We start from the raw sequence: 211,001 nt of genomic DNA on the forward strand, positions 1-211,001 counted from the left end.
TGTGTCAGGCATAAAAAAACCCATGATCGCTCATGGGTTTTTTCGTTTCAGCGACTGGCGTTTACGCCGGAGCCGACGTGCGGATCAAGTGATCGAACGCGCTGAGGGAAGCCTTGGCGCCCTCACCCACCGCAATCACGATCTGCTTGTACGGCACGGTGGTCACGTCACCGGCAGCGAAGATGCCCGGGATCGACGTCTCGCCACGGTTGTCGACGATGATTTCGCCGCGCGGCGACAGCTCGATGGTGCCTTTGAGCCAGTCGGTGTTGGGCAGCAGACCGATCTGCACGAAGATCCCCTCCAGCTCGACGGTGCGCAGTTCATCACTGTTGCGATCCTTGTAGCGCAGGCCGTTGACCTTCTCGCCGTTCCCGGTGACTTCAGTGGTTTGCGCACTGGTGATCACGGTGACGTTCGGCAGGCTGTGCAGTTTGCGTTGCAGTACCGCGTCGGCGCGCAGTTGCACGTCGAACTCCAGCAGCGTCACGTGCGCCACGATCCCGGCCAGGTCGATGGCCGCTTCAACGCCGGAGTTACCACCGCCGATCACCGCCACGCGCTTGCCCTTGAACAGCGGGCCGTCGCAGTGCGGGCAGTACGCCACGCCTTTGTTGCGGTATTGCTGCTCACCTGGCACGTTCATTTCACGCCAGCGCGCACCGGTCGCCAGAATCACGCTCTTGGCTTTGAGGGTCGCGCCGCTGGCGAAGTGGACTTCGTGCAGCTCGCCGTTCTTGCCCGGGATGAGCTTATCGGCACGTTGCAGGTTCATGATGTCAACGTCGTATTGCTTGACGTGTTCTTCCAGCGCCGTGGCCAGTTTCGGGCCTTCGGTTTCCTGCACGGAAATGAAGTTCTCGATGGCCATGGTGTCCAGCACCTGACCGCCGAAACGCTCAGCCGCGACACCGGTGCGAATGCCTTTACGCGCGGCATAGATCGCTGCCGAAGCACCGGCCGGGCCACCGCCAACCACGAGCACATCAAACGCTTGCTTGGCACTGATTTTCTCGGCCTGACGCTCAATGGCGCCGGTGTCGAGTTTGGCGAGGATCTCTTCCAGACCCATGCGGCCCTGACCGAAGTTCTCCCCATTAAGGTAGATGCTCGGCACGGCCATGATCTTGCGATCGTTGACTTCGTCCTGGAACAGCGCGCCGTCGATGGCAACGTGACGGATGTTCGGATTCAGCACAGCCATCAGGTTCAGCGCCTGGACCACATCCGGGCAGTTCTGGCACGACAGCGAGAAGTAGGTTTCGAAGGTGAATTCACCTTTGAGCGAACGGATCTGCTCGATCACTTCGGCACTGGCTTTCGATGGGTGGCCGCCGACTTGCAGCAGGGCCAGCACCAGGGAAGTGAATTCGTGGCCCATCGGGATGCCGGCGAAACGCAGGCTGATGTCGGCCCCCGGGCGATTGATCGAGAACGATGGCTTGCGTGCATCGTCACCGTTGTCGATCAAGGTAATCTGGCTCGAAAGACTGGCAACGTCTTTCAGCAGTTCCAGCATTTCACGGGATTTCGCACCGTCGTCGAGGGAGGCAACGATCTCGATCGGCTGGGTGACCCGTTCCAGGTACGATTTCAACTGGGCTTTAAGATTGGCGTCCAACATACGGGCGATTTCCTTTATTTGAGGCGAAAAAAAGCCCGAGCGAATCTCGCCCGGGCATTTTTATTGGGCGGTGCAGCGTACTTAAGAAGGTGCGGCGTACCGCCCTGAGTTGCGTGTCACAGACTTAGATCTTGCCGACCAGGTCCAGGGACGGTGCCAGAGTGGCCTCGCCTTCTTTCCACTTGGCTGGGCAAACTTCGCCTGGGTGAGCAGCGACGTACTGCGCAGCCTTGATCTTGCGCAGCAGTTCGGAAGCGTCACGGCCTACGCCGCCATCGTTCAGTTCAACGATTTTGATCTGGCCTTCAGGGTTGATCACGAAGGTGCCACGGTCAGCCAGACCAGCTTCTTCGATCAGCACGTCGAAGTTGCGGGAGATGACGTGGGTCGGGTCGCCGATCATGGTGTATTCGATTTTGCCGATGGCTGGCGAAGTGTTGTGCCAGGCAGCGTGGGCAAAGTGGGTGTCGGTCGAAACGCTGTAGATTTCCACGCCCAGTTTCTGGAACGCAGCGTAGTTGTCGGCCAGGTCTTCCAGTTCGGTTGGGCAAACGAAGGTGAAGTCGGCTGGGTAGAAGAACACTACGGACCATTTGCCTTTCAGGTCAGCGTCCGAGACTTGTACGAAGTCGCCGTTTTTGAACGCGGTAGCTTTGAACGGTTTTACTTGGCTGTTGATGATAGGCATTGATGACTCTCCGTCAGGGTTGTGAATTCGATGGGTGAATCCTACCCACTCACTCGACGGATGGCTCATTGGCAAACCTGATGCTGCTGATTTGTTTTCGCTATTAGCTGACTGTATTAATAGAAGAAAACGATATCTACGACGTAAGCGGCTTATCCGTAATCCGAGCCATCCCGTGAAAGGGGCTGGCTTCAACATAGCGCATGGCTGACTTCATATCCTTCCAGCCGACGTAACTCATCAACGACTTCAGATCCCAGCCGCTTTGATGCGCCCACGTGGCAAAGCCGCGCCGCAGTGAGTGGCTGGTGTAGCGTTCGGCTGAAATCCCGGCGCGCTCCAGCGCCTGGCGCAGCAATGGAATCACGCTGTTGGCGTGCAAGCCCTCCTCGCTCAAATGGCCCCAACGGTCGATCCCGCGAAACACCGGGCCGCGCACCAACGCCGCTTCGGTGATCCAGTCAATATAAGCCTGCACCGGGCACAGCTTCAGCAGCGCCGGCGCCTGATAGGTCTGCCCGAGGTTTTCGCGATCGCCCTTGCTGCGCGGCAGATACAAGGTGATGCCGCTACCGGCGTGCGCCTGCACATGTTCAATCTGCAGCCGGCACAGCTCATCGCTGCGAAAGCCGCGCCAGAAGCCGAGCAGAATCAGCGCCCGGTCGCGATAGGCCTTGAGCAACTGCGGGCGATCCTGCTGCTGTCGGGCACTGCTGGCTTCCTGCTCCAGCCAATCGACCACGTGCTGCAGATCGTGCAGTTGCAGCGGCTCGGCCTGTTTCTCCTGCGCCGGATGCAGCGCGCGAATGCCTTTGAACACCTTGCGCACCACCGGCGCCTTGGTCGGATCGGCAAAGCCCTGGCTGTTATGCCATTGCGCCAGTGCCGACAGGCGCAGCTTCAGCGTATTGATCGACAGCACCCCGGCATGCTCGACCAGGTAACGCGCAACGCTGTCGGCCGTCGCCGGCAGGAAGCCACCCCACTTCACTTCAAAGTGCTCGATTGCCGAGCGATAGCTGCGGCGGGTGTTGTCACGGGTGGCGGCTTGCAGATAGCGATCGATATCGCTCATGGGCTGTGTTCTCGCAGACGTACTGATTCAGGGCGCAAAAAAGCCATTTAAGCACCTGACATTGGGTAATACCAGTATATCCCGCCTCTTTATAATCAATCATTTAACTTTATTTTCAGCGTGGTACACTGCGTACTTTGGTGGCATGTACCACAGTACGAAATGGTAGGAGTTCACATGGCCCGTGGCGGCGTAAATAAAGCGGTGGTTCAGATAGCGCGCACAGCGATTCTGGCCCGAGGCGAACACCCGAGCATCGATGCAGTACGCATCGAACTGGGCAATACCGGTTCGAAAACCACGATCCATCGCTATCTGAAAGAACTTGACGACGGCAGCCCGTCGATCGAAGCGTCCGCAGAACCGATCAATGACGAGCTGACGGCACTGGTCTCACGCCTCGCCCAGCGCCTCAAAGAACAGGCGCAAGAGCCCATCGAGCAAGCCCGCGAGCAGTTCGAAGAACAGCGCGAAACGCTGGAAGCGCAATTGAAGCAAGTGCGCCAGGCACTTGAGCAACTGGAACAGCAGCACGATATTCAAGGCGCCGCGCTGGCCAGGGAATCCGAGGCACTGAACGAAACCCGCTCGATGCTGCAGACCGAGCAAACGCGCAACGCCGGGCTGAACCAGGCACTGGCCGACTTCGAGTTGCGCTTGCAGGACAAGGACGAGCAGATCCGCTCGCTGGAAGAAAAACACCTGCACGCCCGCGATGCGCTGGAGCACTACCGCAACGCCACCAAAGAACAGCGCGAGCAGGAACAGGCTCGTCACGAAGGGCAGATCCAGCAGTTGCAGATGGAGCTGCGTCAGGCGCAACAAAGTGCGCTGGTGCGTCAGGACGAGATCACCCAGTTGCACCGTGACAACGAACGCTTGCTTACCGAGAACCGTGGTACCCAGCGCGAACTGAGCCTGATGCAGGATCAGCTCAAGCACAGCAATCAGCGCCAGGATCAACTGCTCGAACAGGCCAACCGTGTCGACAGCGAACGCACCCTCCTCCAGGAACGCCTGCGCGTGGCCCTGCTGGAAAGTCAGACGCTGAAACAGAACGTCGACGAACAGCTGCTGCTCAATCAGTCACTGGAAAAAGAATTGACCAAGACTCAGGCGAGCCTCGAAAACAGCCTGCGTCTGGCGGCTACCGTTGCGGCAGCGCCAGACACGGCCAAACCGAAAGACGCTTAAGCGCCGACCGGCGTTCGCATGGTAACGAACTCTTCGGCGGCCGTCGGGTGAACCCCGATTGTGTCGTCGAAGTCACGTTTGGTGGCGCCGGCCTTCAGCGCGATCGCCAGGCCTTGGACGATTTCACCCGCATCAGGGCCGACCATGTGGCAGCCCAGCACTTTGTCGGTCCTGGCATCCACCACCAGCTTCATCAGGGTTTTCTCCTGACACTCGGTCAGGGTCAACTTCATCGGACGGAAGCGGCTCTCGAAAATCACTACTTCGTGACCCGCATCCCGCGCCTCTTCTTCGGTCAGGCCGACAGTGCCGATGTTGGGCAGGCTGAACACCGCCGTCGGGATCATCTTGTAATCCACCGGACGGTATTGCTCAGGCTTGAACAGTCGCCGCGCCACCGCCATGCCTTCGGCCAGTGCCACCGGCGTCAGTTGCACGCGACCGATCACATCGCCCAGCGCGAGAATCGACGGCTCGCCTGTCTGGTATTGCTCGTCGACCTTGATAAAACCCTTGTCGGTAAGCTGCACATCAGTATTTTCCAGGCCCAGGTTGTCCAGCATCGGACGACGACCCGTGGCGTAGAACACGCAATCGGCTTCCAGCACGCGACCATCCTTGAGGGTCGCTTTCAAGCTGCCGTCAGGTTGTTTGTCGATGCGCGCGATGTCGGCATTGAATTGCAGATCCATGCCGCGCTTGGTCAGCTCCTCCTGCAGGTGCTTGCGCACCGAGCCATCGAAACCGCGCAGGAACAGATCACCGCGATACAGCAGCGTGGTATTCGCGCCCAGTCCGTGGAAGATCCCGGCGAATTCAACCGCAATGTAGCCGCCACCGACCACCAGCACACGTTTCGGCAGCTCTTTGAGGAAGAACGCCTGATTGGAGCTGATCGCGTGTTCGTGCCCCGGAATCTCCGGGATCTGCGGCCAGCCGCCAGTGGCGATCAAGATGTTTTTCGCGGTGAAGCGCTCACCATTGACCTCGACCTCATGCGGGCCGACGATCTTCGCGTGCGCCTCGTGCAGGGTCACGCCGCTGTTGACCAGCAGATTGCGATAAATACCGTTGAGGCGATTGATCTCGCGATCCTTGTTGGCGATCAATGTCGCCCAATCGAAATTCGCTTCGCCAAGACTCCACCCAAAACCGGAAGCCTGCTCAAAGTCTTCGGCGAAATGCGCGCCGTACACCAACAACTTTTTCGGCACGCAACCGACGTTGACGCAAGTGCCGCCCAGATAGCGGCTTTCGGCCACCGCCACTTTTGCGCCGAAACCGGCGGCAAAACGCGCCGCGCGTACACCGCCGGAACCGGCACCAATCACATAAAGGTCAAAATCGTAGGCCATTTCTATCTCCTCGGCAGGCCATCAGCATACCCGCAGCGCTCCATTGGGCAAGCGCTGTGCGCAGCTTTTCACCTTGGGCGGCCAAGTCGGACAACCTCTCCAAATAATAATATTTCTCGTTTGTTACTAAATCGCCGAGCTGCACCTCGTCTCTGAACCAACGGATTTTTTCTCTCGAAGACAAGGAGTCGGCTGCGATGTTCGCGCCCATCACCCGTTCCATGACCCTCACTTTCGGCCTGTGCAGTGCCGCGTTGAGTCCCGATCTGCTGGCTGACGCTGCCCCGGAAACACCGGCGCAATCCGCCGCCCAGGCACTGGAGCTGGCAGCCACCAGCGTCAGCGCCGAGGGCCTGGGCATCAACACCGAAAACACTCACGCCTACACCACCGGCGCGATGAACACCGCAACGCGGATGAACCTGTCGATCAAGGAAACCCCGCAATCGGTGTCGGTGGTCACGCGTCAGCAGATGGACGATTTCAAACTCGGTACATTGTCCGAGGCCATGAGCCAGACCACCGGCATCGTCGTGCAGCACAACGACTCGGATCGGGTCAGCTACTCGGCGCGCGGTTACTCGATCGACAATTTCCAGATCGACGGGATGCTGAACACCTTCAGCTACATGAAGTCCGACGCCGACACCATCATCTACGACCGGATTGAAGTGGTGCGCGGTGCAACCGGACTCACCACCGGCGCCGGCGATCCCTCGGCGACCATCAACATGGTGCGCAAACGTCCGACCGCCCAACTGCAAGCGCTGGCAGGCGTCAGCGGCGGCAGCTATGACGACTACTACAGCTACGTCGATGTCGGCGGTCCACTGGCGTTCGATGGTCGCTTGCGCGGGCGCACGGTACTGGCCTATCGCGACAGCCAGTCGTTCCGCGACAAGTACGCACTGCAACGTGAAGTCGGCTACGGCATCCTCGAAGCCGACCTGACCGACTCCACCGTATTGGCAGTCGGTTATGACTATCAGGACAAACAGGTTCAGGGCACCTCGTGGGGCACCGTGCCCTACTGGAATGCCGAGGGCGGCAAGGCCGGGCTGGGACGTTCGACCAACATGGCCACCTCCTGGAGTTCCTGGCCGCTGCGCGACAAGACCGCGTTTGCCAACCTCGACCAACAACTGGCCGGCGGCTGGCACTTGAAAGCCGCCTACACCCATCGTAAAAGCGACACCGACGGCAAGATCTACTACGGCGGTGGCGGCTTCCCCGAAGCCGACCGCAGCGGCATGTCCGCCAACACCAGCCACATGGCCGGCAACCAAACCATGAAGGCGTATGACTTCAACGTCTCCGGCCCCTACTCGCTGCTCGGACGCGAGCACGAAATGATGTTCGGCTACGGCGAAGCCGAACGCCGCTCCGATGACCCGTACACCATCGCCGGTGCGCTGCCGGCCGGTTACGACACCATCCGTGACTGGAAGTACATGGGCGACATCGGCAAATTCCCGGACACCGTTACCGGACTGAGCGGCTTCAAGGATTACACCCGGCAAAAGGCCGGTTACCTGGCAACGCGCCTGAGCTTCACCGATGAACTGCATGCGGTGCTCGGCAGTCGTTACGGCAGCTGGAAGACAGCCAGCACCACCAACGCCTACGACGATAACCTGCACCTGAGCGGCGTCGACAAAAGCAGCCAGCAACACAACGACATGTGGACGCCTTACGCCGGCCTGCTGTACGACCTGACGCCGGAATACACCGCCTACGTCAGCTATACCGACATTTTCAAACCACAGACCAAACGCGACGCCAATCGCAAATACATCGAGCCGGTGGTCGGCAGCAACTACGAGGTGGGCCTCAAGGGCAGCCTGCTCGATGAGCGCCTGAACCTGTCCACGGCGTTGTTCTGGAGCAAGCAGGACAATGTCGCCGAACTGGACGATTCAGTGGTGCCGGACCCGGTGACCGGCGAACAGTTTTACAAGTCCGGCGGCAAGGGTAACAAGGTCAATGGCTTTGAAGCAGAGGTCTCCGGGGAGGTTCTCGACGGCTGGAACATGACCGCCGGCTACACCTACACCCACTCGGTCAACGGCGAAAAACAGCGCACCAACACCAATGAGCCGCTGAACATGTTGCGCCTGTCCACGGCCTATCGGCTGCCGGGCAACTGGCACGCTCTGACCGTAGGGGGTGCCGTGAACTGGCAGAGCGATGTCTATGGTGCATCCAACCGTCCGGTCGGTCGTGGTGCCAATGGCCGGCTCATCACCGAACGCGCGCAAATCAGTCAGGGCGCCTACACCGTGGTCAAGCTGATGTCACGTTATGAGTTCGACAGGCACCTGTCGGCATCGCTCAACGTCGATAACCTGTTCGACAAGAAGTATTACGACAACGTCGGCTTCTACAACGGCGTGTACTGGGGCGACCCGCGCACGGTGACCCTGAGCCTGGACTGGAAGCTCTGATCCAGCGCATCGCGCCATTACAGGGCAATCCCTGGCGAGGTGTTAACCCCGAGTTAATTCACGCTGGGGACACTGTGCCCCGAGATCTGCTTCATGGACGAACGGCTCCCACGTTTTTCAGTAGGAGGCACCATGAACACCAGCACCGTAATCCTTGCCGGGCTACTCGCCCTCGGTTCCGCCAGCGCCTTTGCCGAGGGCGGCGCCGAACGCATGCGGCATTACTACGACAACTTCCCGGTCCACCACGCGCAAAGCGAGCAGCAGAGCGCATCCAAAACGGTGGAACTGAAGGTTCCAGACGATCAGACCGCGCAAGTCACCGAGTCTTATCGCGACTGATTCAACGAGCAACCGATGGACCTCCGATGGCTCCGCTCTGGCCTCGGAGACGACAGTTGGGCGCCCTGTTCGGGGCGCCTTTTTTTATGCCTGCAGATCCTTGATCCAGAACAGCATGCGACCATGCCCGGGGTCGAACATTCCCGGGGCAAAACCGAACTTGCGATAAGAGTTCTGCGCCACGGCGTTGCCTTCGAGTACTTCCAGGGTGATTTTGCAGCAACCGCGCTGGCGGGAAATATCCTCGACCTTGCGCAGCATTTTCTGACTCAGCCCGAGGCCGCGAAATTTCGCCACCACCGCCACGTCATGAACATTGACCAGCGGTTTGCAGGCAAACGTCGAGAAGCCTTCGAAGCAGTTCACCAGTCCTGCCGGTTCACCGCCGACAAAAGCCAGCACGCTGAAAGCATGGGGTCTGCGGGCCAGCTCTTCGGGCACGCGACGCAGCAGTTCGGGGGCAAGCGAATGACCGCCACCCATGGGATCTTCTGCGTAGTGATTGAGCACGATGCCGATGGCTTCGGCGTGCAGTGGGTTGGTGTAGCTGGCTTGAAGCACAAGAACTTCTGCGGAATCCATTTCCATCCCCGATCATGACCCCGGCGTGCAAGGCGCGCACCTGAAAGGCTGTTCGACCATAACGCGAGGCTGATTCAACCTACAACCTCTAAAGATGAAAATCGTCGGCGAGGAATGTTACCGGCTGTTCAATGCCCCCACGCGCGCTGGTAAGCCATGGTCAGTAAATGATGGGACAGTGGTTGGCTCATGCTTGCGCCCTCTTCGCTCATTCGGCAAAACGCTGCAGTTGCATCTCCTGCAAGCGGCTGAGGGTGCGGCGGAACGGGAATTCCAGATACCCCTCGGTGTACAGCGCCTCCATCGGTACCTGAGCCTCGATGTACAGCGGGACTTTACGGTCGTAACACTCGTCGACCAACGCGATGAAGCGGCGCACACCGTCGTCGTGAACCGACAATTGCGGCAACTCGCGGTCACCGGCCACCACCTGCGCCGAGCCGTCTTCCGTACCGCGAGCGATACGCCCCTCGCGTTTCTGTGCACTGAGGTTCGGCACTTCGCTCAACAGAATAGATCGATAGCTATCGCACAGGGTAATGAAGTCCATGGCAGCAAACGGTTGCTCGCAGAGATCGGCATAGCGACACCAGAGCACCGCCGCACTGGCCTGCACCACGTTCAGTACCCGGTGCCCCACAGGGACCGGCTCCGCGCTGGCAGGTTGCCCGGCGTTGAGCGACTGGAAGACTGGCTCCAGCGCACTGCCTTGCCCAGGCTCTGCGACAAAATATCGCTGCCGGGCGGTGCCCGGGTGCAGGCGATGATCCTCGGCACCGTTCACCGCAACGACTTGCATGTGGGCCTTGATCGCGGCAATTGCCGGGACAAACCGGTCGCGGTTGAAACCATCGGCATACAGCTCATCCGGCGGCAGGTTGGAGGTGCAGACCACCACCACGCCCTCGTCGAACATCACCTGAAACAGCCGCCCGAGGATAATCGCGTCGCCGATATCGTTGACGAACAGCTCATCAAAACACAGCACCCGCACTTCAGCCGCCAGTTCCCTGGCCAGGGCCCGCAGCGGGTCGGCAATCCCGGTCAACTGGAACGAGCGCTGATGCACCCAGCCCATGAAGTGATGAAAATGTTGACGCCGGGCCGGCACCCGCAGGCTTTGATAGAACTGATCCATCAACCAGGTCTTGCCACGCCCGACCGGGCCCCACAAGTACACGCCGGTGACCGAACGAGCACCGGCGTGCAAGGCTTCATGGCATTTTTGCAACGCCCAGACCGCGTGCTCCTGGGCTTCATCCTGGATGAAACCCTTGTGCTCGATCGCGTGTTGCCAGGCGCTTAAGGGAGAGTCGAAAGTCATGCGCGGCAGTATGCCACGATGTCCCTGAAAAACAGGTGGACTTTTGTGGGAGCGGGCTGCTCCGAAGATCCCTGTGGGAGGGGGCTTGCTCCCGAAGGCGGTGGGGCAGCCAGCATCTTCGGTGAATGACACTCCGCCTTCGTGAGCAAGCCCACTCCCACATGGGATTTGTGGTGTGTCAGAGGTCGAGTGTGTGTCTTGGTGCCTCGGAGCAAAGTGCTGGAACTGCCTGGAATAGAGATTCTCTGTGGGAGGGGGCTTGCTCCCGAAGGCGGTGGGGCAGCCAGCATCATCGGTGAATGACACACCGCTTTCGTGAGCAAGCCCACTCCCACATGGGGATTGTGGTGTGTCAGAAGTCGAGTGTGTGTCTTGTTGCCTCGGAGCACAGTGCAGCAACTGCCTGGAATACAGATCCCTGTGGGAGGGGGCTTGCTCCCGAAGGCGGTGGGTCAGCCAGCATCATCGGTGAATGACACTCCGCCTTCGTGAGCAATCCCACTCCCACATGGGATTTGTGGTGTGTCAGAGGTCGAGTGTGTGTCTTGGTGCCTCGGAGCACAGTGCAGCAACTGCCTGGAATACAGATCCCTGTAGGAGGGGGCTTGCTCCCGAAGGCGGTGGGGCAGCCAGCATCATCGGTGAATGACACACCGCTTTCGTGAGCAAGCCCACTCCCACATGGGGATTGTGGTGTGTCAGAAGTCGAGTGTGTGTCTTGTTGCCTCGGAGCAAAGTGCTGGAACTGCCTGGAATAGAGATTCTCTGTGGGAGGGGGCTTGCTCCCGAAGGCGGTGGGTCAGCCAGCATCATCGGTGAATGACACTCCGCTTTCGTGAGCAAGCCCACTCCCACAGGGGATTTGTGGTGTTTCAGAGGTCGACTTTGTGTCGGGCGGCATACAGGCAGAGCATTTCCATGGCGAGGGTCGCCGCCGCCAGCGACGTCACCTCCGCATGGTCATAGGCCGGCGCCACTTCCACCACGTCCATCCCCACCAGGTTGATCCCGCGCAAACCGCCGAGTATTTCCAGCGCCTGCGCCGTGCTTAATCCGCCGCACACCGGAGTGCCAGTGCCCGGTGCGAATGCCGGGTCGAGGCAGTCGATATCAAAGGTCAGGTACACCGGGTTGTCACCGACTCGCGCACGAATCGCCTCGACAATCGCCTCACAGCCCCGCCGATGCACCTGGCGTGCGTCGAGTACGGCAAAACCCTGATGATCGTCATTGGTGGTGCGCAACCCGATCTGCACCGAGCGCGATGGATCCACCAGCCCTTCTTTGGCGGCGTGCCAGAACATGGTGCCGTGATCGACGCGCTTGCCGTCCTCGTCCGGCCAGGTGTCGCTGTGCGCGTCGAAGTGGATCAACGACAGCGCACCGTGTTTACGTGCATGGGCCTTGAGCAGCGGATACGTGATGAAGTGGTCGCCGCCAAACGTCAGCATCGCACTGCCGGCATCGAGAATCCGCTCGGCGTGAGCCTCGATGCTGTCCGGGATGGTGTGCGCCGAGCCGTAATCGAAGTCGCAGTCGCCGTAGTCGATCACCGCCAGATGATCGAACGGGTCGAACGCCCACGGCCAGTGCCGTTCCCAGGCAATCGCGGTGGACGCTGCGCGAATCCCCCGTGGCCCGAAACGCGCGCCCGGGCGGTTGCTGGTGGCGGTGTCGAACGGTACGCCGCTGACCGCTACGTCGACGCCGCGCAAATCACGGCTGTAGCGGCGACGCATGAAACTGGTGATCCCGGCGTAGGTGCTTTCGGCGCAAGTGCCGTACAGGCTGTCACGGGTCATGGCTTGGTCGTTGAGCATCGGCACGTCCATTGGTGTGCTCCTCTGGTTATTGATGGCTACGGAAAGTGGTCCACAGGCGCGTACGCTGACGCATGTCCTTGAGGCTCATGCTGCGATCGGCGTACAAGCGGTCGCGCACTTCGGCGGGCGGGTAAATGTCCGGATCGTTGCGCACCGCTTCATCCACCAGCGGCGTCGCGGCCTGGTTGGCGGTGGCGAAAAACAGCGTGTTGGTCAGCTCGGCCACAGACTCGGGGCGCAGCATGAACTCGATGAACGCCCGCGCCGCTTGCGGGTTTGGCGCGTCCTTCGGAATGGCCAGGTTGTCCTGCCAGATCAACGTACCTTCGCGTGGAATTCGATAAGCGACCTCATACGGTTTGTTGGCCTTGTGCGCCTGATCGGCAGCCATGCTCACGTCACCGTTGTAGGTCAGCGCCAGGCACACGCTGCCGTTCGCCAGATCGCTGATCTGCCGGCCAGTGGCGACGTACAGCACCGAGGGCTGGAGTTTGTGCAACAACGCTTCGGCAGCGGCCAGATCAGCCTTGTCGGTGCTGTAGGGATCTTTGCCCAGATAGTGCAGTGCCAGGCCAATGACCTCCTGCGGCGAGTCGAGCACGGCAATCCCGCAGTCCTTGAGTTTGCTCGCGTACTCGGGCTTGAACAGCAGATCCAGGCTGTTGAGCGGCACGTCCGGCAGGCGACTTTTCACTGCCTCGACGTTAATGCCCAAGCCCAGCGTGCCCCAGGTGTAGGGCACGGCGTAGCGATTGCCGGGATCGACTGCCGTGAGTTTCTGCAGCAGATCGGGATCAAGATTGGTGTAACCCTTGAGGCCTTCGTGGGGGATTTCCTTTAACGCGCCAGCGGCCAACCCTCGAGCCAGAACGCTGGAGGACGGTACGACCACGTCATAGCCGCTGCCACCGGTCAGCAGTTTGGTTTCCAGCACCTCGGACGTGTCAAAGGTGTCGTAACGCACATGAATACCGGTTTCCTGCTCGAAGCGCTGCAGGGTTTGCGCCGGCACGTAATCGGCCCAGCTGTAGAGGTTGAGGGTTTTGTCCTCGGCCTGGGCATGCAGGGCCACGGACAACAACAGCGCGGGAAAACACAGCTTGAACACGGGAGCCATGACGAACACCTGACCGGAGGAAGTGGTTGCAGGATGCGCGCTCGGATACATTGCAGGAATATCAAGTTTGTTAACCTGACTTTATCCAGGAGTAATGTAATGCTCGGTCAACTCCACGATATCGACCTGCAGTTGCTGCGCCTGTTTGTGCAGGTCGTGGAATGTGGCGGCTTCAGTGCCGCACAAGGTGAACTGGGCCTGAGTCAGTCGAGCATCAGCCAGCAAATGGCCAAACTCGAAACGCGCCTCGGCTATCGCCTGTGCAGCCGTGGCAAGGGCGGCTTCAGCGTCACGCCCAAGGGCGAGCAGTTGCTGATTGCGATCCGTACGTTGTTCGAATCCATCGAAACCTTCCGCCATCAATCCAACGGCGTCGCCGGACGGTTGATCGGTGAAGTGCGCCTGGGCTTGTCGGAAGCGCTCGATCAGTCGGTACTGCTGCGGGTCGCGGAGGCAATCCGGCGCTTTCGCGGGCGCGATGAGTCGGTGCGCATCGAGTTGATCAGCGCAATGCCTGGGGAGATGGAGCGCCTGCTGCTGCAACAGCGACTGGACCTGGCCATCGGTTATTTCTCACAGGTGCAGAGCGCTTTCGATTACCACGAGCTATTCAGGGAAACCCAGCATTTGTACTGCGCGCAGGGCCACCCGCTGTTTACCGTCGATACGCCGGACGATGCGGCGCTGCAGGCCTGCGACCGGGTCGATCATCCGTATCGCTTCATGCGCACGGGCGAGCCGCTCGCGGACAAGCGCTTTTCCGCGCGTTCGGAACAGGTCGAGGGCACCCTCGCCTTCATTCTTTCCGGCAAGCACGTCGATTATCTGCCCGATCACTATGCACGGGTCTGGGAGGACAAGGGCCTGCTGCGGGCACTGCGGCCAGGAGCATTGAGCTTCGAGGTGGCATTTCATCTGGCCCGACATCGGGCGCAGGTGCCAGGGGATGCACAGAAGGCGTTTGAAGAGGATTTGCTCAGTGCATTTAATTTATGAGCCAGACTGCTACTTGTGGCGAGGCGGACTCGCTTGCTCACCAGGGCTTTACTTGCATTTGCGATTTTATGCCCAAACCCCTCTCGCTCAATAAAACCTGACCTTTTAGGCAATTTTTGCTCGTTGCCCTCGCCGCCCTCTTCCGGCATCCTGCGCCTCCATTTTCTGACCCGGCCCCGCCTCACGGCGCGCAAAACACCATGACCGCCTCTGAAAAAGTCCCGCGCAACAACGATCTGATCTACGGCCTCAACGACCGTCCACACCTGACTGCCACCGTATTCGCAGCACTGCAGCACGTGCTGGCCAGCTTCGTCGGCATCATCACCCCGACCCTGATCATGGGCGGCGCCCTGGGCCTGCAAAGTGAAATACCGTATCTGATCAGCATGGCGCTGTTCGTCTCGGGTCTGGGCACGTTTGTTCAGGCGCGGCGTTTCGGTCCGGTCGGCTCAGGCTTGTTATGCCTGCAAGGCACCAGTTTTTCCTTCATCAGTGTGATTCTCAGCGCCGGTTTCATGGTCAAGGCCCGGGGCGGCGGCACCGATGAAATCCTCTCGACGATTTTCGGCGTGTGCTTTTTCGCCGCATTCATCGAAGTGGTGTTGAGCCAGTTCATTGGCAAACTGCGCATGCTGATCACCCCGGTGGTCACTGGCACCATCATCACCCTGATGGGCCTGTCGCTGATCAAAGTGGCGATGACCGACATCGCCGGTGGCTTCGGCGCTGCCGATCTGGGCGCGGCCAGCCATGTGTTCCTGGCGGCGCTGGTGCTGGGCACCATCGTTGTGCTGAACCGGGTCGATGTGCCGTTTCTGCGCCTGGGCGCCATCGTCATCGGCCTGACCCTTGGCTATGTGGTCGCGTGGCTGATGGGCACGGTGGATTTCGCCAACCTGCCCGAGGTGCCGCTGGTCAGCGTGCCGGTACCGTTCAAGTACGGTTTCAACTTCGACTGGGTGGCATTCGTGCCGGTGGCGGTGATTTTCCTGGTCTCGCCGCTGGAAGCGGCCGGTGACCTGACCGCCAACTCGATGATTTCGCGGCAACCGGTCAAAGGCCCGCTGTACATCCGCCGGATCAAGTCCGGCCTGCTCGCCGACGGCCTCAACTCGGCCATGGCAGCCGTGTTCAACAGCATGCCGATGGTGACGTTTGCGCAGAACAACGGCGTGATCCAGTTGACCGGCGTTGCCAGCCGCTACGTGGCGTTCTTCATCGCCGGCCTGTTGGTGCTGCTGGGCCTGTTCCCGATGATCGGCGCGGTACTGCAACTGATGCCCAAACCGGTGCTTGGCGGTGCTGAATTGGTGATGTTCGGCACTGTAGCCGTGGCCGGGATCAAGATTCTCGCCGAGGCTGGGCTGCATCGGCGCAACATGCTGATCGTGGCGATTTCTATCGGCATGGGCCTGGGCATCGCGGCTGTGCCTGAAGTGTTGCGCGAGTTGCCGCAGGCGCTACGCAACATCTTCGAATCGCCGATCACCGTCGGTGCGTTGTGCGCTATCGTGCTGAATATCTTCCTGCCGGAAGAGTTCATGGAGCTTGAGGAAGACGATTTCGATCCGGAAGCGTCGATTCTGCAGGTTATGGAAAATCCCGATCTGCCGGCCAAAGCTGAACCTGCAACCGCCGCGGCGGTCGCACAGTTGAACCGCTGACGCTGCGCCTTGAACAAAGGGCTGAGCCGGCAACGGTTCGGCCCTTTTTTTGAGAGACTGTTTATGCGCCGCGTCCACGCCGTCATCCTGTCCCTGCTGCTGTTGTCCCTGAGCGCCTGCGCGCTGTTTCCCAACCGAGATCCGGTGAACATCAACGTGGTCGGCCTCGAACCGTTGCCGAGCCAGGATCTGGAAGTGCGCTTCGCGATCAAGTTGCGGGTGCAGAACCCCAACGAAACCGCCATCGATTACACCGGCATCGCCCTCGACCTTGAGGTCAACGGCCATCCTTTGGCCTCGGGCGTGAGTGATCAGGTCGGCTCGATCCCGCGTTTCTCGGAAACCGTGGTCAGCGTGCCGGTCAGTGTTTCCGCGTTCTCCGTGCTGCGCCAGACGCTGGGCCTGAGCCAGACGCAAACCCTCGATAACCTGCCCTACGTGCTGCGCGGCAAACTGGCCGGTGGCTTGTTCGGCACCATGCGATTTGTCGACAGCGGCAAGCTCAGCCTGCCGAGAGCCACTGCTGCGACGTGGTAATCAATTGCACACACATTCCCTGTGGGAGCGGGCTTATGCGGTGAAGCGTACGCCGGGTTTGGCGCGTTCATCGACACTCAACTCAAATACATCAGGCCGCGCATAGTGGCCAACCACGTCATAGTCATATCGCGCCCGAACCAGTTCAGCGGTATCGATTTGCGCCGTCAGCAACCCCGCCTCGCCGCGCAAAGGCCCTGCCAGCACATCGCCCATCGGCCCGACAATTACGCTGCCGCCGGCAATCAACGGTCGATCCGCCGGCCAGTTGGCAATCTCCACGCCCAGCGCCTTCGGCGAAGCCTGGACCTGACAGGCGCTGACCACAAAGCAGCGGCCCTCATGGGCGATATGGCGCATGCTGACCTGCCACATCTCACGCTCATCCACCGTCGGCGCGCACCAGACCTCAATGCCCTTGGCGTACATCGCCGTGCGTAGCAGCGGCATCATGTTTTCCCAGCACACCACAGCCCCAAGGCGTCCGACCTGGCTGTCGAGCACCGGCAGCGTCGAGCCATCGCCCTTGCCCCAGATCAGCCGTTCGGTGCCCGTCGGCATCAGTTTGCGGTGCTTGGCCACCAGCCCCGCTTGCGGATCGAAATACAGCGCCGTGCAATACAGCGTGCTGCCGGCGCGCTCGATTACGCCGATCACCAGATTGGCCCCGGTACGCGCAGACAGGCCGGCCAATGCTTCGGTTTCGGCCCCCGGCACATCAATGGCGTTGGCGAAGTAACGGGCATAGGCCTCGCGGCCCTCGGGCAAGCGATAGCCCAACTGGGTGCCAAAGCCCTCGCCTTTCGGGTAGCCACCGAGCAGCGCTTCAGGCATTACCACCAACGCCGCGCCGGACTCGCTGATCGCGTCTTCCCAACTCAGAATCTGTTCCAGGGTTTCACCTTTGCCACCGGGCAAGGCGCCAATCTGCAGGGCGGCAACAATTGATTTAGGCATCGCGGTCACTCCATCGGGTTCAAGTGTTGCCGATTCTGCAGCGGCGCGGGATCATGAATAAAGACTGATTCACTGCTGAATGATATGAACCTTATGAATATCGCGACCGTTGACCTCAACCTCCTGAAAGTCTTCGAAGCCCTGCATGAAGAGTCCAGTGCCAGTCGTGCGGCGCTGCGGCTGGGCGTGACGCAATCGGCGGTCAGCGCGGCGTTGCGCCGGTTGCGCGAGGTGTATGGCGATCAGTTGTTCGTGCGCACCGGTCGCGGACTGGCGCCGACGCTCAAGGCCAATCAACTGAAACCGGTGGTCAGCGAGGCCCTGAATAAATGCCGCCAGAGCCTGGCGATGGTCGACCCGGCGGCGCATCAGTACGAGGGCCGCTCGGTGACGGTGGGCCTGTCGGATGATTTTGAAATCGCTTATGGCCGACGCCTGATCGAAGAAATTGCCCGCAGCGCGCCGAAGCTGCGGCTGATCTTCCGCCAGACCCACAGTCAGATCGTCGCCCGCGCCCTGATGGAACGCAGCATCGATCTGGCGATCACCGCCGGCGGGTTTGCCGAACGCCTGCTCAGCCGCCAGGTGTTGGGCGAAGGGGATTATGCGTGTCTGGTCGACCCGGGCAGCCTGGCCGCCGGGCAACAATCGATCGATCTACAGGCGTTTGTCGCCCGCGAACACATTCTGGTGTCCTCGGGCGGCTTTATCGGCATCACCGATGAGGGCCTGGCAGCACTGGGCCTGAGCCGCCGGGTCTGCGCCTCGACCACGCACTTTGCAGCGTTGCCGCATCTGCTCAAGGGCAGCGGCGCGGTGGCAACCATCCCGACGCATGCCGCCCAAGCCATCGCGGCCCTCAGCGGACTGGTCTTGCTGCCCTGCCCGCTGGCCCTGCCGCGTTACCCGATCGAACTGGGCTGGCGCACCAGCACGCAGGTCGATCCGCTGGTGATCAAGGTGCGTGAGGCCATTGTGGCGGCGTTCAACACGCCGTAAGTGCGTTTACTTGTTGGCCGCCATCAGACGGTTGACCTCACTGCGCACCATGTTGGCAAATTCCGGCGGCGACATGCCGTCGAGTTCCGAGCGCACCCACTCGGCCCATTTGCCCTTGCGCTTGCCGCGCTCGCCGAACAACCGCGCGGCTTCGCCTTTGGCTTTGCCCAGATTGTTCTGCCAGAGTTCGAACAGACGGGATTTCTCGTCTTCCAGCGCAGCGCGCTCGGCGAGGGATTTGTCGGCCAGATTGAAACTCATGGGGAAATACCTGCTGCGTAAAATGGCGACATCTTACACGCTCGACAGAAATCTCCTGCGCAGGTTTTTGTTCCGTACCTAAAATCAGTGCAACTTTTCAGACAACGCCACACTCCATTGTTCACTGTCCATTCACCTGCAAGGAGTCACCCAATGGCCCGCAAATCCACCGTGCAAGCCGCCGAAGACCAAATCAAGGATCAGGCATTCAGCGAACTTCAGGCTCTGATCGAAGAGTCCGACAAACTGCTCAAGAGCAGCGCCTCACTGGTCGGCGAAGAAGCGGAGACCCTGCGCGGGCAAATCGCCCTGAAACTGCAACAGGCGCTGGATTCGGTTTCCAGCGTACGCGACCGCACCAAACCGGCAGTGGATGCCACCGAAAACTACATCGGCGGCCATCCTTGGCAAACCGTCGCGATCTCCGCCGGTTTTGGCCTGGTGGTCGGTTTGTTGCTCGGTCGCCGCTGAAGTCGTTACGCAGAAAAAAGGCGAGCCACCCGGCTCGCCTTTTTCATGTCCTGCATAAACTCAGCCGGCGGCCAGTTCGCGCAACTGGCCCAGCGTCTGTTCATCGAGCACGATCCCCTCTGCCAGCGATCTGGCCCGCTGCAAATGTCGGCGATCGCCCGGCAAACGCTTGAGCCCGACGCCGTGCATCTGGCGCACCAGCTCCTGACTGCGCTCGGCAAAACTCTGCCCGGCGGCCTTGCTCGGGTCGATGACAATCAGCAATTGCCCGGTCCACGGGGTCTTGGCGCCGGGATGATTCGACCAGTCGAATTCAAAGGAAAAATTGCCACCCGTGAGCGCAGCGGCCAACAGTTCGACCATCATCGACAGCGCCGAGCCCTTATGCCCGCCGAACGGCAACAGCGCGCCGCCCTCAAGAATGGCTTTCGGGTCCTGCGTTGCCTGGCCGAGGCTGTCCACGCCCATTCCGGCTGCCAGCCGTTCGCCCTTGCGCGCCGCAATCTGCACGTCGCCGTGGGCAATGGCGCTGGTCGCCAGATCGAACACAATCGGCGCGCCACCGAGCCGAGGGGCGGCGAAGGCAATCGGGTTGGTGCCGAACAACGGCCGGTCGGCGCCGTGGGGCACCACGCAGGTCATGCTGTTGACCATGCTCAACGCCACCAGCCCTTCATCAGCGAAGGGTTCGACGTCCGGCCACAGAGCGGCGAAGTGGTGAGAATTACGGATCGCCAGCACGGCAATCCCGGCGTTACGAGCTTTCTCCACCAACAACGACCGGGCGGCAGCCAGCGCTGGCTGGGCGAAACCGTTGCCGGCATCGACGCGTACAAACCCGGGGGCCACATCTTCAACCTGTGGCACCGCCTGACCGTTGACCCAGCCACTGTTGAGGGTCGACACATACCCGGGAATCCGAAACACACCATGGCTGTGCGCGCCATCGCGCTCGGCCCCGGCACAGTTGGCGGCGAGTGAGCGGGCGACCTCGGCGGAGGTGCCATGACGCAGAAAAATTGTTTCGAGCAGTTGCGTCAACGCCTCGAGTGACAACGATGGCGAGACAGCAGAAGACACATGATCGTGTGGCGCAGACATCTGAAGCTCCAGACTAATTATTGGAGGGAACAACAGCGTGTGAACGACTTGCCCGTCGATTAACCACGTCAGGCCCGGGTGCTGTCAACCGTTGCGGTGATCGCGCGCCTTGGCGTAAACACATTCCGACGCTTTGCGTGCGGTAACTATGTACCACCCTCGCGCCTCTTCCGGTTCTTAGTCTGTCGTCTCCATCCACCGGCGCTTTCGTCCGCGCCCTGACAGAGACCCGAAAATGTCTGTGCCCGTCCCCCCACTGCTGTTCCCACAAATCCTCGATGCGCCCGGATTGTGGAGGTCGCTTGGCAACATCCACGGTCTGTCGATCACGGATTTTGACTGGCTGGCCCATGTGCGACTCGCAACCGCGTCACTGCGTCGCCAGCAAACCCCGCCGATGATTGCCCACCGCGTGCTGCTGAACACCGAAGATCCTCCGGCCATAGTCCTGGCGGGTAGCTTCATTCTCAGCAGCACCCCTGATGACCGGGCCTTTCTGCTCTACACACCCTTCGACGGACTGAAGAAGTTCGACAGCCTCGCCACGTTGACCCGCCACCTGGAGCAGCGGCTTGAGGACGCGGATGAAGACGACCGGCTGCTGGCATTGCTTGCAGTCTCGCAACGCAAACATCTGCTGGAGAAACGCGGCATCCGCGTAACCTTCCAATTCATCGAGGACGACATATTCGACGATCAGAAAGCCGCTATCGAACACTGCCGGCAACTCAACGTCCAGGCCATGCTCGACGAGTTGGTGCAGTTGCCCGAACTCGACATATTGCTCGGGGAGATTCTCAATGATCAGCTCATCGGGGCCATGCCCGGGATCAATCAGGCCCTGACCAGGGTCGGTGTCTATGCTGCATTGGCACCAGGCGATGAACTGGCACAAGCCAGCCGTTCGGGACGCTGGCTCGATGCAATGACGTTGGGCAATGCGGTGCTGCTGCACTATCGACATTCCGGCTGGCCGGGCGCGCAGTCGCGCGTCTACTCTCACCCGCGCAAACCTTCGCTGGCCGGTGACCAGGATCATTGGGAAGCGGCAGTAACAACCGTGTCTGGCCAGTTGCTCGCGCGGCTATACGAACGAATGGAGACCTATTGGAATGCGGTATGCGCCGACGGCACCTCACGGCGGGAGTTTTTCTGTCGGGTGCTGCGCGAACAGGCCCGGGCCGACATCCTGCTCAAACGTGAAGCCCGGATCATCGATGCCGACAAATGCGACAACTTGCTGGCCTGGATCGACCCGCACGCCACTTCCGGGCGACGAGGCGCTCTGGAAGCCGTGCACCTGTGGCAATACCAGCCCAACCATGTCGAGCTGGCCGGTTCGCTAATGCTCAGTCACACCGATGCCTGCCTGTACACACCCTCCCAGGGGTTGCAGGTACTCGAGGACTACAAGGACCTCAAGGACACGCTGCTGAGCAAATTCCACACGGCCGGCCACGACGATGAACTGTACGGCCTGTTGAGCCTTGAAGAGCGTCAGCGATTCATCGGGTTCGATCAGCCGCATGTCTCGGGCGAACCGCTGGGCGGCGAGATATTCAAGGTGCTGATGGAGGCCATCATCACCAAACAACGCAAGAACATCGAGTATGTCCTGCAGGTGTTCCGCCATAGCGACGGAGCAATCAATATCGCCGCCCTGTTCGACAAGGCACTGGATATTCGTTCGATGCTCCACGAACAACTCCTCAAACTCGATACCGGGGGGCGCTGGAGTACCCGGCTGGCAATCACCGGCAGCCAGCTACCCTCAATGCTGCTGGCAGATGTCGCTGGCACGCAAATCAGGCTGTTCAACAGTGTGCTGCCGCCGATCGACGAAGAGTTCGCGGCGCAGCCAATCACCAGCGCGGTGCAACAGCGCAACTATCTGCAAGGTATCCTGGCCAAACTGGCGCATTCGTTTTATGTGGGTATTACGGGTGAAGCGCGACTGCGTGTCCTTGGCGGCAACCAGCGACTTCCCGAACAAGCGATCGTCGACACGGTATTCAACGCCAATCGACCGGACCAGCAGCGCCGCAACGGGCTCAACGGCTTCCGGCCTGATGCCTGGTCTCTGACTGTGCAGACCACAGGACAGGACGCCGAACTACCGTTGGCCAACTGCGTTTTGTTGACAGAACGTGGCGGACTGGATGCACAGCACTCAGGGCGCACAGTGATGTGGTCACCGGCCATGGGGCTGGAAGTATTCGCTTCCATCGATATCGCCCGACAGGTATTGAACCAGCGCCTGTGCCAGCCTGACAAGCGCCTGGCACTGTTGGAAAACCTCTCACCGTTGATCGACGGATTTCATCAGCGGTACACGTTGGGGCCTCTGCACCTGATCAACGACAACGTGCTGCAAAACCGCACGCAATCGGCCATCGAGCATTTTCTCCAGCGTTGCGAGCGGGTGCGCAATCTGAAGCTCACAACACCCCGCGAGGAACAAGCCCTCAGAGCCCTGAGCAGACAACTGATCAACGTCAATCTGCTGCGAGCGATCGCACTGGCCAGGGCACTCAACACACAGCAGACGCTGCCCGCCTGGCTGGGCATGGCCACACTCGACGAGCAGCAATTGCACCTCGAACTGCTCGAGCAGTGGCGCCACAGCGTCAGCGATGGCAAGGATTACCTGCATGGCTTGCCGACCTTGCGCGAGCACATCCATCGCCGACTCAAGAGCCTGCTGAACAGCCGCTTCCAGGCCCCGGAACTTGACCCGGAACACATCGAAATCACCCCGCTGCTGGCCCTCGCCGGCCCGGCCGTGAACCTGGTCGACTTCGCTCTGATCCACCCCCATATTGCTGAGCAAACCCGCTTCAAGATCACCTCGGGCAGCGCACAAATGCTTCCGGCCGGACTCGACGAGCGGGCGATACGCAGCCTGCTGCTGTCTCTGGATATTGGCGCTTTCGCCGATGCGGTTTACACCACCTTGACCCGCAATGACGCCAACGCTGCGCAGCGCAAGCAACGATTCATCCGCCAGTTACCCTGGCAACTGCTGCAACATGCCCATCAGCTCAAACTGCAACAGCATCTTTCGAGCAAGGCTTTCGATCTGTTGACCCAGGTGCTGGACATGCCCGATGCGCTCGCCCGTGCGACAGTGGCGGGCGCGAACGCCATGATCAGACCGGTAAAGTTGATCAAGACCGCAGGCGCTGCTGCGATCAAGGCGCTTGGGCTGTATCTGATCGGCCCGGCGTCCGGACACGGCGGGCCACAGGTGCTTTATTCGCCGTATCACGGTGAGCGCGTGTTCAGCGAATTCGAGAACGATGCTGCCGTCATCGCTGCCTTCAACCTGCCAGGTGCCTTGCAAGACTCGCTACTGCGGCGCTTGCCGCAGAATCAACAATCGAGCTTTGCAGCGCTGTTCAAGGCCAGCGCCGGCCAGACGAGCGAAATGACGCTGTCCTCCTCCGCATTCACTGGCAATGCGCTTGAATACCTTTTCAATGAAAGCCTGCCGCTGCTGAAACGATTGCTCGGCAGTCGTGCGATACCTTCGGCCCATGCGGACTGGGAGGCGTGAAAACCCTGTTCAGTCAAGGCATCCAGCTGATCCGCGGACTGCTCCCGGGCAAACTGGCCTATGCGCAATTTCTCTGGCAAAGCTACAAGGACTTCCTCGACTCTGCCGAAGCACTGCAGGATCATCACTGGACGCGCGCGCTGGCAACTTTCATCGCCGGCGGCGTGGAGATGATCTCGCTGGGGCGCTTGTCACTGGAGTCAAAGCTGGTACCGCAGGTTGCACCTGAGCAAACACCGCTTGCGCCTCCTGTCAGTGCTCCTCACTGGACCGAGATCCAACCAACGGCCCCAGCCCGGACGATATTGCAGACGTTCGAAACGCCGACAATTGCCTTGCAGGACCTGACCCCGAATCCGGCCGATGGCACTTATCAGGACGTGGCGAATAACACCCGCTACGCCGCCGTCGCCGGCAAAGTCTATCCGGTGGAGCGGCCCGGTGCGGTCTGGCGTATCAAGGGGGCCGATCAGGCCGGGCCGGTGTTGCAGCACACTGCGTCTGGGCAACTGGTTCTCGACCCGGATCAGCATACGGTCCATTTCGGCAAGGCGCTGTCGACAATGCACAACCGCCTTGCCAACGACCGGGAAACCAGGCTCTGGTTAAACATCGAAGCCCAAGGCATGACCGAAATCCGCGCCCGGCACCCGGAAAAGGCCCGAGCCCTGGAGCAGGCAGTCGATCTGGCCCGCTACTACGCCTTTAACAGTCTGCACAATCTGGCACAACTGAAGAACCATGCCCCCGGTACTCGGCTGGATAGCTTCCTCAAGGCGTTTTTTGACGTATCGCGAATCGACGCCGATGTACTCGCGAAAATAAAACAGGCCATCGTGCCAATCTGCAACGCCTTGGTAGATCCGACCGAAGACCTGATGAACACCGAACGCTTCGTCGTCGGCTCGAACAAATACCGACAGACCCGCCTGATCGCCTTTGTGCTGGATGACGACTCACGCCGCAAAGTGCATTTCACCGAGAACTTCTTCAATCAAGGACTCGACTGGTACAGCGACGGTCTGACCGAGCCGTTCAATGTTCAGGGCCACGCCCAGGCGTCGACGCTGATCCACGAATTCGCGCATCAGTTTGGCAAGGCAGTGGACATTGCTTCGCTGGAGGCCCGGCGTCCGTTTACCGATCTGATTGCAACGGTGACCGGTTACGGTGCAGCCATGAAAGAAAGCCAGAAACGCTTTCAACGTGAAGCACTGTCGCTCGCCACCCCCCGCGAAGAACTGTTCTCAGTCTGGAGCCACGCACTGCGCGAATGGACGAGCGTGGACTCGATTCCCGGGTTGTCTCACGTCGGCAAGGAAATCCTCAAAGCCACCGCCAGCACGACCATGGAGGAGGCGCGAAGGGCATTCCTGAACCCGCGCAACGCTGACGCACGCATCGACACGATCTTGCGCAATGCCGACTCGATTGCTTTCCTGATCGGTGAAATGGGTCGACAACTCGACCCGCTCACTCAGCCTGTTGAAGGGCTCAGTTGAGCAAAAAAAACGCAGGCCCATGGGCCTGCGCATTCGCCTGCTACGTGTCAGCGTCAGTCTTTCTGATCGCGCAATACGTTGCCGGAAGCACCATCGATGCGGAACTCGTAGACGACGCCATCCGCCTTGCGGCCCTCGCCTTTCCAGTAGCCATTGTTGTCTGCCTCGATCTCATACACTTCGACATAACCGGCCTTGGTCTTGACGATCTCGATAGCCTTCTCGATGGTCACCCAGCCTGCGCCTGGCCGGTCGGCCATGGCGGCACCCGCGCTGAACAAGGCGGCAGTGGCGATAACAGCGGCAAAGGTTCTTTTGATCATTTTTTCACTCCATTTGTGGATGATGTTCCTCGGATGTCCTGTTTTTGGGCGCCAGACGGAAAAATAAGTTCCACTTTGATGGGCAATTGCCATGACGGTTGTTCTCGGCACTTGGCCCGCAAGGTTAGAATGCAGCAAACCAGGACGAGTCAATGACCCAAGAATCCCTCTCGGAAGCCGAATACGATGCAATCACCGATGCCGCCGCGCACTGGTGCATGCGTCTGCACGCTGTCGATTGTTCCGCCGAGGAGCGTCTGGCTTTCGAGCAATGGCGCGACGCCCATCCGCTGCATGCCTTCGAATATGAAGCGATGCTGGAAATCTGGGGCGTCGCTGAGCATTTGCCACGCCCGCAACCGACCCTGAGTGTGCCACTGAACAAACCCGCCCTTGCCTGGCGGCGCTACGCAATCGCCGCCAGCATCTGCGCCCTGGCGCTGCCACTGGCCGCCTACAGCGGCTGGAACCTGGGCTGGCTGCCCAACAGCTACCAGCACTTCGCCGCCACCGACAATGTCCGTCAGGTCACGTTGAACGATGGCAGCCAGGTCGAACTCAACCTCAACAGCGAACTGACCTTCAGCAATTACAAGGACGAACGTCGGGTCACCCTGAAAAAAGGTGAAGCGTTTTTCGAGGTCAGTCACGACCTCACCCACCCCTTCGTGGTTCGGGCCGCCGAGGGCAAGATCCGCGTGACCGGCACCCGCTTCAATGTCTGGCTCTATGAAGACCAGGTGCGGGTCAATCTGATCGAAGGCTCGGTGCTGGTAACCAGCAACGCAGCACTGCCCGGCGACGGCTTGCGTCTGGGGCCGGCCATGCAGGCGCAGTACCGGCATGGCGACTACATGCCACAGATCAGCCAGACCTATCCCAACGACAACGCGCTGGCCTGGCGCAGCGGCAAACTGGTGCTGGACAACCTGGCACTGAACGAAGCCCTGCCACTGATCAATCGATACCTGAGCAAGCCGCTGAAGCTCGCTGACGCCAGTACTGGAGCGATCCGCGTCGGCGGCGTCTACAACATCAAAGAGCTCGGCGGACTGGTCAACACCCTGCCCAAGGTGCTGCCGGTCTACCTGACCCGCAACACCGAGGGTGACCCGGTGATCAACTCGATGCCCCGCCAGCCACCAAAACCTGAAGCATGAAACCTGACAACAAAAAAGCCGCTGCTCCTCTTCAGGGGGCAGCGGCTTTTTCGTTCAGGCCTCAATCAATCGCTTACTGCTCGGCCACCTTGGCCGGCTGAACCGCAGCCTCACGAATGGCCTGCACCTGATACTGCGGGTCAGCCTTGATCTGCGCCTCGGTGAAGGGCATGACGCTCCACTGCTTCTTCGAAAACGCTTCGGTCTGGTCCCGGGAGTATTTCGACGCCGGGTCACTGGACAGGGAAAACGCCAGCAGCCCCTGCGCCTGCGGGCCTTTGTCGTCGAATGTCACCACTTGCAGATAGCTGGTGCCGCTGACCACTTCGAGCTTGCCGTCTTCACGCGGCACACTCTGGATCGCGTTGTAGATGCCCAGCGTCCCCGGCCCGCCGTGAATTGCCGTTTGCCGGGCACCGCTGCTCACCACCTGAATATCGTCCCAGCGGGTGTCAGGCTTGAGCCCCGTTTTCTCAGTGGTAGCGGCCGACGCGAGCATCGCTTCACGCAGCGCCTTGCTCACCGCCGGTTGTTCGATTGCCAGCCCGCGCGGCGTGTGTTGCGGGTCTTTCGGATCGAACGGCACCCGCCAGATAGCCGGTGACTCGAGCAACGCCTGCATGATGTTCTGGAAATGCACCAGCCCGATGCCCGAATCCAGATTCGCCCGGCCGTCCCAACTCTTGAGGCCCGCGCAAACCGGCTTCAGTACGGCCGCATCGGCAGCCAGATCGGCAGCGCAGAACTTCAACAGATCGGGCAGCACCTGCGTCGCCAGATACACGTTGTCATCCATCACCATCTGTTGCAGATCCTTGACCGCCACCGGCCCTTGCTTGCCCAGCGTGCTCAGACGATCCAGAGCAAAACGCGCACGCAGGCCCAGTGGCTGGCCGTCCTGGCTGATCAGCGGCGAGAAACCGGTCAGCGGTTGCGCCGGGTTCGCCAGCCACGCCGAATCATTGGAATGCTGGACGAAATCCTTGCGCAGCAGCTGCGGCAGCTGGTTGGCGGCATAGATGCCCGGCTGCGCGGCTTGTGGGTCGATATCCCACGCGCAGGCGCTGTGCGAACCGTCCAGCACAATCATCTGCAAACCCGCACGCGGATCACTGCACTGGGCGAGTTTGTCAGCGCTGACGTTGGGTACCACCGACAGGTTCATGTACAGCGTCTGGCCCTTGTCATCCACCGCCAGGGTATTGACCCACGGGATGCCCTGGATCTTGTGCACCGAATCCTGCAAATCCTCGAGGTTTTCGGCCTGATTCATCGCGTACCACTGGGTCAGCACGCGATCGTTGCCCAGGTTGGCATCGCGCAGGCTGTAGGCGTACTGATGGTCCCAGTCGAGCTTGCCCGGCCATTGCACGATCGGGCCGAACTGCGAGCTGTAGACATCGCGCGCTACCGGCACAACCTGACCGTCCGCCTGTCTGACCTGCACGGTCACGGTCTGCTTGCTCATCGGCAGCGATTTGCCGTCGAGCAGGTAGTGAGTCGGGTCTTTCGGATCGAGTTGCAGGCGATACAGGGTGAAGTGCTTGGATGAATCGACCGTGTGGGTCCAGGCCAGATGCTGGTTGAAGCCGATGTTGATCATCGGCAACCCCGGCAATGCTGCGCCCATGACGTCGAGTTTGCCGGGAATGGTCAGGTGCATCTGGTAAAAACGCATGCCGCCGACCCACGGAAAATGCGGATTGGCCAGCAGCATGCCGCGACCGTTGAACGAGCGCTCGCTGCCGACCGCCACGGCGTTGCTGCCGCGATCCAGGGCGAAGCGCTGCATGCGCGCACCCGCGACCTGATAGGCGTGTGCATTGCTGTCGATCTGTGCCGACGCCTGCGGCGGTGTTGCGCCGGCCAACGCCTCGGCGAACTGCCCGACACCACCCTCGACCAACAGCCGACGCGTGAGTTTCACCAGGTCCTCGGCGGCGATCTCGCGCACCCATTCACCTTGGCACTGCTGCGGCAAACCCTGCTGGCGACGCTCGGCGAGGTAGCGGTTGTAGCCTGCGGCATAGCCTTCTACCAGCTCGCGCACTTGCGTGGGTTGTGCCTGCCAGAACGCGGCGACTGCCTGCGGGGTATTGAGCCAGGCGAAGAACACATCGCTGACGCGGTTTTCACGCTCCTCGACGGTGAACTGGTCCGGGCCGAAATAACGCGAGCGCTGACCATTGACCGTGACGATCTCGTTGGCCAGCAGGCACAGGTTGTCCTGGGCGTAGGCGTAACCGATACCGAAGCCCAGGCCCCGCTCGTTTTCTGCCCGGATGTGCGGCACGCCAAACCCGGTGCGGCGAATCTCGGCGCTGGCCAGAGCAGCACTGGCCTGAGTGGCGGGACTGAACGCATGGGCCGACAGACTGAGCCCGAGGAACGCGCCGGCAAAGGCCAGCCCGGTTAACTGTCTGGAAATAATCACACACGCTCCTGATCGATAGGACAAGGACCGACGCGTGCGTTGCGCGTGCGCCGGACCCAGTCTGAAGTTGACGCATGCGCCTGGGCGCAAGGTGGCTGATCAGGAAACGAATCCGGGGGAAAAAATTTAGGCCGCACGCCCACCGGACAATCCAGTGGTTACGGGAAAACAACGAATAAGCGACAAAATTTCTACATATTTCCTTTCATGATTCGCCGTGCTGAAACGTCTTGTTTAGTGAGAGCTGCCAAAACGTTTCCTGATCAGGCTCTGAAAAGGAGTAACCCCATGTACAACTCGCAACTACCAACGGACGGTAGCCAGGCGTCACAAGGAGCTTCCATGAGCCCCCGCGCGAGCAGTTTCGCACCCAGCCCCGAGCGACAGGGCAATGAGCGCATTCGCCTGCTGCTCAAAAGCTTTGGCCTGCGTACCAGCCTGATTCGTCTTAAAGTCATCGACGCCCTGCTGGTCGCCGCGCAAAGCGATCGACGCCTCGGCGTGCGCGGCGTGCACAGCCAACTGCTGGACCTGGACGTCCCGCTGTCGTTTCTCAGTGTGCGCGAAGTATTGAAGCGTCTGTGCGCCGAAGGTGTCGTCACCTTCAACCCGGACAAGAGTTACAGCCTGCATCCACAGGCTGCTGCAGTGCTCAATCACGATTGAAGCGTCCCGCGATCGCCGTCAGGGTTTGACCTTGCGGCGCATCACCCCGTTGATCACCACCACGACCACCGCCACGCCGATGGCGATGTACTGGAACATCTTCTCGCTGATCATCCCGGCGTTCTGCAGCCAGGACAGGCCGAGCATGATCGCCAGCACCGACAGGGCGATCAGTATCGAGTATTTCAAACGTTGCTTCTGGGTCATTGCGGGTTCCTGAAACTTTCAAATGTATCCGGTTTGTATCCGATTGCATGCCATGCACATACCGTGTCACGGGGATGGGCCGGGGCAAACGCGGTCTCATGTTACAGCCGATGAAGAGTTTTGGCTTCATGACGGCGTAACCATGAGGATCTTTGAAATGTTCCGTCGAATCACCTGGCTGATTCCCGTCCTTGCCGTACTGACCTTGAGTGGCTGCATCATTTTTCCCCACGGAGGCTGGCATGACGATCACCATCGCTACCAGGAAGGCCCCGGTTATTACCATCGATAGAACAGGATTGTTCGCCTGCCGATACGCCTGAAGTACCGGCCGAGAAACACCACAAGTCTTTTCAGCAACCACCATGCCCGCCGCCCGGCGGGCATTTTTTTGGGCGTGTCAGCCCCTGAACAGCACCGATACCCGACGGGCACCGATTCACTTAAATACGTTGTAAGTATTTGAAATTTCATGTCGCAGCAAAGCATTAGAGGCTGCGACGACTCTGCCTCTAGTCTCTGCGGACTTTCTCGATCAATGGAACAGGGATGTCATGCAGAGAACTTTGATCGTAATGAGACCGGTGCAGATAATAGGATTCTGCCTGGCCATTACCGCTTTTGAATTGATCACGTACATGGCGAGCGACATGATCATGCCCGCCATGCTGATGGTGACCGACGAATTCAACGCCGATACCCGGCACGTGCCCAACGCCTTCAATTTGTACCTGATCGGCGGCATCTGCCTGCAGTGGCTGATCGGCCCCCTCTCCGACCGTTACGGCAGACGGCGCTTGTTGTTGCTCGGCTGTGCGCTGTTCGGCCTGGCGTGCGGCGCTGCGGTCATGACGCAGCGCATTGAAGCGTTCAACGCGTTGCGCCTGATTCAAGGCATGGGCCTGGGCTTCGTGGTTGCCGTCAGCTATCCGACGTTGCAGGAGGTGTTCTGCGAAGCCGACGCGGTGCGGCTCATGGCCTTGCTGGGCAACGTGGCGCTGTTGTCACCACTGCTCGGGCCGTTGCTCGGCAGCTTGTTGCTGGAATGGCTGAACTGGCGGCAGCTGTTTCTTGGCCTGGGGGCGGCGAGCGCCGTGGTCTGGCTCGGTCTGTTGGCCTGGATGCCGGAAACCATCGGAGTGGTGCGGCGCGACGGGCAACGACAGGCACCTGCAGCGTTCTCGTTCAGGCAACTGCGCCGCCGTTATCTCGTACTGCTGCGCAATCGCCGATTCGTCGGCAGCAGCCTGGCGCTGGGCTTGATGAGTTTGCCCCTGATTGCCTGGATCGGGCTGGCCCCGGTGCTGCTGATGCAGCGCCTGGAATTGTCTGCGCTGGAATATGGCCTGTGGCAGATCCCGGTGTTCTCGGCGGTGATCATCGGCAATCTGCTGCTGGATCGATTGCTGACCACGCACACGCTATTGCGGGTGATCGGCCTGTCGTTATGGCCGTTCTGCTTCGGCTTGCTGATGCTGATCGCCGCAGCCCTGTTATCAGCGTCTCTGGTATGGACAGTTGCCGGTCTTGCTGCGTACGCGCTCGGGCTGGGCATGAGCAACGCTGCGCTGTACCGGCTGGCACTGTTTTCCAGCGATGAAGGCAAAGGTCTGGTCTCGGCAATGATCGGCATGCTGTCGATTGCCGTGATGGGCGCCGGCGGATCATCGATTGCGCTCATTGGCGGCGGCGAGAGCCTCCAGTCCTTCTCCCTGTGGGCGGCCCTCGGCGGTCTGCTGTGCCTGCCCCTGCTCCACTGCTTGCTGCGCAACAACCCTGCGGCGCCCGCCGCGCCAAACACCCATCAATAAGGATATTCGATGACTCGATTCCCCCACAGCGATGCGTTATGCGCGTTGCCGCACCCCTATTGCCCGGCTTCCGTACCCGCGGGGCTGTTCAATCAGGCCATGGCTGAAATCACTCGGTTCCATGCGAGCCATACGCCCGGTTACGGCCATTGGTTGAGCGCCCACTCCATCGATATCGATGCGCTGGACACACTGGACGACTGGGCGCAACTGCCACCGATTTTCGCCAGCTTCTTCAAGCAGCACTTGTTGCTAAGTCCCACGGGGGAAGACGCACTGGAACTGACCTCCTCTGGCACCAGCGGGCAGAAGAGCCGCATGCGCTACGACACGCGCAGCCTCGGGTCCGCGCAGTACATGGTCGAACGAATTTTCGCGCAGTACGGCTGGATCACTCCGCTTACGCCCTGCAATTACCTGCTGCTAAGTTACGAACCAGAGCAAACAATCACCTTGGGCACCTCCTTCACCGATCAATTCCTGTGTCGCTTTGCCCCCGTCAATCGGCTGGTGTATGCGCTGCGCACCAATGGCGACGGGCATCAGTTTGATCTGTTCGGTGTGATCTCAGCCTTGCAGGCGTTTGCCGAAGAAGGCCTGCCGGTACGCATATTCGGCTTCCCGGCGTTTCTCTGGGAAACCCTGCAACGCATGCGCGCCACCGGTGTGGCGGATCTGCAACTGCCGGCGGGCTCACTGGCATTTTTCGGCGGTGGCTGGAAAACCCGTGCCACCGAGGAGGTTCCCAAACAACAGCTGTACGCGCGGATCCAGCAACAACTGGGCATCGACGCCCAAGACTGTCGCGATGGCTATGGTGCGGTCGAGCATGCGGTGCCTTACATCGAATGCGCTCACCACCACTTTCATGTGCCGGTCTATTCAAAAGTCTACGTGCGCAGCGCGCTGGATTTTTCCGTTTTGCCCTATGGACAGCGGGGTTTGCTGAGTCTGGTCTCACCGTACATATCCTCAAGTCCGGCGCACGCTGTGGTCATGAACGACCTTGCTACGTTGCACCCTGGCACACGTTGTGACTGCGGACTGCTCAGCGACTGGTTCGAACTGCATGGCCGCGCCGGCACCACAGCCGCCAGGAGCTGCGCAATGGCCGCCTCCGAATTGCTGGGGAGGCACTGACATGTTCTTGATCAATGGACAACTGCGCAGCGACGGCAACCTCGACAGCGTTTTGCAGCAACTGCACCTGGAACTACCCCAGCGGCTGCAGACACCGCTTGAAACCAGCACGCTGCTGGCGGCCACCGAAGCCTTCGCCGAACGCCTGCAGCATCAGACGTCGGTGTCGGCGCTCGATGCCGGGCAACGTCAGGCACTGATCGATTTCTGCCAGCCTGCCGCGCTGCAGGCCAAGCTTGATCGCGAGCTCGGTCGGCAACCCGATTCGCTACGCCGCATCGACTATCGCCAGTCACGCTTCGAGCGCTGGAGCCCGCTGGGTCTGGTGGTGCACATCACCCCGGCCAATGCTCCATTGCTGGCATTCTGTGCGGTGCTGGAGAGCCTGTTGAGCGGTAACGTCAACTGGTTGCGCCCCAGCAGCAGCGACGGCGGCTTCACCGCGCAATTGCTCCAGGCGCTGCTCGAATGCGATCCGAGCGGGCAACTCGCCGGCTACGTAGCGGTGCTGCCGACGACCACCGGACAAATCGGCCAACTGTGCAAACACGCCAACGGTGTCGCGGCCTGGGGTGGCGAGCGTGCATTGCACGCGATCCGCCAGCAGCTTGCGCCAGGCTGCCGCTGGATCGATTGGGGCCACCGTATCAGTTTCGCCTATCTGACCCCGGATACGCTTTCGCCGGCAGTGCTTGATGCCATCGTCGATGAGGTTTGTCGCCTTGATCAGCAAGCCTGTTCCAGTCCGCAATGGCTGCTGGTGGACAGTGACGAGCCGGCCGTTATGGAAGGCATTGGCACGCAACTGGCCGAGGCGTTCGAACGCCGCGCCGGACAATGGCCAGCCCTCACCCCGACGCCTGAGGAAGCTTCGCAGATCATCACCAGTATGGCGATGGCGCGGCTGGCGCAGAGTTTTACCGGGCAAACCGGTCGGGTCTGGAATGCGCGGGGCTGGCGAGTGATCTGGAGCCACGACCGCCAGCTTGAACCCTCTGCGCTGTTTCGCAGCCTGCTGCTCAAGCCCGTCCCCCGCGAACTGCTTGCCGGCACGCTGCTACCCTGGCGCAACGTGTTGCAGAGCTGTGCCTTGGTGTGTGCACCGACGCAGGTCGGCGAACTGGCACGGACGCTGATTGCCGCCGGTGTCACCCGCATTGCCCCGATCGGCGCGATCCACGATGGCTACGACGGCGAACCGCATGACGGTGTCTACGCCCTGCAACGCCTGAGCCGAAGGATATCGGTCAGTCTGCCGCCGGGCATGCTGTCGAGCCATGCCACGCTTGATCGCCAGCCTGCGCCGCCTGCGCTTTGTGACGTATCGATCATGGACAAGCAGACCTTTGCCGATCAGCCGCCCGATCCGGCGGCGCAGCTGTATTTTCGTTCCGGGGGCAGCAGCGGCGCACCGGTCCTTTCGGGCTTCAGCCACGACGATTTCCAGCGCCAGATGCGTGCCGCTGCCGACGGCCTGTTTGCAGCAGGCCTGGACCCGGCGCAGGACAGGGTCATGAACCTGTTCTTCAGCGGTGGTCTATACGGCGGTTTTTCCAGTTTCAGTAAAGTGCTGGAACAACTCGAGGCCAGACATTGGCCGATGGGCGCACCGGCGGATGACGATTACCGCGAGATTGCGCAAATCATCGTCGAACAGCAGATCACCGTGCTGATCGGCATGCCCGGCACCCTGCACCGACTGTTCCTCAACGAGCAACCGACACTGCGCCGCTACGGCGCCATCAGCAAAGTCTTTCTCGGCGGCGAACACCTGAGTGAGCACACCCGTGAGTTGCTGCAAAGCTGCGGCGTCGGCCTGATTCGTTCAGCGCTTTACGGCAGCGTCGATGCAGGCCCTCTGGGTCACGCCTGTCACGCCACGCCTGATGGCGTCTTTCACCTGATGAGCGACATCCAGCACTTGGAAATCGTCGATTTTGATCATGACGACCCCGTCAGTGACGGCGAATCCGGTCGTCTGCTGGTGACTTCTCGGGCACGTCAGGGCCACTCCGTGCGGCGTTATGACCTCGGTGACAGCGGGCGCTGGCTGCCTGGCCCGTGTGAATGCGGCCTGCCTTCGCCGCGTTTCGAACTGCTGGGGCGCCACGGCAAGTTGCTGCGCATCGGCACCGACTTCATTTCGTTGACGACGCTGGCGCAGCACCTGCAAGCGCCCTTTCAACTGATCCTCGATCACGGACCCGAGGGCCTGGAGCGCATGCGTTTGCGCAGCCCTCAGGCACCGCAAGAGACCGATCGACAACTGCAGGCGTACCCGAAGCTGACATCGTTGGTGCAGACCGGCCTGCTCACCGTGGACGTCGAGCAATGTGCCGTCGAGCAGTTCTTGCGCAACAGGCACAGCGGCAAGACACCGCTGCTGATTGACCAGCGCCGCTGACCGCAGGCACCTGCACGCGGCCCTCCGCCCTTTTATAAGAAACGATCATGAACACAACCGTTGAATTGACCACCCTGCTCAACTTCGCCCGCCAGCATTCCGATTATTGGCGCGAGCACTTCCAGCACGTCGCAACACCCATCAGCGCATTGGCCGAACTGCCCTTGATCGACCCTGCGCATTACTGGCGCGACAGCCAGCGCCCAGACCAATGGCCGGTACTGACCGGCCCCCTGCACGATGCGCTGATCTTCAAGACCGGGGGCACCACCGGCGCCGGCAAACTGTCGCTATTCACCCGCGCGGAATGGCAAACCCTGGTGCGCGATTTCGGCCGCCACCTCACGGCACAACTGAACTCCGGCGACCGGGTTGCCAACCTGTTTTTCGTCGGCGACCTGTATGCGAGTTTCATCTTCGTCCACGATGCGCTGGCCCATGTCGAGACACCCGTCTGCGAGTTTCCGTTTACTGGGGAGGTCAACAGCGGTGTACTGGCCGACTCGATCGTTGCCTATCGCATCAACGTACTGGCGGGCATACCCGCCCAACTGCTGACGTTCGCCGCCTGGCTTGAGCGTCAGTCACGGACACTGGAGGGTGTCGAAACGCTGCTCTATGGCGGTGAGAGCTTGTTCCCCGCGCAACTGCAATTGCTCGGCCGGGTGTTCCCGAACGCCCGCATCGCCTCCATCGGCTACGCCAGCGTCGATGCAGGGCTGATCGGCATCAGCACCCGCGATTGCGTCCTCGGCGAACACCGAATGCTGGCAACCCACAGTGTGCTGGAGATCATCGATGAAGTGACCGGGGACATCATCGAAGAGTGCAATCGCAATGGCCAACTGGTGCTGACCAACCTGACGCGGCGTCTGATGCCAGTGATTCGCTACCCGGTCGGGGACCTGGCCTGCTGGCGCGAACCCGCCGGGACACCCCTGCGCAAATTTGCCCTGGCAGGCCGCAGCATGCACAGCCAGCGTGTGCGGGTAGGCGTTTTGAGTCTGGACACGGGGGATATCGACGAGTTGGTCCGCGCCCACGGTACCAGTGATGACTGGCAACTGCTCATCGAGCAACAGGGAAAGAAAGACCTGCTGAGTCTGCGTTGGGTACCGGGCAAGCAAACGTCTGAGATCGCCCTGACGACCACAAGGCTGCGCCGCGCGCTGATTGACCAATACCCTTTGATCGAGCAGCTGCACGCCGAACATCTGCTCGACCTGCACGTGATCGACTGCGCTAACGACGAACTGGCGTGTCATCCGCGCTCCGGCAAGCGGCAGCGGGTCGTCGACCGGCGCGAATATGGCACCCCGTGCCTGAGGCAAGGATGATGGATACGGTAACCTTGCGCCGCTATCGGATCGACGATGCAGCGGCGGTCAACTGCCTGTTCCGGGAAGTCTACGGCGACCATTATGTGCAACCGCACGTCTATCTGCCCTGGATGATCAGCCAAAACCACTGCGAAGGTCGCTGGCACTCGTTAGTGGCGCTGATGAACGACAAAATCTGCGGGCACGCCACGTTGTTTCGCCAGGCGGCCAGCCATTCACTGACGGCAGAACTGGCGTTGAGCGTGGTACACCCCGAGACTCGCGGGCAGAACATCGCCACACTTTTGGGCCAGCAGTTGCTGATTCATGCTCAGGCACTTGATTGCCGGGGCGTCACGATCAAACAGGTGACGCATCACCCGTACACGCAGCGCATGGCCGCCGGTCTCGGCTTTCACAGTTGCGGGTTGTTGCCGGACTACGTGCCCACGCCCTTTGGTGGACCGGGGCGGGAGACGATCATTGTCGGCCACTGCTGCATCGACGGCTATCGACGTCCATTGCCGAAGCTGGTCTGGCCAGAGGCCTGTCGCGAGTTGATGCTGCACCTGGAAACAGCGTTTGGCACCACAGACAACGCTGCACCCTGGAAAGGCCCGAAGGTGCATTTCGAATATGCATCGGGGCGTTATGACATGGTGTTGAAGGCACTCGAGGACGACCTGTTCCGGCAATTGGGTCAACTGCCGGCGCAGTGGCTGATTTCGCTTCGGCTCAGACTCGCCGAGGGGTTTGCCAGCGCATTGCACAAACTGGCTGCCGTGGGTTTCATCTTCACCGGGATCGCCCCCGATGACCGCAGCGAAGGCTGGCTGGCACTGTTTCATCGCGGCTATCAGCAACCCGCGCTGACGTTGCACTGCTCGCACATGCAACGCCTGCAGGAACAAATCCGACAGACCAGTGAAATCAAACCGCAGTAGACATGAAAACGGCCCGTCCACAGAGTGGACGGGCCGCAGAGGGTCGGCTTAAGCCTTGGCCTTAACGCCTTGATCCACAGGCTTGGGCGCGTTGCCTTCACCGTAGGTTTTCAGGTTCTGCAGCACGTAGATCGCCTTCTTGTACTCGGGGATCAGGTTTTTGCCGTAAGCGTTGCCATTGAGGCCATTGCTCTGGATGGCGTCGAGCTGGGTCGCGAAGTACTCCAGCGCGTTGAATTTGGCATCAACGTCTTTGGTCACGCCGAACCGGTCGAACTTGTCGCCAGCATTGAGCAACGTGAAGGAGGTGATTTCAGAGATCAGCCCACGGCCACGCAGGAACGCACTCAGGTTGCCCAATTGCTTTACAGAGGTGTTCGCCGGATCGAAACCCTTGAGATTCTTGCGCAGACCCTGCTTGTCCATTTCTGCAGTGTTCAGCGCGTTCGGATCGTTGCCGACCAGAGACAGCATCTGCTGCACCTTGACGCTCTGAGCCACCTGCTTTTTCGCGCCCGTATTGCGAACCAGCACCCCTGCCTTGCTCTCCCAGCCGCCGACAATGCCGATCGTCATGAGAAGACTCCCTGTGAAAAAACCATGAAATGTCCTTGATGGACCACTCGAATGCCGGGAAGTATCTACCGGCCAACTAGTGGCACCAACCCTTTTAGTGCAGTCGCTTACAATTTTTGTACATTCTAGATACAAATCGCCACAGAAGCGCTATCTCGGGCGTTTATGCCGGTTGGGCGAACCTCGTCGAGGTTTTTTTGCGCGCTTGCACACGGCGCTCAACTTATTTGTATCAAGGCCGATACGCACCTTTGGCCTGCCGTGTGCGTTCTTGTACGAAAGTACCTAAAGCTTCCCCGCTCGCCGACGATACGCTGGTGTACCCCCGCCGTTTTTCCCCCGACGCCACAATAAAAAATCGCAGATCAAGGACCGGTATCCATGCCCGCATTTCGCACCATTCAGGCTCGCTACACGCTATTTCTGGTTCTGTTCATCCTGCTGCTGTCGGTATTGACCGTGGCTGGAATCAGCCAACTGGTCGCGCCCAAGCTGCGCCATACCGAAGAGCAGGTCGTGCTCAATCGCATCGCCGAAGTTGCCGAGCAGATTCAGGGCGAACTGAACAAAGTGCAGGCGCAGCAACGCAGCATCACCCAGACCATTCCCCTGCTCGACAGCGCGGCCATCGACACCGTGTTGCCGGGACTTGTCGACCAGTACGGCGAGCTGAAAGTGTTTGGTGGCGGGATCTGGCCGCTGCCGGGCCAGCGTGAGGCCGGGCGCAACAAATTCAGTACCTTCTGGCACCGCGATGCCTCGGGCAAACTGGCGGTGAACACCTTCTGGAACAGCGACGCGGCGCCCAATTACTACGACCAGAGCTGGTACAAGGGCGGCATGCAGACCCCACGCGGCCAGTGCGCCTGGGCTGCCGCCTATAAAGACGACGCCAGCGCCGAACCGCGCACCAACTGCGCCATGGCAATCCAGAAAAACGGTGCGGCCTGGGGCGTATCGACCATCGACGTCACCCTGGGTTTCTTTAACGACCTGGTGGCGCGCAAGGAAAAAGACCTGAACGCCGAAATGCTGATCGTCGAGGCCGACGGCAAGATCATCAGCAACAGCTCGCGCATCAGCGGGCCGATCGTGCTCAAGAACATCAACGAACTGGCCGCCGGCTCGACCTTTGCCAGCCAGGTCAAGGCCGGCCTGCAGAATCGTGATCAGGCGCAACGTGTGGAGTTCGACAATAACGGCGAGGCCAGCACCTTCTTCATGCGCCCGATCGAAGGTACGCCGTGGTTCCTCGCCACGGCCCTGCCGACCAAAATGCTCACCGCCCAGCGCGACGATGTGCTCAGCAGCCTGAGCCTGTTGCAGATTCCGCTGGTGATCCTGCTGGTGCTGTTGCAGGTCTACGCGATCCGCCAACTGGTTTCGCGGATGAAAGCGCTGAAAGCCAACATCGACTTGCTGTCCAGTGGCGATGCCGACCTGACCCGGCGCATCACCATCCGTGCCGAAGATGAGCTTGGGGCCATCGGCCATTCGGTCAACACCTTCATCGCCTACCTGCAAAACATGATCGGTGAAGTGACCCAGGCCACCGGCGCCATGGCCACGAGCCTCGACGACCTGCAGCGGACGTCGGCGCACACCAGCCAGATCCTGTTGCGCCATGCTTCGGAAACCGATCAGACCGTCACCGCCATCACCGAAATGAGCTCGACCGCCGACAGCGTGGCGCAGAACGCCGCCGAAACCGCAGCCTTCACCCAACGTGCCAACGAAAATGCCGACCGCTCGCGGGTGGTGGTGGGCGAAGCGACCAACAGCGTGGTGGCCTTGATCGGTGAAGTGGCCAGTGCCACTCAGAAAGTCGAAAACATGCAGCAGGACGCGCAGCGCATCACCGAGATTCTCGGGGTGATCGGCGCAATCGCCGGGCAAACCAACCTGCTGGCGCTCAACGCTGCCATTGAAGCCGCCCGTGCCGGTGAACAAGGGCGCGGTTTTGCGGTGGTTGCCGATGAAGTGCGCGCCCTCGCCGCCCGCACCCAGGCCAGCACCTCGGAGATCAACGAAATGCTCACCCGCCTGACCCAAGGCGTGAGTTCGTCGGTCAGCGCCATGGAAAATACCCAGGCCAGTTGCCAGTCCGCCGCCGACGCCACAGCGCGCGTCAACTCGGGGCTCGACGAAATGGCCGGTTCGGTCAGCCACATCAACAGCCTCAGCACCCAGATCGCCACCGCCGCCGAACAGCAAAGTGCGGTGACCGAAGAGATCAACCGCAGCATGGTGCAGATCCGCCACATGGTGGAAGAACTGGTGCACAGCGGCCAGGCCAGCGAACTCAACACCCGCCAGTTGCTGGAAGCCAACAGCCGGGTCAGCGCGATCATGGGGCGGTTCAAGGTACGTTGATTCCTGCGTCCCACATTGGTTTTCTGCCAATCAGATAACCAATGTGGGAGCGAGCCTGCGCGCGGCAGCGGTGTGTCAGTCGACAAACGTGTTGGCTGCAAGACCGCATTCGCGAGCAGGCTCGCGCCCACAGCGGGTGCTTTGTATCAACTTGAAACACTCCGCTGATGCCGGGCAGGATAAACCGGTCAAAATGCATTCCTTTTTGACCCTCATTCCAGCCGAGACCTCATCATGCGAACCTCCTTGCGACTGGCCGCCCTGAGCGCCCTGCTCCTGTCCTCCCTGGCCCAGGCTGCCGATCTGATCCCGATCGAAGTGCATCGTGATGCCAATTGTGGCTGCTGCAAAAAGTGGATCAGCCACCTCGAAGCCAACGGCTTCAAAGTCCAGGATCACGTTGAATCCGATATGAGCAGCTTCAAGCAGCAACACGGCGTGCCTCCGCGCCTGGGTTCGTGCCATACCGCGCTGATCAACGGCAAGTTCGTCGAGGGCCATGTGCCGGCGGAACAAGTGCTGGCCCTGAGCAAGCGTGACGACCTGCTGGGCGTGGCCGCACCGGGCATGCCGATGGGCTCGCCGGGCATGGAAATGGACGGCATGAGCGATGCCTACCAAGTGATCGGCCTGAAGAAGGACGGCACGGATGTGGTGGTGGCGGACTACCCGGCCCACTGATGGCCGCCGGTTACGTCGGACTGTTCGCGGCGGCGTTCGGTGCCGCAACACTACTGCCACTACAGTCCGAAGCGCTGCTGGTCGGCCTGATCGCCAGCGACCGCTACTGGCTGTGGGGGCTGCTGGGCGTGGCGACGCTGGGCAACGTGCTGGGGTCGCTGGTCAACTGGTGGCTGGGACGCGGCATTGAACGCTTTCAGGATCGACGCTGGTTCCCTGTCAGCCCCAAGCACATGGCCACTGCGCGCAAACACTATGAGCGATATGGGCATTGGTCGCTGTTACTGAGCTGGGTGCCGGTCATTGGCGATCCGCTGACCCTGATCGCCGGGGTCATGCGTGAGCCGCCCGGGCGCTTTCTGTTGATCGTCACCTTCGCCAAGGGCGCGCGTTATGCCGTGGTGGCGATGCTGACACTGGGCTGGCTCGGTTGAACATTCCGCCGTTGCCGTTGCCTGTGGTTAACGTCGCCCTAATCCAGGTGTTCCAGCATCGGCCGATTTCAATGGAGTTTGCCCTCATGTCCGTCACGCTATCCCGCTGGCTGCCCGGCCTGTTCCTGACTGCTGCGCTGCCGCTGTTTGCCCATGCCGCCGAACCCACTGAAGCAGCGCCCGGTGCTGCCGCTAACGATGGCCCGACCTATGGCCCGCAGTTGCAAGGCTTTCAATACCCCTACACGCTCAAACACTTTGCCTTTCAGTCCCAGGGTAACTCCTTGCAGATGGGTTACATGGACGTCGCCGCCCACGGCAAGGCCAACGGCCGCACCGTGGTGTTGATGCACGGCAAGAATTTTTGCGCCGCCACCTGGGACAGTTCGATCAAGGCCCTGAGCGAGGCCGGTTACCGGGTCGTCGCACCGGATCAGATCGGCTTCTGCACCTCCAGCAAACCCGAGCACTATCAGTACAGCTTCCAGCAACTGGCGACCAACACCCAGCAATTGCTCAAGGCACTGGGCATTCAGAAAGCCACCCTGCTCGGCCACTCCACCGGCGGCATGCTCGCCACCCGCTACGCCTTGCTGTTCCCGGATCAGGTCGAACAACTGGCACTGGTCAACCCGATCGGCCTGGAAGACTGGAAGGCGCTCGGCGTGCCCTACCGCACCGTCGACCAGTGGTATCAACGCGAACTCAAAGTCACTGCCCAAGGCATTCGCGACTACGAACGCAACACCTATTACGACGGCCGCTGGAAACCGGAATTCGACCGTTGGGTCGACATGCTCGCCGGCCTGAGCAATGGCCCGGGCAAAACCCAGGTGGCGTGGAACTCGGCACTGATCTACGACATGATCTTCACCCAGCCGGTGTACTACGAGTTCAAGGACCTGAAGATGCCGACCCTGTTGCTGATCGGCACGTCCGACACCACCGCCATCGGCAAGGACCTCGCCTCTCCAGAGGTCAAGGCGAAAATCGGCCACTATGACGTACTCGGCAAGCAGGTCGCCAAGCTGATCCCCCAGTCGACGCTGGTGGAATTCCCCGGCATGGGCCACGCGCCGCAAATGGAAGAGCCGGCAAAGTTTCACCAAGCCTTGCTGGGCTGGCTGAACAATACCAATCCCGTTCGTTGATGAGGTAAGGCAGATGGCGGTGCAGATTGCAGTGATTGATGACTGGCAGGATGTGGCACGGGATGTGGCCGACTGGTCGGTGCTCGACAGCATTGGCGACGTGACGTTTGAGCATGATTACCCGGCTGACAACGCCACCCTGGCCGAGCGCCTGGGCCGGTACCAGGTGATCTGCGTGATGCGCGAGCGCACACGCTTCGACCAAGACCTGCTCCAGCGCCTGCCCAACCTCAAGCTATTGGTCACCGGCGGCATGCGCAATGCGGCTCTGGACCTGCAGGCGGCCGCCAGCCTCGGGATCAAGGTCTGTGGCACTGACAGCTACAAGCACGCCGCGCCGGAACTGACCTGGGCGCTGATCATGGCCGCCACGCGCAATCTGGTGAACGAAGCCAACTCCCTGCGCGCCGGTGGCTGGCAGCAAGGGCTGGGCGGTGACCTGCACGGCAAGACGCTGGGCATCCTCGGCCTTGGCAGCATCGGCCAGAAGGTCGCGCAATTCGGCCAGGTGTTCGGCATGCGCGTGATCGCCTGGAGCGAGAACCTTACCGCCGAGCGCGCGCAGCAGGCCGGCGTGATTTACGTCAGCAAGCAGGCATTGTTCGAACAGGCTGATGTGCTGTCGGTGCATCTGGTGCTCAGCGAGCGCAGTCGCGGGCTGGTCGATGCGCAGGCGCTGGGCTGGATGAAGCCGACGGCGCTGCTGGTCAACACCGCCCGCGGGCCGATTGTCGATGAAGCGGCCCTGATCAAGGCCCTGCAGAAACAACGCATCGCCGGGGCCGCGCTGGATGTGTTCGATCAGGAACCGTTGCCGGCGCTACACCCGTTTCGCACTCTGGACAACGTGCTGGCCACGCCGCATGTGGGCTATGTCAGCCGACAGAACTACACGCAGTTCTTTTCGCAGATGATCGAGGATATTCAGGGCTGGGCGGCGGGGAGTCCGGTTCGCCTGTTGAACTGATCGCCATTTTTGGAGGGCGGTGAACCGACTGACGCCTTCGCGAGCAAGCCCGCTCCCACCTTTTGGACTGCATCCTCCTGTGAGAGCCTGCTCCCACCTTTTTGAAATGCATTGCTCATGTGAGAGCCCGACCCCACATTTGATCGGTGTACGCCGTTCCCTGTGGGAGCGAGCCTGCTCGCGAAGAGTCCCTCACAAACACCCCATCAACAAACTGCCCGCACCACAACAGTGCACCCTCCCTTCTCGCTAGCACAAAAGCGTGACCGGCCAGTCACCGTTTTGGCCCTCTCCAGCAAAAAAACCTGCACTTCGTCGGTGCGTGCGCCCCGGCGCACCACGACTTTCGCTGCCTGCAAACCGATTGTCGAACAATTTACCCATTTGCTCTGGCCCGCTCTAGGATCTGGCCTAGACTGATTTTCGCGGGGCTCGACCTGCCGGTCACAGTGCGGAAAAAAAGTCGAAACTTTTGCGCGAAGCGACGGGTCATCTGAAACACAGGGGCAACGCGACTGGTGCAATCCTTGCAGCGCCCCCTCCACCCATTCTGCTTGCGCGTGTTGGGTAGCGTTTGCTCACCGATGCGTGGCGCGTTTGCGCCCGGCCACAGGACTTGGCCAAGGACATCGCTTGTTCAAGACAAGAATCAGATCAACGAGACGGGAGATTCATATGATCAGTGCGGCATTGGATATTCAGGGAGAGCGTGCTCAGCAGGCCGTTGGCGAATCGAGCAGCGTGAGCCTTCCCGGCAGCCGGTCGATCAACGTCCCGGGCACCAAAACGCTGACGCCGGTCGCCAGCCAGAATCCCAACAAAAAGAAAGTGTTGTTCGTGACCTCGGAAATCGCCGACCTGGTGAAGACCGGCGGTCTGGGTGACGTTTCCGCCGCCCTGCCCCGCGCCATGGCACATCTGCACGATGTGCGGGTATTGATCCCCGGTTACCCGCAGGTGATGCACAGCGAAAACCCGATCCACATCATCGGCGAACTCGGTGGGCACGCCGCGCTGCCACCGTGCAAGATCGGCCGCATGGACATGCCGGACGGGCTGGTGATCTACGTGCTGATCTGCCCTGAACTGTATGAGCGGGAAGGCTCGCCTTACGGCGCCAACAACGGTCGCGACTGGCCGGACAACCATATTCGTTTCGCCCGTCTGGGTCTGGCGGCTGCCGACATCGCCGCCAACCTGGCGCAAATTCACTGGTGCCCGGATCTGGTGCACGCCCACGACTGGCCGGCGGGCCTGGCGCCGGCCTATATGCACTGGCGCGGGCAGCGCACGCCAACCCTGTTCACCATTCACAACCTCGCTTATCAAGGCGTGACCAGCCTTGGTTCGTGCCCGGAACTGGGTATCCCGACCCACGCCCTGCAACAGGAAGGCATGGAGTTCTACGGCAAGATGTCGTTCCTCAAGGCCGGCATGGCCTATTCGAGCCACATCACCACGGTTAGCGCGACCTATGCGCAAGAAATCACCACCCCGGATTTCGGCTGCGGCCTCGACGGTTTTCTCGCCGCCAAGACCCAGCAAGGCTTGCTCAGTGGCATCCCCAACGGCATCGACGAGAGCTGGGACGCGGCCACCGACCCGCACCTGTTCGCGCCATTCGCCATTGGCGACTGGGAAGGCAAAGCGATCAACGCAGCCCACGTGCGTGAACTGTTCGGCTTGAAAGACTCGCAAGGCCCGCTGTTCGCCGTGGTCTCACGTCTGGTCTATCAAAAGGGTCTGGACCTGACGCAGGCAGTGTCCGAGTACATCGTGCAGAACGGCGGCCAGATCGCAATCATCGGTCGCGGCGAGCCGGAAGAAGAACAGGCCATGCGTGAGCTGGCGCTGCGCTTCCCGGGGCAGATCGGCGTGCGCATCGGCTTCAATGAAACCGACGCCCGGCGCATGTTTGCCGGCAGCGATTTTCTGCTGATGCCGTCGCGTTATGAACCATGCGGCTTGAGCCAGATGTACGCGCAGCGCTTCGGTTCGCTGCCGGTGGCGCGCAACACCGGCGGGCTGGCCGACACCATCGAGAACGGCGTCACAGGCTTCCTCTTCAACGAGTCCACCGCCGACAGCTACCGCGAAGCCCTGAGCCGTGCGTTCAAGGTGTTTGCCTTCCCCGAACTGCTCAATGCCATGCGTTGCCGCGCGATGGCCGCGCCGTTCAACTGGTGCAAAGCGGTCGAACCCTACGCCGAACTCTACGAACAACTGGTCGCCAAGGCGCTGGGTAAAGCCGGCCACAAATAACTCAGGGAGTTTTCCACGATGCCGTTACGGACCCAAGAAAACTGGCCCCACGGCGCGATCATGCAGGACGCCGAACACACTCAATTTGCGCTGTGGGCGCCGGATGCGTTTTACGTCAGTGTCGAGCTCGAAAACGGCCAGTCCCTACCGATGTTGCCGCAGGGCGATGGCTGGTTCGTGATCAAGACCCGGTGCCCGGCGGGCACTCGCTACCGCTACAACATCGACGGCGAACTGGAGGTGCCCGACCCGGCCTCCCGCGCCCAGGACGGTGACATTGACCGCCCCAGCGTGGTGGTCGATCCACTGGCGTACCGCTGGCGCCACACCGCCTGGCAAGGTCGGCCGTGGAGCGAAGCGGTGATTTACGAGCTGCACGTTGGCGCACTCGGTGGCTTTGCTGAAGTCGAGCAGCACCTGTCGCGCCTGGTCGAACTGGGGATTACCGCCATCGAGCTGATGCCGCTGGCGCAGTTTCCCGGCAGTCGAAACTGGGGCTACGACGGCGTATTGCCCTTCGCACCGCAAGCATCCTATGGCACGCCGGAACAACTCAAACATTTGATCGACAGCGCCCACGGCCATGGTCTGGCGGTGATTCTCGACGTGGTTTACAACCACTTCGGCCCCGATGGCAATTACCTCAACCGTTACGCCAAAGGCTTCTTTCGCGAAGACAAACACACGCCGTGGGGCGCCGCCATCGACTTCCGCCAGCGTGAAGTGCGGGATTTCTTCATCGAAAACGCGCTGATGTGGTTACTGGAATACCGCTTCGATGGGCTGCGTCTGGACGCGGTTCACGCAATTGAAAGCCCGGATTTCCTCCCGGAACTGGCGCAGCGCATCCGCCAGCAGGTCGATCCGACCCGTCACGTCTGGCTGACCGTGGAAAACGAACTCAACCAGTCCAGCCTGCTGGAATACGACTACGACGCGCAGTGGAACGATGACGGGCACAACGCCCTGCACGTGCTGCTGACCGGCGAAACCGATGCCTATTACGCCGACTATGCCGCCCAACCCACCGAACAACTGGTCCGTTGCCTGAGCCAGGGCTTCGTGTTCCAGGGCCATATCACCCGCCACGGTGAACCGCGTGGCGAGCCCAGCGAGCATCTGCCCTCGACCGCGTTCGTGCTGTTCCTGCAAAACCACGACCAGATCGGCAACCGGGCTTTCGGCGAGCGCCTGCATCAACTGACCGACCCGCGTGCCTTGCAGGCAGCAACCGTGCTGTTGCTGCTGTCTCCGATGATTCCGCTGATGTTCATGGGTGACGAGTACGCGGCTGAACAGCCTTTCCTGTTTTTCACCAGCCATCACGGCGAACTGGCGGAACAGGTGCGAGAAGGCCGGCGCAATGAATTCGCGGCGTTCAGCGCGTTCACCGATCCGCACAAGCGTGAGCAGATTCCCGACCCCAACGCCGAACAGACCTTCCACGCCTCACAGCCGCGGTTGATTGGCAACGGCAGTGCGAAACAGCAACAAACCCTCGCGCTGTACCGGCAACTGCTGCAACTGCGCCATCGCTACATCATCCCGAATCTGTCCGGCACCCAGGCGCTCGGCGCGCATCTGCTCGGCCATGGCGCGGTCAGTGCGCGCTGGCGCTTGGGCGATGGCAGTGAGCTGCGAATTGACCTGAACCTCAGCGATACGCCAGTGGTCAACCCTGCACAGACCGACGCCGTGTGGCTGTTTCAGCAGCCGCCGGCCGTTGCCCTGTCGGAACCGGGCCAACTGCCCGCGTATTGCGCGCTTGTCAGCCTCACGGCCGCAACCCCTTTGCAACCTCTGGATGGAGAGCGCCTATGAGCGATGCGCAACTGGAAATTCTGGCCAGCAGAGCCGGCCTCGCCGTCGACTGGATCGACGCCAATGGCCGCCCGCAGAAAGTCGCCCCGGCGGTGCTGCGCAATGTCCTCACCGGGCTGGGCCATCCGGCCAATACCGCTCAGGAAATCGACGCCAGCCTGCTGCAACTGCAACAAGTGCAGCAGGACCGCCACTTGCCGCCGCTGCTGACTGCAGACGTGGGCGTCGGCGTGGACCTGGCGCGCTATTTCGAAGCGCAAACCCCGTGCGAAATCCACCTCGAAGACGGCTCGCGGCTGAACCTCAAACTCGACGCCGAGGCCGTACTGCCCGGGCTGATCCCGGTCGGCTATCAACAGGTGCACATCGGCGATCAATATTTCACTCTGGCCGTGGCGCCGCAGCGTTGCTTCAGCGTTGGTGATGCCGTGGACAACCCGATCCCCCGCGTCTGGGGCCTGAGCGTGCAACTGTATGGTCTGCGCCGCCCCGGCGATGGCGGCTTCGGCGACACTCAAGCGCTGGAAGAACTGGCGCGGGTCGCCGGTGAGCGCGGTGCCGAAGCGCTGGCGATCAGCCCGCTGCACGCGATGTTCAGTGCCGACACCGGGCGCTACAGCCCTTATTCGCCGTCCAGCCGTCTGTTCCTCAACTCCCTCTATGCTGCCCCTGGGGCAATCCTCGGTGAACGGGCGCTGCGTGATGCGATCGAGTCCAGTGGTCTGGCCGAGCAATTCCAGCAGCTGGAAGACCTTAAACTCATCGATTGGCCGACGGCGGCCGACGCCAAACAGAAACTGCTGCAAGCCTTGTACGACGGTTTCGTCGCCGGCGAGCATCCATTGCATCCGGACTTCGCCAGTTTCCGCCACAGCGGCGGCGAAGCACTGGAAAACCACTGCCGCTTCGAGGCGATTCAGGAGATGCGCGCCGCCCGTGGCGAGAGCCTTGACTGGCGCGAGTGGCCCGAACACTGGCACGACCCACGCGGTGCCGCCCTCGAAGCGTTTGCCGAGGAGTACGCCGAGCGCATCGGTTACTTCGCCTTCTGCCAATGGCTGATCCACCGTTGCCTGGAGCGTGCGCAAACCGCCGCACGCAGCGCCGGCATGGGCATCGGCCTGATCGCCGACCTCGCTGTCGGTGCTGACGGTGCCGGCAGTCAGGCCTGGAGTTTTCAGGACGAGTTGCTCGCCTCGCTCACCGTCGGCGCGCCACCGGACATTCTCAACCGCTCCGGTCAGGGCTGGGGGATTTCCGCGTTTTCTCCCGAAGGCCTGATCCGCAACGGTTTTCGTGCCTTCATCGACATGCTCCGGGCCAACTTCGCCCATGCCGGCGGGCTGCGCATCGATCACGTGATGGGCCTGCAGCGCCTGTGGGTGATCCCCAACGGCGCCGCACCGGCGGACGGCGCGTACCTGTATTACCCGGTGGACGATCTGCTGCGGTTGCTGACCCTCGAATCCCATCGCCATCAGGCCATCGTCCTCGGCGAAGACCTCGGCACCGTGCCCGACGGCTTGCGGGAAAAGCTCAGCGCCCGCTCGATACTCGGCATGCGCGTGCTGCTGTTCGAACAGGACAACACCCGTTTCAAACCGATTCTCGACTGGCCGGACAACGCCCTGGCGACCACCAGCACCCACGACCTGCCAACGCTCAACGGCTGGTGGCATGGTCGCGACATCGACTGGAATTCGCGTTTGGGTTTCGTCGACGGCAACGGTGAAATCGAATGGCGCCGTTATCGCCAACGTGAGCGCGAAGGCTTGCGCAGCGCACTGAGCCAGGACCCGCAGAACTTTCGCGAAGAGTCCCACGAAGCCGATCAGGTGGTGGACGCCAGCGTGCGTTTCCTCGGCCATACCCGCGCGCCGTTGGTGTTGCTGCCTCTGGAAGATGCGTTGGGCATCGATGAACAGGCCAACCTGCCCGGCACCATCGACAGCCACCCGAACTGGTCGCGACGATTGCCCGGCAACAGCGAAGCCTTGCTCGATGGCGTCGATGCGGCCCGTCGCCTGGAACTGCTGGCCTGCGCCCGCCTGCAGGCTGCCGAGCGTGACCAATGAACCAGACGCTCATCCAGCCATTGCGCGCGACTCTGCGCCTGCAATTTCACAAGGGCTTCACTTTGGAGCAGGCGGTGCCACTGGTGCCGTACTTTGCCAGCCTCGGCATCAGCCACCTCTACGCCTCGCCTCTGCTCGCGGCCCGGGCCGGCTCGATGCACGGTTACGACGTGGTCGATCCGACTCAGGTCAACCCGGAACTCGGCGGCGAGCCGGCGCTGCGGCGGCTGGTCAGCACCCTGCGCGAACACGGCATGGGGCTGATCCTTGACATCGTTTCCAACCACATGGCGGTCGGCGGCGGTGACAATCCGTGGTGGCTCGACCTGCTGGAGTGGGGTCGGCTAAGCCCTTATGGCGAGTTCTTCGACATCCAGTGGCACTCGCCGGACCCGTTGATGGAGGGCCAATTGCTGCTGCCGTTTCTCGGCAGCGATTACGGCATCGCCCTGCAGGAAGGCACGTTGAAACTGCACTTCGATGCGCAGCAAGGGCGCTTTCACGTCGAGCACTACGAGCATCACTTCCCGATCTGCCCGAATGACTACGGTGAGTTGCTCAAACCGGTCGAAGCACTGAAATCCCTGGCCGATCGTTTCAGTACCCTCAGTTACCAGACCGACGCCCACTCGCTGGCGATGCCGCTCAAGGCAGAATTGCGCGAGCTGGCAAGCGACCCGCAGATCCTCCAAGCCATCGAACACAACCTGACGCACTACGACTCCACCACCGAGGCAGGCTTTCACAAGCTGCATCAGTTGCTGGAACGCCAGAGCTACCGTCTGGCCAGTTGGCGCACCGCTGCCGATGACATCAACTGGCGGCGTTTTTTCGACATCAACGAACTCGGTGGCCTGCGTGTCGAACGCCCGGCCGTGTTCGAAGCGACCCACGGCAAGATCTTCCAGTTGATCGCCGAAGGCCTGGTCGACGGTTTGCGCATCGACCACATTGACGGCCTCGCCGACCCGCGCGGTTACTGCCGCAAGCTGCGTCGGCGCCTTGACCTGCTCGCACCGGGCCGGCATCTGCCGATCTACGTCGAGAAGATTCTCGGCGCCGGCGAAACCCTGCGCCGCGATTGGGCGGTGGATGGCAGCACCGGCTACGAATTCATGAATCAACTGGCACTGCTGCAACACAATCCCGACGGCGAATACGTGCTCGGCGACCTGTGGCAGCGGCGCACCGAGCGCCCGGCAGCGTTCATCGAAGAAGCACAACTGGCGCGCCAGCAGATCCTCAACGGCTCGCTGGCCAGCGATTGCGAAAGCGTCGCCCAGGCATTGCTGCAAGTGGCGCGAGACGACTTGATGACCCGCGACCTGACCCTCGGCGCAATCCGCCGGGTGTTGCAGGCGCTGATCGTGCACTTCCCGGTCTATCGCACTTACATCAGCGCGCTGGGCCGCTCGGCGCAGGATGAACGGTTTTTCCAGCAGGCCATGGACGGTGCCCGTCAGACGTTGGGCGAAGGCGACTGGCCGGTGCTCGACTGCGTGGCGGCCTGGCTCGGTGGCACGCCGTGGCGCAACAAACCGCACGGGCGCTCGCGCAAGATCCTCAAGCACGCCTGCGTACGCTTCCAGCAACTGACCTCACCGGCAGCGGCCAAGGCTGTGGAAGACACCGCGCTGTATCGCTCGGCGGTGCTGCTGTCGCGCAATGACGTCGGCTACAACACCGAGCAGTTCAGCGCACCGGTCAGTGATTTTCATGCCGTCAATCAACAACGACTGGAGACGTTCCCCGACAACCTGCTGGCGACTGCCACCCACGACCACAAACGCGGCGAGGACACCCGGGCGCGGCTGGCGGTACTCAGCGAACGCAGCCATTGGTACGCCGAACAGGTCGAGTTGTGGCGCGCCCTCGCCCGGCCGCTGCGTGACGATGACCAGGTGCCGTCGTCCGGTGATGAACTGATCCTCTATCAGGCACTGCTCGGCAGTTGGCCGCTGCAGTTGCGCGATGATGATCGCCAGGGTTTCGCCGACTACGCCGAGCGCATCGGGCAGTGGCAGCAGAAAGCCCTGCGCGAAGCCAAGTTGCAAAGCAGTTGGAGCGCGCCCAACGAAGCCTATGAAAACGCCGCACAGACGTTCACTCAGCGTCTGCTCACCGGTGAAGAGGGCGAACTGCTGCGCGCCGCACTGAGCAAGACCGTCAACAGCATCGCCGCTGCCGGCGCGCTCAACGGCTTGGCGCAAACCTTGCTGCGCATGACCGTGCCGGGGGTGCCGGATCTGTATCAGGGCAACGAGTTCTGGGATTTCAGCCTGGTCGATCCGGACAACCGCCGGCCGGTGGATTACGCCGCACGCGAGCAAGCCTTGCACCGGCAGCCGCCGTTGGAGGACTTGCTGGCGAACTGGCGTGACGGGCGCATCAAACAAGCGTTGATCGCTCAGGTATTGCGCCTGCGCGCCGAACACGCCGAGCTGTTTCGGCGAGGCACGTACCAGGCCCTGGAGGTACTGGGCAGCCAGGCGCACAACGTGCTCGCGTTTGCCCGTGAACACGCGGGGACGTACGCCATCGTGATCGCGCCGATCCGCTGCGCGACGCTGCTGGAAAACAGTGCCGTGCCACAAGTCGATGCGCTGCGCTGGGGCGATACGCGGGTGGTTTTACCGTTCGCCGCCTCTGAGACAAACCTGAAGGGACTTTTTCAAAGCCGCGCAGTCACAAAAAACAGGGAGCTGAACGTCAGCGCCGCGCTGGGGGATATCCCGGTCAATCTCTTTATCCAACACTTTACGTAACGACGAGTTCAGTTCAGGAGCATTGCGATGAGTACCGACGATAAACGCATCCGCGAGTTCGCCTATCAGATCTGGGAATCGGAAGGTAAACCTGAAGGTCATGAAGCGCGGCACTGGGAGATGGCGCGCAAACTGGCTGAAGCCGAGGCCCTGGCGCCGAAGAAATCACCGAAAGCGGCGGGCAGCAAGACCGCCGGCAAAGGCACTGACGGCAAGGCCCCGGCGGCCACGCCCAAGGCTCCGGCGGCAGCCAAAGCCAAGCCGGCCGGTGCGGCCAAAGTCGTACCACCGGGTGAAAAGGCCACCGAGAAAAAGCCCCGGGCCCCACGCAAGCCCCCGGCCAACTGACACACCCGGATTATTGAACTGAATGACCGTGTGGCGGGCTCGCTCGCCACCGAGGGCCAACTCGTCCTCAAGAAACACACAACCTCCCTGTAGGAGTGAGCCTGCTCGCGATAGCGATATATCAGGCGAAATCCGGATTGAAGGTCAGACCGCTATCGCGAGCAGGCTCACTCCTACTAGGTTTTGTATCAGCCGAGAATTTCCCCGTTTTTGCAGGAGCAATCATGACCCGTCCAAAGCAAGCCGAGCCCGCAGCGCACGCCGAGCCCTCGAGAATCCGTGAAGGCCTGCCCTTCCCGCTGGGTGCGACCTGGGATGGTCTGGGGGTGAACTTTGCGCTGTTTTCCGCCAACGCCACCAAGGTTGAACTGTGCATTTTCGACGATGCCGGCGAAGTCGAACTCGAACGCATCGAACTGCCGGAATACACCGATGAGATTTTCCACGGTTACCTGCCCGATGCCCACCCGGGGCTGATCTACGGCTATCGCGTGTATGGGCCTTATGACCCGGCCAATGGTCATCGTTTCAATCACAACAAATTGCTCATCGACCCCTACGCCAAACAACTGGTAGGCCAGTTGAAATGGTCCGAGGCGCTGTTCGGCTACACCATCGGCCACCCGGATGCCGACCTCAGTTTCGACGAACGCGACAGCGCGCCATTCGTGCCCAAGTGCAAGGTCATTGATCCGGCGCATACCTGGGGCAACGACCACCGCGTCAGCGTGCCGTGGGACAAGACGATCATTTATGAAACCCACGTGCGCGGCATCAGCATGCGTCACCCGGCAGTGCCGGAGAACGTGCGTGGCACGTTTGCCGGGTTGATGGTCGACGATGTGCTCGAACACATTCGCAAGCTCGGCGTATCAAGTGTGGAATTGCTGCCGATCCATGCTTTCGTCAACGACCAGCACCTGCTGCACAAGGGCATGACCAACTACTGGGGCTACAACAGCATCGCCTTCTTTGCCCCGGACCCGCGCTACCTGGCCAGCGGCAAGATCGCTGAGTTCAAGGAGATGGTGGCGCACCTGCACGAGGCCAATCTGGAGGTGATCCTCGACGTGGTCTACAACCACACCGCCGAGGGCAATGAGCAAGGCCCGACCCTGTCGATGCGCGGCATCGACAATGCCTCGTATTACCGGCTGATGCCCGACGACAAGCGCTTCTACATCAACGATTCCGGCACCGGCAACACCCTCGACCTGAGCCACCCGTGCGTTCTGCAAATGGTCACCGACTCGCTGCGCTACTGGGCCAGCGAGATGCATGTCGACGGTTTCCGCTTCGATCTGGCGACCATTCTCGGGCGTTATCACGACGGTTTCGACGAGCGTCACAGCTTCCTCGTCGCCTGCCGCCAAGACCCGGTGCTGCGTCAGGTGAAAATGATCGCCGAGCCGTGGGACTGCGGTCCCGGTGGTTATCAGGTGGGTAACTTTCCGCCGGGCTGGGTCGAGTGGAACGACAAGTTCCGCGACACCGTGCGCGCGTTCTGGAAAGGTGACGACGGCCAGGTCGCCGACTTCGCCAGCCGCATGACCGCGTCGGGCGAGATGTTCAACCAGCGCGGGCGGCGGCCGTACTCTTCGGTGAACTTCATCACCGCCCACGACGGTTTCACCCTCAATGACCTGGTGTCGTACAACGACAAGCACAACGAGGCCAACGACGAGAACAATCAGGACGGCAGCAACAACAACCTGTCGTGGAACCACGGCGTCGAAGGCCCGACCGACGATCCCGAAATCAATGCGCTGCGCCACCGGCAGATGCGCAACTTTTTCGCCACCCTGCTGCTGTCCCAGGGCACACCGATGATCGTCGCCGGCGACGAATTCGCCCGCACCCAGGACGGCAACAACAACGCCTATTGCCAGGACAGCGAGATCGGTTGGGTCAACTGGGACCTGAGCGAGGACGGCAAGGCACTGCTCAAGTTCGTCAAGCGCCTGATCAAGTTGCGCATGGCTTATCCGATCCTGCGGCGCGGACGCTTTCTGGTCGGCGAATACAACGAGGATATCGGCGTCAAGGACGTGACCTGGCTCGCACCGGACGGCACCGAGATGACCACCGAACACTGGCACGACGCGCATAACCGTTGCCTGGGCATGCTCCTCGATGGCCGCGCCCAGGAAACCGGGATCCGCCGCAAGGGGGGCGATGCGACATTGCTGCTGGTGGTCAACGCGCATCACGACATCGTCAACTTCACGCTGCCGGAAGTGCCTGAAGGCAGTTTCTGGACGTGCATGGTCGACACCAATCAACCGGCGGTTCGCGGTCAGGAGCGCTTCGACTTCGGCCATGAATATTCCGTCACCGGCCGTTCACTGCTGCTGTTCGAGCTGCAACGCGAAGAAGAAGACTGACATGGACCTGCACTGCTATCTGGCGCGTCGCCCGCCGCACTATCCCGACAGCGAATCCCTCGGCCAGTGCCTGCGGGCGATGGTCGAGGCCGGGCTGGATCAACTGCCACTACCCGGCAGTGGCCGTACGCTGGAGCGCTTTCAGCGCCTGGCGGAAGTCGGCGGACACGATCTGGGTTTGTGCAAACTGTATGAAGGCCACACCGACGCGCTGGCGATCATCGAACAACTCGGCGGTTCGCCCACTCCGGGCAGCACCTGGGGCATGTGGGCGGCCGAACCGCCGCAGGCGCGGGTGCACGTAACGCCGACCGGGCACATGGTTCGCCTCGACGGGCGCAAGGCCTGGTGCTCCGGCGCGGCAGTACTCAGCCATGCGCTGCTGACCGCGTGGGACGCTGATGAACGTCAGCAACTGGTCGCGGTGGCGCTTGATCAACCGGGCGTGACCATCACCGATCAGGGTTGGCAAGCCGTCGGCATGGGGGCCACCGCCAGCGTTGAAGTAGAGTTCAACGGCGCCGAAGCGCAAGCCATCGGCAATCCCGGCGATTACCTGCAGCGCCCCGGTTTCTGGCAAGGCGGGATCGGTATCGCCGCGTGCTGGTACGGCGCGGCGCGGCAGATCGCCGAAGCACTGCGCCAACACTGTGCAAAACGCCAAGAGCCGCACGCCCTCGCCCACCTCGGCGCGGTCGATTCGGCGTTGTACGCGGCGGCCAGCGTGCTGCGCTTCAGTGCGCTGCACATCGACACGCACCCCGAGGCCAATGCTCAATTGCTGGCCCGGCGTGCTCGCGCCGTGATCGAACAAACCGCCGAGCAAGTACTGCGCGAAGTCGGGCGAGCGCTCGGTGCCGGTCCTTTCTGCAAGGATCGGCACTTCGCCCGGTTGAGCGCCGACCTGCCGGTATTCCTGCGCCAAAGCCACGCCGAGCGCGACCTGGCTGCCCTCGGCCAACAGATTGCCGAACACTCCGAGGAGGCCTGGATACTATGAACGCTGCCAGCAAACCCAACCCGATCGTCGGCCAAGGCACTTCCCTGGACCAATGGCAACACTCCCGGCAACTGGCTGCGCTGGACAGCATCGATGTCCTTAGTCTGGTACCACCCGGTGCCCGCGCCGTGATCGTCGCTCCGCACCCGGACGATGAAGTCCTCGGTTGCGGGGGGCTGTTGCAACTGCTCGCTGCGGCTGCCCGGCCCTTGCAACTGATCTCGGTCACCGACGGCAGCGCCAGCCACCCGGGCTCCGAGCGCTGGCCGGTCGAACGCTTGAGCGTGGTGCGTCCGCAGGAATCGGCCGAAGCCCTGCGGCGCCTCGGTGTGCCGCTGCACCGGATGAAATGGCTGCGCGGCGGTTTCACCGATACCCAAGTCGCCGCTCAGGAGCCGGCGCTCGTCGAGTTTATCGAACGCCACCTGCACCCCGGCGACGTGGTGTTCAGTACCTGGGCCGAGGATGGCCATTGCGATCACGAAGCCGTCGGCCGCGCCAGCATCGAGGCCGCCCGGCGCGTTGGCGCCAGCTGTCACGAACTGCCGGTGTGGACCTGGCACTGGGCCGATCCCGAAGATGCCTCGGTGCCGTGGCATCGGGCGCGCAAGATTGCGTTATCCACCGAGCAAGTCGCGCGCAAACGCCACGCGGTGCATGCATTCGCCAGCCAACTGGAAGGCGATCCGCAGGCCGGACTGCCGCCAGTGCTGGCGCCCTACGTGCTGGAGCGGCTGCTGCAACCTTTCGAAGTGGTGTTCCTGTGAGCGTCGATGATCGCTACTTCGACGGCCTGTTCAGCGCCAACGATGACCCTTGGGCCTTTCGCGAACGCTGGTACGAGCAGCGCAAACGCGCGATCACTCTCGCTGCGCTGCCCCGCGCGCACTACCGGGCAATCTTCGAACCCGGTTGCGCCAATGGCGAACTCAGCGCCGAACTTGCCAGCCGTTGCGACCGTCTGCTGTGCTGCGACACCGCCAGTGCGGCGGTGAGTCTGGCGCGTACCCGATTGAGTCTTTTTGACCATGCGCAAGTGCGCCAAAGTCGCTTGCCCGGCGACTGGCCGGAGGAAAAATTCGACCTGATTGTATTTAGCGAAATCGGCTACTACCTCGATGCCCGGGATCTGACAGAAGTAATCCGGCGCATCAGTGATTGCCTGACCGCCGACGGGCAATTGCTGGCCTGTCACTGGCGCCCGCCAATCGAAGGCTGCCCGCTCAATGCACGTCAGGTTCACGACCTGATCCACGAACATTTGCCGCTGCCGCGCCTGGCACTGCACCAGGAAGCCGACTTTATTCTCGAAGTCTGGAGTCGCGAGCCGCGCTCGGTGGCAGCGCTGGAGGGCCTGAGATGATTGGCATTCTGATTCCTGCACACAACGAGGAAGACCTGCTGGGGCAATGCCTCACCGCTGCGCTGCGCGCCAGCAAGCACGGGCTGTTGGCCGGCGAACCGGTGGAAGTGCTGGTGGTGCTCGACAGCTGCACCGACCGCTCGGCGCAGATCGTCAGCGGCTTTCCCGTGCTGAGCCTGCACATCGACGCGCGCAATGTCGGTCAGGCCCGGGCCGCCGGTGCGCAAGTCCTGCTGGAGCGCGGTGCGCGGTGGATTTCCTGCTCCGACGCCGACAGCCGGGTGGCCGATGACTGGCTGGTGGCGCAACTGGGGCTGGGGGCCGACGCGGTGTGCGGCACCGTGACCGTCGAGCATTGGGATCAATCGTTCGACGAGGCCGCGCAGATCCGCTATCACCGCCACTATCAGGCGCGTGACGGGCATCGGCACATCCACGGCGCCAACCTGGGAATCAGCGCCGACGCCTACCGCTGGGCTGGCGGCTTCGAACCGCTGGCCTGCGATGAAGACGTGCAACTGGTGCGGCAACTGGAACTGTCCGGCGCCGACATCGCCTGGAGCCATCGCCCGCAAGTGCACACCAGCGCCCGACTGGACAGTCGTGCACGCGGTGGATTCGGTGATTATCTGCGACATTTGGCACAGCTCGATCAAAAAAAAGCGGATCAGATTGATCTGTGACGCGACGAACCGGCCGTCATGAGCAATACTCTGCTGCGCGGCAATCCAGGGTTCGGAGCGTCGCACGGCAATCCATCAGCCTTCACGGGTCGCGCGCGCCTGATTTTCCACGGCGTCTGTACGACTGAGGGCCAGACACGACAAGGACGTAACACCCATGAAACCGTTATCCCTCAGCGACAATCCGCTGCCGGCGCAGATATGGAACAGCGCCCCGCAGCTGGACAACATTCCCGTCATCAACACCCACAGTCTGGTGCCCCCCGGTGCCCGAGCGGTGGTGGTCGCACCGCATCCTGGTGATGAAGTGGTGACCTGCGGCGGCCTCCTGCAATTACTTTCCAGCCTCGGCCACCCCCTGCAATTGCTCTCGATCACTGACGGCAGCGCCAGCCACCCCGGCTCGCGACAATGGTCGGAAAAACGCCTGAGCGTATTCCGCCCGCAAGAAAGCGTCGAAGCCCTGCGCCGCCTCGGTCTGCCGATGCACAGCCTGAAATGGGTACGCGGCGGGTTCACCGACAATGCGTTGCTGGAGCGCGAAGCCGACCTCACCGACTTCATCGCGCGCTACCTGCGCCCCGGAGATGTGGTCTTCAGTACCTGGGCCGGCGACGGCAGTGACGACCACGAGGCGGTCGGAAATGCCAGCGCCAAAGCGGCAGCGCAGGTCGGAGCAACCTTTCATGACGTGCCGGTCTGGGCCTGGCACTGGCCGGAACGCGATCAGCACCTGATCCCCTGGGAACGTGCGCGCAAATTGCGGCTCGACACCTGGACTGTCGCGCGCAAGAGCCACGCCACCCATGCCTATGCCAGCCAGCTCAAGGGCGAACCGGCCATCGGCATCGCGCCCCTGCTGCCGCGGGTGATCCTGGAGCGCATGCGCCTGCCCTACGAAATAGTCTTCGTCTGAAGCACACAACCCTGTGGGAGCGGGCTTGCTCGCGAACAGGTCGTCACCTGCAACATCACAGGTGTCTGACCCGCCGTCTTCGCGAGCAAGCCCGCTCCCACAGTTTTTTGCCTGCGCTCATACCGCATCTACAAGGAACTGCCGCCCCACTGCATCAGTCGCATAAGAAGGAAGCCGTTTTCAGAGGAGTGAACGTGTCCAGCGATCCCAAGCGTCACGCCGTCGACGCCCCCGTCATCCAGCGCCTGCGCGTGCTGACGGTCAATACTCACAAGGGCTTCACCGCCCTCAACCGGCGCTTCATCCTGCCGGAACTGCGCGAAGCAGTGCGCAGCACCTGCGCCGATCTGGTGTTTCTGCAGGAAGTGGTCGGTGAACACGAACGCCATTCCAATCGCTACAACGAATGGCCGCAAACCTCGCAATACGAATTTCTCGCCGACAGTATGTGGAGCGACTTCGCCTACGGGCGCAATGCCGTCTACCCCGATGGTCACCACGGCAATGCCCTGCTGTCGAAGTACCCGATCCGCGAATACCGCAACCTCGACGTGTCGATCACCGGCCCCGAACGCCGAGGCTTGCTGCATTGTGTGCTGGACGTACCGGGGCACGCCGAAGTGCATGCGATCTGCGTGCATTTGAGTTTGCTGGAAAGCCATCGGCAACTGCAGTTGCAACTGCTCTGCCAGTTGCTCGAATCACTGCCCGACGATGCACCGGTGATCATTGCCGGTGACTTCAACGACTGGCAGTTGCAGGGCAACCTGACCCTCGCCCGCCGCGATGACTTGCACGAAGCGTTCGAGCGCCACCACGGTCGTCCTGCCAAGACCTATCCGGCACGTTTTCCATTGCTGCGCCTAGACCGGGTCTACCTGCGTAATGCCAGCAGCCACGACCCGCAAATACTGGGCAACAGGCCGTGGACACACCTGTCGGATCACTTGCCGCTGGCGGTTGAAGTGCATTTGTAAACGCAGTTCTGACATGACCGTTGGTCAGCCCTGCTTGATCGACGGGCAAAACCTTCTACACCTAAAACAGCTCAAGGAGTAGCGCATTCAATTCGTTAGAGCATGGTTCTCACGTTGTGCCTCAGTTGTATCGGGAGGCCGAGCCAAGGCTCGCTCAAGGATGGATTTCCCGAATTCAGCCGAAGGGAATTGCCATGACGCGCTACACCAGACACCTGCGGTCACTGCCGCAGGCTTTGCTCCTGCCTGCCTCGCTCCTGTTGCTCAACAGCCCACCCGCCTCTGCTGCCTGTTCGCTGATTGCAGGTCCCGGCAACGACGCCTTCACCTGTGACAGCGGCAGCAGCGGGTCGCTGACTGATCTTGCCGGCAACAACAGCCTGACCTTCCCCGCCAACGGCACCGGACAGATCAATGGCAGCGTGACCTTTGGCGCCGGCGCCGACCGGGTGAACATGCAATCGGGGGTGATTACCGGCGCGGTCAGCCAGGGTGCCGGCATCGACGACTTCGTCATGAGCGGCGGTTCCATTGGCTCGCTGGCACAGGGCGACGGCCGCGATACCTTTCTGATGACCGGTGGCACCATCGTCGGTGCCTTCGAGGACGGCGACGTTGCGCGCATGACCGGCGGCACCATCGGCCGCGTCGACATGAAACTCGACAACAACATCTTCGATCTGTCCGGCGGGCAGATCCTCGGCAATCTGGTGACCGGCTTCGGCACCGACACCATTATCGTTTCCGGCGGGCGCATCGGCGGCAACATCAGCGTCAGTGGTGGCAACGACAGCATCACCGTGACCGGCGGTGAAATTGGCGGTGAGATTCGCGCCAGCGCCGGTGACGACAGCTTGCTGTGGAGCGGCGGGATAATCCGCTCGGCAATTCTGATGGGCGACGGCAACGACAACGCAACGCTGCGCAATCTGGATGACAGCCTGCTCACGCTGACACCGAGCGTGGATGGCGGCGCCGGCAACGATGTGCTGACCTTCGACAATACCCGCACCGCACTGCCGGCGCGCTTCAGCCATTGGGAAACAGTGAACCTGAACAACGCCTCGCAACTGGAACTGGGCTCGGGCACCTTGCTGCTGGGCGATGTTGTCAGTGGCACGGGTACGCTGAACGTCGACGCCAGCAGCAGCGTGTTCTCGACCCAGGGCGCCGTGTCACCTGCCGTGGCCGGGCAAGCGGTGACTTTCAATAACGCCGGGGTCATTGACCTGACCCGCAACAACAGTCGCACCGATGACACACTGACGGTCAATGGCAACTATGTCGGCAATGGCGGGCAGTTGCTGTTGCAAAGCGTGCTCGATGGCGACGGCGCACCCAGTGACAAACTGGTGGTCAACAACGGCAGCCTGAGCGGCATGACCGCCATCACCGTCAGCAATCTCGGCGGGCTGGGTGGGCTGACGCTGGAAAACGGCATTCAACTGGTACAGGCCCAAGGTACTGCCGTGAGCAACAATTCCGCGTTCGTCCTCAACGGCCCGATTTCAGCCGGTGCCTACGATTACTACCTGTTCAAGGGCGGTGTCACCGCCGGCAGCGAAAACAGCTGGTATCTGCGCTCGGCGGTGGTCGCGCCTCAGGTGGTGAGCGTGCCCAATCCCGATCCGACGCTGCCGCCGATTCTTGTGCCAGTGGTGCCTGTACCGGTCGCGGCCGCCATCATCCCGGCCCCTGTGATCGCGCCCTCGCCTCCCGGGCAACCGGCTTCGCCGACAACCCCGGCATCGCCCCCGGCTGCGCCTGTTGCGGCATTGGCTGTGCAGCCGGTACTGCCCGTCGCCGTGGCAGGCGCCGCACCGATCCCGATCTACCGTCCCGAGGTGCCAACCTGGTCAGTGCTGCCGCCCGCCGCCGCACAATTGACCCTCAGCGCCCTCGGCACTTTCCACGACCGTCAGGGCGAACAGCGCCTGCTCAGCGAGACCGGTGCGTTTGGCGCCGGTTGGGGTCGGGTCTACGGCAAGAACCTCGACCACACCTGGGCCGGGACTGTCACGCCGCGCCTGGACGGCTCGCTCAACGGCTTCCAGGTCGGCAACGATCTGTACAGCTCGCCGACCTCTGGCGGTCAGACCCAACGCATCGGTCTGTTTGTCGGCCATAGCCGGATTCAAGGCGATGTCGACGGTTTCAACGAAGGCTTCGAACACAACAGTGCGGGCAAGATCAAGCTGGAGGGCGACAGCTATGGCCTGTACTGGACGCTGACCGATCCCTGCGGCTGGTACATCGATACGGTGGCGATGGGCACGCGATTCGACGGCGACAACCGCTCCGACCGCGGCCTTAAACTGGACAACCGCGGCCACGCGCTCACGCTCTCCGCCGAGGCCGGTTATCCGTTCGCCCTCAACGACACCTGGCTGGTCGAGCCGCAAGTGCAAGTGATCCACCAGAACATCTCCCTCGACAGCCAGGATGATGGCATCTCCCGGGTATCGTTCGACTCCGACGGCGCCTGGACCGGGCGTCTTGGCGCACGGCTCAAGGGCCGTTATCAGGTCAACGGGATGCCGCTGGAACCCTACCTGCGGGCCAATCTGTGGCACACCTTTTCCGGCACCGATTCAGTGACATTCGACGGCACCGACACCATCGACAGCGAACAGAAGTCTTCGACTGCGGATGTCGGACTCGGCATCGTGCTGACCCTCGACCGCGCCGTGAGTGTCTACGCCAGCACCGATTACAGTAGCAATATTGATAGCAATGACCTGCGTGGCCTGGCCGGAAATCTGGGTGTTCGCATCAGTTGGTAGACCAATAGCCGGGCGCGCTTTTCGCGCTGTATGCGATCACTGAGGGCCGGGGCCTGCGGTGTCATGACCGACGCCTTCGCGAGCACGCTCGCTCCCACAGGTCTTGCATCGTACTTGTGGGAGCGGGCTTGCTCGCGAAAGGATCGACGTGGTGCCGGATCAGCCCTCAGGCTTGAGAATCAACACCGCCAACGGCGGCAGATTCAACTCCAGCGACAGAGACTGCCCGTGGCTCGCCACCTCGTCGGTGAACGCGCCACCGCCATTGCCGTAATTGGACCCGGCATAGGTGTCGGCATCGCTGTTGAGCAGCTCGGTCCAGCGCCCGGCAAACGGTACGCCCACGCGATAGGACTGACGCGGCACCGGGGTGAAGTTGGCCACCACCAGCACCGGTTTGCCGTCCTTGCTCCAGCGCAGCCACGCATACACGCTGTTGATCGCATCATCGCCGATCAGCCACTGGAAGCCCTGCGGCGCATCGTCCTGATCGTGCAGCGCCGGTTCGTCGCGGTACAAGCGGTTGAGGTCACCAACCAGTTTCTGCACGCCTTTGTGCTCGGAATACTGCAGCAGATACCAATCGAGTTGCTGATCGTGATTCCACTCACGCCACTGGCCGAACTCACAGCCCATGAACAACAGCTTTTTACCCGGGTGGGTCCACATGAAGCTCAGATAGGCGCGCAGGTTGGCGAACTTCTGCCAGCGATCGCCGGGCATCTTGTCGATCAGCGAGTGCTTGCCGTGCACCACTTCGTCGTGGGAAATCGGCAGGATGAAGCGCTCGGACCAGGCGTAGACCAGACCAAAGCTCAGTTCGTTGTGATGATGCGCGCGGTACACCGGGTCCTGTTGGATGTAGTGCAGCGAGTCGTGCATCCAGCCCATGTTCCATTTGTAGGCAAAACCTAGGCCGCCCTGCTGGGTGCTCTGACTGACGCCTGGCCATGCGGTGGATTCTTCGGCGATCACCAGCGCACCCGGGGCTTCCAGCTCGACCACGTCATTCAAGTGCCGGAGGAAATCGATGGCTTCCAGATTTTCCCGTCCGCCATGGCGGTTCGGCACCCATTCGCCAGCCTTGCGCGAATAGTCGCGATAGAGCATCGAGGCCACCGCGTCGACCCGCAAGCCATCGACGTGAAAATGCTTCAACCAGTGCAGCGCCGAGGCCAGCATGTAACCGTGCACCTCGGTGCGTCCCAGGTTGTAGATCAACGTGTCCCAGTCCTGATGGAAGCCTTCCAGCGGGTTGCCGTATTCGTACAGCGCCGTGCCGTCGAACTGCGCCAGACCGTGGGTGTCGGTGGGAAAATGCGCCGGCACCCAGTCGAGAATCACGCCGATACCGGCCTGGTGACAGGCGTTGACGAAATCGCCGAACTGCTCCGGTGTGCCGTATCGCGCGCTCGGGGCGAATTGCGAGAGCAACTGATAGCCCCACGAACCGCCGAACGGGTGCTCCATGATCGGCATCAGTTCGATATGGGTGAAGCCCAGTTCCTTGACGTAAGGAATCAACCGCTCGGCCAGCTCCGGCCAAGTGTATTGGCGGGCGACTTCGCCCAGATCGTCCAGTTCGCACTGCCACGATCCGGCGTGCAGCTCGTAGATCGACAGTGGCTGCGAATGCTGTTGCCGCTGGCGACGGCCGCTCATCCACTCCTGATCCTGCCAGTTGATCTGCAGCGGCGCGGCGACTTTCGACGCGGTGTCCGGTGGCAGGCTGGTGGCCAGCGCCATCGGGTCGGCCTTCAGCGGCAGAATGCCGTGGGCGCCGAGAATTTCGTACTTGTACAACTCGCCCGCTTGCAGGCGCGGAATGAACAGCTCCCAGACCCCGGACGGATGCCGCAGGCGCATCGGATGCCGGCGCCCGTCCCACACGTTGAAATCGCCCACCACCGACACGCGCCGGGCGTTCGGCGCCCAGACGGCAAAGCGCACGCCCTCCACGCCCTCGACGGTGGTCAGTTGCGCACCGAGGCAACTGCTCAGGTCGCGGTGATTGCCTTCAGCAAACAGATATAAATCCATTTCACCGAGCAACTGGCCAAAGCTGTAGGGATCTTCCGCTACCTGCTCGCCCCCGGCCCAGCGCGTGCGCAGCCGATACGGCCGGGCCTGCGCAAAGTGTCCGACAAACAGCCCCGGTGTTTCGGTGGCCGTCAGTTCGCCGCGCTCTTCGCCGCTGTCCCTGTCCAATACTTCAACTTTCAACGCACCGGGCAGATAAGCCCGGATGAATTGCCCGCCGGCACCATCGCCGTGGGGGCCAAGAATGGAAAACGGGTCGTGGTGTTCGGCGCGCACCAAGGCATCGATGTCCTGCGCCGCCGGTAATAACACTTCTTTAGCGTGACCCTGTTCCTTGTTCGAGAAACTCATGACTACTCTCCACCAAGATCGGAAAAGGGTTTAAGCCCCGTCAATAACCCATACAAACCGTGCAACGGCACGGGCAGCCACGTGGGGCGATTTTCGGCTTCATAGGCCACTTCATAGGCCGCCTTCTCCAGGCCGAACAGCGCAAGCGCAGCGTCGGCACCTGCAGGATCCTGCCAGGCATGATCAAGACTAGCTGCCGCCCGGCGATATGCCTGCACAAATGCCTCGCGGGCCTCGCGCAAGTAGCGCTCGGCGACGCGATGACGCGCCGCTTCGGATTCAGGACTGTGATCGACGTTGTGTACGTTGATGGTCATTGCTGCGGCGTAATCGAACGAGCGCAGCACTCCGCTGACATCCTTGTACGGGCTATGTTTGCCACGACGCTCGTGCAGCGGCCGTGCCGGCTCACCCTCGAAATCGATCAGGTAGGCATCGCCCTTGATCACCAGCACCTGGCCCAGATGCAGATCGCCGTGGACGCGAATGCGCAACCCGCCGACCGCTTGTTTCGCCAGATCCTGCACGTGCGTGAGGATGGTTTTCTTTTCGTCGATCAGATGTTTGACCCGTTTCTGATCCGCCGCGCCCAACTGGCCCTGATGCTGTTTGAGCAGCTTCAACGCATGCTCCACTTGCGCCGCAACGTCCTTGCCGATGGTTTGTGCATCCTTGGCACTGGTGGTCTGCGGGGCGAAATCCGGGTTGTCGCTCGGCGCCGCCAGCACCTGGTGCATCTCGCCCAGACGCTGGCCGAGCATGGCGGCGAAGTCCTTCAACTCACCCAGGGCGTTGTAATGCTGCTCCTGCTCGGACATGGCGTCGGCCAGTTCATCGCGCAGCGCCCGCTCAAGGTTGTTCTGAGTCCATTCCCAGGCATCGCCCTGATTGCTCAGATAGCCTTGGGCAATCATCAGCAGATTGTCTTCGCCGTTGGCATCACGGCGGATCACCGAACCCAGCAGCGGCGAGATATTCTCGAAACCGGCCTCGGTCAGGCAGGCACTCATTTCCAGTTCCGGGTGCACCCCGGAGGCGACCTTGCGGATCAGTTTCAACACCAGACTGTTGCCGATCACCACCGAACTGTTCGATTGTTCAGCCGACAGATAACGCACTTCCGACTCGGCGCCGAGGCCAAGTTTTGCAAGCTGTGCAGTCGGGGCGAAACGAATCTCGCCCTCTTCGCAATTGAGCACCGTGTTGTTCTGCATGCCTTGCAGCACCGCGCGAATGAACGCTTCGAGGCTGAACGCATCGGTGATCAGCCCGACCTGACGTCCGCGCCGTACCCGCGACAACGCCAGCTGCTGGGGCAGCGCCGGGCCGACCTGATCCTCCGCGATGAAACCAAACGGCAATTGATAGCGGCTGGTCTGCCCGCCGCTGGTCACTTCAATCTCGCTCAGCAGCACTGGATGCTGCGCATCGCCAAAGCGTACGCCGTAGGCCAGATGCACCTGCTCGATGGCCGCATCCTTACCGGCAAACCAGCGGCGGTTCTGCAACCAGCTCGGCAAGATGCCCTGCTCCAGGGTGTTGCGGGTTGGCGCTTCGAGCAGCTCTTCCATGCGTTTTTTCAGCACCAGCGTAGTGAAGTCCGGCAGGCTCTGCGCCGGCTCCACATGCCAGCTCGGCATCTGGTTTTCCGTGGCCAGGGCGAACCAGTAGAAGCCGTACGGCGCCAGGGTCAGGAGGAAATTCAACTGGCCGATTGGTGGGAAGGCGTTACCGCCGAGCATCTCCACCGGGACCATGCCGACGTAGGCCGACAGATCCAGCTCCGCCGCTTGCGCGCTGCGCGACACGTTGGCCACGCAGAGGATGATTTCATGCTTGCCGTCGGCGTCGGTGAATTCTCGGGTGTAGGCCAGAATCCGCCGGTTGCTCGGCGACAGCATCTTCAACGTGCCGCGCCCGAAGGCCTTGGACTGCTTGCGCACGGCGAGCATGCGTCGCGTCCAGTTGAGCAGCGAATGCGGGTCGCCAGCCTGGGTTTCGACGTTCACCGACAGGTAGCCGTACTGCGGGTCCATGATCGGCGGCAGCACCAGGCTTGCCGGGTCGGCGCGGGAGAAACCACCGTTGCGGTCGATCGACCATTGCATCGGGGTACGCACGCCGTCGCGGTCGCCTAGATAGATGTTGTCGCCCATGCCGATTTCATCGCCGTAATACAAGGTCGGCGTGCCCGGCATCGACAACAGCAGGCTATTGAGCAATTCGACGCGGCGGCGATCACGCTCCATCAACGGCGCCAGACGCCGGCGAATGCCAAGGTTGATTCGCGCGCGACGGTCAGCAGCGTAGTAATTCCACAGGTAATCGCGCTCCTTGTCGGTGACCATCTCCAGCGTCAGCTCATCGTGGTTACGCAGGAAGATTGCCCACTGGCAGTTGGCGGGAATTTCCGGGGTCTGGCGCAAAATGTCGGTGATCGGAAAGCGATCTTCCTGGGCCAGCGCCATGTACATGCGCGGCATCAGCGGGAAGTGAAACGCCATGTGACATTCGTCGCCATTGACGCCCGCCGCATCGGTGTCGCCGAAGTACAACTGGGTGTCTTCCGGCCATTGATTGGCCTCGGCCAGCAGCATGCGGTCGGGGTAATTGGCGTCAATCTCGGCGCGAATCTGCTTGAGGACGTCGTGGGTCTCCGGCAGGTTTTCGTTGTTGGTGCCGTCGCGTTCGATCAGGTACGGAATGGCGTCGAGACGCAAACCGTCGATGCCCATGTCCAGCCAGTAGCGCATCACCGACAACACCGCTTTCATCACCTGCGGGTTGTCAAAGTTCAGGTCCGGTTGGTGCGAATAGAAGCGATGCCAGAAGTACTGACCGGCAACCGGGTCCCAGGTCCAGTTGGACTTTTCGGTGTCGAGGAAGATGATCCGCGTGCCGTCGTATTTTTGATCGTCATCCGACCACACGTAAAAGTCCCGCGCCGCAGAACCTGGTTTGGCCTTGCGCGCGCGCTGGAACCACGGATGCTGGTCGGAGGTGTGGTTGATGACCAGCTCGGTGATCACCCGCAAACCGCGTTTGTGCGCCTCGGCGATAAAACGCTTGGCGTCGGCCATGGTCCCGTAGTCGCTGTGTACGCCACGGTATTCGGCGATATCGTAACCGTCGTCGCGTCGTGGCGAAGGGTAGAACGGCAGCAGCCAGATGGTGTTGACGCCGAGTTCGGCGATGTAATCGAGTTTGGCGATCAGGCCGGGAAAGTCGCCGATCCCGTCATTGTTGGAGTCGAAAAACGATTTGACGTGTACTTGATAGATCACCGCGTCCTTGTACCAGAGCGGGTCTTTGATGAAGGTGGCTGCTTTGGGTTTCTTCGCCATGTGAAACTCCTGTTCAATTCTAGAAAAACCGTGAGCCGATCACCTGACTCAAACACGACGAGCAACCTGTAGGAGTGAGCCTGCTCGCGATTGCGGTTTGATATTCAACAAAATAGTTACCTGCAAGATTGCTATCGCGAGCAGGCTCACTCCTACAATGGGTCGGTGCTCAGGTGGTAATCCGCCAGATCCCGAACGGCTGATACGCCGGATCAATGCGCATGAACTGGTATTTGCCATGCCAGTCCCAGCGATGCCCGTTCATCAAGTCCTCACCGTGAGTCGTGGCGTCGTCCGGCAACCCCATCTCCCACAACGGCAGCTCGAAATTGGCCTCCTGCACGTGGTGCGGATCGAGGCTCACCGCCACCAGAATGAAGTTGCTGCCATCGAAGCTACGCTTGCCGAAATACAGAATGTTGTCGTTCCAGGCGTTGTAGACCTTCAAGCCCAGGTGCGTGTGCAGCGCCGGGTTTTGCCGGCGGATGCGATTGAGCTGGGCAATTTCGGCAATGATGTTGCCCGGCGCGTTGAAGTCGCGGACACGGATCTCGTATTTCTCCGAATCGAAGTATTCCTCCTTGCCCGGCACGGGGGCCGACTCGCACAGTTCATACCCCGAATACATGCCCCACAGGCCCGAGCCCATGGTCGCCAGCGCCGCGCGGATGAGAAACCCCGGGCGTCCGGACTCATGCAGGAACGCCGGGTTGATGTCCGGCGTATTGACGAAGAAATTCGGCCGGTAGCACTCGCGCCACGGCGATTGATTGAGTTCGGTGAAATAGCTCGCCAGCTCGGCCTTGGTGTTGCGCCAGGTGAAATAGGTGTAGCTCTGGGTGTAACCGACCTTGCCGAGGCGCGCCATCATCGCCGGTGTGGTGAAGGCTTCGGCGAGGAAGATCACCTCTGGGTGCAGCGCCCGCACATCAGCTATCAACCACTGCCAGAACGGCAGCGGTTTGGTGTGCGGGTTGTCGACGCGGAAGATCTTCACGCCCTCATGAACCCAGCCGACCACGATGTCGCGCAACTCGACCCACAGGCTGGGGATCGCCTCTGGCGCATAGAAGTCGACGTTGACGATGTCCTGATATTTCTTCGGCGGGTTCTCCGCGTATTTGATCGTGCCGTCCGGCCGCCAGTTGAACCAGCCTGGATGTTGCTTGAGCCACGGGTGATCCTGGGAACACTGGATGGCGAAATCGAGAGCGATCTCCAGGCCGTGCCCGGCGGCAGCGGCCACCAGCCGGCGGAAGTCTTCGCGGCTGCCGAGTTGCGAGTGAATTGCCTCGTGGCCACCCTCCTCGCTGCCAATCGCATAAGGGCTGCCCGGATCATCTGGCCCGGCGGTCAGGGAGTTATTGCGGCCCTTGCGGTGCGCGCGGCCGATAGGGTGGATCGGGGTGAAATAGAGCACGTCGAAGCCCATGTCCTGAATCATCGGCAAGCGCGCGTGTACATCATTAAAGGTGCCGTGACGGTTGGGATCGTCGGTGATCGAGCGGGGAAAAAGCTCATACCAACTGGCGAACTCGGCCAGTTCACGCTCAACGTCCATCGGGAATTCGGCGCTCAGGCTCAGATAGGCGCGGTGATCGGCCTGCGCCATCAGTTGCGCACTGCGCGGGTGCAGAAACAGCGCCACCTGCTCGGTTTCGAGCAGGCCGGACAATTCGTGGTGCAGTGCCGCGAGTTGTTCGCTGAGCGGCCCTTCGCTGCGTTCGGCGGCCTGTTGCACCATGCTTCGGCCTTCCTGCAACTCCAGTGAGACCGGGACGGCGGCGTGGTGTTTTTTCTCCAGTTCGTACTGAAAACTGGCGAAGTGGTCGATCCATGCCTCGACACAAAACACAAAGCGCCCTTGATGCTCGGGACGAAAGCGCCCTTCCCAGCTGTTGTTGCCCAGGTCGGTCATGACCTCGCTCTGCCAAGTCTCTGTGCCTTCTTCGTGCCAACGGATACGCACCGCGAGCTTGTCGTGCCCGTCGGCAAACACTTTGCTGGTGACGACGACGTCACGCCCGGCAATCGACTTGACGGCAAACTGCCCGCCATCGAGGGTCGGCATGGTGTTTTCGATCACTATGCGCGGCAGCAGCAGCGCCTGCGACAGCGGCATGTGCGGGTTGTAGCTCAGCTCTGAAGGTTTTTCAGCAGTCATCGAGCATCTCTCCTTAACGCCCCAAGGACGCTCTTGTGCCGGATCAGTATTCACGACGAGGCACCGACCCGACTTGAACTCACTTAGGTTCCGAGCGACCGGCGCGGGGAAAAGTTCACAGGGATTTGCCTGGACAAAAAAGCGGATCGAAATCGCCACGAGGTGGTCAATCCACTTAAGCACTTCTCACGCCATGTGCCACACGGAGGTCTATAGATGAACATCCCGATTCCGGCCGAAACACCTGATCCGAACATCGACAAACCCACCCTGCCCGAGACCGAACCACAACCGATTCCGGAGCAGGAACCACCCGGCACCACGCCACCGGCCAAGGAAGAACCGCCGACAACAATGCCGCCGGTGATCGTCTGAGTTCTTTGGATTGCTCCCACACCCTGCGTGGGAGCAATCGGGTCAGAGGTGATCATTCTTCTGCGGGTCTTTTTCAAAGAGTTTCACGATGTGCGGCATCACGCTGAAGATCACCAGCGCCAGAAAGGTGCTGAGCAGCGCCGTCGCCTCTTTGCCCAGGCCGGCAGCCACGCCAATGGCGGCCGTCATCCACAGCCCGGCGGCGGTGGTCAGCCCTTTGACATGGCCTTCATCACCTTCGTGATTCTTCAGGATAGTCCCGGCACCAAGAAAACCGATCCCGGCTATCACGCCCTGCAACACCCTGCTCATGGCGTCGGATTCGGCCCCGGACGTCTGCGGCACCAGCACAAACAGCGCCGCCCCGAGTGCCACCAGCATGTGCGTACGCACACCGGCAGCCTTGCCCTTGTGTTCACGCTCAAACCCGAGAATTCCGCCGAGCACGGCCGCCATCAGCAGGCGCACGGTTATCCGTGTCAGTTGCGAGGCGTCGCCAATGTCGGCGAACTCCGCTTGCAGGGTTTCCCACACTTCATGCCACCACGCGTTCATCCGGCAGTCCTTGTAAAGGGTCGATAGAGGATGGACAGCGGCGACCATTAATCAGTTGCGCAGAACGATCAGCGACGCCTGCGCCCTAACCTTTCAGACACCCCTGAAAAAAGGACTGCCCCCATGCCCCTTCGAGTCGATGAAAGCAATCCCGAGCAAAAAGTGTGTTTTTTCACTGTCGAGAATGGCGAGGAAATTCGCATTTGCGACACCCTGGAGGTCAGGACCGATAGCGAGAAAGCCATGTCGTTCGTTGAAATAGAAGGTCGGCGCATTTACATCACCGAAGCAGAAGCCGACGCATTGACCGTCGCAGGCGCCAAGGACGGTCGCAAGCACCTGAAGGCTGACGAGAGTGATTCGGTGATTTGACTGACCCTGATCAACACCCGGTGCAAACGTCTGCGATAGGCGTTTGCGCCTTTGTCGGCGGGCTGCTTCAAGTTGTCGCAGGCACGTTTGAAAAGCGCATCTGATCCGCTTTTTATTCAAATATCTGAGTCTGTTATGCAAACAGATCGACGCTCATAGTTCATTCGCCTGATGGAGGCTGATGAGCGAATGACCATGAGCGAACAAATCCCCGTCCGAACCGTAGAAGCAACGCCAACCATAAAAAGTGTGCCTGGTCGCCCAATGAAGGCGAAGGCCGGCTCCACCGACAATCACATCCACACCCGCAGTTTCACCGGCCTGTTCCGCACCCTGCGGATGAGCGGCGCGGGGTTTCTGTTTTTGCTGTTCTTCGGCACCGTGTGGCTCAACTGGGGCGGCCGTCAGGCGGTGTTGTGGGACCTTGCCGAAAGCAAGTTCCACATCTTCGGCGCGACTTTTTGGCCACAGGATTTCATTCTGCTCTCGGCACTGCTGATCATTGCCGCGTTCGGTCTGTTCGCCATCACCGTGTTCGCCGGCCGGGTCTGGTGCGGCTATACCTGCCCGCAGAGTTCCTGGACGTGGATCTTCATGTGGTGCGAGAAAATCACCGAAGGCGAACGCAATCAGCGGATCAAACTGCAAGCGGCGCCGTGGGGCCTGAACAAACTGGCCCGGCGTGCGGCCAAGCACACCTTGTGGTTGGCAATCAGCGTGATGACCGGGCTGACCTTCGTCGGTTATTTCACGCCGATCCGCCCGCTGGCCGAAGAGCTGTTCACCCTGCAAATCGGCGGGGTCAGCCTGTTCTGGGTACTGTTTTTCACCGCCGCCACCTACATCAATGCCGGCTGGCTGCGCGAAGCCGTGTGCATGCACATGTGCCCGTATGCGCGGTTCCAGAGCGTGATGTTCGACAAAGACACTCTGGCGATTTCCTATGACGTGGCCCGGGGCGAAAACCGTGGCCCGCGCAAACGCGACGTAAAGCCGGCCGAAGCCGGCCTGGGCGATTGCATCGACTGCCAGTTGTGCGTGCAGGTCTGCCCGACCGGCATTGATATTCGCGACGGCCTGCAGATGGAATGCATCGGTTGCGCAGCGTGCATCGACGCCTGCGACTCGATCATGGACAAAATGAACTACCCGCGCGGCCTGATCCGCTACAGTTCCGAACGCGAATTGCAGGGTGGCAAGACCCATCTGCTGCGACCACGACTGGTGGGTTACGTCGTCGTGCTGGTGGCGATGATCGGTGCACTCGCGCTGGCCTTGGTCGAACGGCCGATGGTCTCGCTGGACGTGACCAAGGACCGTGGGCTGTTCCGCGAGAACGGTCAGGGCCAGATCGAGAACATCTACACCCTCAAGGTGATCAACAAGACCCAACAGCGTCAGGACTACAACCTGAGCCTGGTCGATGGCGACGGCTTCCAGTTGCAGGGCAAGACCGAACTGAGCCTGGCACCGGGGGAGATTGTCGATGTGCCGGTGTCGGTGGCAATGACCACGGAACGCCCGGCCAGCAGCTCGCAGACCTTGAGTTTCAAGATTGCCGACAGCGACGAACCTGCGATTTATAGCGTAGCGAAAAGCAGGTTTGTGGCGCCGATGAATCGCTGATCCCTTAGACTGCGGCGCGGCCATTCGCGAGCAGGCTCGCTCCCACAGGTGAGCATATTCCAATGTGGGAGCGAGCCTGCTCGCGAATGAAGGCGACGCGGTCTTCCAGAATGAACCCAACCCGGACCCATGATGAAACGCTACGAAAAATTCGCCGACGACATCGCTGAACTGATCCGCTCTGGCGTCCTCGGCCCCGGGCAACGGGTGCCATCGGTGCGCTATGCCAGCCAGACTTACGGGGTCAGTCCGTCCACGGTGTTCCAGGCCTATTACCTGCTGGAACGTCGCGGTCTGATCCGCGCCCGGCCGCGCTCCGGCTACTTCGTCAACACCCATGCACCGAGCCCGTTTTCGGAGCCGGTGATCAGCAGCCACGTCAACGACTCCACTGAAGTCGACGTCAGCGAACTGGTGTTCTCGGTGCTGGAATCGATCAAGGACCCAAGCACCGTGCCCTTCGGCTCGGCGTTCCCCAGCCCGACCCTGTTCCCGCTGCAGCGCCTGTCGCGCTCACTGGCCAGTGCGGCGCGGGAGATGGACCCGCGCATGGTGGTCACCGACATGTCGCCGGGCAACCCGCAACTGCGTCGGCAAATCGCCCTGCGCTACATGGTCGGCGGGCTGATGCTGCCGATGGAAGAGCTGCTGATCACCAACGGTGCCCTTGAAGCGCTGAACCTGTGCCTGCAAGCGGTGACCGAGCCGGGTGATCTGGTGGCCATCGAAGCCCCGGCGTTCTACGCCAGCCTGCAAGTGCTGGAGCGTTTGAAACTCAAGGCCGTGGAAATCCCCGTGCACCCGCGTGACGGCATCGACCTCGGCGTCCTCGCGCAGACCCTGGAACGCCATCCGATCAAGGCCTGCTGGTGCATGACCAGTTTCCAGAACCCGATGGGCGCAACCATGCCCGAGGCGAAGAAACAGGAATTGGTCGAACTGCTGCGCCGGCATCAGGTGCCGCTGATCGAAGACGATGTCTACGCCGAACTCTATTACGGCCAGCAAGCACCGAAACCGGCCAAAGCCTTCGACACCGAAGGGCTGGTGATGCACTGCGGCTCGTTTGCCAAGAGCCTGGCCCCCGGCTACCGCATTGGCTGGGTTGCCGCAGGGCGCTACGCGCAGAAAATCGAACGACTGAAACTGATGACCTCGCTGTGCGCCTCGATGCCAGCGCAAGCGGCGATCGCCGACTACCTGCAACACGGCGGCTACGATCGCCACCTGCGCAAATTGCGCTACGCCCTGGAAGAACAGCAAAGCGCGATGCTCGCAGCGATCGCCCGTTACTTCCCGGCGCAGACGCGCGTCAGCCAGCCGGCGGGCGGCTACTTTTTGTGGCTGGAATTGCCACCGCAGATGGATTCGCTGAAGTTGTTTCAAATGGCATTGGCGCAGGGGATCAGCATTGCCCCGGGGCCGATTTTCTCGCCGACCCAGCGCTTCAGGAACTGCATTCGCTTGAATTACGGCAGCCCGTGGACCGAGGACTCGGAAAAGGCGATGGAGACGTTGGGGCGGATCGTGCGGTCGTTCTGACCGTTCGATGTTCCCACTAATGACGCCTTCGCGAGCAAGCCCGCTCCCACAGTAGACCGCATTCCATCTGGAGAAACTCGGTGGACTGTGGGAGCGGGCTTGCTCGCGAAGAGGCCGGATCAGGCAATACAACTACCGAAGATCAACGACCACCTCCCAGATCAACAAACGTCCCCGTCGCATAAGAAGCCTTGTCCGACAACAACCAGACAATCGCCTCCGCCACCTCATCCGGCCGCCCGCCACGGGCCATCGGAATCGCCGACTCCAATTTGCTGACCCGATCCGGATCGCCGCTCAAAGCGTGGAAATCGGTGTAGATGTAGCCCGGACGCACCGCGTTGACCCGAATCCCCTCGCCCGCCACTTCCTTGGACAGACCGATGGTGAAGCTGTCGAGCGCGCCTTTGGACGCCGCGTAATCGACATACTCATTCGGTGAGCCCAGGCGTGACGCCACCGACGACACGTTGACGATGCTGCCGCCCTGCCCGCCGTGCTTGGGCGACATGCGCAGGATCGCGTGCTTGGCACAGAGGATCGGCGCCAGGACATTGGTTTTCATGATTTTGAGAATGCGGAATTCGGACATTTCATCGACCCGCGATTTGTGCCCGACGGTGCCGGCGTTGTTCACCAGCGCGGTGACCCGCCCCAACTCGGTGTCGACCCGGTGAAACAGTGCGATCACTTCGTCTTCGATGCTGACATCGGCGCGCACCGCAATGGCGTGCGCCCCCAGCGCCCGCACTTGCTCCAGCACGCTTTGCGCGGCCTGCTCGTCTTGCTGGTAGTTGATGCAAATCCGATAGCCTTGCTCGGCAGCCAACAACGCCGTAGCCGCGCCGATTCCGCGCCCGCCACCGGTGATCACAATGACTTTATCCATGCTGGCCCTTCCCCCAAATGCACACGTAACAGTCGGGGGGAAGAATAACCGCCATTGGATGGTTTTGCATGGTGTCTGATCATTGCCACATCGATATCAGAGCACCGCCTGCTGCGCACTGACGATGCTCTGCATGAAGCGATCCGCCGGCATCGGATGCCCCAGCAGATAGCCCTGCAACGAATCACAGCCCAGTTTCGTGAGGAAATCCTGCTGCACACCGGTCTCCACGCCTTCGGCGACGATCCGCAAACCCAGCGCCTGACCCAACGCGACAATCGCCGAGACAATCGCCGCGTCATCACTGTCATGCTCAAGATCGCGGACAAAACCGCGGTCGATCTTCAACTCGTTGGCCGGCAAGCGTTTGAGGTACATCAAACTCGAATAGCCGGTGCCGAAATCGTCGATCGACAGATCAACGCCCATGTCCGACAACTCCTGCAACACCGTCATGCTCGCATCGGCGTCGCTCATGGCCGTGGTCTCGGTGATTTCCAGGGTCAGGCTGTTGGCCGGCAAATGGTGCGTCGCCAGCGCCTTCGCCACGCTCTGCACCAGTCCCGCGTGGCAAAACTGCAACGCCGAGAGGTTCACCGCGATACGCCAATCGGTGTAACCGAGCACGTACCATTCGCGCATCTGCCGGCAGGCCTCGTTGAGCACCCACTCACCGATGGCGATGATCACGCCGGTCTTCTCTGCCAGATCGATGAACTTGTCCGGCAGCAACATGCCTTGGATCGGGTGCTGCCAGCGCAGCAACGCTTCGGCGCCGACCGGACGGCCATTGGCGGCATCGAACTTGGGCTGGTAATGCAGGCTGAACTGATTGTGCTCCAGCGCGGCGCGAAGATCCTGCAACAGTTGCAGTTGCTTGCGGGCGTTGTTGTTCATCGAGGCGTCGAAGAAACTGTAGCCGTTTTTGCCGCCACCCTTGGCGTGATACATCGCCGCGTCGGCATTCATCAACAGTTCCTGGGCGTTGTGACCATTGCCCGGGTACAGGGCGATGCCGACGCTGGCGGAAATCTGCAGGTCATGGTCGGCCACGCAGAACGACCGGGCGATCAAGCCGACCTGGCGGGCCGCCAGGCTCAGGGCATCGTTGGGCTCGGTCAGGCGCACCAGCAGGACGAACTCATCGCCACCGATCCGCGCCAGCGTGTCCTGACTGCGCAAGTCTTCGCGCAGACGCACCCCGACTTCGCGCAGCAACTGGTCACCCATGTGGTGGCCAAACGCATCGTTGACCGGTTTGAAACCATCCAGATCGATGAACATCAACGCAAAACACCCGCCCTGCTCCTCGACCTTTTTCATCGCCTGATTGATCCGGTCGTCCAGCAGCATGCGGTTCGGCAGGCCGGTCAGGGTGTCGTGCAGCGCCAGTTGCGTCAGCTCGCGGTTGGCCAGGGTCAGCGAATGCGCCAGATCGGCAGTGCGCGCTTCGAGGCGAGCATCGAGAATCGAGGTCAGCAAGGCAATCGACAGCACCGCCAGCGTGGTGATCAGTACCAGACTGTCGAGGCCGTTGCCCTTGAGCCCGTTGAGCGTCGCGCCACAAAAACTGCCATCGGGAAACTGCGCGGCGGCCATGCCGGTGTAATGCATGCCGACAATCGCAATGCCCATGATCACCGCCGCGCCGCCACGGATCAGGCGCACATAAGGCGAGTGCTGGCGCAGGCGAAAGGCGATCCATAACGCCGCCGCCGAAGCACCGACCGCGATCAGCAATGAGGCGCCGAACAGCGTCGGGTCGTAATCGATCCCCGGGGTCATGCGCAGCGCTGCCATGCCGGTGTAATGCATGGCACTGATCCCGGCGCCCATGATCAACGCACCGAAAGCCAGTTGCAGAACCGGCAGTTTCGGCTGGCTGACCAGCCACAAGGCAAACCCGCAGGACAGCACTGCAATCAGCAGCGACAGTGCAGTAATCGTGATGTCGTAGCCCAGGTCGATCGGCAGCTTGAACGCGAGCATGCCGATGAAATGCATCGACCACACGCCGACGCCCATCGCCAGCGCGCCGCCCGCCGTCCAGAAATGCACCGCGCGCCCACGGGCGGTGGCGATGCGCCCGGTCAGATCGAGCGCTGTATACGACGCCAGAATCGCCACGCACAGCGAAATGAAAACCAGAGTGAAGGAATAATTACCGATGAGCATGGGAATTCTCGCAACCACCCGCGCCGTACTGCGTCCATTCTCGGCCGGGCAAATGCGGCGATTGTACTGATTGCGCAGAAGAACGCACTGACAAAGTAAGCATTTTGCCATCAACCCGATGAAACGCTTGTTTGATCGTTCTGCAAGGCTCTGGCCCGGGCCTTGTCCCGACGATTTGTGCAATCTGCAAGATCAATGTGGGAGCCAGCCTGTTCGCGAAAAAGCCGTCAGGTTCAACGCAGATGTCGACTGAACTGACGCCTTCGCGAGCAGGTTCGCTCCCACAGATATTGCGTTACCGCAGATCAGCGATTGTCGCTGACGTCGAGTTGTCCATCCCAGCCACCGCCCAGCGCGGCAATCAATTGCACGCTGGCAATCAAGCGGCTCTGCAGAATATTGAGCACCGTGCGTTCGTTGTTCAGCGCAGTGGCTTGTACCACCACTACATCGATGTAGGCGATCAATCCGGCCTTGTACTGGTTCTGGGTCAGGCGCAACGAATCGCGCGCGGCATCCAGCGCTTCCTGACGCACCGCCGCTTCGTCTTCATACACCTTCAATTGCACCAGATAGTTTTCCACCTCGCGGAAGCCGTCGAGCACAGTCTGGCGGTACTTGGCGACAGTCTGGTCATACACCGCTTCGGTGCGATCGACTTCGGCCGAGCGAATACCTCCGTCGAAGATCGGCAAGTCCAGTTTCGGACCGACCGACCAGAAGCGGTTGGGCAGGCTGAACAGGTCTTTCGAGGTACTGCTGCTGTAGCCGCCGCTCATGCTCAGGGTCAGGTCCGGGTAGTACGCAGCCTTCGCCACGCCAATATTGGCGTTGGCGGCGATCACCGAGCGCTCGGCCGAGGCGATGTCCGGACGCCGCTCCAGCAGTTGCGACGGCAAGCTCAGGGGAATCTGCGGCAGGTTCGGAATGTTCTGCGTCTCAGCGATGCTGAACTCGGCCGGCGCCTGCCCGGTCAGTACCGCGATAGCGTTTTCGAACTGCGCGCGCTGCCAGATCAGATCGACCAGATCGCCTTGAGTACTTTTCAACTGGGTCTGCGCCTGGGCCACCGCATCACGCCCGGAGATCCCGGCGCGGTACTGGTTCTGGGTCATTTGCAGCGATTTCTCGTACGCCGCCACCGTCGATTCAAGCAAGCGCTTCTGTTGATCGATGACGCGCAACTGCAGGTAGTTCTGCACCAGGTCCGATTGCTGGCTCAGACGCATCGCCGCCAGATCGGCAAAGCTTGCCTGGGCGCTGGCTTCGTTGGCTTCAAGCCCACGGCGCAGCTTGCCCCAGACGTCCGCTTCCCAACTGACGCCCAATTGCGCGTTATAGGTGTCGCGAATCCCGCTGGAGGAGCTGCTCAGGCTGGAACTGCTGCTGCCGGTGCCCTGGCTGGAGCGGGTCTTGCCCACACTCAGGTCGACATTCGGGTAGAACGCCCCGCGGGCACTGCGCACCAGGGCCTGGGCCTGGCGGTACTGGGCTTCGGACTGGGCGACGGTCTGGTTGGCGTTGTTGAGCCTCGCGACCAGAGCGTTGAGTTGCTGATCACCATACAGCTCCCACCAGGCGCCGCGGGCCAGTGAGTCACTGGGGTTGGCCTGACGCCAGCCCTTGGCTTCCTTGTATTGCGCGACGTCAGCGGTCTGCGGACGCTGATAGTCCGGGCCGACAGCGCAGGCACTGAGCATCGCCACGCACAGCGACAGGCTCAACAAACGCGAGCCCCGGACAGTGGCCAGATTGATAAGCGAACGGTCAGTCATAGCGGAGTTTCCAGTGCGGCGTCAGTACGCACGCCACGCCACTTGTTGAAGCGGTGGCGCAGCTTGTCGAGATAGAGGTAAACCACCGGAGTGGTGTAAAGGGTCAACACCTGGCTGAAGATCAGCCCGCCGATGATAGTCAGGCCCAGCGGCTGACGCATTTCCGCGCCCTCGGCGCGACTGAGCAGCAACGGCAAGGCGCCGAGGATCGCCGCCAGGGTGGTCATCAGAATCGGTCGCAGCCGTTGCAGACAGGCGCTGCGGATCGACTCCAGTGGCGACAGGCCCTGATGACGCTCCAGTTGCAGCGCCAGGTCGATCATCAGGATCGCGTTTTTCTTCACCACCCCGATCAACAGGAACAACCCGAGCAACGAGATCAGGCTGAACTCGCCGCCCAGTGCATAGATCGACAGCAACGCGCCGACCCCGGCCGATGGCAACGTCGACAGAATCGTCAGCGGGTGAATGTAGCTTTCATACAGCACCCCAAGCACCAGATACACCGCCAGCAGCGCACCGAGGATCATGAACGGCTGGCTCTTCTGGGTCGCGGCAAAGGCGTCGGCGGTACCGGCCATTTTCGCGATCACGTCTTCCGGCAAACCAACCTTGGCAATCGCCCGCTCGATCGCCGCGCTGCCCTGCTCCACCGTCACCCCTTCGGCCATGTCGAAGGCAATGCTTTCGGAGGCGAACTGGCCTTCGTGGCTGACCCGGTCGTCTTCCAGGCTGTTTTCGTAGTGGGCGATGGTCGACAACGGAATCCGTGCACCGTCAGCGGTAATCACGTGCACCTGGTTGAGGGTCACCGGATCCTGCGCGTACTTCGGATTGACCTCCATCACCACCTGATACTGGTTGAGGCTGTCGTAGATGGTCGAGATCTGCCGCTGACTGTAGGCGTTGTTCAGCACTGCCGTGACCATGTTCATGTCGACCCCGAGGCGCTTGGCCTGATCGCGGTCGACAATCAGCGTCACCTGCTGCGCACCGCGCCCTTCACGGGCATCGATGGCCGTCAGCTCAGGCAGTGCGCGCAATGCAGCGACGACTTTCGGGTACCACTCGCGCAACGCCCCCAGATCACCGCTTTGCAGGATGTAGCTGTATTGCGAGGTGGTCTGCTCGCGACCACCGCCGAACTGCAGGTCCTGGTCTGCCATCAGCATCAGTTGAGCACCGGGAACCTTGGGCATTTCCTTGCGCAGACGCTCGATGACCTTCTGTGCCGAGAGGTTGCGTTCCTTGATCGGTTTCAGGCGTACCAGCATGAAGGCATTGTTGGTGCCGTTGGTGCCACCGATGAACCCGGCTACGCTCTCGACCGCTTCGTCCTTGAGCACGGCGCGGCGGAAGGTTTCCATTTTCGGCTGCATCACGCTGAACGACAGGCCGTCGTCGCCGCGCACGAAACCGATCAACTGGCCGGTGTCCTGCTGCGGCATGAATGTCTTGGGCACCACCACGTACAGCGCGACGTTGACCCCGACCGTGATGATCAGGCTGAGCAAGGTGAGACGTCGATGGCGCAACACCCAGTCGAGGCTGGTGGCGTACTTGCCGACCATCCAGTCATTGGTCTTGCGACTCCAGCGTTGCAGGCGGTTTTCCTGCCCGGGCGTGTGCGGCTTGAGCCAGCGTGCGCAGAGCATCGGCGTCAGGGTCAGCGAGACCACCAGCGACACCACGATCGCCGCCGCCAGGGTGATGGAGAATTCGCGGAACAGGCTCTCGACAATCCCGCCCATGAACAGAATCGAGAGGAACACCGCCACCAGCGACACGTTCATCGACAGCAGGGTGAAACCGACTTCCTTGGCCCCGAGATACGCAGCCTTCATCGGTTTGATGCCGTCGTCGATGTGCCGGGAGATGTTCTCCAGCACCACAATGGCATCGTCCACCACCAGTCCGGTGGCCAGGATCAGCGCCATCAGCGACAGGTTGTTCAGCGAAAAGCCATACAGGTACATCACCGCGAAGGTGCCGACCAGCGACACCGGCACCGCCAGCGTCGGAATCAGCGAAGCACGGAAGTTACCGAGAAACAGGAACACCACCAGAATCACCAGCGCCACGGCGATCAGCAGAGTCATTTCCGCTTCGTGCAGGGTGGCCTTGATCACCGGCGAACGGTCCATCGCCAGATTCAGCTTCACGCTGGCCGGCAGCACCGCTTGCAGGGCTGGCAACTGCGCCTTGATCTCGTTGACCGTCTCGATGATGTTGGCGCCGGCCTGGCGGTTGATCACCAGCAGCACCGCCGCGTCATCGTTGAAGAAGCCGCTGTTGTAACGGTCCTCGACGCCGTCGCTGACCTTGGCCACGTCTTTCAGACGCAGGGCCGCGCCGTTGTTGTAGTGGATGATCAGCGATTCGTAATCCTTGGCCTTCTCCAACTGGTCGTTGGCCTGGATCTGCCACAGGCGCTCGCCGTCTTCGACCGAGCCTTTGGGCCGGCGCACATTGGCCCCGGCGATGGTCTTGCGTACATCGTCGAGGGCTACGCCGTACTGATTCAGCGCCTGCGGTTCGAGTTCGATACGTACCGCCGGCAGCGAACTGCCACCGATCTGCACTTCACCCACGCCCTGCACCTGAGACAGGCTCTGGGACAGAATGGTCGAAGCCAGATCATAGAGCTGGCCTTTTTCCAGCACATCCGAAGTCAGCGACAGCACCATGATCGGCGCCTGCGACGGGTTGACCTTCTTGTAGGTCGGCATGCTGCGCATCCCGCTCGGCAACAGGTTGCGCGAAGCGTTGATCGCCGCCTGCACCTCGCGCGCGGCGCCGTTGATGTCGCGGTCGAGGTCGAATTGCAGAATGACCCGGGTCGAACCCTGGCTGGAGCGGCTGCTCATGGTGTTGACGCCGGCAATCGCACCGAACGAGCGTTCCAGCGGCGTGGCCACCGTGGACGCCATTACCTCGGGACTGGCGCCGGGCAGACTGGCCTGAACCACGATCACCGGGAAATCCATTTGTGGCAGCGGTGACACCGGCAACAGACCGAAGCTGACGCCACCCAGGAGCATGATCGCCAGGCTCAGAAGCATCGTCGCGACCGGGCGCTTGATGAAAGGACCGGAGAGGTTCATTGACCGCAATCCCCAGCATCACACCGACCCAATGTGGGAGCGGGCTTGCTCGCGAATGCAATGTGACATTCAACATTGATAGCGACTGATCCAGCGCGTTCGCGAGCAAGTCCGCTCCCACAAGGGGTATGGGTCCAGACAGTCATACCGCCACCTCATCAGGGTCGGCATTGGTCTTGCCAAAACGCCGGCCCAGGCGGTCGAAATACAGGTAGATCACCGGTGTGGTGAACAGGGTCAGCACCTGGCTCACCAGCAAACCGCCGACCATCACCAGACCCAGTGGCTGTCGCAACTCAGCCCCGGAACCGGTGGCGAGCATCAACGGCACCGCGCCGAACAGCGCGGCCAGAGTAGTCATCAGGATCGGCCGGAAGCGCAGCAGCGCCGCCTGATAGATCGCCTGTTCCGGCGCCATGCCCTGGGTGCGTTCGGCGTCGAGGGCGAAGTCGATCATCATGATCGCGTTCTTCTTGACGATACCGATCAGCAGGATGATGCCGATGATCGCGATCATGCCCAGGTCATTACCGCTGAGCAGCAAGGCGAGCAAGGCGCCGACCGCCGCCGACGGCAAGGTCGACAGGATGGTGATCGGGTGAATGTAACTCTCGTAGAGCACGCCGAGCACGATGTACATGGTCACCACCGCCGCCAGAATCAGCAGCAAGGTGCTCGACAGCGAGGCCTGGAACGCTTCGGCTGCGCCCTGGAACTGGGTCTGCACGCCAATCGGCATGCCGATGTCCTTCTGCACCTGATCGATGATGTCCACCGCGTGCCCCAACGCCACACCGGGTGCGAGGTTGAACGACATCATCACCGCCGGGAACTGGCCGATGTGGGTGATCGCCAGTTGCGCCTGACGCTCCTCGACGTGGGCCAGACTCGACAGACGCACCTGTGCGCCGTCAGTGGTCTTGACATGAATCTGGTCCAGCGCCGCCGGCCCGATCGTCTCCCCGGCCTGCGCCTGCAGCACCACACGGTACTGGCTGGCCTGGGTGTAAATGGTCGAGATCTGCCGCTGACCGAAGGCGTCGTACAGCGCGTCGGTGATGTTCTGCACCGAAACGCCGAGGCGCGAGGCCGCATCGCGATCGATCACCAGATAGACCTGCAGGCCCTTGTCCTGCAAGTCGCTGGCGACGTCGGTCAGTTCCGCACGCTGGGCCAACGCCTCGACCAGACGCCCGCTCCACTGGCTGAGCAGTTCGGCATCCGGTGACGACATGCTGAACTGGTACTGGGTACGGCTGACTCGGTCTTCGATGGTCAGGTCCTGCACCGGCTGCATGAACAGGCGGATGCCGACCAGTTTGTCCAGTTGTGGCTGCAGACGCGCGATCACCTGGGTAGCGCTCAGGTCACGCTGGCCGTGGGGCTTGAGATTGATCAGCAGGCGGCCGCTGTTGAGCGTGGCATTGTCGCCATCGACGCCGATGTAGGACGAAAGGCTCTCCACTGCCGGATCCTGCAGAATCACTTTGGCCAGCGCCTGCTGACGCTCGCCCATGGCGGCAAAGGAGATCGACTGCGGTGCCTCGGAAATGCCCTGGATCACCCCGGTGTCCTGCACGGGGAAGAAGCCCTTGGGCACCACCATGTACAGGAACACAGTCAGCGCCAGTGTGCCGATGGCCACCAGCAGGGTCAGCGGCTGGTGCTTGAGTACCCACTGCAGCTTGCGCCCGTAAGCGGCGATCATCCAGTCGATGAAGGCACCGCTGGCCCGGTAGAAACGACCCTGTTCGTGGGCTTCCGGCTCACGCTTGAGCAGTCGCGCGCACATCATCGGGGTCAATGTCAGCGAGACCACCAGGGAAATCAGGATCGCCACCGCCAGCGTGATGGCGAACTCGCGGAACAGCCGCCCGACCACGTCGGCCATGAACAGCAGCGGAATCAGTACCGCGATCAGCGACAGAGTCAGGGAAATCAGGGTGAAGCCGATCTGCTTGGCGCCCTTGAGCGCGGCCTGCATCGGGCTGTCGCCCTCTTCGATGAAGCGCGCGATGTTTTCCAGCATCACGATCGCATCATCGACCACGAAACCGGTGGCGATGGTCAGCGCCATCAGGGTCAGGTTGTTGACCGAGAACCCGGCCAGGTACATCACGCCAAAGGTACCGATCAGCGACAGCGGCACCGCCACGGACGGAATGATCGTGGCACTGGCGCGACGCAGGAACAGGAACGTCACCATCACCACCAGCGCGATGGCGATCAGCAGTTCGTGCTGCACGTCGGTGACCGAGGCGCGGATGGTCTGGGTACGGTCGGTGAGCACGGTGACGTCGAGGCCGGCCGGCAGGTTGTCAGTGATGCTCGGCAACAGCGCCTTGATCCGGTCGACCACTTCAATCACGTTGGCGCCTGGCTGCCGCTGGATGTTCAGCAGCACCGCCTGATTTTCGTTGGCCCAGGCGGCCAGACGCTCGTTTTCGGCGCCGTCGACGATTTGCGCCACATCCTTGAGCCGCAACGGCGCGCCGTTCTTGTAGGCGAGGATCAGGTTGGCGTAGTCCTTGGGCGAGGTCAGCTGGTCGTTGGCATCGAGCATCGAGACCCGGGTCGGGCCGTCGAAGTTACCCTTGGGCTGATTGACGTTGGACGCGCCGATCAGGGTGCGCACGTCTTCCAGGTTCAGGCTGTTGGCCGCCAGCGCCTCAGGGTTGACCTTGATTCGCACCGCCTGACGCTGCCCGCCGGCAATGCTGACCATGCCGACGCCACTGATCTGGGCGATTTTCTGCGCCATGCGTGTGTCGACCAGGTCATTGAGTTTGGGCAGCAACATGGTTTTCGAGGTGATCGCCAGGGTCAGCACCGGGGTGTCCGCCGGGTTGACCTTGTTGTACACCGGCGGCGCCGGCAAGTCGGTCGGCAGCAGGTTGGTCGCGGCATTGATCGCGGCCTGCACCTGCTGTTCGGCGACGTCCATGTTGATGTCGAGGCTGAAACGCAGGGTCAGTACCGAAGCACCGCCGGAACTGGTCGAAGCCATTTGCGTCAAGCCCGGCATCTGCCCGAACTGGCGTTCGAGCGGTGCGGTCACGGCGCTGGTCATTACGTCCGGGCTGGCGCCGGGGTACAGGGTCATGACGCGGATGGTCGGGTAATCGACCTGCGGCAATGCCGATACCGGCAGCAGCCGATAGGCAATCAGGCCGGCCAGGACAATGGCCAGCATGCTCAGGGTGGTGGCTACCGGACGGAGGATGAACAGCCGCGAAATGTTCATGCGCCCTTCTTGGCCTTGTCAGTCGCAGCGGCGTCCGGCGCGTTGGCAGCGGGTTTGCCCTGCAGGTGCCCGGTCGGAGTGGTTGGCACGTCATTGCTGTCGTTGACCACTTCCACCTCACTGCCCTCCTTCAGGCGGTCGGTACCTTCGAGCACCACGCGGTCGCCCGCCGCGAGGCCTTCGGTAATCACGGTGTTATTGCCGTCACTCGCACCGATTTTCAGCTGGCGGATGGTGACCTTCTTGTCGCCGTCCAGCGCGTAGACGAAAGTGCCGTTGGTGCCGAACTGAATCGCCGCCGACGGCGCCAGCACGACACTTTTCAGCGTGTCAGCCAGCAGGTGGACGTTGACGAACTGGTTGGGAAACAGCGATTGATCGCGGTTGTCGTAACGGGCCTTGAATTTCAGGGTGCCGGTGGCAACGTCGATCTGGTTGTCGAGGCTTTGCAGCACGCCGCTGGCCTGGATTTTGGTATCGCCGCGATCCCATGCCTCGGCCGGCAGTTTGGCGCCGCTGTGGTAGCGGGCGAGCACGGTTTCGAGGCTGTTTTCCGGCAGGGTAAAGACCACGCTGATCGGTTGGGTCTGCGTGATCACCGCAAGGAACGTGGTGTCGTTGGCGGCGACCAGGTTGCCGACATCAAGCTGACGCAGGCCGACGCGACCGGCAATCGGTGCGCGGATCCTGGTGAATTCGAGATTGAGCTTGGCGTCGTTGACCGCCGCCTGATTGGTCTTGACCGTGCCCAGATACTGGCCGACCAGCGCTTCGGCGGTGTCCAGCGTCTGCTTGGCGATGCTGTCTTCCTTGTACAGGCCGCGATAACGCTCGACATCGACCTGAGCGTTTTTCAACTGTGCCTGATTCTGCAGCAAGGTGCCTTCGGCCTGCAGCAAGGCGTTCTGGTACGGACGTGGATCGATCTCTGCCAGCAGGTCGCCAGCCTTGACCATCTGCCCTTCCTCGAAATTGATCTTCACCAGTTCGCCGCCCACCCGGCTGCGCACGTTGATGGTGTTGAGCGCAGTCACCGTGCCCAGTGCCTTGTAATACAGCGGGAAGTCACCCGTGACTGCCGGGGCCACGCGCACCGGAATCGGCCCGGTGCCGCCACCGAAGCCTGGGCGCATCATCCCCGAACGTCCGGCATGGCCGTTCGCAGCCTTCTCACCGCCCTCCTTGTGGGCCGAACCGGCGGGCCAGAATTTCCAGCAGAGCACGGCGATGACCAACAGGACGAGCAGGCTGATCAGCCAGCGACGGGAGTTGCGAGGGGACGATTGCATGGAGTGATTAACCATTGGGCGCGTGGGCTTCTTTTACGGGAGGCTGAACGATAAGCACTGGCAGGGAATTAGCAAAGCAGCTTTACCGGCAATTTACCTTCAACTTACGTTTCAAGGTGTGAGGCAAAACACTGATACACAAATGAAAACGGCCTGGACAGGGCCAGGCCGTTAACAATTGTAAAAACGCTTATTTCAGTACGGCGAGTGCTGCTTCGTAGTTTGGCTCTTCAGCGATTTCCTTGACCAGTTCGCTGTGCAGCACGTTGTCGTTTTCGTCCAGCACAACGACCGCACGGGCGGTCAGGCCTTTCAGCGGGCCGTCAGCGATGGCTACGCCGTAGTTCTGGATGAACTCGGTGCCGCGCAGGGTCGACAGGTTCTGCACGTTTTCCAGACCTTCGGCGCCGCAGAAGCGAGCCTGGGCAAACGGCAGGTCAGCCGAAATGCACAGCACCACGGTGTTGGCGATGTCGTTGGCCTGAGCGTTGAACTTGCGCACCGAAGTGGCGCAGGTCGGGGTGTCGACGCTTGGGAAGATGTTCAGCACTTTGCGCTTGCCGGCAAAGTCTTTCAGGGTGACGTCGGACAGATTGCCGGCAACCAGGGAAAAGGCTGGCGCCTTGGAACCGGCTTGTGGCAACTGGCCGTTGACTTGAACCGGGTTGCCCTTGAGGGTGACTTGAGCCATGACTTTAGTCCTTCTGAACGTGGTTATTGAGCATGCAAGAGGCAGAAGTTAACCACGAAATTGTCCGACGACCTATGCCCCGATTGAAATTGTTGGGTGCTCGCACAAAAAATTGTATACAACCCGCAGGAATCCCCTTGTAGGCGTGAGCCTGCTCGCGATGGCCGCTCATCAGCCAACAATTCGGTGACTGACTTGACGCAATCTCGAGCAGACTCACGCCTACAGGGGATTTGCGTTGTCATTTGAGCAATTGCAGCATGTTGCGGTGCCGCGCCTCGAAGATTCGCCGCATGTATGCGTCCACCAGCAGACGCTCGCTGAACCGACCGCCAAGCGCTGCATATGTCACCCGATCGGTATAAAGAGTACCGCCCTCACCCGCGGCCACTCGATGTTCATGACGAAAAGCACGCAGCGGCCCCTTGAGCATCTCATCGACAAAATGGCTGTTACCGACTTCGCGAATCACCACCGTCCAGTTTGATGGAATCAGGTTGAACATCCAGTGCCGAAAGCGAAACTGCCGCCCAGCCTCGATCCGCAGTTGATCCGGATCGATATCACCCAGTGGGGTGATGCGCTCAGGGAAGATCTTTGGAAAATTCTCCCCTTCAAGACAAAAGTCCAGCACCTGCGCCGGGGTACGATCGGGGATCAGCGTGGTCAGTTCCAGAACAGGCATCGCGGACACATTCCGTGGTGAGTAGGTACTTGTTAAAACGCCGGGCTGCATCTTTTATTTAACGACCCTGTCGATTCAAGCCTAGCGCGTTCGACTATGCAGTGAATCCCCCCAATACCCTGGAGCAACCGCCATGCGATTCATGATCCTTGTCAAAGCCAGCGCCGATTCCGAAGCCGGCATCATGCCCAGCGAAGAGTTGATCACCGCCATGGGCAATTTCAACGAAGAACTGGTCAAGGCCGGCATCCTCATCGACGCCGACGGCCTGCACCCCAGCAGCAAAGGCGCCCGCGTGCGCTTCTCCGGCGACAAGCGCACCGTCATCGACGGGCCGTTCATTGAGACCAAGGAGCTGGTGGCCGGTTACTGGATCTGGGAAGTAAAGTCGAAGGAAGAAGCCATCGAATGGGTCAAGCGCTGCCCGAACCCGATGCCGGGCGAGTCTGAAATCGAGATTCGGCAGATATTTTCCGCCGAAGACTTCGGCGCCGAGTTCACGCCCGAGGCACGGGCGCAGGAAGAACGGATTCGTGAGCAGGCGAAGAAAAACGTCTGACCTTGAAGCTCTTCGCTGAATTTGAGATCGCCATCGCGGGCAAGCCACGCTCCCACAGGTCAACGATTTGTGGACAGCCCTCAGTCCTGTGGGAGCGGGCTTGCTCGCGAAGGCGGTGGATCAAACAACTGATGAGCTGAATGACACACCGCCTTCGCGAGCAAGCCCGCTCCCACAATGGATTGCATTCAGTCAGCTAATCAATCGTCGCTGATGGTGATCGATCTCTACACCGGGCGGATTCTGGAGATGGATGGCGGGTTGCGCATCCAGCAGCGTCACCACAAAACAACTGTGGGAGCGGACTTGCTCGCGAAGGCGGCGGATCAAACAACTGATGAGCAGCTGAATGACACACCGCTTTCGCGAGCAAGCCCGCTCCCACAACGGGTTGCATTCAGTCAGTTGATCAATCGTCGCTGATGGTGATCGATCTCTACACCGGGCGGATTCTGGAGATGGATGGCGGGTTGCGCATCCGGCAGCGTCACCACAAAACAACTGTGGGAGCGTGGCTTGCCCGCGAAAGCGCCATCTTTGGCGAAACACTTAACCCTTAGCACACAACACAAGTGTGATTCTGTATACAAAACCAAAGAATTAATCCATTCGACTGGCTAACTCCCCATAAGCTGCTAGCGTCAATCGGACTGTCCTACAGGCTTGATAAAAAAGAAATTACGACCAAACGGCCGACAAGTGCCGAGCTGTCTATAAGCCACCAGGGAATCGGGGATGAAGTTCAATCGAGTGGGGAAGACTCTCTTTCTGGCCGGGTCGCTGGCCGCTACGTGCGCCCAGGCGGATAACGCCGAAGAGGCCAATAAAAGCAACAACCCGTTGAACATTGCTCCGGGCGCGAACCTGCAGGATTCCTACACTCCCCGACTCTATGACTCCAACGCGCATACCAACGACGTGTTGCTGCGCGGCACCTTGCCGATAGCGCCCAACGATTTCATCGGCGTACCACAACTGGTGCGCGCAACATTGCCGATCAGCACCCGCCCCGATCCGCACAATGGCTACAGCACCGGCATCGGTGATCTGAACCTTTTCGATATCTTCATCCTGAAAACCGAAGGTATACAGCTCGGCATCGGGCCGCTGATCACCGCACCGACCGCCGAACAGGATGAACTGGGCACCGGCAAATGGCAGGGCGGCCTGGCCGCGGTGGCCATCGATTCTTCGCCACGCGGCCTGCTCGGCGCACTGGTGCAGTACCAGAGCTCGTTTGCCGGCGACAGCGCCCGCGCCCATGTCGAAAGCGCTACGCTGCAGCCGTTCATCATCCATAACCTGGAAAAGGGCTGGTACCTGCGCTCCACCGGCACCTGGACCTTCGACCTGAAAAACAACACTCACTACATCCCTGTCGGGCTGGGCCTGGGCAAGGTCTGGAAGTCGGGCAGCAACATACTCAACGCGTTCGTCGAGCCGCAGTGGACCGCAGACCGCAAGGGCGACGGCCTGCCGCAGTTCACCCTGTACACAGGCATCAACGTGACATTCGGAAAATAAGGATATTGCGATGCACATTGCACTGCGCGCAGCCGGTTTCAGCCTCATGACATTATTCGCCAGTTGCGGCGTCGGTGCGCAGGACCTGGATACTCGCATCGGCAAGATCGCCATGGACGGCGAGTTACCGGCCCATGATTCGATCGCCAGCCTGTACGCCGAACTGGACTTCCAGCAGGCCACCCAGAGTTATCTGTGGGCCTTGCCGCTGGTGTCCTACGCCCAGTGGCAGGAAGAGTTTCGCGACAAACTCGGCGCACGCAGCGGCGATCTGATGGTCCTCGACAGCTACGAAGACAAGCTCGGCGTGATCACTGCCAACGCCACCACGCCCTACATTCTGGGTTTCGTCGACTTGAGTGAAACCGGGCCTCTGGTGATCGAGTTGCCGCCGGGGCCAACCGCCGGCGGTATCGGTGATTTCTGGCAGCGGGCAATTATCGACATGGGCCAGACCGGTCCCGACAAGGGCGAGGGCGGCAAGTATCTGGTGCTGCCTCCTGGCGCCGAGCCACCAGCGGATGCCGGCCAGTATTACCTGGCCAAATCGGAAACCATGAACGTGCTGGTGGGGTTTCGCGTACTTGATCCAGACCCGGCCAAAGGCAAGGTGCTGGTCGAGAAATTCAAGATGTACCCGTACCCGCAACGCAGCGCCCCCGGCAAAACCCGCCTGCTCTCACCGCAAGGCAAACCGTGGTCCGGCACGCAGCCCCGGGGCATTGCCTATTGGCAGCGCCTGCATCAGATCATCCAGAAAGAACCGGTCAACGAACGTGACCGCTTCTACATGGCGATGCTTGCCAGCCTTGGCATCGAGAAGGACAAACCGTTCAATCCCAATACCCGGCAACGCAAGGCACTGGAACAAGGGGTACAGGTCGGCGAATTGATCGCCAAGACCAACACCTTCGCCAAGCGCTTTCCCGACGCCCAGTACTGGCCCGACCGGCATTGGGACAGGGTGCTGAACATCGCCGAGCCGTCGCAACGCGTGGCCTATTACGACCAGTTGTGGGAACGCAGCGCGTGGTTCTACGAGGCAGTCACCAACACCAAAGGCATGATTTCCCGGACGCCCGGACTGGGCCAGACCTACCTCGGCGCCTACTCCGACGCCAAGGGTGACTGGCTCGACGGCGGCAAGCGTTATCGCCTGCACCTCGGCGCCAATCCGCCGGCCAAGCAGTTCTGGTCGATGACCGTGTACGACATCGCCAGTCGCTGCCTGATCGACAACCCGCAGCGCAAGGCTGATCTGTCTTCGCGTCAGGACTTGAAAAAGAACGCCGACGGTTCGGTGGACCTGTACTTCGGCCCTACCGCCCCCAAAGGGTTCGAGAACAACTGGGTACAAACCCTGCCTGGCAAGCACTGGTTCAGTTATTTCCGTCTGTACGCGCCGACCGAAGCGTATTTCGACAAGAGCTGGAAACTCGACGACATCACGCTCGCGCCATAAACAAGGACGCACCATGCACACACGCAGTCTGTTGCTGACCGGCCTCGCCCTTACCCTGAGCACCAGCGTCTGGGCCGATTTCAGCGCCACCCCTGAAGAGGCCCGGGGTATTGCCAAAGAGGCCTACCTGTACGGTTTCCCGGTGGTGGAAATGTACAAGACCCTCTACACCCAGGCAGTCGATCGCAAGAGCCCGAACTACAAGGCGCCGTTCAATCAGATCGGCAACACCGCCAAGGCCTTCACCGCCAAGGACACCGCCTTCGTCACGCCGAACGCCGACACGCCCTACTCGTTCGTCTGGATGGACCTGCGCACCGAACCGCTGATCCTGACCCTGCCGCCCATCGAGGAGCACCGCTACTACTCGGTGCAACTGATTGACGCCTACACGCAGAACTTCGCTTATCTGGGCACGCGCAGCACCGGCAATAACGGCGGCCATTTCATGATTGCCGGACCCCAGTGGCAGGGTCAGCAACCGGTCAATATCGACCGCCTGCTGCGCAGCGAAAGCAACATCACCTACGCGCTGTACCGCACGCAACTGTTCGATGAAAAGGATCTGGGCAAGGTCCGGCAGATCCAGAAAGGCTACAAGGTCGAAACCCTCAGCCATTACCTGAAACAGAAAGCCCCGGCGCCGGCGCCAAAAATCAGTTGGCCGGCACCCACGCCGAGCATGAGCGAAACCCCGGACCTGTTCCGTTACCTGAACTTCATGCTCGCCTTCACCCCGCCGCAGGATGTCGAGAAAGACCTGCTCGAGCGCTTCGCCAAAATCGGCATCGGCGCTGGCCAGCCGTTTGATCCGGGCAAACTCACTGCCGAGCAGCGCAAGGCACTGGAGGACGGCATCAGCGACGCCAAGGCTGAATTCGCCGCGTTCAAGAAAGACAAGGTCGATACCCACGAGATCAGCAGCGGCGACCTGTTCGGCACCCGCGACCACCTCAAGGGCAATTACCTCTATCGCTACGCCGGCGCCAACATGGGCATCTTCGGCAACTCGGCCGAGGAGGCGAACTACTTCGGCTACTTCGTCGACAAGGACGGCCAACCGGCCGACGCCTCGAAACACGATTACACCCTGCATTTCGCCAAGGGCGCCCTGCCCCCCGCCGATGCGTTCTGGTCGCTAACGATGTACGACGGCAAAAGCAAATGGCTGGTCGCCAATCCGCTCAATCGCTACCTGATCAATTCACGGATGCTGCCGGACCTGAAACTCGATGCCGACGGCGGACTGACCCTGTATGTGCAGCACAAGAATCCGGGTAAAGCCCGACAGGCCAATTGGCTGCCGGCACCGAACGGGCCGTTCTACGCAGTATTGCGCCTCTATCTGCCGAAGCCGGAAGTGGCCAGCGGCGAATGGAAAATACCGCAGCTCAACCCCGTCAACTCAAAACAATAAGCGGAGTCAGTGATGGTCAAGCCTTACGTTGTGCGTCCTTTATTGGCGCTGTGCATGATCGGCAGCCCGCTGTTGTACGCCGCCGAGGGTGGTGTGGGCCGACCGATCACCGGTCAGCAGGTATTTTCCAATGCCGGGATCGTACCGCCGGAACCCGGGTGGGTCGTTTCGGTGACCAGCATCTGGTACGACGGCTCGCTCAAAGGCAGCCGGGGTGCGCCGATTTCCGGCGAAATCAGCGCCGGGATCGACATGAAAGTCTCTTACACCATGACCAACCTGACCCACGTCTGGGACACCGGCAAAGGCCCGTGGAACTTTGCCTCGGCGGTCGGCATTCCGTTGCAGTACACCGACGTTGATGCAGCCATCACCGGCCCGCGCGGACGGACCCTCGGCACCAGCGATTACGGCACTCAATTTGCCGATGCACTGGTGACGCCGATTGCCGCCGGCTACCACTTCGATGAACTGAACCACATCGCGTTCTCCCTGCCGATCTACGTGCCGACCGGTGCCTATAACGAGAACCGTCTGGCCAACCCGGGCCAGAACAATTACACGTTCATGCCGACCGTGGCCTTCACCCACCTGGATGGCAAGGGTGGCGAGTTCACCCTGTCCGGCGGTCTGGAGTTCTATACCGAAAACACCACCACTGATTATCGCAACGGCAACATCTTCACCCTCGATGCACTGTGGACCCACGGTTTTGGCAGTGGCTGGAACGCCGGTCTGGCGGCCGGTTATATCCAGCAGGTCACTGACGACAAGGGCCAGACCGCCGACGCACTGAATGGCTTCCGTGGCCGCTCGGTCGGTGCCGGCCCGGTGATCGGCTGGGCCGGCAAGTTCGCCGATGCCCAGGCCAGCATCAGCGCGCGCTGGGTGCCCGAGTTCGATACCAAGAACCGCCCGGAAGGCAATGGTTTCGCCATCAACATGACCCTGGCGTTCTTCTAGACCTGCAAAGGACTGTCTCATGACTGCACTCACCGACCTCAACGCCCTGCAAGCCAGCATCGCCGAAGCGGTACTCGGCCAGGATCAAGTCATTCGGCAGATCCTTCTCGGTCTGTTGGCCAACGGGCACCTGCTGCTGGAGAGTCTGCCGGGGCTGGCCAAGACCCGCACGGTCAAGGCGCTGGCCAAGCACCTGGATGCGAAAATGAGCCGGATCCAGTTCACGCCCGACCTGCTGCCCTCAGACATCACCGGCGCCGAGGTGCTGCATCAGGTCGAGGGCAAACACGAGATCCGCTTCCAGCCCGGCCCCTTGTTCGGCAACCTGATCCTCGCCGACGAGATCAACCGCGCGCCGGCCAAGGTCCAGGCGGCGCTGCTGGAAGCCATGGAGGAACGGCAGATCACCGTGGCCGGCAACAGCCATGCACTGCCGGAATTGTTCATTGTGGTGGCGACGCAGAACCCGATCGAGCAGGAAGGCACTTACCCGCTGCCGGAAGCGCAGATGGACCGTTTTCTGATGAAAGTCCTGCTGGATTACCCCAGCGCCGAAAACGAAAGCCAGGTGCTGCGCCTGCTGCGCAACGAAGAGTTCAGCCAAGGGGCGAACACCGCGCCGGCCAAGGGTTTCAGCCTGGCGCAGGAGGTGATCTTCGCCGCGCGCAAAGAGGTCAGTGCGGTGCATGTCTCGCCGGCCATCGACACCTACCTGATCGACCTGATCAACGCCACCCGCCACCCCGCCGATTACGACGAAGACCTCGCCCGCTGGATCGCCATTGGTGCCAGCCCTCGCGGCGGTATCGGTCTGGACCGCTGCGCCCGCGCCGATGCGTGGTTGCAGGGGCAGGACTTTGTCTCGCCGGACAACGTGCGCGCGGTGGTGCACCCGGTGCTGCGCCATCGCCTGCAACTGAGCTACGACGCGGTGGCTGATGGCGTGACAGCAGATCAGGTGCTGGACCGGATCCTCGACAAAGTGGCGATTCCTGCCTGAGGTTGAATATGCAAAGCAGCGACGGGCTGGTCTATGTCTCTCTGGCGCAATTGATGGCGCTGGAGTTCAAGGCCCGTGACCTGAGTTTTCTGGCGCGCCAGCCGCAGGGCAGCATCCTTGCCGGCAACCATGCCTCGCGCCTGCGCGGGCGCGGCCTGAACTTCGATGAGCTGCGCCGCTATCAGCCCGGCGACGACCTGCGTCATCTGGACTGGCGTGCCTCGCTGCGCACCGGCAAACCGGTGGTGCGCACCTTCACCGAAGAGCGTGATCGCCCGGCACTGATCGTGGTCGATCAGCGCATGTCGATGTTCTTCGGTTCGCAGCGCAGCTTCAAATCTGCGCTGGCTGCCGAGCTCGCGGCGCTGACGGCATGGATGGTGTTCAACGCCGGTGACCGGGTCGGCGGGCTGGTGTTCAACGATCAGCGTATCGACAGCATCGCGCCGATGCGCAGCCGCAAACGGGTTGAAGCGCTGCTCAGTCGCGTCGTCGAACACAATCAGGCGCTGAACGCTGCCAACCCCGATGCCGAAGACGAAGACCAACTGGACAAAGCCTTGCAGCGCTGCCTGGCACTGGCCGGGCATGACCATTTGATGTGCATTGTCAGTGACTTTGCCGGGGCCGGCGAGCGCACCTTGCAATTGATGCGACAACTGTCGGCGCATAACGACGTGATCGCTCTGCAAGTCTACGATCCGCTCGCCTTGAAGCTGCCAGGCGACGGCCGGCTGCTGGTCACCCAGGGCCAGTTGCAAGTGGAACTGGCCGTTGAAAAGCGCAACGTGCATCAACCGTTGGGCGATTACCTCGGCGGCCGGCTCAAGGATGTCGCCACCCTGCTGCGCCGCAGTCAGGTGCCGCTGATGATGTTCAGCACCGCCGAAGAAGCGCATGAGCAATTGCGCGCCGAACTCGGTAAGAGTGCCGGGGCACGGCGATGACGCCGAACATCCCGAGTATCGACCAGCTCCAGGAGCTGGGCTTGCCCGCACCCGTCAGCTATGCACCGCAGACCTGGGGCTGGTGGGTGTTGCTCGCGATACTGCTGTTGAGCGCGATGCTGATGGGGCTGCGCCGTTATCGCCAATGGCGACGGGATCAGTATCGGCGTGAGGCGCTGCAGCGCCTAGCGCAGTTGCGCGGGCGCAGTGATGACCTCAGCGCCCTGCGCGAACTGCCGGAGCTGTTAAAACGCGCGGCCCTCTCAATACCCGCACATTCCCGGCACTGGAACGCCCGCCCTGTGGGAGCGAGCCTGCTCGCGAAAAGATCGGCACATCGAACATCCATGTCGCCTGGCACACCGCTTTCGCGAGTAAACCTGCTCCCGCAGGGTCTTGCGGCGCTTGGAGGACTGGATTGGCAACGTTACTTGCAGCAGCACTGTAAAAAAGCGCTGCCCGCCGATTTCAGCGCCCAACTCGCCCTACTCGCCTACGCCCCGGACGCCACTCTGCGCGCCCTCCCGGCCGAACAGCGCCAGGCGTTGTTCGACATCTGCCAGCATTGGGTGGAGCAGCACCATGTGGCAGCTTGATTACCCGTGGCTGTTGCTGGTGTTGCCGTTGGCCTGGCTCGCTTACCGCTACTTGCCTGCCTACAACGAAGCCCGCAGCGCGGTGCGCGTACCGTTTTTTGCTGCCATGAGCCGCGCGATCGGGCAAACACCGAGCAGCGTCGGCAACCGACGCAATCACTGGCAACTGCTATTGAATCTGCTGATCTGGGCGCTGATCCTGTTGGCCGCTGCCCGCCCGGTGTTCGTCGAAAAACCCATCGAGCGCCAACAACCGGTGCGCGACCTGATGCTCGCCATCGATCTCTCGCAATCGATGGAAACCGAAGACTTCACCAATGCTGGCGGGGAGAAAATCAATCGCCTGGCGGCCGTCAAAGAGGTGGTGCAAGGTTTCATCGACAAGCGCAAGGATGATCGCATCGGCCTGATCGTGTTCGGCAGCGGTGCCTATCCGCAAGCGCCGCTGACCCTCGATCACCCCAGCCTGTCGCTGTTGCTGGCCGACACCGGCATCGGCATGGCCGGGCCGAACACCGCCATCGGCGACGCCATCGGCTTGAGCCTGAAGCTGCTGGACCAGGCCCACGAGCAGGAAAAAGTGCTGATCCTGCTCACCGACGGCAACGACACCAGCAGTGCGATCACCCCGGACCATGCCGCCGAAATGGCTGCCAACAAAGGCGTGGTGATCCACACCATCGGCATCGGCGATCCGAGTGCTTCGGGCGAGGCGAAGGTCAATCTGCAGGGCCTGGAACAAATCGCCCAGACCACCGGCGGGCAGTTCTTCCGTGCCGAAGACCGCAGCGCGCTTGATCAGGTCTACAGCACCCTCGACCGCCTCACTCCGCATCAGGTGAAAACCCTCAGCCACCAGCCACAGCGCGAGTTGTTCTACTGGCCGCTGGGCGCCGCGCTGGCCTTGTTGGCCGTGTATCACCTGGGCGCCATGTTGCGCCCACGGCTGTCACTTGCCCGCCAGCGACAGGAGGCCTGAGATGGACATCAACCTCAGTGACCTGCATTTCCTGCGTCCGCTGTGGCTGTTGCTGGCTTTGTTTGCGGCACTGCTGCCGCTGATCTGGCGCCGCAGCCGTGACCTGCAGCGGCGGCTGCGCGGCAACATCGCCGAACACCTGCTACCGCACCTGCTGGTCACCCCGCAGGATCACCAACGCCTGCGCCCCGTGCACTGGTTGTGCGCGCTGCTGATACTCGGCGCCATCGCGACGGCCGGGCCGACCTGGGAGCAGGATCGCCCGGACTTCCTGGAGAACCGCGCACCGCTGATCGTGGCCGTCGATCTGTCACCGTCGATGGACGCCAGTGACGTGCAACCGACACGCCTGGAAGCGGCCAAGCACACACTCCACAATCTGATCCAGCGCCGCGCCGGCGCCCGCACCGCGTTGATCGCCTATGCCGGCAGCGCGCATCTGGTACTGCCACCGACTGACGATCCGACGCTGCTCGACAGCTTTATCCAGGCCCTGGGCACCGGGCTGATCGATAAACCGGGCAAGGACGTCAGCGCCGTCATCAAGCAAGCCAGGCGCCTGCTCAGCGCCGAAAAAACGCCCGGCACGCTGCTGCTGATCACCGACGGCGCCGACGCGGCGCAACTCGATGGACTCGACCAGCAATTGCGCGGCAGCGCTTTGCAAGTGCTGGTGCTCGCGGTCGGCAACGAGGACGGCGGGGTCATTCAGGGCGCCAATGGCCAGCCGAAAACCGACAGCAACGGGCGCCCGGTGCTCGGCAGTTTCGATCAGGCGGCGCTCAAGCAATTGGCGTCCGCCGTCGACGCGCCGCTGGGCAGCCTGACTCTCAACGACGATGATCTGGACTGGATCGAACTGCACGCCCAACAGCACTTCCAGAGTGCCAGCGCCGAACAGCAGGAGTTGCACTGGAAGGACGCCGGTTACTGGCTGTGCTGGCCGCTGTTGTTGCTGGCACTGGTCGGCGTGCGCAAGGGCTGGAGCGTCAACTGGGTGCCGGCGCTGCTGTTGGCCGCAGGCCTTGGCTGGCCGGCCGCACCGGCGCAGGCCAACGCGCTGACCGATGCATTCTTCACCCGCGATCAACAAGGACGCTGGGCCTTCGAACATGAGCACTGGCCGCAAGCGGCGGCGCTGTTTGTCGATCCGTACTGGAAAGGCGTGGCGGCGTATCACGCCTCTGACTACGACCTCGCACTGGCGACCTTTGCCCGGCTGGACACGCCGCAGGCTTACTTCTACCTGGGCAACATCTACGTGCGGCGCTTCAAGTTCGATCAGGCGATTGCCGCCTACACCCAGGCCTTGAAACTGCAACCGCAGTTCCCCGAAGCCACGGCCAATCTGGCGTTGGCGCAGGCCTTGCTCAAGGACACCGACAGCGCCGGCAAAAACGCCCCCGAGACCAAGCCGGATGAGGTGAAGTTCGACAAGGCGCCGGGCAAGGGCCACAGCAAAAAGGTCGAGACCGAACAAGCGGCATCCGATGCGCTGTGGCTACAGAACCTGAGCACCTCGCCAGCGAAATTCCTCAAGCAGAAGTTCAGCTTGCAGGATCAGGCGGGAGGCAAGCCATGAACCCGAACCCCAGTGGGAGCGAGCCTGCTCGCGAAGAGGTCAGATCAGTAGCCGCAAAGATCAGCACCCTGCTGCTGACCAGCCTGCTCAGCCTGAATGCCTTTGCAGCCACCCCCCAACTCAAAGTCCAGGCCCACCTGCAACCCGCCGAAGGCACCATGGTCGGCGGCCTGGTCGAGCTGCAAGTCGACGTACTCACCGACACCTGGTTTACCAGCGCCGCCACCCTGCCCGACTTGAAACTCGACGGCGCGCTGGTGATGCCGCCCGACAGCCAGGCGCAGCACCTGAACCAGACCATCGACGGTCAGTCCTTCAGCGGCATGCGCTACAGCTACCTGATCACCCCGAATGTCGCGCAGCGCTACGAGATTCCGGCGCTGACCGTCAGCGCAACGCCGGGGCAGGCCGCCACTGCAATCAGCGCGCAAAGCCAACCGCTGCAGTTCAGCGCCGCCCAGCCGCCCGGATTCAAACCCGGAGAACCTCCGCTGGTGGCCAACGGCGTGCGCTTTACCCAAAGCGTGATCAACTCGGCAACGCCATTGAAAGTCGGCGACAGCATCACTCGCCTACTGACCTTGCAGGCCGACGGCGCACTGGCGATGGCCCTGCCCGTGCCGACGATGGGTGATGTCGCCGGCCTCAGTCGCTATGCGAAAACCCCGCAAGTGAGCAACCTCGATGACGGCCGCGGCGCTATGCTCGGCGGCCAGCGTATCGACAGCGTCACCTACCGCATCGACAAGACCGGCATGCACATCCTGCCCGCCATCGAGGTGAAATGGTGGGACGCCAAAACCCGACAATCGCGCACCGCGCAGGTGCCGGCGGTGACATTCGAAGCGGCGACCACCAGCGCCGAAAAGCAGGTGTTTTCGATCACCGAAGACCTCAAGCAACTGGGCCGCAACAGGCTGTATTTCTCCACGGCATGGCTGCTGTGGCTGGCGCTGCTCACGGCCGTCATTGGCGCTGGTTACTGGCTACGCCCGGCCATCCTGCGTGCGCACCAGCAATGGCAGGCACGCCAGCGTGCGCGGCAACTGGCCTGGGAGCAATCAGCGGCTTTCACCTGGCAGCAAATCGAGCCACAACTGCAAGCACAACCGGCGCAATTGACTGCGCTGTACCTGTGGCTGCGACGCAGTCGGCTGGGGCTGAAGCTGGTCGATGCCGGCCCGCGCCTGCAAGGCCTGTTGCGCGGTCTTTACGGTCGCGAACCGACACCCGGACAAACACTCGTTCAACTGCGCCAATCGTTGACTACGCTTCACAGTCAGGCCGAACAACAGCAGCACAAACCAGTCCCGGCCCTGCGCCCGCTCAACCCCGTCCACGAAAGGGATTTCCCATGACCAACCCGCCACAGCACCGTCAACGTTTCAGCCTTGCGCTGTGGTTTGCGCTGGCATTGCCACTGCTGGCCCAGGCCACGGAACCGCTGCCGTCATGGAACGACGGACCGGCCAAAAACAGCATCATCGAATTCGTGCGAGCGGTCACCGACCAGTCCGGCAAGGACTTCGTCAAACCCGCCGAGAGGATTGCCGTTTTCGACAACGACGGCACCCTGTGGAGTGAGCAGCCGATGTATTTCGAGCTGCTGTTCGCCCTCGATGAAGTCAAACGCAATGCGCCGCAACACCCGGAATGGAAAACCACCCAGCCGTTCAAGGCGGTGCTGGAAAACGACCACAAGGCATTCGCGGCTGCCGGTATGGACGGCATTCTGAAGATTTTCGGCGCTACCCACACCGGCATGACCACCGAGGCCTTCGATGACTACGCCAAGACCTGGCTAAGTCAGGCGCGCCACCCGAAGACCGGCAAGCCCTACACCGAAATGATCTTCCAGCCGATGCTGGAAATGCTCGACTACCTGCGCAGCCAGGACTTCAAGACCTATATCGTTTCCGGCGGCGACACCGCCTTCATGCGGGCCTTCGCCGAAAAGGTCTACGGCATCCCGCCGGAACAGGTGATCGGCACCACGTTCGTCACCGCGTTCCAGCTCAAGGACGGCAAAGCCTCGATCCTGCGCACACCAAAACTGGCGCACAACGACGATGGCCCGGGCAAACCGGAAAGTATCGATGCGGTGATCGGCAAGCGGCCGATCCTCGCCTTCGGCAATTCTGACGGCGACCTGCAGATGCTGCAGTGGACCGCCGCCGGGCCGGGCAAGCGCTTCATGGGCCTGGTGCACCACACCGACGCCAAGCGCGAGTGGGCCTACGACCGCAAATCAGACATCGGCAGGCTCGACAAGGCCCTCGACGAAGCGAATTCCCGCGGCTGGACCGTGGTGGACATGGCAGCCGAATGGCGCCGGATCTACCCGTTCGATCCACCGGCAAACGAGCAGGTGCAATAAGAAAAAGCGTGATGCAGGACTGCAAGAAACGTAAGTCGCAATAAACGACCCCCACAAAAAGGAGCAAGTCAGATGACTCGCATACGCAAGTGGCTACCGAAATTCGCCCTGGTGGCAACCTCGGTGATGGCGCTGTCGGCAACCGCCACAGCGGCCGAAAAACCCAACATACTGGTGATCTTTGGCGATGACATCGGCCAGACCAACATCAGTGCCTATTCCATGGGCGTGGTGGGCTACAAGACCCCGAACATCGACCGGATTGCCAAAGAAGGCATGATGTTCACCGACTACTACGCCGAGAACAGCTGCACGGCCGGACGCTCCTCCTTCATCACCGGGCAGACGCCATTGCGTACCGGTCTGTCGAAAGTCGGTATCCCCGGCGCACCGGTGGGCCTGCAAAAACGTGACATCACCATTGCCCAGGCGCTCAAGGGCCTGGGTTATGCCACCGGCCAGTTCGGCAAGAACCACTTGGGCGACAAGGATGAATACCTGCCAACCAACCACGGTTTCGACGAATTCTTCGGCAACCTGTATCACCTCAATGCCGAGGAAGAACCTGAGCGTCCGTACTGGCCCAAAGACGACGCCGATTTCGTCAAGGCCAACACCCCGCGGGGCGTGATCCACAGCTTCGCCGACGGCAAGATCGAAGACACCGGCGCCCTGACCACCAAGCGCATGGAAACCATCGACGACGAAACCACCGCCGCCGCGCAGGCGTTCATCGAGAAACAAGCCAAGGCTGACAAGCCGTTCTTCGTCTGGATGAACACCACCCGCATGCACGTGTTCACCCATGTGCGTGATTCGATGAAGGGCCAGAGCGGCATGCCCGGCAACGAGTATGCGGACGGCATGCTGGAACACGATGCCGACGTCGGCAAGCTGCTGAAAACCATCGATGACCTGAAAATCGCCGACAACACCATCGTCGTCTACACCACCGACAACGGCCCGAACCAGTTCTCCTGGCCGGACGCGGCGACCACGCCGTTCCGCAACGAGAAAAACTCCAACTGGGAAGGTGCGTATCGCGTACCGGCCATGATTCGCTGGCCGGGCAAGATCAAGCCGGGAGAAGTGTCCAACGAACTGTTCTCGGGCATGGACTGGTTTCCGACACTGCTTGCAGCGGCAGGCGATGCCGACGTGAAAAACAAACTGCTCAAGGGCTGGGCGCCGACTGCCGGTGGCACCAACTTCAAGGTGCATCTGGACGGTTTCAACCAACTGCCGTACCTGACCGGACAGCAACCAGCCGGCGAGCGCAAGGAGTTCTACTACTTCAACGATGACGGTGTGCTGGTATCGATGCGCTTCGGCAACTGGAAAGTGGTGTTCTGCGAGCAACGTCAACCGGGTGGTTTCAGAGTCTGGAGCGAACCCTTCGTGTGCCTGCGCGTACCGAAGATCCTCAACCTGAGAATGGACCCGTACGAGCGCGCCGACGTGGTTTCCGATCAGTACTACGATTGGCAGACCAAAAACGTTTACCTGGCGGCGCAAGCGGTACAGAAGGCGGCGGGCTTCCTGCAGACCTTCATCGACTACCCGCCAAGCCAGAAACCGGCCAGCTTCAGCATCGACCAGATCCGTGCTGCGGTAGACGCCAAGATTGCCGAGAAGATGAAAGCGGCACCGGCTGCACAGTAAACCGCTGGACTGTCGTCCGCCCTCAGCGGCGGACGGCCATGTTTTGACTTGGGACCGTGTCGGCCTCATTCGCGAGCAGGCTCGCTCCCACAGGGGATTCAGGGGGAACCCAAGTCCAGTGTGGGAGCGGGCTTGCTCGCGAAGAGGCCAGCACCGTCACCGCCATTTCCGAATTGAAATAAGGCAATCCGCATGCCCTCACGTATCGCCAGCAAGCCGTCGGCCATACCCGCCCCGCAAGTCGCCAGCGCAGCGTTGCTGTTTCCCGCCCTGCTGCTGTGCGTCTCCGGCGCCGCGGCCCTGGTGTATCAAGTGCTGTGGATCAAGCAACTGTCGCTGGTGGTCGGGGTCGAGGTCTACGCCATCACCACCGGCATCAGCGCGTTTTTCGCAGGACTGGCCATCGGTGGCTGGTGGTTCGGGCGCTGGGCGGATCGCCTGCAGCAACCGGTGCTGCTCTACGCCGGGCTGGAAGTGCTGGTGGCAATACTGGGCGTCGGCGCGACGTTTGCCTTGAGTGTTTCCGCCAGCGGGTTTGCCTGGCTGCAAGGTCACGTCGGTTTGCTCGCCTGGCTGTTGCCGTTTGCGCTGGTCGGCCTCCCCGCCGTATTGATGGGCGGCACCCTGCCGGTGCTGGTGCGCTCGCTGACGACTGATCCGGGCAAGGCCGGCGGTCAGTTGTACGCCGCCAACACCTTGGGCGCGATTGTCGGCACGTTGCTCGCCGCATTCGTGCTGATCGCCACCCTCGGCGTGCGCGGCAGCGCGCTGTTTGCCGCGATGCTCAATCTGCTGGCCGCCGCCGGTGCGCTGTGGCTGCAGCGTCAGCACCCGACAGCGGTGGCGGCGCCGGTCAAACATCACAACGAAAAAGCTGCAGACCGCACTGCGCTGTGGTTGTATTCGATCGCCGGTGGTGTGGCGCTGGGCTATGAAGTGGTCTGGTCGCAATCGATCGTGCAGTTCATGAGCACCCGCACCTATGCGTTTGCTGTGGTTCTGGCCACTTACCTGACCGGACTGTTCCTCGGCAGCGCCCTGCTCGCCCGACGCGTCGAGCGCATCCGTGATCCGTGGGGAGTCTTCGGTTTGTTGATTGCCGGTGCCGGGTTGGTCGCATTGGTGGAAATTGCCGTGCTCGGTCGCTGGCTGATCCTCGCGCAGACTCAGACCGAGATGTGGTTGCTGAGTCTGGGTGCCAGCGAACTGGTCGGCATGAGCGCACGTTTTGCCGTGGCGGCGCTGAGCATTGTGTTCGTGCCGACCTTGTTGCTGGGCGCAGCTTTCCCGCTGGCACTGCGGCTGAGCGTCGGCCACGGGCATGTCGGTCGTGATGTGGGCGCCGTCGTGGCGTTCAACACCCTGGGCGGGATCGTCGGGGTGATGCTCTGCGGTTTCCTGCTGATCCCGTTGCTGGGGTTGGTGCGCACGCTGGGTCTGCTGGCGATCATCGCCGCCAGCATCGGCTACGTGGCCGTGCGCAAAGGCCACCACGTCAAGAAAGGTCGGCGTCAGGCCGTGGTCGCACTGGGGTTGGTGTCGGTCGCGCTGGCCGTGCTGACGCCAGTCGACAAACTCGCCAGCCTGCTGCCCGGGGCGCGTAACGGCGCGCTGACATTCTATGAAGAAGGCCGAGGCGGTACGGTGGCGGTAGTCGCGCAGGGCCGTGGCGAAAACGCGTTCCACCGTTTGTACATTCAAGGCGTGTCCAACACCGGCGATGCCATGCCGTCGCTGCGCTACATGCGCATTCAGGCGCTGTTGCCGCTGCTGATTCACAACGGCGAGCCGCGTTCGACACTGGTGATCGGCTTCGGCACCGGCATCACCGCCGGCGCCATGCTGCGCTATCCGGGGCTGGAACATCGAGTAGTCGCCGAGCTGTTGCCGTCAGTGGTCAAAGCTGCTCCGCTGTTCAAAGGCAATTTCAACGCGGCCAGCGATCCTGCAGTAGATGTGCGCCTGCGCGACGGCCGCCAGGAACTGCTGCGCAGCGAACAGACGTACGACCTGATCACCCTCGAACCGCCACCGCCGTCAGCGGCTGGTGTGGTCAACCTGTACTCGCGGGATTTCTATCAGTTGGCGGCCAGCCGCTTGCAGCAACAAGGCATCGTCGCGCAATGGCTGCCGCTGCCGACGCAGAACATCGATGACTCACGCTCACTGGTGCGCAGCTTCCTCGACGTGTTCCCGTATGCCTCGCTGTGGACCAGCGAGTTCCACGAGATGCTGCTGGTCGGCTCGTTGCAACCGATGGAACTGGACGCGGCGAAAATCACCGAGCGCTTCCAGCAGGACACTGTGCGCAGCACTTTGCAGGATGTCGGGATCGGCTCGGCCGCCGCGTTGCTCGCGACCTGGGTCACCGATCGCGCGGGCCTTGAGCGCTTCGCCGCGAATGCCCCGGCAGTGACGGACGATCAGCCACGTATCGAATACGCGCCGTGGGTACGCAGCAAGGAAATCACCCGGGTACTGCCGGCGCTGCTGGACCTCTATCAGCCGCCGCCACTGGTCAATGCCGATGCCGGATTCAGTGAACGGATGCAAACGCACCGTCAGCGCCTGATGCAGTTTTACCGCGCAAGCCTGCATGCGTATGACGGTGATCGGGATGCGTGGGGGCGGGATATGCGTGAAGTGATGCGATGGGATGGCGGGAATCCGTACTTCCGTTGGTTTACCGGGCAATAACCCGGCGCCTGATAGAGCGCTTTCGCGAGCAGGCTCGCTCCCACACTGAACTGTGTCGTGCACAAAGCCAATGTGGGAGCGAGCCTGCTCGCGAAGCTTTCAGCCGTTATTTGGAGTTGGCCTTGAGCTTCACATACATCTGATGCATGTCATTGGCCCAGCCATCGATCACCGGTTTGACGTCGGAGGCCTTCATCGCCTGCGTGTCATTTTCCAGCGGTTTGCCGGTGCCTTTGCGCACCACTTGCGCCACGACCTTGTTGGTCGCGCCATCCAGGAACACCGCTTCCGTGGCCAGAGTGGTTTCCTGATCGCGGATACCGCTGGCAGTGCTGACCGCTGCGGCCACCAGGGCAATCGGGATCACTTCATAAGCGTGCAGGCCTTCATTCTTGCTGCTGACCGCGGTGATCGCCGCACGTACCACAATCACCCCCGGCCCGGGGCCGGTGGCCAACGGCAGGTCTTTGCCAATTTCACGCTTGAGTGCCTGATCGTAGTAGGAAGTGATGCCGTTGAGCGTCTGCTGGGAAATCTTCGCGGTCGGTTGGGGTTTCGGATAGAGCTGAGTCGGCTCGATGTAGGCACTGGTGAACTTGTTGATGTCGACCTTGGGGTCGATCCAGCGCATCACTTCGGCACCGGAAGGGGATTTGGCCTCCTTGAGTTGGCTGTAGTCCTTGAGGAAGCCGGAATACTCGTCGGGAGCGACGGTGCTGCTGGAACAACCCACCACGCCGAGAGTGGCAATGCAGAGGGTGCCCATCATTACTGCTAGCTTCATGCTGTAACTCCTGTCAGAAGGCCAGAAACTTTTTGGATTGGGGGGAGTTACAGGTATAGCTAAAACCCCGGCAATTGCGATTCGAAAGCACAAAATTCAACTCAGGCTGCGCGGCTGATCACAACCGTCATTTGACAGGAGCCGAGCATCCGGCAAAGCTGCATCGAGCTTGAACGCACGCCAGATGGCAAATGCACCTGGACCATGGAAGTCGTAATGCCCAAGCATAAAAATAAAATCGTACAGCCTGATCCTGATTCGTCCCGACCGTTCCTTTCCCGTTACCTGTTTCCCGTCACCATCGGCGTACTGCTGGCAGCCGTGGCCGCTATCGGCTGGTTTCTGTTCAGCCCCGCGCCGGCCCCGCTCAAAGCCTTGCCGGTCAGCGCGCCGGCAGCTGTTGTCGCCAAACCACTGCCGGTGGCGCGCAAAACCGCGACCCTGGTCGACGAGCAACCATGCCAGGGCTGCCACACCGAGCAGGTCAAGGACTGGCAAGGCTCGCACCACCAATTGGCGATGCAGGCCGCCCATGCCGACAGCGTGCTCGGCGACTTCAATAACATCACCTTCAAGGCCGAGAACGAGACCACTCGTTTCTCGCGCAAGGGCGACGAATTCTGGGTCAACACGCCCGGCATCGACGGCAAGAACGCCGACTTCAAAGTCGCCTACACCTTCGGTATCGCGCCCCTGCAGCAGTACCTGATCGAGGTCGGCCAAGGCCGCTTGCAGGCGCTCGGCGTGGCGTGGGATACCGAGCAGCACCGCTGGTTTCATCTCTACCCCGGCCAGGGCGTGAACTTCAAGAATCCGCTGCACTGGAGCAAGCCGAGCCAGAACGCCAACTTCATGTGCGTCGAGTGCCACACCACTGGTTTCAAACGCAATTTCGATGCGGCCAGCAACACCTTCAATAGTCAGTGGAACAGTCTCGGCGTCGGCTGCCAGGCCTGCCACGGTCCGGCGTCGAATCACCTGGAATGGGCGCAGAACAAGGACGACCTGATCCACAAGGGTTTTGCCGTCGACCTCAAGGACAACAACGCCACTGTCGAGATCGAGACCTGCGCGCGTTGCCATGCGCGCCGTGCGCCGTTGGGCGATGGTTACACCGTCGGCAAGCGCTTGATGGACGACTACCTGCCGAGCACCCTCACCCGCGAACTGTATGCGCTGGACGGCAAGATCAAGGATGAAGTGTTCGAACACGGCTCGTTCCTGCAAAGCAAAATGTTCGACAAGGGCGTGCGTTGCAGCAATTGCCACAACCCGCACAGCACCGAACTCAAGGCCCCGGGCAACGCGGTCTGTCTGCAATGCCACAACAGCGCCGGCAAGACCGCCGTCGAGGGCGTCGACGGCAAGGGCCTGCTGGCAAAGAATTACGACTCCGTCGAACACACCCGCCACGCGATGGGCCAGCCCGGCTCGCAGTGCGTCGATTGCCACATGCCCGGCAAGTTCTACATGGGCAACGACTTGCGCCACGACCACAGTTTCAGCATTCCCAACCCCGAGCGTGCGCAAAAGCTCGGCACCCCGGACGCCTGCCTGACGTGTCACCAGGGCAAGGCCGGCGACAGGATTACCGCGCAGTTCAAGCTGTGGAGCGCTTCCGCCACCCCGCAGGCACCGCGTTATGACGAAAGCCTGTGGCTGATCCGCAATGGCCAGCCCGGCGCCGCCAACGCGCTGTACGAGCAATTGCAGCGCAGCCACCTGCCGGCGATCCAGCGTGCGACGCTGCTGGCGGAACTGCCGCTGTACCCGAGTGAACACGCATTGAAACTGGCGACTCAGGACCTGAAAAACCCCGAGCCGCAGGTGCGTGAAAGTGCGGTGCGGGCGATCAGTGCCTTCCTGCCGCCACCGGAGCGCGCACCGCTGCTGACGCCGCTGTTGAATGACCCGGTCAAAGCGGTGCGCATCGTCGTCGCCCGGGACCTGCTGAGCGTGGCCCGCAACAACGGCCTTGGCACCGCACAAGCCCATTGGGACGCGGCGATTGCCGAGTACGAGGCGGTGCAGAAGAGCCTGCTGGAACGTGCCGAAGCCAACCTGAATCTGGCGATGCTCTATCAGGCCAGTGGCCGCAGTGGTGAAGTCGAAGGCTTGCTGCGCAGCGCACTGCAACGTGATCCGGATTTCTACCCGGCGCTGGTGACACTGGTGCAATGGCTGGAGGCCAGTGGCCGTGGGCAGGAAGCGCAGACACTGCTGGATGACAGCCTCAAGGCGCACCCGGATGCGGCACTGTTGCAACACACCCGTGGCCTGTCACTGATTCGCGCTGGCAAGACCACCGAGGCCATGAGCGCACTGCACAAAGCCGTGCAGCTGGAACCGCAGAACGCGCAGTACGGTTATGTGCTGGCGGTGGCGTTGCACGACAGCGGCAAGGTCGATGAAGCGTGTGAAGTGCTGGAGCGTCTGCTCAAGGTACAACCGGCAAACCGCAATGCGCGGCTGTCGCTGATCCAGTACTACCTGGAGAACGGCCATGAGCCGAAGGCGCAGGTGCTGTTGCAGGGCTGGAAGAAGATGAACATGGGCGATCCGGCGCTGAAGTGACCGATCAGAACCCACCGCCCCCCCTTGTGGGAGCGAGCCCGCTCGCGAATGCGGTACATCAGTCGCCAGGGATGTTGGCTGAATGATCGCCTTCGCGAGCAGGCTCGCTCCCACAAGGTCAGCGTGAGTCTGATACTGCGCGGACTACCACGAAGACGTCGCCCCGCTCTTCAACGCCATCTCCCGTCGGCTGTTGGCGCGCATCGCCTTGATCAGCGACACCGAGCCCACCAGCAGGATCGCCGCGCCAAACAGGAAGTCGATGTTGTACAACTGGAAGTCCTGCACCGGCCCCACCAGCACCACGCGCACCACGGCAATCGCGACCAGGGTGGCGAGGAAGTCGATCCCCGGCTCATCGCGATAGAACACGTGCAGCAATGGCAGGCACAGCACCAACAGCAACAACAGCACCACGACCTTGAACGAGCCTTTGCGCTCGACGCTGAACGCGCATTCGTGCGGGCCGTAGGCCTTGTAGTCCTCGTCGCGGATCATCGAGTTTTTTTCGTTGATGTACTCGACGCGGTTGTACTTCTGGATGGGCGTGAAGGTGTTGGACATCTCCATCAGCGTGGTGATGTTCTTGAAGCGCAGGTCGATGCGCTCGCTGCCCTTGAGGTAATACAGCACCGGCTTGTAGCCGTAGCGATAGGTGTCGAAGGGGAATTCGGTGACCTGACCCTGTACGCCGATCGGCCGCGGCTCAAGCTCGGCATAAGCGCTCTTGGTCGGCGAAGCGAGGTTGCGGCTCAGCGGTTGGACCTTGACCTGTTCAAGGAAGATCGGCGTGACGCCGTACGACCACTGCAAGGGTTCCAGACGCAGGCGCAGTTCGTTGCGGCCCAGGTCATAGCGGTTGAAAGTGCGTTCGGAGACCACCAGCGAGCCACTGAGCATGAACTCGCCGCGCAGGTTGTTGGTCACGCGCAAGGTCAGTTGATCCTTGCCCAACAGCGCCGCTTCGGTGGACGGCGGCGTGCCGCACCACGCGGTGCTTTCACCGGCGCCGCCCAACTGGCCGTCGCGGTTTTCCTTGATCACATAGAAGTAACTGGCCCACAGCGTCAGCATCAACAGCAACGCCGTGAGGCCCAAAATCTTTTTGCCCGCGCTCACTACCCTGACTCCCTTCTTCGTTCCATCGTCCAGCCGAAAACCCGCTGGCGACGGGGACTCTACCAAAAGGCCAGCATCGACCCAAGGGAAAATCCGGGAATAGCGCAGGATCTAAGGGTTTCCCCTGCGCGCGCAATGCCAAACACCTGTGGCGAGGGCGCGTGTTCCCTCGCCACAGAATCTTCAGCGTCTGCGGAACAGCGGACGTGGTTCGATCACCGAGCGCCCATACAGCACACTCATTCCGGCCAGCCCTTTCAACGCATCTTCAGCCGACTTGTCCTCACGCACCGCAAAGCTGTCGAACCCGCACTGGCGCATGTGGCTGAGCTGATCACGCAACACATCACCAATCGCGCGCAACTCCCCGGCCCAGCCAAAACGGCTGCGCAACAGATACGCCTGACTATAAGCGCGACCGTCGCGAAAGCTCGGGAAGTCCAGGGCAATCAATGGCAGCGAGGCCAGCCACGGCACCACACTTTCAACCTCATCGTCCGGCCCCAGCCACACCGCGTGGGTCGAGGGCGATTGCAGCCAGTGCGCCAGCGGCAGTACCAGCAACCCTTGCGGACGGTCTTGCTCCGGCTCGCGGACCAGCGTCCACGGATCGTCCTCGACCCGCCGCGCGACACCCTGCTCCAACCGCAGCAGATTGTTCATGCCGTCACCTCCAGCGCTTTCGGGTAGACCCGCTCCTTGAACGGCTCCAGGCCAATGCGCGCCACGGTGTCGACAAACAGCTCCTCGCTTTCGCGGTAACGCACGAAGGTGCCGATGATCCGCTCGATCACCTGCGGTACTTCGGCGGCGCTGAACGACGGGCCGATGACTTTGCCCAATGCGCTGTGCTTGCCCTGCGCACCGCCAACGGTGATCTGGTACCACTCGCTGCCATTCTTGTCGACGCCGAGGATGCCGATATTGCCGATGTGGTGGTGACCGCAGGCGTTCATGCAGCCGGAGATGTTCAGGCTGATGTCGCCCAGATCGTGCAGGTAATCGAGGTTGTCGAATCGCGCCTGAATCGCCTGGGCTATCGGGATCGACTTGGCGTTGGCCAGCGCACAGAAATCGCCGCCCGGGCAGGCGATGATGTCGGTCAGCAGGCCGACGTTGGCACTGCCCAGACCGCGCTCGCAGGCCAGTTGCCAGAGTTGATACAGGTCAGACTTTTGCACATCGGGCAGGACGATGTTCTGCTCATGGGCAATGCGGATCTCGCCAAAACCGAAGCGCTCCGACCAGTCGGCGACGGCCAGCATCTGCAACCCGGTGACATCGCCCGGTGGCGCGGCCAGACCCGGTTTGGTCGACAGCACCACGCTGGTGTAGCCGGGTTTCTTGTGCGGCTGCACGTTGCGCGCGACCCAGCGAGCGAACGCCGGGCTCTCGGCCAGGCGCGTGCCGAAATCCAGATCGGTGTCGGCCAGGGTGTGGTAGATCGGCGGCACGAACGCACTGGCGACGCGCTCGTACTCAGCGTCGGTCAACTGCGCCGGGCCGTCCTTGAGGTGTTGCCATTCCTCTTCGACTTCCCGGGCGAACGCCTCGATGCCCAACGCCTTGACCAGAATCTTGATCCGCGCCTTGTACTTGTTGTCACGCCGGCCGTGGCGGTTGTAGACCCGCAGGATCGCCTCGACGTAGGACAACAGATGCTGCCATGGCAAGCCTTCGCGAATCTGCAGACCCAGAATCGGCGTGCGCCCCAACCCGCCGCCAACGATCACCCGCAGGAGCATTTGTCCCTCGCGCCCCGGGTAAAGATACAGGCCGATGTCATGCATCATGATTGCCGCGCGATCCTGCCTGGCCGAGCAGATGGCGATCTTGAACTTGCGCGGCAGGAAGAGGAATTCCGGGTTGATCGTCGACCACTGCCGAAGGATTTCTGCCAGCGGACGCGGGTCGATCATCTCGTCCGCTGCGACCCCGGCGAAGGCCTCGGTGGTGATGTTGCGCACGCAGTTGCCGGAGGTCTGGATCGCGTGCATGTTGACCTGCGCCAGACGTTCGAGAATGTCCGGCACTTCGCTCAGTTCGATCCAGTTGAATTGCAGGTTCTGCCGAGTGGTGAAGTGGCCGTAACCGCGATCGTAATCGGCGGCGATGCTCGCCAGGGTACGCATCTGTTCGGCACTCAGGGTGCCGTAGGGAATGGCGACTCGCAGCATGTACGCGTGCTTTTGCATGTACAGGCCATTCTGCAGACGCAGCGGCAGGAACTCCTCCTCGCTCAACTCCCCGGCCATGAAGCGCTCGACCTGATCGCGGAACTGCGCAACGCGCTCGAACACCAGCGCCCGGTCGTAATCATCGTATTGATACATGCAGCGGCTACCCCATCAGGTTTGAACGCGTACTCAAACTGTGGGAGCGAGCAAGCCCGCTCCCACAGGATTTTTCCTGACTATGGACGAACGGCGCAGCACGCAACAGATTCACCTGAAACGATAAAAACCGTATCAGGGCGCGGCAGATGGCCGCAGGCAGCACTTCAATCTGATCCGTACAAATGAAAGATTCCTGAGCCTGTTTTGTTTCTGACGGTGTTCCTACAGTGCAGTGCATGCCAGACCGGGTGGCCTGGCAAGACTTTGCAACCGTGGATGAACTGACCATGAGCACAGCAACAATCGGACAGGCTTATAACTACAAGGTCGTCCGCCAATTCGTTATCGCGACGGTTTTCTGGGGTGTCGTGGGCATGGCGATGGGGGTATGGATCGCCTCGCAACTGGTGTGGCCGGACATGAATCTCGACCTGCCGTGGACCACCTTCGGCCGTTTGCGGCCACTGCACACCAGCCTGGTGATTTTCGGCTTTGCCGGCAGCGCGCAATTCGCCGCCAGTTACTACGCGGTGCAGCGTACCTGCCAGGTACGGCTGTACTCGGACAAGCTCGCAGCCTTCACCTTCTGGGGCTGGCAGTCGGTGATCGTGGTCATGCTGATCACCCTGCCGATGGGCTACACCACCACCAAGGAATACGCCGAGATCGAATTCTCCGGTGCGGTGTGGATGGCAGTGGTCTGGGTCGCCTACGCCATCGTGTTTTTCACCACCGTGGTGCAGCGCAAAACCAAACATATCTACGTCGGCAACTGGTTCTTTGGCGCATTCATTCTGGTGATCGCCATGCTGCACGTGGTCAATCACCTGTCGATCCCGGTGGACTGGTTCAAGTCCTATCCGGTGTATTCCGGGGCGACCGACGCCATGGTGCAATGGTGGTACGGGCACAACGCGGTGGGATTCTTCCTGACCACCGGGTTCCTCGGGATGATGTATTACTTCGTGCCCAAACAGGTCAACCGTCCTGTGTATTCGTACCGGTTGTCGATCGTGCACTTCTGGGCGCTGATCACCCTGTACATCTGGGCCGGCCCGCACCATCTGCACTACACCGCGCTGCCGGACTGGGCACAGTCACTCGGCATGGCGATGTCGCTGATCCTCCTGGCCCCGAGCTGGGGCGGGATGATCAACGGCATGATGACCTTGTCCGGCGCCTGGCATAAGTTGCGCACCGACCCGATCCTGCGCTTTCTGGTGCTGTCGCTGGCGTTCTACGGCATGTCGACCTTCGAAGGCCCGATGATGGCGATCAAGACCGTCAACGCCCTCTCCCACTACACCGACTGGACCATCGGCCACGTCCACGCCGGGGCGCTGGGCTGGGTGGCGATGATCACCTTCGGCGCGACCTATCACATGGTGCCGAAAGTCTTTGGTCGCGAGCAGATGTTCAGCACGCCGCTGATCAACCTGCACTTCTGGCTGGCGACCATCGGCACGGTGTTGTACATCGCGTCGATGTGGGTCAACGGCATCACCCAGGGCCTGATGTGGCGCGCGATCAACGAGGACGGCACGCTGACCTATTCGTTCGTCGAAGCGCTGCAGGCCAGTCATCCGGGGTTCATCGTGCGCTTTGCCGGCGGGGTGTTCTTCCTCACCGGGATGCTGCTGATGGCCTACAACGTGTGGCGCACGGTGCGGGTAGCCGAAGTGTCGCTGGCGCGCAGCCAGGCGCAGATCGCCTGAGTCAGGGAGCTGATGATGTTCGAAATTTTCTTGAATGTGCTGGGGGTGGTGTTTCTGTGGCTAGCGGTGGAGTACTGCCTGCGCCATCAGACTTCAGAGAGCCTGGATGATGCGAGCATGGTGCCGTTTGCCGATGATCCGGAGGTGGCGCGGCGGGTGGAGCTGGCGACCGGCAAGACCGTGAAAGCGGTGGCACCGGAAGAGGCGAAACCAGGCTGGATCAACCTGCAAATGTAGAACTGCCATCTGCCCCTGTGGGAGCGGGCTTGCTCGCGAAAGCGTCTGATCAGTCACCGAAATGTTGAATGACACACCGCTTTCGCGAGCAAGCCCGCTCCCACCAGGGGAATTTGCAAGTCCTTGATGTCTAGTTACGATCGCGCGGGATCAGGCTCTGCAGCTGCTGCGCGAGGAAATCCGCATCGAACACGAACGTGTCCGGATCCTTCAAGCCGTTGGTCTTGCGCCACTGCCACTCGCCGCTCGGCAGCCCCACCAGCGAAATGCTGCCATAGCGCGCCGCCGTCAAGCCCATCACCGCCAGGGAAATCTGCCCGGCGCTGCCCATCACGTCCGGCACGAATTCCACCGGTTTACCGGCAATCACGATGCTCAGTTTCTCGGTCTTGAAGGTCGAGGTCTCCACCGGCGTACTCGGCCCGAACGCGACGTAAGCCTCGCGGCTCACCTCCAGCAGATTCGGTGCCTGCACCGGTTCCAGCCATTGCTGGATATGGCCGAACAGCTCGGTGATCCGGGCCGACCACGCCTGCGACTGGGTTTCGAACAGTTGCTTCTTGTGCGCTTCACTCTCGGCATAGTGACGAAGCATTTCGCCCAGTTGTTGTACGTCGTTCATCGGTACGTTCCTCGGGGAGAGCCTGCGAAACCCATAGTGACAGATCAACACGCCAGTGCGCGTAAAACCTCGAATGCCGGTCGGTCTCAACTCAGGCTGGGGCGACGGACGGTGGGTCTTTTATGCGGCCACCTGTCAGATCTGACAGTAGGCAAGTCGTACGCGAAGGTTTTAGATGCCTCCAGAGAGCAACCTTTGCGGAGCGGACGAAATGGCCAGCCAAAACAACGACAGTCAATTGCTGACGATCGACCCGGTACTCGTTCCGGGATGGGTTTCACCAATCCAGCATCCGCTGAATCCGCACGGCGGGATTCCGCTCGCGCTGGTCACCAATGGACTTATCCGGGTTCTCGTTGATCCCTGGATCAACCAGAGCCTGGATGACAGTGCTCAACTACTGCTCAACGAGTCGCAAACCATTATTGCCGCACAAACCATCAGGCAGACGGAGCTGAATCAACGGTTCAGCATGAGTTTTGATGCGTCCTTGCTGAGGGATGGAATCAACCTGCTGTTCCTGCGGGTGACGCGGATCGCGCAACCGATGCCCGAAACTTCATTGCCATTACGCGTGCTTTTTCATACACCTCGCCCCGGTGGAGAGATCGCCGGGGGCGGCAATAATCCGAACTTGCTGATGACCCTGCCGGCCGATGTCATCGCCAATGGCATCGATGCAGCGCGTGCGGCACAAGGTGTTGATGTGACGCTGCGCTATGTCTACATGCGGGCGGGGGACGTCATCACTGTCGATCTTGACGGGCGCAATAACCAGCATCCCGTGACCGAGGCGCAGGCTGCCGCCGGTCAAGTGGTGATCACGCTGAACACCAATGACTTCTGGCAGGACAATGCCCGGTTCGCCTTGCGTTTTCGCGTCACCGACCTGCTCGGCAACTCCTCGGGGCCACAGGCGATCTGGTCGGCGACCACCTTGGTCGATGTGCATATTCGTCAACCGGTGCTGGATCTGCTTGCCCCCACAGTGCTCGAAGCCAGAGAGGCCAACGGCACCGTGCTGAATTTTGTTCAAGACTTCTATGACGCCCAGTATGCGACCGTCGAAGTGAATTACACCGGATCGGCACCGGGGCAATCGGTCAAGGTTTATTGGAAAGGTCGCAATTCCACTTATGTCAGCGAGATTCAGACCGTCACGGCTGTCGGCCAGACGCTGCAGTTTCGGCTGCCACGCGAAGAAGTGGTCGACACCGTTGGCAGCGGCGCCGAGGTGTCCTACACCGTCCGGTTACCGGGCACCACGGTTGATCTCCCATCCAGGGCGCTGAACATAACCATTACCAGACAAAAGCATCACCTGCCAGAACCGACGCTGAATGCAGCCAAGGACAACCTGAGGGCCTACTACCCGACGCTGGACGGTGCTTACAAAATAAGAATATCGCTGACCGTTGGAGCGACTCGCTACGACAGCGAGGAATTCGACATCACCCAGCCGTCCTATACCAACGTCGCGGTCCCGTCGAACTGGATCACGCCGAACAAGGGAAAACTCGGTCTGTTCAATTACACCCTCAGAAAGACGGGCGCGGGCGAACCCATTATTTTTTCCTGGTACCTGCGAGTGACGCTGTAAAGGGCTGGCAGTCGACTTGCAAATTATTGAAGCGAATCCGCCGCTGTCTGCGGCAAGGATCTGCACATGCGTAAATTGGCAACGTCACTGTTCATTACGTTACTGCTGGGATGCTCGCAGACAGCCGTTCAACCGCCAGCGGCAATCGGAACACGCGATGCTCACGCGCTCAACGGCCCACAAATCGCCTCGCATCTCAACACGCTGTATGGGCGGCAGTTTCCCAATTGCAACAAGAGCGAATCGCAGCCAGCTTTTCTCTGTTCCGGAGTCACCTTGCGAGTCACCGCCAGGGACCCGGCAGGCCTATACAAGGTCTGGGACCCGAGTCCGGCCTCGGTGAAAAGTGGCGGCGTTTCCTACTCTTATTTGCGCCAGGATGCCAATTTCGGGCGCCTGGCCTGGGGTTACGGCAATGGCTACATCCTCTATCCATTCCTTGAGCAGCCCCCTGGCAAACTGCATCTGAAGGTGTTGTGCTCCTACCCCATGGATGCCTGGACCTGGAGTCGCAGCACTACCTCCGTCTGTGGTCCGACGCCCCAATACCCGAATGTCAGCCAGGCCTGCCATCTGGCGGGGGTCTTTACCGGCGAACAGGCCAAGACGGCATGGGACGTCTCCTACGAAAACAAAAACCTGCGGCAATGCGGGTTCGATGTCAGGGATGAACGAGATCACCTCGCCGGCCCGGCATTCTATCAATCGCTCAGAGCCAAGACCTTGCTGGGCGCCACCGGGTTTGGTCAACAAAATGAAATTGTCATTCGCATCTGGGCTGCCGGGCAGGCCAACGCTCTGCCGATCATGGCGTTCTTTTTCATCGCCGGCGGCACCAATGCCGGCCTGGCGGACGCGCAGTACAACCAGCGCGACTTCTATAACTCGACCAACCCGAAAATCGTCGTCCCCATTATTCGCCTGACGCCTGCAGCCAGCGCCGCAGCACCGGCGACCTTCACCTACTCGGCAGCAGATCAGGCGGTGGCTCAATGAAATTGCAACAAAAAAACGGGCGAAAACGATCAGGTTTCACCGTAATTGCGTTGCTCAATCTCTGCATGGCACTGCCCTTCGCGCCCCCCCGCAATCTGTCGAGCCGTTGCCTGAACCTGCGCCGTAACGCTTGACCAAGTTTTTCAACTGACAAATGCAATCCCCACTTCAGGCAAGGGTTTGATCATGAGAACAATCGCCGCAGCGCTTTTTATTGCATTACTGATGGGTTGCACGCAGACCGCCACTCAACCGCCGGTGGCCATCGGCGTCAGTGGTGTTGAGTTGCTCAACGGCCCGGCCATCGCCACTCAGCTCAATACGCTTTACGGGCGAAAATTTCCCAACTGCAACAAGAGCGACTCCCAACCAGCGTTCCTGTGCTCCGGTGTGACCCTGAGGGTAACGGTCAAGGATCCCTCCAACAAATACAAGGTTTGGGACCCAAGCCCGACATCCGTGACCAGTGGAGGCGTGTCATTTTCCTACCTGCGCCAGGATGCCGACTTCGGCCGACTCGCCTGGGGCAATGGCAACGGCTACATTGTTTATCCGATCTTTGAGTCCCCCCAAGACAAGCTCGACCTCGATTATCTGTGTGCCTATCCGTACGATGCCTGGACCTGGACACGGCGGACTGACGCCGTGTGCGCTGCCCACCCGAGCTATCCGGTGCAAAGTCAGCTCTGTCAGAACGCCGGTGTCACCACCGCAGAACAATGGTACGCGGTCTGGACGATAGCGGGAGGCAACCGAAACCAGCGCCAATGTGGCTTTGACGTCAGCGACGAGCGCAATCAGCTGGCGGGCCCGGCGTTCTATCAATCCGTGCGCGCCAGGGCGTTTGCAAATGTCACTGGCTACAATGAACACAATGAGTTGCTGATAAAAACCTGGTGCGATCCGGTCTCCTCCGACCCGGCAAAATCATGTGCTTCGAGTTTTCCCCCCAACCGATTTCCCATCATGGCGTTTTTCTATGTTTACGGAGGCGCTAACGCCGGCCTGGCGGACGCGCAATACAACCAGCGCGACTTCTATAACTCGACCAATCCGAAAATTCTCGTGCCCATCATTCGGTTGACACCCTCCGCCAATAACGGGGCAGCGGCGAGCTTTACGTTCGCGCCAGCGGATCAAGTGGTTACCCAATGAACAGCGGCGGTTTATGGCAAACGGCACCGTTACACCTGGCAGAAGGATTGGCGGTACAGCTGATTTGCGCTGGCGTCCTTCGATGAACAAATGGACACTCTGTGCAGACCTGGTTGTTCGTTCCAGGTCCAAGCCAGAGGAATTTCAATGCGCACCATCGGCCTGATCGGCGGCATGAGCTGGGAGTCCAGCGCCGAATACTATCGCCTCATCAATCAACAAGTCCGCGATCGCCTCGGCCCGCTGCGTTCGGCGCAACTGCTGATGCACAGCGTCGATTTCGGCCCGGTCGAACAGGCTCAGCATGCCGGGCGCTGGGATGATGCGGCGGCGATTCTGGTGGATGCGGCGCGCAGGCTGGAGGTCGGCGGCGCGCAATGCGTGGTGCTGTGTACCAACACCATGCACAAGGTGGCGGAACAGATTCAGGCGGCGATCAGCATCCCGTTCCTGCACATCGCCGAACCGGCGGCGCAGGCAGCGTTGGACATCGATGCGCACACGGTTGGTTTGCTCGGCACCGCGTTCACCATGGAGCAGGCGTTTCTCAAGCAGCGTCTGATTGCCAAGGGTTTGACGGTACTGGTGCCGGACGACGCCGAGCGCCAGGACGTGCACCGGATCATCTACGACGAGTTGTGCGTCGGGGTGATCAGTGACGAGTCGCGCAAAATCTATCAAACAGTGATCGAATCACTGACCGCGCGCGGCGCCCAGGCGATCATCCTCGGCTGCACGGAAATCGGCCTGCTGGTCAAACCCCAACACAGCGCCCTGCCCCTGCTCGACACCACCGAGCTGCATGCGCAGTCGGCGGTGGCGTTCGCCCTGGACGACTGAGTCAGACTTGGCCGCGCGTGCGCAGGCGGGCCATGCTCAGGGTGTCGACCCATTGCCCGTCGCGCACGGCGTAGTCACGGAACAGGCCTTCGTTCTCGAAACCGAACTTGCGGTAGAGACCGATGGCCGCCTCATTGTCGGCGTAGACCGAGAGTTCGACCCGGTGCAAATTCATCCAGTTGTCGGCGACGTCCAGCGCCGCCGCCAGCAGTTTCGAACCGACACCCTTGCCCTGCCATGCCACAGCGACCGCCATGCCGATACTGCCGGCGTGCGCACGGCGAATCCGCGAATAGTTTTCCAGCCCGAGATGACCGACCACCGCGCCCTGATGCAGCGCCACCAGTTTGAGCATCCGCTCGTTCTCCGCCAGCAACCGCTGACGCCAGATCTCAGTGGATTGAAACGGCATCTGCAACACCTGGCGGGTCACGGCCGGATCGTTGTACAGCGCGGTGACAGACTCCAGGTGCGATTCGTTGAACCGTTCGAGGGTGATGGCGGGGTTGTAGTCGGGCATGGCGGATCCTTCCTGGATCGATGTGTGGCCAGACACTCTAAACTGCCAGTCATCTATTTGGCGAGGTCCCAGACTGTGGGAGCGGGCTTGCTCGCGAAAGCGGTGTGCCAGGTGTCGCAGATATTGAATGTGCTGACGCCTTCGCGAGCAAGCCCGCTCCCACAGGGGTTATGTGTTCAGCTCTGGAACCATTCGTGGCGTTCGTTGAAGGTGCGCTGGATCAGTTCGACCAGGGTCTGCACTTCGCCGACGTCTCGCGATTCAACATTGACCGCCAGCCACGCCTGTAACCGCATCGGCTCGTCAAACAGCCCCGGCAGCGCAGTCAGCCCGCGATCGAAGCGGCTCATGTACGCCGGCAGCAAACCGATGCAGGCGCTGCAGCGGATCATTTCCAGCATCAGCTCATAGGACTGCATCTGGACCACGCCAGCGAGGCGCTGTTCGACCAGCTCATTCCACGGCCGGAAGCTGTCGATCTGCCGGTCGTGTTGCCATTGCACCAGCATGAAATCGCTCAGGTCGTCGGCACTGGCCGGGCGCGCGGTGACGCGCGAATAGCGTTTGGCGATGTGCGGCAGGTAATCCAGGTGCGCCAGTGCCTGTGGCTGACTGGTGGCGAAGGTCGGGCCGGGATTGGGGGTTTCGCCGTGGGCCAGCCACAGCACCACGTCGGCGCTGACCGCGCGCAGCGCCAGTTCGCTGTCCAGCGCGATGATTTCCAGGCGCACGCTGGCGTTGCGGCGCAACAGCGCGATCAGGTCGCGACCGAGGATGTCATGCAGGATTGACTCGGCGACGGCCAGACGCACCAGCGGCTGCTCGACCACCGGCAGTTTGCGCTCGTGGGCCAGTGCCACCAGTTGCGCCTGAAGTTGCAGGCCCTCGCGGGTCAGGCTCAGGGCACTGCCCTGAAAGCTGAACAGCGAGTGCTGCAGTTCTTGTTCAAGCTGCGCCAGTTGCTTGCGCAGCAAGGTCGAACGCACGTTGAGGCTGCGCGCCGCCTGCATGAAGCAGCCACAGCGAGCACTGACCAGAAAATATTGCGCGACGTCGGCATCGATGGTCGCAGCTTGCGCCAGCCAAGGCTCGCGCTCGCCCTGTGCCCAGCGATAATCGGGGCTACCCTGTCGTCCTGCGGGTTCGGTGAATGACATCGATGACTCCCTGTCGATCTTTGTATTTTGAAAAACACCACGGTTCTACTGTGGGAGCGGGCTTGCTCGCGAAGGGGCCATGCCTGCCAGCGTGTCCGTTGAATGCCACACCGCTTTCGCGAGCAAGCCCGCTCCCACCCGGGTCCTGCGGTGAGTCACGATCAGCGTTTCTCTTCCAGGACCTTGTTCAGCTCAGCCCCGTCGATACTCAGCGTCGCCGTGTTGAGCATGCCGTCCAGATACGCCTGGGCGATCTGCTCCTGACGCTGGGCACGCAAGGCCTGGGTCAGTTGGTCACGCAATTCGTCGAGGGTCGCGGTGCGCGCCGGTTGCTGTTCGGTGAGTTTGATCACGTGGAATCCGGCGGCGCTCTGCAGCGGCTCGGACACCGCGCCGACCTTGAGCCGCGCCACCGCGCCACGTACCTGCGGCACCAACTGCTGCAACGGTTGCAACCCGGTGTCGCCGCCGCGCTCGGCGGTCAGCCGGTCCTGCGAATACTGGCTCGCCAGCGCAGCAAAATCCCCCGGCGTGGCTTGAGCCTTTTTGCTCAGCTCCGTCGCCTGTTTGCGCACTGCTTCGAGGTTCTGCGAGTCATTCACGGCGAGGAAAATCTGGCTCACCCGATACAACGCCGGGGTTTGCCATTCAGCCTTGCCGGCGTCGTAGGCCTGCTGCAGCTCGGCCGCACTCGGGTAGTCCGCCGGCACTTCGCTGACCGAGCGCAGGTAATCACGGAAGACAATTTGCTCGGTCGCCGCCCGGGTTTGCCGCACCACGTCCGGACGCTGCGCCCAGCCCTGGGCGTCGGCCTGTTCGAGCACGGCTTTCTCCGCCAGACGCGTGCGCAGCCAGCGCTCCAGCGCCTCACGGTTACCGCGCAGTTGCTCGCGAGTCGTTGGCGGGACGGTCGCCAGGAGCGCCTGCAATTCCTGCGGCGTCACCTGCTGATTGCCCAACCGCGCCACTGCCGGGCCGGCAGCAACCGCCGCCAAAGGCGACGATTGCTGCGCGGCGACCGGGTCTGTACCCGGTCGCAGCACCAGCGCCACGGCTACCACCAACAGCGCCACTGCCCCGGCGCCGATCACCATGGCAGGCTTTTTCACAGCGCGACTTCCTCTTGCTCGGCGACGGCGACTTTGGCTGTCGAGGTTTGCGCGGCCTGGCTGAAATCACGCAGATAAACGATGAACTCCTGCAACAGGCGATCCCACAATTCGAGGTTGCCACGCAGGTGATCGTTGCTCACGCCCGCCGCGACCACCACGTCCATTTCCATCACCAGAAACTCGCCCTGCAACGACAACCGCGCAAACCGGCGGCTGGCGTTCCACTGTTCGGCCACACCCTGTGGCAACTCACCTTGCACCCGCAGCGCGCAACTGAAGGTGAAATCGACGTAGCTGCCCTGCTCCACCGCCGTGTTGCCGAAACGCACGGCATAACCGATGCCCTGGCTGGCGCTGAGCAATTGCACGATACCGTTCTGTTCGGTCTGGTTGACGCGATAACCGGCGGCCTGCAGGACTTCAGTCAGGGATTGTGGCGATACGTGAGTGATCAATTGAGTCATTGTTTCATCCTTGTTTATCAGTCTTTTAAATCAGTGTGCGAGCGCGGCTTGCGGCGCGTCGAATTGAGTCTTGTAAAGCTCGTCACCGAACCCCTGAGCCAGTTCATCGAACTTGACCCGGGCGCTGCCCGCAAAGGGCTGGCGGATCTTCATCACCTCGGCCACATCGATGTTTTCGTAGGCGGTGAGGATCTGCTTGGCGACGCCGTACATTTGCTGATTCTTGACTGAACATTGCTGCACTTGTGTGTCACGTTCAGCCAATTGCGCCTGAAGCTTAGACCGTTCTGCCTCTTTGGCACGGGCCATGACCAACAACTCGTCGTAGGCCTTCTTGAACTTGCCGACCTGCTCGTTACTCGCCGCGACTTGCGCCTGGGCCTGGCTGTGCAGATTCTGCTGCTGGTCGGCCAACTGCTCGGCAACGCCTTTGGCCTTGGCCAGCTCGGCGGTCAATTGCTTGATCTGCGCCTGCGCGGCCTTGGCCTCGTTCTGAGCCGCCAGTTGCGCGGCGCTGGCCTGGGCCTGCTGGCTTTGCAGGGCCTGCAATTGCTGGGTGGTGCTGCGCAACTGGGTGCGCAGACGCTCCTCCATGCCTTCGGCACTGGCCCCTTGAGCAACGAAGAAACTCAGCCCCAACAGTAAAACTCGTGCGTGCATGACCGTACTCCCGGCGCCTTAGAAGCGCGTGTTGATCTCAAGCTGCAAGACGTCGATATCAAACGGCGCGCCGTACACCGTCTCGGTACTCATCCAGCGGCCGGTGGCATAGACGTTCTTCGCCAGACCGTAGTTGCCACCGAGGAAATAGCCCTTGGCGTTGGTGCCGCCGAGGTGGAACGACGAATCGTTGAAGCCGTCAGGCAAGGCGTCCGGCTGGATGTACTTGTAGCCGGCGAACAGATTCCAGTCGCCCTGTCGTTTCAGGTCCAGCGCGTTGCCGAGGGTGAACTGCACCATCCACGCATTGGCGCCGCTTTCGATATCGCCGCTGCTGTTGAGGTTGTTGACGATCTGCCCCTCGGAGCGCTTGCGCATGTCGCCTTCGTCGTAACCGAGGTTGTGGATGTAGTTACCCTGGCTACGCAATTTGAAGTCCTGCGGCAGATCGGCGTCCCACACCAGATTCAGGTCAAGCAGGTTGAACTCCGACGCCAGACCGACGAATTGCGGTTGCGGTGTGGTCGTAGGGTTGGCCGGGTTTGGCGTGATGTCACGCAGCAGGAACACGCTGTTGCCCTTCTGCATGAATGCCACCCGCGAGCCGTCGGTGTCGCAGCCAGGGGCGCCGGCCCACGGTGCGCAAGGGCTGGAGCGCTGGCCCTGAATGTCGTCGAAACGGTAGTAGGCCAAGGCCCCCTTGAGACGGTTGTTGCTGTTGATCGCCCACTTGGCGCCGATCTGCGCGCCGTACAGCCACTTGTTGTCGCTTTCTTCCTTGTCGAAGCCGTTGCTGGTGCTGGTGTCGTTGGTGTAGTCCACCGGGAACGCGCCGACGGTGCCGAACACACCCCAGTCGCGGTTAAGTTTGTGGTCGAAAATCGCTGCCACGCCGTCGAAATTGAGGTCGTTGGAATACAGCATGTCGGTGGACATGAACGGGTTGGCAAAGCGGCCACCGGTCACCGTCAACTCATCCGTCGGCTTCCAGTTCAGGTAACCCTGATCGAGCCAGATGTCTTTCTTGGCGAAACCACCGCCCAGGCTCTGGGTGGTCGACACCGGGTTGTTGTCGGAGCCGGTGCCAAGGCGAATGCCGGCGGTCCATTGCGGCGCAATCTCGGCCTTCATGCCCAGACGTGCGCGAATGCGAAATTGATTGGTGCGGTCTTCGCGGGTGTTGAGCAACGGCGGCAGATTGGTGCTGCTGTTGGGGTTCACATCGTACGGGCCGTTGTTGTTGAGCTTGGCAAAGTCGACGATCTCGTTGCTGTTACTGTCCGAGTAGTAGCGCGATTCGTCACGCAGACGGATGTCGCCATCGAAGCTGATGCGCGAGGTCCACTCCGGGAAGGTGTTGGGCGCGGCCCAGTTTTCCTGCTTGGCGGTGGCCATGACTTCGGCCTTGACCTGATCGCGGATCTGATCGCGCACGGCGGCCGGCACGTACTGCACGCGCACATCGCCCGGTGCGGCCACCGGGCCTGCTGCCACCGCTGTGGAGGCTGCCGCCTGTTTGGCCTGGGCGGCTTCGTTCTGTGCCTGGGCGATCAGCGCGTCGGCCTTGTCCTGTTTCAAAATGCCCTGCTCGACCAGCAAGCGGATCAGATTGATCGTGGCGTTCTCCGAAGGCGCGGGCGCTGCCGCGGCCTGACCGACCAGGGTCGCGATGACCATGCCGATCGCCAGGGACAATCGATTCACATTGGAAATCATCTGCACACAACTCCTTTTGGCAAAGCTTGAATGCTTGGCAATAAATAGGTTCGGTTAACCCGGACGCCGCCCTTGCAGGGACAGGCGCACGGGCAAAGTCATGGAGGCCGGTGGCCGTTCGCTCAGGTGCGGCGCATTGCGCAGCGCCGCCAGCACCTGGGTGTCGATTTCGGGGTTGCCGCTGGACTTGATCAGCTCGACGCGGGTGATCTCGCCGACACTGCTCAGCCACACATCGGCCTGCAGCGAAAACGCGAGGTTGCGCAGGTCCGGGTTCTCGCGCAGCAGCTTCTGAAACGTGAACGCGAGGAACTGGCTGTAGGTGCCGGTGCCCAGCCGCCCGCCCCCGGCACCGGCCATGCCACCGCCCTTGCCCGCACCGATGTTGAACGCGTCGCTGCCGCTCTGGGCATCGCCGTCCATTTGCATCGGGTTGGCCAGATCGTCGGCAGGCGATGGCGGTGCTTGCTCTTCGGGCTTGACCTCTTGCGGCTCGGGCGTCGGCTCGGGCTCGACGATTTTCTCTTCCACTGGAGTTTCCGGCTCCGGCGGTTTCTCCGGGGGCGGCGGCGGTGGTGGTGGCAACGGAATGATCGTCGGCACCCTCGGTGCTTCACGGCGGATGCCGCTCATGTCGTTGGCCCACTGCCACAGGAACCACGCGGCGAGCGCACCGATGACCAGCCCCACGCCCCACTTCGCATAACGCAGCGCAGGCGTTTTAACCGGTAACGGCTCGATCGGGAGTTGTGCGGTCATGACTCAGCCCTGACTCGGTTTGCCGGTCACCAGACCGACCTGGGACAGTTCGAGCCGGCGCAGCAGATCCAGCACTTCGATGACCTTCTGGTACTGCACCGTGGCGTCGCCGCGCACGATCACCGGGAAGTCCGGGTTCTGCGCTTTCTCGATGCGCAGGCGTTCTTCCAGCTCGGCGAGCGTCACCGGATAGGCATCGAGGAACACCTGGCCGCCGTCATTGACCGAAATCGCCTTGGTCTTGGCTTCCGACAGTGAAACCGCAGCACTGGCCTTGGGCAGGTTGATCTGAATCCCCGAAACCTGCGCGGTGGCAGTAAGGATGAACATCACCAACACCACCATCAGCACGTCGACCAGCGGGGTGATGTTGATGCTGTCCACCGCTGCATCTTCGTCATCGTCGTGGGAGGCATTTACAGACGCCATGTCAGTGCTCCTCAGGCCGGTACGGAGTGGTTGGCATGATGGCCGCGCGGGTGCGACGCCTCACTGATCTGGCTCTCGCCATGTAACTCCGCCAGACGGGTGATGAATTCATCGACGAACACGCGCATGTCGGCGCTGACCTCCTTGTTGCGGGTGATCAGGCGGTTGTAGCCAAACAGCGCCGGGATCGCGACGAACAGGCCCATGGCGGTGGCGAGCAACGCAGCGGCCATGCCCGGGGCGATGGCGTTGATGTTGACGTCGCCGGCCATTGCGGTGCCGAGGAACACCACCATGATCCCCAGCACGGTCCCGAGCAGGCCGATGTACGGGCCGCCGGCGATGGCGTTGGACAGGGTCGAGAGTTTCGAGCTGAGCGCCTGGTTCTCGCGGGTTCGCACACCGTCCATCGAGCAGCGGATGGCTTCGATGGTTGCGGCGGACACCGAGGAGGTATCGGCGCCCTGCTCGCGACGGGTGCGGATCTCCTTGACCGCCACCGAGTACAGGCGCCACAGCGGCGAATGCTGCAGGCGCTGGGCCAGTTGCGCGTCGTCGGCGAACATTTCCAGGCGTGTGCCGACCTTGGCGAACTGTACGCGGAAGTCTTCGTTGGCCGCCGTGACGCGGCTCAGAGTGCGGTTCTTGCGCAGCATGATGATCCACGACTGGAACATCATCAGCACCAGCACGGCGATAATCACCCAGGCGTCCACCGGCACCGCGTTGAGCAGAAAACCGAGGCTGCCGAAACCGAAACCGGACTGTTCTTCGTCGACGCCGTAGGCCACCAGTTTCGACTCGGCGCCTTGCGAGCTCGCGTCAGCCAGCAACAGCGGCGCCGGGCGAGCGACTTTCGACAGGCGCAGTTCGTCGATGGCGCCCACGAACGGTTGGTAAGGCCCTTCGTGCAGATCGGCGCCAATGGCCATGACCGAATTGAACGCCGGCATGGCCTGGGCCAGAGCCGCACCTTCACGACCGTTGAGGTAGAGCGTCACTTTCGAGCCTTCGGCGGTCACCGCGACGTGCTGCCATTGGCCAGGATTCAGCGGTTGAGTGGCGACGGCGCGCTGGCCGTCGATCTCCACGAACGGCACGCCCTGATTCACACCGATCAGCAGGCTGTTGGTGCCTTCGCGGCGGGCCAGGATCAATTGCTCGCCATTGGCCTGATCCAGTCGCAGCCAGGCACTGAAGGTGAATGCGCTGCCGGCGTTGTGCTGCAGCGACGCACTGGCCGGCAGCAGCAATGGCTGACCGCTGAACTGCAAGGCGCGCCCTACTACGCCGTCAATCGCGGCGCCGGTCGCGCTCTGCGCGGTGTTGCCGTAAGCAGTGGTGTCTTTCGCCGGGGTGCCAGTGTCGCCCTCGAAGTGATAAAGCGCGGTGTAATTCGGATCGAATGTCAGTTGGCCGTTGCCGGTGGCCGGCGCTTTCTGGTTGCCGTAGTACATCCAGATGTCCTGGCGCTGGCCGCCCTCGACATTCGGCACGTCGACCCAGATCAGCGCCATGCCCATCAGCGCGTCGAAGCTTTCGATCTGGTGGTTGAGCACGGTCTTGTCGTCGGCGGCAACGAAGCGCAGGTCCGAGCCGTCTTCTTTCACGCCATCAAACGTGAAGTTGCCAGTGTGCAGGCGCACCAGCAGCGCGGTGCGGCCCAGCGCCTGATTGATTCCGGCGCCCTGCGGCGTGGTATCGACGGCGATCTGTTTGCGGTAGTGCCAGTCGTCCTGCCACCAGGCCTGAGCCGTGGCCGGGAGCACGAAGCCCAGGCAGATCAACAACGAAAGAATGAGGCGCTGCATGAACGTGCTCCTTTAGAAAGTGGCTTGAAGGTTGAAGTGCAGGCGCGATTCCTGTTTCGAGGTATTCGGCCCTTCGAGTAGCGGATAGCCCCAGTCGAGGCTGCCGGACAGCCATTTGCTGAGGCTGGCGCGGGTGCCCAGGCCGACGCTGGCCAAGGCGTAACTGGCGTCCTGGTCCGGAAGTTCGTCGCGCAGATACAGTTGCGCGCCTTCGGCAAAGGCGTAGAAACGCCATTCCTGCATCCAGTTGCCGGCGTACTTGGCGAGCGACGGTGTGCGCAGCTCCTGGCTCAGCAGCACGCCGTCATCAGCGGTGCGCTCAGCCGCCAGGTAGCCGCGCACCGAGGTCGCGCCGCCGGCGGAGAATTGTTCGTTGGAAACCAGTGGCCCCGACGCCAACTGGAACGCGCCTTTGCTCGCGCTCTGCCAATCGTTGTCGAAGGTCCAGGTGAAGTTGCTGTCGCCTTTGAGCACGGCGAAACTCGGCTTGGCGCGGTAGCGTTTGTAGTCGAATTCTTCGTCGGAGCTGCCGTAGCCAAAAAGGCTGCGCGTGGCCGCCACCAGACTCAGGCCGAGGCCCAGCTGGCTTTTTTCGGTGTAGCGAAAGCCGTTGTAGGCGAAGGTGAACGGCGCGTATTTGAGCGGCACCTTGTCGCTCTCGCCGGACAGGGTCAGGCGCTCGTCGAAGTTCTTGAAGTCGATGCCCGCCGACAGCGAGTTCGACCAACTGCCGCTGGACGGCAGCGTGTAGATCGCCGACACGCCGTAGGAATGGCCCTTGCCCAACACGTTGCTGCCGCCGATGGTGGCGACGTTACTGTCGGACTGGTAACCAGAAAACTGCACGCTCCAGCGATCGGTCAGTGGCGCGGTGTAGGACCCCGACCAGACCTTGGCGTTGTCGGTGTCCTGCGGCGCGGTGAAGTACGTCAGGTTGATGCTGTGGCCAAGCTGCCAGAGGTTGTTGTAGCCGAGGCTGGTCACGGCGCGCAGTTTTTCGGTGTCGGCGCTGTAGTCGTTGTTGAGGCCGACACTGGCACTCCACGGGTTCTGGTCTTCGACCTGCAAATCCACGTCCATGGTGCCGGGGCGCTGACCTTCACGCACCAGCGGCATGACCTGACGGCCCGGGGTCTTGTTCAGTTGCGCCAGCTCGCCCTGGACCTTGGCGAAGTCCGGCACCTGGCCTTCCTTCAGCGCCGGCACGTTGTCGCGAATGTCCAGCGGCGAATAGTGTTTGGCGCCGACCACACGCACCCGGCCAACCTTGGTTTCGCTGACTTGCAGGTAGACGATGCCATCCGCCACCGCTTGCTCCGGCAGTTCGACGAACACCGATTGGTAGCCGCGCTCCTGGTAGGCCTTCTGCAACGCATCACGGGCGCCTTCAATATCGCTCATGCCCTTTTGCGGGCCGAGAAACGGGTACACCGCCTCTTCAATCGCCCGGGCGTCGAGCACCGTGTTGCCGCGCACGAAGTATTCATTGACGTCCACCAGGCGCTGCGGCGCGGCGTTTTCGGCAGCCTCGTCGGCGAACGCCGGATGAGCGCCGGCCGTCACCAGCAGCCAGCCCCACAGCGCCAGCCGTGACGTGAAAATCTGATCCACACTACCCCCTGAATTCGCGATGTCCTGTTGGCGCAGCTGCGCGCCTTGTGTGTTGCGTCAATGGCTGGTGCGGCTAATTGCTGACGTGCGAAGCACCGCTGTGCTTGCCGAGCCAGGTGTGCAGCAGCGCGAAGTTCAAGGAGAACTCGGGCATTTGCAGCAAGGCTCCGCAGAACACTTCGCCGATGATTTTTTGAATGAGCAGCACCGCACGGGGCTCATTGAGCAGTGTGGCGATGTCGCGACTGAGGACGTTGAAGCTCCAGACTTTCTGGTTCAGGCCGAGGCCGACGAACCAGCGGAACAGCAGGTTGTAATTGAGCTGTTCATACAGTTGCTGCTCGCTGGGCACCGAATACAGCAGCTGCAGGAGCAGGATGTGCATGACCGTTTGCGCGGGGATCAGCATGCCGGGCTCGGCATTGAGGTCGTGCAGAAGGCCTTGGTGGGCATCGAGCATGTCGTCGATCTGCGGGCGCAGCAACACCAGCGAATGGCCCGGCGGAATGTAGCTGGAGACCTCTTTCAAGGCGCCCTGCCAATCATCCTGCGACACGATCCAGACCCACGGCGCACCGTAGCGATACACCGAAACCGGCTTCTTGCGCGCCGCTTCGACGATCTTCGACAGGCGCTGATCAAGCTCCTGCATGCCCACTTTCGAGTAGCGTTCCATAGTCCCCATTGCCTCACTCCCGGCGTCCCGCCTCGGCTTGTGAAAAGCGCCCTGTTGGGCCCCTCAAGCGCGTTACATAGGCATGACCGGACTGGCTATGTGCTACCGAACTTTTGTCATGAAAGCTTCATTAATGAATTGGAGGAGAACCTGCAGGCGTAAAAAAACCGTGGGATCGAGCCTGTTCGCTCCCACGGTGTTAGCTGACGCAGAGAAACGCGGAGAATCAGTTTTTCAGATCAAACGCGCCATTGGTGATGCTCAGTTTTTTTGGCCCTTGTGGATCACTGTCAGCGTCGGCGCTCATTTCAAGGTTGAATGTGCCACTGATTGCCACCACGCCAGCCTCAATGGTGGCCTTCAGAGAACCAGACGTAGCGGTATATTTGAAATTGAAATCATCATTCCGGGAAATATATTTAATCACGGGCAGTTGCTCATCTTTGAACGTTTTTGTTCCATCAAACTTCTCGATATCCATTGAAAACCAACCGCCAGACTTGGCACCAATACGCTGGATTGCAACCACTTTAAACAGGTTGCCAACTTCGCTGAGCGTGAGCTCACTGGCCTTAAAATTCCCAAGCTCACTGGCTTCAAAGCTAAATTTACCGGTAGTCGCCATTTTCATTACCTATCCATAAAAGGAGTCTATGAAGAACGCCTAAAGGTAATGCTCTCCCCTTCAACGACGACGCCATGAGGCCGATTATTGCGCGCACCAGAAACGCGCCGTCTACTGTCAAACCTGACAGTGGACAGGTTCTGATATCGGTAACACGCGCTGTGATTCGGCCGTCAGCTGTACACAGGCCAGGTGTCGACGATTCTGCCGTCGCGCACCGCCAGCAGATCACCGAACTGCAGCAGCACCGCCTCGGTCTGGGTCGGGCGCAGGAATACTTGATCCTCAACGGTCAAACCCACGGCATTCGAGCCGTTGACCATCTCTTGATTGGAGCTGCGGCCATAGACGCTGTTGCTCTGCAAACCGGGCGGCGATTCGAACTCGGCCATCCAGTTGCCGCCGTAAATGAAGAAAGTCTGGCGCTGGTTGGTGTCCCACCATGAGAACAGCCTGGATTTATCGTCGAGCGCCGGGATGTTCACCGCACCGGTGCTTTTCAATACTGGCGTGGCGATGTAAACCGCGGGCTCATGTTCGACCAGCGACGGCAAATCATAGTGCGTCGGTTTGAGCATCGCCGTGCCCACCGAAACCTCGGTGCTGAGTTTCTCGTTTTCGTGGATGCGGTAGCTCGGACTGCCAGCGGTGTTCAGGCACAGGCCGTCATGCCAAAGCGCCGGAAACTGCTGGCGGGTGAAGTCCACACAACGCTGGTAAATCACCATCACCTTGGCGAACAGCTCTTCAGGCGAGCCGAGAATCCCCGGCACACCCATGCCCACGAACGGGTCGTAGCCCATGAACCCGGCGAACTGCAGATGCTGCGCATTGGCGCTGATCAGCGTGAGCATCTGCCCCAACACCTTCACATCACTGACCCCGCCACGATGCAAGCCGACATCCAGTTCGATGTTGATGCGCATCCGTGTGCCCAGCCCCTGTGCCAACGCGAGGTATTGCTGCAAGCGTTCCGGCCCGTCCAGCAGCCATTGCAGTTGTCTGGAAGGATCGAATGGGCCTTTGTGGATTTGATAGAACAGCTCGGCCGAACGCACCGGCAACGGCTTGCCGAGCAGGATGTCGGACTGGGGAAATGTGACCGCATCGTGGTTGAGAAACGGCTGGTGAAAGGACATGAGTTTTTGCGTTCCGGCCCGTTGCGCGATGTAGTTCAAGAGGCCCGGTGATGGCAGGGATTTTTCCACCAGCCGCAGTTGCTTGCCGCCGCGTCTGACCGACTGCATCACCACGTCGATGTTGTGGTCCAGGCGATCCAGATCAATCAGCAACACCGGACGCATCGGGCCGTTGTCCTTCAGTTCTTTATTCAGCGCGCGGTAATACTCGCTGTACGGCCCGCCACGATCACCCGGTCGCAGCCAGGCCCCCACACCCACCAGCAAAGCGCCGAAACCCAGCGTGCCGAGCAGAAAATTGCGTCGGTTGACCGCCATCAGCTCACCCCCAGAATCGACGACAGATGTGCGTTGAGAAACCTTCCGCTCGGATCAAGCGCCTGACGCACCTCGACGAACTCGCGCCAGCGCGGGTACAACGGCTGCAAGGTTCGCGCGTTGAGCGTATGCAACTTGCCCCAGTGCGGGCGGCCGTTGTACTTCCAGAAGATCGGCTCGACCGCCGCAAAGAAGTTGTGATGATCCATCTGGTAATGCTGGTGCACCGAGATCGAACAGCTGTCGCGCCCCTCGAACATGCTCAGCGCAATGTCGTCGGCCTTGACGTAGCGGTACTCGATGGGAAACCAGGTGCGCAGGTCCTTGTCCTGGATCAGCTTGAGGATTTCACGCAGGCAGGCCGGGCCGTGCTCAGCAGGCACCGAGTATTCCATCTCGTTGAAACGCACGGTGCGCACGTTGGCGTAGATGTCGAACGAGTCGCCCACCCGATCATCGAAACTCGCCAGATAGCGCAGACTGTTGAGCAGCGTGCGACGCAGGTCGGGGAAGTCGCTGCCGTACTTGTCGATCTTCTCGATCAGGGTCACGAACTCGTTACCACCCTCCTCTTCAGGTGGAATCGGCGGCGTGGCCGGGTCGCTGGTTTCGTTGAGGGCGATGGACAACGCGTAATCGGAATGGGTGACCACCAGCATTTCCCAGTGCTGGTTCTCGCGGGTGTTCTTGTCGAGGTCTTCCAGCAATTCTTCGGTCTTGGCGATCCACTGACGTTCGCGCAGGCGATAGGCCGGACGGTTTTGCAGGCGGATTTTCGTCGCCACACCCAATGCGCCAAGCGACACCCGCGCAGCATTGAACACCTCAGGATGGCGTTGGCTGTCGCAGTCCAGCACGTCGCCACTGGCCGTCACCAACTGCATGCCGCAGACATGCGCCGAGTACGACTGAAAGGTTTTGCCGGTGCCATGGGTCGAAGTGGCAATCGCCCCGGCGAGGGTCTGGTAATCGATGTCGGCCATGTTCTGCAATGCCTGCCCGATGTCCTTCAACGGCAGGCCCATACGCGACATCGGCGTGCCCGCGGCAAATTCGGCCTGCAGGGCTTTCGGGTCGTGATCCAGCAGGCCGGTGAAATAACTCAGCGACAACAGCGTACCGTCGGTGGGCACCAGCGCACTGAAAGAATGCGCCGAGCCGACCGGACGGATCTTGCCCTGAGCCTGGCGAATCGCCGAGGTCAATTCATCGAGATTTTTCGGTGCCAGCCGCGCTGCCGGCAGGCAACTCTGCCCGCCCGACCAGTTACGCCAGGGGATCAATCGCGGGGCGCGCATCAACTGCCCCAGTGCGGGGTTGGCCGCCAGCGCACTGAACGCACCGACGATACTTGCCCGTTGCAACAACTGACGCCGGGTCAGATCCATGGTCATGCGCGCGCTCTTATTGTGGGAGGGGCTGGTCGGCCATGAAGCCGATCAGTTGCAGGAATTGTTCTTCGGTGCACTCGACGCACTGGCCCATCGGCGGCATGCCGTTGTAGCCATTTATCGCATGGTCAAGCAGCGTGTCGACACCTTGCTGAATGCGTGGCGCCCAGGCTTTGCGATCACCGGTGAGCGGCGCGTTGGCCGCTGGGTTGGCGTGGCACAGCTGGCAGCTGTTGGTGTAGATCTGCGCCAGCGCCGGGTCCTGGGGAATGGCAGTGTTGTGGGTGGCCGGGGGTTTGGGCTCCTCGCCGCAACCGGGCAGCACCATGGCCAGTGCCAGCAATAAAGAGAGTCGGATGGCCCGCATAACAATCCTCGCGTGAGTGCCGCTTATTGTTGTGATCACACCTTAAGGCAGCGACGTCAGCGGGTTGAGGGCATTGCAGGACAACGAAGGGGGCTTCGTGGGCCAGCCGCTCGCACACTGGATCGGTGGCGCACGCAAAACGTGTGTTCACCGCGATTGACACTGTGGGAGCGGGCTTGCTCGCGAAGAGGCTTCCAGTCAACAACTGCATTGAATGACCCAGCGCACTCGCGAGCACACCGCCACGCCCACGATAGATGTCGCGTGCCTCTTAGAGCTCTGTTCTGCGCCTTGCGTGACATTCGCGTGACATTGGCGGGTTTAAATTTCGGCGTATTCAGGCGTATAACCTGTAAAGACTTTTTGATTGGTATGCGGACATCAACACGGGGTAGCGACATGACCACAGCAAACATCCTTGGCAATCTGTTCCCTTCTGTCAGCGACATCCCGGAAAAATACCGTCTGGACGGTCAGGTCGAGCAACGCGAATACTTAGTTGATGGCCAACTGCGGCGCTGGGACGGCCCGCTCGCCCAAGTGCGCAGCCCGGTCTATCTGCATGGTGAAAATGGCGACGAACAGGTGATCCTCGGCAGCACGCCGCTGCTCGACGCCGACACTGCCCTCACCGCTCTCGACGCCGCTGTACGGGCATACGACCGTGGTCAGGGCCTGTGGCCGACCATGCGCGTGGCCGAACGCATCCAGCACGTCGAAGCTTTCCTGGGGCGCATGCGCCAACAGCGCGATGCAGTGGTGAAGCTGCTGATGTGGGAGATTGGCAAGAACCTCAAGGACTCGGAAAAAGAGTTCGATCGCACCTGCGACTACATCGTCGACACCATCAATGCCCTGAAAGAACTCGACCGCCGCTCCAGCCGATTCGAACTGGAACAGGACACCCTCGGCCAGATCCGCCGCGTACCGCTCGGCGTGGCGCTGTGCATGGGTCCTTACAACTATCCGTTGAACGAAACCTTCACCACGCTGATTCCGGCACTGATCATGGGCAACACCGTGGTGTTCAAACCGGCCAAGCTTGGCGTGCTACTGATCCGTCCGCTGCTCGAAGCATTCCGTGACAGCTTCCCCACCGGTGTGATCAACGTGATCTACGGCAGCGGCCGCGAGACCGTCAGTGCGCTGATGGCCAGCGGCAAGATCGACATCTTCGCCTTCATCGGCACCAACAAGGCCGCCAGCGACCTGAAGAAACTGCACCCCAAACCGCACCGTCTGCGCGCGGCACTGGGCCTGGATGCGAAGAACCCCGGGATCGTGCTGCCGGAAGTCGATCTGGACAATGCGGTCAATGAAGCGGTGACCGGTTCGCTGTCGTTCAACGGCCAGCGCTGCACGGCACTGAAAATCCTCTTCGTGCATGAAGATGTGGTCGACAGCTTTATCGAGAAATTCAACGCCAAACTGGCCACGCTGAAACCGGGCATGCCGTGGGACAGTGGTGTGTCGCTGACGCCGCTGCCGGAATCGGGCAAGGTCGATTACCTGCACGGTCTGGTGGCCGACGCGCAGAGCAAGGGCGCAAAAGTAGTCAACCCGAATGGCGGCGAGAGCCGGGAGTCGTTCTTCTACCCGGCCGTGCTGTACCCGGTGACGCCACAGATGCGCGTGTACAACGAGGAGCAGTTCGGTCCGGTGGTGCCGATCGTGCCGTACCGTCATCTCGATACGGTGATCGATTACGTGCTGGAATCGGATTTCGGTCAGCAGTTGAGCCTGTTCGGCACCAACCCGGTGGCGATCGGTCGACTGGTTGATACGTTCGCCAACCAGGTCGGGCGGATCAACCTCAACGCCCAGTGCCAGCGCGGGCCGGACACTTACCCGTTCAACGGGCGCAAGAACTCCGCCGAGGGCACGTTGTCGGTACACGATGCCTTGCGGGTGTTTTCGATCCGCACGCTGGTGGCGACCAAGTTCCAGGACAGCAATAAGGATCTGATCAGCGAGATTATTCGCGGCCGCGATTCAAGCTTTCTGACCACCGACTACATTTTCTGACGAGGACATCGCACTGAGTACATTCAGCACCCACCGACTGCCACCGCTGTTGCGGCGAATCCTGCGTCCGTTGCTGGACCCGTATCGCCGTTACCAGCACGCCCGACTGATCCATGCGGTGCGGGTGGCACTGGGATTGCTGGCGACCATCCTGCTGACCACCGGCATCAACCTGCCCCACGGCGAGTGGGCCTCGGTGACCATGCTGGTGGTGATCGGCGGCCTGCAACACCACGGCAACATCGGCAAGAAAGCCGCCGAACGCGCCACCGGCACGCTGATCGGTGCCGGCGTCGGTCTGGTGCTGGTGGCGCAACAGGCGTGGCTGGGCCTGCCGTGGCTGACGTACTTTGCCATGGCGGTGGTGTGCGGGTTTTTCTCCTATCACGCGATCGGCAAGGGCGGTTACACCGCCCTGCTCTCGGCAATCACCGTGTTCATTGTCGCCGGGCATGGCGACAACCCGATTACTGACGGCTTGTGGCGCGGGGTCGATATCCTGATCGGTATTGCCCTGGCCCTGGCGTTTTCCTTCGCCCTGCCGCTGTACGCGGTGTATTCGTGGCGCTACAACCTGGCCGATGCCTTGCGCGACTGCGCCACGTTGTACGGGCGAATCATCAGCGGCCAACCGGTCAGCGCCGATGACCACCTGAAGCTGATGGGCCGGGTGACCTCGGTCATGGTGCAACTGCGTTCGCTGATGCCTTCGGTGTCCAAGGAAGTGAAGATTTCCATGACCGAACTGGATGCGATTCAACGCAACCTGCGCATGTGCGTCAGCACCCTGGAAATCCTCGGCAACACCCGACCGGATGCCAACGATCCCGACGCCATGGCCCATCTGCAATCGGCGCTGCGGGCCGAGCACCGCTTGATCCGGGTGCAACTGATCGGCATGGCGCGTGCCTTGAAATCCGGCGCGGCGCAACGTCTGGAGCGCCCGCTTGAACTGCCCGATGCCAGCCTCGACACACCGGTCTACAGCGCGCTGGACGGTTACCGTTTGCTGACCCGACAACTGGCGGCCAACATCGGTGAACTGCGCCAGCGTCTGGCAAAAACCGCGCCGCGCTGGAATATCTGAACGCTACTGGGTAGCCAGTGGGCGACGCTTCAGGCCCCAGCCCTGCTGCATGCCGGCGGCGGCCAGCAGAATCGCCGCCACACCGAGCCATTGCAGAGGCTGCAGGCGATGGCCGAAGGCGAACCAGTCGACGAAAATCGCCGCTATCGGGTAGATGAAGGACAGCGCACCGGTCAGGGCCGTCGGCAGTTTCTGGATTGCGCCGTACAGCAACACGTACATCAGGCCGGTGTGGACGATGCCCAACGTCACCAGGCTGGCCCACGCGCCAGTGGTTTGCGGCAGGCCATTGAAGTGCGCGAACGGCGCGAGCAGCAGCACCCCGGTGCAGACCTGAATCAGCGCGATCAGATGCGGCGGCGTGCCCGTCAGACGCTTGATGATCAGCGCCGCTATCGCGTAGAGCAGCGCCGCCCCCAGCGCCAGCGCAATCCCCAGCAGATAGTCGCCACCGCTCTCACCCTGCCCGCCATGGGCGCTGACGATCGCCAACATGCCGAGAAAGGAAATCGCCAGCCAGAACAGTTTCTGCGCAGTGATTTTTTCGCCGAGGAACAGCGCGGCCAGGCCCACCAGCATGAACGGCTGCACGTTGTAGACCGCCGTGCCGATGGCAATCGAGGCCCGCGAATACGAACCGAACAACAACACCCAGTTGCCGACAATCGCAACGCCGCTGAACACCGCCAACAGGAACGTGCTACGGGTCAGGATGCCTGGACGCAAGAAGCCGAACGCGGCGCAGATCAGCAGCAAGGTGCCGGAGCCGAATACGCAGCGCCAGAACACCACGTCCAGCACCGGTTGCCCGGACACCAGCACGAACCAACCGATGGTTCCGGAAATCAGCATGGCAGCGGTCATTTCGAACGAGCCGCGCCGGATTGTGTTGTCCATCATCGATCTCCCTTGGCATTTGACGAAAGCGTGGCAAAAGTATGCCAAGCCGACACTGCGCCTCTCCAGCGCAAAAAGCAGGCTAAACTCGGTTTCTGCCTTTTTTATCGCGGGTGGTTTCCTTCAAATGCCTAATTGCGGAGTTGCCTTATGACCGACGACATCGACCAGATCCTCATCAGCGCCTTGATGGAAGACTCGCGCCGCTCGCTCAAGGCGTTGGCGCAGATCAGCGGCCTGTCGTCGCCAAGCGTGGCCGAACGCCTGCGCCGATTGGAGGAACGTGGCGTGCTCAAGGGCTACACCGTCGAGATCGATCCCAAATGCTTCGGGTATCAATTGCAGGCCATCGTCCGGGTACGACCGCTGCCTGGGCAATTGCAGGAAGTGGAGCGGCAGATCCTGTCGATCCCGGAGTTCACCGAGTGCGACAAGGTCACGGGCGAAGACTGCTTCATCGCCCGTCTGCACGTGCGTTCGATGGAGCAACTGGACACCCTGCTCGACCGGCTCAATACGCTGGCCGAAACCAACACCGCGATCGTCAAGAAAACTCCGGTCAAACGCCGGTTACCGCCAATGGCATGAGTGTCTTTCGCGCCTGTTTGGCGTAGATTAAGGTTTTTCCGGCGAAGGACTGGCGGTGATGAAAATTCAGGCAGTGATGCTGGCGGCAATGGTGCTTACCGGCTGCGGGACGGTGCAGACGGTTGTGAGCAGTGATCACAAGACGGCAGAGCGACTCAGGAAAGAGAAAACCTACTGTGGCGCCGTCCCACGGATCTACAGTGGCGTGACGTATGATTTTTGCCTGATGAACGCCGAGCTGAAGGATGGCGTTGATGCATTCGACTACAAGAATGCCAATCCCGGCGTGCTGATCGATGCCGCAGCGTCCGGTGTACTCGACACCTTGCTCCTGCCCTACACCATCTACAAACAGCAGGTCGATGGCAGCATCGTGATCAATTGATCTCACTTGTACTGTTTCGCAGACAACAAAAAACCCGCCTAGGCGGGTTTCTTGTTGATTCAGCAGCAGCGATCAATCGTCGCGGCTCATGATGCCGAAGATCTGCAACAAGCTGATGAACAGGTTGTAGATCGATACATACAGGCTGATGGTCGCCATGATGTAGTTACGCTCGCCGCCCTGGATGATGGCGCTGGTCTGGAACAGGATGCACACCGAGGAGAACAGCACGAAACCTGCGCTGATCGCCAGTTGCAGACCACTGATCTGGAAGAACATGCTCGCCAGCGTCGCACCCAGCAGGACGAAGAAACCGGCGGTGATGAAGCCACCGAGGAAGCTCATGTCCTTGCGGGTGATCAGCACGTAGGCCGACAGACCGCCGAACACGAGCGCGGTCATCGCGAATGCCGAGCTGACCACTTCAGCGCCGCCCTGCATGCCCAGGTAACGGTTGAGGATCGGGCCGAGCAGGAAACCCATGAAACCGGTCAGCGCAAATGCAGACACCAGGCCCCAGGCCGAATCACGGAGTTTGTTGGTGAGGAAGAACAGCCCGTAGAAGCCGATCAGTACCACGAAAATGTTCGGGTAGCCGACACGCATCTGCTGGGCCACGAAAGCCATCACACCGCTGAAAGCGAGGGTGAGCGCCAGCAAGCCGTATGTGTTGCGCAGGACGCGGCTAACCTCTAGCTGCTCAGCCTGCACGCTGTTGTGAACTGCGTAATCCTGTTCGCGCATGGCGACACTCCTGTTGGTTTGAAACGTTCAGTCGCAAAGATCATAACAGACGCTCTGTAACAAGCCATGCACAGAGTTTGACAGTGTGTTTCATTCAGGTATTATGGCGCCCGCAACGCAACGGAGGTGTGGCCGAGTGGTTTAAGGCAACGGTCTTGAAAACCGTCGACTGTAACAGGTCCATGAGTTCGAATCCCATCGCCTCCGCCATCTTATGTACGACAAAGCCCTGATTATTCAGGGCTTTGTCGTTTCTGGGGCTCACGAAAATTTCCGCTTTTCAGAATGTGTTCCATAACTTTTGTGGACGCGTTCCATAACTCAAGCGGTTTCCCCCCTTTCCCCGGCGTCCTGCCGATCGTTAAATACTCTTCATGTAACATGGTGCTACGCTGGGCTCTTTCACGGAGGAACGCCTATGCCAAATTCCGACCTGCTCCCTTCCCTACTCTTCAAGATCAACGAAAACCAGCTCGCCCTCGAAGCCGCCATCATGGAACTGTCCAACTGGGTCGAGCAACGCGGATCGGCCGACGTAGCCGAGAACGTCCGCGGCGCACTCTGGACGATCGATAAGAACGAGGAGTTCATCAAAATGACCTTGGCGGTTTTGATGGCGCCCGACTGACAGCTCGTCGCCTACCGCTCGCCCGGGCACCGCGGCTCAATTACTGTGTATCCAAACAGTACAAAGCAAGGCGCCTTCGTGGAACCATCCGATATCGAAAACACCGACGACTGGCTCGGCTGCCCGACACCGCTCGAAACTTGCCGGCACCAGCTCGCCCTTTACGAAAATGAGTTCGAGGAACTGAACCTGCAACTGCGCCAAGCCAGAGAGCGCATATTCAAGCTGGTCGAGATGAACGATGAATTGTCTGCTGGCAAAGCCAAAGCAGAAGCCGCACTCAAGAAATCCTCCGCTGATGCTGCGCGACTCCAAAGCGAACGAGGAGAACTACTCGGACAAGTGAACAGCCTTCTGCGCGTGTCCGATCAGCGTGACCACCTCTTCCTTGAGAATCAGCGCCTACTGAGGGAAGCTCGCGAGAGGAACAGATGAAGGCTAGGCTCAGGGCTCACTTTGAGGAATCAGTCGATGTGCGGACGACTCTCCCAGTACAGCGGCATTCACGACTTCGTGGCGGCGCTGAGCATGCCGAATGCACTTGTCAACTCGACCGGGGATCAGCCCATCGAGCGGTATAACGCCGCGCCGACCACTCAACTTGTGCTCTTCCACCAGGACGGCCAGTTTCTGCACGCCGACATGATCCGGTGGGGATGGCGACCACACTGGGCCAAGGATCGCGCCGCGCCGATCAATGCCAGGGTCGAGAAAGTCGCCCATGGCCCGTTCTTCCGCGCGATCTGGCCGCACCGGGCGGTCATCGCGATCAACAACTGGTTCGAGTGGGTCGACGAAGGAGAACCGAAAAAGCAGCCCTACTTGATCAGGCATCGGGACCAGACGCCAATTCTCTGCGCCGCCATCGGCCAATACCCGAACGGGGAGCACGCGCCAAGCGAGCATGACGGCTTTGTGATCATCACCGCGGACAGTGCCGGCGGCATGGTCGATATTCACGATCGCCGGCCCGTGGTGCTAACCCCCGAGCTCGCACGGGAATGGTTGGACCCGGGCACCCCGAAAGAACGCGCCGAACAGATGGTGCTGCACCAAGGCGAGCCGAAAGAAACGTTCGAATGGTTCAAGGTTGACCGGGCCGTGGGGAACGTCCGGAACCAAGGCCCGGATCTGATCAAGCCGGTCGATTGATCAGCGCTTCGATAGAGTTTTAAGACGCTCCACCAGCGCGGCTTCAAAAATGATGTACAGCCTTTCAGCATCGCCGGCACGCAAAGCCCCGCCGGTTTCCAGTCCAAGCACGAAACCGTCCGCCCGTGCCCCTGCCTTCACAGCGATGATCATCGAGTCGGCCCGGACAATTTGCGCCAGCAGTCGATCTGCTTCCCGCTGCATTTTTTCGCTCAGCACTACGCCTTCCACATTCGCCACCTTTAACTTCAGCGTGACATCCAATACATAACCGCAACCACGACCGTGACCCAGGTGAGCGTTATCAAAAAAGAGAGTCCAGCCAGTCGCTTATCCATGCAGATCACATCAACATTCAAACAAGAATGATGGTTCACGACTGATTGTCTCGCAAGAATGGCTCGGTGCCATTAGCGCTGCAACTCCCGTACATAGTCTTGGCAGGCCTGCAGCGCGATCAGTCCGCGATCGCCGGTGTCGGTGATGGCGATAATTCGTTGAGCATGCGCCGGGTCAAGTCGGGCTCGTACGGCTGCATGATCCACGCCGCCGGCGCCGGCAGTGGCTGGCATACCACAGCCTTTGGCAGTGTCGGTTGCGTCGAGGAGGACTGACAGCCGCAAATCAGAAGTGGCAAGGCGATCGCGCAGGCGATCTTGGTCACGTTGGGCATCGGTCATTTTCCTGAAGTGGGTTTGCTCACTGGCCGCCAGCCGCTGCTCGAGCGCGAGACGCTTGCCCTGCTCGACCTGCTGCGCGGTGGTTGCGGCTTGGGTCAGTTCATTGAGGGTTTCGGCGTGCTGCCGCGCCTGCTCGGCCAGTTGGCGGCCGTAGCGCCAGTCCTGAAACTGCCAGGCGCTGCCGGCACCGAGCAGCACCAGCACAACCGCGCAGACCGTCTTCCAAGGAACGACCATCACGGTACATCCTTGAAGAAGACGTGCCCGCCCAATTTCAGGGTCTGCTTTGCCTTCGCCGCCCAGACAGGCGCCTTGATGCTGGTGGCGTAGTAATGAGTCGCGCCGCCGGTGGGATCTTGCACCTTACCGTCGATCACCTGGTCAGCAGCGATCCGACATTGCGCCAGCTCGCGGAATGGGATCTCCTTCACCCCGATCAGGAACTGATAGTTCGGGTCGGTCTTGTTCCAGCAACTGAACTGGTAAGACTTTTGGCACACGCCGGCGTAGCCCTCGCCCCACCACGAATTGGTCTTTCCGTCGAACACGCGATTACGGATCGCCCAGGCCACGGCGATCCGGCCGGCCGTGCCTTCGCCGCGCGCCTCTCCCCACAGCGTACGCGCCAGGACGTCGCGATCTTTCTCGGTTGCAGTCATCACTTTCTCCAGGCAATAAAAAACCGCCTCGCGGGCGGTGTTGGTGGACAATTCAGGTCAGGCAGGCGGACTTGGCCAAGTCACCTCGGTAGGCCAGCCGGGCTGCTTATCAATGCGGTTGAGGTCGACCATGTACTTTTTCCACTCATTCAGCTGAGCGGCTTCGGCCTCTTCGGCGATGTCCAGATCGACGGCGTATTGCAGCGGTGCGATGACAGCCAGCGCTACGCTTCTGAGCTCAGCCCGCATCTGGTACTGGCGCTCGGCAGTGATCGAGGGTGGCGCCCCAGTTTCTATCCATTCGCCAGCAGACCACTCGCCATTGCTGTCCCGTGACGCGCCTTGATACTGGGCTTTGAAAAAGCCATCCCCGACGAGCGTCCGTGTCCAGTTCTCTGGCAGCACCGTTTTGCGGCGAATAACTGCGACGGACTCGCCATCGACGATCTCAACTTCCGGTGTGTCGACGAGATAAATCGAGGTTGTGCCGACGATCACATCGCCGATATAGAAGCCGGCAGCGTCAAGCTGATTGATTTTGATCATGAGAGAGGAATCCAAAAGCTGCCGGCAATTGAACCGGCAATATTGCTGGTAGTGACGCTCCCGTCCGCCGCCAAAAAGATGCTCGGCGAAGCCTGGCCACTCACAGGAATCGATCTGACCGGCACCACCACGGGCGCTGCCGGCCTGTAACCGACTGGCATGGTCCAAAGAAGCGTGCCGTTGGCGGTGGTACCGCCGCTGATGTAGAACTGGCACTCAATGTGCCCCAGCACAATCCGAAAGACCGCCCGGTAACCGGCCACTACCGACCAGCCATTCTGCAAGGTGGCCGGAATCCATGGCGTGGTCCCCACGGTGTACTCCGTGTAGAGCTGGCCGAGGTCCGTTGAATCGACCGCCGCCCGCAGGAAGCCTCCCGTGGTCCAGCCGATCTTGACCTGATTACCAGTCTGGCCGGGGCCGGTGCCCATCTGCACCGGGGCGTACCCAGCGTTTGCCAGCACGACGAGGTTCGCAACCGAGGAGGCGCCAGCCAGATCGGTCAATTTTCCGGAGAGAGGCTGCTTATTGGGAATGGACGCGATCAGGTCGCCGAAGTTATTCACCAGCGCCCTGAGCGCATCCGCCGAGTCCTTTACGTAGCCCTGCATCGGTGCGAGCGCGTAACTGCCACCGGCAGCGGTCGCGCCCTTGTAAGGCGGTGAAATGGACAGCGCTGTATCGCTGGCAATGTTGGTGACCTCATACCAGCCACCGTCCGGGCCGCGAAACGCATCGCCGACTCGGCCATTGGAAATGAAGGCAGTGCCGGAACCGATTACCGCGTTGGAATTTTGGGTGACAGAGACCGTTCCCGATTTGTACCAGGGCATGGAGTGTTCCTTATTTCGGGCACAAAAAAACCGCTCAAGGCGGCGATGAATGCTGGATTTTTAGACGGCCATCTTGGCGAAGAGCGCCGGGAGCCAAAAAGCGTAGGGGTTATCGAGAGCAACAGTGATTGCATACAGTTTTCGGTTCGGAAAGTCCCACCAGCAGTACAATTGACGCCCTCGGGTACCCCCGGTAACCATCCGCATACCGAAGCTGTTGATCAACAGAAACTCATTCTCGGGAAAATCGAAACTCACCGAGTAGTAGTTCCTGTAGAGCCCCTGCGGATCGTTGTCGGTCGTGACATACGTCCAGTTCTGGAAAGCCCGGGTGAACAGCGCGGCCGGGGTGCCCGAATTGAACAGCAACTTTCCAGCACCATCCCACATCGCCAGCCCGTACTGAGCGACAGGCTGCGCCAAGAACGCGGCCACAAAATATCGGCCGTTGGGTGGTGCCGTGATCGCGTTGTAGGCCCGAACGTAAAACCCCGTCCAATTGCCCGGCCCGCCGACCAGTCGCATCATGCAGAGGCCAGCTATCCCGCCGACAGTATCCGGTCTGACGAAAACCAGTGGCGGTTCCTGAGATGTCGCCGCCACGGGGAATGTCGTCAGCGAACCCAGCCCGCTGTCCGCGTTTGGCGAAAAACGGCCGGTTGCAATAACCGATAGTCTCGCGTATTCCGAATCCAGCGTGACCACATTGCTGTTGTTAGTGAATTGAAGACCGTAAGCCATCACATGAACCTTATGACGTTGAGCCGCATCGTGTTTGCCACTGAGTTACTCGAGGCGTAAGTCCGGCAGTAGTTGTAGACCCTTGCCACGTCCGTGAGCATTTCTGTTTCAAGCTGCAAATCGTCATCGACATAAGGTCCAACAGGCACCATCACCGCGACGGAATTACTCGCGTTGCAGCCAGGCACAGAAAAGTCCTGGTAGGACTTCACACCCGCGGGTGGCGAGAACGCGACAACCACGGACAGAACCACCCTGCAGGTGAACGAGTTTTCGTCGAGTTGGAGTGCGCCGTCGGCGCCCCAGACTCGCATCCCATGAGCCATTGATTACCCCAGATAGCCGAGACGGACACGCAACACGTTGTTGGCGTCGTAGACAGAGACGTTGAGAGAGTTGATCACCAACCGCCCCTGCCCTGGCACAATGCCGTTGATCTCGAGTGTGCCGTCTTTGTTGAGAATCCAGCCTTGCTGGCCGGCAATGTAGTTGGTGGAGCTGATGTAACTGCCGATCTTGGCGTTGGTGATTGTCCCGTCGAGGATGAACGCGGACTGCAAAAAAGCTTGGCCGTTCTGAACCGCAAACGGAACGGACAAATTGCCGTTGATTCCATTTACGACGGCGAAACGATCGGCGCTCACCAAGAATTGGCTTTGAAGCCCTGCCCCAGTGTTCTCGATCCCTAAGCCGATGCCAGCCGCGACGTACTGTCCCTGGGCATTTACCTGCATCTTCACCGACCACATCGTGGTCAGTTTCCCTGCCGTGTCCGCGTAGGCGGTCGAGGTCTGCTGAATCTGCGCGGTGTTCTGCCCAACGGAGGCGGTTAACTGATCGATCTTCGTCGACGTCGCCGAGTTGGTGGTGGTGACCACGCGATCAAGCTCGGTGATGGTCGCCTCGTTGCGCCCAACTCGCGCGTCCAGCGTCACCTGGCGCTGTGCCATCGCTTCATTATCAGACGCCCGCACCTTGCTTTCTGCTGCGATCGCAGCGGTGCTATTCCAACCCTTCAAAGCATCAGCAAGGTCGCCTTCCCCGCTATCGTCCCGAGAAGATGCCCGCAGCGCCTCGAATGACGTTGCTGTGGCCGTTACGGCGCCGTCGAGTTCGGTGATATCGACGGTATTGGTCGCCACCTGCTGGGCAAGGCCGTTTGCCGTTTCCACGGTCTGGCCAACATCGAGCCAGTAGGCAGGATTCGGCGGTGGCGTCTCTTTCGGTACCGGGCCAGTGGCCTGATAGATCCGCTTGCCAACGACTACAAGGTCGTATTCCTCGTAGGTGTCGTCCGGGTTGTAAGTCTTCAGACCATCGAGCGCATCGATCTGCGCCTGCAGGCCTGGAATCTTCTCGATTTCCTTGAGCAGATCCTCGCCGAGTTCTGTCTCGGTGATCTTGCGGGCGATCATTTCCAGAATGTCCCCAGCGTTCGAGCTGGACTGCCCCTGCACGCCCAAGCCGATCGGATACCACGGCCCGATGTTGCCGATCTTGTCGACGATCCGCCCCCAAAAGTAGAACGTCACGCCAGCAGCCAGCCCGAGCATGGAAAAGTCGCTTTGTGGATAGGCCAGGTCGGTCAGCTTGGTGGCAGCCTCGAGACTGGTGGTCGGGCCATACCAGATTTCAGTCCGCTGGCTGTCTCCAGCGCCAGCGGGGAAACCCCACTTCAGGTAGATGCCGAACAGCAGCGGTGTGGCCGTCAGGTAGCTGAGCGCCGACGGCAGACCTTCCTTCCCTTTCAGGTTGGTCAGGATCGAGTTACGCCATTGTGACGAGATGTCGAACGCACTTACCGCACGCACCCGGGCCACGTAGGCGCCAGCGTAGATACCGACCACGTCCACGTTGGTCATGCCGGTACGCTGGAGCTTGATCCAGTTGCCGCTGTCCTTGCGCCACTCCACGTCATAGCCCACAGCGCCATCCACCGCGGGCCAGCTGATGGTCATGGTGGCCACGGCCAAGCCCTGCACCACCGACGACGTCGATGTGAGGGACACGCTTGCCGGCGCCGGAACCACGGTGATCGGGATCACGCTGATCGGCCGTTCTTCCAGACGAGCGCCGGTGTCAATGTGCGCGAACTTGCTCGGCTCGAACTGCAGCGCACTGATTTCGAAGTCGCCCTCGGTGGTGCGCTTGGTGCGCAGCACGCGATACAGCGGGATCGCCAGATCATCGGCGTCGAGCGCCCATTGCAGCTGCGCGACTGGTGGCTCGCTGTATGCGACAGTCACTGTCACGGCGCGACCATTGACGCTCTGCACGGTGCGGCCCTCGGCGCGGCCGCCAGGCAGGTTGATGATCAACCGATCACCCGCCTTGGCCTGGGTGTCGCGATCGAGCGTGACGACTCGGCCAGCCGCTGACGAGATCCGCCCGCCGACCTCCCGCCCAGCCAGCAGCGAGTCAGCCACAGGAATGATGTGGCCCGGCAGCGGAATCACGCCCTCCATGCCGGTCTTGAACGATACGGTGCGGTCTTGGTTGTTGCTGAGGATCGCCCACTTGCCACGGCGCTGGGCCTCGGAGGCGCGGGTGCAGCCGATGGCGCTCAGCTCGGTCGGCCGGTCGCCGTAGCGGCGTTGCAGGTCCAGATCCGCGAACGGAATGACATCGGTGTCGTAGTTGTTCGCCGGGTTGTCGTAGCTGACGAGTGCCCGGGTGTACCGGGTCTTCGCCGAGGCGCTGCCGTACGAGAACTTCCCGTCGATGACGTTTGCCCGGGTGAAGACGTAGTCGAAATCCTGCGCGCGCGGCATGTCGGCCTGCATCACAAGCTGGCCCTGCGCCCAGTAGGTCATGCCCCGGTAAATCGCCGAGATGTCACGCAGCAGCGACCAGGCGTCGGCCTTGCCCTGCAGGTTCATGTCACAGAGGAAGCGCGGTTCCTGGCCACCGATACCATTCGGCACAAGCTGGTCGCAGTACTGGGCGATCCGATACAGCTCCCACTTGTCGACCATGAAGGGCTTGATGCGCTTGCCCAGGCCGAAACGTTCCTCGGTGCAGATCCCGAAGGTGATCCACGCCGGGTTATTGGTCCAGGCTGATTTCATCGAGCCGTCCCACGTCCCGGTGTAGCTGCGCTGAATCGGGTCGTAGTTACTCGGCACCATCCAGCGCCGGGCCTTGCACTTCACGGTCACCGCCGGGATGTTGGTGAACTGCTCGGCGTCGAATTCGATATAGAGAAGCGCGGTGTTGGGGTAGCGCAGCTTGGCGTCGATCACTTCCGTGTAGCCGGCCACCAGCATGGTGTCGGCGACCTTATTGCTGTTCTGATTCGGCGTCAGGCGGCGCACGCGGATCTGCCAGCCCGTGGTGGCGGCCGGCAAATCGATACGGCGCGAGCGCTCGTAGCGCGTGGTGGTCTTGCCGTCGACGGCGTCCACCAGCACCTGCTGATAGGCACCGCCATCGGTGGCGATGTCGATCGCATACTCGATACGGTAACCGCCGACATTGCCTTCATCATCGGACCGTTGCAGCGCCGGCCACGCCAGGCGCATGCGCACCGCCGACAACTGGGTGTTGCTGATCGAGCGCACCCACGGCGCATCGCTGCGCAACTCGATGTTCAGCGAGGTCTCGTTCTCCACGGACGGGATGCCCGGAATATAGGTCTGATCCACTGAGCCCGGGCGCCAGTCCCACTTCACGTTCGGGAAGTTGTAGTTGCCGCTGGCATCGCGGATCGGCGTGTTATCCAGGTAGATGTCGTAATCGGTCGGGACGCTGTCGAACTCACCCTCGCCCACGGCGATCAGCAACTTGGCCAGGTTGGTCGAGCGCAGGCTGTCGCCGGCTTCGACCGGCGACTTCGGCTTGCTGCTGCCGCCCTTCTCGCCGTGGATATCGATCTGTTCCACTACGCCCATGCTTTCCTCCAGGCGAAAAAAAGCCCGCTCAACGGCGGGCATCAGGTTTTAGCTAGCGCGCTATGCAGCATCGAGCCCTAAAGTGAGCTGCAGCTGATCACGCCAATATTCGACATCATGGATAAGCCCAGGCTTCTGCCAGCGAAATTTTGCAAGTTCTTTTCCGCTAAGACTCGCGACAGCTTGTGCATCGCCCAGCTTCTTGCAGGCTCGATCAAACTGCTGCTTTTCGTTCATTTCTCCGCGTAGCAAAGCGTCAATGTGTAGATCCGCCCATACGGCAAAGTCCGGAGAAATCCAACGAGCAAACCCAACCGCCAGTTTTGGATGAAGCCAAGTCCCACCGCCTCGTCCGCGACGAGCCTGAATCAAATCCCTCGAATCCGAGGTATTTAAATGGCGACTTAGCGCCTGGATGTAGTCTTCGGTTTCTTTGTTGCGCAACCAGTTATCCAGCCTAAGCCCTTTCGATAAAGCAACTTCGGTGGCATTGATCCAACCCTCGCTATTGAAGCGCACGGCCTGACCTTCGTAGTGAAATGGGATGACATTGTTCATGTGAGCTCCTTCCGCCTGGGAAGATGTGCAGGCAGGGGCGTAGGCGGAGCGAAACCGACCCTTTTCGGTAGCGAACCTAGCCTGCACGGGTATCCCCTTAGGGATTCTTGGGCACAAAAAAGCCCCGGTGCGCAGAAGCGCTGCCGAGGCTCATTTACTGCCCGGATGACCTGTCGATCATTTCCGGTTCAGGGTGTCGGTTTCCCGACAGTTTTCTGTCTCGGCGCTGATGAGAATTTTTGATCTCAAACGCCGACAACTGCATTTCTGGAACGTATAAGGTGTGCGGGAGTCGTGTGGCAATAGGTCCGAATAACTTTGGGACAGCATATTTCGGGCACAAAAAAAGCGCCTTTTAGGCGCCCTGCTTACTAAAATGTCCACACTGCCTGAAAAGTACCGTCTAAGTGTCAACTTGTCAATGACTCACACTTTGTCTTCTGCCAGGATCGAGGCCGAGATGATCATCCCACCCCACCGGCGTTCGCCGATGCAGATCGGGACCGGGTTGCCGCTGGCCGTGGTGTTCTTGGCGCTACCGAAGGCGTAGGACGGGGCGTTTTCAGGGGATGCGCTCTGTTTCAGGCCCGACGCCTGGGGGCTTAGCATTTGGATCACGCCGCCGGCAGTCATTGCCAGACCAGCCGAGAACAGAGATGGACCAGCGCCACCGGCAAAAAATGAAGCGGCAATCAGCACTACGCCGATGATTGTTTGAAGTACGCCAGCGCGCTTGCTTCCTGAAATCACTGGAACAATTCGAATTTCCTGAGCACCCCCGAGTGCAAAATCTTTTTCGCCCACATTTTTCCGATTTCGGAAAATCGCGAATCGCATACCGCGCCGATCCAGATCCTTGATCGCCCCTTCAAATCCGTCGATTGTGCATTTCAATGCCTGGAACGCTTCGCCAACCGATTTACTGTCAAGCTCTCGATAATGCACGCGTCCGAATAGCCTTGCCAGCGGGCCAGATAGGAGAATAGTGGTCATTGATGGTTTAGAAATTGCTGCGGCCGCCATGTGTTATCTCCTGACGAAAAAAAACCGCCAATTGGCGGTTTTGATAAATTGCTCGGCTTACAGACACTCGCGAACTGCTGCCTCAAGTGCCGCGCGGCCCCACATTTTTGACCACGGCAAGCGCTGGTACAGTGCGACTTTACTGCCCGTTCCAGCGCTGGAAACTTCAAGCACCTCATCAGTCATCATGTCAGTAGCAACGACCAACCGATAGCCGCTCTCTGTCTCAGACATGGTCGAAGTCGAGCGCTGCTCCTGCCACTTCGGGAATACGCACAGAGCGTACTTCTTGGCTGATTTATTGGTGGATGTGCTGATCGTCGGATCGTTCTTCTTCACATCTCCGGGCGACGAGCACCCCGCCAATAGCGCTACCGCCAACGCCCCTACGATCAATTTCATGCAGGTCACTCCTGTGGGAAAGGGTGAAAGGTATCATTTCGGCAGAAGGAGTAGAGTTATAAACCAGACCCATGTATGTATCCACAGTTCGATCCACTACAAAATGATGGCATAATGCCAAGCCTAGATCAAAGCAAGATATAAAACTCATACAAACGCTTTCCATCAATGGGGCATTAAATGGATATAAGCTCAATCCCTGCAACTGTATTTGTTGCATTTGGTGTAATCACTGCGGCACTTTTAACTGGCTTTTTCTCCTTCATGAACATGGTGAGCGCAAAAGAAAACAAAGTATCCGAGTTCAGACTTACATGGGTTGATGGCCTCAGAAACGAAATAGCCGAATACATCTCCGCCGCGCAAGAACTTGTTCGAGTTTCCAAAGTATTTGTGGCAAAAGATTTTCACTCCCCAAAAGAGAAAAAAGAGATCCATATTGAGTGGTACAAGGAAACTAGAGCCGCTTTTTCCCGCGCAGTGGAAAACCTCACTAAAATCCAACTGAGGCTAAATGCGGACGATATAGCTGAAGATGCTAAAACTCCTGAAGCCGAGCTAATGAAAGCAGTTACGGCAGCCAGAAACTACTCCATCAACGGAGATTTAAAAGGAGTTTTGAGTTCTTGCAATGATATACGATCTAAAGCTGCCCCGATTCTGAAAAGCACATGGGTTTTGGTAAAGCGTGGCGAAATAGGTTACAGGCGTATTCGTAGATACTCCTTGTTCACAGTCACAATAGGATTTTATGCGATTATTAGCTTCGGCATCTACATCGGCATAGCAACTTATAACACTCATTCTAAAAAAGAACTGAAGCTAATGACAAATACAATCGAAGAGCACCAAAAACACAACACACACCCACTACCCCAGCCACAAAAAGAACCAGTAACACCTAAACTAAATCAGCCACAAGAAAGTATAATTAAATAGCGCACGATAATTTTGATAAAGCTGTGCTAAATAGGTCACGGCACATCATGTGGTCGGTTGTGAATATTTATGCCTGAGGATCACCCGTGTGCGGTCGAGCCAAGGCCCGCCAAAGACAATGACCTCCGACGGCCTTCCGTATAGGTGGTGCAGCAGGAATGGCCCGGGACCGAAGGTCCCTGCGTCCTCGTCAGGCAACGCGGGATCCGCACCGAGAAAGATCCCTGCGTGATTCGGATAAACCGTCCGCCCTACTTCCATCACGATCATGTCGCCGCGCTGCGGCTGATCCACACGGTAGAAGCCGGCGGCCTCGTAGTTCGCCTCGTACAGGCTGGTGTTGTCGTTGCTCTCCCACCAGCCGTCAGCGCGCTTGAAGGCTTCGAACTCCAGCCCCCATTCGCGCTTGTACCAGTCAGCGCAGACCTGCCAGCAGTCCCAGGCACCGTGCACGAATGGTCGCTTGAGCAGCGGTACTTCACCCGAAGGCATGACGGTGCGCAGGTCGCCCTCGGGCCAGCTCAGGATGTGCCAGGGCAACGCGGTCGCTTCGCACATGGCCAGGTCGCGCGGTGAAGGCCGGCTGGTGGCGTCAGGATGTGAATGCACAACGCCGATCACCTCCCCGACGTCCTCGGCCGCTGCGTATTGCTCGGGATCGATCCGGAACTCTTCGTTCGGCTCGATCGAGACGTTGCGGCACGGGTAATACTGCTGTTTGCGGCCCACCGCCAGCAAAAGACCGCAGCATTCTTTCGGATACTCCGCCGCCGCGTGCACCTGGATCGCGTTCAATATGTGTTTGCGCATGTCAGCTCCGTGCGATCAGCGAAACGGCCGGGAAACCACCAAACGGCAGCGGGTTGCCTTCGCCGAAACGCGGGATGCAGCCCTTGCCCAGTGTGGCGTCACACTCGTCCAGTTCAGGGTTGTCAGTGACCGCGCCGTCTTTGGTCACGTACGGCCCTGTGTAGCCGCAGTTCGGCTCTCGGTAGCCATCGGTGAGGCACCAGTGGCACAGCGTCGTGGCCTGCCGCCCAATCGACTCGTTGCCGACGTCGCCCGGGCTGGCCAACTCCCAACTGACGTTTTCCCCGTCCTCGTTCGTCTTCTGGTCGATGTACCAGACCTCGATCGTTTCTTGGGTAGGGTCTGCCGTCGGATTGCCGGCCGGGAAGTTCGCCGCGTCGAGGTAGGTGCCGAGCGTGTGACGCATGGTCAACTTGAATTCGAGCAGATCCTCGAACGCTAGACAGAGCGCTGTGATGCGCCCGTTGACGTTGCCGACCGACAGCGTTGGCCGAACCGCAGTACCGTCACCGTTCGCCTCGATGCCGTCGATCTGCATCGGCCAGGCGCTGTACTCGTTGCCCTGCCAGTAGATTGCTTTCGCCGGTAGTTGATCGGCATCGGCGCCGGCGGCGATCAGCTCCGCCGCCGTGTGCGGTATCGCGTGCCCGTGGAAGCGCAGCACGTCCGCGCCATAGTCCGTGCCGTCCAATTCAAAGAGCAGCACTTCGCTGCCAGGTTCAAGCACCTGGATGTCACTGATCAGCATGATTGCCCCTTATGGTTGGAATGCCCGCTCGAACGTGGCGGTGAGTTTGAAGACCCCACCGCCCATTGGTGTGGGAGCGGGATTTTTGCAGGTGAACAGCCCGAGTTCGCCGAGCGGCGTTGTCCAGAGAAACGCCTTTGCCCCGGCGTGCCGGTCGAGGAACGCCATGATCTGCTGCACGGTGGACTTCTGGCCGACGCAGGTGATCGGGTAGGAGTCCTGTTTGTTGTTCGGACCGTCGCCGACGTTCTGCGCGTAGCCGCTGCCGAATTTCGAAGTGCGCACCCGATATGTGATATCGGGCGTTTCCCCGCGCTCGGTTGGCCAGGTGAATTTCTCGATAGCCATCAGGCCCTCCCATTTGCGCGTCGGAAGCTGGCTCCGCCAGGCTGCCAAGAGTCGGCCACGACTCTTTCCGCAACGGCGCGCATTTGTGTTTGGAGATTTTTCGAAAGGGCTTGCTGGTCAATCTGCATGCCTTCGGAGCCTCGATCCTGGGTCACCACCGTGACCGGAGCGCTGATGCTGATTGCAGTCCCGGAGCCACCGCCGGCGGCGAGAACACCCAGCTTGCCGCTGGAAGTCCGGGTCAGCGGCATGATCGCCTCCGGCCCCGCCTCCCCCATGACCCCCGCCCGGCCGCCGGCCATCCCGAAGGCGGTCGGCGTGCTGACGATGCTGTTGGTGAAGGCGCCGCCATTGGCGAACATCTGCACACCGGATGACCAGGCGCCGCCGAGCGCTTGCGGGAAGTAGTTGCTGGAGTAACCAGCCGAGGACGCCCCGAGATTCGACGACGTCGCACCTGCTGATCCAGCCGCCAGCCCATTTCCGCCACCACCGCCCGTGAAGTAACTGGTGGCAGCGCCGACGAGGCTGCTCAACAACGCAGAGCTGGCCTGTCGGGTCGCGATCCGCGCCATGTCCGCCAGAATGGACTTGGTGAAGTCGGCGAACGATAGCTTCCCGGTCATGGCAAAGTTGACGACCGCGTCCTCCATCGAGCTGAAGGCGTTGCCGAACAGGGTTTTCGTCTGGCCGGCAATGTTGCTCGCCGAGTCCAGGTAGTTGGCCCAGGCCGATGTCGCGCCTTTGGTCCAATCACCCTGCGCTGCCTCCACATCCGCGTAGTTCTGGCGGATTTGGTCGGTGGCCGCCTTGTTCGCGTCGGCGAGAGCCTGCGACTTACGGCTGAATTCCTCCTCGGACATATTCCGCGACGGGTCAGATTTCTGGTTTGCCAGCTCCAGAGATAGCTGTGCGAACCGGTCTTGCTGGCTATTTAGCTCGTTATTGAGTGCGTTCTGGCGATCACCCTGGCCGACGCCGAGAACGGCACGCTGTCCTGCCAGCTCCAGCGCTCGCTGCTGCTGAGCTAGTGCCTGAACGTAGGTCGTGATCGACCGCTCTTGTCGAGCAAGGCGACCGGTCTCGTTCGTGGCCAGAACCTCAAGTTGGCTGTCCGCCTCTTTCTGCGCCTTGACCATCCCGGCTCGCGCATCGGCGATCTTCTGGTCGAGCTGAATGCTTTGCGCAGCAGAAGTGGTCTTTTTCGCCTTCGCGGCTTCCAGTGCGGCGATCTCCGCCTCGTAGGCCGCAGTCACCTCGTCGCGCTCGTTGCCGATCAGCGCTTCGCGTTTCAGGGCGTAGTCGGCTTGCGAAACGAGCCCGGCCTTCTGAGCCGAGTCCAGTTCCTTCTGGGCGTTTTTGTACTCCTCGCTGATGGCCGCCAGGTTGTTCTTGGCATTGTTGAAGCCGGTCAGGTCGACCTGAGTGCCTGCCGTTTTCGCATCCTTGAACTGGTCGTTGATGTTCGCCAGGTTCTTGTCAATCGCCGCCTGATTCAGGCGCGGGTCGTTGGGGGCGACCTTGCGAATATCTTCGAGCTGCCGCTTGTACTCTTTGATCGCCTCGGTGCGCTTCTGTTCGTTCGTCCACGCCGACTTGGTGAGTGCGTCGATCTTGCCCATGGCGGTAACAGCTTCGCCTTGGGCTTTTGCCTGTTCCCCTTCCCATTTGGCGATATCGGCTTCAGCTGCTTTTTGATCTTCAAGCATGTTGAGACGATTCTGGTAGAGATCGATCATCTCCTGCTTGTTCTGGAACAGACCAATATTGCTCGACTGGGCAGATTCCAGGTTGCGCCGCGCCTGCTCGATATCTGCGTTGATATCCGGCCGGCCAAGGTTCTTCAAATTATCCGCGGCACGCGCAACAGCGTTGTAGCCTTTCTCCCAGAAGCTCAGGTTTTCCAGAATGCGTGGAGTACGCTCGTTGATCGCATCAGCGTACTGCTCTGTAGCCAACTTCACAGCACCAGCATGGTCGCCCTGCTTCTCCAGCGCGGCGATCTGCGAGTAAACCGATGCGGTCAGGTAGTGGTACTGCTCATTCAGCGCAGCAGACGCCTTGACCGGGTCGTCAGCGAGCTTGGCGAACTCGGCCACGGTCTCGCTTACGGCCTTGCCAGTTGCCTCCTGCATCGATACGGCAGCCTGGGTGATTCCGGTGAAGCTTTCGCCGGCGATCTTGCCGTTGTCGGCCAGCAGAGCGAGCACAGATGCGGCTTGGCCAGTGGTGCCAACGGTTGCGCTGACCTGACGGGCCATGTCGCCCAATTGCCCGGCGCTCACACCGGCGTAGTTACCGGTCAGGATCAGCGCTTTGTTGTAACTGTCCTGTTCCTCGCCCCCCTTGTAGAAAGCGTACGCCAGACCACCTACGGCAGCGGTGGCAAGCGCGAGCGGACCGAGAATGGCGAGCAGTCCAGCCGCACCCGCACCTGCACCGGCACCCAATTGCGCGACCGCGCGTACGCCACTTCCCCAGTCTCCCGAGGACAGCGCATTCCCCAGCTGAACGACGTTTTCCTGTGCCTGGCGGGTGCCGAGGCGCAACCTGTCGAAGCCGGTGGTGGTTTTGTTGAGCTTGTCGTAATCCTTGTCGATCTTACTCAGGGCAGTGTTGTACTCGTCCTGACTGATCCGGCCGGCATCCAGATGCTTGCCCAGTTGCTCGACCTGGGTGTCCAGCTTCGCCAGTGCGGCGCGGGCCGGGTCAATGGCGCCCAGCAGGCTGTTCAGCGCCTTCTGTTCATCCATGGCCGACTTGGCCAGCGCTACCTGCTGCTTGTCGAGCTGTGCCGAGATCTTCGCGGCCTCAGCCTCGCCATAGGCGCCGGTCTTGGTCAGTTTCGCCAACGCGTCGCGCTGTTTGGCCAGGTCCTGCGTAGTCTTGGCACTGGTAGCAAGCGACTTCTCCAGCGCCTGCATTTCGTTCATCAGCGAAACGGCGGACTGCTCGGCCCGGCCGCCGGCCTTCGCCATTTCATCAAGGCTTGTTTTGGCCTCGATCGCATCGGCCGAGTCGATCTTGACGCCGAGTTCTGCAATGTTCATCGACTCACCTTGAATAAGTGCCCGTGACTACGGGCTGTTTTCCCTTTCCTCCGCCATGACGCGCAGGGCTTCGCCTTCCAGCACCTGCAGGTCAGGAAAGATTTCAGCGAGTTTCTTTTTCTTGATGCCGAGGAAGCCGGCTACGTCGCGAATGCAGTTGTAATCGAGGCCGATGGCGCCACCGGAGCCGACCCGCCACTGCGTGGACATTCGGTTGAACAGGAGGAAGGCTGGCCAGTTGCATGGCCAGACCTCTACATCGTCACCCGACATATCGGCAGCCGTCAGCCCGAGGATGGCCAACTGCTCAGCAGAGGGCCCGCTTTCGTACAACGCCGCGGCTGCTTCCCTCAGTTTCCCAAGCGGGCCTGATTGAACGCGCTCTGATAGGCATTCACTACCGCTTCGGCGGTCCCCTGACACGACTTCACAAGGGCAAGGATGCTCTTGTCGTCGAACTTGTCATCGAAGCCCCATCCAGCGACCAAGTCCTTGACCTGCTGAACTTGATACTCGGTTTCGGCAGCAACGACATCCGACAATGTGGTGCCATCCCCGAACCCCTCGCGCATTTCCTTCGCCTTCAAGTTCCACTCGTCAAACAGCGCGGCGAGTGCCGGGCGATCGCGATATTTGAAGGTGAACTCGATTGCCTCGGGCTCGCGCCCGACGATGGGTATGTGGACGAGAGCCTTGAACGTAGGGTTCTGGGCGATCCTGATCTTTGCCATGGGAAGTCCTTATGCGCCGGCCAAATAGCGGAGCGAGCGAGCCGAAAGCCCGATGCTGATGGTGCGCGTCATTACGTTGTTGCGCTCCATCGTTGGATCGGGGGTGATGCTCACATAGCCTGGGTAGAGGATTTGATCGCCATTGCGCAACTTCATGCGCACGACGGCCAGCTCTTTGGTGTCATCGAAGCCTTCGACAGTCTCGACGTATTGAGCGGTCGGCTGATCCTCAACCACGATGGTGATCGTGGTCGGGTTGCGGTTGGTTGGAAACTGCTTGTCGTCGTCATCTTCCAGGTAGCCGACAGTTTGGTATTGCTGCTCGCCGCCGGACGATGTGAAAGAAGTGACTTTCGAGATTTGCGTCCATCCAGATACCGGGATCACAGAGCCAGAACCTGCGCCGACAGTGAATTTGTCAGTGTTGGTGGTATTGAGACCGGCCAGCGCAAAGGCATCGGCAGTAACGCTGGACGCTTTTACTGCGCGATCGTTGATCAGCGCCCAACCGGAATTGATCAGCAAAACGTCGCCGTTTTCAATGTCGTGCTCTACAGAGGTAGCAACCGGCGGTTTGGCGTTGGTCAGGGCGGTGAAAGCGACGGCGGTCCCCATAATGCTGGCGATCTCCAGCACAGCGCCGTTCGGCAGCGGAAAGCGTGCGGCCATGGTGTGTTTCCTCTTGAATGCCCGCCTGACGGCGGTAGGTTATGCCCCAGCGGGCGGTTGGTCTGCGACACCTGCGTAGGTGAAGCTGGCCGGGACCGTATAGGTCGCGGACTCTGTGATAGTTGGCCCCTGATCTACTGGCTCAGTGATGAGGCCATCGAACCCGTTGCGGGCCAGTGGCGTGTCTACTCGAAAGAGCCGTGTCAGCTCTTCAACAAGCGTTTCAGCGGTCGCCATGGCCTGGGCAGATGGACAGACGATGCTGATCTGATAGACGCCGGTGTACTCGTAGGCGTCCCCGCCGAGATAACGGCAGGTGGTGCTGGCTGGTAGCTGGAAGGCCCGCAGATAGGTTTCAGATGGACCCGGTGTGAATGGCTGACTCGAGTAGGCCACTCGTATTGGGCGCCCATTCGACCATGCGGCCAGCTTCGTTTCGATGGCCTGACGGGCGCGTGCGTGACTCATACCTGATTGTTCCTGATGGCCTCCTGCACGATCTGCTGGAAGCGAGCCACGGTAACCCGGACCATGCCGCCGGGAGCCTGCGTGGAATGGCCGAACTCCAGCGGGATCGCATAGGGCAAGTTGTTGATGATGTAGGCGATCTGGCCGGCGGTGAAATCACTCATCGCGGCGACCAGGGCAGCGACTGTCTCGGTGCCGCTCGGGTCAACCTCATCGAAGGTGACGCTCTCGACCACTCCGAGGGAAATGTGCCAATTCGCGCGGAATCGGCCGCCGACGTAGCCCTCCGGGGCAACGATATCCATGCCGTCATTGAGCTTGCGGCCTTTTTTGAGCCTGCCGCCCTTGGTCAGGTTGGCCGGGTCGCTGCGCAGCGCAGTATTGTGGTCGTCGACAGCCTTGTTGTACTGAGTTGCGACAGCGTTCTGCGCCCAGATCTCCGGGTTGCCCACGGGCGACATGCGGATGAGGCTGCTGCCGACCTCAATGATGATCTCGCGCACGCTCGCGTCGATCGCTTCACTGGTTTTAGCTGCGAACTCGGCGAGACTCAGGGCGAAGCTGCCCGATTGAGCCGCCATGTCATTTCCTCAGTTGTGCCGTCCATGTTGCATCTGCAGGATCCGCCGATACGTTCATCACCCGCAGCCCGTTGACGATATCGCCAATGGCCGGGGCGGCCGGTACCGCCGTTGGCACGCCCGCCTCCGAAACGAATAGTTCGTTTTGCAGCACCAGCAACTTTTTGTCGGTCGTCTGGATCAAGGAGCCGTCGACTTCTTTGGCTAGGTAGCTGCCGAATACTCCACGACCGCCGTAGGTGGTGGTCACTTCGGGCGCACCGCCCAGGTCAGGGTCATACTCGCCCACAACCTTGCGCACACCTGTCACTGGCTTGACCGCATCGGCCAGGCCATCAGGATCATCGAACGCCTCAGCCATTTCGGCCTGGATCTCTTCGCGAATTCCCATATGCAATACTCCCTAACTCACAAAGGAGCTGTTAATGAAACGACCAGAATGCAAAATTGCGATTCGTCGCCTAGCTCATGAATGGGCGGAGACGCAAGAAAGGCCAGCGAATTGGCACCCGTCATTTGGCGCCTTCGTCAGTTGGCTGAAAGAGAATGGTCATGGCCAATATTTGGACTTCAGGAGCACCATGGGGGCCTCGTACGATGCCGAGCAATGGTTCGATGAGGAGCTGAAACAAGGGTGGCGCAATTGATGGGTTTCAGATCCTTTTCAGCATCATCACACCAGATCGTTTGATCCAAGGATCCAGCAGCGCGAGGGCGAAATTCACGCCCGCTGACTGATCGGTAGAGCCCGCCACGTAGGTCTTGCTCACTGACGTGCCGGACTGAGCCGATACGGTCTTGCTCTGCACTTCCTTCTGCGTGGGCGTGTACAGCTTGCCCGCCGCCGCCTCTTTCGCGACCTGAGCGCCGGCTGTTTTGATCTCGGTCGGAACCGGATATGGAACAGCCCGCTTAATCTTGGTCGTGAGCCATGCATTGGCCATGGTCACGGCAAGGACCGGATCACCGGTGCCGGCCCAGCCAGAACCGAGCTGGGCGTCAACATCGGCGACGGTGATGAAATCGGTCATGTGTCTGTCCTTATTCCGCCGGCACCAGGGTCAGCAGGTCTTCTTTCTTGGCGGTCGCGTCGAAGGTAATACCCTTGGCGGTCAGCCACTCTTTCAGCTCGGGGACTTTCATTTTCAGAGGGTCGGTTTCCTCGGCTTCCTGCTCATTGCCGTCCGAGACCTTGATGCCAGCCGCTTGGTATGCATCGACGATATCCGGTGCATCGCCATCGACAACCACCTCGGTAGCGGAGCCGATGACACCGAAGAATTCGCTCAGCAGGCGGTAGCACACGCCGCGCTCTTTGCCCGGACTGTCTGTGTAGATCACTTTCATAAGTCACCTCAAAAGCATCCCGGCGCCCGTATAGGCGCCAGGCTGTGCGGGCCGAGTTACGGCGTAGTGGTTCCGCTGATCACAGCGGCGAACGGGACCTGCTTGCGGCTGAACACACGCTGCCAGTTCGCAGCAGCTGCGTACTGAGTCGCGGTTGGGCTGGCGTTCTGGGCCTCGGAGCCCTTCCAGCTGAAACCAGCAGGCTGGAGGATGTAGGTCTTCCGCTCCCACAGCACTTCCGCACCGCCGCCGTTGCCGCCGCCCGGCTTACGCTCCAGCTCGACCGGCACCTTCGGAGCACCTTCGCCGTAGCCGAAAGCGCCCTGGCCGAAGAACACAGACAGGTATTTGCCAGCGCCATAGATCAGGCCATCGTCCATGAACACCGGTTTGCCCAGGTAGGTTGCCAGGATGATCTTGCCGTCGGAGTCGCGTAGGTACTCGATCAGGTCTTGCTTGACCATCTGGTTCATCACGACCGAGTGCACGCCGATCGCGCCGAACTGATCAGCAGCATCGCCGGCGGTAAACGCGGCATCCTGAAAGGCATTCGCGTTGATGGTCGCGCCCGCGTCGATGACCATGTCACCGCCGTTATTGGCGATGTTCGAGGCAATGATGCCGCGAGCGGCACCCAGGGTGTAGCGCTGCCACTGACGAGTCCAGTAGGTGCCGAAGCGGTTGCGGATCTGCTGTTGTGGTTCGGTGTTGGCCAGCTCCGCAGTCAAATCGGTTACGCCGTAACCTTTGTTGAGGTACAGGACTCGGGCACGCATGCTGTCCTGCTCGACCTTGCCGACTTCGCCTTGGTCATTCGGGTCATCGTTGCTGATGTTCGGAGCTTCATCAGCGTTGAGATCCTGCCAGTAGCTGATCTCAGCGGTGCCTTGGCTGCCGGAGGCGATCGCATCCAGCACTGGCGAGCGAGTCACGATGCCCGACTCATATACAGCGGTCTTTTCCGGGCTGTTAACCGGCGCCAGGGAGGCGTAGTAGTCACCGACGAAGATGTCAGTCAGTTGGGTAGTTGCCATGGACTAGGTTCCTTTGGTGGCCTGGAGTTTTTTGAATGCTTCGGGGTTGTCACGAGCCAGCGCGGCGCGCTCCTGCTCGGTGTATTCGCCCCATTTCTTCGTGGCCTTGCCACCTTGATCGCCGGTCGGACCGGCACCCTGAGCCCTTGGCCACAGGTGTGTTGCTGTTTCACGCAGCGACTCCGCCCATTCGAGCGGAGACAGCGGGGTTTTCCCGTCCTTCCCGTAAACGACCTCGCCGTCACGGTCGGTGGCGATCGCCTCACCGTCTTCACTGAGTTTGAAAGCGCCCCGTGCGCGCAGGATGATGTCCTCGGCGGCTTCGGGGAGCGCGCCGGCCTTGATGGCTGCAGCGCGGATGGAATCGGCCAGCACCTTGTCGCTGTACTTGGCGGCGAATTGCTCGGCTTTGTCAGCACGGGCCTTCTCGGCGGCAAGCTTGGTGTCGTAGTCGGTGCGCAGGCGCTCGGTGCGTCGGGTGATGACCTCGTCCAGCTTGCCCTCGGCAATCAGCTTGGTCTCTTCGTCCTGGCCCACCTTTGTCAGCAGCCCCTTCACGGCGGCGATGTCCAAACCTTCGAACTGGGTCTTGAAGCCGTCCAGTTCGGTTTTGGTAGTCCGGAGCGAGCCAAGCAGCTCGGTGTTTTTGTTCTTGAGTCCCAGGGTCGCCGCCTCTACCGCTTCAACGATCGCGGATTTGACTGCCGGGTCTTCAAGATCAATCTGGTTTTCGTCTGCCACTTGGTGCACCCCTTGGGTTTGGTCGGCCCGCTTTGCAGGCATAAAAAAACCCCGGCATGGCCGAGGTTTGGAATTTGCATCGATAAAGTCAATGCGGGCTTAGAAGTTTAATGTCATGCCTGTTGGCTGCATCCTGTAGCCAGGCAATGAAGTTGGCATCCACGGGCAAAACGTGAACATCCATGGAGGTGATTACTTCGATCGTCAATTCATTTAGGGTGAAGGGCTGCAACCAACTTACGATCGTTACTAACTGTTTGGCCTGATCTGACCGCCAACTGGCATGTATTTCCTCCCTAAAGCCCAAACGAACGGGGAATATAATTTGATCTCCCGATGAATCGTTAAGGACGGGACTTATGGCGTTTTTGCTCGAACGACCAATAAGCACGGTCTTTACTATTACCGGGTAATGTCCGAGAGAAACGATGTGCAGGTGCGCAAACATGCCCCCCACCCTTACATCAATCTTCAAATTTTCCTTCTCTCTTTCCGCTTGCATTCTCTCGCCGCGGTTAGCCATCCATAGGCTAACAAGAACGGCTAGCAGCGCCCCCACCCCGGAGACCCAGCTACCGGCGGTATTCCAATCCCAAACGAAGGAAACAGTCGACGTAGAGTTAAAATTGATGCCTGCGGTAAGACCAAGCATCCCGCAAATCAGGCACATTAGCGCCGCGATCAGCACTGCCATCCAATTCATTAACTAGCCCCCTAAATCACAGGAGCTTATAGCAGCCAGCACGCGACCGGCCAACCGCTTTGCACTCTACTCAACGACAGTCAACCCACGCATGACAAGGTAATCAGCGAACTGCGTCCTACTCGGCGCGTATGGCGGCGGTCGCATGCGAAAGCCCGGCGTATCGCGATTGAGCCGAGTTCGTCGCCCGTTTGGCTCCGTGCAATGCGTTGGCTCTTCGATCTGGAAGCCCTGTTCGGCGGCGTATAACTCAACTGCCAGCCGTACTTGGCCCCATTCAAGCTCAAAGGGCACGAACGTCTCTGAAAGCGTCTGGCATTCGATCTTACAGTCACGCCGAGGCCAGGCCATTGCCTGATCTGGATTGGCCTTGCGCCCTTTCCACTGCCGGGCGTTGATGTCCGCCGCGGCGCGCAGCAGCAACGCAACCTGATCGGGCTCTGCTTCAGGGATCCGAAAGCCGTAGTAGTCGCGGTAGAAGGTCAGCTTCTCCAGCGGTACAAAGCTGTTGGCATCCGGCCTTCCCTGCCCATCCTCAACAATGATCTGCATCGGTCATCTCAACCTGGTGGTGTCCCGAGTGTAACGCCTGCCCGGGCGAACATGTCAGGCTCAATGGCCTTCAGTTCGGCCAGGGTCAGTGGCTTGAACTTCTTGTCGAGCTGCAGCTTGGCGAACTTCTCCGGCGTCAGCCCGCCATCTCGGAACAGCTTGCCCCGGACGGGGCCAAGTGCATGATCTTGGAAGCTCGCTGGCTGTGTTGCCAGCCATTCGTAATAATTCAAACTTGCATCGACCTGCGCCCCGCCATTGTCGCCTATCGAAGCGCGCGTGGCGTCCTTGGCAAACGTCTCCGAAAGCCTGGTGGTCGGCACCGTAGTCGACCGGCAGTTGATGTGCGCCGGCGGCAGCGGCCCTTTCCCCAAGTCAAAGCGCATACCATCCAAGCCCTTGCACTGTTGTGAGGTCTTGCGGTCGAGCGTCGAAACCCACCTGTAGCCCAAAACTACATCACTATTGGCCTTCAGGGTTTCCATCCGCGCCGTGGTGGCCACATGCTGAATCGCTGTCTGCACCACAGAGGCGGCGTTGCGATTGCTTACTGCAAGAATGCCATCGGTAAAGTTCTGCGCCGCGGTGCCGCGAATAGCCTGGATGATCTGGGCGTTCGTCTGGCCTTGGCCGAAGCCGAGCCGGATGGTGTTCGTTACCCGCATCGTCTCAGTCCGCGTCCAGCCGCTGAGGAAGCTCTTGAGCAGCTTCCCGCCATCGATGCCCTTCACCTGCAGCGGATAGGAGAACACCGCCGCGCGGATCACCGTGTTGGTCGGCACCACTGCGTCGATGGAGAGCGCATTGCTCAGGCTGTTGGCCTCGAAGGTGGCCTCATACAGCGCAATATCCACCAGATCGACCTGCACAACATCGCCGAAGGCCTTATAAATCTCCAGCAGCTTTCCGTCGACTCGGGCCAGAAACTGCTCAAGGCGATCGCGACTGTAGGTCGTCAGCTCCTTGCGTGTCAGTTGCTCGCGCACCAGCTTGTCGATCTGGCGCAGGTACTTCTCGAACTTTTTGACCTCGCCAGCCTTAAGCCGCTCCAGCATTACCGAGTGACGGGTCGTCTGCTCCAGTAATTGGCTGTCCGCCTGCGCCTGGCTTGTCGTTGACATCTTCTTTGTCCAGGTTAATGCCGGCCGACTCGCGCTCATCGCTGATCAGGTCGGCTTCATCTTCATATGGGCGCTCCGGCAGCTTGCCGGTGGTGAGGTACTGCCAGTAGGTATCGGCGCTGATCGTTCCGGCCATCACACCTTTCAGCAGCTCGGCGAGAACCTGCGCGTCGACCACTGGGGTCACGAATTCAGGGTTCACCTTGAACTTGACCTGCTTGGGGTCGTAGCCCTTCCACTCGGCGGCGTATCGCAGACCCTGCTCCACCGCCTCGGCCACCGTGATGACGATGCTGTGCAGCGTGGCGTGCTGGTCGTTTTGGCGTGTTTTGCGCGCCTCACCCGACTCCGTACCGGCCACGTCCATGACCTTGGCGCCGGCTTCAAGCGCGGCGTTTTTCTGGTCATCCATGGCTTTGCGTACTGCTTCAATGCCGGCACCTTGGAACTCTAGGTAACCGCACTGTCCGCTCGGGCCAAGATCCCATGCCGCCGATGGCCCCGTCACGCTGAGCTCTACGGACTCATCGAGACCGGACACCCACGGCTGCGGATGGCTAGTTTGGTGCAGTGCGGTGAAGTAGTCAGCACTCAGCTGATACGACTTCAAAGCGGCCCGCGCCATGGTCAGCAGCGGCACCTCGTCGACATCTGGCGAGTTGTCGGTAGAGCCGCAGTAGATCACCGGAAGGTACGCCAGCCCTTTGACTAGGCGATTGTCGGTGTCAGTGGTACCTAGAGGCCGCTCATCCTCGACAAGTTCGCCACCCTCGTTCCGCACCGCGGTGTAGCAAACATTTCCGTCCATGAAGAACTCACGGAAAACCGTGTCGCAGTCGTGGCTGTATCGATCGCCGCCCTTCTTGCGAAACTCGCGGAACACCGAAAGGACCAGATCCTGCCGGCCGCCTTGGTCCGCGGTGTCCCAGTTGATGGCGTTGCGCGTGGCATAAGTCGAGAAATACGGCTCGCCGCGATCATCGATGTTCACCACCAGCGGCACCCGACCGTGCGAGATCGCCTGGCGCACCATGCGGAAGAACAGCTGCTTCAGGCCGAAGCCGTCCGCCGTGGCGTTGTCCTCCAACACTTTCAAACCAGTGGGCAGTTCGATCTCCGGGATCAGCCGAGACACCAACCCCATCATCGAGCGCAGAGAGTCACGCACCCAGTGCTCGTACTGAGCGCGGGCCGTGTAGTTCGCGTAAAGGTACTTGTTGCCGGCGGCGTCGAGCTTTTCGGCTTCGACCATGCCGCTCGGCTTGGGCAGGTTGCGCTCGTTGCGTTTGACGGCGCACTCACCCTCGAGCGCGTCGTCCATCATCTCCCACTCGGCGATGTGCGCGTCGTAGTCGGGGTTTGTCGATTGCACTGGCATCAGGCCAAGCCTCCAATTCGGCGTGTTCCGCCTGTGCGTTTGATGCACGGCCACTCGACGTCGATGCAATACCCAATCGCCGTGGTGATGTGCTGGTAGTCGTTTTTCTGGTCTTCCTGGAAGGTCGAGCCCATTTGAAGTTGAACCGTACTCAAACCCTTGTGGCACCAGGGAGCGGTGACCGGGTTGATGAACAGGCTTGTTTCTCCTGAGGCTGTCAGGATCTTTGCCCGCACGGCGTTCTGCCGGTCCTTGATGGACGGGTGCGCCGGCTTGACCTTGCGCGTGTACGTCCAGCCATTAGCCTTGAGCACGCCCTCGATGTCGGTGTAGTCAGATGCGTGGCCGTGCTTCTCGCCCGCCTTGCCGGCCGGGTCGCCGTAGATCAGGACATGCTTGTTCTTGTGGTCCTTGAACTTGTCCACGAACTCGGCTGCCGACTGCTTCGATACCGCGCTAATCAGCACGATCTCATCCAGCAGGTAAAGGTCTTTGCCGTCGTTGCGCCGCACACCGATGGCCGAAGACAGGGGCGTGAAGTTCTGGTCGTGCATCCACAACAGCTGCTCGTGCGGCTCAATGGCTGCATTCGTGGTGTTCGCCTTGCTGTAGTCCTCGTAGATACGGCCTGATGCCGTTTCAAACGATGCTTCGAATTCCTGCTTGAACTGCTTGGCCGACATGGCCCGCTTCATTGCATCCATTACGTCAGCCGGAAGAATCTCGGCCGATTTCCAATGAAACACGCGGAAGTTCGGGTCATTGCCCGACTCCGCCTGCATGCACAGGTCGTAGTAATGGTTCAGGCCGTCCGGCACGCCAAGCAACCAGCACCAGGCCCGGTAATCCGGCATGGTCGGGTTGACGGTGTTCAGCGCCGGGAGAATGTTTGCTTCCCAGGCATCCGGCTTGATGTCGGCGAACTCGTCGATTCCGCCGCCCGTCCACGGGATACCCTCGATCCGCTGTGGCTTGTCCAAGCCGATGACGTGGATCTCGCTACCGTTGTCCAAGTAGATGATCAGATCCGACTCAGAAGGCCGGCGACTGTGCATGCAGCTCAGCGTGAAAGCCTTGAGGTCATCCCAGAAGATCTTCTTGGCCTGGGCATGCGTTGGCGCGGCGGCGAAGTACATGCCGGTGTAAGCGGATGCCTGCTTTACGAGGAAGCGCTTGAACCGTTCGGTCTTGCCGCTTCGGCGCCCAGCAGGCACCAGCGGGAAACGGATGCCCTCAGATACAGCCGCAACCAGGGCGAGCTGTACAGGGTGATCCTTGAGCGGATACCAGCGTGACAGTTGGCGATCAAACAACAGGTTGCCGGTGTTGGCCTTCATGACGGCAGCCTCGCGATCAAATCGGCCAGCAGCTGGGCGTTTGAGTTTCCGCCGCCCTTCTCTATCAGCTTGAGCTCGGCCTTACGCTTCTCGATCTCAAGCAGTTTGATTTCTTCATCCAGCGACTTGTCCGGCTCAACGCGTCGATTGACGTATACGTCCCCGATCTCCTTGGCTGCTTGCTCAATGATCTGAGTGGCAAGGGCCATGTTCTTCATTGTCTCGGCCTTTTCAGCCATGCGTCCAAGCGCGCGTAGTCGATACGCACGGTTTGCGATCGGTATCTCTGCGGTCTGCTCACGAAAGCGCTTGCGGGTGTCATGAAAGAGGGTCTGCCACTTGGCTGCCAGGTTCACGCCGGCGCGCTTGGTTGGGTCGTGCTGCTCTACCTGCTGGCGGGTTACATCAACATCGAATTCTTGCTTCACCGCTTGTGAGACCTGCGTCGGAGTGTCGAAACACGCCAAAGCCTGAACGATGAAGGCTTTCACATCGTTTTTCAGGGCTGCCATAGATTGGATTCCGTCTCATGCCTGTCTCATATCAGGCCGACTTGAGCAGACAGGTTCCGCAGGCCCTCGCAATGTTCATTTTCCCTACCTCGGCAGGATTGTTTGCAGCATCCACCAGCTCTTGAACCGCCAGACTTGCACCATACCGACGCACCACACCGACGAACTCTTCAACGTCGTGTCCGCGCATCTCAAGCTTGGGCAGGCCGTCCTGGGTGAAAGCTGGTTGACCGTACTTATCGGTCGCCTGGGCGATGTGGTAAAGCTCATGCTCAACCAGTGCGCAGAAGTCAGCATCAGAGCACTGGGCGCAGTAATCGGCGGCAAGGGTGATGATGTAGGCCGGCACGTCGCCGAACCAATCCATCATTTGCTGTTCCATTCTCGCCTTTTGCCAACCACCAGCGCGAAACGCTACCTGCTCGGCTTGACCGACCACTGTGCGCCCCTTCTTCGTGAAGGCAGCAGATGCCCACATCACACGAATGTCCGCATCGATCAGATGGGCGTGTTCTTCGTTATAAACGCTTCCGGTTTCGGCGAGAATTTCGGTCTGGAGCCATTCCCACACCTCGGGCGCCGGAGTCAGGCGGATGCCGAAGTCAGGTAGATCGGACAGATCAAGCAGTGAGCCAGGTGGTGTGGGTCTTTCCATCACGTCTCCTCATTGGTATCCAAGAAAGCGTCGATCAGAGCAGTTCCTATAACCACCCGAACTTTTCCAACTATCATCTTCGGAAGCCACACCATGGGAATGCACCTGCAAAGGAGTCTGCTCGAATTGGATATCTATTACTCGAAGCTGTTATTTGTAGCCCTCCCCGCACTCCTTCTCCTGCTGTACATCGGTCTTGGCCTGTTCGATCAGATCAGACCTAAAGGAGTCGTTTGGGGAGCTTGGAAAACGCACTGCTACTCAGGAGCTATGGGCTTTGGAGCTGGAATTTCTTTAGTTTTTGTCGTTACGTTCTTACTAAGAAAGACCTACCCAGGCAGGTTGGAAATTTACGTATTCAGCGTGTCGCTTTTGAATGCTTATCTGTATACCGCTACTGCTTTAATCGTGAACGTTCGATACTTTTTGAATCGCCGACAAAAACGCGCTGAAGCCCTCAATGCGTCAGACCAGCCTCCGCCCATTTAACGGTCGCCCAGTCCGGTAGGCTCGTTCGATCGCCTCCCAATCGGGTTGCTTGGTTGTCATTGGAGATCCTTATGTCTCTGGCTGCTCCAGCAGCACATCAATCAGCTTCTGCTCACCCAGCCGCATTGCGCCCAGGCATTGCAGGTCGTCGCACTTTGGCCCGAGACCGAACACGGTCACCTCGCCTTTAGGCCCCATGATGGTCAGCGCGCCTACCGTGCATTCCGGGTGCACACCGGCATCGAGGTCGTCAGCGATCTTGCGCAGGGTCTTGGCGGCGTCGCGCCAACCCTCCCGCTTGAACTCAACGAGCTTCGCGGTCATGCCGTTAACCTCTGGAACCACTCTTCAATGATCCGGCGCAGAACTGGCTCGGTTAGGATGGCCGATGGCTTGTCGCCGACGATCACCGTGCGCACCAAGTCACAGGGCAGTACGTGGACACCGTCATCGGCCGCAACCGTCAGGTGCGGGCGTTGGTCGGCGATGTCATGGATGTCTGCGGTCATGTCTTGCTCCGGTGTCGCGACACAATTTGCTGATTCGCTAAACGTGTCGCAACTTGTGAAAGTGGTACTCTCATTCCAGATCTTCAGCTACCACTCATGTCCTTCGAACGGAATCGACCAAATGACCTTCAGATACTTTCTTTTGATACTCGCGGCCGCTTCAGCGACCGGGTGCGGAACGATCAACACGACCTTCCGGGACGATTCCATCACCAGCAATAAACTGGCTCGATGGCAATCCCATTGCGATTCGGTGTCTCGCATCTACGGTGGTGCCATCCTTGACTACTGCACATTGAATGCGGAGCCGCGCCGTACCAGTGGGTTTGACGGACACCCCGCTGCAGCCCTAATCGCCTTGGATATGGGAATTTCAGCAGTCGCGGACACTCTCGTTCTGCCATACACCATTTATTTGCAAAACAAGCATGGAGATATCAAGAAGTCCCGGTTCGAATAGCAAGTGAAGTGACTGCCTCCAAGAGAAGATGACACGACTTATTTGCCGCGCCGGTCGATCCCGCCCGGCGCCTTGTCACAGCGCAGGCAGTGCTCGCAGTTCATCGTCCGGCAGAGCCATGCCTTCACCCGCTGCCACCAGATGACCATGAAGATGTGGCGCATGCCGGCCAGGGCCAGCGAGACGTGCAACGTGATGCCGGCCGTGGTTGGGCCCATCATGAAGATGGTCTGCTCCCGGCTCATCACGACGAACCCGCTGATGGCAATCGCCGAATAGATCAGCTTTCCGATGACGCCGTCCCGCACTCGACCGCTCAGAACACACCAGGTCGCCCAGAAGGCAATTAAGCCGCAGGCGATAGAGTTGATCAGTTCAAAATTCATGGTGGATTGCCTCCCCCGAACCGCTGGCGAATAAGCGCCCAGAGGTCAGCGGATTTGATGGCGCGATTGATGGCTGCGAGCAGCGAACCACCGAACGCCCCAAGAAGGAAGCCGATCCCTGCGACGATCTTCGGCTCGGTTACACCCAAGTAGGCGCTGACCATACTCGTCAAATAAATCGAGCAGGCGACTCCCGTAATCAGAAAAACAATCCAGGCACGCCAATCCGTCAGGTCGTCCTTGTGCCACCAACTGGCGACAACGGCGCCGACCAATCCCGCGATCAGCAATCCGAACCTGTCGATGAGCTCGAGCAGGCGATGTAAAGAATCCATGCGCTCGACTCCGTGTGCATGATTGATAAAAAAGTCTTGTCGGAAGACCTGCGTCCAAAAAAGAAAGACTCTCCGCCCTAAGGCGGAGAGGTTTGCTCAGAATTCCCAGCCGATGTGGCCATAGGTTGGGTACGGGTCTGTACCGTTATGCTCGGCGCTGGTGTTGTCTGGGTAGTAAACCTTCCGGCGACGCGCTGTTGGCGTGAAGCCAAAACGAGCCCAAACCGGGGTTTCCTGGACAATCGCCAGGCTGCCATTCGGCTGCAGTCGCATGGTGGCACCAGGATGCCCGCCAGTGCCCGACTGCCAGATCGGTACGTTATTCGCTGCATAAATAACGAAGTTACCATCATTCTGGAATACAGCTCGCACCGCACCCTTGTTCTGGGTGTAGCTGGCCCAGCGAACACTCCAGTTCGGGCCATAGTTCACGACGTTGCCGTCCCCTTGGAAGATCAAGGCGCCGTCACCGGCAAAGTACGGAACACCCATTGCCAGTTCGGTTGTACCGCCGAACAGATACGCACCACCACCTGGATCAAGCGGAAGGGATGGAGTGCCATTCCAGATCGGCAGAGAGTCGACCAGAACGATGTTGCCGTCGTTCTGCAATGCCATATGAGTTCGGTTCCACTGATCTTCACTGGTGAAGCCAGAGTTGTTGGTTAGCCAGGTACGACCCCGGAGAGGATCGTCGAGAAACGCGCCAAATTGAACATACAGCTGCACCGGCACCTGGTATCGCAATGGAACGGTTGAAGTGTAAGGGGTAGTTTCGTTGGCGATCCAAACCACCGCGCCATTGTCCTGCAACGCGAGGTTGCCGTCGGGTTGCAACAGCAGCTTGAATCGGCCGTTTGGCGAAAGCAGGAATTGTCCCGGAGACATCGTTTGATAAGCAGGGAGAATCGAAGTACCGCTGCGTTGAAACGGAGTACGTGTACGTCCAGCCATGTTGTTCACCTATAGAGTCGAATGATTGTTCGCGAAGATTTCCGCTTTCATGTCGCTCAGAGGCGATCTCTAGAGGCTCCTGACCTTCTGTTTTTTTCATACTGAGAAAAAAGCCGTAGAAACGCCTTTTTACCCGTTACGGCAGCAGGTCGTAGGTCACGTAAGCCGTACCGCCGCCATTCTGCGTCATTGCTACCCAAAGGCCCTGACCGGCAGGAATGGTCACAGGGAACGGGAGAGTGGAAGAACCGTTAACGGCGGACAAGATAACAGGCACGTTAGTCATCCAGCGCCCAGTAGGCATGGTCGTGCCGGTGCTAATAAATCCGTTCCCGGATGGGCTAATCATCGTAGCTGTTCGAACTACCGCGCCATTGACGTTCTGTGCCGGAGTGAAAATTACGTCTTCGTAGCTGGTTGCCACCGATTTGAAGCGGCTGCCGATTTGTACTGGTTCCATTTTTTTACCTATTGAGTCAAATGATTATTCGCGGAGGATTCCGCATTCAGTCGCTCAAAGGCGATCGCTCGAGGCTCGTGGCCTTCTCATGATTCAACGTTCCGCATCGGGAACACTTGATCTGGAGCTCGGTAAACTCACCCACCCGGGCGAGAAGTCTTTTGCATTTTCCACATCTGCATTCTTTCAACATCTGCAAATTCCTTTTGCAAATGGCTTTCTTGCGGAAACAAAAAAGCCCCTGCAAGTGCAGGTGCGCTCGTCTTCCCGAGCTGCCGGCCAAAGACCTTCTCAGCGTCGACGCCTCAATGCGTCGATCGCGCCGTTATTGTCTCGCGCCACCCTGGAAGCACAGTGAGGTCAGGATGCACGGGCCGCCGATGTTTTTCCGTAGCGCTGCACTACCGGCTTATCCGAGTCCAGGCATCCCCCGAGCCTGAATCAGAAATGAAAAAGCCCAGCGCGACGGCTGGGCTCTATTACGCAAGGAGATAGAAGATCATGGAGTCCAGTAAGCAATCTTGCCGCCTGCACCAACAGCTACAAACTTGCCGTTGCCGTAAGCGACGCTCCGGATATCGGTTCCTGCAAAAGTGTTGGCTTGCTGAACCCAGCCGATTCCATCCTCGGAAACGGCTGTCTTGCCACCGTCGCCGACAGCTACATACTTGCCATTACCGTAAGCAATGTCGCGGATGATGGTTCCACCGAAACTGGTATCTTCAACAGCAGTCCAGCTAAGTCCATCGGATGAATATGCCATCTTGCCATCCGCACCAACGATAAACATTTTCCCGTTGCAAAGCTTCATGGAAAGGATGGTGCTACTGCCGAAGGTGCTGGTTCTGGTCGTGAATGTTTGCGGATTATCCGTCGCCATCTTCACAGCGCTGAGCAGCTTCCCATTCGATCCCGCAATCAACACAAAACTGCCAATGACGTTGACGCAGTAAACAGTCTCGCTAGAAGTGAAGGTCGTAGTGCGCTCCACCTGGCCCGACCAATCGCCATAACGGGAAAAGACTTTACCGTTAGACCCAACCAGTATCCAGGTGTTGTTCTCGCCGTAAATTGGCTTATAAAACACAATGCCTTGCAAGTCTCCGGACGCGCGAACAGTTGCCGTAAGGTCTGTCCAAGCCCTTTCAGGGCGTGCTGTGCTGCCGAAGATCAGATTGCCGGCTTGAGAAAGGGCTTGAAGCGATGACCCAATACCGTTCCAGTACAGCTCATTGATGACCTTCCCGCTATCAGAGGTGAGGGCGCCCTGAATCTTGGTCCAAGCTGTACCAGTTGCGCTTCCGCCGACAAGCTGAGTGGTTGAGGGAAGACCGTTGCCACCAGCCGCATAAAACTTGCCCTCCGCAAAAACCACGCGCCGAAGCATGCCGGTGTTATCCACCGGTTCTACTTGAGTCCAAAGATCTTGCAAGGTTTGAGACGCTGAGTTTGCGTTTTCCATTTTAAACTCCGTTATTGAGCTGATTTAAGTTCAGGCCTCTATATTGGGCGTATGGCGCTCATGGGCGATTGCTCGAGGCTCGCGGCCTTCACATGATTCAGCGTCCCGCATCGGGAACATTTGATCTGGAGCTCGGTAAACTCACCCACCCGGGCGAGAAGTCTGTTGCATTTTCCGCATCTGCATTCTTTTAACATCTGCAAGTCCATTTGTTTTTCTGCTAGGCTCCGTCCCGCTCGCGCGAGCAGTGAGGGCCTTGGCTGGCTTGCAGGCACTATCTGCGATCTAGCGTCTCTTTTGGGTGTTAGCGCATCCTTTGGAGTCGCCCTCTCTTTTTCACCGCGCATAAAAAAGCCCCGAACTTGTCGGGGCTTTTTGCTTTCTGGCGGGCATAAAAAAACCGGCTTCAGAACCGGCTTTTTCAAGTAACTTGCCGAAGGCAAAATACTAACTATGAAGAAATCATGCCCTCAGCCGTGCGGGAAGTCAAGCGGCCTCTTTCATTTTATAAATCACCCGTCCAATTGGACTCAATGCGCGTGCGTCGATGTCGTAACAGGCATCGAAGCAAAGCTGCACGAATGGCTCCCAATCACGGCCCCAAGCTGCGGATGACAGCTCAATGTCGTACTCCCCCTTTATCCAGGCTCTGAACAACTCGGGCTTTATCAGCGGATCGGCGTTGGCCGATTGTCCGCCTTGGTGCATGTAGCGGTAACGACGAAAAACGCCCTTGGCAACGTACTCGGCCCGCTCCCGCTTGCTGGCGGTCATGCGTGCTGCTCGCGAACATGCAAGATTGAAAACCGCAGCTTCGGCCTCCTCCCGATCGTCATCTGTCGGCTCAGCCGCATACATTGCATTGCCGAAAGCCCGCAATTGAAAGTGAAGCCGTGCGATAGCCGACTGAATGTGACCGGCCAGCACCGCGTGCATCGCAGGGTTCGCCGTCGGGCCTCGCTCAGTGCTCTGTACTACTACACCCAGTTCGGCAGCGTCGGAAGTCTGGCCCGGGGCCGGGTTGTAGTTGCAGTCGTGCCATGCCTGGCGCGCCGAATTGATTTTCATGCTGCGTGCCCCTTCTTCAGTTCTCTGTTCTTTGCCCGATATTCGGCCTTGATGGTTTTGATTTCTTCGACGGTGTACTTGCGGGACTCATGAGGCCCTTCAAGCCATTCGACTTTTTCGGCGCCGATTCCCTGTAGGAGTGAGATTCGGTAATTCACCAAATTGCCTGACAGGTGTGTATTGCACGGGGCGCACTGTTTCCAGACATTGAGCGGCTCGAATCGCAATTCAGGGTTCGCTCCTACGGATCGGTAGTGCCCGGCGTGGTATTGGCCGTCGTGGTGGCGGCCGCAACTGATACAAGGGCGATCGGCGTCACGCAGGCGAACCCACTCGTTGAATGCCGCCTGGGCTTCGCGCAGGTGATCCGCCCTGCTCATCAGCTTCTCCTTGCGGACTTTGATCTCGCGGCGACCTACTTCGGCCAAGGCCTTTCCGGCTATTGCGCGCCCCCTCTCCGACTGCCCATAAGCAATGGCGCACTTGATCTCTCCGCATACGGCCTGGCCATTCCGCGCAGGTACGAACATCATCCGGCACTCTGGGCAGCGCTTTCGCCGTGGAGCGCCAGACCTGAGCGGCGTTTTGCGCTGTAGTGGTGTGCGCTTCATGCGTAGCTCCCGATCTGGTCAGCAGCACTCAGGGCGGCATCTTCGGTCTCAAAGTGCGCTGACAGGACGAGGCGCCAGCAGGCGTTGAACACGTCGCGGTAAAGCGGCTCAAAGGCCGTGTCGTCCATATTTGCCCAACTGATCGACTTGGCCTCCTTGCGAACACCGTCAGGAGTTCGCACCAGGTGGAAATGACCGGCCTCGATCGTCACCCATTCCCGGAAAGCTTCGCGAGACTTTTCCACGGTCGGGAAACGTTCGGCCCGCTCGGTTTCGAGGTGGGCAATGTAGGAATCCACGGCATGCGACAACTGACCGGGCTTGCCGCTGGCAGCCTCGAAGAACTTGGCCAGACCACGGATGCCACGCATTTCCTGACGCGGGACCAGGCCGCCAACCGGCTCCCAGTACTCCCACGCCAGATCCAGCATCGAGAAGAACTTGCCGTGAAACTTGGCGTTGCGCATCTTCGTGAATTTGCCGTGGATGACCTGACCGAGCTTCCATTTTTGGGTTACTTCACGGTCGGCCTCAGTCGCTGGAACCAAGCCTTGCGCGGTGCGGATAAGGGCGAGCTCAGCCATGCTCCACCCCCTTGATCACAGTTTTCCCGTTGCATAAAATCTGCTCACCAGCCTCATGCGCGCGCGAACCTTTCGGAAGTCTGAGCGAAAGCGAGAGGCTGGATTCTGTTCCTTCTCCGCCCGCTCGACTGTCAGCGGAATGCTCAAGCTCCCCCATAACCTCGCACGCGATGGCAAACGCCGGGTCACCCAAGCGGGTCGATTGCATGATGCGTGTCATGCCTTCGAGCAAAGCGTCGTTCTGTTCCTGAAACTGGCCGGCACCACGCTGCAGCGCTTGCACCTGCCCACGCAGCGCCGCGTTTTCCGCATTGACGTGGCTGAATTGAGTGGCGATGTGCTCTTCCAGCGACACCTGGTCACGCTGCCAGTCGATGTCGTCGTGGTAGTAACCGAAGCGCTCGCAGAGGCTGCGGTGGAAGTTTTTGAAGCCAGACTCCACCACTTCCAGATCGCCCATTAACCCGGCAGCCATGTTGTCGATCTGCCCGATGATGCTTGTGGCATTTTCGAAGGGCTGGAAGTTTGGCGAATCCTTAGCGTAACGCCTGCGCCAGATCGCAATGGCTAAATCGGTTGCTTGGCGGATGGATGCACTGTTCTCGGTCTTAAGCTGATCGCGCTCATGCTTCAGCTCTTCATGCTCGAGGTTGAAGTCGCGGGCCTGGGTCATCTCGCCATCCAGATCGGCGCGCAGACACTCGTTCTCGGCGATCAAGGTGGACACAATCGGCGGCAAGCTACCGGCTTCAGACAGTCGTTTCAGTTCGGTGTAATCGGTCATTGAGCCGCGCTCCCTGCTTTCCATTGTTCGGCCTGCCGAATCAGCAGCGCCCGGCGATCGGCCAGCTCGTTGGCTGCCACAATTCGCAGTTCTGTTTTTTCCTTGTCCGAGGCTTTCCGCATGGCCAGCATCGAGTCCTTAACCGCGGCGAGCTTCTCTCGCAGTTTTGGGGATGGCCGCGCGACCTCACCAGTGAGCAGCGCCACCACGGCCCGGCCGTCTTCAGTGACCGGCGCGACACTCAAGTCGGCCAGGTACTGCTGAGCGCGCTCCTGTGGGATTCGCTGCATTTGCAAAGCCTGGGTGATTGCCTGCGTGCGGCGATTGGCGTCGAAGCCGACAGACACATGCCAGTTCACCTCCTTGCCGTCCTCACGGGCTTGCCCTACCAGACGCTCGTAAGCGCTGTTGAACGCCATGCGCGCACCAACCTTGTCGCCGGCATCGAGGACAGGTTTTGCGGCAGCCAGGGCTAGCTGGATTTCGTCGGTCAGCACCACGGTTTCAAATTCATCGTTGGTGGTCATGGCGATCGCCCATGCTTCGTCCTTGCCCGGGCGGCCATCAGCTGCCCGCACTCGCTGGAGGATGTCGGCCATCCCCAGCTTGCCTTTCACCTCGAAGCGGCATGCCTTCAGAGCGGCTTTCACGGCGGGCACTGAGTAAACGCAGAGGTCTTCGGCCATCATCGCCGCGGTGCCTGGGTTCATTTCCTGACCCATGGACTCGGCGGTGGCGCAGATCGCTGCAGCGAGCCCGGCAACCTGCTGATCGTTCATTTCAAAGGTACTCATTGCGCTCTCCCCCTTGGCGCTTGGCCAAGACAATTTGCGCGGCCTGTTCGGCGGCGGAGACGTTTGCCTCGGTGCGCTCCATCTGGCGTGCGGTTGTCCCGTTGATGCGCTGACCGGTAACCCACTGGGTGTGGTAGCTCTCGGCGTTGGCCAGCAGCTCGTTGAGGCTGTGGCACTTGCGCAGGACGGCCGCATCGCTGGTTTTCAGGAAGTGGGCAGCGACGTGGTGAGCAACATCGGCGCCGAGGCGATCGACCAGTTGGCCGAGTTGTCCGCCGACCTTGGCGTTCCACACCGGCCAGGTGCTGTAGCGCTTGCGGTAGGCCATGGCGTAGTTCGCCCAGACCTTGAAGGTTTTGCAGGACTGGTCTTTGGGGCCTGGCATGTCGGCGGGAATCTCAACCCGTGGCGTATCGGTGCGATCAACCACCAGCACCAAACCGCGGGAATGACCCGGCACAACCTCGGCGGAAGCCGGGGGTGCAATTGGTTCAATGACCGGTTCATTGACTGGTTCAGGAGAGTGACTGGTTCTGGGTGCAGCTCTTGCACTACCTTCTAGTGCAGGAGATTCACTAGGGGGCGAACCTGCTGCACTACCCTGGTGAATCTGCTGCACTACCCCTGGTGCAGGAGGTGCACCACCATCAAGGGTCAGTAAGTAAACATTTGACGAATTACCCTTTGGCCCACCCTTCCGAATTTCCTTACGGAGTAGTCCCGAGTCGCACAAAGCTGCAATATGGTTCATGACAGACCGCTTGCTGATCTCACACTGATCGGCGATGTGCTGATAGGAAGGCCAGCACTCACCTACGTCGCTGGCGTTGTCGGCCAGCTTGATCAGCACCAGCTTTCGCAATGGATTGCCAACGCGAAGCTTCATCGCGGCGACCATAAGACCCATGCTCACGCAGCACCTCGCAAGGCTTTGTCGTGAGTGAACAGGCCGTTCCAGTTCTTCTTCATGGGCAGCTCGCCGGCCAGGTATAGGTCGTACAGGCGCACGGCCCCCTTCTTCAGCAGAACTGGCGTAAAGGCAATGAACGATTCTTTGCCATGGGGAGTGACTTCGTTCTGATGCTCAGTCATGTACTTGTCGCGGGCGTAGGACGCCACACGGAAGCGCAGGCCGGATTTGCTCTCGTTGTAGAGCCAGTTCCGGCCCTCGAGGAATTTGCCCACCTGCATGACGTTGACCCCATTGAGGCCCTTGCAGAATTGGGTATGGCTCATCCCTTCCTTGAAGAGGTTCTCCATGGAGTGGATTTTTGTGGCTTGCTCGCGGTTCTCGATCCGAAGAACTGCTGTTTGCTCGATCTGATCGGCATAAAGCCTTAGAGCTTCCGCGTAGGACGGCATGGCCACAGGCTGCGCGACTTTCGACTCCAGCTCCTGCCATCGGTCAATGACGCGAGCCCTGTGCTCGTCACTGTATCCAGCGACCACCAAGTGAGTGTCGCGCTCGATGAGGTCGTAAACTTCAGTCGGGCGGCCGCCTGTAGCCTCCTTACGGCTTTTACGAGTTGATCGTAAAAGCCCTTTCGCGAAGAGGCGCTCAATAGTCGCGATCATGTCGTTGTGGCGAGCCTCCACCAGATCTGCGATCTCGCGAGACGACATGGTTTGCGACACGTTTTCAGAATTCGAAAAACGTGTCGCGACATTGTTGGGGGTATTGCTTGAAGTAGGTTGGCTATGCATAATCGGCCTCATCAAGTGTTAATGAATTAGCCGGGGCGCAATCCCGGCTTTTTTGTGCCCGGAATTCAGGCGGCCTTCACCGAGGCATCCATCACGTCTAGGCTCCGCCGAACGTGGTTGATCTCCTGGCGGATCAAGTTTTTCTCGAAAGAACTGACGTGGTTGTCATCTAGCGCCTGGTGAACCGCGATGGTCAGATCGGCGACCTCTTTGCCGACGTTGATCAGTGATTTGGTCAACGCTTGCGGCTCCGGCGCAGCTTTCGCAACGAGGTCGAAACCAAATTCACTCGCCAGTGCAGCCAGAGGGCGCATGTCGCCGGTGTGCAACAGAATCCCGAACAAATGCTCCACGGTCAGGTGGTGTGCGTCGTTGTCCGGATTGGCGCGCTGAAGCAGGCCAACGTGAGGAACGCCCATCTTTGCAGCAAGGGTCTTAGCTTCGTTATCGAGGACAGCGCTCTGGCAGGCCCGCAGAAAATCTTCCATTCGTAAAATCTCAAATTTGTTTCCGTGGCGCCCTGCCGGTGCGTGGGCGATTATTCGTTCGGGCAGTAGCAATGACTGCCTCAGGCTGCTGTGCGCTTTGGGCGCGCCGGGATCGGACGAATCTCATTCGCCTCAATACGGCCGTCGTCATAAAGGGTGATTTCGATGCTTCTGCCGGCTCGAACCATTTGCGAGATCGCGCTCTGGTTCACGCCGAGAGCAGCAGCAAGCGCGGCTTGAGTGCCGTGCTCTTCTAGGTATTTGCTCAAAGGGATCTTTTTCATGGAATTTCCACGGCCTGATATCTGCCATGGATAGTAGCAGTGCTGCTTTTTATCAGCAACAAAATACTAGCAGCGCTGTTTGCTTAAATATCAGCTCTGCTAATACTCTTGTTCTTATGAAAATACGTCGCCCCCTCACCCCCGAAGAAGTCGCCGAGAGCGCCAGGCTCAAAGCTATCTACGAACAGCGGAAATCAGCTGCTAAAGCGGCCGGGCGCAGCCTGACGCAGGCGGACGTTGCCGAAGCATGCGGATGGTCCGGGCAAAGCGCATTCAGCCAATACGCAACCGGCAAGGTGCCACTAAATGTTGAAGCGCTGCTGAAGCTAGCGAAGGCGCTCAACTTCGATGCAAGCGAGGTCAGCTCTCGACTGTTATCCACTGTCGCTAGCGTGCAGCAGGACCGCATACAGCCAAGCGTAAAATTAGGAAGCATCGAGACTTGGGACGACGAAACCCCGCTCGATGACGATGAGGTCTACGTCCCCTTCCTTCATGAAGTCGAACTGGCGGCCGGATCTGGCAGATTTGCGATTGAGGAAAGTACCAACTCACGTCTACGCTTCAATAAGAAGGATCTGCGCCACAATGGCGTCCAGTTCAGCAACGCGAAGTGCGTGAAAGTTGGCGGGAACAGCATGATGCCCGTGTTGCGCGACGGCGCCACTGTAGGCGTGAACGTGGGGAAAAACTCCCTGAGCGATATCGTCGACGGCGAGATGTACGCCATCAACCACAATGGCCAGCTTCGCGTGAAGCAGGTCTACCGCATACCGACCGGACTTCGCCTGCGCAGCTTCAACCGTGATGAACATCCAGACGAGGACTACACGTTCCAGCAGATCCAGGAACAGCAGATCTCGATCCTGGGGCATGTGTTCTGGTGGGCAATGTATTCCAGATAAGCTGAGCACCTCTGTTACAGCCACCGGGACGTCGGGCAAGGAACTTTTATCATCATTGCAAAGGAGAGCGATATGCCGGTGGTGGCCGTTTTGAATGATGAGTCAGATTTAGATCGGATTGTCAGCATTTTAAAGGCTTACGGATGTGTGGTGGCTAACCATCACAATCGCCCTGGGGCTTCAATCCTCACAAAGTCACTTCGAATTGCACTGGGTCCGAGATCAGATGAGGATGCTCTGCAGTGCCACGAGCTTCCCCTCCTGATCGACGGAGAGCCTTGGTGGACTAGCGTATTAATCATGCCTCCGCGCTATGACTTCGACCATTATGAAACCACGGCACTTGCAGCTCGAGCTCTGATGGCTTCAAACGAAGCCGACGAGGAAGGTGTGTTTCTGTACCACGCTTCATAGCCGCCGCTACCAGGTCATGCGGCAGGCTGCGACATCAACATCGCAATCCAGCTTTCAAGCGCGGGAATGGGTTTCTTTCGAATAATTATTTCCATAAGCAAAAGCTGAGCGCAGCCTGAGCCAAGAAGCAGAATAGTCTCGCGCAGTACCTTCCAGCTCATGCACAGATCGGCGAACCGCCGGCTTATTCATGCTGGCCTGAATATTACGCGCCGCTCTCAAGCTCCTCGACCGAGAGCCCATCACCCTCTCTAACGGCGCCACCCATCATCACCGTCGACGCGCCGGCTCCTGAAACGGAAGGATTCCGCGGCAGTTCCTGTGCCGCACGCAAATAGCTTCCCGTCGGCTATTCTCAAAATTCCTCATGACTTGATAGCCCACCTCCCCCTTGGCGGGCTTTTTTTGCACGCGATGACCGTCTTCTGCAAGGCGGATAAATAGGTATCCGTGCAGACTGCATGCCCTCACCTCGCCATCAGTTCTCCGAAATGGTTGAAATCGTTGAGTCTTCTGCCATTGGGCACTTGGCACAGAAAATGCCCTAACTAGTGGGAGAACGTGAACCGCAGTCGGAGAGCTGCTGACGCAAACCTGTGATAGTTGAGGCATACAAAAATGAACGCAATTGACCTTCTCAAAGCCGACCACGAAAAAGTAAAAAACATCCTGAGCCAGCTGAGCGAATCCACTGACCGCGCTCTAAAAAAACGCGTCGACCTGCTCGATAAGCTGGAGATGGAGATCACCATCCATACCCAGCTGGAAGAGCAGATCCTCTACCCCGCATTCAAAGAGGCCGGTGGTAAGGAGCAAGACGAGATGTACTACGAGGCGAAGGAGGAGCATCGCACAGTGGACTCCCTGGTGCTCCCAGATCTGAAAAGCACTGACCCTTCAACACCGGAGTTTGCCGGTCGCGTAAAAGTCGTTAAAGAGCTTCTGGAGCACCACATAGAAGAAGAGGAAACTGAAATGTTCCCTCAAGCCAAAAAGCTTTTGGGTAAGGCGAAGCTCAATGAGCTGGGAGAGCAGATGGAAGTGATGAAGGCTTCACTGAAGAAAAGCTTGAGCAAAGGGAACTTGGCGGCTTGAAGATGTCGCTTGCTCTATTTGCCAAAGGAGCCCGGCCCAGAGCCGGGCTTCTTGTATCTGCCCGACTGCCTTCCGCCCTCGAGTCCTTCACTCGCATTTGCTAAGTTCTTTCCTCCCCTCATTAAAAGCTAACTGCCCTGAGCAGCAATGACGAATGGAGCTCTTTGCACATCGTAAAATGAAGATTTCTTCATCATCGGTCAAAGCTGCTTTTGATCGAGAATTAAAGCACGGCAAATGTGTCTATTTGTTACAAACAACAAGGACTTGCCGCAATGAAATTTTCAAAACTCTGCCAAACGCTGTGCAATTGGTCGGGAAGCCCACGAACCTTCCTTGCTGCGGTGGTATTGATACTGATTTGGGCAAGCACCGGCCCGATGTTCCACTACAACGACACTTGGCAACTGATCATCAACACGTCAACAACGATCATCACGTTCCTGATGGTCTTTCTTATCCAAAACACCCAAAACCGCGACAATGACATCCTTCATCTTAAAATTGACGAGCTCATCCGCGCCAACAAGGAGGCCCAGAACGCGGCACTGAATCTTGAGGCGATGGGAAATAAGGAGCTAAGAGATCTGAGGAAGGAATACACGACGATTGGGGAGAGCGAGACGATGTGCGTACAGCCGCTTCCTCTTCAAGACGCTACCGGGAACAGTTCACCTCCAACCATAACCCCTTGATCGTGGTTCGAGAGGGCAAGTGGATCCCCGCAATTCCTTTGTGGGTTCGCTTGACCCCCTCGGAGCCTGACCTACACTCTCCCCGCCGGCAGTAGGATAGTAGGTGTTTTCCGAACGCCCAATTCTGCAGTAAGGAGGGACATTCGGATGACGAATTACGAAATGGATTCCGGAAACCATTGAATAAACGGGGCGAACTCCGAAAAGCCAGACGAGTAGGAACTTAAATATGGAGATTTAATTCATGACTGCTCAAGAACATCTTGTTGGTGGATGGACTCCCTATCACAAACTGACCCCTAAGGATCAGGAAGTATTCAAAGAAGCTTTGGCGGGTTTTGTAGGTGTGAACTACACCCCCGAGGAAGTTTCGAGCCAAGTAGTCAATGGCACGAACTATCGCTATAAGTCGAAGGCGACGTTGCCGGGCTCACCAAGCAGCTGGCAAGCGATTGTGGAAATCTATGCGCCTATCAATGGCAAGCCGCACATCACCCAGATTCACAGGATCTAAAAGCACCTTCGGGCGTTTACATTTGTAAGCGCCCGAAGTCTTTTATGCTCCCCATCAGGGCCATCGATTGCTCTCGCGTAGAAAACTCCCGCTTCCGACACCATCTCCCACCAGTCATCACCGTCAAAAAAGCCAGCGCGCAAGCTTCAGCAGTTCCAAGTCTGCGAAACCGAGGGGAAAATTTCCCAAGACGATATGGAAGGTATGCGCAAGGTCCTCGCCATGACAATGTGAAATCAGGCGCCCCTTACCTAGCCCGCCAAATGCGGGTTTTTTTACGCCTAGAAAAAATATTATTAGCAGCGCTATTTACTTTAAATAGCAGCGCTGCTACTTTTATTCGCAAGTCAGGTAGCACTGGCCCAGCAGCGAAAGCCGCGCCGCTCTTTAACAACCCGCGCCATAAACGATTACCCGGCTCATGCTGGGAGGTCAGCCCCGGCCACACCTGTGGGGCGAGATGAAGTCAGGTGAACAAAATCGCGCCGCCACTACTGGCGACCGGCGATCCGATAGCCCCGAAAGGCTACCAACGCGCAGAACTGCGACGGCGGACGAGGTGTTGACCGAACTGGCGAATGACCTGGTAGGAGGCGCGATAACAGATTCAACAATTAGCGGACCCGATAGCCTCGGCTGGGACCGCCGGACCTCATGCACCCTGCCCCACTCAATCAGGGCATTCAGAGCTGTAGCGTGCATGTTGTAAGGACCTGTGATCCAAGGCGAACAGATGCTGTTTGACGCCGTGGGGAGGAAGCTCGACGCCCACACCGACGTAGATAGGCCAGCCCTGCAATCAGCTGCGGGTAACTGGCCAACATCGCTGACGCAACAAACCCGGTCTGTCGCCAGTAGCGAGACCGGGCCACCCTCCCCGACACCACCCGAATGCACTCCCCTCCGCGCCCAACGGCAACCAGCGGAGCGGATGAGTGCATCCGAGTTTTGTTGGATCAACACCCCGCCATTCTGGAGGCGACGATGAGCGCAGCAATGAATATCTGTCAGTCCATGCACGATGCGCAGTTGCCTCCGGCGGTGAGCGAGTCGGAAGAACAGCTGGAATGGCTGGAAAGCGCCGCTGAGCAGTTGGTGTGCGGATCGGATGTGAAATGGAAGCGTCGGCTTGGCCCGGTGCAGAAGGTCACGAAGGCGCAGTATGCCGAACACCTGCAATTGCATCTGAACCAGCGCCAGATCGATGGTCTGGATGATCGCGACTCTTTCGCCAACCTGGTGCTGGCCGTGGTGGTTGGCAGCTCTGCCGAGGCGCTGACGCACGCCAAGCATCTATTAGGGAGTAATAGCCCGGTCACCCAACTTGAGGCGATCGCTGCGAACTTCCTCAGCTTGCACGCCGCTGACGCGGTGGCTGCCGAGCGCGAAGCGGCAGAGGACGACGTGGACGCGGATCTGTGAGCCCTCACATCCTGATCGACCAAGCCCTCGATGGCGTGTCGGCACCCGCTGGCGAAGAAGACATCAGTCTGCTGGTTCAGGGGCTGATTACCCGCCTCTTCACTGACGGCGCGATCACCATCGACGAGTTCAACCACTACTGCAAACGCCTGCGTGACAACTGTCAGCGGCGCAAGGAGGAAGCATGAGTACGGCACCGGTCAAATCGCTCATCGACGAGCAACTCGAGGACATCGAACACAAGATCGCCCTGCTCGGCTTCGGCCTTCCCTTCAACGAGGTGATCGGCCGCAAGCGCGAGGACTTGGTCGTCAATCTGCCGCAGCGCCTGGCGCCGTCCATGAAGGGCAAGCGGATCGCGGTGAGAGTTCGGCCGTGACCGGTCGCAAATGGGCGCGCCGCCTGATCATCTGGCGCGGCGCGTTCTCTTCCCTCGGAGTTTTCACCTTATTGATGCTGCTCAGCGCCCTCGCCGATCACATCACTCAATAAACCCATCTTTCAAAGCTGCGCACATGCGCGGCGGGAGATCGTCATGCCTGCATCAAACCTCGCCCTCTGGGAAGAGGTCGAAAAGACCGACCCCAAGTTCACCAAGGAATACACCGGTCTCGGCGGCTTCACGGGTACTGCAGTGAATGCCCAGTATCTGGCTAAACGCGCTACTGAGCAGTTCGGCCCATGCGGTACCGGCTGGGGTTACGACGTCATTGAGGAACGCTTCGATATCGGCGGCCCACTTTTGAACAAAGAGGGTTCGGTGCTAGCACATGCCCAGGTGCACACCCTCAAGGTCGCGCTTTGGTACTTGGGCGGCGACGGTGAGCGCAAGACAATTACGCACTACGGGCACACACCTTTTATCACTCAGAACAAATTCGGGAGCATCAGCACTGACTTCGATGCCCCAAAGAAATCCCTCACTGATGCGATCGGCAAGTGTCTGAGTCAGCTCGGCTTCTCCGCCGACGTTCGCCTGGGTCTTTACGACGACATTCACTACGTCAACGAGCGCTTGGGTGAAGCAGAAATCGAGCGCGCCGAGGACAAGATCGAAGCGAAGGAGCGTCTGGCAGCCGAGTATCGCGAATGGCTCTCGGAAACACTTCACCTGATTGGCACCGCGCAGTCTCTCAATGAGCTGGAACAGCTCTACAAGTCAGCGATGCGCAAGCTGGACTTGCGCAAGACCGATCCAGATTGCGCGGCCCACAAACTTAAATTCACTCGTGCCAAGGATGCTCGCAAAGCGGACCTTGAGGACGCTATGGAGGGTGCAGCGTGACTGATCTCTACAAGCTCAATCGGCAGATGGCCGAACTCGGGGCACTGGCTGACACTGACGACGAAGGTCTGCGCCAAGCCATCCAGGACACCATGGACAGCATAAAAGGTGAGTTCGAAGTAAAGGCCGACAGCGTCGTCATGCTGCGCCGAAATATCGAAGGTGACATTGACGCAATAGACAAGGAGGTCGACCGCCTAAACGAGCTCAAGCGCATCAAGAAAAACACTGTCGGGCAACTCAGCGATTACCTGCGCCGGAACATGGAGGCCGCAGATATCAAGTCGATCAAGCGACCACTGTTCACCATCACACTCGCGCTCTCGCCGGAGAAGGTGATCGTCGACAACGAACAAGCCGTTCCTGATGAGTTTGTAACGCTCAAAAGCGTAATCACCCCTGACAAGAAAACTATCGCCGTGAAGCTCAAGGAAATCCGTGATCACAACGACGCGGTGCGCAAGCGCATCGAAGCCGGCGAAGACGCGGAACATGAACTGCTACCGGAACCGGTCTGGGCTCACCTTGAGCGCGGCGAAAGCTCGATCCGGATCAAGTGAGGCCAACATGATCAGCAATCATCTCAACGACGTCGTGCGGCGGCGTCAGGACGCAAACGACCTTTCCGCTCAAATTGCCCAGTACCTAGGCGCTGGCGGAAAGATCGACGTGCCAGAACCGGCGCCGATCAAGTTCACCAGCAACTCCGAGCGGAAACATCCGCCAAGTTTCCATCGACCGAAAGTGAAGGATGAGACAACCGCTCGCGTTGCGCGAATCCGAGAAATGGCAAAGACGCTGACCAGGAACGAGATCTGCGAGCGGGAAGGAATTGCGCTGGCCACGCTGAAAGCAATCGCGTCCAAGCACGCCATCAAGTTCCAGGTTCGGCAGAAGACCGGCACGGCGCCGAACAAGGCGCCGCCCGATCTGGAAGCGCGATTGGTCGCGCGGATCAAAGACTACATCGCCGGCGGCATGAACCGGAGCCAATGCTGCAAAGCTCTGGCTATCAGCTACAACATGCTCAACCGGATCATCCGGGACAACGAGATCGATTTCCCAAAGCTGAAACCTGCATTTCGATGAGAAGAACCATCAACCGGGCGGCCACGCGCCGCCGACAGACCTGGCTGGATTTGCCGGCCAGCGGAATTGAAGAGGTAGGCCATGGCCGAAGTACAGGAGCCGACGAAGGAATCGATCAAGCAGAAGAAAAAGCGCGAGAAGGCAGCAGCGAAGGATGCTGCATTGGGCGTCGAGAAGTTTACGGTTGAGGTGGCCGGCGTATTCAAGCCTGACCTGAAGCGCTTGATGAAAGAACACGGGTTCAACAATCAGCAGGAGGTGCATCAGAACCTGTTGCGCAACGTGATCGCCGCGGATTTTGAAACGGCGGCGGTGATGCTCAGGAGTGTCACGACACCTTTTATTATTGTTGAAAAGGTGTCGCAGGAGTTTCGCAACGAAAGCTTGCGAATCCTGCACGACTCACCAGGTGAGCCACAGGACGAGATTATTTGCCCGCTATAGCTTTGAACTGATCCCAGGCGCCTACCAGCTCTTTACGAGCATCGGCGACATGAGGGCGATCCAGCTCCACGAACTTGCTGTGACGCTGAATAATCTCACGGGACTCTTGGTGCAATGTGTCGTGGTCGATACCAAGCTTTTCAGCTGCAGCAAACGCCGCCACAAGCGCCTGCTCTAATGCAATTTCACGATCAGTCGCCATCTTCGCACTCCATTCGGCCTCATGCCGAACGGAAAACATAACCGAATTGACACGAACGTGCCATGAAACTGTGCCGCCACCGGTCACCGAGGGTGACGCCCGGTACCAGGTGAAGGTAGCAGCGTGAGACGAACCATCACCGGGCGCACCAGCGCCGCTGACAGACCTGGCTGGACTTGCCGGCCAGCGGAATTGAAGAGGTAGGCCATGGCCGACGAAAAGGAACTGACGGCGGAAGCCAAGAAGCAGCGCAGGAAGCGCGAGAAGGCAGCAGCGAAGGAAGCTGCATTGGGCGTCGAGAGGTTTACGGTTGAGGTTGCCGGCGTGTTCAAACCAGATCTGAAGCGGGTCATGGCCGCCCACGGTTTCAACAACCAGCAGGAGGTTTACCAGAACCTGCTGCGCAACCTGATCTCCGCCGACTTCGAGACCCAGGCCCAGATGCTCAAATGTGTCACGACACCTTTCGTCATCACGGAAGAAGTGTCACGCGAATTTCAAAATCAAAGCCTAATCGAGATCAGCAAAGACCCAGGCGACCAGATCATCGAACCTGCACAGGAGATCTACGCGCGCCTCCTTCCTCATAGATGAAATTATCTCGCAACCGATTGCTTGCGATTTCCAAACAAGTCTTCAGAATTCCAAGGGTAAATTCCAAGTGATATTCGGTTGGGCCGGTAACAAGCACGGGCTCGCCGTCCCTAACTAGTAGCGATGAATCCATTGACCTGAAGGTCGCGTGGCTAGCTACAGATGAAAGCCCTCGGTACATGGTATCGTAGAGAGGAGTCAAACCAGCAACCCGGGCAGCGTCATAAGTCGAAAATCCGGGGCCTGCGCCTTCAGCTCGGCTGATAACTTCGTTCAAGTCTTGGATATTTTTATCCGTAAGCCCGAGCCCCACTAATGATCTGATCATCGCCTCTGCCTGCTTCCGGTCTTCGATATCCCCAGCCCTACCCATGCGAGCAAATACAGAGGGATCGTTGATCAGAGCTGCAGCATGAAACAGAGCTTCAACAGCTGATCGACTCAACGTTTGAGCATCAACAACAAGCCCTCTTTCACAAAGTAAGATTGCCGCCTGGCAGCTCCTCACTGTTTTATGAAAAAAAACAAGTGATGCCATCTGGTGAGGGGCATTTCGATCGGCACCTGCGCCCATGACCAAAATCTGAGCGACACCAGATGCAGCTTCCGCATCATCAAAGGCTTTTTGGTAAGTCGCCTTCAAGTTCGTCCTTACCACTTCAATCGCCGGGGACAGAAAACCTTTCTCATTTAAGTCATCGACTGTGGCTTGATTCATACCGCGTTACTCCTTGGCTGCAAAGTCAGTCGCTCTATAAAACACGTCCATCCCAAACATTGCCACCACCGGTCACGGAGCGCGGCGCCGATCATTTGAGTTTCGCTATCTGTTTTGCAGAGGAAACCACGAGAGCCACCCACAACGTCGCCTCGGTCAAGGTCAGCCATGTCGGGAGATACTGCTGTTTATCCGCCTCACTCATACCGGCCTCCAATGCTCTAAGTGAGTCGCGCAGAGTGCATATCGGATCAATTACTTCAATCGAAGGCAGGAGCAGTACATCAATTTTATCAAGACTATGACTTAGGCCTCTGATCAAGTTGAGACTTGCTAGAAGGTTAATCCGTTCTTTGCTACCAAATTCCACAGCACGGCGCGATCGATCAGCCAAAGTTTTCACAAGGCTGAGCATGAGTTTTGACTTTTCCCTATCCGCCTTCATTTGAACTCGGCGCTGTGAGGATGCCACCCAAATTGCAATACCGAGAGCAGCAATAGAGCCGAATGCCTGAACCCATGATGCCAAGCCCGGGTGCCCTTCAACCCAAGTCAAAATATCCCCACAACACATAACCGCTCCTATTGATCCGGCTCCATGCCGGGCCGAACACAAATACCCCACTTCTACGAATCACGCCAGCCGGCGAGGATCCCCTATGGAAATCACTTACGGCTCGGTCTGTTCGGGCATCGAGGCGGCAACGCTTGCATGGAAGCCTCTCGGGATGCGCGCCACCTGGTTCGCCGAGATCGAAGCCTTCCCCAGCGCGGTGCTGTCCCACCACTACCCGAACACGCCGAACCTCGGCGACATGACCAAACTCGGCGCCCAGGTGCTGGCCGGAAAGATCGCTGCACCTGACGTCCTCGTCGGCGGCACCCCGTGCCAGGCGTTCAGCGTGGCCGGCATGCGCGAAGGCCTCACCGACCCGCGCGGCGCCCTCACGATCAAATACGTGGAGCTTGCAGATGCAGTTGACTATGTTCGCGCCGGCCAGCGAAAACCCGCCTGCGTCATCGTCTGGGAAAACGTCCCCGGCGTCCTCAGCGACAAAGGCAACGCCTTCGGATGCTTTCTTGGCGCGCTTGCTGGGGAAGACTGCGAACTGCAGCCTTCAGGGAAGAAATGGCCGGACGCTGGTTGTGTGTATGGACCCAAAAGAACAATCGCGTGGCGGATCCTGGACGCCCAATATTTCGGCTTGGCCCAACGACGCCGCCGTGTGTTCGTTGTCGCAAGTGCTCGAGACGGATTCGATCCCACCGAGGTACTTTTTGAGCGAGAAGGCGTGCGCCGGGATACTGCGCCGCGCCGAGGCGAGGGGCAAGACGTTACCGGATCAGCTCCTTTCGGCCCTGCGCTCCAGTGCGGATGCGGATACACCTTCGACGAGTCACTAGGACAATACGGCTGCCCAAATTGCGAAGGTGACGAGGGACCAGCGGTTGGGGTCTTCTGCGGTGTTCCTGCATTTGGCGCGGGAAACAGTTCAGGCTCGATCGAGCGCTCAAGCACCCTTACTCACCACGGCGGTCGGCAAGACTTCGAAAGCGAGACATTCTTCGTGGCACAAACGCTCGCCGGCGGCGGACGCAAGTCCGGAGGATACTCGCTCGACGACATCCCGATCACCGCGCCAGCACTGCGTGCCCAAGCACAGAGTAGCCACCGAGCCGACTCAGAGGCTTTCATCGTGGCCGGCACCCTAAACGCCAACGGCAAGGCGGCCGGCAGCGCCACACAGCAGGATGCTGAATCTGGGCTGCTGGTCGTACATGGCACGCAAGACCCTGATGTTCGTTTTGAACAGGCGCACACTTTGGGACGGAACAATGGGATGGAAAACGCCGTCCTTGCCTTTTCCTGCAAGGATCACGGCGCCGACGCTGGCGATATCGCGCCAACGCTTCGAGCTATGAATCACTCCGGAAGCCACGCGAATGCAGGCGGCCAGGTCGCAGTTGCCTTTCCGATTCAGAATGCCACTCGCGGCAAGGCACAGAATGGGCTCGGAATCGGCGAGAAGGCCGATCCCATGTATACGTTGGACAACGGCTCACAACATGCGGTCTGCATCACTGGTGACATCACGCATACTCTGAAAGCCGACGGCTGCGACGGCAGCGAGGATGGTACCGGGCGTGGTCAACCGATTGTGGCGGCGTTCGCCGAGAACTCGAGAGCCGAGCTGCGCTACGAGAGCGGCGACGGCAGTATCACTGGCGCGCTTGGATGCGGTGGTGGCAAGGCCGGCCAAGGGTTGCCATCAGCTCAAGTCGGTGCCTCGGTTCGGCGCCTTATCCCGCGAGAGTGCGAACGCCTTCAGGGCATGATCGACGACTACACGCTGATCCCATGGCGCGGCAAGTCTGCCAGCGAGTGTCCGGACGGCCCGCGCTACAAGGCGATCGGTAACAGCAAAGCCGTGCCCTGCGTTCGCTGGATCGGCCGGCGCATCTTGAAGCAGATCACACCCAGCCCGTACGGATGATCACGTCGATCAGTCGAATCACGGCAGCGGTCAGGTTTATCAGATCAGTTAGTCGTTTCATTCGGTAGTGCTCCGGCTCGTTGGATGACCCATCGTGCCGTCACAAAAAAATCGCTTGTATACCTACCCACCACCGCCCGGGCATGCCCCGGCATAGGACGCCCCATGCCCACAGAAACCAAACCGGCCGAGCCGCTGAAGGTTGAGCGCTCGACAGTCACGAAGCTGGTGATCACTGGCGCGCCGAGCCTTGACCCAATCACCGTCTTCCTTGAAGACCTGGCTCCATGCAAAGGCAAGATTACCGTCAGCTGCTGGGGTAAGAGCTGGACGGCTTACTGGGGTGGCATGTGGGACGGCCACACCATTGCGCAGTTCTTCTGCGAGTTGAACACCAGCTACATCATTGGATACTTCGACCAGTCACTGCGTTCGCGGCAATTCAGCGGTGATGCCCTGGCAAACGAAGCACAGCGCCTGGTGCTGAAAGAGCGTCGGCAGTTTTGTTATGGGCCGGACGAGGCGCGCGAAATGTTCGACGCAGCTGAAGATCTGCGCGACTCGCCATCGATTGACCATCTCCACGGCGCGCACAGCGAACTGATGACCAAGCTGTTCGGCGACGAGTGGTGGCACATGACGAGCGATGCCACTGAGCCCAATCCCGATTACGCCTACCTCGAGCGAATCATCCTCGCGGTGCAGCAGGCGCTGCGCCAAGAACAGCCGCAACAGGAGGCAGCATGAAGCGCATCTACCTCAGCGGCCCTATGACTGGCCTGCCAGAACTGAACTTCCCCGCGTTCCACGCGATGACAACCCAACTCCGCGCCGCCGGCCACGCTGTCACCAACCCGGCTGAGTTGAACCCCGACGGCGGAAGCTGGACCGACTGCATGCGCCGCGACATTGCCGCGCTGATGGACTGCGACACCGTGGCGAGGCTTCCTGGCTGGCACACCTCGAAAGGCGCCCAGCTGGAGGTCCTGATCGCCGAACACCTCGGCATGACGGTTGTGAATGCCCATGATCTGGTATCGAACAAACCATGAGCGTTATTCGGCATTACATTTCTCATTTTTCGAAGGCTGCACGGTCCATTCCGATGAAGGTGACGCGATCATAAATACAGCGGGATCGTCACATAGATTGATCAGGAAATTACCGTTAACCCCGCCAATCAAGACGCCGCGCACGCCCTTACTAACGTTAGTTATTAATTCGGCACTACCATCTCTGAGCATTTCGTCCCGGGTTTTTCCCGAATAAACAAGATAGGCAAGAAATATCGCGCTAAAAACAAATGCGACAAACACCCCAACCATATAGCTATATGACTTCTTCTCCGACACATAATGCATGGCCCCTGCGACAGTGACGGAGAAGCACGAGTAATAAGCCACATATGTAAGTATTTCAGCCAAACCGTGACTGAATTTCACATGAAGCAATTTATCTGCTGTCAGATAACTAGTGCACAACCCTACCACCACCAATCCGACTGGCCGAAGCCCATGAGCAGAGACGTGCTGAAAGCTTTTGAAACCGTAGAAAAGTGGTGTAGAAAAAACCGCAATCACTACTAAATCAAGCATGCCTCTATAAACATAATCCTGAAATCCGTGATAACTCAACACCCACTCACAACCCAAACCCTTGTACACAAAATACAACTTAGAGAATCCGGCGATAAATGCTAGCAACGCTAGAACACTGAAAGCAGCCGCAAGCTTTCCAAACCAAGAAACAACATCAACATGTTCAACCCGTCTGTTCGCCCGACTCAAAGGACACCTCAGGACTTAAAAATACAGAAGTGATTCTATATTCATTTCGCTACGCCTACTGAAAGAAATCTCTCCCCTTCAAAGTCAGCCGCTATAGCGGCAAGGAACCGGCATGCTCAGGAAAAACCACCTCATAGTCGACTCCGGCTGCACGCAGGACAACGAGCGCTGGTCGCTGTCGGCTTGCGGCCTGAATGAAGAGTCCGAAGTCGCATGGGACGGCACCCACCAACGCGAATTTGTCAGCTGCAAACGATGCCTGGCGAAAATGGCCAAGAAGCGACCGGCTCCAGAGCCATTCCACAAAGAGCGTCCCATTCTTTTCAACGGTGCGATGGTGCGCGCGATTCTGTCCGGCCAAAAGACGGTCACGCGCCGCCCGATCAAAGGGAATCAGATCCCGACCTATATAAAATCAGATTCCGCCGAACATCAGTGGATGGCCGTGGTTCAAGATCATCCGCGCTGGGGCTTCGGTGCATTCGGTGCGACTGAGGAGGAATGCGCGGCCGAGCTGGCCATGTACGGTGGCTGTCCGTACGGGCGGCAAGGCGATCGGCTGTATGTCCGTGAAACTTTCAATCGCACCAACCCGGGTGGCGCGGAAGGCGTTTATTACTACCGCGCTGACGGGGAGTTCCCGAAGAGCATCGGCGGCGGGAAGTTCACCGATGCCGAATCATGGAAGCCTTCGATTCATATGCCGCGAGCAGCGAGCCGCATCCTGCTGGAGATCACCGACGTGCGCGTCGAGCGGTTGCACGCAATCACCGATCAACAATGCAAAGCAGAGGGTTGCGCCGGTGGGCACGGATCAATTCCAGGTTACATCTACAACGCCACGCCGCAGGAGCATTTCCGGCACATTTGGGAAAGCACGGGCGGCGACTATCACGCCAACCCTTGGGTCTGGGTCGTCGAGTTCAAGGGGGTGACGCCATGATCTTCGCCCCGCTCTACATGGCCTACCTCATCTACAAGGGGCCGTGGCGATGAATGCGCAAGTTCTCGATCCTTGCAGCGCCAGCCGCATGATGTGGTTCGACAAGGGTGACCAGCGCGCCTTGTTCGGCGACATTCGTGACGAGGAGCATCTGCTGTGTGATGGACGGGTGTTGAAGGTTGAGCCAGACGTGATCATGGACTTCCGCAACCTACCGTTCCCCGATGCCAGCTTCAGCATGGTCGTGTTCGATCCGCCGCACTTGGTGCGGGCCGGCCGTGAAAGTTGGCTGCGGTTGAAGTACGGAATCCTCACGGACGACTGGCGCGATGATCTTCGCCAAGGATTCGCCGAGTGTTTCCGAGTGCTGAAGCCTGGTCAGTTCCTGATCTTCAAGTGGAACGAAACCCAGATCCGTGTCAGCGAGATTCTTGCCCTGACCGATGAGCAGCCGTTGTTTGGCCACAAGTCCGGCAAGCGCGAGAAAACGCACTGGATCACCTTCATGAAGCGGCCGGCGCCATGAACCGCATGGTCAGCGTCCGCACCGAGGAACTGGACGGCACTGCGCTGGACTGGGCAATCAACGCGATCGAGGGTGACCAGCAGCCCGTCGCTGGCCAGCTGGATCTTTTCGCCCTGCCCGACGTCGACCAATTGATTACGAAGTACGACGTCCGGGTCGATGTTGGCCACCGGCACCCGTGGCTGGCCGACGCCACCAACGATCCATTCAACCGCCAGCCCGGCGAAACCCGAACCATCGCCGTGTTCCGCGCCGTGGTTTTCGCCAAATGCGGAGCCTCGGTGAGCGTGCCCGCCGAACTCATCCAGTTGTAAAACCAAAATTGACAACTCAACAGCCTGCCGGTGTACGGCGGGCGAGGAATGACCGTGAGCAATGCACTTGATAACCGACCACTGCTGGTACGCCTGCAGAAACGTATTGAAAAACTCGACCCCGAAGGACATACAGGCGCAACACCGGTCGACGTCGAACTTCACCGGCAGTCAGTGGCGCTGGTGAACGAGCTGACAGCAGCGCTGAAACTCATCCGCGAGAACCTGCGCGCCTGCCAAGCGACGATCCACTTGGCCGGCTACTTCGATCCTGCCTACGTCAACGATGCGCAGGCTGCCATGAAGGTCGCCGACGCAGTCCTTGCCAAGACCGACGCATAACCCATCACCACCTTCTGCCGCCACGCGCGGCATGGAGCACCACAATGGAAAACGAAATCCTCTCCGACGAGGAGTTGGCCGAACTCACCGGCTACAAGGCCCGGGCCTACCAGCGCCGCTGGCTGATTGATCGCCAGTGGGTGTTTGTCGAAAGCCGCGGCAAGCGCCCACTGGTGGGCCGCATGTACGCACGCATGAAGTTGGGCATGATCAGCCCCACCATCGCCGACCCATACCCGCCGCCGGCAGCGCCGGCATGGACGCCAGACTATTCGCGAGTGAATTGATATGCGCCCCCGCAAGACCGAGCATCACCACCTGCCACCTCGGATGTACAAACGATCGCGAAAACGCAAGAACGGCACCACCTGGACGGCCTACTACTACCGCGATCTGCTCGGCAATGACATTCCGCTGGGCAAAGATCTCGACAAAGCTCGGTTGAAATGGGCCGAGTTGGAAGCCAAGGAAAAGCCGCTCGACCTGCGCACCATGAAAGGCATCTTCGATCGGTACATCCGCGACGTGGTGCCCAAGAAAGCACCGCGCACGCAGAAGGACAACTTGGCAGAGATTAAGCAGCTGCGGCCGATGTTCGACAGCGCGCCGATTGACTCGATCACGCCAGCTACGATTGCTGGATATCGTGACGCCAGATCGGCAAAAGTCCGGGCCAACCGCGAGATCGCTACCCTCTCCCATGTTTTCAACATTGCCCGGGAGTGGGGCCTGACGACAAAGGAAAACCCCTGCCAGGGTGTGCGCAAGAACAAAGAGACGCCGAGGGACTACTACGCGAATGATGTGGTTTGGGAAGCGGTGTACAAGAAAGCAGCTCAAGAGCTGAAGGAAGCGATGGACCTGGCCTATCTGACCGGCCAAAGGCCGGCAGATGTGCTGGTTATGCGGAAGGATGATATTGAGGGCGGATATCTGACTGTTCAACAGAACAAGACGCACAAGAAGCTGCGCATTCAGATGACGACCGCCGGAGAGGCTAACAGCCTGGGCATTTTGATCGCGGCAATCACAGAGCGAAACGCTGCTCACGTTTCGAGCTACCTGATCATCAACCGGAGCGGTAAGCGGATGACTGCGACGATGCTGAGGAAGCGATGGGACGCGGCGCGAGAGAAGGCAAAACTGGAAGCTCTTGAGCAGGGAGACGAGCTGCTGGCTAAGCGGATCGGTGAATTCCAGTTCCGGGATATTCGGCCGAAAGCGGCGTCGGAAATCAGCGATGTTGGTGACGCCAGCCTGTTGCTCGGGCACACAAAAGGCGACATTACTGAGCGGGTTTATCGCCGTGTCGGCGCGATCGCCAAACCCTCAAAATAGGCAAAAAATGCGTTCCATAACTCGAAACACGCCCCTTGTAGAATGCGGTCTGTAGAGGTGCTGCAAAACAAAAGTATTGGAACGAAAATACGTCTGACGCCGCGTATTCTGAGGCTTTCCATAGCGGTCTTGAAAACCGTCGACTGTAACAGGTCCATGAGTTCGAATCCCATCGCCTCCGCCATATTTGATACGACAAAGCCCTGATTATTCAGGGCTTTGTCGTTTCTGGCATTTGGGAATTTTGCTCGTCTCACTATGGATCGTTTCCGCATCTTTTCGGCCATTTCCGCAACCCTACCTTTCAGACCGCCCTCCTCCCGTCAGTTTCAACTGCAGATTTGATGTGACGGACGAGCTTGGAGTGTAGCGATAGGCTGCTTTCGGCCAACAGCAGCAAGTCACGAAAGGCTGCTCTCGACTAACAGTGCACCTTCTTGAGGGCAGCTACGGGCCACAAGCGCACAAATATCGTCATCATCTGGGCGCCAGAATCGAAACGTTTGCTCGAGGTAAATTCGACCTCATCAAGGCGTCATAATCCTATACCGCGTGACGCGATCCCCTTGACTATCTAAACTGCCGCAGAAGCCAAAAACCTTTGCTGCGACCGGGGCAACATCCATGGACCTTCAACATCGCAACAATGTAAAAGTCATGGGCGATGGTCCTTCAACGCTGATCTTTTCTCATGGTTTCGGCTGTGATCAGACGATGTGGCGTTATCTCGCCGAAGGCTTCAACGATCGCTTTACAGTTGTGCTGTACGACCTGGTTGGCGCGGGCCAGTCGGACATCGAAGCCTATGATCGGGAAAAATATAACTCGCTGGACGGTTACGCCCGGGACCTGAATGAAATCATTGACCAGTATGCCCGCGGCCCCGTGATCGTTGTCGGCCATTCCGTCAGCAGCATGATCGGTGCACTGGCCGATCGTCAGGCGCCCGGAAGCGTTGCCGCCCATATAATGATCGGCCCCTCCCCCTGCTACATCGACACCGACGAATATGTGGGTGGTTTCAAGTTGGAGGACATCCACTCGCTGCTCGACACGCTAGACAGCAACTACCTGGGCTGGTCCAGCACCATGGCTCCGGTGATTATGGGCGCGCCTGGGCAACCGGCGCTGGGCGAGGAGTTGACCAACAGTTTTTGCCGCACCGAACCCGATATCGCCAAGCAATTCGCGCGAGTGACGTTCATGTCCGACAACCGCCAGGACATCGCAGGGCTGGCAACACCCACGCTGATCCTGCAATCCACCGACGACCTGATCGCACCCACCGCCGTTGGCGACTACCTGCACGCTGTGCTGCCCAACAGCAAGCTCTGCCTGATAGCTAACGTCGGCCATTGCCCCCATATGAGCGCGCCCAGTGCATGCTCGGAGGCCATGGAGAACTTCCTGTCACCCTGGATGGGCGAACATGTCGAATGACCATCAGTGGCCGCCTGATAATCAGACGCTATTCGATGAAGCCCCCTGCGGATTGGTGGTGACGAAAGAAGACGGCACGATTCTTCGTAGCAACAAGACGTTCAGCCATTCGATCGGCCTGGACGCACAGGCGATCATCGGGCGGCGTTTCCAGGACCTACTGACCATGGGCGGTCGCATTTTCCATCAAACGCATTGGTCGCCACTGATGCAGATGCAAGGCTCCGTCGCGGAGGTAAAGCTCGATCTGGTTCACCATGACAAACACATTGTGACCATGTTGCTCAATGGCGTCCGACGCGAGCACTCCAGCGGTGTGTTTTATGAGCTGGCGCTCTTTGGCACCAAAGATCGTGACAAGTACGAGCGTGAGTTGGTCAACGCACGCAAGGCAGCCGAAAACCTGCTGCGCGAAAAAGCCGCCGCCGAAACGGCCCTCAGGCAGGCCCAGGCCGAGCTGAAAAGCGCCTACGAAAAGGCCCAGCTTCGCGCCACGTTCGCAGAGCAAATGGTCGCCATCGTCAGCCACGATCTCAAAAATCCGCTGACGGCTATCAAAATGGCCTCTGACATCTTGGCCCGAGGTGAACGCACCGCCCGGGAAACCAAAATGCTCGGCCACATTAGTCAGTCGGCCGATCGTGCTGAACGCATGATTGCCGACCTGCTGGACCTGGCGCTAGCCAGAGTTGGGCAAGGCATTTCGATCAGTCCTTCGACGGTGGACTTGCATGCCTTCGTGGGCGCCAGCGTCGATGAATTGCGTATGGCGTTCCCCGAAGCCACGTTGATACATCGGTGCGTGGGGACAGGCAGCGCCCGTCTGGATGAGGACCGGGTGCAGCAAATTATTGGCAATCTCGTGGCTAACAGTGTGGCTTATGGTGATTTACAACAGCCGATCACGATCACTTCATGCGTCGAGCAGGATCACACCCTTGTATCGGTACAAAACCAGGGGGCTGCCATTCCCGAGTCGTTGATGGGCGTTTTGTTTGAGCCAATGATTCGGGGGACAGAGACAGGTAGCGATGCGCGAAGTGTGGGGCTCGGACTTTTTATCGTTCGAGAGATCGTCAGGGCGCACGACGGTTTCGTATCGGTGAATTCAACACCGGAGAGTGGCACCACCTTCACGGCAAAGTTTCCAACGCTTTGATACAAACTCATCCGCCTCAATTTCTCCCTCTATCTCCGCTAGTTTTCACGGTCGTTTCCAGTTCGTCGCGACAGACAGAAAACGGCCATAAGCGGTCAGCCCTGGCCGTCTGCTTTTGGCCAAAAGCGGACGTTCTAGAGCGACCGCTGTCGGCCAAAAGCGGACTTAACGTGAACCATTCTGTTCCAGCAATTTTGGGACTGAGGAGCTCTTTACCTCTTCAGATAAGCGCGACCCCTCAGCTGCTGTAGGTTCATAAGCTAGGTGATTGCTCAGGCCCCGTGAAATGGGAAGCCTAGTCATTTATTTTGTGAAGTGAAGAGGTGCTTTTCACAGAAAAGCTGAGAAAAGCCTACTTGCCTCTCACAAAAGTTGATTGGCGTAGTGAGGGCCACTTTTCTACCTTCATGACCGACGCTCAGCCGTTGACGGTACACTGTAGCGGCATGCACAAGAGGTCCATAGCATTCGTATGGACCTCTTCGACCATTATCAGAATAGATCCTGCAGGGTTTGCTGCGTAGGGCTAAGCGATGGGTCACTATACTGCGTGGTGCTCGTCGCCGGCGCACTCTCGATCTTGAATACTTCCATAGCCGTCTGCGGCCCGTCCGCCGATGCCGCCGTCCCGTCTACTGTGTTGATCAGCCGAGTTACAACCCCATCAGGCGCAGGCTGCGAGTAAGGTGCTGTCCCGGCAAGTGCCACCTTCATGTAGTCCATCCAGATAGGCAATGCGATGGTCACCCCCCACTCTCTCCGCCCCAAGCTTTGCGGGTTATCGAAACCTGCCCAGACACTCGTCACATAGTTGCCGTTGTACCCCGTGAACCAAGAGTCCTTGGCGTCGTTGGTAGTGCCCGTCTTGCCCGCAATATCGGGGCGATGCAGCGCGGAAGCGGCGCGACCGGTACCCCGCTTGATGACATCCTGGAGCATGCTGGTGAGTAGGTAGGTCGTACGGCTGTCAACAATCTGTTCTGCCACCGCTTCGGGTGCAGGGTTGCGGGCGCTGGGCGCGAAACGCGGGGCGGCCTCGAAGACAACCCGGCCTGAGCGGTCTTCGACTCGGTCGATGAAAAAGGGCGTGACCTTGTAGCCGCCGTTGGCGAGCACGCTCCAGCCGCCGACCACCGCCAGGGGTGTAACGGACGCTGTGCCCAGGGCGAGGGAAAGGTTGCGCGGCATGTCGTTGGCGTCGAAACCGAAACGCGTGATGTAGTCGATGGTCGGGTCGACGCCCATGGCTTGCAGCAGGCGGATCGAAATCATGTTTCTGGAACGATATAGCGCTTCGCGCAGGCGAATGGGGCCGAGGAAGGTGCGGTTTTCGTTCTGTGGGCGCCATGCAGGCCCCGAGTAGTCGCTGCCCAGCACAATAGGCGCGTCGTTGACGATGCTTGCCGGCGTATAGCCGTTGTCGAGCGCCGCACAGTAGATGAAGGGCTTGAAGCTTGAGCCCGGTTGTCGTTTGGCCTGTACCACGCGGTTGAAACCGCTCTGGTTGAAATCGAAGCCGCCGACAAGGGCCTTGATCGCGCCATTGTCCGGCGCTACCGACACCAGCGCGCCCTGAACGTCGGGCACCTGGCTGAAAGCGAAAGGCTGGGAGCCTGCCCGCTCAACGCGGATCACATCTCCGGGGCTGACGATGTCTGCAGGCCGTGCCGGTTGGCGGCCCAGTGCGCTGTGGTTGATGAAGGGGCGGGCCCACGCCATCGTCTGCCAGGCGACGTCATGTTGCTGGCCGGTCTGGTCGACTACGGTGATGCGGTCGGCGAAGACCTTCGTCACCGCCACAGCTTCCAAGCCGCCCAGTACCGAATATCGTTTCAACCTTTCCAGCCATGCTGGGCTCAGGCTGCCGGTGAGATGGCCTTCGGGGCCGCGATAGCCGTGGCGCTTGTCATAGGTTTTCAAACCGTTCTGTAACGCAGCGTTGGCAGCCTTCTGCAGTGTACCGGAGAGGGTCGTCACCACGCGAAAGCCCTGCGTGTAGGCGTCATCGCCGAAGCGGCTGACCAATTGGGCCCTGACCATTTCGGCTATGTAGGGGGCACTTACCTCGGGTTCAGGCGCGTGATATTGCGCGGTCACGGGCGCCTCCAGCGCGGCACGGTAGCGGGCCTCATCGATGCTTCCCAGCGCGTACATTCGCCGCAGAATCCAGTCGCGTCGTTGTTTGGCCCTAGCGGGGTTATTGATAGGGTTGAACCGTGAGGGCGCCTTTGGCAAGCCCGCGATCATTGCGGTCTGCGCCAGGGTGAGTTGGGATACCGGCTTTCCATAATAGATCTGTGCGGCGGCTGCGATGCCATAGGCCCGCTTGCCCAGGTAGATCTTGTTGACGTAGAGGTTGAAGATTTCGTCCTTGGTCAATGTGCGTTCAATGCGCAAGGCCAGCAGTATCTCGGTCAGTTTGCGTGAGAACGTCTTCTCTTTGCTCAAGAAGAAATTCTTGGCCACCTGCATGGTGATCGTGCTGCCGCCGGAGCGCACGTGCCCGCTGCTAATCAATTCCATGGCCGCCCGCACCAGGCCTGTGGGGTCGACGCCACGGTGATGGTAGAAGTTGGCATCCTCCGCAGCCCTGAAGGCGGCCAGGAAGTCGCCCGGGATTTGTGTGGACGGCAGGGGGATACGGCGTATTTCACCAAATTCGGCGATTAGCTTTCCTTCTGCGCTGAATACCTGCAAAGGCTCTTGGAGTTGCACGGCCTTGAGGCTTTCTACATCGGGCAATTGTGGGTTGAAGTACAGATAGGTGCCGCTTGCACCAAGCACCAGCACGCTGACGAGAGCCAGTGCACACCAGCCCAGGGCCTTTAAAAGCCGCATTCGTTGCTCCTTAAGCAGGTTTTTCGATACCGATGAGGGAGCGTCGGAGCATTCCAACGCGCGGATCAGTCTTTTCCGGCTCGGGTATCGAGGCGTTTTGCAGGGCATTCGGGACGTCGAATTCCGGCTTCAACTGCCCGTGTGCATCCAGTAGCCAGGCGTCCATTACCTTCCTGACCACCGGCCCTGCGACCCGGGCTCCGGCTTCACCGTTCTCGATCATCACCGCGACCACGATGGCCGGACGTTGCGCGGGGGCAAAACCGACAAAAAGTGCGTTGTCGCGATGGCGTTCACGGGTCTTGTTGCGGTTGTAGCGCTCGCCCTGCCTGATCGCGATGACCTGTGCCGTGCCACTCTTGCCGGCTATACGGTATGGCGCGCCCTGGGCTGCCCGGCGCCCGGCACCGCGCGGGTCGTGCATGACCATCTCCATGCCCTTTACCACCTCGCGCCAGGTGTCCGGATTTTTCAGGGTGATGTTGGGCAGGGGGTGTAGGTCGGCCGGTTTTTGCCCACCAATCGACAGCGCCAGGTGCGGCCGATGCCAGATGCCTCTGCTGGCAATCAGGCTGGTGGCCTGGGCCATCTGCAGGGGCGTCATCTGCACATAGCCCTGGCCGATGCCCGCGATAAGCGTTTCGCCGGGGTACCACTGCTGGCGGCGGTTTGCGCGTTTCCAAGCCGGGGAGGGCATCAGCCCGGGCGCTTCCTCGAACAGGTCGATCGAGACCCGCTGCCCCAGGCCAAACGCGGTGAGGTAGCTGTGTAACCGCTCGATACCCAGCCTGTGGGCTAGGTCGTAGAAGTAGGTGTCATTGGAGCGCATGATCGCGTCGTACATATCCACCCACCCCTCGCCTGCCCGATTCCAGTTGCGGTATTTGTGCCGGTAATTAGGCAGTTCGTAATAGCCACGGTCGAATACCCGCTGGTAGGGGGTGATGACGCCACTGTCCAGCCCTGCAACCACCACCATTGGTTTGATGGTTGAAGCCGGGGGGTAGAGGCCGCGTAGCACGCGGTTGAACAGCGGCATGTCGGCTGAATCTCGCAAGGCCGCATAGTCCCGGGCCGTGATGCCCTTGACGAAAGGGTTGGGGTCGAAGCTGGGCCGACTGACCATGGCCAGGACATCGCCAGTTTCCGGATCCAGTGCGACCACCGCTCCACGCCGGTCTCCCAAGGCCTGCTCGGCAGCACCTTGCAGTGACGCATCGATCGTCAGCACGATGTCCTGGCCCGAGGTTGGGTTGTGTCGGCCCAGCACGCGGATCACCTTGCCTTGCGCATTGGTTTCCACTTCTTCGAAACCCATCTGGCCATGCAGGGCGTTTTCATAAAAGCGCTCGATGCCGGTTTTGCCGATCTGTTCCGTGCTCAGGTATTTTGCGTGATCGAGTTGCCGGTATTCTTTTTCATTGATGCGCCCGACATATCCCACCGAATGGGCAAAGTGTTCGGCCAACGGGTACACCCGTGAAAACTGCGCTTGGACATCTACCCCCGGCAGTCGAAATTGATTCACTGCCACCCGTGCGATCTGCTGTTCGGTGAGGTCCGTCATCAAGACGACTGGCTCGAACGCTCTGCCCCTCCTGTGCATGGCCCTGTCTATCTTGTCGCATTGACTGACGCTCAAACCCAGCACCTGGCACAACTGGCTGACGACGGACTTGCTATCGCCTGCTCGTTCGCGGGTGATCGTCAGGTTAAAGGTGGGTATGTTGTCGGCCAGCACGACATTATTGCGGTCATAGATGATGCCCCGTGCTGACGCGATTGGCCGCATATGCACGCGGTTTTTTTCTGCGACCGCAACGTGTAGATCATGCTGAGTGACTTGCAGGAAGTACAACCGACACACCAGTGCGGTTGTGAGGGCTAAAACAAGTACGGTGCTGGCGATAATCCTTGTTTTTACAATCCTGTGGCTTGCTTCCCTGTCCTGTAATTCGGTGGAATGTGTCATCTGGAGATACTTACGCTTTTTGCAGGTCTTACGCTCGTGGACCTTTATTCTAAGGGGCGCAAATTATTCAGCAATTCGTACTTCTGGCTATCTGATATCAATAAGGTTTATGTCATACAAAGGCTTCTGACTCTGACCGCTCGCTTATCAAAATCGAGGTGGCTCAGGTCAGGCAAAAGGTCTTATCCACCAGTTCTATGATCATCGCCTTGACCGTTTGTAGCGTGCTGTCGTGCTTGCTACCCACTCGCGTGCCGATTTCAAGATCGTAGGAGGGCATTGGAACGGGGCAGGAGAACGTTTGCAGCGTGCTGACCCTTTCCATGGCGCGAGCCGCATGAGTAGGCACAGTGGTGATCAGTTTCGATCCCATCAGCAGAAACGGCACTGCGGCAAAATGCGAAGTAGAGGCGTGGATACGGCGTTTGTAGCCGACTGCATTCAAGCCTTCGTCGACGATGCCGACGAAACCGGCTGAAGAGACCAGCAGGTGGGGCCGCTGGGCGTAGTCTTCGGCGGTGGTGGGTAGCGTGTTGTTGGCATCGGCAATGCCTAGGTAATTGCCCCGGCCAAGGCGGTGCCGGGCGATCAGTGGCGACGACATCCCGCCGGCCGACAAGGCAATGTCTATCTGATGATGCATCAACATGTCCTGGACCAGTCCGCTGTGAGTCTGCCGAAAAATCACGCGCAAGCCAGGCAGGTGTTTGTCGATCTGCGATACCAGGCTTTCGCCGAGGGCGATTTCACTGTCATCGGACAAGCCGAAGGTGATCGTCCTACCCTTAATGTCCCGATCACCGCCCGAAAGTGCAAGGGCTTGCCGGCAGCAATTGAGGGCCTCGCCAATGAGCGGTGCCAGCTCGTTGGCGCGCCTTGTCGGGCGCAGGCCACGGCCAGTGCGCTCGAACAACGGGTCGGCGTAGATCTCACGCAGGCGGCCAAGTGCGGCACTAACCGCAGGCTGCGTGACGCCCAGACGTATGGCAGCACGGCTGGCGCCACCTTCTTCGATCAGGGCGACAAAAACTCTGAGCAGATTCAGGTCGGCACTTTCGATATCAATGTTTTTCATATCAGATATCTTGATAGTTGATTGATTAATAGTATAGGCGTGCGGACAATACACGGCAAATAGTTAACTAATGCTTGAGTCGCTATTTGGCTGGGCAGGTAAATTGATACTAATGAATGCAAGCAAAGTTGTTGCGGGTTTACTGCTGGTTATTACTGTCGGCACGTTGAATGCCGCGCCCATGCCGCCGAAAGATGAGCCGCACGCCAGTGTAATGATGCCGCTTGGCAAGCAATTGATCACCGAACTTCAGGTCGCGCTGCAGGGGCACAACTATTATCAAGGCGACATCGATGGTTTGTTTGGCAGCGAAACACAAGAGGCCATCTATTTGCTGCAGTTGGACCAAGCGTTGCCATTGACCGGGAGTGTCAACGTGCAACTGCTGGAATGGCTCGGTATTGCCCCCCCTGCCTGGCTGTTGCCCTGATTCATCGCTGTGAGTGTCTTAATGCGTCCCTCTTCTAGAACGCTGCCCGGTTATCCGTGGCGGTTCAGGCTCGTGGTCGGCGTTGTATTTATCCTTGCGTTCACGCTGTGCTGGCGCATTGTCGAGTTGCAAATTGTCGATAATGCCTTCCTCCGCCATCAGGGTGATGCGCGGAGCCTGCGTTATGTGACCCACCCTGCGCCCCGAGGGGTGATCACGGATCGGGCCGGACGCCCGCTGGCTGTCAGCACCCCAATGGTTGCCCTGTGGGCTGACATGCGTGAACTGTCCGATGAGAAGGCCAAATGGCCGTCGCTCGCCGAGGCGTTGGAGATGCCGCTTGCGACGCTCGAAAAGCGCTTTGCGCAAAACCGGCACAAGGCGTTTTTCTACCTGCGCAGGCGCCTGCCCCCTGAACGGGCTGGCCAGGTTTTGCAGGTCGTCCACCAACAGCACATCAAGGGCATTTACAGCTTAGAGGAGTCGCGACGCTTCTATCCTACAGGTGCCATCGCCGCGCAGGTCGTTGGTTTTACCGATATCGACAACAACGGGAGCGAAGGCGTGGAGCTGGCCTACGATCAGGCGCTACGTGGGATCAGCGGCAGGCAGCATGTAGTCAAAGACCGCAAGGGGCAGGTAATCCAGGATCTGGGAGTGAGCCGGCCTGCAAGACAGGGGCAGGATCTGGCGCTGTCCCTGGACATACGCTTGCAGTACCTGGCGAGCCGCGAGTTGGAGAAGGCCGTGACCGACAATGGTGCCGACGCGGGAAGTGTCGTGATCCTCGATGTCGAGACCGGGGAGCTGCTGGCACTGGCCAACTACCCCACCTACAACCCTAACAACCGAGGACAGGCCAGCCCATTAGCGATGAGAAACCGGGCGCTAGTGGACGTGTTCGAGCCTGCCTCGACGATGAAACCGTTTTCGGTTGCCGCTGCACTAGAAAGCGGGCGCTGGAAACCGTCCGACACCGTGCTGGTAAAAACCGGCAGCCTGAAGGTTGGCAGGTTCATCATCCGTGATGCCTCGCGCACCGCGGGCGAGCGGTTGGACATGGCCGGGATCCTGGTACGTTCCAGCAACGTTGCGATCAGCAAGGTGGCATTCGATATTGGCGGTGAGAAGATTCATGGCCTGCTGCAGCGCTTGGGCCTGGGGCAATCGACCGGTACGGCGTTCCCCGGGGAGCGTTCGGGCGTGTTGCCAACCCGACGCCAGTGGCGGGACGCCGAAACCGCAGCGATGTCCTACGGCTACGGCGTTTCCGTCACCGCCGTGCAGTTGGCCAAAGCCTACGCCACCCTGGCCAATGGCGGCAGAAGTGTGCCTGTCTCGCTGTTGCGTGTCAGCGAACCAACGCATGCGAGTCAGGCGATGCCTGCCCCGGTGGCCAATGCGCTGAAGCACATGCTGGTACAGGTTGTTGAAGCACCCAGGGGTATTTATCGGGCCAAGGTTCCGGGCTACCACGTGGGCGGCAAGAGCGGTACCGCCAGGCGGCCCAGCGCCATCAATAAGGGCTATCAGCACAATACGTACAGGGCGATGTTCGCCGGGTTCGCACCCGCCGCCTCACCGAAATTTGTGGTGGTCGTGATGATCGACAACCCTTCCAAGCACGGCTATTTCGGAGGGCTGGTATCGGCGCCGGTTTTCAGCAAGGTCATGGCGCAGGCGCTTCGGTTATATAATATTGCCCCGGACAATCTTCCCTGACCTAGGCTCGGCGCCATCTTCACCCGCGACTTGCGAACGTGTGAGCAAGAAATGCTGGGAGGGGATTGACAGAGCAACAAAAAAAGAAAAATTTGCGCGTGTTGTGTCTAAGCAATCACGAGCTAGTACTGTTTTTTCTTTTGTTGCTCTGTCTTCCCTCAGCAAAGGTATTTACGTCTGGCTTACTCCTTTTGTAGTTGAAAAGCGAAAAAGTACTGTGTATGCAGGCTAAGATTTTTCTCTAACACAATCGTTTAACTATTTGAACAAATAGAGCTTCCGGATACGGGGCTTACTTTATTTTTAACCGGCTGATTTTAATCCAGTCGTTTAAACGGCGCAAACTTTCCGCGCCAAATTCACATTTAAAACTTTCCTCGCTAGAACACACTAGCTTGCGCGATTTGGTTAACAACCAGGACCAATAGTATTAGTTGTACGTGTAAGGATTTAAATAACAAGCTTATCATTGTAGTCCCGCAGCAACCTATTAGAAACCGGTCCTCACCAGAGAAATCCGGATTCTCGCATGCCACAATCCAGTATTGGATTCCAACTGATAAGCCTCACCGAATGAGGAGAGCATCCCGAGGGTATCGCCACCTTAGAGCTCCTTCGGGTCGATTCGCATACCGCGCGCGCAACCAAAGGCCGCTATTGGCCGATAGCTGCCAGCTTCCTCCTCACGTTCAGATGCTGTAAGACACATCGGTGCGACTGGCATATCGCCATACTGCGCAACTTCTTGCGCACTCGTCCGGCGAAAACGACCGCCGATCATTCTACAGGCCTTGATTGGCGTGACTCGCAGCCAAGTGCGCAGAAAACTTCGTCCCAACCGCAGTCCAGAGCCGTTCCACCCCCGGCTTCCGGGACCTTCAACAAACCTGGCACGCTCCTTGATAACAGCCAGGCACCCACCGGGCGATTCCGCCTCCCGGGCACCCTAAATTTATCCGCAAGGAGAGCACCCCATGGCAACACCAGCGTACATGTCGGTTACCGGCG

At 60.0% G+C, this 211,001-nt stretch carries 204 protein-coding genes, 1 tRNA gene and 3 pseudogenes; 101 read left to right on the top strand and 107 right to left on the bottom strand.

Annotated elements, in window-relative coordinates; all coding sequences use genetic code 11:
* Positions 1-61: 61 nt before the first annotated feature.
* The 3 genes from ahpF to U862_RS0108250 all read right to left on the bottom strand — a co-directional run bounded on the left by ahpF (position 62) and on the right by U862_RS0108250 (position 3,387).
* The gene (ahpF, locus tag U862_RS0108240; protein ID WP_025109953.1) at positions 62-1,624 is read right to left on the bottom strand and encodes an alkyl hydroperoxide reductase subunit F; all 1,563 of its coding nucleotides are present in this window, start codon (positions 1,622-1,624) and stop codon (positions 62-64) included.
* 124 nt (positions 1,625-1,748) lie between these two features.
* Positions 1,749-2,312: an alkyl hydroperoxide reductase subunit C gene (gene ahpC, locus U862_RS0108245; RefSeq protein WP_003224621.1), complete on the bottom strand. Its 564-nt coding sequence runs from the start codon at positions 2,310-2,312 to the stop codon at positions 1,749-1,751.
* Positions 2,313-2,448: 136 nt separating this feature from the next.
* Entirely contained in the window at positions 2,449-3,387 is a 939-nt protein-coding gene (locus U862_RS0108250; RefSeq protein ID WP_025109954.1) for a site-specific integrase, read from the bottom strand.
* 177 nt (positions 3,388-3,564) lie between these two features.
* Between U862_RS0108250 and U862_RS0108255 the strand changes: the two genes are divergently transcribed.
* Positions 3,565-4,581, top strand: a complete 1,017-nt coding sequence (locus U862_RS0108255; RefSeq protein WP_025109955.1) for a DNA-binding protein — start codon at positions 3,565-3,567, stop codon at positions 4,579-4,581.
* On the opposite strand, the gene gorA is transcribed toward U862_RS0108255, so the two are convergent.
* On the bottom strand, positions 4,578-5,936 hold the full coding sequence (gene gorA / locus U862_RS0108260) for a glutathione-disulfide reductase (protein ID WP_025109956.1): 1,359 nt from the start codon (positions 5,934-5,936) through the stop codon (positions 4,578-4,580). The genes U862_RS0108255 and gorA overlap by 4 nt on opposite strands.
* Positions 5,920-6,147, bottom strand: coding sequence for a hypothetical protein (locus tag U862_RS0108265; RefSeq protein WP_025109957.1), 228 nt, complete (start codon positions 6,145-6,147; stop codon positions 5,920-5,922). Before U862_RS0108265 ends, gorA begins: the two co-directional genes overlap by 17 nt.
* Here U862_RS0108265 and U862_RS0108270 point away from each other — a divergent pair.
* Positions 6,134-8,380: a TonB-dependent siderophore receptor gene (locus U862_RS0108270; RefSeq protein WP_025109958.1), complete on the top strand. Its 2,247-nt coding sequence runs from the start codon at positions 6,134-6,136 to the stop codon at positions 8,378-8,380. The genes U862_RS0108265 and U862_RS0108270 overlap by 14 nt on opposite strands.
* Before the next feature lie 132 nt (positions 8,381-8,512).
* The gene (locus U862_RS0108275) at positions 8,513-8,722 is read left to right on the top strand and encodes a hypothetical protein (protein ID WP_025109959.1); all 210 of its coding nucleotides are present in this window, start codon (positions 8,513-8,515) and stop codon (positions 8,720-8,722) included.
* Between the two features lie 84 nt (positions 8,723-8,806).
* On the opposite strand, the gene U862_RS0108280 is transcribed toward U862_RS0108275, so the two are convergent.
* From U862_RS0108280 to U862_RS0108295, 4 genes are all read right to left on the bottom strand, one after another.
* The gene (locus U862_RS0108280; RefSeq protein ID WP_025109960.1) at positions 8,807-9,304 is read right to left on the bottom strand and encodes a GNAT family N-acetyltransferase; all 498 of its coding nucleotides are present in this window, start codon (positions 9,302-9,304) and stop codon (positions 8,807-8,809) included.
* A 208-nt stretch (positions 9,305-9,512) separates the two neighbouring features.
* Entirely contained in the window at positions 9,513-10,628 is a 1,116-nt protein-coding gene (gene zapE, locus U862_RS0108285; protein ID WP_025109961.1) for a cell division protein ZapE, read from the bottom strand.
* Positions 10,629-11,500: 872 nt separating this feature from the next.
* Positions 11,501-12,460 (bottom strand): agmatinase, encoded by a 960-nt coding sequence (gene speB, locus U862_RS0108290; RefSeq protein WP_025109962.1) that lies wholly within the window; start codon positions 12,458-12,460, stop codon positions 11,501-11,503.
* Between the two features lie 16 nt (positions 12,461-12,476).
* Entirely contained in the window at positions 12,477-13,568 is a 1,092-nt protein-coding gene (locus tag U862_RS0108295; protein WP_025109963.1) for an extracellular solute-binding protein, read from the bottom strand.
* A gap of 99 nt (positions 13,569-13,667) precedes the next feature.
* Here U862_RS0108295 and U862_RS0108300 point away from each other — a divergent pair, with 99 nt between their 5' ends.
* The 3 genes from U862_RS0108300 to U862_RS0108310 all read left to right on the top strand — a co-directional run bounded on the left by U862_RS0108300 (position 13,668) and on the right by U862_RS0108310 (position 16,768).
* Positions 13,668-14,564 carry a LysR family transcriptional regulator gene (locus U862_RS0108300; RefSeq protein ID WP_025109964.1) on the top strand — a complete coding sequence of 299 codons (897 nt, stop codon included), beginning with the start codon at positions 13,668-13,670 and terminating at the stop codon, positions 14,562-14,564.
* Positions 14,565-14,764: 200 nt separating this feature from the next.
* The gene (locus U862_RS0108305; protein WP_025109965.1) at positions 14,765-16,231 is read left to right on the top strand and encodes a nucleobase:cation symporter-2 family protein; all 1,467 of its coding nucleotides are present in this window, start codon (positions 14,765-14,767) and stop codon (positions 16,229-16,231) included.
* A gap of 63 nt (positions 16,232-16,294) precedes the next feature.
* Positions 16,295-16,768 carry an LEA type 2 family protein gene (locus U862_RS0108310; RefSeq protein WP_025109966.1) on the top strand — a complete coding sequence of 158 codons (474 nt, stop codon included), beginning with the start codon at positions 16,295-16,297 and terminating at the stop codon, positions 16,766-16,768.
* Between the two features lie 33 nt (positions 16,769-16,801).
* On the opposite strand, the gene U862_RS0108315 is transcribed toward U862_RS0108310, so the two are convergent.
* Positions 16,802-17,725: a carbon-nitrogen hydrolase family protein gene (locus U862_RS0108315; RefSeq protein WP_025109967.1), complete on the bottom strand. Its 924-nt coding sequence runs from the start codon at positions 17,723-17,725 to the stop codon at positions 16,802-16,804.
* A gap of 84 nt (positions 17,726-17,809) precedes the next feature.
* Between U862_RS0108315 and U862_RS0108320 the strand changes: the two genes are divergently transcribed.
* A complete protein-coding gene (locus U862_RS0108320; RefSeq protein ID WP_025109968.1) occupies positions 17,810-18,724 on the top strand; it encodes a LysR family transcriptional regulator in 915 nt (304 codons plus the stop codon).
* A 6-nt stretch (positions 18,725-18,730) separates the two neighbouring features.
* Here the strand turns inward: U862_RS0108320 and U862_RS0108325 are convergent, their stop codons facing one another.
* Complete coding sequence (locus U862_RS0108325; protein ID WP_008088647.1) at positions 18,731-18,985, bottom strand: hypothetical protein; 255 nt, start codon at positions 18,983-18,985, stop codon at positions 18,731-18,733.
* A 153-nt stretch (positions 18,986-19,138) separates the two neighbouring features.
* On the opposite strand from U862_RS0108325, the gene U862_RS0108330 reads away from it, so the two are divergent.
* Positions 19,139-19,456 carry a YqjD family protein gene (locus U862_RS0108330; RefSeq protein ID WP_025109969.1) on the top strand — a complete coding sequence of 106 codons (318 nt, stop codon included), beginning with the start codon at positions 19,139-19,141 and terminating at the stop codon, positions 19,454-19,456.
* 60 nt (positions 19,457-19,516) lie between these two features.
* Here the strand turns inward: U862_RS0108330 and U862_RS0108335 are convergent, their stop codons facing one another.
* Entirely contained in the window at positions 19,517-20,557 is a 1,041-nt protein-coding gene (locus U862_RS0108335; protein ID WP_025109970.1) for an Ldh family oxidoreductase, read from the bottom strand.
* Between the two features lie 235 nt (positions 20,558-20,792).
* Between U862_RS0108335 and U862_RS0108340 the strand changes: the two genes are divergently transcribed.
* Positions 20,793-24,113: a dermonecrotic toxin domain-containing protein gene (locus U862_RS0108340; RefSeq protein WP_371262563.1), complete on the top strand. Its 3,321-nt coding sequence runs from the start codon at positions 20,793-20,795 to the stop codon at positions 24,111-24,113.
* Positions 24,110-25,615, top strand: coding sequence for a hypothetical protein (locus tag U862_RS31420; RefSeq protein WP_371262564.1), 1,506 nt, complete (start codon positions 24,110-24,112; stop codon positions 25,613-25,615). The genes U862_RS0108340 and U862_RS31420 overlap by 4 nt, the downstream gene beginning before the upstream one ends.
* A gap of 53 nt (positions 25,616-25,668) precedes the next feature.
* Here the strand turns inward: U862_RS31420 and U862_RS0108345 are convergent, their stop codons facing one another.
* Positions 25,669-25,938 (bottom strand): PepSY domain-containing protein, encoded by a 270-nt coding sequence (locus tag U862_RS0108345; RefSeq protein WP_025109971.1) that lies wholly within the window; start codon positions 25,936-25,938, stop codon positions 25,669-25,671.
* A 152-nt stretch (positions 25,939-26,090) separates the two neighbouring features.
* Here U862_RS0108345 and U862_RS0108350 point away from each other — a divergent pair, with 152 nt between their 5' ends.
* Positions 26,091-27,098, top strand: coding sequence for a FecR family protein (locus tag U862_RS0108350; protein ID WP_025109972.1), 1,008 nt, complete (start codon positions 26,091-26,093; stop codon positions 27,096-27,098).
* A 73-nt stretch (positions 27,099-27,171) separates the two neighbouring features.
* Here U862_RS0108350 and U862_RS0108355 read toward each other — a convergent pair whose 3' ends face one another.
* Positions 27,172-29,532, bottom strand: a complete 2,361-nt coding sequence (locus tag U862_RS0108355; RefSeq protein WP_025109973.1) for an acylase — start codon at positions 29,530-29,532, stop codon at positions 27,172-27,174.
* A gap of 288 nt (positions 29,533-29,820) precedes the next feature.
* Here U862_RS0108355 and U862_RS0108360 point away from each other — a divergent pair, with 288 nt between their 5' ends.
* Positions 29,821-30,198 (top strand): fe2+ zn2+ uptake regulation protein, encoded by a 378-nt coding sequence (locus U862_RS0108360; protein WP_025109974.1) that lies wholly within the window; start codon positions 29,821-29,823, stop codon positions 30,196-30,198.
* 18 nt (positions 30,199-30,216) lie between these two features.
* Here the strand turns inward: U862_RS0108360 and U862_RS0108365 are convergent, their stop codons facing one another.
* Entirely contained in the window at positions 30,217-30,405 is a 189-nt protein-coding gene (locus U862_RS0108365) for a hypothetical protein (RefSeq protein ID WP_025109975.1), read from the bottom strand.
* Positions 30,406-30,562: 157 nt separating this feature from the next.
* Here U862_RS0108365 and U862_RS31105 point away from each other — a divergent pair, with 157 nt between their 5' ends.
* The 6 genes from U862_RS31105 to U862_RS0108390 all read left to right on the top strand — a co-directional run bounded on the left by U862_RS31105 (position 30,563) and on the right by U862_RS0108390 (position 38,023).
* Positions 30,563-30,697, top strand: coding sequence for a hypothetical protein (locus U862_RS31105; RefSeq protein WP_007961861.1), 135 nt, complete (start codon positions 30,563-30,565; stop codon positions 30,695-30,697).
* A 262-nt stretch (positions 30,698-30,959) separates the two neighbouring features.
* Complete coding sequence (locus U862_RS0108370) at positions 30,960-32,216, top strand: MdfA family multidrug efflux MFS transporter (RefSeq protein WP_025109976.1); 1,257 nt, start codon at positions 30,960-30,962, stop codon at positions 32,214-32,216.
* Positions 32,217-32,225: 9 nt separating this feature from the next.
* Positions 32,226-33,356 (top strand): acyl-protein synthase, encoded by a 1,131-nt coding sequence (locus tag U862_RS0108375; protein ID WP_025109977.1) that lies wholly within the window; start codon positions 32,226-32,228, stop codon positions 33,354-33,356.
* Position 33,357: 1 nt separating this feature from the next.
* Positions 33,358-35,760, top strand: coding sequence for an aldehyde dehydrogenase family protein (locus U862_RS0108380; protein ID WP_025109978.1), 2,403 nt, complete (start codon positions 33,358-33,360; stop codon positions 35,758-35,760).
* Between the two features lie 47 nt (positions 35,761-35,807).
* Entirely contained in the window at positions 35,808-37,097 is a 1,290-nt protein-coding gene (locus U862_RS0108385; protein ID WP_025109979.1) for a phenylacetate--CoA ligase family protein, read from the top strand.
* Positions 37,097-38,023, top strand: a complete 927-nt coding sequence (locus tag U862_RS0108390) for a GNAT family N-acetyltransferase (RefSeq protein ID WP_025109980.1) — start codon at positions 37,097-37,099, stop codon at positions 38,021-38,023. Before U862_RS0108385 ends, U862_RS0108390 begins: the two co-directional genes overlap by 1 nt.
* 48 nt (positions 38,024-38,071) lie before the next feature.
* Here U862_RS0108390 and U862_RS0108395 read toward each other — a convergent pair whose 3' ends face one another.
* The gene (locus tag U862_RS0108395; protein ID WP_025109981.1) at positions 38,072-38,599 is read right to left on the bottom strand and encodes a hypothetical protein; all 528 of its coding nucleotides are present in this window, start codon (positions 38,597-38,599) and stop codon (positions 38,072-38,074) included.
* A gap of 381 nt (positions 38,600-38,980) precedes the next feature.
* Here U862_RS0108395 and U862_RS31425 point away from each other — a divergent pair.
* From U862_RS31425 to U862_RS0108485, 19 genes and pseudogenes are all read left to right on the top strand, one after another.
* A pseudogene (locus U862_RS31425) lies at positions 38,981-40,111 on the top strand (cache domain-containing protein); the annotation flags it as partial.
* A gap of 333 nt (positions 40,112-40,444) precedes the next feature.
* Positions 40,445-40,972: pseudogene (locus tag U862_RS31430) on the top strand (methyl-accepting chemotaxis protein); the annotation flags it as partial.
* 234 nt (positions 40,973-41,206) lie between these two features.
* On the top strand, positions 41,207-41,653 hold the full coding sequence (locus tag U862_RS0108405) for a DUF411 domain-containing protein (RefSeq protein ID WP_025109983.1): 447 nt from the start codon (positions 41,207-41,209) through the stop codon (positions 41,651-41,653).
* The gene (locus tag U862_RS0108410) at positions 41,653-42,087 is read left to right on the top strand and encodes a YqaA family protein (protein WP_025109984.1); all 435 of its coding nucleotides are present in this window, start codon (positions 41,653-41,655) and stop codon (positions 42,085-42,087) included. The genes U862_RS0108405 and U862_RS0108410 overlap by 1 nt, the downstream gene beginning before the upstream one ends.
* Before the next feature lie 86 nt (positions 42,088-42,173).
* A complete protein-coding gene (locus U862_RS0108415) occupies positions 42,174-43,238 on the top strand; it encodes an alpha/beta fold hydrolase (RefSeq protein ID WP_025109985.1) in 1,065 nt (354 codons plus the stop codon).
* Positions 43,239-43,251: 13 nt separating this feature from the next.
* Positions 43,252-44,205, top strand: coding sequence for a D-2-hydroxyacid dehydrogenase family protein (locus U862_RS0108420; RefSeq protein ID WP_025109986.1), 954 nt, complete (start codon positions 43,252-43,254; stop codon positions 44,203-44,205).
* Between the two features lie 675 nt (positions 44,206-44,880).
* Positions 44,881-46,467, top strand: coding sequence for a glycogen synthase GlgA (gene glgA / locus U862_RS0108425; protein WP_025109987.1), 1,587 nt, complete (start codon positions 44,881-44,883; stop codon positions 46,465-46,467).
* 18 nt (positions 46,468-46,485) lie between these two features.
* Positions 46,486-48,288 (top strand): malto-oligosyltrehalose trehalohydrolase, encoded by a 1,803-nt coding sequence (gene treZ, locus U862_RS0108430; protein ID WP_025109988.1) that lies wholly within the window; start codon positions 46,486-46,488, stop codon positions 48,286-48,288.
* Positions 48,285-50,363 (top strand): 4-alpha-glucanotransferase, encoded by a 2,079-nt coding sequence (malQ, locus tag U862_RS0108435; RefSeq protein WP_025109989.1) that lies wholly within the window; start codon positions 48,285-48,287, stop codon positions 50,361-50,363. The genes treZ and malQ overlap by 4 nt, the downstream gene beginning before the upstream one ends.
* Positions 50,360-53,128 (top strand): malto-oligosyltrehalose synthase, encoded by a 2,769-nt coding sequence (locus tag U862_RS0108440; RefSeq protein ID WP_025109990.1) that lies wholly within the window; start codon positions 50,360-50,362, stop codon positions 53,126-53,128. Before malQ ends, U862_RS0108440 begins: the two co-directional genes overlap by 4 nt.
* Before the next feature lie 27 nt (positions 53,129-53,155).
* Complete coding sequence (locus tag U862_RS0108445) at positions 53,156-53,476, top strand: DUF2934 domain-containing protein (RefSeq protein ID WP_025109991.1); 321 nt, start codon at positions 53,156-53,158, stop codon at positions 53,474-53,476.
* Between the two features lie 224 nt (positions 53,477-53,700).
* Positions 53,701-55,860 carry a glycogen debranching protein GlgX gene (gene glgX, locus U862_RS0108450; RefSeq protein WP_025109992.1) on the top strand — a complete coding sequence of 720 codons (2,160 nt, stop codon included), beginning with the start codon at positions 53,701-53,703 and terminating at the stop codon, positions 55,858-55,860.
* Between the two features lies 1 nt (position 55,861).
* Positions 55,862-56,860, top strand: a complete 999-nt coding sequence (locus tag U862_RS0108455; RefSeq protein ID WP_025109993.1) for an acyl-CoA dehydrogenase family protein — start codon at positions 55,862-55,864, stop codon at positions 56,858-56,860.
* Positions 56,857-57,627, top strand: a complete 771-nt coding sequence (locus tag U862_RS0108460) for a PIG-L deacetylase family protein (protein WP_025109994.1) — start codon at positions 56,857-56,859, stop codon at positions 57,625-57,627. Before U862_RS0108455 ends, U862_RS0108460 begins: the two co-directional genes overlap by 4 nt.
* Positions 57,624-58,223, top strand: coding sequence for an SAM-dependent methyltransferase (locus U862_RS0108465; RefSeq protein WP_025109995.1), 600 nt, complete (start codon positions 57,624-57,626; stop codon positions 58,221-58,223). Before U862_RS0108460 ends, U862_RS0108465 begins: the two co-directional genes overlap by 4 nt.
* On the top strand, positions 58,220-58,906 hold the full coding sequence (locus U862_RS0108470) for a glycosyltransferase family 2 protein (protein ID WP_025109996.1): 687 nt from the start codon (positions 58,220-58,222) through the stop codon (positions 58,904-58,906). Before U862_RS0108465 ends, U862_RS0108470 begins: the two co-directional genes overlap by 4 nt.
* 157 nt (positions 58,907-59,063) lie before the next feature.
* Complete coding sequence (locus U862_RS0108475) at positions 59,064-59,822, top strand: PIG-L deacetylase family protein (RefSeq protein WP_025109997.1); 759 nt, start codon at positions 59,064-59,066, stop codon at positions 59,820-59,822.
* Positions 59,823-60,016: 194 nt separating this feature from the next.
* Positions 60,017-60,799 carry an endonuclease/exonuclease/phosphatase family protein gene (locus tag U862_RS0108480; protein WP_025109998.1) on the top strand — a complete coding sequence of 261 codons (783 nt, stop codon included), beginning with the start codon at positions 60,017-60,019 and terminating at the stop codon, positions 60,797-60,799.
* Between the two features lie 194 nt (positions 60,800-60,993).
* A complete protein-coding gene (locus U862_RS0108485; protein WP_025109999.1) occupies positions 60,994-63,582 on the top strand; it encodes an autotransporter outer membrane beta-barrel domain-containing protein in 2,589 nt (862 codons plus the stop codon).
* 159 nt (positions 63,583-63,741) lie between these two features.
* Here the strand turns inward: U862_RS0108485 and glgB are convergent, their stop codons facing one another.
* The 3 genes from glgB to U862_RS0108500 all read right to left on the bottom strand — a co-directional run bounded on the left by glgB (position 63,742) and on the right by U862_RS0108500 (position 71,481).
* Complete coding sequence (gene glgB, locus U862_RS0108490) at positions 63,742-65,973, bottom strand: 1,4-alpha-glucan branching protein GlgB (protein WP_025110000.1); 2,232 nt, start codon at positions 65,971-65,973, stop codon at positions 63,742-63,744.
* A 2-nt stretch (positions 65,974-65,975) separates the two neighbouring features.
* Positions 65,976-69,317, bottom strand: coding sequence for a maltose alpha-D-glucosyltransferase (gene treS, locus U862_RS0108495; protein WP_025110001.1), 3,342 nt, complete (start codon positions 69,315-69,317; stop codon positions 65,976-65,978).
* 169 nt (positions 69,318-69,486) lie between these two features.
* Positions 69,487-71,481, bottom strand: a complete 1,995-nt coding sequence (locus tag U862_RS0108500; RefSeq protein WP_025110002.1) for an alpha-1,4-glucan--maltose-1-phosphate maltosyltransferase — start codon at positions 71,479-71,481, stop codon at positions 69,487-69,489.
* 216 nt (positions 71,482-71,697) lie between these two features.
* On the opposite strand from U862_RS0108500, the gene U862_RS30850 reads away from it, so the two are divergent.
* Complete coding sequence (locus U862_RS30850) at positions 71,698-71,856, top strand: hypothetical protein (RefSeq protein WP_177327322.1); 159 nt, start codon at positions 71,698-71,700, stop codon at positions 71,854-71,856.
* A gap of 42 nt (positions 71,857-71,898) precedes the next feature.
* Here U862_RS30850 and U862_RS0108510 read toward each other — a convergent pair whose 3' ends face one another.
* Positions 71,899-72,411: an MgtC/SapB family protein gene (locus U862_RS0108510; protein WP_025110003.1), complete on the bottom strand. Its 513-nt coding sequence runs from the start codon at positions 72,409-72,411 to the stop codon at positions 71,899-71,901.
* 123 nt (positions 72,412-72,534) lie between these two features.
* Between U862_RS0108510 and U862_RS0108515 the strand changes: the two genes are divergently transcribed.
* The 3 genes from U862_RS0108515 (at position 72,535) to mapR (ending at position 75,951) form a co-directional block, all read left to right on the top strand.
* Entirely contained in the window at positions 72,535-72,783 is a 249-nt protein-coding gene (locus U862_RS0108515; protein ID WP_025110004.1) for a DUF3203 family protein, read from the top strand.
* Between the two features lie 195 nt (positions 72,784-72,978).
* A complete protein-coding gene (ccoG, locus tag U862_RS0108520) occupies positions 72,979-74,409 on the top strand; it encodes a cytochrome c oxidase accessory protein CcoG (protein ID WP_025110005.1) in 1,431 nt (476 codons plus the stop codon).
* A 132-nt stretch (positions 74,410-74,541) separates the two neighbouring features.
* A complete protein-coding gene (mapR, locus tag U862_RS0108525; RefSeq protein ID WP_008087199.1) occupies positions 74,542-75,951 on the top strand; it encodes a GntR family transcriptional regulator MpaR in 1,410 nt (469 codons plus the stop codon).
* A 142-nt stretch (positions 75,952-76,093) separates the two neighbouring features.
* Here the strand turns inward: mapR and U862_RS0108530 are convergent, their stop codons facing one another.
* The 8 genes from U862_RS0108530 to U862_RS0108565 form a co-directional block, all read right to left on the bottom strand.
* On the bottom strand, positions 76,094-76,840 hold the full coding sequence (locus U862_RS0108530; protein WP_025110006.1) for an SDR family oxidoreductase: 747 nt from the start codon (positions 76,838-76,840) through the stop codon (positions 76,094-76,096).
* A 96-nt stretch (positions 76,841-76,936) separates the two neighbouring features.
* Positions 76,937-79,015 (bottom strand): bifunctional diguanylate cyclase/phosphodiesterase, encoded by a 2,079-nt coding sequence (locus U862_RS0108535; RefSeq protein WP_025110007.1) that lies wholly within the window; start codon positions 79,013-79,015, stop codon positions 76,937-76,939.
* Between the two features lie 305 nt (positions 79,016-79,320).
* Positions 79,321-80,790, bottom strand: coding sequence for an efflux transporter outer membrane subunit (locus U862_RS0108540; protein WP_025110008.1), 1,470 nt, complete (start codon positions 80,788-80,790; stop codon positions 79,321-79,323).
* Complete coding sequence (locus U862_RS0108545; protein ID WP_025110009.1) at positions 80,787-83,894, bottom strand: efflux RND transporter permease subunit; 3,108 nt, start codon at positions 83,892-83,894, stop codon at positions 80,787-80,789. The genes U862_RS0108540 and U862_RS0108545 overlap by 4 nt, the downstream gene beginning before the upstream one ends.
* A gap of 142 nt (positions 83,895-84,036) precedes the next feature.
* Positions 84,037-87,138: an MdtB/MuxB family multidrug efflux RND transporter permease subunit gene (locus tag U862_RS0108550; RefSeq protein WP_025110010.1), complete on the bottom strand. Its 3,102-nt coding sequence runs from the start codon at positions 87,136-87,138 to the stop codon at positions 84,037-84,039.
* Positions 87,135-88,442, bottom strand: coding sequence for an MdtA/MuxA family multidrug efflux RND transporter periplasmic adaptor subunit (locus U862_RS0108555; RefSeq protein WP_025110011.1), 1,308 nt, complete (start codon positions 88,440-88,442; stop codon positions 87,135-87,137). The genes U862_RS0108550 and U862_RS0108555 overlap by 4 nt, the downstream gene beginning before the upstream one ends.
* Positions 88,443-88,617: 175 nt before the next feature.
* Positions 88,618-89,118 (bottom strand): thiol peroxidase, encoded by a 501-nt coding sequence (gene tpx / locus U862_RS0108560; RefSeq protein ID WP_025110012.1) that lies wholly within the window; start codon positions 89,116-89,118, stop codon positions 88,618-88,620.
* A gap of 241 nt (positions 89,119-89,359) precedes the next feature.
* Positions 89,360-89,803, bottom strand: a complete 444-nt coding sequence (locus U862_RS0108565) for a polyketide cyclase (RefSeq protein ID WP_025110013.1) — start codon at positions 89,801-89,803, stop codon at positions 89,360-89,362.
* Positions 89,804-89,936: 133 nt separating this feature from the next.
* Here U862_RS0108565 and U862_RS0108570 point away from each other — a divergent pair, with 133 nt between their 5' ends.
* From U862_RS0108570 to U862_RS0108640, 15 genes are all read left to right on the top strand, one after another.
* Positions 89,937-90,362, top strand: coding sequence for a YciI family protein (locus U862_RS0108570; RefSeq protein WP_025110014.1), 426 nt, complete (start codon positions 89,937-89,939; stop codon positions 90,360-90,362).
* A gap of 177 nt (positions 90,363-90,539) precedes the next feature.
* On the top strand, positions 90,540-90,785 hold the full coding sequence (locus tag U862_RS0108575) for a hypothetical protein (RefSeq protein WP_157836063.1): 246 nt from the start codon (positions 90,540-90,542) through the stop codon (positions 90,783-90,785).
* 312 nt (positions 90,786-91,097) lie between these two features.
* Complete coding sequence (locus tag U862_RS0108580; RefSeq protein ID WP_025110016.1) at positions 91,098-91,886, top strand: hypothetical protein; 789 nt, start codon at positions 91,098-91,100, stop codon at positions 91,884-91,886.
* A 10-nt stretch (positions 91,887-91,896) separates the two neighbouring features.
* A complete protein-coding gene (locus tag U862_RS0108585; protein ID WP_025110017.1) occupies positions 91,897-93,348 on the top strand; it encodes a DUF1254 domain-containing protein in 1,452 nt (483 codons plus the stop codon).
* Between the two features lie 13 nt (positions 93,349-93,361).
* Positions 93,362-94,765 (top strand): DUF1254 domain-containing protein, encoded by a 1,404-nt coding sequence (locus U862_RS0108590; protein WP_025110018.1) that lies wholly within the window; start codon positions 93,362-93,364, stop codon positions 94,763-94,765.
* A gap of 12 nt (positions 94,766-94,777) precedes the next feature.
* Entirely contained in the window at positions 94,778-95,728 is a 951-nt protein-coding gene (locus U862_RS0108595; protein WP_025110019.1) for a transporter, read from the top strand.
* 19 nt (positions 95,729-95,747) lie between these two features.
* A complete protein-coding gene (locus tag U862_RS0108600; RefSeq protein WP_025110020.1) occupies positions 95,748-96,728 on the top strand; it encodes a MoxR family ATPase in 981 nt (326 codons plus the stop codon).
* Between the two features lie 8 nt (positions 96,729-96,736).
* Positions 96,737-97,675, top strand: a complete 939-nt coding sequence (locus U862_RS0108605) for a DUF58 domain-containing protein (RefSeq protein WP_025110021.1) — start codon at positions 96,737-96,739, stop codon at positions 97,673-97,675.
* Positions 97,672-98,271, top strand: a complete 600-nt coding sequence (locus tag U862_RS0108610) for a DUF4381 domain-containing protein (protein WP_025110022.1) — start codon at positions 97,672-97,674, stop codon at positions 98,269-98,271. Before U862_RS0108605 ends, U862_RS0108610 begins: the two co-directional genes overlap by 4 nt.
* Positions 98,258-99,250 carry a VWA domain-containing protein gene (locus U862_RS0108615; protein WP_025110023.1) on the top strand — a complete coding sequence of 331 codons (993 nt, stop codon included), beginning with the start codon at positions 98,258-98,260 and terminating at the stop codon, positions 99,248-99,250. Before U862_RS0108610 ends, U862_RS0108615 begins: the two co-directional genes overlap by 14 nt.
* Before the next feature lies 1 nt (position 99,251).
* Positions 99,252-100,832 carry a VWA domain-containing protein gene (locus U862_RS0108620; protein ID WP_025110024.1) on the top strand — a complete coding sequence of 527 codons (1,581 nt, stop codon included), beginning with the start codon at positions 99,252-99,254 and terminating at the stop codon, positions 100,830-100,832.
* The gene (locus U862_RS0108625) at positions 100,829-102,190 is read left to right on the top strand and encodes a BatD family protein (protein WP_025110025.1); all 1,362 of its coding nucleotides are present in this window, start codon (positions 100,829-100,831) and stop codon (positions 102,188-102,190) included. Before U862_RS0108620 ends, U862_RS0108625 begins: the two co-directional genes overlap by 4 nt.
* Positions 102,187-103,209 carry an HAD family phosphatase gene (locus U862_RS0108630; RefSeq protein ID WP_025110026.1) on the top strand — a complete coding sequence of 341 codons (1,023 nt, stop codon included), beginning with the start codon at positions 102,187-102,189 and terminating at the stop codon, positions 103,207-103,209. The genes U862_RS0108625 and U862_RS0108630 overlap by 4 nt, the downstream gene beginning before the upstream one ends.
* Before the next feature lie 72 nt (positions 103,210-103,281).
* Positions 103,282-104,871 (top strand): arylsulfatase, encoded by a 1,590-nt coding sequence (locus tag U862_RS0108635; RefSeq protein ID WP_025110027.1) that lies wholly within the window; start codon positions 103,282-103,284, stop codon positions 104,869-104,871.
* Positions 104,872-105,063: 192 nt separating this feature from the next.
* Positions 105,064-107,568: a fused MFS/spermidine synthase gene (locus tag U862_RS0108640; protein ID WP_025110028.1), complete on the top strand. Its 2,505-nt coding sequence runs from the start codon at positions 105,064-105,066 to the stop codon at positions 107,566-107,568.
* Positions 107,569-107,674: 106 nt separating this feature from the next.
* Here U862_RS0108640 and U862_RS0108645 read toward each other — a convergent pair whose 3' ends face one another.
* A complete protein-coding gene (locus tag U862_RS0108645; protein WP_025110029.1) occupies positions 107,675-108,352 on the bottom strand; it encodes a DUF3313 domain-containing protein in 678 nt (225 codons plus the stop codon).
* A gap of 216 nt (positions 108,353-108,568) precedes the next feature.
* On the opposite strand from U862_RS0108645, the gene U862_RS0108650 reads away from it, so the two are divergent.
* Positions 108,569-110,926 (top strand): tetratricopeptide repeat protein, encoded by a 2,358-nt coding sequence (locus U862_RS0108650; protein WP_025110030.1) that lies wholly within the window; start codon positions 108,569-108,571, stop codon positions 110,924-110,926.
* Between the two features lie 144 nt (positions 110,927-111,070).
* Here U862_RS0108650 and U862_RS0108655 read toward each other — a convergent pair whose 3' ends face one another.
* From U862_RS0108655 to U862_RS0108665, 3 genes are all read right to left on the bottom strand, one after another.
* Positions 111,071-112,045: a hypothetical protein gene (locus tag U862_RS0108655; protein WP_025110031.1), complete on the bottom strand. Its 975-nt coding sequence runs from the start codon at positions 112,043-112,045 to the stop codon at positions 111,071-111,073.
* A gap of 183 nt (positions 112,046-112,228) precedes the next feature.
* Positions 112,229-112,708 carry a DUF934 domain-containing protein gene (locus U862_RS0108660; protein WP_025110032.1) on the bottom strand — a complete coding sequence of 160 codons (480 nt, stop codon included), beginning with the start codon at positions 112,706-112,708 and terminating at the stop codon, positions 112,229-112,231.
* Positions 112,705-114,378, bottom strand: a complete 1,674-nt coding sequence (locus U862_RS0108665; protein ID WP_025110033.1) for a nitrite/sulfite reductase — start codon at positions 114,376-114,378, stop codon at positions 112,705-112,707. Before U862_RS0108665 ends, U862_RS0108660 begins: the two co-directional genes overlap by 4 nt.
* 290 nt (positions 114,379-114,668) lie before the next feature.
* On the opposite strand from U862_RS0108665, the gene ccoN reads away from it, so the two are divergent.
* Complete coding sequence (ccoN, locus tag U862_RS0108670; RefSeq protein ID WP_025110034.1) at positions 114,669-116,096, top strand: cytochrome-c oxidase, cbb3-type subunit I; 1,428 nt, start codon at positions 114,669-114,671, stop codon at positions 116,094-116,096.
* A 15-nt stretch (positions 116,097-116,111) separates the two neighbouring features.
* On the top strand, positions 116,112-116,333 hold the full coding sequence (locus U862_RS0108675; protein WP_025110035.1) for a hypothetical protein: 222 nt from the start codon (positions 116,112-116,114) through the stop codon (positions 116,331-116,333).
* Between the two features lie 130 nt (positions 116,334-116,463).
* On the opposite strand, the gene U862_RS0108680 is transcribed toward U862_RS0108675, so the two are convergent.
* On the bottom strand, positions 116,464-116,955 hold the full coding sequence (locus U862_RS0108680) for a hypothetical protein (protein ID WP_025110036.1): 492 nt from the start codon (positions 116,953-116,955) through the stop codon (positions 116,464-116,466).
* Positions 116,956-117,166: 211 nt separating this feature from the next.
* On the opposite strand from U862_RS0108680, the gene U862_RS0108685 reads away from it, so the two are divergent.
* The 4 genes from U862_RS0108685 to U862_RS0108700 all read left to right on the top strand — a co-directional run bounded on the left by U862_RS0108685 (position 117,167) and on the right by U862_RS0108700 (position 121,546).
* Complete coding sequence (locus tag U862_RS0108685) at positions 117,167-118,555, top strand: hypothetical protein (protein ID WP_025110037.1); 1,389 nt, start codon at positions 117,167-117,169, stop codon at positions 118,553-118,555.
* A 66-nt stretch (positions 118,556-118,621) separates the two neighbouring features.
* On the top strand, positions 118,622-119,551 hold the full coding sequence (locus U862_RS0108690) for a hypothetical protein (RefSeq protein ID WP_025110038.1): 930 nt from the start codon (positions 118,622-118,624) through the stop codon (positions 119,549-119,551).
* Between the two features lie 186 nt (positions 119,552-119,737).
* Entirely contained in the window at positions 119,738-120,706 is a 969-nt protein-coding gene (locus U862_RS0108695) for a hypothetical protein (RefSeq protein ID WP_025110039.1), read from the top strand.
* A 147-nt stretch (positions 120,707-120,853) separates the two neighbouring features.
* Positions 120,854-121,546, top strand: a complete 693-nt coding sequence (locus U862_RS0108700) for an aspartate/glutamate racemase family protein (RefSeq protein WP_025110040.1) — start codon at positions 120,854-120,856, stop codon at positions 121,544-121,546.
* A gap of 1 nt (position 121,547) precedes the next feature.
* On the opposite strand, the gene U862_RS0108705 is transcribed toward U862_RS0108700, so the two are convergent.
* The 15 genes from U862_RS0108705 to U862_RS0108775 all read right to left on the bottom strand — a co-directional run bounded on the left by U862_RS0108705 (position 121,548) and on the right by U862_RS0108775 (position 136,301).
* A complete protein-coding gene (locus U862_RS0108705; RefSeq protein WP_025110041.1) occupies positions 121,548-122,066 on the bottom strand; it encodes a GNAT family N-acetyltransferase in 519 nt (172 codons plus the stop codon).
* 176 nt (positions 122,067-122,242) lie between these two features.
* Positions 122,243-123,223 carry a LysR family transcriptional regulator gene (locus U862_RS0108710; protein ID WP_025110042.1) on the bottom strand — a complete coding sequence of 327 codons (981 nt, stop codon included), beginning with the start codon at positions 123,221-123,223 and terminating at the stop codon, positions 122,243-122,245.
* Between the two features lie 161 nt (positions 123,224-123,384).
* On the bottom strand, positions 123,385-124,332 hold the full coding sequence (locus U862_RS0108715; protein ID WP_025110043.1) for a peptidylprolyl isomerase: 948 nt from the start codon (positions 124,330-124,332) through the stop codon (positions 123,385-123,387).
* Positions 124,329-124,799: a YbjN domain-containing protein gene (locus tag U862_RS0108720; RefSeq protein ID WP_025110044.1), complete on the bottom strand. Its 471-nt coding sequence runs from the start codon at positions 124,797-124,799 to the stop codon at positions 124,329-124,331. The genes U862_RS0108715 and U862_RS0108720 overlap by 4 nt, the downstream gene beginning before the upstream one ends.
* 30 nt (positions 124,800-124,829) lie before the next feature.
* Complete coding sequence (locus U862_RS0108725) at positions 124,830-125,459, bottom strand: hypothetical protein (protein WP_025110045.1); 630 nt, start codon at positions 125,457-125,459, stop codon at positions 124,830-124,832.
* A gap of 18 nt (positions 125,460-125,477) precedes the next feature.
* Positions 125,478-127,175, bottom strand: coding sequence for a putative porin (locus U862_RS0108730; RefSeq protein ID WP_025110046.1), 1,698 nt, complete (start codon positions 127,173-127,175; stop codon positions 125,478-125,480).
* Between the two features lie 54 nt (positions 127,176-127,229).
* Positions 127,230-127,934: an energy transducer TonB gene (locus U862_RS0108735; RefSeq protein ID WP_025110047.1), complete on the bottom strand. Its 705-nt coding sequence runs from the start codon at positions 127,932-127,934 to the stop codon at positions 127,230-127,232.
* 3 nt (positions 127,935-127,937) lie between these two features.
* Positions 127,938-128,363, bottom strand: coding sequence for a biopolymer transporter ExbD (locus U862_RS0108740; protein WP_025110048.1), 426 nt, complete (start codon positions 128,361-128,363; stop codon positions 127,938-127,940).
* 11 nt (positions 128,364-128,374) lie between these two features.
* On the bottom strand, positions 128,375-130,174 hold the full coding sequence (locus U862_RS0108745) for a DUF2341 domain-containing protein (RefSeq protein WP_025110049.1): 1,800 nt from the start codon (positions 130,172-130,174) through the stop codon (positions 128,375-128,377).
* Between the two features lie 12 nt (positions 130,175-130,186).
* On the bottom strand, positions 130,187-131,785 hold the full coding sequence (locus U862_RS0108750) for a ShlB/FhaC/HecB family hemolysin secretion/activation protein (RefSeq protein WP_025110050.1): 1,599 nt from the start codon (positions 131,783-131,785) through the stop codon (positions 130,187-130,189).
* A 73-nt stretch (positions 131,786-131,858) separates the two neighbouring features.
* Positions 131,859-132,470, bottom strand: a complete 612-nt coding sequence (locus U862_RS0108755; protein ID WP_025110051.1) for a transposase — start codon at positions 132,468-132,470, stop codon at positions 131,859-131,861.
* Positions 132,471-132,687: 217 nt separating this feature from the next.
* The gene (locus U862_RS0108760; protein WP_025110052.1) at positions 132,688-133,092 is read right to left on the bottom strand and encodes a hypothetical protein; all 405 of its coding nucleotides are present in this window, start codon (positions 133,090-133,092) and stop codon (positions 132,688-132,690) included.
* A gap of 167 nt (positions 133,093-133,259) precedes the next feature.
* Complete coding sequence (locus U862_RS0108765) at positions 133,260-134,468, bottom strand: DSD1 family PLP-dependent enzyme (protein ID WP_177327324.1); 1,209 nt, start codon at positions 134,466-134,468, stop codon at positions 133,260-133,262.
* Between the two features lie 74 nt (positions 134,469-134,542).
* Positions 134,543-135,871 carry a D-arabinono-1,4-lactone oxidase gene (locus U862_RS0108770; protein ID WP_177327325.1) on the bottom strand — a complete coding sequence of 443 codons (1,329 nt, stop codon included), beginning with the start codon at positions 135,869-135,871 and terminating at the stop codon, positions 134,543-134,545.
* A gap of 76 nt (positions 135,872-135,947) precedes the next feature.
* Positions 135,948-136,301 carry a cytochrome c5 family protein gene (locus tag U862_RS0108775; protein ID WP_025110055.1) on the bottom strand — a complete coding sequence of 118 codons (354 nt, stop codon included), beginning with the start codon at positions 136,299-136,301 and terminating at the stop codon, positions 135,948-135,950.
* Positions 136,302-136,700: 399 nt separating this feature from the next.
* Here U862_RS0108775 and U862_RS0108780 point away from each other — a divergent pair, with 399 nt between their 5' ends.
* A complete protein-coding gene (locus U862_RS0108780) occupies positions 136,701-138,326 on the top strand; it encodes an NADP-dependent glyceraldehyde-3-phosphate dehydrogenase (protein ID WP_025110056.1) in 1,626 nt (541 codons plus the stop codon).
* A gap of 46 nt (positions 138,327-138,372) precedes the next feature.
* On the top strand, positions 138,373-139,413 hold the full coding sequence (locus U862_RS0108785; RefSeq protein WP_025110057.1) for an FUSC family protein: 1,041 nt from the start codon (positions 138,373-138,375) through the stop codon (positions 139,411-139,413).
* Positions 139,414-139,416: 3 nt separating this feature from the next.
* On the opposite strand, the gene U862_RS0108790 is transcribed toward U862_RS0108785, so the two are convergent.
* A complete protein-coding gene (locus U862_RS0108790) occupies positions 139,417-140,310 on the bottom strand; it encodes a DMT family transporter (protein ID WP_025110058.1) in 894 nt (297 codons plus the stop codon).
* A 150-nt stretch (positions 140,311-140,460) separates the two neighbouring features.
* On the opposite strand from U862_RS0108790, the gene U862_RS0108795 reads away from it, so the two are divergent.
* Together U862_RS0108795 and U862_RS0108800 are read left to right on the top strand one after the other, a co-directional pair.
* Positions 140,461-140,898, top strand: a complete 438-nt coding sequence (locus U862_RS0108795) for an Lrp/AsnC family transcriptional regulator (protein WP_007915449.1) — start codon at positions 140,461-140,463, stop codon at positions 140,896-140,898.
* A 58-nt stretch (positions 140,899-140,956) separates the two neighbouring features.
* The gene (locus U862_RS0108800; protein WP_025110059.1) at positions 140,957-141,283 is read left to right on the top strand and encodes a YceK/YidQ family lipoprotein; all 327 of its coding nucleotides are present in this window, start codon (positions 140,957-140,959) and stop codon (positions 141,281-141,283) included.
* Positions 141,284-141,355: 72 nt separating this feature from the next.
* On the opposite strand, the gene U862_RS0108805 is transcribed toward U862_RS0108800, so the two are convergent.
* Entirely contained in the window at positions 141,356-142,027 is a 672-nt protein-coding gene (locus U862_RS0108805; protein ID WP_025110060.1) for a Bax inhibitor-1/YccA family protein, read from the bottom strand.
* A 122-nt stretch (positions 142,028-142,149) separates the two neighbouring features.
* Here U862_RS0108805 and U862_RS0108810 point away from each other — a divergent pair.
* The 4 genes from U862_RS0108810 (at position 142,150) to U862_RS0108825 (ending at position 143,807) form a co-directional block, all read left to right on the top strand.
* Positions 142,150-142,237: transfer RNA gene (locus tag U862_RS0108810), tRNA-Ser, on the top strand.
* A 208-nt stretch (positions 142,238-142,445) separates the two neighbouring features.
* Positions 142,446-142,655, top strand: coding sequence for a hypothetical protein (locus tag U862_RS0108815; protein ID WP_025110061.1), 210 nt, complete (start codon positions 142,446-142,448; stop codon positions 142,653-142,655).
* Between the two features lie 78 nt (positions 142,656-142,733).
* The gene (locus tag U862_RS0108820) at positions 142,734-143,090 is read left to right on the top strand and encodes a hypothetical protein (protein WP_025110062.1); all 357 of its coding nucleotides are present in this window, start codon (positions 142,734-142,736) and stop codon (positions 143,088-143,090) included.
* Between the two features lie 36 nt (positions 143,091-143,126).
* Positions 143,127-143,807, top strand: coding sequence for an SOS response-associated peptidase family protein (locus U862_RS0108825; protein WP_025110063.1), 681 nt, complete (start codon positions 143,127-143,129; stop codon positions 143,805-143,807).
* Here the strand turns inward: U862_RS0108825 and U862_RS0108830 are convergent, their stop codons facing one another.
* From U862_RS0108830 to U862_RS0108880, 11 genes and pseudogenes are all read right to left on the bottom strand, one after another.
* Positions 143,808-144,038, bottom strand: a complete 231-nt coding sequence (locus U862_RS0108830) for a hypothetical protein (RefSeq protein WP_025110064.1) — start codon at positions 144,036-144,038, stop codon at positions 143,808-143,810. It abuts the gene before it with no gap.
* A gap of 179 nt (positions 144,039-144,217) precedes the next feature.
* Positions 144,218-144,724 carry a lysis system i-spanin subunit Rz gene (locus U862_RS0108835; protein ID WP_029977534.1) on the bottom strand — a complete coding sequence of 169 codons (507 nt, stop codon included), beginning with the start codon at positions 144,722-144,724 and terminating at the stop codon, positions 144,218-144,220.
* Positions 144,724-145,146 carry a cell wall hydrolase gene (locus U862_RS0108840; RefSeq protein WP_029977536.1) on the bottom strand — a complete coding sequence of 141 codons (423 nt, stop codon included), beginning with the start codon at positions 145,144-145,146 and terminating at the stop codon, positions 144,724-144,726. Before U862_RS0108840 ends, U862_RS0108835 begins: the two co-directional genes overlap by 1 nt.
* Before the next feature lie 57 nt (positions 145,147-145,203).
* Entirely contained in the window at positions 145,204-145,692 is a 489-nt protein-coding gene (locus U862_RS30985) for a tail fiber assembly protein (RefSeq protein WP_025110066.1), read from the bottom strand.
* A 533-nt stretch (positions 145,693-146,225) separates the two neighbouring features.
* Positions 146,226-146,525 (bottom strand): annotated as a pseudogene (locus U862_RS29485) (tail fiber domain-containing protein); the annotation flags it as partial.
* 60 nt (positions 146,526-146,585) lie between these two features.
* Positions 146,586-147,266 carry a hypothetical protein gene (locus tag U862_RS0108855; RefSeq protein WP_025110068.1) on the bottom strand — a complete coding sequence of 227 codons (681 nt, stop codon included), beginning with the start codon at positions 147,264-147,266 and terminating at the stop codon, positions 146,586-146,588.
* Positions 147,266-147,580, bottom strand: a complete 315-nt coding sequence (locus tag U862_RS31115; RefSeq protein ID WP_025110069.1) for a hypothetical protein — start codon at positions 147,578-147,580, stop codon at positions 147,266-147,268. Before U862_RS31115 ends, U862_RS0108855 begins: the two co-directional genes overlap by 1 nt.
* 15 nt (positions 147,581-147,595) lie before the next feature.
* Complete coding sequence (locus tag U862_RS0108865; RefSeq protein ID WP_025110070.1) at positions 147,596-151,156, bottom strand: host specificity protein J; 3,561 nt, start codon at positions 151,154-151,156, stop codon at positions 147,596-147,598.
* Positions 151,157-151,216: 60 nt separating this feature from the next.
* On the bottom strand, positions 151,217-151,714 hold the full coding sequence (locus U862_RS0108870) for a KilA-N domain-containing protein (RefSeq protein ID WP_025110071.1): 498 nt from the start codon (positions 151,712-151,714) through the stop codon (positions 151,217-151,219).
* A gap of 426 nt (positions 151,715-152,140) precedes the next feature.
* Complete coding sequence (locus U862_RS0108875) at positions 152,141-152,737, bottom strand: tail assembly protein (protein WP_025110072.1); 597 nt, start codon at positions 152,735-152,737, stop codon at positions 152,141-152,143.
* Between the two features lie 57 nt (positions 152,738-152,794).
* Entirely contained in the window at positions 152,795-153,139 is a 345-nt protein-coding gene (locus tag U862_RS0108880; RefSeq protein WP_025110073.1) for a hypothetical protein, read from the bottom strand.
* A 180-nt stretch (positions 153,140-153,319) separates the two neighbouring features.
* Between U862_RS0108880 and U862_RS0108885 the strand changes: the two genes are divergently transcribed.
* A complete protein-coding gene (locus tag U862_RS0108885; RefSeq protein WP_025110074.1) occupies positions 153,320-154,078 on the top strand; it encodes a hypothetical protein in 759 nt (252 codons plus the stop codon).
* A gap of 45 nt (positions 154,079-154,123) precedes the next feature.
* Here the strand turns inward: U862_RS0108885 and U862_RS0108890 are convergent, their stop codons facing one another.
* From U862_RS0108890 to U862_RS0108935, 10 genes are all read right to left on the bottom strand, one after another.
* Positions 154,124-154,888 carry a C40 family peptidase gene (locus U862_RS0108890; protein ID WP_025110075.1) on the bottom strand — a complete coding sequence of 255 codons (765 nt, stop codon included), beginning with the start codon at positions 154,886-154,888 and terminating at the stop codon, positions 154,124-154,126.
* Between the two features lies 1 nt (position 154,889).
* Positions 154,890-155,639 (bottom strand): phage minor tail protein L, encoded by a 750-nt coding sequence (locus tag U862_RS0108895; RefSeq protein ID WP_025110076.1) that lies wholly within the window; start codon positions 155,637-155,639, stop codon positions 154,890-154,892.
* A 6-nt stretch (positions 155,640-155,645) separates the two neighbouring features.
* The gene (locus U862_RS0108900) at positions 155,646-155,984 is read right to left on the bottom strand and encodes a phage tail protein (protein WP_025110077.1); all 339 of its coding nucleotides are present in this window, start codon (positions 155,982-155,984) and stop codon (positions 155,646-155,648) included.
* Complete coding sequence (locus U862_RS0108905) at positions 155,984-159,034, bottom strand: phage tail tape measure protein (RefSeq protein WP_025110078.1); 3,051 nt, start codon at positions 159,032-159,034, stop codon at positions 155,984-155,986. Before U862_RS0108905 ends, U862_RS0108900 begins: the two co-directional genes overlap by 1 nt.
* A 27-nt stretch (positions 159,035-159,061) precedes the next feature.
* Positions 159,062-159,307, bottom strand: a complete 246-nt coding sequence (locus tag U862_RS0108910; RefSeq protein ID WP_049827997.1) for a DUF1799 domain-containing protein — start codon at positions 159,305-159,307, stop codon at positions 159,062-159,064.
* A gap of 77 nt (positions 159,308-159,384) precedes the next feature.
* Entirely contained in the window at positions 159,385-159,765 is a 381-nt protein-coding gene (locus tag U862_RS0108915) for a phage tail assembly chaperone (protein WP_025110080.1), read from the bottom strand.
* A gap of 9 nt (positions 159,766-159,774) precedes the next feature.
* Positions 159,775-160,434, bottom strand: a complete 660-nt coding sequence (locus U862_RS0108920; RefSeq protein ID WP_025110081.1) for a phage tail protein — start codon at positions 160,432-160,434, stop codon at positions 159,775-159,777.
* Positions 160,435-160,473: 39 nt separating this feature from the next.
* Entirely contained in the window at positions 160,474-160,902 is a 429-nt protein-coding gene (locus U862_RS0108925; RefSeq protein ID WP_025110082.1) for a phage tail terminator-like protein, read from the bottom strand.
* Positions 160,899-161,483, bottom strand: coding sequence for a hypothetical protein (locus U862_RS0108930; RefSeq protein WP_025110083.1), 585 nt, complete (start codon positions 161,481-161,483; stop codon positions 160,899-160,901). Before U862_RS0108930 ends, U862_RS0108925 begins: the two co-directional genes overlap by 4 nt.
* A 1-nt stretch (position 161,484) precedes the next feature.
* Positions 161,485-161,874 carry a hypothetical protein gene (locus U862_RS0108935; protein WP_025110084.1) on the bottom strand — a complete coding sequence of 130 codons (390 nt, stop codon included), beginning with the start codon at positions 161,872-161,874 and terminating at the stop codon, positions 161,485-161,487.
* 34 nt (positions 161,875-161,908) lie between these two features.
* Here U862_RS0108935 and U862_RS0108940 point away from each other — a divergent pair, with 34 nt between their 5' ends.
* Complete coding sequence (locus U862_RS0108940) at positions 161,909-162,130, top strand: hypothetical protein (RefSeq protein ID WP_025110085.1); 222 nt, start codon at positions 161,909-161,911, stop codon at positions 162,128-162,130.
* A gap of 6 nt (positions 162,131-162,136) precedes the next feature.
* On the opposite strand, the gene U862_RS0108945 is transcribed toward U862_RS0108940, so the two are convergent.
* The 11 genes from U862_RS0108945 to U862_RS0108995 all read right to left on the bottom strand — a co-directional run bounded on the left by U862_RS0108945 (position 162,137) and on the right by U862_RS0108995 (position 170,863).
* A complete protein-coding gene (locus U862_RS0108945) occupies positions 162,137-162,514 on the bottom strand; it encodes a hypothetical protein (RefSeq protein ID WP_025110086.1) in 378 nt (125 codons plus the stop codon).
* 10 nt (positions 162,515-162,524) lie between these two features.
* Positions 162,525-162,830, bottom strand: coding sequence for a HeH/LEM domain-containing protein (locus U862_RS0108950; RefSeq protein WP_025110087.1), 306 nt, complete (start codon positions 162,828-162,830; stop codon positions 162,525-162,527).
* 56 nt (positions 162,831-162,886) lie between these two features.
* Positions 162,887-163,864, bottom strand: a complete 978-nt coding sequence (locus U862_RS0108955) for a major capsid protein (protein ID WP_025110088.1) — start codon at positions 163,862-163,864, stop codon at positions 162,887-162,889.
* A 3-nt stretch (positions 163,865-163,867) separates the two neighbouring features.
* A complete protein-coding gene (locus U862_RS0108960; RefSeq protein ID WP_025110089.1) occupies positions 163,868-164,605 on the bottom strand; it encodes a hypothetical protein in 738 nt (245 codons plus the stop codon).
* 88 nt (positions 164,606-164,693) lie between these two features.
* A complete protein-coding gene (locus U862_RS29155) occupies positions 164,694-165,308 on the bottom strand; it encodes a hypothetical protein (RefSeq protein ID WP_025110090.1) in 615 nt (204 codons plus the stop codon).
* Positions 165,309-165,374: 66 nt separating this feature from the next.
* Positions 165,375-165,860 (bottom strand): DnaT-like ssDNA-binding protein, encoded by a 486-nt coding sequence (locus U862_RS0108970; protein ID WP_025110091.1) that lies wholly within the window; start codon positions 165,858-165,860, stop codon positions 165,375-165,377.
* Between the two features lie 8 nt (positions 165,861-165,868).
* A complete protein-coding gene (locus U862_RS0108975; protein ID WP_177327323.1) occupies positions 165,869-166,981 on the bottom strand; it encodes a minor capsid protein in 1,113 nt (370 codons plus the stop codon).
* A complete protein-coding gene (locus U862_RS0108980) occupies positions 166,899-168,359 on the bottom strand; it encodes a DUF4055 domain-containing protein (protein WP_025110093.1) in 1,461 nt (486 codons plus the stop codon). Before U862_RS0108980 ends, U862_RS0108975 begins: the two co-directional genes overlap by 83 nt.
* The gene (locus U862_RS29160) at positions 168,359-169,696 is read right to left on the bottom strand and encodes a terminase large subunit domain-containing protein (protein ID WP_025110094.1); all 1,338 of its coding nucleotides are present in this window, start codon (positions 169,694-169,696) and stop codon (positions 168,359-168,361) included. Before U862_RS29160 ends, U862_RS0108980 begins: the two co-directional genes overlap by 1 nt.
* On the bottom strand, positions 169,693-170,208 hold the full coding sequence (locus tag U862_RS0108990; protein WP_025110095.1) for a DUF2280 domain-containing protein: 516 nt from the start codon (positions 170,206-170,208) through the stop codon (positions 169,693-169,695). Before U862_RS0108990 ends, U862_RS29160 begins: the two co-directional genes overlap by 4 nt.
* A gap of 31 nt (positions 170,209-170,239) precedes the next feature.
* Entirely contained in the window at positions 170,240-170,863 is a 624-nt protein-coding gene (locus tag U862_RS0108995; protein ID WP_025110096.1) for a putative metallopeptidase, read from the bottom strand.
* A 126-nt stretch (positions 170,864-170,989) separates the two neighbouring features.
* Between U862_RS0108995 and U862_RS0109005 the strand changes: the two genes are divergently transcribed.
* Entirely contained in the window at positions 170,990-171,352 is a 363-nt protein-coding gene (locus tag U862_RS0109005) for a hypothetical protein (protein WP_157836064.1), read from the top strand.
* A gap of 69 nt (positions 171,353-171,421) precedes the next feature.
* On the opposite strand, the gene U862_RS0109010 is transcribed toward U862_RS0109005, so the two are convergent.
* Positions 171,422-171,676 carry a hypothetical protein gene (locus U862_RS0109010; protein ID WP_025110098.1) on the bottom strand — a complete coding sequence of 85 codons (255 nt, stop codon included), beginning with the start codon at positions 171,674-171,676 and terminating at the stop codon, positions 171,422-171,424.
* Positions 171,673-171,861, bottom strand: a complete 189-nt coding sequence (locus U862_RS0109015; protein WP_025110099.1) for a hypothetical protein — start codon at positions 171,859-171,861, stop codon at positions 171,673-171,675. Before U862_RS0109015 ends, U862_RS0109010 begins: the two co-directional genes overlap by 4 nt.
* A gap of 121 nt (positions 171,862-171,982) precedes the next feature.
* On the opposite strand from U862_RS0109015, the gene U862_RS0109020 reads away from it, so the two are divergent.
* A complete protein-coding gene (locus tag U862_RS0109020; protein WP_025110100.1) occupies positions 171,983-172,321 on the top strand; it encodes a YceK/YidQ family lipoprotein in 339 nt (112 codons plus the stop codon).
* Positions 172,322-172,359: 38 nt separating this feature from the next.
* Here U862_RS0109020 and U862_RS0109025 read toward each other — a convergent pair whose 3' ends face one another.
* From U862_RS0109025 to U862_RS0109090, 16 genes are all read right to left on the bottom strand, one after another.
* Entirely contained in the window at positions 172,360-172,707 is a 348-nt protein-coding gene (locus U862_RS0109025) for a hypothetical protein (RefSeq protein ID WP_025110101.1), read from the bottom strand.
* A complete protein-coding gene (locus tag U862_RS0109030) occupies positions 172,704-173,042 on the bottom strand; it encodes a hypothetical protein (RefSeq protein ID WP_025110102.1) in 339 nt (112 codons plus the stop codon). The genes U862_RS0109025 and U862_RS0109030 overlap by 4 nt, the downstream gene beginning before the upstream one ends.
* Before the next feature lie 96 nt (positions 173,043-173,138).
* On the bottom strand, positions 173,139-173,996 hold the full coding sequence (locus U862_RS0109035; RefSeq protein ID WP_025110103.1) for a putidacin L1 family lectin-like bacteriocin: 858 nt from the start codon (positions 173,994-173,996) through the stop codon (positions 173,139-173,141).
* Positions 173,997-174,132: 136 nt separating this feature from the next.
* Positions 174,133-174,456 (bottom strand): hypothetical protein, encoded by a 324-nt coding sequence (locus U862_RS0109040; protein WP_025110104.1) that lies wholly within the window; start codon positions 174,454-174,456, stop codon positions 174,133-174,135.
* A gap of 46 nt (positions 174,457-174,502) precedes the next feature.
* Positions 174,503-174,655 carry a Com family DNA-binding transcriptional regulator gene (locus U862_RS29490; RefSeq protein ID WP_256214647.1) on the bottom strand — a complete coding sequence of 51 codons (153 nt, stop codon included), beginning with the start codon at positions 174,653-174,655 and terminating at the stop codon, positions 174,503-174,505.
* A 300-nt stretch (positions 174,656-174,955) separates the two neighbouring features.
* Positions 174,956-175,918 (bottom strand): hypothetical protein, encoded by a 963-nt coding sequence (locus U862_RS0109045; RefSeq protein ID WP_025110105.1) that lies wholly within the window; start codon positions 175,916-175,918, stop codon positions 174,956-174,958.
* A gap of 38 nt (positions 175,919-175,956) precedes the next feature.
* Positions 175,957-176,115 carry a Com family DNA-binding transcriptional regulator gene (locus U862_RS29495; protein WP_081794866.1) on the bottom strand — a complete coding sequence of 53 codons (159 nt, stop codon included), beginning with the start codon at positions 176,113-176,115 and terminating at the stop codon, positions 175,957-175,959.
* A 289-nt stretch (positions 176,116-176,404) separates the two neighbouring features.
* The gene (locus U862_RS0109050) at positions 176,405-176,986 is read right to left on the bottom strand and encodes a hypothetical protein (protein WP_025110106.1); all 582 of its coding nucleotides are present in this window, start codon (positions 176,984-176,986) and stop codon (positions 176,405-176,407) included.
* On the bottom strand, positions 176,983-177,597 hold the full coding sequence (locus U862_RS0109055; RefSeq protein WP_025110107.1) for a recombination protein NinG: 615 nt from the start codon (positions 177,595-177,597) through the stop codon (positions 176,983-176,985). Before U862_RS0109055 ends, U862_RS0109050 begins: the two co-directional genes overlap by 4 nt.
* Positions 177,594-178,181, bottom strand: coding sequence for a DUF1367 family protein (locus U862_RS0109060; RefSeq protein ID WP_025110108.1), 588 nt, complete (start codon positions 178,179-178,181; stop codon positions 177,594-177,596). The genes U862_RS0109055 and U862_RS0109060 overlap by 4 nt, the downstream gene beginning before the upstream one ends.
* Positions 178,174-178,965, bottom strand: a complete 792-nt coding sequence (locus U862_RS0109065) for a hypothetical protein (protein WP_025110109.1) — start codon at positions 178,963-178,965, stop codon at positions 178,174-178,176. Before U862_RS0109065 ends, U862_RS0109060 begins: the two co-directional genes overlap by 8 nt.
* Positions 178,962-179,759, bottom strand: a complete 798-nt coding sequence (locus U862_RS0109070; protein ID WP_025110110.1) for a hypothetical protein — start codon at positions 179,757-179,759, stop codon at positions 178,962-178,964. The genes U862_RS0109065 and U862_RS0109070 overlap by 4 nt, the downstream gene beginning before the upstream one ends.
* Positions 179,746-180,672: a helix-turn-helix domain-containing protein gene (locus U862_RS0109075; RefSeq protein ID WP_029977545.1), complete on the bottom strand. Its 927-nt coding sequence runs from the start codon at positions 180,670-180,672 to the stop codon at positions 179,746-179,748. Before U862_RS0109075 ends, U862_RS0109070 begins: the two co-directional genes overlap by 14 nt.
* Positions 180,669-181,463, bottom strand: coding sequence for a Rha family transcriptional regulator (locus U862_RS0109080; protein WP_025110111.1), 795 nt, complete (start codon positions 181,461-181,463; stop codon positions 180,669-180,671). Before U862_RS0109080 ends, U862_RS0109075 begins: the two co-directional genes overlap by 4 nt.
* 65 nt (positions 181,464-181,528) lie before the next feature.
* Complete coding sequence (locus tag U862_RS0109085) at positions 181,529-181,951, bottom strand: phage regulatory CII family protein (protein WP_025110112.1); 423 nt, start codon at positions 181,949-181,951, stop codon at positions 181,529-181,531.
* 80 nt (positions 181,952-182,031) lie between these two features.
* On the bottom strand, positions 182,032-182,235 hold the full coding sequence (locus U862_RS0109090) for a Cro/CI family transcriptional regulator (RefSeq protein WP_025110113.1): 204 nt from the start codon (positions 182,233-182,235) through the stop codon (positions 182,032-182,034).
* 116 nt (positions 182,236-182,351) lie between these two features.
* Between U862_RS0109090 and U862_RS0109095 the strand changes: the two genes are divergently transcribed.
* From U862_RS0109095 to U862_RS0109160, 12 genes are all read left to right on the top strand, one after another.
* Positions 182,352-183,140 carry a LexA family transcriptional regulator gene (locus U862_RS0109095; protein ID WP_025110114.1) on the top strand — a complete coding sequence of 263 codons (789 nt, stop codon included), beginning with the start codon at positions 182,352-182,354 and terminating at the stop codon, positions 183,138-183,140.
* Between the two features lie 72 nt (positions 183,141-183,212).
* A complete protein-coding gene (locus U862_RS0109100; RefSeq protein WP_025110115.1) occupies positions 183,213-183,554 on the top strand; it encodes a hypothetical protein in 342 nt (113 codons plus the stop codon).
* A 618-nt stretch (positions 183,555-184,172) separates the two neighbouring features.
* Positions 184,173-184,649, top strand: coding sequence for a hemerythrin domain-containing protein (locus tag U862_RS0109110; protein ID WP_025110116.1), 477 nt, complete (start codon positions 184,173-184,175; stop codon positions 184,647-184,649).
* A gap of 275 nt (positions 184,650-184,924) precedes the next feature.
* On the top strand, positions 184,925-185,344 hold the full coding sequence (locus U862_RS0109115; RefSeq protein ID WP_025110117.1) for a low affinity iron permease family protein: 420 nt from the start codon (positions 184,925-184,927) through the stop codon (positions 185,342-185,344).
* A 244-nt stretch (positions 185,345-185,588) separates the two neighbouring features.
* Entirely contained in the window at positions 185,589-185,858 is a 270-nt protein-coding gene (locus tag U862_RS0109120) for a hypothetical protein (RefSeq protein WP_025110118.1), read from the top strand.
* A gap of 984 nt (positions 185,859-186,842) precedes the next feature.
* On the top strand, positions 186,843-187,280 hold the full coding sequence (locus U862_RS0109125; protein ID WP_025110119.1) for a hypothetical protein: 438 nt from the start codon (positions 186,843-186,845) through the stop codon (positions 187,278-187,280).
* Positions 187,277-187,468, top strand: a complete 192-nt coding sequence (locus U862_RS0109130) for a hypothetical protein (protein ID WP_025110120.1) — start codon at positions 187,277-187,279, stop codon at positions 187,466-187,468. The genes U862_RS0109125 and U862_RS0109130 overlap by 4 nt, the downstream gene beginning before the upstream one ends.
* Positions 187,465-187,659: a hypothetical protein gene (locus U862_RS0109135; RefSeq protein WP_025110121.1), complete on the top strand. Its 195-nt coding sequence runs from the start codon at positions 187,465-187,467 to the stop codon at positions 187,657-187,659. Before U862_RS0109130 ends, U862_RS0109135 begins: the two co-directional genes overlap by 4 nt.
* A gap of 156 nt (positions 187,660-187,815) precedes the next feature.
* On the top strand, positions 187,816-188,565 hold the full coding sequence (locus U862_RS0109145; protein WP_025110122.1) for a hypothetical protein: 750 nt from the start codon (positions 187,816-187,818) through the stop codon (positions 188,563-188,565).
* Positions 188,562-189,125 (top strand): siphovirus Gp157 family protein, encoded by a 564-nt coding sequence (locus tag U862_RS0109150; RefSeq protein WP_025110123.1) that lies wholly within the window; start codon positions 188,562-188,564, stop codon positions 189,123-189,125. The genes U862_RS0109145 and U862_RS0109150 overlap by 4 nt, the downstream gene beginning before the upstream one ends.
* 7 nt (positions 189,126-189,132) lie before the next feature.
* Entirely contained in the window at positions 189,133-189,654 is a 522-nt protein-coding gene (locus U862_RS0109155; RefSeq protein ID WP_025110124.1) for a hypothetical protein, read from the top strand.
* Between the two features lie 81 nt (positions 189,655-189,735).
* Positions 189,736-190,098, top strand: coding sequence for a hypothetical protein (locus tag U862_RS0109160; protein WP_025110125.1), 363 nt, complete (start codon positions 189,736-189,738; stop codon positions 190,096-190,098).
* On the opposite strand, the gene U862_RS0109165 is transcribed toward U862_RS0109160, so the two are convergent.
* On the bottom strand, positions 190,082-190,300 hold the full coding sequence (locus U862_RS0109165; protein WP_025110126.1) for a hypothetical protein: 219 nt from the start codon (positions 190,298-190,300) through the stop codon (positions 190,082-190,084). The two genes, U862_RS0109160 and U862_RS0109165, sit on opposite strands and share 17 nt — an antisense overlap.
* A 207-nt stretch (positions 190,301-190,507) precedes the next feature.
* On the opposite strand from U862_RS0109165, the gene U862_RS0109170 reads away from it, so the two are divergent.
* Positions 190,508-190,894 (top strand): hypothetical protein, encoded by a 387-nt coding sequence (locus tag U862_RS0109170; protein WP_025110127.1) that lies wholly within the window; start codon positions 190,508-190,510, stop codon positions 190,892-190,894.
* On the opposite strand, the gene U862_RS30775 is transcribed toward U862_RS0109170, so the two are convergent.
* Positions 190,845-191,612, bottom strand: a complete 768-nt coding sequence (locus tag U862_RS30775; protein ID WP_157836065.1) for a DUF5677 domain-containing protein — start codon at positions 191,610-191,612, stop codon at positions 190,845-190,847. The two genes, U862_RS0109170 and U862_RS30775, sit on opposite strands and share 50 nt — an antisense overlap.
* A 91-nt stretch (positions 191,613-191,703) precedes the next feature.
* The gene (locus U862_RS0109175) at positions 191,704-192,168 is read right to left on the bottom strand and encodes a hypothetical protein (RefSeq protein ID WP_157836066.1); all 465 of its coding nucleotides are present in this window, start codon (positions 192,166-192,168) and stop codon (positions 191,704-191,706) included.
* Positions 192,169-192,271: 103 nt separating this feature from the next.
* Here U862_RS0109175 and U862_RS0109180 point away from each other — a divergent pair, with 103 nt between their 5' ends.
* The 3 genes from U862_RS0109180 to U862_RS0109190 all read left to right on the top strand — a co-directional run bounded on the left by U862_RS0109180 (position 192,272) and on the right by U862_RS0109190 (position 195,159).
* Positions 192,272-194,107 (top strand): DNA cytosine methyltransferase, encoded by a 1,836-nt coding sequence (locus tag U862_RS0109180; protein WP_025110129.1) that lies wholly within the window; start codon positions 192,272-192,274, stop codon positions 194,105-194,107.
* 165 nt (positions 194,108-194,272) lie between these two features.
* A complete protein-coding gene (locus tag U862_RS0109185) occupies positions 194,273-194,854 on the top strand; it encodes a hypothetical protein (RefSeq protein WP_025110130.1) in 582 nt (193 codons plus the stop codon).
* Positions 194,851-195,159: a DUF4406 domain-containing protein gene (locus tag U862_RS0109190; RefSeq protein ID WP_025110131.1), complete on the top strand. Its 309-nt coding sequence runs from the start codon at positions 194,851-194,853 to the stop codon at positions 195,157-195,159. The genes U862_RS0109185 and U862_RS0109190 overlap by 4 nt, the downstream gene beginning before the upstream one ends.
* 3 nt (positions 195,160-195,162) lie before the next feature.
* Here U862_RS0109190 and U862_RS0109195 read toward each other — a convergent pair whose 3' ends face one another.
* A complete protein-coding gene (locus tag U862_RS0109195; protein ID WP_157836067.1) occupies positions 195,163-195,894 on the bottom strand; it encodes a hypothetical protein in 732 nt (243 codons plus the stop codon).
* Between the two features lie 112 nt (positions 195,895-196,006).
* Between U862_RS0109195 and U862_RS0109200 the strand changes: the two genes are divergently transcribed.
* The 8 genes from U862_RS0109200 (at position 196,007) to U862_RS0109235 (ending at position 201,956) form a co-directional block, all read left to right on the top strand.
* Positions 196,007-196,837 carry a hypothetical protein gene (locus tag U862_RS0109200; protein WP_025110133.1) on the top strand — a complete coding sequence of 277 codons (831 nt, stop codon included), beginning with the start codon at positions 196,007-196,009 and terminating at the stop codon, positions 196,835-196,837.
* A 49-nt stretch (positions 196,838-196,886) separates the two neighbouring features.
* Entirely contained in the window at positions 196,887-197,363 is a 477-nt protein-coding gene (locus tag U862_RS0109205; protein ID WP_025110134.1) for a class I SAM-dependent methyltransferase, read from the top strand.
* Positions 197,360-197,677, top strand: coding sequence for a hypothetical protein (locus U862_RS0109210; RefSeq protein ID WP_025110135.1), 318 nt, complete (start codon positions 197,360-197,362; stop codon positions 197,675-197,677). The genes U862_RS0109205 and U862_RS0109210 overlap by 4 nt, the downstream gene beginning before the upstream one ends.
* A 54-nt stretch (positions 197,678-197,731) precedes the next feature.
* Positions 197,732-198,019, top strand: coding sequence for a hypothetical protein (locus U862_RS0109215; RefSeq protein WP_157836068.1), 288 nt, complete (start codon positions 197,732-197,734; stop codon positions 198,017-198,019).
* A gap of 44 nt (positions 198,020-198,063) precedes the next feature.
* Positions 198,064-198,306, top strand: coding sequence for a DUF4224 domain-containing protein (locus U862_RS0109220; RefSeq protein WP_025110137.1), 243 nt, complete (start codon positions 198,064-198,066; stop codon positions 198,304-198,306).
* Between the two features lies 1 nt (position 198,307).
* Positions 198,308-199,357, top strand: a complete 1,050-nt coding sequence (locus tag U862_RS0109225; protein ID WP_025110138.1) for a tyrosine-type recombinase/integrase — start codon at positions 198,308-198,310, stop codon at positions 199,355-199,357.
* Between the two features lie 624 nt (positions 199,358-199,981).
* Positions 199,982-200,797 carry an alpha/beta fold hydrolase gene (locus tag U862_RS0109230; RefSeq protein WP_025110139.1) on the top strand — a complete coding sequence of 272 codons (816 nt, stop codon included), beginning with the start codon at positions 199,982-199,984 and terminating at the stop codon, positions 200,795-200,797.
* Positions 200,787-201,956: a PAS domain-containing sensor histidine kinase gene (locus tag U862_RS0109235; RefSeq protein WP_025110140.1), complete on the top strand. Its 1,170-nt coding sequence runs from the start codon at positions 200,787-200,789 to the stop codon at positions 201,954-201,956. Before U862_RS0109230 ends, U862_RS0109235 begins: the two co-directional genes overlap by 11 nt.
* 492 nt (positions 201,957-202,448) lie before the next feature.
* On the opposite strand, the gene U862_RS0109240 is transcribed toward U862_RS0109235, so the two are convergent.
* The 3 genes from U862_RS0109240 to U862_RS0109250 form a co-directional block, all read right to left on the bottom strand.
* Positions 202,449-204,794, bottom strand: coding sequence for a penicillin-binding protein 1A (locus U862_RS0109240; RefSeq protein ID WP_025110141.1), 2,346 nt, complete (start codon positions 204,792-204,794; stop codon positions 202,449-202,451).
* Between the two features lie 10 nt (positions 204,795-204,804).
* Positions 204,805-206,766, bottom strand: coding sequence for a penicillin-binding protein 2 (mrdA, locus tag U862_RS0109245; RefSeq protein ID WP_025110142.1), 1,962 nt, complete (start codon positions 206,764-206,766; stop codon positions 204,805-204,807).
* A gap of 163 nt (positions 206,767-206,929) precedes the next feature.
* Complete coding sequence (locus U862_RS0109250) at positions 206,930-207,841, bottom strand: LysR family transcriptional regulator (protein WP_025110143.1); 912 nt, start codon at positions 207,839-207,841, stop codon at positions 206,930-206,932.
* Positions 207,842-207,953: 112 nt separating this feature from the next.
* Here U862_RS0109250 and U862_RS0109255 point away from each other — a divergent pair, with 112 nt between their 5' ends.
* Together U862_RS0109255 and U862_RS0109260 are read left to right on the top strand one after the other, a co-directional pair.
* Entirely contained in the window at positions 207,954-208,271 is a 318-nt protein-coding gene (locus tag U862_RS0109255; protein ID WP_025110144.1) for a peptidoglycan-binding protein, read from the top strand.
* Between the two features lie 21 nt (positions 208,272-208,292).
* The gene (locus U862_RS0109260) at positions 208,293-209,993 is read left to right on the top strand and encodes a penicillin-binding protein 2 (RefSeq protein ID WP_029977550.1); all 1,701 of its coding nucleotides are present in this window, start codon (positions 208,293-208,295) and stop codon (positions 209,991-209,993) included.
* Positions 209,994-211,001: the final 1,008 nt, after the last annotated feature.

It is taken from the genome of Pseudomonas sp. H1h, assembly GCF_000633255.1.
Classification (GTDB): Bacteria; Pseudomonadota; Gammaproteobacteria; order Pseudomonadales; family Pseudomonadaceae; genus Aquipseudomonas.

Bases quoted from the DNA above. Each gene is read 5' to 3' on its own strand.
- U862_RS0108735 (WP_025110047.1), bottom strand. From the start codon at position 127,934: ATGACCGCACAACTCCCGATCGAGCCGTTACCGGTTAAAACGCCTGCG.
- U862_RS0108475 (WP_025109997.1), top strand. From the start codon at position 59,064: ATGAAACCGTTATCCCTCAGCGACAATCCGCTGCCGGCGCAGATATGG.
- U862_RS0109040 (WP_025110104.1), bottom strand. From the start codon at position 174,456: ATGGAACCAGTACAAATCGGCAGCCGCTTCAAATCGGTGGCAACCAGC.
- zapE (WP_025109961.1), bottom strand. From the start codon at position 10,628: ATGACTTTCGACTCTCCCTTAAGCGCCTGGCAACACGCGATCGAGCAC.
- U862_RS30985 (WP_025110066.1), bottom strand. From the start codon at position 145,692: ATGATCAAAATCAATCAGCTTGACGCTGCCGGCTTCTATATCGGCGAT.
- U862_RS0108415 (WP_025109985.1), top strand. From the start codon at position 42,174: ATGTCCGTCACGCTATCCCGCTGGCTGCCCGGCCTGTTCCTGACTGCT.
- U862_RS0108905 (WP_025110078.1), bottom strand. From the start codon at position 159,034: ATGAACATTGCAGAACTCGGCGTCAAGATCGACTCGGCCGATGCGATC.
- U862_RS0108835 (WP_029977534.1), bottom strand. From the start codon at position 144,724: ATGGTCGTTCCTTGGAAGACGGTCTGCGCGGTTGTGCTGGTGCTGCTC.
- U862_RS0108725 (WP_025110045.1), bottom strand. From the start codon at position 125,459: ATGCACGCACGAGTTTTACTGTTGGGGCTGAGTTTCTTCGTTGCTCAA.
- U862_RS0108295 (WP_025109963.1), bottom strand. From the start codon at position 13,568: ATGGCTCCCGTGTTCAAGCTGTGTTTTCCCGCGCTGTTGTTGTCCGTG.
- U862_RS0108950 (WP_025110087.1), bottom strand. From the start codon at position 162,830: ATGAAAGTGATCTACACAGACAGTCCGGGCAAAGAGCGCGGCGTGTGC.
- U862_RS0108280 (WP_025109960.1), bottom strand. From the start codon at position 9,304: ATGGATTCCGCAGAAGTTCTTGTGCTTCAAGCCAGCTACACCAACCCA.
- U862_RS0109160 (WP_025110125.1), top strand. From the start codon at position 189,736: ATGGCCGAAGTACAGGAGCCGACGAAGGAATCGATCAAGCAGAAGAAA.
- glgA (WP_025109987.1), top strand. From the start codon at position 44,881: ATGATCAGTGCGGCATTGGATATTCAGGGAGAGCGTGCTCAGCAGGCC.
- U862_RS0108745 (WP_025110049.1), bottom strand. From the start codon at position 130,174: ATGCAGCGCCTCATTCTTTCGTTGTTGATCTGCCTGGGCTTCGTGCTC.
- U862_RS31115 (WP_025110069.1), bottom strand. From the start codon at position 147,580: ATGCGAGTCTGGGGCGCCGACGGCGCACTCCAACTCGACGAAAACTCG.
- U862_RS0108665 (WP_025110033.1), bottom strand. From the start codon at position 114,378: ATGTATCAATACGATGATTACGACCGGGCGCTGGTGTTCGAGCGCGTT.
- U862_RS0109090 (WP_025110113.1), bottom strand. From the start codon at position 182,235: ATGAAAAAGATCCCTTTGAGCAAATACCTAGAAGAGCACGGCACTCAA.
- U862_RS0108730 (WP_025110046.1), bottom strand. From the start codon at position 127,175: ATGATTTCCAATGTGAATCGATTGTCCCTGGCGATCGGCATGGTCATC.
- U862_RS0108920 (WP_025110081.1), bottom strand. From the start codon at position 160,434: ATGGCCGCACGCTTTCCGCTGCCGAACGGCGCTGTGCTGGAGATCGCC.
- U862_RS0108575 (WP_157836063.1), top strand. From the start codon at position 90,540: ATGGATTGCATTCAGTCAGCTAATCAATCGTCGCTGATGGTGATCGAT.
- treS (WP_025110001.1), bottom strand. From the start codon at position 69,317: ATGGCGAAGAAACCCAAAGCAGCCACCTTCATCAAAGACCCGCTCTGG.
- U862_RS0109030 (WP_025110102.1), bottom strand. From the start codon at position 173,042: ATGGATTCTTTACATCGCCTGCTCGAGCTCATCGACAGGTTCGGATTG.
- U862_RS0108445 (WP_025109991.1), top strand. From the start codon at position 53,156: ATGAGTACCGACGATAAACGCATCCGCGAGTTCGCCTATCAGATCTGG.
- treZ (WP_025109988.1), top strand. From the start codon at position 46,486: ATGCCGTTACGGACCCAAGAAAACTGGCCCCACGGCGCGATCATGCAG.
- U862_RS0109115 (WP_025110117.1), top strand. From the start codon at position 184,925: ATGAAATTTTCAAAACTCTGCCAAACGCTGTGCAATTGGTCGGGAAGC.
- U862_RS0108535 (WP_025110007.1), bottom strand. From the start codon at position 79,015: ATGCTCATCGGTAATTATTCCTTCACTCTGGTTTTCATTTCGCTGTGC.
- U862_RS0108510 (WP_025110003.1), bottom strand. From the start codon at position 72,411: ATGAACGCGTGGTGGCATGAAGTGTGGGAAACCCTGCAAGCGGAGTTC.
- U862_RS0109225 (WP_025110138.1), top strand. From the start codon at position 198,308: ATGCGCCCCCGCAAGACCGAGCATCACCACCTGCCACCTCGGATGTAC.
- glgX (WP_025109992.1), top strand. From the start codon at position 53,701: ATGACCCGTCCAAAGCAAGCCGAGCCCGCAGCGCACGCCGAGCCCTCG.
- U862_RS0108530 (WP_025110006.1), bottom strand. From the start codon at position 76,840: ATGGATAAAGTCATTGTGATCACCGGTGGCGGGCGCGGAATCGGCGCG.
- U862_RS29155 (WP_025110090.1), bottom strand. From the start codon at position 165,308: ATGAATTGGATGGCAGTGCTGATCGCGGCGCTAATGTGCCTGATTTGC.
- U862_RS0109145 (WP_025110122.1), top strand. From the start codon at position 187,816: ATGCCTGCATCAAACCTCGCCCTCTGGGAAGAGGTCGAAAAGACCGAC.
- U862_RS0108645 (WP_025110029.1), bottom strand. From the start codon at position 108,352: ATGAAGCTAGCAGTAATGATGGGCACCCTCTGCATTGCCACTCTCGGC.
- U862_RS0108405 (WP_025109983.1), top strand. From the start codon at position 41,207: ATGCGAACCTCCTTGCGACTGGCCGCCCTGAGCGCCCTGCTCCTGTCC.
- U862_RS0109045 (WP_025110105.1), bottom strand. From the start codon at position 175,918: ATGGAAAACGCAAACTCAGCGTCTCAAACCTTGCAAGATCTTTGGACT.
- U862_RS0108870 (WP_025110071.1), bottom strand. From the start codon at position 151,714: ATGAACAATGTCATCCCATTTCACTACGAAGGTCAGGCCGTGCGCTTC.
- U862_RS0108325 (WP_008088647.1), bottom strand. From the start codon at position 18,985: ATGAGTTTCAATCTGGCCGACAAATCCCTCGCCGAGCGCGCTGCGCTG.
- U862_RS0108640 (WP_025110028.1), top strand. From the start codon at position 105,064: ATGCCCTCACGTATCGCCAGCAAGCCGTCGGCCATACCCGCCCCGCAA.
- U862_RS0108935 (WP_025110084.1), bottom strand. From the start codon at position 161,874: ATGGGAATTCGCGAAGAGATCCAGGCCGAAATGGCTGAGGCGTTCGAT.
- U862_RS0108890 (WP_025110075.1), bottom strand. From the start codon at position 154,888: ATGCGCAAACACATATTGAACGCGATCCAGGTGCACGCGGCGGCGGAG.
- U862_RS0108635 (WP_025110027.1), top strand. From the start codon at position 103,282: ATGACTCGCATACGCAAGTGGCTACCGAAATTCGCCCTGGTGGCAACC.
- U862_RS0108705 (WP_025110041.1), bottom strand. From the start codon at position 122,066: ATGCCCGACTACAACCCCGCCATCACCCTCGAACGGTTCAACGAATCG.
- U862_RS0108375 (WP_025109977.1), top strand. From the start codon at position 32,226: ATGACTCGATTCCCCCACAGCGATGCGTTATGCGCGTTGCCGCACCCC.
- U862_RS0109180 (WP_025110129.1), top strand. From the start codon at position 192,272: ATGGAAATCACTTACGGCTCGGTCTGTTCGGGCATCGAGGCGGCAACG.
- U862_RS0108805 (WP_025110060.1), bottom strand. From the start codon at position 142,027: ATGCGCGAACAGGATTACGCAGTTCACAACAGCGTGCAGGCTGAGCAG.
- ccoG (WP_025110005.1), top strand. From the start codon at position 72,979: ATGAGCGAACAAATCCCCGTCCGAACCGTAGAAGCAACGCCAACCATA.
- U862_RS0108620 (WP_025110024.1), top strand. From the start codon at position 99,252: ATGGACATCAACCTCAGTGACCTGCATTTCCTGCGTCCGCTGTGGCTG.
- U862_RS0108335 (WP_025109970.1), bottom strand. From the start codon at position 20,557: ATGTCTGCGCCACACGATCATGTGTCTTCTGCTGTCTCGCCATCGTTG.
- U862_RS0108915 (WP_025110080.1), bottom strand. From the start codon at position 159,765: ATGGCAAAGATCAGGATCGCCCAGAACCCTACGTTCAAGGCTCTCGTC.
- U862_RS0108740 (WP_025110048.1), bottom strand. From the start codon at position 128,363: ATGGCGTCTGTAAATGCCTCCCACGACGATGACGAAGATGCAGCGGTG.
- U862_RS0108615 (WP_025110023.1), top strand. From the start codon at position 98,258: ATGTGGCAGCTTGATTACCCGTGGCTGTTGCTGGTGTTGCCGTTGGCC.
- U862_RS0108585 (WP_025110017.1), top strand. From the start codon at position 91,897: ATGCACATTGCACTGCGCGCAGCCGGTTTCAGCCTCATGACATTATTC.
- U862_RS0108695 (WP_025110039.1), top strand. From the start codon at position 119,738: ATGAGAACAATCGCCGCAGCGCTTTTTATTGCATTACTGATGGGTTGC.
- ccoN (WP_025110034.1), top strand. From the start codon at position 114,669: ATGAGCACAGCAACAATCGGACAGGCTTATAACTACAAGGTCGTCCGC.
- U862_RS0109205 (WP_025110134.1), top strand. From the start codon at position 196,887: ATGAATGCGCAAGTTCTCGATCCTTGCAGCGCCAGCCGCATGATGTGG.
- U862_RS0108900 (WP_025110077.1), bottom strand. From the start codon at position 155,984: ATGGCTATCGAGAAATTCACCTGGCCAACCGAGCGCGGGGAAACGCCC.
- U862_RS0108330 (WP_025109969.1), top strand. From the start codon at position 19,139: ATGGCCCGCAAATCCACCGTGCAAGCCGCCGAAGACCAAATCAAGGAT.
- U862_RS0108885 (WP_025110074.1), top strand. From the start codon at position 153,320: ATGGATATAAGCTCAATCCCTGCAACTGTATTTGTTGCATTTGGTGTA.
- U862_RS0108790 (WP_025110058.1), bottom strand. From the start codon at position 140,310: ATGGACAACACAATCCGGCGCGGCTCGTTCGAAATGACCGCTGCCATG.
- U862_RS0109200 (WP_025110133.1), top strand. From the start codon at position 196,007: ATGCTCAGGAAAAACCACCTCATAGTCGACTCCGGCTGCACGCAGGAC.
- U862_RS0108930 (WP_025110083.1), bottom strand. From the start codon at position 161,483: ATGGCGGCTCAATCGGGCAGCTTCGCCCTGAGTCTCGCCGAGTTCGCA.
- U862_RS0108875 (WP_025110072.1), bottom strand. From the start codon at position 152,737: ATGGCGGCCGCAGCAATTTCTAAACCATCAATGACCACTATTCTCCTA.
- U862_RS0109080 (WP_025110111.1), bottom strand. From the start codon at position 181,463: ATGCATAGCCAACCTACTTCAAGCAATACCCCCAACAATGTCGCGACA.
- U862_RS0108945 (WP_025110086.1), bottom strand. From the start codon at position 162,514: ATGACCGATTTCATCACCGTCGCCGATGTTGACGCCCAGCTCGGTTCT.
- U862_RS0108275 (WP_025109959.1), top strand. From the start codon at position 8,513: ATGAACACCAGCACCGTAATCCTTGCCGGGCTACTCGCCCTCGGTTCC.
- U862_RS0108255 (WP_025109955.1), top strand. From the start codon at position 3,565: ATGGCCCGTGGCGGCGTAAATAAAGCGGTGGTTCAGATAGCGCGCACA.
- U862_RS0108270 (WP_025109958.1), top strand. From the start codon at position 6,134: ATGTTCGCGCCCATCACCCGTTCCATGACCCTCACTTTCGGCCTGTGC.
- U862_RS0108595 (WP_025110019.1), top strand. From the start codon at position 94,778: ATGGTCAAGCCTTACGTTGTGCGTCCTTTATTGGCGCTGTGCATGATC.
- U862_RS0108370 (WP_025109976.1), top strand. From the start codon at position 30,960: ATGCAGAGAACTTTGATCGTAATGAGACCGGTGCAGATAATAGGATTC.
- U862_RS0109025 (WP_025110101.1), bottom strand. From the start codon at position 172,707: ATGAATTTTGAACTGATCAACTCTATCGCCTGCGGCTTAATTGCCTTC.
- U862_RS29160 (WP_025110094.1), bottom strand. From the start codon at position 169,696: ATGAAGGCCAACACCGGCAACCTGTTGTTTGATCGCCAACTGTCACGC.
- U862_RS0109235 (WP_025110140.1), top strand. From the start codon at position 200,787: ATGTCGAATGACCATCAGTGGCCGCCTGATAATCAGACGCTATTCGAT.
- U862_RS0109210 (WP_025110135.1), top strand. From the start codon at position 197,360: ATGAACCGCATGGTCAGCGTCCGCACCGAGGAACTGGACGGCACTGCG.
- U862_RS0108865 (WP_025110070.1), bottom strand. From the start codon at position 151,156: ATGGGCGTAGTGGAACAGATCGATATCCACGGCGAGAAGGGCGGCAGC.
- U862_RS0109135 (WP_025110121.1), top strand. From the start codon at position 187,465: ATGAGTACGGCACCGGTCAAATCGCTCATCGACGAGCAACTCGAGGAC.
- U862_RS0108390 (WP_025109980.1), top strand. From the start codon at position 37,097: ATGGATACGGTAACCTTGCGCCGCTATCGGATCGACGATGCAGCGGCG.
- U862_RS0108310 (WP_025109966.1), top strand. From the start codon at position 16,295: ATGCGCCGCGTCCACGCCGTCATCCTGTCCCTGCTGCTGTTGTCCCTG.
- U862_RS0108755 (WP_025110051.1), bottom strand. From the start codon at position 132,470: ATGGGGACTATGGAACGCTACTCGAAAGTGGGCATGCAGGAGCTTGAT.
- U862_RS0109250 (WP_025110143.1), bottom strand. From the start codon at position 207,841: ATGAAAAACATTGATATCGAAAGTGCCGACCTGAATCTGCTCAGAGTT.
- U862_RS0108570 (WP_025110014.1), top strand. From the start codon at position 89,937: ATGCGATTCATGATCCTTGTCAAAGCCAGCGCCGATTCCGAAGCCGGC.
- U862_RS0108780 (WP_025110056.1), top strand. From the start codon at position 136,701: ATGACCACAGCAAACATCCTTGGCAATCTGTTCCCTTCTGTCAGCGAC.
- U862_RS0108470 (WP_025109996.1), top strand. From the start codon at position 58,220: ATGATTGGCATTCTGATTCCTGCACACAACGAGGAAGACCTGCTGGGG.
- U862_RS0109010 (WP_025110098.1), bottom strand. From the start codon at position 171,676: ATGACCGCGAAGCTCGTTGAGTTCAAGCGGGAGGGTTGGCGCGACGCC.
- U862_RS0108315 (WP_025109967.1), bottom strand. From the start codon at position 17,725: ATGCCTAAATCAATTGTTGCCGCCCTGCAGATTGGCGCCTTGCCCGGT.
- U862_RS0108855 (WP_025110068.1), bottom strand. From the start codon at position 147,266: ATGGCTTACGGTCTTCAATTCACTAACAACAGCAATGTGGTCACGCTG.
- U862_RS0108485 (WP_025109999.1), top strand. From the start codon at position 60,994: ATGACGCGCTACACCAGACACCTGCGGTCACTGCCGCAGGCTTTGCTC.
- U862_RS0108940 (WP_025110085.1), top strand. From the start codon at position 161,909: ATGAAACGACCAGAATGCAAAATTGCGATTCGTCGCCTAGCTCATGAA.
- U862_RS0108660 (WP_025110032.1), bottom strand. From the start codon at position 112,708: ATGAACAATCTGCTGCGGTTGGAGCAGGGTGTCGCGCGGCGGGTCGAG.
- U862_RS0109055 (WP_025110107.1), bottom strand. From the start codon at position 177,597: ATGAAGCGCACACCACTACAGCGCAAAACGCCGCTCAGGTCTGGCGCT.
- U862_RS0109050 (WP_025110106.1), bottom strand. From the start codon at position 176,986: ATGAAAATCAATTCGGCGCGCCAGGCATGGCACGACTGCAACTACAAC.
- U862_RS0109260 (WP_029977550.1), top strand. From the start codon at position 208,293: ATGCGTCCCTCTTCTAGAACGCTGCCCGGTTATCCGTGGCGGTTCAGG.
- U862_RS0108925 (WP_025110082.1), bottom strand. From the start codon at position 160,902: ATGAGTCACGCACGCGCCCGTCAGGCCATCGAAACGAAGCTGGCCGCA.
- U862_RS0108625 (WP_025110025.1), top strand. From the start codon at position 100,829: ATGAACCCGAACCCCAGTGGGAGCGAGCCTGCTCGCGAAGAGGTCAGA.
- U862_RS0108970 (WP_025110091.1), bottom strand. From the start codon at position 165,860: ATGCAGATCATTGTTGAGGATGGGCAGGGAAGGCCGGATGCCAACAGC.
- U862_RS0108265 (WP_025109957.1), bottom strand. From the start codon at position 6,147: ATGGGCGCGAACATCGCAGCCGACTCCTTGTCTTCGAGAGAAAAAATC.
- U862_RS0109085 (WP_025110112.1), bottom strand. From the start codon at position 181,951: ATGGAAGATTTTCTGCGGGCCTGCCAGAGCGCTGTCCTCGATAACGAA.
- U862_RS0108990 (WP_025110095.1), bottom strand. From the start codon at position 170,208: ATGGCAGCCCTGAAAAACGATGTGAAAGCCTTCATCGTTCAGGCTTTG.
- mrdA (WP_025110142.1), bottom strand. From the start codon at position 206,766: ATGACACATTCCACCGAATTACAGGACAGGGAAGCAAGCCACAGGATT.
- U862_RS0109035 (WP_025110103.1), bottom strand. From the start codon at position 173,996: ATGGCTGGACGTACACGTACTCCGTTTCAACGCAGCGGTACTTCGATT.
- mapR (WP_008087199.1), top strand. From the start codon at position 74,542: ATGAAACGCTACGAAAAATTCGCCGACGACATCGCTGAACTGATCCGC.
- U862_RS0109060 (WP_025110108.1), bottom strand. From the start codon at position 178,181: ATGGCTGAGCTCGCCCTTATCCGCACCGCGCAAGGCTTGGTTCCAGCG.
- U862_RS0109095 (WP_025110114.1), top strand. From the start codon at position 182,352: ATGAAAATACGTCGCCCCCTCACCCCCGAAGAAGTCGCCGAGAGCGCC.
- U862_RS0108815 (WP_025110061.1), top strand. From the start codon at position 142,446: ATGCCAAATTCCGACCTGCTCCCTTCCCTACTCTTCAAGATCAACGAA.
- U862_RS0109065 (WP_025110109.1), bottom strand. From the start codon at position 178,965: ATGACCGATTACACCGAACTGAAACGACTGTCTGAAGCCGGTAGCTTG.
- glgB (WP_025110000.1), bottom strand. From the start codon at position 65,973: ATGAGTTTCTCGAACAAGGAACAGGGTCACGCTAAAGAAGTGTTATTA.
- U862_RS0108580 (WP_025110016.1), top strand. From the start codon at position 91,098: ATGAAGTTCAATCGAGTGGGGAAGACTCTCTTTCTGGCCGGGTCGCTG.
- U862_RS0108500 (WP_025110002.1), bottom strand. From the start codon at position 71,481: ATGACTGCTGAAAAACCTTCAGAGCTGAGCTACAACCCGCACATGCCG.
- U862_RS0108590 (WP_025110018.1), top strand. From the start codon at position 93,362: ATGCACACACGCAGTCTGTTGCTGACCGGCCTCGCCCTTACCCTGAGC.
- U862_RS0108320 (WP_025109968.1), top strand. From the start codon at position 17,810: ATGAACCTTATGAATATCGCGACCGTTGACCTCAACCTCCTGAAAGTC.
- ahpC (WP_003224621.1), bottom strand. From the start codon at position 2,312: ATGCCTATCATCAACAGCCAAGTAAAACCGTTCAAAGCTACCGCGTTC.
- U862_RS0109155 (WP_025110124.1), top strand. From the start codon at position 189,133: ATGATCAGCAATCATCTCAACGACGTCGTGCGGCGGCGTCAGGACGCA.
- U862_RS0108650 (WP_025110030.1), top strand. From the start codon at position 108,569: ATGCCCAAGCATAAAAATAAAATCGTACAGCCTGATCCTGATTCGTCC.
- U862_RS0108610 (WP_025110022.1), top strand. From the start codon at position 97,672: ATGACGCCGAACATCCCGAGTATCGACCAGCTCCAGGAGCTGGGCTTG.
- U862_RS0108775 (WP_025110055.1), bottom strand. From the start codon at position 136,301: ATGCGGGCCATCCGACTCTCTTTATTGCTGGCACTGGCCATGGTGCTG.
- U862_RS0108515 (WP_025110004.1), top strand. From the start codon at position 72,535: ATGCCCCTTCGAGTCGATGAAAGCAATCCCGAGCAAAAAGTGTGTTTT.
- U862_RS0109255 (WP_025110144.1), top strand. From the start codon at position 207,954: ATGAATGCAAGCAAAGTTGTTGCGGGTTTACTGCTGGTTATTACTGTC.
- U862_RS0109100 (WP_025110115.1), top strand. From the start codon at position 183,213: ATGCCGGTGGTGGCCGTTTTGAATGATGAGTCAGATTTAGATCGGATT.
- U862_RS0108675 (WP_025110035.1), top strand. From the start codon at position 116,112: ATGTTCGAAATTTTCTTGAATGTGCTGGGGGTGGTGTTTCTGTGGCTA.
- U862_RS0108825 (WP_025110063.1), top strand. From the start codon at position 143,127: ATGTGCGGACGACTCTCCCAGTACAGCGGCATTCACGACTTCGTGGCG.
- U862_RS0108800 (WP_025110059.1), top strand. From the start codon at position 140,957: ATGAAAATTCAGGCAGTGATGCTGGCGGCAATGGTGCTTACCGGCTGC.
- U862_RS0108550 (WP_025110010.1), bottom strand. From the start codon at position 87,138: ATGAACATTTCGCGGCTGTTCATCCTCCGTCCGGTAGCCACCACCCTG.
- U862_RS0108410 (WP_025109984.1), top strand. From the start codon at position 41,653: ATGGCCGCCGGTTACGTCGGACTGTTCGCGGCGGCGTTCGGTGCCGCA.
- U862_RS0108975 (WP_177327323.1), bottom strand. From the start codon at position 166,981: ATGTCAACGACAAGCCAGGCGCAGGCGGACAGCCAATTACTGGAGCAG.
- malQ (WP_025109989.1), top strand. From the start codon at position 48,285: ATGAGCGATGCGCAACTGGAAATTCTGGCCAGCAGAGCCGGCCTCGCC.
- speB (WP_025109962.1), bottom strand. From the start codon at position 12,460: ATGGACGTGCCGATGCTCAACGACCAAGCCATGACCCGTGACAGCCTG.
- U862_RS0109070 (WP_025110110.1), bottom strand. From the start codon at position 179,759: ATGAGTACCTTTGAAATGAACGATCAGCAGGTTGCCGGGCTCGCTGCA.
- U862_RS0109165 (WP_025110126.1), bottom strand. From the start codon at position 190,300: ATGGCGACTGATCGTGAAATTGCATTAGAGCAGGCGCTTGTGGCGGCG.
- ahpF (WP_025109953.1), bottom strand. From the start codon at position 1,624: ATGTTGGACGCCAATCTTAAAGCCCAGTTGAAATCGTACCTGGAACGG.
- U862_RS0109110 (WP_025110116.1), top strand. From the start codon at position 184,173: ATGAACGCAATTGACCTTCTCAAAGCCGACCACGAAAAAGTAAAAAAC.
- U862_RS0109125 (WP_025110119.1), top strand. From the start codon at position 186,843: ATGAGCGCAGCAATGAATATCTGTCAGTCCATGCACGATGCGCAGTTG.
- U862_RS0108605 (WP_025110021.1), top strand. From the start codon at position 96,737: ATGCAAAGCAGCGACGGGCTGGTCTATGTCTCTCTGGCGCAATTGATG.
- U862_RS0108305 (WP_025109965.1), top strand. From the start codon at position 14,765: ATGACCGCCTCTGAAAAAGTCCCGCGCAACAACGATCTGATCTACGGC.
- U862_RS0108380 (WP_025109978.1), top strand. From the start codon at position 33,358: ATGTTCTTGATCAATGGACAACTGCGCAGCGACGGCAACCTCGACAGC.
- U862_RS0108250 (WP_025109954.1), bottom strand. From the start codon at position 3,387: ATGAGCGATATCGATCGCTATCTGCAAGCCGCCACCCGTGACAACACC.
- U862_RS0108995 (WP_025110096.1), bottom strand. From the start codon at position 170,863: ATGGAAAGACCCACACCACCTGGCTCACTGCTTGATCTGTCCGATCTA.
- tpx (WP_025110012.1), bottom strand. From the start codon at position 89,118: ATGGCTCAAGTCACCCTCAAGGGCAACCCGGTTCAAGTCAACGGCCAG.
- U862_RS0108455 (WP_025109993.1), top strand. From the start codon at position 55,862: ATGGACCTGCACTGCTATCTGGCGCGTCGCCCGCCGCACTATCCCGAC.
- U862_RS0108720 (WP_025110044.1), bottom strand. From the start codon at position 124,799: ATGACTCAATTGATCACTCACGTATCGCCACAATCCCTGACTGAAGTC.
- U862_RS0108545 (WP_025110009.1), bottom strand. From the start codon at position 83,894: ATGAACCTCTCCGGTCCTTTCATCAAGCGCCCGGTCGCGACGATGCTT.
- U862_RS0108710 (WP_025110042.1), bottom strand. From the start codon at position 123,223: ATGTCATTCACCGAACCCGCAGGACGACAGGGTAGCCCCGATTATCGC.
- U862_RS0108980 (WP_025110093.1), bottom strand. From the start codon at position 168,359: ATGCCAGTGCAATCGACAAACCCCGACTACGACGCGCACATCGCCGAG.
- U862_RS0108440 (WP_025109990.1), top strand. From the start codon at position 50,360: ATGAACCAGACGCTCATCCAGCCATTGCGCGCGACTCTGCGCCTGCAA.
- U862_RS0108350 (WP_025109972.1), top strand. From the start codon at position 26,091: ATGACCCAAGAATCCCTCTCGGAAGCCGAATACGATGCAATCACCGAT.
- U862_RS0109185 (WP_025110130.1), top strand. From the start codon at position 194,273: ATGCCCACAGAAACCAAACCGGCCGAGCCGCTGAAGGTTGAGCGCTCG.
- U862_RS0108540 (WP_025110008.1), bottom strand. From the start codon at position 80,790: ATGACTGACCGTTCGCTTATCAATCTGGCCACTGTCCGGGGCTCGCGT.
- gorA (WP_025109956.1), bottom strand. From the start codon at position 5,936: ATGGCCTACGATTTTGACCTTTATGTGATTGGTGCCGGTTCCGGCGGT.
- U862_RS0108685 (WP_025110037.1), top strand. From the start codon at position 117,167: ATGGCCAGCCAAAACAACGACAGTCAATTGCTGACGATCGACCCGGTA.
- U862_RS0109230 (WP_025110139.1), top strand. From the start codon at position 199,982: ATGGACCTTCAACATCGCAACAATGTAAAAGTCATGGGCGATGGTCCT.
- U862_RS0108340 (WP_371262563.1), top strand. From the start codon at position 20,793: ATGTCTGTGCCCGTCCCCCCACTGCTGTTCCCACAAATCCTCGATGCG.
- U862_RS0108690 (WP_025110038.1), top strand. From the start codon at position 118,622: ATGCGTAAATTGGCAACGTCACTGTTCATTACGTTACTGCTGGGATGC.
- U862_RS0109220 (WP_025110137.1), top strand. From the start codon at position 198,064: ATGGAAAACGAAATCCTCTCCGACGAGGAGTTGGCCGAACTCACCGGC.
- U862_RS0109120 (WP_025110118.1), top strand. From the start codon at position 185,589: ATGACTGCTCAAGAACATCTTGTTGGTGGATGGACTCCCTATCACAAA.
- U862_RS29495 (WP_081794866.1), bottom strand. From the start codon at position 176,115: ATGTTAAAAGAATGCAGATGCGGAAAATGCAACAGACTTCTCGCCCGG.
- U862_RS0109170 (WP_025110127.1), top strand. From the start codon at position 190,508: ATGGCCGACGAAAAGGAACTGACGGCGGAAGCCAAGAAGCAGCGCAGG.
- U862_RS0109240 (WP_025110141.1), bottom strand. From the start codon at position 204,794: ATGCGGCTTTTAAAGGCCCTGGGCTGGTGTGCACTGGCTCTCGTCAGC.
- U862_RS0108345 (WP_025109971.1), bottom strand. From the start codon at position 25,938: ATGATCAAAAGAACCTTTGCCGCTGTTATCGCCACTGCCGCCTTGTTC.
- U862_RS0109015 (WP_025110099.1), bottom strand. From the start codon at position 171,861: ATGACCGCAGACATCCATGACATCGCCGACCAACGCCCGCACCTGACG.
- U862_RS0108395 (WP_025109981.1), bottom strand. From the start codon at position 38,599: ATGACGATCGGCATTGTCGGCGGCTGGGAGAGCAAGGCAGGGGTGCTG.
- U862_RS0108680 (WP_025110036.1), bottom strand. From the start codon at position 116,955: ATGAACGACGTACAACAACTGGGCGAAATGCTTCGTCACTATGCCGAG.
- U862_RS0109020 (WP_025110100.1), top strand. From the start codon at position 171,983: ATGACCTTCAGATACTTTCTTTTGATACTCGCGGCCGCTTCAGCGACC.
- U862_RS0108600 (WP_025110020.1), top strand. From the start codon at position 95,748: ATGACTGCACTCACCGACCTCAACGCCCTGCAAGCCAGCATCGCCGAA.
- U862_RS0108565 (WP_025110013.1), bottom strand. From the start codon at position 89,803: ATGCCTGTTCTGGAACTGACCACGCTGATCCCCGATCGTACCCCGGCG.
- U862_RS0108555 (WP_025110011.1), bottom strand. From the start codon at position 88,442: ATGGTTAATCACTCCATGCAATCGTCCCCTCGCAACTCCCGTCGCTGG.
- U862_RS31105 (WP_007961861.1), top strand. From the start codon at position 30,563: ATGTTCCGTCGAATCACCTGGCTGATTCCCGTCCTTGCCGTACTGACC.
- U862_RS0108300 (WP_025109964.1), top strand. From the start codon at position 13,668: ATGCTCGGTCAACTCCACGATATCGACCTGCAGTTGCTGCGCCTGTTT.
- U862_RS0108460 (WP_025109994.1), top strand. From the start codon at position 56,857: ATGAACGCTGCCAGCAAACCCAACCCGATCGTCGGCCAAGGCACTTCC.
- U862_RS0108880 (WP_025110073.1), bottom strand. From the start codon at position 153,139: ATGAAATTGATCGTAGGGGCGTTGGCGGTAGCGCTATTGGCGGGGTGC.
- U862_RS0108365 (WP_025109975.1), bottom strand. From the start codon at position 30,405: ATGACCCAGAAGCAACGTTTGAAATACTCGATACTGATCGCCCTGTCG.
- U862_RS0108360 (WP_025109974.1), top strand. From the start codon at position 29,821: ATGTACAACTCGCAACTACCAACGGACGGTAGCCAGGCGTCACAAGGA.
- U862_RS30850 (WP_177327322.1), top strand. From the start codon at position 71,698: ATGAACATCCCGATTCCGGCCGAAACACCTGATCCGAACATCGACAAA.
- U862_RS0108955 (WP_025110088.1), bottom strand. From the start codon at position 163,864: ATGGCAACTACCCAACTGACTGACATCTTCGTCGGTGACTACTACGCC.
- U862_RS30775 (WP_157836065.1), bottom strand. From the start codon at position 191,612: ATGAATCAAGCCACAGTCGATGACTTAAATGAGAAAGGTTTTCTGTCC.
- U862_RS0108420 (WP_025109986.1), top strand. From the start codon at position 43,252: ATGGCGGTGCAGATTGCAGTGATTGATGACTGGCAGGATGTGGCACGG.
- U862_RS0108700 (WP_025110040.1), top strand. From the start codon at position 120,854: ATGCGCACCATCGGCCTGATCGGCGGCATGAGCTGGGAGTCCAGCGCC.
- U862_RS0108630 (WP_025110026.1), top strand. From the start codon at position 102,187: ATGACCAACCCGCCACAGCACCGTCAACGTTTCAGCCTTGCGCTGTGG.
- U862_RS0108385 (WP_025109979.1), top strand. From the start codon at position 35,808: ATGAACACAACCGTTGAATTGACCACCCTGCTCAACTTCGCCCGCCAG.
- U862_RS0108795 (WP_007915449.1), top strand. From the start codon at position 140,461: ATGACCGACGACATCGACCAGATCCTCATCAGCGCCTTGATGGAAGAC.
- U862_RS0108840 (WP_029977536.1), bottom strand. From the start codon at position 145,146: ATGACTGCAACCGAGAAAGATCGCGACGTCCTGGCGCGTACGCTGTGG.
- U862_RS0109190 (WP_025110131.1), top strand. From the start codon at position 194,851: ATGAAGCGCATCTACCTCAGCGGCCCTATGACTGGCCTGCCAGAACTG.
- U862_RS0108910 (WP_049827997.1), bottom strand. From the start codon at position 159,307: ATGTCGGGTGACGATGTAGAGGTCTGGCCATGCAACTGGCCAGCCTTC.
- U862_RS0108760 (WP_025110052.1), bottom strand. From the start codon at position 133,092: ATGAAAATGGCGACTACCGGTAAATTTAGCTTTGAAGCCAGTGAGCTT.